The sequence below is a fragment of the Streptomyces sp. NPDC090025 genome (assembly GCF_044748125.1).
Classification (GTDB): Bacteria; Actinomycetota; Actinomycetes; order Streptomycetales; family Streptomycetaceae; genus Streptomyces.
Genome location: NZ_JBIVFL010000009.1, coordinates 57,401 through 284,182, shown reverse-complemented (window position 1 = coordinate 284,182; position 226,782 = coordinate 57,401). Strand labels below are relative to the sequence as shown.

The 226,782-nt window shown below is 72.6% G+C and carries 201 protein-coding genes, 6 tRNA genes, 4 pseudogenes and 2 riboswitches (2 of these 213 only partly in view); of the genes and pseudogenes, 93 read left to right on the top strand and 118 right to left on the bottom strand.

All coding sequences use genetic code 11. From position 1 onward, the window contains the following. On the top strand, window positions 1-104 hold the 3' end of the coding sequence (locus ACIPXM_RS22125; protein WP_401657880.1) for an NUDIX hydrolase. Its footprint begins 310 nt before the window's first position; 104 of the gene's 414 nt are visible here — the last part of the coding sequence; the start codon falls outside the window, past its left edge; its stop codon occupies window positions 102-104. 133 nt (window positions 105-237) lie between these two features. On the opposite strand, the gene ACIPXM_RS22120 is transcribed toward ACIPXM_RS22125, so the two are convergent. Further along, window positions 238-450, bottom strand: coding sequence for an acyl-CoA carboxylase epsilon subunit (locus tag ACIPXM_RS22120; RefSeq protein WP_401657878.1), 213 nt, complete (start codon window positions 448-450; stop codon window positions 238-240). Continuing rightward, on the bottom strand, window positions 447-2,063 hold the full coding sequence (locus ACIPXM_RS22115) for an acyl-CoA carboxylase subunit beta (protein WP_401657876.1): 1,617 nt from the start codon (window positions 2,061-2,063) through the stop codon (window positions 447-449). The genes ACIPXM_RS22120 and ACIPXM_RS22115 overlap by 4 nt, the downstream gene beginning before the upstream one ends. Window positions 2,064-2,159: 96 nt before the next feature. Here ACIPXM_RS22115 and ACIPXM_RS22110 point away from each other — a divergent pair, with 96 nt between their 5' ends. Further along, complete coding sequence (locus ACIPXM_RS22110; RefSeq protein WP_401657874.1) at window positions 2,160-3,206, top strand: acyltransferase domain-containing protein; 1,047 nt, start codon at window positions 2,160-2,162, stop codon at window positions 3,204-3,206. On the opposite strand, the gene ACIPXM_RS22105 is transcribed toward ACIPXM_RS22110, so the two are convergent. Next, window positions 3,194-5,629, bottom strand: a complete 2,436-nt coding sequence (locus ACIPXM_RS22105) for a multicopper oxidase family protein (protein ID WP_401657872.1) — start codon at window positions 5,627-5,629, stop codon at window positions 3,194-3,196. The two genes, ACIPXM_RS22110 and ACIPXM_RS22105, sit on opposite strands and share 13 nt — an antisense overlap. A 108-nt stretch (window positions 5,630-5,737) precedes the next feature. Between ACIPXM_RS22105 and fabG the strand changes: the two genes are divergently transcribed. The 10 genes from fabG to ACIPXM_RS22055 all read left to right on the top strand — a co-directional run bounded on the left by fabG (window position 5,738) and on the right by ACIPXM_RS22055 (window position 13,176). Continuing rightward, window positions 5,738-6,478, top strand: coding sequence for a 3-oxoacyl-ACP reductase FabG (gene fabG / locus ACIPXM_RS22100; protein WP_401657870.1), 741 nt, complete (start codon window positions 5,738-5,740; stop codon window positions 6,476-6,478). Then, complete coding sequence (locus ACIPXM_RS22095) at window positions 6,475-8,112, top strand: peptide MFS transporter (RefSeq protein ID WP_401657868.1); 1,638 nt, start codon at window positions 6,475-6,477, stop codon at window positions 8,110-8,112. The genes fabG and ACIPXM_RS22095 overlap by 4 nt, the downstream gene beginning before the upstream one ends. A 132-nt stretch (window positions 8,113-8,244) precedes the next feature. Further along, complete coding sequence (locus ACIPXM_RS22090) at window positions 8,245-8,565, top strand: TcmI family type II polyketide cyclase (protein WP_401657866.1); 321 nt, start codon at window positions 8,245-8,247, stop codon at window positions 8,563-8,565. 42 nt (window positions 8,566-8,607) lie between these two features. Further along, on the top strand, window positions 8,608-9,030 hold the full coding sequence (locus ACIPXM_RS22085; protein WP_401657864.1) for a cupin domain-containing protein: 423 nt from the start codon (window positions 8,608-8,610) through the stop codon (window positions 9,028-9,030). Beyond that, entirely contained in the window at window positions 9,030-10,298 is a 1,269-nt protein-coding gene (locus tag ACIPXM_RS22080; protein ID WP_401657862.1) for a beta-ketoacyl-[acyl-carrier-protein] synthase family protein, read from the top strand. Before ACIPXM_RS22085 ends, ACIPXM_RS22080 begins: the two co-directional genes overlap by 1 nt. Further along, a complete protein-coding gene (locus ACIPXM_RS22075) occupies window positions 10,295-11,545 on the top strand; it encodes a ketosynthase chain-length factor (RefSeq protein WP_401657860.1) in 1,251 nt (416 codons plus the stop codon). The genes ACIPXM_RS22080 and ACIPXM_RS22075 overlap by 4 nt, the downstream gene beginning before the upstream one ends. 85 nt (window positions 11,546-11,630) lie before the next feature. Further along, entirely contained in the window at window positions 11,631-11,885 is a 255-nt protein-coding gene (locus tag ACIPXM_RS22070) for an acyl carrier protein (RefSeq protein WP_401657858.1), read from the top strand. A gap of 1 nt (window position 11,886) precedes the next feature. Further along, the gene (locus ACIPXM_RS22065) at window positions 11,887-12,348 is read left to right on the top strand and encodes an SRPBCC family protein (RefSeq protein ID WP_401657856.1); all 462 of its coding nucleotides are present in this window, start codon (window positions 11,887-11,889) and stop codon (window positions 12,346-12,348) included. Further along, window positions 12,345-12,695: a putative quinol monooxygenase gene (locus ACIPXM_RS22060; protein ID WP_401657854.1), complete on the top strand. Its 351-nt coding sequence runs from the start codon at window positions 12,345-12,347 to the stop codon at window positions 12,693-12,695. The genes ACIPXM_RS22065 and ACIPXM_RS22060 overlap by 4 nt, the downstream gene beginning before the upstream one ends. Window positions 12,696-12,741: 46 nt before the next feature. Then, window positions 12,742-13,176 (top strand): SCP2 sterol-binding domain-containing protein, encoded by a 435-nt coding sequence (locus tag ACIPXM_RS22055; RefSeq protein ID WP_401657852.1) that lies wholly within the window; start codon window positions 12,742-12,744, stop codon window positions 13,174-13,176. An 88-nt stretch (window positions 13,177-13,264) separates the two neighbouring features. Here the strand turns inward: ACIPXM_RS22055 and ACIPXM_RS22050 are convergent, their stop codons facing one another. Both ACIPXM_RS22050 and ACIPXM_RS22045 read right to left on the bottom strand, forming a co-directional pair. Then, on the bottom strand, window positions 13,265-14,005 hold the full coding sequence (locus ACIPXM_RS22050) for a SchA/CurD-like domain-containing protein (RefSeq protein ID WP_401657850.1): 741 nt from the start codon (window positions 14,003-14,005) through the stop codon (window positions 13,265-13,267). Between the two features lie 38 nt (window positions 14,006-14,043). Next, the gene (locus ACIPXM_RS22045; RefSeq protein ID WP_401657848.1) at window positions 14,044-14,490 is read right to left on the bottom strand and encodes an anthrone oxygenase family protein; all 447 of its coding nucleotides are present in this window, start codon (window positions 14,488-14,490) and stop codon (window positions 14,044-14,046) included. Between the two features lie 214 nt (window positions 14,491-14,704). On the opposite strand from ACIPXM_RS22045, the gene ACIPXM_RS22040 reads away from it, so the two are divergent. The 5 genes from ACIPXM_RS22040 (at window position 14,705) to ACIPXM_RS22020 (ending at window position 17,759) form a co-directional block, all read left to right on the top strand. Then, window positions 14,705-15,160, top strand: coding sequence for an anthrone oxygenase family protein (locus tag ACIPXM_RS22040; RefSeq protein WP_401657846.1), 456 nt, complete (start codon window positions 14,705-14,707; stop codon window positions 15,158-15,160). Window positions 15,161-15,265: 105 nt separating this feature from the next. Continuing rightward, window positions 15,266-16,324 (top strand): methyltransferase, encoded by a 1,059-nt coding sequence (locus tag ACIPXM_RS22035; RefSeq protein WP_401657958.1) that lies wholly within the window; start codon window positions 15,266-15,268, stop codon window positions 16,322-16,324. Between the two features lie 43 nt (window positions 16,325-16,367). After that, window positions 16,368-17,117: an SDR family NAD(P)-dependent oxidoreductase gene (locus ACIPXM_RS22030; protein WP_401657844.1), complete on the top strand. Its 750-nt coding sequence runs from the start codon at window positions 16,368-16,370 to the stop codon at window positions 17,115-17,117. Between the two features lies 1 nt (window position 17,118). Next, the gene (locus ACIPXM_RS22025; protein ID WP_401657842.1) at window positions 17,119-17,436 is read left to right on the top strand and encodes an antibiotic biosynthesis monooxygenase family protein; all 318 of its coding nucleotides are present in this window, start codon (window positions 17,119-17,121) and stop codon (window positions 17,434-17,436) included. Then, the gene (locus tag ACIPXM_RS22020) at window positions 17,433-17,759 is read left to right on the top strand and encodes an antibiotic biosynthesis monooxygenase family protein (RefSeq protein ID WP_401657840.1); all 327 of its coding nucleotides are present in this window, start codon (window positions 17,433-17,435) and stop codon (window positions 17,757-17,759) included. The genes ACIPXM_RS22025 and ACIPXM_RS22020 overlap by 4 nt, the downstream gene beginning before the upstream one ends. A 159-nt stretch (window positions 17,760-17,918) precedes the next feature. Here the strand turns inward: ACIPXM_RS22020 and ACIPXM_RS22015 are convergent, their stop codons facing one another. The 3 genes from ACIPXM_RS22015 to ACIPXM_RS22005 form a co-directional block, all read right to left on the bottom strand. Further along, on the bottom strand, window positions 17,919-18,932 hold the full coding sequence (locus tag ACIPXM_RS22015) for a beta-ketoacyl-ACP synthase 3 (protein WP_401657838.1): 1,014 nt from the start codon (window positions 18,930-18,932) through the stop codon (window positions 17,919-17,921). Window positions 18,933-19,080: 148 nt separating this feature from the next. Further along, window positions 19,081-20,169, bottom strand: coding sequence for a hypothetical protein (locus ACIPXM_RS22010; RefSeq protein ID WP_401657836.1), 1,089 nt, complete (start codon window positions 20,167-20,169; stop codon window positions 19,081-19,083). A 178-nt stretch (window positions 20,170-20,347) separates the two neighbouring features. Next, entirely contained in the window at window positions 20,348-20,890 is a 543-nt protein-coding gene (locus ACIPXM_RS22005) for a MarR family winged helix-turn-helix transcriptional regulator (protein WP_401657834.1), read from the bottom strand. A 131-nt stretch (window positions 20,891-21,021) separates the two neighbouring features. Between ACIPXM_RS22005 and ACIPXM_RS22000 the strand changes: the two genes are divergently transcribed. Together ACIPXM_RS22000 and asnB are read left to right on the top strand one after the other, a co-directional pair. After that, the gene (locus ACIPXM_RS22000; RefSeq protein ID WP_401657832.1) at window positions 21,022-21,450 is read left to right on the top strand and encodes a DUF6069 family protein; all 429 of its coding nucleotides are present in this window, start codon (window positions 21,022-21,024) and stop codon (window positions 21,448-21,450) included. 140 nt (window positions 21,451-21,590) lie between these two features. Further along, entirely contained in the window at window positions 21,591-23,474 is a 1,884-nt protein-coding gene (gene asnB / locus ACIPXM_RS21995; protein WP_401657830.1) for an asparagine synthase (glutamine-hydrolyzing), read from the top strand. 169 nt (window positions 23,475-23,643) lie between these two features. On the opposite strand, the gene ACIPXM_RS21990 is transcribed toward asnB, so the two are convergent. Beyond that, entirely contained in the window at window positions 23,644-25,401 is a 1,758-nt protein-coding gene (locus ACIPXM_RS21990) for a BTAD domain-containing putative transcriptional regulator (protein WP_401657828.1), read from the bottom strand. A gap of 341 nt (window positions 25,402-25,742) precedes the next feature. Here ACIPXM_RS21990 and ACIPXM_RS21985 point away from each other — a divergent pair, with 341 nt between their 5' ends. Together ACIPXM_RS21985 and ACIPXM_RS21980 are read left to right on the top strand one after the other, a co-directional pair. Next, complete coding sequence (locus tag ACIPXM_RS21985; protein ID WP_401657826.1) at window positions 25,743-27,281, top strand: MDR family MFS transporter; 1,539 nt, start codon at window positions 25,743-25,745, stop codon at window positions 27,279-27,281. Window positions 27,282-27,548: 267 nt separating this feature from the next. Beyond that, window positions 27,549-27,911, top strand: coding sequence for a holo-ACP synthase (locus ACIPXM_RS21980; RefSeq protein ID WP_401657956.1), 363 nt, complete (start codon window positions 27,549-27,551; stop codon window positions 27,909-27,911). Here ACIPXM_RS21980 and ACIPXM_RS21975 read toward each other — a convergent pair. Then, window positions 27,865-28,209 (bottom strand): hypothetical protein, encoded by a 345-nt coding sequence (locus ACIPXM_RS21975; RefSeq protein WP_401657824.1) that lies wholly within the window; start codon window positions 28,207-28,209, stop codon window positions 27,865-27,867. The two genes, ACIPXM_RS21980 and ACIPXM_RS21975, sit on opposite strands and share 47 nt — an antisense overlap. A 387-nt stretch (window positions 28,210-28,596) precedes the next feature. On the opposite strand from ACIPXM_RS21975, the gene ACIPXM_RS21970 reads away from it, so the two are divergent. The 6 genes from ACIPXM_RS21970 to ACIPXM_RS21945 all read left to right on the top strand — a co-directional run bounded on the left by ACIPXM_RS21970 (window position 28,597) and on the right by ACIPXM_RS21945 (window position 35,741). After that, window positions 28,597-29,649 carry an ABC transporter substrate-binding protein gene (locus tag ACIPXM_RS21970; RefSeq protein WP_401657822.1) on the top strand — a complete coding sequence of 351 codons (1,053 nt, stop codon included), beginning with the start codon at window positions 28,597-28,599 and terminating at the stop codon, window positions 29,647-29,649. A gap of 4 nt (window positions 29,650-29,653) precedes the next feature. Then, on the top strand, window positions 29,654-30,547 hold the full coding sequence (locus tag ACIPXM_RS21965; RefSeq protein WP_401657820.1) for a siderophore-interacting protein: 894 nt from the start codon (window positions 29,654-29,656) through the stop codon (window positions 30,545-30,547). A 155-nt stretch (window positions 30,548-30,702) separates the two neighbouring features. Beyond that, window positions 30,703-32,151, top strand: coding sequence for a pyridoxal phosphate-dependent decarboxylase family protein (locus ACIPXM_RS21960; RefSeq protein ID WP_401657818.1), 1,449 nt, complete (start codon window positions 30,703-30,705; stop codon window positions 32,149-32,151). Next, window positions 32,138-33,412, top strand: coding sequence for a lysine N(6)-hydroxylase/L-ornithine N(5)-oxygenase family protein (locus tag ACIPXM_RS21955; protein WP_401657816.1), 1,275 nt, complete (start codon window positions 32,138-32,140; stop codon window positions 33,410-33,412). The genes ACIPXM_RS21960 and ACIPXM_RS21955 overlap by 14 nt, the downstream gene beginning before the upstream one ends. Further along, window positions 33,409-33,963 (top strand): GNAT family N-acetyltransferase, encoded by a 555-nt coding sequence (locus ACIPXM_RS21950; protein ID WP_401657814.1) that lies wholly within the window; start codon window positions 33,409-33,411, stop codon window positions 33,961-33,963. The genes ACIPXM_RS21955 and ACIPXM_RS21950 overlap by 4 nt, the downstream gene beginning before the upstream one ends. Further along, window positions 33,960-35,741, top strand: a complete 1,782-nt coding sequence (locus ACIPXM_RS21945) for an IucA/IucC family protein (protein WP_401657812.1) — start codon at window positions 33,960-33,962, stop codon at window positions 35,739-35,741. The genes ACIPXM_RS21950 and ACIPXM_RS21945 overlap by 4 nt, the downstream gene beginning before the upstream one ends. Before the next feature lie 91 nt (window positions 35,742-35,832). Here the strand turns inward: ACIPXM_RS21945 and ACIPXM_RS21940 are convergent, their stop codons facing one another. From ACIPXM_RS21940 to ACIPXM_RS21925, 4 genes are all read right to left on the bottom strand, one after another. Continuing rightward, window positions 35,833-36,252, bottom strand: coding sequence for a hypothetical protein (locus ACIPXM_RS21940; protein ID WP_401657810.1), 420 nt, complete (start codon window positions 36,250-36,252; stop codon window positions 35,833-35,835). After that, window positions 36,245-36,967, bottom strand: a complete 723-nt coding sequence (locus tag ACIPXM_RS21935) for a JmjC domain-containing protein (RefSeq protein ID WP_401657808.1) — start codon at window positions 36,965-36,967, stop codon at window positions 36,245-36,247. The genes ACIPXM_RS21940 and ACIPXM_RS21935 overlap by 8 nt, the downstream gene beginning before the upstream one ends. Before the next feature lie 82 nt (window positions 36,968-37,049). Next, window positions 37,050-37,295, bottom strand: coding sequence for a DUF397 domain-containing protein (locus ACIPXM_RS21930; protein ID WP_401657806.1), 246 nt, complete (start codon window positions 37,293-37,295; stop codon window positions 37,050-37,052). Window positions 37,296-37,487: 192 nt separating this feature from the next. Further along, window positions 37,488-37,919, bottom strand: a complete 432-nt coding sequence (locus ACIPXM_RS21925) for a hypothetical protein (protein WP_401657804.1) — start codon at window positions 37,917-37,919, stop codon at window positions 37,488-37,490. A 102-nt stretch (window positions 37,920-38,021) separates the two neighbouring features. Between ACIPXM_RS21925 and ACIPXM_RS21920 the strand changes: the two genes are divergently transcribed. Further along, window positions 38,022-38,855, top strand: a complete 834-nt coding sequence (locus ACIPXM_RS21920; protein ID WP_401657802.1) for a helix-turn-helix domain-containing protein — start codon at window positions 38,022-38,024, stop codon at window positions 38,853-38,855. A 76-nt stretch (window positions 38,856-38,931) separates the two neighbouring features. Here the strand turns inward: ACIPXM_RS21920 and ACIPXM_RS21915 are convergent, their stop codons facing one another. After that, complete coding sequence (locus ACIPXM_RS21915; RefSeq protein ID WP_401657800.1) at window positions 38,932-39,333, bottom strand: hypothetical protein; 402 nt, start codon at window positions 39,331-39,333, stop codon at window positions 38,932-38,934. Between the two features lie 103 nt (window positions 39,334-39,436). Then, the gene (locus tag ACIPXM_RS21910) at window positions 39,437-41,062 is read right to left on the bottom strand and encodes a beta-N-acetylhexosaminidase (RefSeq protein WP_401657798.1); all 1,626 of its coding nucleotides are present in this window, start codon (window positions 41,060-41,062) and stop codon (window positions 39,437-39,439) included. Between the two features lie 214 nt (window positions 41,063-41,276). On the opposite strand from ACIPXM_RS21910, the gene ACIPXM_RS21905 reads away from it, so the two are divergent. Continuing rightward, the gene (locus ACIPXM_RS21905) at window positions 41,277-41,552 is read left to right on the top strand and encodes a hypothetical protein (protein WP_401657796.1); all 276 of its coding nucleotides are present in this window, start codon (window positions 41,277-41,279) and stop codon (window positions 41,550-41,552) included. 77 nt (window positions 41,553-41,629) lie between these two features. Next, window positions 41,630-43,447, top strand: coding sequence for a glutamine--fructose-6-phosphate transaminase (isomerizing) (gene glmS / locus ACIPXM_RS21900; RefSeq protein WP_401657794.1), 1,818 nt, complete (start codon window positions 41,630-41,632; stop codon window positions 43,445-43,447). 154 nt (window positions 43,448-43,601) lie between these two features. Here glmS and ACIPXM_RS21895 read toward each other — a convergent pair whose 3' ends face one another. Continuing rightward, window positions 43,602-44,165 carry a GPR1/FUN34/YaaH family transporter gene (locus ACIPXM_RS21895; RefSeq protein WP_401657792.1) on the bottom strand — a complete coding sequence of 188 codons (564 nt, stop codon included), beginning with the start codon at window positions 44,163-44,165 and terminating at the stop codon, window positions 43,602-43,604. A gap of 187 nt (window positions 44,166-44,352) precedes the next feature. Beyond that, entirely contained in the window at window positions 44,353-44,874 is a 522-nt protein-coding gene (locus ACIPXM_RS21890) for a universal stress protein (protein ID WP_401657790.1), read from the bottom strand. A 508-nt stretch (window positions 44,875-45,382) separates the two neighbouring features. Here ACIPXM_RS21890 and ACIPXM_RS21885 point away from each other — a divergent pair. From ACIPXM_RS21885 to ACIPXM_RS21870, 4 genes and pseudogenes are all read left to right on the top strand, one after another. After that, window positions 45,383-45,571, top strand: a pseudogene (locus tag ACIPXM_RS21885) (hypothetical protein); the annotation flags it as partial. Between the two features lie 337 nt (window positions 45,572-45,908). Next, the gene (locus tag ACIPXM_RS21880; RefSeq protein WP_401657788.1) at window positions 45,909-47,081 is read left to right on the top strand and encodes a helix-turn-helix domain-containing protein; all 1,173 of its coding nucleotides are present in this window, start codon (window positions 45,909-45,911) and stop codon (window positions 47,079-47,081) included. A gap of 128 nt (window positions 47,082-47,209) precedes the next feature. Continuing rightward, window positions 47,210-47,860 (top strand): oligoribonuclease, encoded by a 651-nt coding sequence (gene orn / locus ACIPXM_RS21875; RefSeq protein WP_401657786.1) that lies wholly within the window; start codon window positions 47,210-47,212, stop codon window positions 47,858-47,860. 127 nt (window positions 47,861-47,987) lie between these two features. Then, a tRNA-His gene (locus tag ACIPXM_RS21870) sits at window positions 47,988-48,060 on the top strand. Window positions 48,061-48,195: 135 nt separating this feature from the next. Here ACIPXM_RS21870 and ACIPXM_RS21865 read toward each other — a convergent pair. Continuing rightward, window positions 48,196-49,074: a glycosyltransferase family 2 protein gene (locus tag ACIPXM_RS21865; protein ID WP_401657784.1), complete on the bottom strand. Its 879-nt coding sequence runs from the start codon at window positions 49,072-49,074 to the stop codon at window positions 48,196-48,198. A gap of 234 nt (window positions 49,075-49,308) precedes the next feature. Between ACIPXM_RS21865 and ACIPXM_RS21860 the strand changes: the two genes are divergently transcribed. The 6 genes from ACIPXM_RS21860 to ACIPXM_RS21835 all read left to right on the top strand — a co-directional run bounded on the left by ACIPXM_RS21860 (window position 49,309) and on the right by ACIPXM_RS21835 (window position 57,791). Beyond that, on the top strand, window positions 49,309-50,652 hold the full coding sequence (locus tag ACIPXM_RS21860; RefSeq protein WP_401657782.1) for an ABC transporter substrate-binding protein: 1,344 nt from the start codon (window positions 49,309-49,311) through the stop codon (window positions 50,650-50,652). Window positions 50,653-50,663: 11 nt separating this feature from the next. After that, entirely contained in the window at window positions 50,664-51,701 is a 1,038-nt protein-coding gene (locus ACIPXM_RS21855) for a carbohydrate ABC transporter permease (RefSeq protein ID WP_401657780.1), read from the top strand. Beyond that, window positions 51,701-52,525, top strand: coding sequence for a carbohydrate ABC transporter permease (locus ACIPXM_RS21850; protein WP_401657778.1), 825 nt, complete (start codon window positions 51,701-51,703; stop codon window positions 52,523-52,525). The genes ACIPXM_RS21855 and ACIPXM_RS21850 overlap by 1 nt, the downstream gene beginning before the upstream one ends. Before the next feature lie 148 nt (window positions 52,526-52,673). After that, window positions 52,674-54,356 carry an aspartate-alanine antiporter gene (gene aspT, locus ACIPXM_RS21845; protein ID WP_401657776.1) on the top strand — a complete coding sequence of 561 codons (1,683 nt, stop codon included), beginning with the start codon at window positions 52,674-52,676 and terminating at the stop codon, window positions 54,354-54,356. Window positions 54,357-54,400: 44 nt separating this feature from the next. Continuing rightward, window positions 54,401-56,104 (top strand): aspartate-alanine antiporter, encoded by a 1,704-nt coding sequence (aspT, locus tag ACIPXM_RS21840; protein ID WP_401657774.1) that lies wholly within the window; start codon window positions 54,401-54,403, stop codon window positions 56,102-56,104. A 40-nt stretch (window positions 56,105-56,144) separates the two neighbouring features. Further along, on the top strand, window positions 56,145-57,791 hold the full coding sequence (locus ACIPXM_RS21835) for a bifunctional aspartate transaminase/aspartate 4-decarboxylase (protein WP_401657772.1): 1,647 nt from the start codon (window positions 56,145-56,147) through the stop codon (window positions 57,789-57,791). Between the two features lie 214 nt (window positions 57,792-58,005). Here ACIPXM_RS21835 and ACIPXM_RS21830 read toward each other — a convergent pair. The 4 genes and pseudogenes from ACIPXM_RS21830 to ACIPXM_RS21815 form a co-directional block, all read right to left on the bottom strand. Continuing rightward, window positions 58,006-59,073: pseudogene (locus ACIPXM_RS21830) on the bottom strand (chitinase); the annotation flags it as partial. A gap of 194 nt (window positions 59,074-59,267) precedes the next feature. Continuing rightward, window positions 59,268-59,714, bottom strand: a pseudogene (locus ACIPXM_RS21825) (cellulose binding domain-containing protein); the annotation flags it as partial. Between the two features lie 170 nt (window positions 59,715-59,884). Continuing rightward, complete coding sequence (locus tag ACIPXM_RS21820; RefSeq protein WP_401657770.1) at window positions 59,885-61,318, bottom strand: sensor histidine kinase; 1,434 nt, start codon at window positions 61,316-61,318, stop codon at window positions 59,885-59,887. Continuing rightward, a complete protein-coding gene (locus ACIPXM_RS21815; protein ID WP_401657768.1) occupies window positions 61,315-62,067 on the bottom strand; it encodes a response regulator transcription factor in 753 nt (250 codons plus the stop codon). Before ACIPXM_RS21815 ends, ACIPXM_RS21820 begins: the two co-directional genes overlap by 4 nt. A gap of 42 nt (window positions 62,068-62,109) precedes the next feature. On the opposite strand from ACIPXM_RS21815, the gene ACIPXM_RS21810 reads away from it, so the two are divergent. Continuing rightward, window positions 62,110-62,736, top strand: a complete 627-nt coding sequence (locus ACIPXM_RS21810; protein ID WP_401657766.1) for a hypothetical protein — start codon at window positions 62,110-62,112, stop codon at window positions 62,734-62,736. A gap of 60 nt (window positions 62,737-62,796) precedes the next feature. Here the strand turns inward: ACIPXM_RS21810 and ACIPXM_RS21805 are convergent, their stop codons facing one another. Beyond that, entirely contained in the window at window positions 62,797-63,669 is an 873-nt protein-coding gene (locus tag ACIPXM_RS21805) for a spermidine synthase (RefSeq protein ID WP_401657764.1), read from the bottom strand. Between the two features lie 174 nt (window positions 63,670-63,843). Next, entirely contained in the window at window positions 63,844-64,341 is a 498-nt protein-coding gene (locus ACIPXM_RS21800; protein ID WP_401657954.1) for a hypothetical protein, read from the bottom strand. Between the two features lie 247 nt (window positions 64,342-64,588). On the opposite strand from ACIPXM_RS21800, the gene ACIPXM_RS21795 reads away from it, so the two are divergent. Beyond that, the gene (locus tag ACIPXM_RS21795) at window positions 64,589-65,887 is read left to right on the top strand and encodes a tetratricopeptide repeat protein (RefSeq protein WP_401657762.1); all 1,299 of its coding nucleotides are present in this window, start codon (window positions 64,589-64,591) and stop codon (window positions 65,885-65,887) included. Window positions 65,888-66,037: 150 nt separating this feature from the next. Here the strand turns inward: ACIPXM_RS21795 and ACIPXM_RS21790 are convergent, their stop codons facing one another. After that, the gene (locus ACIPXM_RS21790; RefSeq protein WP_401657760.1) at window positions 66,038-66,634 is read right to left on the bottom strand and encodes a histidine phosphatase family protein; all 597 of its coding nucleotides are present in this window, start codon (window positions 66,632-66,634) and stop codon (window positions 66,038-66,040) included. 243 nt (window positions 66,635-66,877) lie between these two features. On the opposite strand from ACIPXM_RS21790, the gene ACIPXM_RS21785 reads away from it, so the two are divergent. From ACIPXM_RS21785 to ACIPXM_RS21775, 3 genes are read left to right on the top strand one after another with little or no spacing between them, the layout of a single operon-like run. Then, window positions 66,878-68,038, top strand: a complete 1,161-nt coding sequence (locus ACIPXM_RS21785; protein ID WP_401657758.1) for a hypothetical protein — start codon at window positions 66,878-66,880, stop codon at window positions 68,036-68,038. Beyond that, window positions 68,029-69,624, top strand: a complete 1,596-nt coding sequence (locus ACIPXM_RS21780; RefSeq protein ID WP_401657756.1) for a hypothetical protein — start codon at window positions 68,029-68,031, stop codon at window positions 69,622-69,624. The genes ACIPXM_RS21785 and ACIPXM_RS21780 overlap by 10 nt, the downstream gene beginning before the upstream one ends. Continuing rightward, complete coding sequence (locus tag ACIPXM_RS21775) at window positions 69,621-70,961, top strand: AAA domain-containing protein (protein ID WP_401657754.1); 1,341 nt, start codon at window positions 69,621-69,623, stop codon at window positions 70,959-70,961. The genes ACIPXM_RS21780 and ACIPXM_RS21775 overlap by 4 nt, the downstream gene beginning before the upstream one ends. Window positions 70,962-70,988: 27 nt before the next feature. Here the strand turns inward: ACIPXM_RS21775 and ACIPXM_RS21770 are convergent, their stop codons facing one another. From ACIPXM_RS21770 to ACIPXM_RS21760, 3 genes are read right to left on the bottom strand one after another with little or no spacing between them, the layout of a single operon-like run. Then, window positions 70,989-71,804: a phosphotransferase gene (locus tag ACIPXM_RS21770; RefSeq protein ID WP_401657752.1), complete on the bottom strand. Its 816-nt coding sequence runs from the start codon at window positions 71,802-71,804 to the stop codon at window positions 70,989-70,991. Then, window positions 71,801-72,466, bottom strand: a complete 666-nt coding sequence (locus ACIPXM_RS21765) for a hypothetical protein (protein WP_401657750.1) — start codon at window positions 72,464-72,466, stop codon at window positions 71,801-71,803. The genes ACIPXM_RS21770 and ACIPXM_RS21765 overlap by 4 nt, the downstream gene beginning before the upstream one ends. After that, entirely contained in the window at window positions 72,463-72,831 is a 369-nt protein-coding gene (locus ACIPXM_RS21760; protein WP_401657748.1) for a hypothetical protein, read from the bottom strand. The genes ACIPXM_RS21765 and ACIPXM_RS21760 overlap by 4 nt, the downstream gene beginning before the upstream one ends. Window positions 72,832-72,971: 140 nt before the next feature. Between ACIPXM_RS21760 and ACIPXM_RS21755 the strand changes: the two genes are divergently transcribed. The 4 genes from ACIPXM_RS21755 (at window position 72,972) to ACIPXM_RS21740 (ending at window position 74,909) form a co-directional block, all read left to right on the top strand. Then, on the top strand, window positions 72,972-73,184 hold the full coding sequence (locus tag ACIPXM_RS21755; protein WP_401657746.1) for a hypothetical protein: 213 nt from the start codon (window positions 72,972-72,974) through the stop codon (window positions 73,182-73,184). Window positions 73,185-73,711: 527 nt separating this feature from the next. Beyond that, the gene (locus ACIPXM_RS21750) at window positions 73,712-74,068 is read left to right on the top strand and encodes a hypothetical protein (protein ID WP_401657744.1); all 357 of its coding nucleotides are present in this window, start codon (window positions 73,712-73,714) and stop codon (window positions 74,066-74,068) included. Window positions 74,069-74,206: 138 nt separating this feature from the next. Then, window positions 74,207-74,845, top strand: coding sequence for a bifunctional DNA primase/polymerase (locus tag ACIPXM_RS21745; protein WP_401657742.1), 639 nt, complete (start codon window positions 74,207-74,209; stop codon window positions 74,843-74,845). Then, window positions 74,836-74,909 (top strand) — tRNA-Lys (locus ACIPXM_RS21740). The genes ACIPXM_RS21745 and ACIPXM_RS21740 overlap by 10 nt, the downstream gene beginning before the upstream one ends. 82 nt (window positions 74,910-74,991) lie before the next feature. Here ACIPXM_RS21740 and ACIPXM_RS21735 read toward each other — a convergent pair. Then, on the bottom strand, window positions 74,992-76,203 hold the full coding sequence (locus ACIPXM_RS21735) for a M6 family metalloprotease domain-containing protein (protein ID WP_401657952.1): 1,212 nt from the start codon (window positions 76,201-76,203) through the stop codon (window positions 74,992-74,994). A gap of 648 nt (window positions 76,204-76,851) precedes the next feature. Here ACIPXM_RS21735 and ACIPXM_RS21730 point away from each other — a divergent pair. Then, window positions 76,852-78,837 (top strand): putative bifunctional diguanylate cyclase/phosphodiesterase, encoded by a 1,986-nt coding sequence (locus ACIPXM_RS21730; RefSeq protein ID WP_401657740.1) that lies wholly within the window; start codon window positions 76,852-76,854, stop codon window positions 78,835-78,837. 160 nt (window positions 78,838-78,997) lie between these two features. On the opposite strand, the gene ACIPXM_RS21725 is transcribed toward ACIPXM_RS21730, so the two are convergent. Together ACIPXM_RS21725 and ACIPXM_RS21720 are read right to left on the bottom strand one after the other, a co-directional pair. Next, on the bottom strand, window positions 78,998-80,713 hold the full coding sequence (locus tag ACIPXM_RS21725; protein WP_401657738.1) for a glycosyl hydrolase family 18 protein: 1,716 nt from the start codon (window positions 80,711-80,713) through the stop codon (window positions 78,998-79,000). A gap of 242 nt (window positions 80,714-80,955) precedes the next feature. After that, window positions 80,956-82,107, bottom strand: a complete 1,152-nt coding sequence (locus tag ACIPXM_RS21720) for an LLM class flavin-dependent oxidoreductase (RefSeq protein WP_401657736.1) — start codon at window positions 82,105-82,107, stop codon at window positions 80,956-80,958. Window positions 82,108-82,584: 477 nt separating this feature from the next. Here ACIPXM_RS21720 and ACIPXM_RS21715 point away from each other — a divergent pair, with 477 nt between their 5' ends. Both ACIPXM_RS21715 and ACIPXM_RS21710 read left to right on the top strand, forming a co-directional pair. After that, window positions 82,585-83,343, top strand: coding sequence for an IclR family transcriptional regulator (locus ACIPXM_RS21715; RefSeq protein ID WP_401657734.1), 759 nt, complete (start codon window positions 82,585-82,587; stop codon window positions 83,341-83,343). Between the two features lie 119 nt (window positions 83,344-83,462). Then, window positions 83,463-83,536, top strand: a tRNA-Lys gene (locus ACIPXM_RS21710). Window positions 83,537-83,612: 76 nt separating this feature from the next. Here the strand turns inward: ACIPXM_RS21710 and ACIPXM_RS21705 are convergent. The 6 genes from ACIPXM_RS21705 to ACIPXM_RS21680 form a co-directional block, all read right to left on the bottom strand. Next, window positions 83,613-84,266, bottom strand: coding sequence for a response regulator (locus ACIPXM_RS21705; RefSeq protein WP_401657732.1), 654 nt, complete (start codon window positions 84,264-84,266; stop codon window positions 83,613-83,615). Continuing rightward, on the bottom strand, window positions 84,206-85,582 hold the full coding sequence (locus ACIPXM_RS21700) for a sensor domain-containing protein (protein ID WP_401657730.1): 1,377 nt from the start codon (window positions 85,580-85,582) through the stop codon (window positions 84,206-84,208). The genes ACIPXM_RS21705 and ACIPXM_RS21700 overlap by 61 nt, the downstream gene beginning before the upstream one ends. 108 nt (window positions 85,583-85,690) lie before the next feature. Further along, the gene (locus ACIPXM_RS21695; RefSeq protein WP_401657728.1) at window positions 85,691-87,394 is read right to left on the bottom strand and encodes an AMP-binding protein; all 1,704 of its coding nucleotides are present in this window, start codon (window positions 87,392-87,394) and stop codon (window positions 85,691-85,693) included. 67 nt (window positions 87,395-87,461) lie between these two features. Continuing rightward, on the bottom strand, window positions 87,462-88,052 hold the full coding sequence (locus tag ACIPXM_RS21690) for a lytic polysaccharide monooxygenase (RefSeq protein ID WP_401657726.1): 591 nt from the start codon (window positions 88,050-88,052) through the stop codon (window positions 87,462-87,464). Between the two features lie 227 nt (window positions 88,053-88,279). Continuing rightward, complete coding sequence (locus tag ACIPXM_RS21685; RefSeq protein ID WP_401657724.1) at window positions 88,280-90,943, bottom strand: SPFH domain-containing protein; 2,664 nt, start codon at window positions 90,941-90,943, stop codon at window positions 88,280-88,282. Window positions 90,944-90,967: 24 nt separating this feature from the next. Then, on the bottom strand, window positions 90,968-92,386 hold the full coding sequence (locus ACIPXM_RS21680) for a peptidoglycan-binding protein (protein WP_401657722.1): 1,419 nt from the start codon (window positions 92,384-92,386) through the stop codon (window positions 90,968-90,970). A gap of 183 nt (window positions 92,387-92,569) precedes the next feature. Here ACIPXM_RS21680 and ACIPXM_RS21675 point away from each other — a divergent pair. Continuing rightward, window positions 92,570-92,643, top strand: a tRNA-Lys gene (locus tag ACIPXM_RS21675). A gap of 194 nt (window positions 92,644-92,837) precedes the next feature. Here the strand turns inward: ACIPXM_RS21675 and ACIPXM_RS21670 are convergent. Beyond that, window positions 92,838-93,710, bottom strand: a complete 873-nt coding sequence (locus ACIPXM_RS21670; protein ID WP_401657720.1) for a LysR substrate-binding domain-containing protein — start codon at window positions 93,708-93,710, stop codon at window positions 92,838-92,840. Between the two features lie 175 nt (window positions 93,711-93,885). Here ACIPXM_RS21670 and ACIPXM_RS21665 point away from each other — a divergent pair, with 175 nt between their 5' ends. Then, window positions 93,886-94,620, top strand: coding sequence for an SDR family oxidoreductase (locus ACIPXM_RS21665; RefSeq protein WP_401657718.1), 735 nt, complete (start codon window positions 93,886-93,888; stop codon window positions 94,618-94,620). 23 nt (window positions 94,621-94,643) lie between these two features. Here the strand turns inward: ACIPXM_RS21665 and ACIPXM_RS21660 are convergent, their stop codons facing one another. The 13 genes and pseudogenes from ACIPXM_RS21660 to ACIPXM_RS21600 form a co-directional block, all read right to left on the bottom strand. Continuing rightward, complete coding sequence (locus ACIPXM_RS21660) at window positions 94,644-95,294, bottom strand: class F sortase (RefSeq protein WP_401657716.1); 651 nt, start codon at window positions 95,292-95,294, stop codon at window positions 94,644-94,646. Between the two features lie 4 nt (window positions 95,295-95,298). Next, window positions 95,299-95,898: a hypothetical protein gene (locus ACIPXM_RS21655; protein WP_401657714.1), complete on the bottom strand. Its 600-nt coding sequence runs from the start codon at window positions 95,896-95,898 to the stop codon at window positions 95,299-95,301. Between the two features lie 103 nt (window positions 95,899-96,001). Next, complete coding sequence (locus ACIPXM_RS21650; protein ID WP_345488034.1) at window positions 96,002-96,781, bottom strand: HAD-IIA family hydrolase; 780 nt, start codon at window positions 96,779-96,781, stop codon at window positions 96,002-96,004. A gap of 114 nt (window positions 96,782-96,895) precedes the next feature. Then, entirely contained in the window at window positions 96,896-98,452 is a 1,557-nt protein-coding gene (locus ACIPXM_RS21645) for an alkaline phosphatase family protein (RefSeq protein WP_401657711.1), read from the bottom strand. 260 nt (window positions 98,453-98,712) lie between these two features. Further along, window positions 98,713-99,786: a 2-aminoethylphosphonate ABC transporter substrate-binding protein gene (locus ACIPXM_RS21640; RefSeq protein WP_401657709.1), complete on the bottom strand. Its 1,074-nt coding sequence runs from the start codon at window positions 99,784-99,786 to the stop codon at window positions 98,713-98,715. Between the two features lie 113 nt (window positions 99,787-99,899). Continuing rightward, window positions 99,900-100,697 (bottom strand): ABC transporter permease, encoded by a 798-nt coding sequence (locus ACIPXM_RS21635; RefSeq protein WP_401657707.1) that lies wholly within the window; start codon window positions 100,695-100,697, stop codon window positions 99,900-99,902. Between the two features lie 151 nt (window positions 100,698-100,848). Next, window positions 100,849-101,727 (bottom strand): annotated as a pseudogene (locus ACIPXM_RS21630) (2-aminoethylphosphonate ABC transporter permease subunit); the annotation flags it as partial. After that, window positions 101,720-102,790 carry an ABC transporter ATP-binding protein gene (locus ACIPXM_RS21625; RefSeq protein WP_401657705.1) on the bottom strand — a complete coding sequence of 357 codons (1,071 nt, stop codon included), beginning with the start codon at window positions 102,788-102,790 and terminating at the stop codon, window positions 101,720-101,722. The pseudogene ACIPXM_RS21630 and the gene ACIPXM_RS21625, both read right to left, overlap by 8 nt. Continuing rightward, window positions 102,787-103,479, bottom strand: a complete 693-nt coding sequence (locus ACIPXM_RS21620; RefSeq protein WP_401657704.1) for a phosphonatase-like hydrolase — start codon at window positions 103,477-103,479, stop codon at window positions 102,787-102,789. Before ACIPXM_RS21620 ends, ACIPXM_RS21625 begins: the two co-directional genes overlap by 4 nt. 5 nt (window positions 103,480-103,484) lie before the next feature. Further along, window positions 103,485-104,606: a TIGR03364 family FAD-dependent oxidoreductase gene (locus tag ACIPXM_RS21615; RefSeq protein WP_401657703.1), complete on the bottom strand. Its 1,122-nt coding sequence runs from the start codon at window positions 104,604-104,606 to the stop codon at window positions 103,485-103,487. 170 nt (window positions 104,607-104,776) lie between these two features. After that, on the bottom strand, window positions 104,777-105,586 hold the full coding sequence (locus ACIPXM_RS21610; RefSeq protein WP_401657702.1) for a GntR family transcriptional regulator: 810 nt from the start codon (window positions 105,584-105,586) through the stop codon (window positions 104,777-104,779). A 79-nt stretch (window positions 105,587-105,665) separates the two neighbouring features. Continuing rightward, window positions 105,666-106,601: a hypothetical protein gene (locus ACIPXM_RS21605; RefSeq protein WP_401657701.1), complete on the bottom strand. Its 936-nt coding sequence runs from the start codon at window positions 106,599-106,601 to the stop codon at window positions 105,666-105,668. A gap of 170 nt (window positions 106,602-106,771) precedes the next feature. Continuing rightward, entirely contained in the window at window positions 106,772-107,911 is a 1,140-nt protein-coding gene (locus tag ACIPXM_RS21600) for an ROK family transcriptional regulator (protein ID WP_401657950.1), read from the bottom strand. A 104-nt stretch (window positions 107,912-108,015) separates the two neighbouring features. Between ACIPXM_RS21600 and ACIPXM_RS21595 the strand changes: the two genes are divergently transcribed. Beyond that, window positions 108,016-109,113 (top strand): Gfo/Idh/MocA family oxidoreductase, encoded by a 1,098-nt coding sequence (locus ACIPXM_RS21595; RefSeq protein WP_401657700.1) that lies wholly within the window; start codon window positions 108,016-108,018, stop codon window positions 109,111-109,113. 5 nt (window positions 109,114-109,118) lie between these two features. Beyond that, on the top strand, window positions 109,119-109,640 hold the full coding sequence (locus ACIPXM_RS21590) for a heme-degrading domain-containing protein (RefSeq protein ID WP_401657948.1): 522 nt from the start codon (window positions 109,119-109,121) through the stop codon (window positions 109,638-109,640). Here ACIPXM_RS21590 and ACIPXM_RS21585 read toward each other — a convergent pair. The 5 genes from ACIPXM_RS21585 to ACIPXM_RS21565 form a co-directional block, all read right to left on the bottom strand. After that, complete coding sequence (locus tag ACIPXM_RS21585; protein ID WP_401657699.1) at window positions 109,603-111,102, bottom strand: choice-of-anchor A family protein; 1,500 nt, start codon at window positions 111,100-111,102, stop codon at window positions 109,603-109,605. The two genes, ACIPXM_RS21590 and ACIPXM_RS21585, sit on opposite strands and share 38 nt — an antisense overlap. A gap of 135 nt (window positions 111,103-111,237) precedes the next feature. Further along, a complete protein-coding gene (locus ACIPXM_RS21580; RefSeq protein ID WP_401657697.1) occupies window positions 111,238-112,095 on the bottom strand; it encodes a fumarylacetoacetate hydrolase family protein in 858 nt (285 codons plus the stop codon). A 182-nt stretch (window positions 112,096-112,277) separates the two neighbouring features. Further along, a complete protein-coding gene (locus tag ACIPXM_RS21575) occupies window positions 112,278-113,015 on the bottom strand; it encodes a YidC/Oxa1 family membrane protein insertase (RefSeq protein WP_401657695.1) in 738 nt (245 codons plus the stop codon). A 127-nt stretch (window positions 113,016-113,142) separates the two neighbouring features. Further along, the gene (locus ACIPXM_RS21570) at window positions 113,143-113,463 is read right to left on the bottom strand and encodes a DUF6412 domain-containing protein (protein ID WP_401657693.1); all 321 of its coding nucleotides are present in this window, start codon (window positions 113,461-113,463) and stop codon (window positions 113,143-113,145) included. Window positions 113,464-113,526: 63 nt separating this feature from the next. Further along, window positions 113,527-114,096 carry a winged helix-turn-helix transcriptional regulator gene (locus ACIPXM_RS21565; RefSeq protein WP_401657691.1) on the bottom strand — a complete coding sequence of 190 codons (570 nt, stop codon included), beginning with the start codon at window positions 114,094-114,096 and terminating at the stop codon, window positions 113,527-113,529. A 105-nt stretch (window positions 114,097-114,201) separates the two neighbouring features. Here ACIPXM_RS21565 and ACIPXM_RS21560 point away from each other — a divergent pair, with 105 nt between their 5' ends. Then, entirely contained in the window at window positions 114,202-115,695 is a 1,494-nt protein-coding gene (locus tag ACIPXM_RS21560) for an MFS transporter (protein ID WP_401657689.1), read from the top strand. Here the strand turns inward: ACIPXM_RS21560 and ACIPXM_RS21555 are convergent. The 3 genes from ACIPXM_RS21555 to ACIPXM_RS21545 are packed head-to-tail and all read right to left on the bottom strand — an operon-like array spanning window position 115,664 to window position 118,236. Beyond that, a complete protein-coding gene (locus ACIPXM_RS21555; protein ID WP_401657687.1) occupies window positions 115,664-117,253 on the bottom strand; it encodes a sodium:solute symporter in 1,590 nt (529 codons plus the stop codon). The genes ACIPXM_RS21560 and ACIPXM_RS21555 overlap by 32 nt on opposite strands. Further along, window positions 117,250-117,426 (bottom strand): hypothetical protein, encoded by a 177-nt coding sequence (locus ACIPXM_RS21550; protein ID WP_401657685.1) that lies wholly within the window; start codon window positions 117,424-117,426, stop codon window positions 117,250-117,252. Before ACIPXM_RS21550 ends, ACIPXM_RS21555 begins: the two co-directional genes overlap by 4 nt. 9 nt (window positions 117,427-117,435) lie before the next feature. After that, the gene (locus tag ACIPXM_RS21545; RefSeq protein WP_401657683.1) at window positions 117,436-118,236 is read right to left on the bottom strand and encodes a class E sortase; all 801 of its coding nucleotides are present in this window, start codon (window positions 118,234-118,236) and stop codon (window positions 117,436-117,438) included. 63 nt (window positions 118,237-118,299) lie between these two features. On the opposite strand from ACIPXM_RS21545, the gene ACIPXM_RS21540 reads away from it, so the two are divergent. From ACIPXM_RS21540 to ACIPXM_RS21525, 4 genes are all read left to right on the top strand, one after another. After that, window positions 118,300-119,322 carry an SEC-C domain-containing protein gene (locus ACIPXM_RS21540; protein ID WP_401657681.1) on the top strand — a complete coding sequence of 341 codons (1,023 nt, stop codon included), beginning with the start codon at window positions 118,300-118,302 and terminating at the stop codon, window positions 119,320-119,322. Window positions 119,323-119,447: 125 nt separating this feature from the next. Then, the gene (locus tag ACIPXM_RS21535; protein ID WP_401657946.1) at window positions 119,448-119,927 is read left to right on the top strand and encodes a very short patch repair endonuclease; all 480 of its coding nucleotides are present in this window, start codon (window positions 119,448-119,450) and stop codon (window positions 119,925-119,927) included. Next, window positions 119,924-120,904: a DNA cytosine methyltransferase gene (locus ACIPXM_RS21530; protein WP_401657679.1), complete on the top strand. Its 981-nt coding sequence runs from the start codon at window positions 119,924-119,926 to the stop codon at window positions 120,902-120,904. Before ACIPXM_RS21535 ends, ACIPXM_RS21530 begins: the two co-directional genes overlap by 4 nt. 53 nt (window positions 120,905-120,957) lie before the next feature. Next, a complete protein-coding gene (locus ACIPXM_RS21525; protein ID WP_401657677.1) occupies window positions 120,958-122,532 on the top strand; it encodes a DNA cytosine methyltransferase in 1,575 nt (524 codons plus the stop codon). Between the two features lie 18 nt (window positions 122,533-122,550). On the opposite strand, the gene ACIPXM_RS21520 is transcribed toward ACIPXM_RS21525, so the two are convergent. From ACIPXM_RS21520 to ACIPXM_RS21510, 3 genes are read right to left on the bottom strand one after another with little or no spacing between them, the layout of a single operon-like run. Next, on the bottom strand, window positions 122,551-123,429 hold the full coding sequence (locus ACIPXM_RS21520) for a DUF6339 family protein (protein ID WP_401657675.1): 879 nt from the start codon (window positions 123,427-123,429) through the stop codon (window positions 122,551-122,553). Next, window positions 123,426-124,421, bottom strand: a complete 996-nt coding sequence (locus ACIPXM_RS21515) for a hypothetical protein (RefSeq protein WP_401657673.1) — start codon at window positions 124,419-124,421, stop codon at window positions 123,426-123,428. Before ACIPXM_RS21515 ends, ACIPXM_RS21520 begins: the two co-directional genes overlap by 4 nt. A gap of 3 nt (window positions 124,422-124,424) precedes the next feature. Then, window positions 124,425-126,569: a helix-turn-helix domain-containing protein gene (locus tag ACIPXM_RS21510; protein ID WP_401657671.1), complete on the bottom strand. Its 2,145-nt coding sequence runs from the start codon at window positions 126,567-126,569 to the stop codon at window positions 124,425-124,427. Window positions 126,570-127,018: 449 nt separating this feature from the next. Here ACIPXM_RS21510 and ACIPXM_RS21505 point away from each other — a divergent pair, with 449 nt between their 5' ends. The 6 genes from ACIPXM_RS21505 (at window position 127,019) to ACIPXM_RS21480 (ending at window position 139,487) form a co-directional block, all read left to right on the top strand. Then, a complete protein-coding gene (locus ACIPXM_RS21505) occupies window positions 127,019-127,258 on the top strand; it encodes a hypothetical protein (RefSeq protein WP_401657669.1) in 240 nt (79 codons plus the stop codon). A gap of 61 nt (window positions 127,259-127,319) precedes the next feature. Next, a complete protein-coding gene (locus tag ACIPXM_RS21500; protein ID WP_401657667.1) occupies window positions 127,320-132,074 on the top strand; it encodes a DEAD/DEAH box helicase in 4,755 nt (1,584 codons plus the stop codon). Next, the gene (locus tag ACIPXM_RS21495) at window positions 132,071-133,972 is read left to right on the top strand and encodes a UvrD-helicase domain-containing protein (protein WP_401657665.1); all 1,902 of its coding nucleotides are present in this window, start codon (window positions 132,071-132,073) and stop codon (window positions 133,970-133,972) included. Before ACIPXM_RS21500 ends, ACIPXM_RS21495 begins: the two co-directional genes overlap by 4 nt. Beyond that, complete coding sequence (locus ACIPXM_RS21490; RefSeq protein ID WP_401657663.1) at window positions 133,969-137,265, top strand: helicase-related protein; 3,297 nt, start codon at window positions 133,969-133,971, stop codon at window positions 137,263-137,265. Before ACIPXM_RS21495 ends, ACIPXM_RS21490 begins: the two co-directional genes overlap by 4 nt. After that, window positions 137,262-139,115 (top strand): DrmB family protein, encoded by a 1,854-nt coding sequence (gene drmB, locus ACIPXM_RS21485; RefSeq protein WP_401657661.1) that lies wholly within the window; start codon window positions 137,262-137,264, stop codon window positions 139,113-139,115. The genes ACIPXM_RS21490 and drmB overlap by 4 nt, the downstream gene beginning before the upstream one ends. Before the next feature lie 63 nt (window positions 139,116-139,178). After that, the gene (locus tag ACIPXM_RS21480; RefSeq protein ID WP_401657659.1) at window positions 139,179-139,487 is read left to right on the top strand and encodes a hypothetical protein; all 309 of its coding nucleotides are present in this window, start codon (window positions 139,179-139,181) and stop codon (window positions 139,485-139,487) included. Window positions 139,488-139,516: 29 nt separating this feature from the next. On the opposite strand, the gene ACIPXM_RS21475 is transcribed toward ACIPXM_RS21480, so the two are convergent. Continuing rightward, window positions 139,517-140,785 carry a DUF445 domain-containing protein gene (locus tag ACIPXM_RS21475; RefSeq protein WP_401657657.1) on the bottom strand — a complete coding sequence of 423 codons (1,269 nt, stop codon included), beginning with the start codon at window positions 140,783-140,785 and terminating at the stop codon, window positions 139,517-139,519. Window positions 140,786-140,916: 131 nt separating this feature from the next. On the opposite strand from ACIPXM_RS21475, the gene ACIPXM_RS21470 reads away from it, so the two are divergent. After that, window positions 140,917-143,346, top strand: a complete 2,430-nt coding sequence (locus tag ACIPXM_RS21470) for a transglycosylase domain-containing protein (RefSeq protein WP_401657655.1) — start codon at window positions 140,917-140,919, stop codon at window positions 143,344-143,346. On the opposite strand, the gene ACIPXM_RS21465 is transcribed toward ACIPXM_RS21470, so the two are convergent. The 3 genes from ACIPXM_RS21465 to ACIPXM_RS21455 all read right to left on the bottom strand — a co-directional run bounded on the left by ACIPXM_RS21465 (window position 143,324) and on the right by ACIPXM_RS21455 (window position 144,538). Beyond that, entirely contained in the window at window positions 143,324-143,644 is a 321-nt protein-coding gene (locus tag ACIPXM_RS21465) for a DMT family transporter (RefSeq protein ID WP_401657653.1), read from the bottom strand. The two genes, ACIPXM_RS21470 and ACIPXM_RS21465, sit on opposite strands and share 23 nt — an antisense overlap. Window positions 143,645-143,675: 31 nt before the next feature. Further along, window positions 143,676-143,735: riboswitch (guanidine-III (ykkC-III) riboswitch) on the bottom strand. A 73-nt stretch (window positions 143,736-143,808) separates the two neighbouring features. Further along, window positions 143,809-144,147 (bottom strand): GroES family chaperonin, encoded by a 339-nt coding sequence (locus ACIPXM_RS21460; protein WP_401657651.1) that lies wholly within the window; start codon window positions 144,145-144,147, stop codon window positions 143,809-143,811. A 67-nt stretch (window positions 144,148-144,214) separates the two neighbouring features. Beyond that, window positions 144,215-144,538, bottom strand: a complete 324-nt coding sequence (locus tag ACIPXM_RS21455; protein ID WP_401657649.1) for a DUF3618 domain-containing protein — start codon at window positions 144,536-144,538, stop codon at window positions 144,215-144,217. A gap of 137 nt (window positions 144,539-144,675) precedes the next feature. Between ACIPXM_RS21455 and bcp the strand changes: the two genes are divergently transcribed. The 4 genes from bcp (at window position 144,676) to ACIPXM_RS21435 (ending at window position 146,751) form a co-directional block, all read left to right on the top strand. Beyond that, on the top strand, window positions 144,676-145,149 hold the full coding sequence (gene bcp, locus ACIPXM_RS21450; protein ID WP_401657647.1) for a thioredoxin-dependent thiol peroxidase: 474 nt from the start codon (window positions 144,676-144,678) through the stop codon (window positions 145,147-145,149). A gap of 151 nt (window positions 145,150-145,300) precedes the next feature. After that, window positions 145,301-146,005, top strand: a complete 705-nt coding sequence (locus ACIPXM_RS21445; protein ID WP_401657645.1) for an HNH endonuclease signature motif containing protein — start codon at window positions 145,301-145,303, stop codon at window positions 146,003-146,005. Continuing rightward, complete coding sequence (locus ACIPXM_RS21440; RefSeq protein ID WP_401657643.1) at window positions 146,002-146,664, top strand: HNH endonuclease signature motif containing protein; 663 nt, start codon at window positions 146,002-146,004, stop codon at window positions 146,662-146,664. The genes ACIPXM_RS21445 and ACIPXM_RS21440 overlap by 4 nt, the downstream gene beginning before the upstream one ends. Before the next feature lie 12 nt (window positions 146,665-146,676). Further along, window positions 146,677-146,751: transfer RNA gene (locus tag ACIPXM_RS21435), tRNA-Leu, on the top strand. A gap of 130 nt (window positions 146,752-146,881) precedes the next feature. On the opposite strand, the gene rdgB is transcribed toward ACIPXM_RS21435, so the two are convergent. The 4 genes from rdgB to ACIPXM_RS21415 form a co-directional block, all read right to left on the bottom strand. Beyond that, window positions 146,882-147,484 (bottom strand): RdgB/HAM1 family non-canonical purine NTP pyrophosphatase, encoded by a 603-nt coding sequence (rdgB, locus tag ACIPXM_RS21430; RefSeq protein ID WP_401657641.1) that lies wholly within the window; start codon window positions 147,482-147,484, stop codon window positions 146,882-146,884. Window positions 147,485-147,532: 48 nt separating this feature from the next. Continuing rightward, window positions 147,533-147,919, bottom strand: coding sequence for a hypothetical protein (locus ACIPXM_RS21425; protein ID WP_401657944.1), 387 nt, complete (start codon window positions 147,917-147,919; stop codon window positions 147,533-147,535). A 152-nt stretch (window positions 147,920-148,071) separates the two neighbouring features. After that, window positions 148,072-148,803 carry a ribonuclease PH gene (gene rph / locus ACIPXM_RS21420; RefSeq protein ID WP_401657639.1) on the bottom strand — a complete coding sequence of 244 codons (732 nt, stop codon included), beginning with the start codon at window positions 148,801-148,803 and terminating at the stop codon, window positions 148,072-148,074. 109 nt (window positions 148,804-148,912) lie between these two features. Then, window positions 148,913-149,146, bottom strand: a complete 234-nt coding sequence (locus ACIPXM_RS21415; RefSeq protein WP_030497534.1) for a glucose PTS transporter subunit EIIB — start codon at window positions 149,144-149,146, stop codon at window positions 148,913-148,915. Between the two features lie 281 nt (window positions 149,147-149,427). Between ACIPXM_RS21415 and ACIPXM_RS21410 the strand changes: the two genes are divergently transcribed. Both ACIPXM_RS21410 and ACIPXM_RS21405 read left to right on the top strand, forming a co-directional pair. Continuing rightward, the gene (locus ACIPXM_RS21410; RefSeq protein WP_401657637.1) at window positions 149,428-150,738 is read left to right on the top strand and encodes a PTS transporter subunit EIIC; all 1,311 of its coding nucleotides are present in this window, start codon (window positions 149,428-149,430) and stop codon (window positions 150,736-150,738) included. Window positions 150,739-151,095: 357 nt separating this feature from the next. Continuing rightward, on the top strand, window positions 151,096-152,361 hold the full coding sequence (locus tag ACIPXM_RS21405; protein ID WP_401657635.1) for a PTS transporter subunit EIIC: 1,266 nt from the start codon (window positions 151,096-151,098) through the stop codon (window positions 152,359-152,361). 97 nt (window positions 152,362-152,458) lie between these two features. Here the strand turns inward: ACIPXM_RS21405 and ACIPXM_RS21400 are convergent, their stop codons facing one another. After that, window positions 152,459-153,211: an MBL fold metallo-hydrolase gene (locus ACIPXM_RS21400; protein WP_401657633.1), complete on the bottom strand. Its 753-nt coding sequence runs from the start codon at window positions 153,209-153,211 to the stop codon at window positions 152,459-152,461. 202 nt (window positions 153,212-153,413) lie between these two features. Here ACIPXM_RS21400 and ACIPXM_RS21395 point away from each other — a divergent pair, with 202 nt between their 5' ends. Continuing rightward, window positions 153,414-153,941, top strand: a complete 528-nt coding sequence (locus tag ACIPXM_RS21395) for a type II toxin-antitoxin system PemK/MazF family toxin (protein WP_401657631.1) — start codon at window positions 153,414-153,416, stop codon at window positions 153,939-153,941. Window positions 153,942-153,981: 40 nt separating this feature from the next. Here ACIPXM_RS21395 and ACIPXM_RS21390 read toward each other — a convergent pair whose 3' ends face one another. The 10 genes from ACIPXM_RS21390 to clpS form a co-directional block, all read right to left on the bottom strand. Then, window positions 153,982-154,932 (bottom strand): PLP-dependent cysteine synthase family protein, encoded by a 951-nt coding sequence (locus ACIPXM_RS21390; protein ID WP_401657629.1) that lies wholly within the window; start codon window positions 154,930-154,932, stop codon window positions 153,982-153,984. A gap of 5 nt (window positions 154,933-154,937) precedes the next feature. Beyond that, window positions 154,938-155,216, bottom strand: a complete 279-nt coding sequence (locus ACIPXM_RS21385) for a MoaD/ThiS family protein (RefSeq protein ID WP_401657627.1) — start codon at window positions 155,214-155,216, stop codon at window positions 154,938-154,940. A 212-nt stretch (window positions 155,217-155,428) separates the two neighbouring features. Next, window positions 155,429-155,545, bottom strand: coding sequence for a putative leader peptide (locus ACIPXM_RS21380; protein WP_401657625.1), 117 nt, complete (start codon window positions 155,543-155,545; stop codon window positions 155,429-155,431). A gap of 44 nt (window positions 155,546-155,589) precedes the next feature. Then, window positions 155,590-156,375 (bottom strand): ABC transporter ATP-binding protein, encoded by a 786-nt coding sequence (locus tag ACIPXM_RS21375; RefSeq protein ID WP_401657623.1) that lies wholly within the window; start codon window positions 156,373-156,375, stop codon window positions 155,590-155,592. Next, window positions 156,372-157,388 (bottom strand): FecCD family ABC transporter permease, encoded by a 1,017-nt coding sequence (locus ACIPXM_RS21370; protein WP_401657621.1) that lies wholly within the window; start codon window positions 157,386-157,388, stop codon window positions 156,372-156,374. Before ACIPXM_RS21370 ends, ACIPXM_RS21375 begins: the two co-directional genes overlap by 4 nt. Then, window positions 157,385-158,395, bottom strand: coding sequence for an ABC transporter substrate-binding protein (locus ACIPXM_RS21365; RefSeq protein ID WP_401657619.1), 1,011 nt, complete (start codon window positions 158,393-158,395; stop codon window positions 157,385-157,387). Before ACIPXM_RS21365 ends, ACIPXM_RS21370 begins: the two co-directional genes overlap by 4 nt. A 64-nt stretch (window positions 158,396-158,459) precedes the next feature. After that, window positions 158,460-158,533, bottom strand: a riboswitch (cobalamin riboswitch). A gap of 60 nt (window positions 158,534-158,593) precedes the next feature. Beyond that, on the bottom strand, window positions 158,594-159,019 hold the full coding sequence (locus ACIPXM_RS21360; protein WP_401657617.1) for a Mov34/MPN/PAD-1 family protein: 426 nt from the start codon (window positions 159,017-159,019) through the stop codon (window positions 158,594-158,596). Window positions 159,020-159,095: 76 nt separating this feature from the next. After that, window positions 159,096-160,532: an amino acid permease gene (locus ACIPXM_RS21355; RefSeq protein ID WP_401657615.1), complete on the bottom strand. Its 1,437-nt coding sequence runs from the start codon at window positions 160,530-160,532 to the stop codon at window positions 159,096-159,098. A 315-nt stretch (window positions 160,533-160,847) separates the two neighbouring features. Further along, a complete protein-coding gene (locus ACIPXM_RS21350) occupies window positions 160,848-161,432 on the bottom strand; it encodes a DUF2017 domain-containing protein (protein ID WP_401657613.1) in 585 nt (194 codons plus the stop codon). Next, on the bottom strand, window positions 161,432-161,746 hold the full coding sequence (gene clpS / locus ACIPXM_RS21345) for an ATP-dependent Clp protease adapter ClpS (RefSeq protein WP_401657611.1): 315 nt from the start codon (window positions 161,744-161,746) through the stop codon (window positions 161,432-161,434). Before clpS ends, ACIPXM_RS21350 begins: the two co-directional genes overlap by 1 nt. A gap of 156 nt (window positions 161,747-161,902) precedes the next feature. Between clpS and ACIPXM_RS21340 the strand changes: the two genes are divergently transcribed. Beyond that, window positions 161,903-163,249: a nicotinate phosphoribosyltransferase gene (locus ACIPXM_RS21340; protein WP_401657609.1), complete on the top strand. Its 1,347-nt coding sequence runs from the start codon at window positions 161,903-161,905 to the stop codon at window positions 163,247-163,249. A gap of 192 nt (window positions 163,250-163,441) precedes the next feature. Continuing rightward, window positions 163,442-164,035, top strand: a complete 594-nt coding sequence (locus ACIPXM_RS21335) for an isochorismatase family protein (RefSeq protein WP_401657607.1) — start codon at window positions 163,442-163,444, stop codon at window positions 164,033-164,035. Window positions 164,036-164,089: 54 nt separating this feature from the next. Here ACIPXM_RS21335 and ACIPXM_RS21330 read toward each other — a convergent pair whose 3' ends face one another. Both ACIPXM_RS21330 and ACIPXM_RS21325 read right to left on the bottom strand, forming a co-directional pair. Continuing rightward, the gene (locus tag ACIPXM_RS21330; protein WP_401657605.1) at window positions 164,090-164,404 is read right to left on the bottom strand and encodes a hypothetical protein; all 315 of its coding nucleotides are present in this window, start codon (window positions 164,402-164,404) and stop codon (window positions 164,090-164,092) included. Between the two features lie 144 nt (window positions 164,405-164,548). Next, window positions 164,549-166,966 carry an immune inhibitor A domain-containing protein gene (locus ACIPXM_RS21325; protein WP_401657603.1) on the bottom strand — a complete coding sequence of 806 codons (2,418 nt, stop codon included), beginning with the start codon at window positions 166,964-166,966 and terminating at the stop codon, window positions 164,549-164,551. 343 nt (window positions 166,967-167,309) lie between these two features. Between ACIPXM_RS21325 and ACIPXM_RS21320 the strand changes: the two genes are divergently transcribed. Then, a complete protein-coding gene (locus ACIPXM_RS21320) occupies window positions 167,310-167,612 on the top strand; it encodes a hypothetical protein (RefSeq protein ID WP_401657601.1) in 303 nt (100 codons plus the stop codon). A 19-nt stretch (window positions 167,613-167,631) separates the two neighbouring features. Here ACIPXM_RS21320 and ACIPXM_RS21315 read toward each other — a convergent pair whose 3' ends face one another. Together ACIPXM_RS21315 and ACIPXM_RS21310 are read right to left on the bottom strand one after the other, a co-directional pair. Further along, the gene (locus ACIPXM_RS21315) at window positions 167,632-168,411 is read right to left on the bottom strand and encodes an RDD family protein (protein ID WP_401657599.1); all 780 of its coding nucleotides are present in this window, start codon (window positions 168,409-168,411) and stop codon (window positions 167,632-167,634) included. A gap of 113 nt (window positions 168,412-168,524) precedes the next feature. Next, window positions 168,525-169,883, bottom strand: coding sequence for an RDD family protein (locus ACIPXM_RS21310; RefSeq protein WP_401657597.1), 1,359 nt, complete (start codon window positions 169,881-169,883; stop codon window positions 168,525-168,527). Between the two features lie 319 nt (window positions 169,884-170,202). Between ACIPXM_RS21310 and ACIPXM_RS21305 the strand changes: the two genes are divergently transcribed. Continuing rightward, on the top strand, window positions 170,203-170,697 hold the full coding sequence (locus tag ACIPXM_RS21305; RefSeq protein ID WP_401657595.1) for an SsgA family sporulation/cell division regulator: 495 nt from the start codon (window positions 170,203-170,205) through the stop codon (window positions 170,695-170,697). Between the two features lie 86 nt (window positions 170,698-170,783). On the opposite strand, the gene ACIPXM_RS21300 is transcribed toward ACIPXM_RS21305, so the two are convergent. Next, window positions 170,784-172,235, bottom strand: coding sequence for an FAD-binding oxidoreductase (locus tag ACIPXM_RS21300; RefSeq protein ID WP_401657593.1), 1,452 nt, complete (start codon window positions 172,233-172,235; stop codon window positions 170,784-170,786). A 97-nt stretch (window positions 172,236-172,332) separates the two neighbouring features. Between ACIPXM_RS21300 and ACIPXM_RS21295 the strand changes: the two genes are divergently transcribed. Continuing rightward, window positions 172,333-173,832 (top strand): tetratricopeptide repeat protein, encoded by a 1,500-nt coding sequence (locus ACIPXM_RS21295; RefSeq protein ID WP_401657591.1) that lies wholly within the window; start codon window positions 172,333-172,335, stop codon window positions 173,830-173,832. 114 nt (window positions 173,833-173,946) lie between these two features. Here ACIPXM_RS21295 and hppD read toward each other — a convergent pair whose 3' ends face one another. Beyond that, window positions 173,947-175,092, bottom strand: a complete 1,146-nt coding sequence (gene hppD / locus ACIPXM_RS21290; protein ID WP_401657589.1) for a 4-hydroxyphenylpyruvate dioxygenase — start codon at window positions 175,090-175,092, stop codon at window positions 173,947-173,949. A 121-nt stretch (window positions 175,093-175,213) separates the two neighbouring features. On the opposite strand from hppD, the gene ACIPXM_RS21285 reads away from it, so the two are divergent. From ACIPXM_RS21285 to ACIPXM_RS21250, 8 genes are all read left to right on the top strand, one after another. After that, window positions 175,214-175,693, top strand: a complete 480-nt coding sequence (locus ACIPXM_RS21285; protein WP_401657587.1) for an Lrp/AsnC family transcriptional regulator — start codon at window positions 175,214-175,216, stop codon at window positions 175,691-175,693. 75 nt (window positions 175,694-175,768) lie between these two features. Further along, window positions 175,769-176,416 carry an ABC transporter permease gene (locus tag ACIPXM_RS21280; protein ID WP_401657584.1) on the top strand — a complete coding sequence of 216 codons (648 nt, stop codon included), beginning with the start codon at window positions 175,769-175,771 and terminating at the stop codon, window positions 176,414-176,416. Between the two features lie 88 nt (window positions 176,417-176,504). Then, the gene (locus tag ACIPXM_RS21275; protein WP_401657942.1) at window positions 176,505-177,698 is read left to right on the top strand and encodes a betaine/proline/choline family ABC transporter ATP-binding protein; all 1,194 of its coding nucleotides are present in this window, start codon (window positions 176,505-176,507) and stop codon (window positions 177,696-177,698) included. A 200-nt stretch (window positions 177,699-177,898) separates the two neighbouring features. Next, window positions 177,899-178,729 carry an ABC transporter permease gene (locus tag ACIPXM_RS21270; RefSeq protein WP_401657940.1) on the top strand — a complete coding sequence of 277 codons (831 nt, stop codon included), beginning with the start codon at window positions 177,899-177,901 and terminating at the stop codon, window positions 178,727-178,729. 173 nt (window positions 178,730-178,902) lie between these two features. Continuing rightward, complete coding sequence (locus ACIPXM_RS21265; RefSeq protein WP_401657938.1) at window positions 178,903-179,793, top strand: glycine betaine ABC transporter substrate-binding protein; 891 nt, start codon at window positions 178,903-178,905, stop codon at window positions 179,791-179,793. A gap of 87 nt (window positions 179,794-179,880) precedes the next feature. Then, window positions 179,881-180,519, top strand: a complete 639-nt coding sequence (locus ACIPXM_RS21260) for an ArsR/SmtB family transcription factor (RefSeq protein ID WP_401657582.1) — start codon at window positions 179,881-179,883, stop codon at window positions 180,517-180,519. 22 nt (window positions 180,520-180,541) lie between these two features. Beyond that, window positions 180,542-180,751: a hypothetical protein gene (locus ACIPXM_RS21255; protein ID WP_401657580.1), complete on the top strand. Its 210-nt coding sequence runs from the start codon at window positions 180,542-180,544 to the stop codon at window positions 180,749-180,751. Between the two features lie 249 nt (window positions 180,752-181,000). Next, window positions 181,001-182,401, top strand: coding sequence for an MFS transporter (locus tag ACIPXM_RS21250; RefSeq protein ID WP_401657936.1), 1,401 nt, complete (start codon window positions 181,001-181,003; stop codon window positions 182,399-182,401). On the opposite strand, the gene ACIPXM_RS21245 is transcribed toward ACIPXM_RS21250, so the two are convergent. The 6 genes from ACIPXM_RS21245 to ACIPXM_RS21220 all read right to left on the bottom strand — a co-directional run bounded on the left by ACIPXM_RS21245 (window position 182,334) and on the right by ACIPXM_RS21220 (window position 188,458). After that, window positions 182,334-183,137: a S16 family serine protease gene (locus ACIPXM_RS21245; protein ID WP_401657578.1), complete on the bottom strand. Its 804-nt coding sequence runs from the start codon at window positions 183,135-183,137 to the stop codon at window positions 182,334-182,336. The two genes, ACIPXM_RS21250 and ACIPXM_RS21245, sit on opposite strands and share 68 nt — an antisense overlap. Before the next feature lie 77 nt (window positions 183,138-183,214). Further along, entirely contained in the window at window positions 183,215-183,856 is a 642-nt protein-coding gene (locus tag ACIPXM_RS21240) for an IclR family transcriptional regulator (RefSeq protein WP_401657576.1), read from the bottom strand. Between the two features lie 474 nt (window positions 183,857-184,330). After that, window positions 184,331-186,124: a DEAD/DEAH box helicase gene (locus ACIPXM_RS21235; protein WP_401657574.1), complete on the bottom strand. Its 1,794-nt coding sequence runs from the start codon at window positions 186,122-186,124 to the stop codon at window positions 184,331-184,333. A 190-nt stretch (window positions 186,125-186,314) separates the two neighbouring features. Further along, complete coding sequence (locus ACIPXM_RS21230) at window positions 186,315-186,713, bottom strand: type II toxin-antitoxin system death-on-curing family toxin (RefSeq protein ID WP_401657572.1); 399 nt, start codon at window positions 186,711-186,713, stop codon at window positions 186,315-186,317. Next, complete coding sequence (locus ACIPXM_RS21225; RefSeq protein ID WP_401657570.1) at window positions 186,710-186,919, bottom strand: hypothetical protein; 210 nt, start codon at window positions 186,917-186,919, stop codon at window positions 186,710-186,712. Before ACIPXM_RS21225 ends, ACIPXM_RS21230 begins: the two co-directional genes overlap by 4 nt. A gap of 60 nt (window positions 186,920-186,979) precedes the next feature. Continuing rightward, the gene (locus ACIPXM_RS21220; protein WP_401657568.1) at window positions 186,980-188,458 is read right to left on the bottom strand and encodes an MFS transporter; all 1,479 of its coding nucleotides are present in this window, start codon (window positions 188,456-188,458) and stop codon (window positions 186,980-186,982) included. A gap of 230 nt (window positions 188,459-188,688) precedes the next feature. Between ACIPXM_RS21220 and ACIPXM_RS21215 the strand changes: the two genes are divergently transcribed. Further along, a tRNA-Cys gene (locus tag ACIPXM_RS21215) sits at window positions 188,689-188,760 on the top strand. Here ACIPXM_RS21215 and ACIPXM_RS21210 read toward each other — a convergent pair. From ACIPXM_RS21210 to ACIPXM_RS21195, 4 genes are all read right to left on the bottom strand, one after another. After that, window positions 188,752-189,270, bottom strand: coding sequence for a hypothetical protein (locus ACIPXM_RS21210; protein WP_401657566.1), 519 nt, complete (start codon window positions 189,268-189,270; stop codon window positions 188,752-188,754). The two genes, ACIPXM_RS21215 and ACIPXM_RS21210, sit on opposite strands and share 9 nt — an antisense overlap. A 184-nt stretch (window positions 189,271-189,454) precedes the next feature. After that, complete coding sequence (locus ACIPXM_RS21205; protein WP_401657564.1) at window positions 189,455-191,794, bottom strand: hypothetical protein; 2,340 nt, start codon at window positions 191,792-191,794, stop codon at window positions 189,455-189,457. A 20-nt stretch (window positions 191,795-191,814) separates the two neighbouring features. Then, window positions 191,815-192,243, bottom strand: coding sequence for a hypothetical protein (locus tag ACIPXM_RS21200; protein WP_401657562.1), 429 nt, complete (start codon window positions 192,241-192,243; stop codon window positions 191,815-191,817). A gap of 220 nt (window positions 192,244-192,463) precedes the next feature. Next, window positions 192,464-193,153, bottom strand: a complete 690-nt coding sequence (locus tag ACIPXM_RS21195) for a hypothetical protein (RefSeq protein WP_401657560.1) — start codon at window positions 193,151-193,153, stop codon at window positions 192,464-192,466. A 308-nt stretch (window positions 193,154-193,461) separates the two neighbouring features. On the opposite strand from ACIPXM_RS21195, the gene ACIPXM_RS21190 reads away from it, so the two are divergent. From ACIPXM_RS21190 to ACIPXM_RS21180, 3 genes are all read left to right on the top strand, one after another. Then, window positions 193,462-194,397 (top strand): serine/threonine protein kinase, encoded by a 936-nt coding sequence (locus ACIPXM_RS21190; protein ID WP_401657558.1) that lies wholly within the window; start codon window positions 193,462-193,464, stop codon window positions 194,395-194,397. A gap of 3 nt (window positions 194,398-194,400) precedes the next feature. Then, the gene (locus tag ACIPXM_RS21185; protein WP_401657556.1) at window positions 194,401-196,689 is read left to right on the top strand and encodes a PQQ-binding-like beta-propeller repeat protein; all 2,289 of its coding nucleotides are present in this window, start codon (window positions 194,401-194,403) and stop codon (window positions 196,687-196,689) included. 73 nt (window positions 196,690-196,762) lie between these two features. Beyond that, window positions 196,763-198,922: a PQQ-binding-like beta-propeller repeat protein gene (locus ACIPXM_RS21180; protein WP_401657934.1), complete on the top strand. Its 2,160-nt coding sequence runs from the start codon at window positions 196,763-196,765 to the stop codon at window positions 198,920-198,922. A gap of 54 nt (window positions 198,923-198,976) precedes the next feature. On the opposite strand, the gene ACIPXM_RS21175 is transcribed toward ACIPXM_RS21180, so the two are convergent. The 16 genes from ACIPXM_RS21175 to ACIPXM_RS21100 all read right to left on the bottom strand — a co-directional run bounded on the left by ACIPXM_RS21175 (window position 198,977) and on the right by ACIPXM_RS21100 (window position 218,854). Next, a complete protein-coding gene (locus ACIPXM_RS21175; protein ID WP_401657554.1) occupies window positions 198,977-199,984 on the bottom strand; it encodes a S8 family serine peptidase in 1,008 nt (335 codons plus the stop codon). A gap of 17 nt (window positions 199,985-200,001) precedes the next feature. Next, on the bottom strand, window positions 200,002-201,270 hold the full coding sequence (gene mycP / locus ACIPXM_RS21170; RefSeq protein ID WP_401657552.1) for a type VII secretion-associated serine protease mycosin: 1,269 nt from the start codon (window positions 201,268-201,270) through the stop codon (window positions 200,002-200,004). A 58-nt stretch (window positions 201,271-201,328) separates the two neighbouring features. Continuing rightward, window positions 201,329-202,903: a hypothetical protein gene (locus tag ACIPXM_RS21165; protein ID WP_401657550.1), complete on the bottom strand. Its 1,575-nt coding sequence runs from the start codon at window positions 202,901-202,903 to the stop codon at window positions 201,329-201,331. An 86-nt stretch (window positions 202,904-202,989) separates the two neighbouring features. Further along, the gene (locus ACIPXM_RS21160) at window positions 202,990-203,526 is read right to left on the bottom strand and encodes a hypothetical protein (RefSeq protein ID WP_401657548.1); all 537 of its coding nucleotides are present in this window, start codon (window positions 203,524-203,526) and stop codon (window positions 202,990-202,992) included. A 138-nt stretch (window positions 203,527-203,664) separates the two neighbouring features. After that, window positions 203,665-204,258 carry a hypothetical protein gene (locus ACIPXM_RS21155; protein WP_401657546.1) on the bottom strand — a complete coding sequence of 198 codons (594 nt, stop codon included), beginning with the start codon at window positions 204,256-204,258 and terminating at the stop codon, window positions 203,665-203,667. A gap of 104 nt (window positions 204,259-204,362) precedes the next feature. Beyond that, on the bottom strand, window positions 204,363-206,723 hold the full coding sequence (locus ACIPXM_RS21150) for a hypothetical protein (RefSeq protein ID WP_401657544.1): 2,361 nt from the start codon (window positions 206,721-206,723) through the stop codon (window positions 204,363-204,365). Between the two features lie 16 nt (window positions 206,724-206,739). Then, on the bottom strand, window positions 206,740-207,183 hold the full coding sequence (locus tag ACIPXM_RS21145; protein ID WP_401657542.1) for a hypothetical protein: 444 nt from the start codon (window positions 207,181-207,183) through the stop codon (window positions 206,740-206,742). Window positions 207,184-207,465: 282 nt separating this feature from the next. Then, the gene (locus ACIPXM_RS21140) at window positions 207,466-209,760 is read right to left on the bottom strand and encodes a xanthine dehydrogenase family protein molybdopterin-binding subunit (protein ID WP_401657540.1); all 2,295 of its coding nucleotides are present in this window, start codon (window positions 209,758-209,760) and stop codon (window positions 207,466-207,468) included. Next, window positions 209,757-211,256, bottom strand: coding sequence for a 2Fe-2S iron-sulfur cluster-binding protein (locus ACIPXM_RS21135; RefSeq protein ID WP_401657538.1), 1,500 nt, complete (start codon window positions 211,254-211,256; stop codon window positions 209,757-209,759). The genes ACIPXM_RS21140 and ACIPXM_RS21135 overlap by 4 nt, the downstream gene beginning before the upstream one ends. Further along, entirely contained in the window at window positions 211,253-212,140 is an 888-nt protein-coding gene (locus ACIPXM_RS21130) for an FAD binding domain-containing protein (protein ID WP_401657536.1), read from the bottom strand. Before ACIPXM_RS21130 ends, ACIPXM_RS21135 begins: the two co-directional genes overlap by 4 nt. A gap of 360 nt (window positions 212,141-212,500) precedes the next feature. Beyond that, window positions 212,501-214,306 carry a beta-N-acetylhexosaminidase gene (locus ACIPXM_RS21125; RefSeq protein ID WP_401657932.1) on the bottom strand — a complete coding sequence of 602 codons (1,806 nt, stop codon included), beginning with the start codon at window positions 214,304-214,306 and terminating at the stop codon, window positions 212,501-212,503. A 7-nt stretch (window positions 214,307-214,313) separates the two neighbouring features. After that, on the bottom strand, window positions 214,314-215,120 hold the full coding sequence (locus ACIPXM_RS21120) for a carbohydrate ABC transporter permease (RefSeq protein WP_401657930.1): 807 nt from the start codon (window positions 215,118-215,120) through the stop codon (window positions 214,314-214,316). 113 nt (window positions 215,121-215,233) lie between these two features. Further along, a complete protein-coding gene (locus ACIPXM_RS21115) occupies window positions 215,234-216,304 on the bottom strand; it encodes a carbohydrate ABC transporter permease (protein ID WP_401657534.1) in 1,071 nt (356 codons plus the stop codon). A gap of 22 nt (window positions 216,305-216,326) precedes the next feature. Next, window positions 216,327-217,652 (bottom strand): extracellular solute-binding protein, encoded by a 1,326-nt coding sequence (locus ACIPXM_RS21110; RefSeq protein ID WP_401657532.1) that lies wholly within the window; start codon window positions 217,650-217,652, stop codon window positions 216,327-216,329. A 315-nt stretch (window positions 217,653-217,967) separates the two neighbouring features. Beyond that, on the bottom strand, window positions 217,968-218,264 hold the full coding sequence (locus ACIPXM_RS21105) for a DUF3039 domain-containing protein (RefSeq protein WP_401657530.1): 297 nt from the start codon (window positions 218,262-218,264) through the stop codon (window positions 217,968-217,970). Window positions 218,265-218,293: 29 nt separating this feature from the next. Further along, window positions 218,294-218,854, bottom strand: coding sequence for a YqgE/AlgH family protein (locus tag ACIPXM_RS21100; RefSeq protein WP_401657528.1), 561 nt, complete (start codon window positions 218,852-218,854; stop codon window positions 218,294-218,296). A gap of 307 nt (window positions 218,855-219,161) precedes the next feature. Between ACIPXM_RS21100 and murA the strand changes: the two genes are divergently transcribed. Then, complete coding sequence (murA, locus tag ACIPXM_RS21095; protein ID WP_401657526.1) at window positions 219,162-220,508, top strand: UDP-N-acetylglucosamine 1-carboxyvinyltransferase; 1,347 nt, start codon at window positions 219,162-219,164, stop codon at window positions 220,506-220,508. A 239-nt stretch (window positions 220,509-220,747) separates the two neighbouring features. Here murA and ACIPXM_RS21090 read toward each other — a convergent pair whose 3' ends face one another. The 4 genes from ACIPXM_RS21090 to ACIPXM_RS21075 all read right to left on the bottom strand — a co-directional run. Further along, window positions 220,748-221,029 (bottom strand): HU family DNA-binding protein, encoded by a 282-nt coding sequence (locus tag ACIPXM_RS21090; RefSeq protein ID WP_128983783.1) that lies wholly within the window; start codon window positions 221,027-221,029, stop codon window positions 220,748-220,750. A gap of 646 nt (window positions 221,030-221,675) precedes the next feature. Next, window positions 221,676-223,091 (bottom strand): NAD-dependent malic enzyme, encoded by a 1,416-nt coding sequence (locus tag ACIPXM_RS21085; RefSeq protein WP_401657524.1) that lies wholly within the window; start codon window positions 223,089-223,091, stop codon window positions 221,676-221,678. 528 nt (window positions 223,092-223,619) lie between these two features. Continuing rightward, complete coding sequence (locus tag ACIPXM_RS21080) at window positions 223,620-226,082, bottom strand: HelD family protein (protein ID WP_401657522.1); 2,463 nt, start codon at window positions 226,080-226,082, stop codon at window positions 223,620-223,622. A gap of 60 nt (window positions 226,083-226,142) precedes the next feature. After that, window positions 226,143-226,782: the 3' portion of an ABATE domain-containing protein gene (locus ACIPXM_RS21075; protein ID WP_401657520.1), read on the bottom strand. The gene runs 86 nt beyond the window's last position; the window shows 640 of its 726 coding nt (coding positions 87-726); the start codon falls outside the window, past its right edge; it ends in the stop codon at window positions 226,143-226,145.

Sequence of the window (226,782 nt, the reverse complement as noted above, 5' to 3'; positions counted from 1 at the left end):
TGGCCGAACTGGCCTGGGTCGCCCATGGCGAGATCCCGGAACACGTGCCGTACGGACTGTTCGAGCCGGTGCAGGACTACCTCGACACAACCCTGCTTTCCTAGGCTAGGCACCCTGGACCACGGTCATCCTGCGGGGGAGTGGTCGGGCCCGGTGACCACGACCGTACGGCGCGACGATCCGCACCGTCCATGCGGGAACGCGACCATGCGCGTCCCCGCATAACCCGGCCCAGCATCACGGCGCCCGCCACGCCCCCGCCCGCCCCGCCGACCACGCCGCCGCCGGCGCTGCCAGCGGGCTCGTCGGGCGGGGCCAGATCGCCGGGGGCGGGCCGGGCGGGGGATCGGGCGCGTGGGACGAGGCCAGGGCCTGGAGGACCAGGATGCAGGCGGCCAGTTCCTCGGGGGTCGGGGTGCCGCGCAGGACGCGGATCGGGGTGGGGGTCACTGGGGCTGGTTCCCGTGTTTGCGGCTGGGCAGGGGGGCGTGTTTGGCGCGGAGCATGGCCAGGGCGTCGATCAGCCGGGTGCGGGTCTCGGCCGGGTCGATGACCGAGTCCACCAGGCCGCGTTCGGCCGCGTAGTACGGGTGCATCAGCTCCGCCCGGTACTCCTTCACCAGCCGGGCGCGGGTCGCGTCCGGGTCGGCCGCCGCCGCGATCTCGCGGCGGAAGACCACGTTGGCGGCGCCCTCCGCGCCCATCACGGCGATCTCGTTGCTCGGCCAGGCCAGCGACACGTCGGTGCCGATGGAGCGCGAGTCCATCACGATGTACGCGCCGCCGTACGCCTTGCGCAGGATCAGCTGCACCCGCGGCACGGTCGCGTTGCAGTACGCGTACAGCAGCTTCGCGCCGTGCCGGATGATGCCGCCGTGCTCCTGGTCGACGCCGGGCAGGAAGCCTGGCACGTCGACGAGCGTGACCAGCGGGATGTTGAAGGAGTCGCAGGTCTGCACGAAGCGGGCGGCCTTCTCGGACGCCTTGATGTCGAGGACCCCGGCGAACGCCGACGGCTGGTTCGCGACCACGCCCACCACCTGCCCGTCGAGCCGGGCCAGCGCGCAGACGATGTTCGTCGCCCAGTTCTCCTGGATCTCCAGGACGTCACCGTCGTCGACGATCTCCTCGATCACCGCGCGCATGTCGTACGCGCGCCCCGGGTCGGCCGGGACCAGGTCGAGCAGCGCCTCGGTGCGCCGGTCCGGGCGGTCCGTGGCGGGGGCGGCGGGCGGCAGCTCGCGGTTGTTCGCGGGCAGCATCGAAAGCAGGTGGCGGACGTCCTCCAGGCAGGACTCCTCGTCGTCGCAGGCGAAGTGCGCGACGCCGGAGACCGAGGCGTGGGCGTCGGCGCCGCCGAGGGCGTCGTGGGTGATGACCTCGCCGGTGACGGCCTGCACCACGTCCGGCCCGGTGATGAACATCTGGGCGGTGCCGCGCACCATGAACACGAAGTCGGTGAGCGCCGGGGAGTACGCGGCGCCGCCCGCGCAGGGCCCGAGGATGACGCTGATCTGCGGGATCACCCCGGAGTTGCGGACGTTGCGGGTGAAGATGCCGCCGTATCCGGCGAGCGCGGTGACGCCCTCCTGGATGCGGGCGCCCGCGCCGTCGCAGAGGCCGACGATAGGCGCCCCGGCGGCCTCGGCGAGGTCCATCAGCTTGTGGATCTTCTCGGCGTGCGCCTCGCCGAGAGCGCCGCCGAAGATCCGGAAGTCATGGGCGTACGCGAACACCGTGCGGCCGTGGACCTTGCCCCAGCCGGTGACGACGCCGTCGGTGTGCGGGCGGCGGTCCTCAAGACCGAAGCCGGTGGCGCGGTGCCGGCGCAGTTCCTCGATCTCGGAGAAGGTGCCCTCGTCGAAGAGGAGGGCGATCCGCTCGCGGGCGGTCAGTTTGCCCTTGGCGTGCTGGGCCTCGGTGGCGCGTTCGCTGGGGCCGCGGCGGACCCGCTCGCGCAGCGCGGCGAGTTCTTCCGCGCGGTCGCGCAGGCAGCCGTCCACCGGGGCCGTGGCGCCGGTGCTGATCCCGGGTCTCGGGGGGATTTCCTCGACAACGGTCATGCGACGCAGGATGCGCCGGGGTGCTCAAGGCGGGCTCGAACGCTTCTGCATGGGGCACTGGAGAACGGCTCGATCGGTGCGGACCACCCTGGTGCCATGACACCTGGACCTCCCGCCGCCCCGCGGCGTCGTTCCGTCGTCCTGATGTTCCCGGGCACCGGGGCGCAGCATCCCCGGATGGCGGCCGGGCTCTACCCGCACGAGCCGGTGTTCGCCGCGGCCGTCGACGAGGTCCTGGGGCTGCTCGGGCCGGTCGGCGCGGAGGCGCGGGCGGACTGGCTGGCGGCCGAGCCGGTGGTGCCGATGGCGGCGGACACCCGGTCGGCGCCGCTGCTGTTCGCGGTGAACTACGCGATGGGGCGGCTGGTGGAGAGCTGGGGGGTGCGGCCCGACGGGTATCTCGGGCACAGCATGGGCGAGTTCACGGCGGCGGTGCTCGCCGGAGTGTTCTCGCTGCCGGACGCGGTGCGGCTGCTGTGGGCGCGGGTGCTGATGCAGCGGACCACGCCGCCGGGCGGGATGCTGGCGGTGGCGGCGGCGCGCGAGGACCTGGCCGGGTACGTGGGCGGGTACCCGGGCGGCGAGGTGGTGGTGGCGGCGGTCAACGCGCCCCGGCACACGGTCCTTTCGGGTCCGGACGGGGCCCTGGCGGAGGTCGCCGCCCGGCTGGTGGCGGACGGGGTGACGTTCCGGGCGCTGGCGGCGCGCAGCCCGTACCACAGCCCGGCGCTCGCCCCGCTGGTCGCGCCGACGGTGGAGCTGCTGCGCCCGATGCGCCTGGGGGCACCCCGTACGCCGCTGCATTCGGCGTACACCACCGAGGAGTTGAGTGTGGCGACGGCGACGGCGCCGGAGTTCTGGGCGGGGCAGCCGACCGCCCCGGTGCTGTTCTGGCCGACGCTCGACCGGCTGCTCGGGGAGCGGGACCTGGTCCTGGTGGAGGCGGGTCCCGCGCAGAGCCTGACGGTCATCGCGCGCGGGCATCCCGCCGTACGGGCCGGGCACAGCGAGGTGGTGGCGACGCTGCCGCCGCGGGCGAAGGGGCCCGAGGAGGACCGGCGGTGCGTGCGCGCGGCCCGCGAGCGGCTGCTCGCGCTCGCGGGGCCGCGCGTCGTCACGCCCGCGTCGGTTCACTCGGGCTGATTGCCGCTGGCCCGGCCGGAGTGGTACGGGCTGGTCACGCCGTCGTAGGTGAGGTGCAGGACCATGCCGTCGCGGGCGTGGTCGAGGTTGTGGCAGTGGTCCATCCAGACGCCGGGGTTGTCGGCGCGGAAGGCGACCTCGTAGCGCTCGCCGGGGGCGACGTTGAGGGTGTCGGTCCACCAGGGGCTGCCGGTGGCGCGTTCGCCGTCGCGGGACAGCACGAGGAGCCGGTGGCCGTGCAGGTGCATCGGGTGGTCGTCGAGGCTGCGGTTGACGAAGGTGACCTTGACCAGGTCGCCTTCCTTGACGAGGAGCGCCGGGATGTCGGGGTAGACGGCGTTGTTGACGGTCCACAGCATCATCGGGCGGCCGTCGAAGAAGCCGACGCTGTTGCCGAGGACGAGGTGGAACTCGCGGTCGTAGTGGCTGGCGGGCCCGAAGGGGGTGTCGGCGGGGCTGCCGTAGTGCAGCGGGTCGAACAGCGGGCCGTCGACGGGGGCGGGCGGCGGGGTGGTGTTCCCGGCGGGGGCGAGGGTCAGCGAGGCGGTCTCGACGCGTCCCGCGCCGTAGGCGCCGTCCTCGCCGCAGCCTTCGAAGCCGTGGCTGGCGCTTGAGGCGTTGGCGTCGCCGATGACGGTGAGCCGGACGGGTGCGGCGGGCTGGACGTAGGTGACGTCGAGGCGGCCGCCGCCCGCGACGCGCAGCCGCCGGTTGGTGAGGTCGGAGGGGGCGTTGGTCTCGTTGCCGTCGAGGGCGGCGACCTTGAACGGGGTGCCGGCGAGGGAGTACGTACGGGGGCAGTTGTCGGCGTTGACCAGGCGCAGCCGGACCGGGGTGCCGGGGGCGACGGTCTCGGTGCGGGGCTTGGTGGAGTCGCCGAGGGCGGTGCGCAGCAGGCCGCCCATGCCGTTCTGGCCGCTGAGGGCGCCACCGCCGCCGCGCGGGGGGCCGCCGCCGTCCTGCTGTTCGTCGGGGCGGCCCTCGCTGTCGGCGATGGGCCAGGCGTGGGCGACGACGGTCCGGTCGACGCCCTGCGGGCGGGCGCCGGGTTCGTCGACGACGAGGGCGCCGAACAGGCCGCGGGTGACGACGGTGCTGGACTGCTGGTGCGAGTGGTACCAGAAGGTGCCGGCGCGGGGTGCCTTGAAGCGGTAGACGTGGCGTTCGCCGGGCTTCACGGCGTCCTGGGTGACCCCGGCGACGCCGTCCTCGGCGTTGGGGACGTCGACGCCGTGCCAGTGCACGGTCACCCCGTCCTCGACGTTCTGGTTGATGAGCACGACCTCGGTCAACTCACCGCGTACGAGGCGGAGTTCGGGTCCTGGCAGGGTGCCGTTGAAGGCGAGCGCCTCGATCTTCTCGCCGGACTTCAGGGTCATGGTGCGGGTGGTCGCGGTGAGGGTGATCCGGCGGGCGGGCCGCTCGTCCTTCGGCCCTGTGAGGGTGGCGACGTCACGGGCGGCGGTGTGCCCGGCGGCGGGGCCCCCGCCGAGGTCGAGCTTGTGGGCGTGCTGGGCGCCGCCGAGGGTGTCGGGCAGCTTGCTGTCCTGCCACATCAGTCCGCAGCCCGCCGTGGAGAAGAGCGCGACGCAGGTCAGCAGGGTGATCGGGCGGATCAGGCGGCGGGCCCTGGACGGCCTGGTCCAGGCGGTGTCGGCGAGGTCGGCGCGGGTGCGCTGCTGGAGCAGCAGCAGGCCGCCCGCGACGGCCGCGAACAGGGCGAGTTCGAGGACGAACGGGCCGGTGTAGGTGGGGGTCGGCGGGTGCAGGGTGAGCACTCCGGCGACCAGGGCGACCGCGAAGCAGATCCGCACCGGGACCACGAGCCGGGGGTCGGCGGCGGCGGCGCGCAGCGCGGGTCCCGGCGCGGCGGGCCCGTCGGGTCCACCGGGTCCGCCGGGGTACGGCGGCCAGGGTCCGGTTCCGGCCACCGCGGGCCCGGCCGCCGTGGTCCCGGCGGTGCCGTCTGCCGCCGTGCCGTCCGCGGCGAGCGCTCCAGCACCTTGTCCTGCGGTACGGGTGGCCCCGGCGGGCACCGGTTCGGCGCGCCGCCCGGCCGGTGCGGGCCCGGCCTGCGGGGCCGGGTCGCCGTCCCGGGCGAGGCGGCCGAGCCGTACGTACGCCGGGACGGTGAGCGCGGCGACCGCGAGGCCCGCGACGGACAGCGGCACGGCCGCGAAGAGGACGAAGTCGGCGGCGGCGCGCCAGCCCGCGGCGGCGGCGAGGCCGGCCGCGAGCGCCACCCGCAGGGCGAGGACGAGCAGCGACACCGAGACGAGGACGAGGCCGAGCCGGGCCCTGCGCCGCAGCGAGCGGGCGGTGCGCCGGGTCGCCAGGGTGCGGGCGCCGCGCGCCGCGTAGGCCCAGAAGACCGCGGCAAGCACGGCCCACAGCAGGTTCTGCTCGAAGAGGTTCTCCACCATGTGCCCAGCGTGGCGGGGGCCCTTCGAGTCTGCCTCGAGGCCGCTCGACGATGCTCGCCGCGGCCGTGGCAGCCGCCCCGGCCACGGTGCGGCGAAGGGGACGGGAAGATGACCGGAAGGCGCGTTGCGCTGGTGACCGGCGGCTCGCGGGGCATCGGCCGGGCGATCGCGGTCCGGCTCGCGGAGGGCGGCCACGACATCGGCTTCTGCTCCCGCTCGGCGGACGAGGCGGCCCTGGAGACGGCCCGGCTGTGCCAGGAGGCGGGGGCGGCCGTGCACCACGCGGTGTGCGACGTGACCGACCCGGCGGCGGTCGGCGCGTTCGTGGCGGGCGCGGAGGAGAAGCTGGGCGCGCCGTACGCGGTGGTCAACTCGGCCGGGGTGCTGAAGGACCGGCCGATGGCGCTGATGTCGGCGGCGGACTGGCAGGCGGTGGTCGGCACCAGCCTGGACGGCGCCTTCCACACCACGCGCGCGGTGGTGCGCGGGATGCTCACCCGGCGGGCGGGCGCGATCGTGAACGTGTCGTCGGTGATCGGGGTGTACGGCAACCCGGGCCAGACCAACTACGCGACCGCGAAGGCCGGTCTGAACGGGCTGACCCGGGCGCTCGCGAAGGAGGTCGCGCCGTACGGGGTGCGGGTGAACGCGGTGGCGCCGGGCTTCATCGAGACGGACATGCTGGACGGGATGTCGGAGAAGGCGCGGGCGGCGGCGGTCGGCAAGGTCGCCATGGGCCGGTTCGGCACGGCGGAGTCGGTCGCCGAGCTCGTCGCGTTCCTGCTGTCCGACGCGGCCGACTACATCACCGGCCAGGTCGTGCAGATCGACGGCGGCATCGCGCTGTGACCACGTCGGCGTCCGATGCCCGGCCGGAGACCGCGCCGTCGGTGGCGGCGGCGGACCGGCCGCTGCGGTCGATGTTCCGCGAGCGCTGGTTCAGCACCCTGTTCCTGACCGACATGTGGGAGCGGTTCAGCTTCTACGGGATGCAGGCGCTGCTCTTCCTGTACGCGACGGCGCCCCGTGCCGAGGGCGGGCTCGGGCTCTCCGACGGCACCGCGGGCGCCCTGTTCGGGCTTTACATCTCGGCGTCGTTCCTGGCCGCGATGCCGGGCGGTTGGCTCGGCGACCGGGTGCTCGGCACCCATCGGGCGATGCTGACGGGCGCGGTGGTGATCGCCGCCGGGCACGCCTGCATGGCGATCCCGGCGCAGACCGCGTTCTATGTCGGGCTGATGCTGGTGGCCTGCGGCACCGGGCTGCTCAAGCCCAATCTGCCGGTGATCTTCGACCAGATGAACCCGGGCGCGTCGAGCGCCCAGCGGCAGGCCGCGTTCTCCCTCTTCTACATGAGCGTGCAGGTCTCCGCGCTGATCGGGCCGCTGGTGACGGGCGCGCTCGGGGAGCGGGTCGCCTGGCACCTGGGCTTCGGGGCGGCGGCCGTCGGGATGACCTTCGGGGTGCTGCAGTACCTGCGCGGGGCGCCGACCCTGCGCGGGGCCAGGACCGGGCCGAGCCGTCCGCTGCCGCCGGAGTCGATGCGCCGTCTGGTGCGCGGCGGCTGGGCGGCCCTCGTGCTCGCGGTGCTGCTCGCGGCGGGAGCGCTCGCGGCGGGCGGGGCGGCGCTGCATCCGGTGCTCGCGCTGTGCGGGCTCGGTTCGCTCCTCGCGCCGGTCTGGTACTTCCGGCGGCTGCTGCGCGGCGGCGAGCTGCGGGCGGTGGAGCGCGCCCGGGTGCGCGGCTATCTGCGGGTGTTCGCGCCGTCGGTGCTGTTCTGGGCGATGTTCGGGCAACTGGGCTCGGTGTTCAGCCTGTTCGCCCGGGAGCACACGGACCGCGAGGTGGCGGGGTTCCTGGTGCCGGCGAGCTGGTTCCAGTCGGCGCATCCGCTGTTCCTGCTGCTGCTCGCGCCGCTGTTCGCGTGGCTGTGGCTGCGGATCAGCGGGCGGCGCCCGTCTCACGGCGAACAGCGGGGCACCGAACGGCACGGCGGTGGGCGGAAGTTCGCGGCCGGGCTCGGGTTCGCCGCCGTCGGTTTCGCGGTGCTCGCCACCGGCGCCTGGTTCGCCGAACACGGCGGGGGCGACGGGACCGGCGCGACCGGCTCGGGCCTGGTGTCGCCCGCGTGGCTGCTCGTCGCGTTCCTGTGGGTGGCCTGCGGTGAGCTGGTGTTCGGCCCGGTGGGTCTGAGCAGCACGGCGGAGACCGCGCCGGAGGGGCACCGGGGCCGGATGATGGGCCTGTTCTACCTGGGCGCGGCGCTCGGCGCGGGGCTCGGCGGGCAGCTGTCCCGGCTGGTCGGGGTGGTGCCGCTGTGGAGCTACCTGGCCGGCTTCGCGGCGGTGGCCGCGCTCACCGCCGTACTCCTGCCACGTGAGCCCGACGGGCCCGCCACCGACCCCGCCCGTGACCGCTCAGCGGGGCAACGGCTCGAATCCGACGTCGAGTTGGGCTGGACTCCGCCTCAAGCCACCCGGTGAATCATCAACTTCGTCACACCGGCGGGGCCGAACCGCTCGACGCCGCCGGATCCGCCCGACCGCTCCGGGCGCGACCTCCCCAAGGGCTCCCCAGGGAGTACCGAGCAGTACCGAGCAGTTCGAGGAGTATCCATGGCTCATCGCACACTCATCGTCGCGCGGATGGCCCACGACGACGCGGAGAAGGTGGCCGCGCTGTTCGCCGAGTCCGACGCGACCGAACTCCCGCACATGATCGGGGTGCAGCGGCGCACGCTGTTCCGCTTCCACGGCCTGTACTTCCACCTCGTGGAGGCCGAGGCGCCCATCAACGGCAGCCTCTACCAGGCCCGCAGCCACCCGCTGTACGAGGACATCAACACCCGGCTGCAGGAGTTCATGACTCCCTACTCCCCCGACTGGCGGGAGCCGAAGGACTCGATGGCCGAGTCCTTCTACAGCTGGACCCCCTGAACCGCCGTCCGCCGCACCCGTCCCCCTTCTGTGGAGCACCCAATGCAGACCACCGACCTCATCAAGGTCGCCATCGACGACGTGCCGCCGAACCGCAAGCGCGGCGGCGACCTGCGTGTCCTGCTCAGCCCCAAGACCTGTGGCGCGACCTCGGGGTTCATGGGCGTCGGCACGCTGGAGCCCGGGGAGTTCGTCTCCGAGCACTACCACCCGCACTCCGAGGAGTTCTTCCACACGATCCGGGGCCGCATCCTGCTCCGGATCGACGGCGAGGAGCTGATCCTGGAGCCCGGCGAGTCCTTCATGGTGCCGATCGGCGTCCGGCACCGGATCGAGAACCCCGGTGACGAGCAGGCGTTCGTCGCGTTCTTCCTCAGCCCGCTGGCGCCGCGCCCCGAGCTGGGGCACGTCGACTGCGAGCCGCTGCCCGGCGAGGGCACCCTGCCCGAGGTGGGTGGCGCCTGATGACCGCGAGAGCCGTCATCACCGGGATCGGCGTGGTCGCCCCCGGTCAGCCGGGCCGGGAGAACTTCTGGGAGATGATCGTCAAGGGCCGCACCGCGACCCGGCGGATCACCCTGTTCGACCCGTCCCCGTTCCGCAGCCGGATCGGCGCGGAGTGCGACTTCGACCCGGAGGCCGCGGGCCTGTCCTTCCAGGAGATCCGGCGCACCGACCGGGCCGGCCAGTTCGCCCTGGTCGCCGCCCGTGAGGCGCTCGCCGACAGCGGCATCGACATGGACGCGGAGAATCCTCACCGGGTCGGCGTCAGCATCGGCAACGGCGTCGGCAACGCGATCTCCATGGAGCAGGAGTACCGCGCGGTCAGCGACAACGGCCGCCAGTGGCTGGTCGACCAGGGGTACATGAAGCCGCATCTGTACTCGTACGTGATGTCCAGCTCGCTGGCCGCCGAGGTGGCCTGGGCGGCGGGCGCGGAGGGGCCTTCGACGGTGGTCAGCTCCGGCTGCTGCGCGGGCATCGACGCCGTCGGCTACGCGGTGGACCTGATCCGCGAGGGCTCGGCCGACGTGATGGTGGCCGGTGCCACCGACGCGCCGATCTACCCGATCACGGTGTCCTGCTTCGACACCCTGCGGGCCTCCTCGACCAGCAACGACGACCCGGAGACCGCGTGCAAGCCGTTCGACCGGCGGCGCAACGGGCTGGTCCTCGGCGAGGGTTCCGCGGTCTTCGTGATCGAGGAGCGGGAGCGGGCGATCGCCCGGGGCGCCCGGATCTACTGCGAGGTGGCGGGCTACGCGGCCCGCGCCAACGGCTTCCACATGACCGGTCTGCGCCCGGACGGCCGCGAGATGGGCGAGGCGATCACCGCCGCGCTCGACGAGGCCAGGATCAACCCGGAGGAGATCGACTACGCCAACGCCCACGGCAGCGGCACCAAGCAGAACGACCGGCACGAGACCGCCGCCTACAAGCGGAGCCTCGGGCACCACGCGTACGACATCCCGGTCAGCTCGATCAAGTCGATGGTCGGGCACTCGCTCGGCTCGATCGGCTCGATCGAGATCGCGGCCAGCGCGCTCGCGATGGACCGGGGCGCGATCCCGCCGACGGCGAACTACGAGGAGCCGGACCCCGAGTGCGACCTGGACTACGTGCCGGGCACCGCGCGCGAGGCGGAGCTCGACGTGGTCCTCAGCGTCGGCAGCGGCTTCGGCGGCTTCCAGAGCGCCGTCGTCCTCACCTCGCCGAGGAGGTCGGCCCGATGAGCGCGAACACCACCGGCGCGAACACCACCGGCGCCAGCACCCCCGTCATCACCGGGATCGGCGTCGTCGCCCCCAACGGCCTGGACCGTGAGGCGTGGTGGCAGGCCACCCTGGACGGCAAGTCCGGGCTCGGCCCGATCACCCGCTTCGACCCGGCGCGCTACCCGGTGCGGGTCGCGGGCGAGGCCGACGGCTTCGACCCGAACGACCACGCCCCGCAGCGGCTGGTCAGCGAGACCGACCCGATGACCCAGTACGCGTTCGCGGCGACCAACCAGGCGCTCGCCGACGCGGCGGTGGACACCGGCTCGTTCGCCGACCTGGACATGGCCGTGATCACCGCCAACTCCTCCGGCGGTGTCGAGTTCGGCCAGCGCGAGCTGCAGAAGCTGTACGCGGAGGGCCCGCAGGCGGTCGGCGCGTACATGGCCATCGCCTGGTTCTACGCGGCGACCACCGGCCAGCTGTCGATCCGGCACGGCATGCGCGGCCCGTGCAGCGTGGTCTGCTCGGAGCAGGCCGGTGGCCTGGACGCGCTCGCCCAGTCCCGCCGGGTGCTCGCCAAGGGCACCAAGCTGGTGGTCTCCGGCGGCACCGACGCCTCGCTGTCCCCGTACGGCCTGGTCTGCCAGCTCAGCAACGGCAGGCTCAGCGAGGACCACCGCCCGGACCACGCCTTCCTGCCGTTCGACCCGGCCGGCGGCGGGTACGTGCCCGGCGAGGGCGGCGCCATCCTGACCGTGGAGTCCCGCGCGGACGCCGAACTGCGGGGCGCGCCGCGGCTGTACGCGGAGCTCGCCGGATACGCGGCCACCATGGACCCGCGCCCCGGCTCCGAGCGTCCGCCGGGGCTGCGGCGGGCGATCGACCTGGCCCTCGCGGACGCCGGGATGGTGCCCGCCGACATCGACGTGGTGTTCGCCGACGGGTACGGCGTGCCGGAGCTCGACCGGCAGGAGGCGGCGGCGATCACCGCGGTCTTCGGCCCGGCCGGGGTGCCGGTGACCGTGCCGAAGACGATGACCGGCCGGCTGTACGCCGGGGGCGCGGCGCTCGACGCGGCGGCGGCCGCGCTGGCGCTCCGCGACCAGGTCATCCCGCCGTCGGTGAACATACGTCCGGACCGCGCGCACCAGCTCGACCTGGTGACCGACTGGCCCCGGGAGACCCGGCTGCGCACCGCGCTGGTGCTGAGCCGCGGCTACGGCGGCTTCAACGCGGCGCTCGTGCTGCGCCGCACCGTCTGACCCGCTCGCTCTCCCCGTACGGCCCGCTCGCTCCCCGTACGACCGACCCACTCCCCGTACCGCTTCCCGTCCCCAGGAGGAACAGATGAGCAGCACCACCATGACCTTCGGCGACCTCAAGGAGATCATGAGCCGGTGCACCGGCGAGACCGAGGAGCTCACCGAGGAGCACCTCGCCGTCGAGTTCACCGACATCGGCTACGACTCCCTCGCGGTCCTGGAGATCGCCAGCCAGATCCAGCGGGAGTACGGCCTGCAGATCCCGGACGAGGCCATCGAGGAGATGAACTCGCCGCAGGCCGTCATCGCGTACGTCAACAACAGCCTCGCGGCGGCCTGACATGACCGCCACCGACAACAGCGTCGTCATCGACGCCCCGATGGACCTGGTCTGGGACATGACGAACGACGTCGAGTCCTGGCCGAGCCTGTTCACCGAGTACGCGGCGGCGGAGATCCTGGAGCGGGACGGGGCCACCCTGCGCTTCCGGCTCACCCTGCACCCGGACGAGAACGGCCAGGTGTGGAGCTGGGTGTCCGAGCGCACCCCGGACCCGGTGACCAGGACCGTGCGCGCCCGGCGGATCGAGACCGGCCCGTTCGTGTTCATGAACCTGCACTGGACGTACGAGCAGACCGGCGCGGGTGTCGCGATGCGCTGGCGCCAGGAGTTCGAGGTCCGTGAGGGGCTGCCGTTCGGCGACGCCGAGATGGCCGAGCGCCTGAACACCAACACCCGGCGCGAGATGGACCGGATCAAGGGCCTGGTCGAGCAGGCGGCGGCCGGGGCGGTGCGGTCGTGAGCGGCCCCGCGGCCGCGGCGGCGGGGCTGCGGGTGCTGCTCCAGATCCGGATCAAGGACGGTCAGGAGGCGGCGTTCGAGGAGCTGTGGCTCGGGCACGCCGAGACCGTCCGCACCTTCCCCGACAACCACGGCCAGCAGTTGCTCCGGCTGACCGGCGAGCCGGGCGCCTTCACGGTCCTGACCGACTGGACCGACGAGCCGTCCTTCCGGGCCTTCGAGCAGAGCCCGGAGCAGCAGGCGTACCTGCAAAGGCTGTGGCCGATGCGGGCCGGCGGCGAGATGCACCTGCTCGAACCGCTCCACGGGAGCACCCCGGCCGCCGCCCGTACCGCGGCCGGGTCCTGAACCGTTCCGACCGAAACCGTCCGACGTCGAGTTCCAGGAGGAACCGGTGAGTGTGCAGCAGGAACAGGTGACCGAGCTGATCGAGCTGGTCGAGGAGGTGCCGTCGAAGAAGCTGGAGGCGGCGGTCGCCGAGCGCGAGGGCGGCCTCGACGCGGCCCTTACGCTGGTGTTCGAGCTCCTCGTGTCGGAGTTCAACCCGGCGAAGGCGGCCGGGCAGAAGGGCGTCTTCCAGTTCGACATCGCGTCCACGGAGGGGCAGAAGCTCCACTACGTGCACGTCGAGAACGGCACGTGCCACACCGACAAGGGCCAGCACGAGAGCCCGGACATCACCATCGGGATCAAGTTCCCCGACATGATGGCGATGGGTGTCGGCAAGCTGCCCGGCGCGAAGGCGTTCCTGACGGGCAAGCTGAAGCTGCGCGGCAGCCCGCTGATGGGCACCAAGCTCGGTGAGTGGTTCGACCACCCCGAGGTGTGACGGCGCGGGGGGAACCCCGCGGGGCCGACGACCAACGCCAACCGCCGCCGGGCCAGGGCCCGGCGGCGGTTGGCGTTCAACGGTCCGATCAGTCCACCCCCAGGACGGACATGTGCGCGACGGACACCATGGCCTGCTCGTGCACCAGGGCCAGGTAGGCGTCGGGGTGGTCGGGCCGCTTGGGCTCGGCCAGGTAGGGCTGGAGCCAGGCGTCGGCGTCCTGCGCGTAGCAGACGTCGGTGAGGTAGCCGACGACGTCGTACGGGTGCCCGTCGTACTGCACCACCCGCACCAGGGTGTCCTGGTGCAGGAACAGCGCGGTGCGCACGATCGTCGGGTGGTCCGGCGAGAGCAGCAGGCTGGCCTTGCGGTTGACGGTGCCCCGCTCGCGTTCGAGCGCGACCCCGGCGCCCGCCCGCAGCTGGTGGCGGAGCGCGACCGTGCCCGCGGCGGGGCGTTCGTCGGGGCTGTGCTGTTCGAGGGCGGTCATCAGGCTGCGGTGGAAGTGCTGCCGGAAGCCCTCGGGGGTCTCGGTGTCGCGCGGCTCGACGAGGAACGGCAGGATCGCCCGCTCCGCCTCGTGCACGCCGGACTGCACCGACATGTGGCGGGCCACCCGGGCGGCGCTGACGCCGTCGTGGTGGATCACCCGGATCACCGTGTCGTCCTGCACGAACAGACCGGTGCCGAGCAGCATGCCGACGGTGCCGCCCGCGTCGTCCTTGATGACGGGCGAGTCGACCCGGGTGAAGTTGTGCGGCGCGAACACCTCCCGCAGGTCCTCCTCGCAGCCGGGCCTGACCCGGTAGGTGATGGCGTCGAGTGGCATGGCGGTTCTCCTCCTAGAGACGTACGGGTGCGGGTGGTTCAGGGGGTGGCGAGTACCGCGAAGGTCGCGGCCGTCAGGGCGAGCGCGGCGAGGGCCGTACGCAGCCGGTGCCAGGCGCGCCACAGCGGCCGCGGGTCCTCCCACGGGCCGTCGGCGGCGAGCCGGCTCAGCGAGCGGTTGATCGGCACGTTGCCGAGGTGCGAGACCGCCTGCACGCCGATGAGCAGCACGGAGGCGGCCGGGAACAGCACGTTGCCGGGTGACTCCGCGAGCCAGCCGAGCACGAATCCGCTGATGGTCACCACGTTGACGAGGATCGGCATCATCGGGTGGTAGCCCTTGCCCAGCAGGGCATGGGCGCGCAGGTAGTCGGCGCGGCCCATCGCCGACATGGCGGGACCCACGCTGACCAGGACGGCCACGAAGATGCCCGTGACGGTCCCCGTTCCGATCAGCACGACCCCGCTCAGCACTTCCTCAAGCATCACGACTCCCGGTCCGCGGTTCGATGTCCTCGCCACCCTGCTCCCACCTGCTCGATTCGCTGTGGAGGGGTGCTCGACGGGGGCGTCGACAAGCCGGGCGCGGCACGGTCGAGCGGTCTTCGAGTCCCTTTCGACCTGCGGATCCGAGAGTCGTCGCAGTGGTCCGCCGCGTGGCGCGGCGGCGGCTTCGGAAGGGTGATGCGTGGTGGACCCGATGCGGATACTCATGCCCCTGGCGCTGCTCGCCGGTGGGCTCGCGGCAGGCGGGCTCGCCATCTCGGTGCTCGCGGCACCGCTGTTCACCACCCTGCCGACCGGGATGTACGTCCCGGTGCACAAGGGTCTGGTGACCCGCTTCGACCCGTTCATGCCGATCTCGCTGCTGAGCTGTCTGCTGTGCGACCTGGCCCTGGTGGTGACCGCGCCGCTGATGTCGGTGCGGGTGCTCGCGGGGCTCGGGGCGCTGCTGCTCGGCGCCGCGATGACGGTGTCGCTGACCAAGAACGTGCCGATCAACCGCTGGCTGTCGACGCTCGACCCGCAGGCGCTGCCCGCGGACTTCGAGCGGCGCGACCCGCGCGAGCGGTGGATCCGGTGGAACCGGGTGCGCGGCTCGCTGGCGGTGGCGGCGCTGGTCGCGAACGTCGGCGCGGCCGGCGTCCTGATCTGACCCGCGCTCCGCCGCCGTACCCCGCTCCCTCGCCGTACCCCTCGCTCCCCCTCGTACCCCCGCTCCCCCTCGTACCGCCTCTACCTAGGAGAAGGTGTGGACACCATGACCGGTGTGGTCGGCCCGGCGATGACCGCCGCGCTGCCGCCCCACGTACGGCTGCTGCTGCTGACCGACGGCAAACGGATCTCCCGGGTGCTGCACGTGGTCGCCGAGCTGGGCGTCGCCGACCAGTTGGCGGACGGCCCGCTGACCGTCGCCGAGCTGGCCGAGCGCACCGAGAGCCACGCGGACGCGCTGGGCCGGGTGCTGCGGGTGGCCGCCGCGTTCGGCGTGTTCGTCCAGGAGGACGACGGCCGTTACGCGCTGAACGACGTGGCCGCCTGCCTGAGGTCCGGCACCCCCGGCAGCCAGCGGGACATGGTGCTCTACAACGGCGACGAGATGCTGTGGCGCTCGTACGGGCAGCTGCTGCACACGGTGCGGACCGGCGAGCCCGCCTTCGAGGCCGCGTACGGGCACACCTTCTTCGAGCACCTGGAGCGGGAGCCGCGCGCGGGCGCCCTGTTCGACCGGGCGATGACCGGGATGAGCCGGGCCACCTCGCGGATGCTGCTCGACGGCTACGACTTCGGGCAGTACGGGCGGATCGCCGACATCGGCGGCGGCCGCGGCCTGTTCCTCGCCGAACTCCTCGCCCAGCACCCGACGGTGCGCGGGGTCCTGGTGGACCGTCCGTCGGTGACGGCCGAGTCCGCCAAGGCGTTCGCCGAGGCCGGGGTCACCGAGCGGGTCGAGGTGGTGCCCGGTGACTTCTTCGCGCCGCTGCCGAAGGGCGCCGACGCCTACGTCCTGAAGGCCGTGCTGCACGACTGGGACGACGAGAAGGCCGCCGCGATCCTCGGCCGGATCCACGAGGCGCTCGCCGACAACCCCGAAGGCCGCCTGCTGATCTGCGAGTTCCTGGTCGGCCCGGCCAACGAGTGGGACCGCGGCAAGCTGCTCGACCTGGACATGCTGGTCCGCTTCGGCGGCCGGGAGCGCTCCGAGGCGCAGTGGCGCGAGCTGCTCGCGACGGCGGGCTTCGAGCTGGTCGGCGAGCCGGTGCCGGGCCGCTGGGCGGTCCTGGAGTGCCGCCCGCTGCCGCTGCCCGACGCCTCCTGACACCCCTGACGCATTCCCGTACCCCGAGAACGGAGAACACGACATGGAACTTCGACTGGTCGGCAAGAACGCGCTGGTCACCGGCGGCAGCCGGGGCATCGGCCGGGCCACCGTGCTCGCCCTGGCCAAGGCCGGCGCCACCGTGGTGACCTGCTACCGGCAGGAGGGCGAGGCCGTCGAGAGCCTGGCCCGCGAGCTGAAGGAGATCGGCGGCGACCACGCCCTGGTGCGCGCCGACGTCGGCACCGCGGAGGGCGTGGAGCTGGTGCTCGCCGCCTGCCGGGAGCGCTTCGAGACGCTGGACGTGCTGGTCAACAACGCCGGTGTGATCAGCCAGATCCCGTTCGCGCAGCTGCCGTTCGAGGAGTGGGAGCGGGTCGTCACGACCAACCTCACCGGCCCGTTCATGGTGATCAGCAAGGCGCTGCCGCTGCTCCGCGAGGGCTCCTCGGTCATCAACATCGGTTCGCGCGGCGCGATGGCGGGCATCCCGCTGCGCGGCCACTACACGGCCTCCAAGGCCGGTCTGATCGGTCTGACCCGCTCGCTGTGCAAGGAGCTGGGCGGCAAGGGCATCCGCTTCAACGTGGTCGCCCCCGGTGTCATCGACACCTCGGAGCCGGACGAGCTGACCGACGAGCAGCGGGCCGCGTACAACGAGCGCTACCTGCGGATGATGGCGCTCGGCCGGTTCGGCCGCCCGGAGGAGATCGCGGGCGCGGTGCTGTTCCTGGCGAGCGACCTGTCCACGTACGTCAACGGCGAGACCCTGCACGTCGACGGGGGCGTCTGAGATGGCGGCCCCGGCGGGGTCGTTCCGGGTGCTGCTCACCGTGCAGGTGAACCCGGGCATGGAGGAGGACTTCGAGCGGGTGTGGTCGGAGGGCAGCAAGGAGGTCACGGCGCAGTCCGCGAACCTCGGGCACAGCCTGGCGCGCAGCGCGAAGCCCGGTGAGGAGTCGGTGTACTTCGTGGTGAGCGACTGGACGGACATGGACTCGTTCCTGACCTTCGAGCGCAGCCCGGAGCACGTGGCGCACCGCGAGAAGCTGCACCCGTACCGGTCCGGCGGCTCGCTGGCGATGATGCGGCTGGTGGAGGCCGCCGGATGAGCGGGGCGGCGGGCCGGGTGCGGATCATGCTGCACCTGCGGCCGTCCCCGGCCGACCCGGCGGCGGTGGACGCGGTGACGGAGGCGTACCACCGGATCAGCAAGGACCTGGCGGGCACCCCGGGGCTGCTCGGCAACGAGCTGCTGCGGATCATGACGGACCAGGGCGCGTACGCCGTGCTCAGCGAGTGGGAGTCGATGGCGGCCTTCCGCGACTGGGAGGCGGGCTCCGCGCACCGCGGCACGACCTCGCCGCTGCGGCCGTTCCAGGACACCGAACGGCCCAGCCCGTTCGCGCTGTTCGAGGTGCTCGCCGCGTACTAGGGCGTGTGAGCACCAGCCACCGAAGCGCCGTGGTGGGCCCCGGGCCCGCCGCGGCGCTTCGGCGTGCGGGGCGGGGCGATGGCGGGCGGGGAACAGGACAGCACGACAGGGCGCCCGGAGCCTGCTGGCTCCGGGCGCCCTTGTGCCGTACGGGGAGGGTCAGGGCAGCCGGACGACCTGGCCCGCGTAGACCAGGCCCGCGCCGAAGCCGATGAGCAGCGCGAGGTCGCCGGAGTGGGCCTTGCCGGAGGACAGCAGCTCCTCCATGGCCATCGGGATGGAGGCGGCGGAGCTGTTGCCGCTGGTGACGATGTCGCGGGCGACGGCGGTGCGGTCGGACAGGCCGAGCTGCTCGACGACGACGTCGGTGATGAGCATGTTGGCCTGGTGCGGGATGAACGCGTCGAGCTGGTCGACGGTCACCCCGGCGAGCTCCAGCATCTTGCGGGCGGCCGGGACGATCTCGTTGGTGGCCCAGCGGTAGACCTTCCAGCCGGACATGGTGATGGCGGGCCGCCCGTCGGGCCGTTCGCCGGTGCCGTCGTGCCAGGGGTCGGTCATCTTCAGGGCCGCGTTGCGCGAGCCGTCGGCCTGCCAGACGACCGGGCCGATGCCCGCCTCCTCGGCGGGACCGACGAGAACGGCACCGGCGCCGTCGGCGAACAGGAAGGCGGTGTCGCGGTCGGCGTGGTCGAGGATGTCGGTCATCCGCTCGGCGCCGATCACCAGGACGTAGTCCGAACGGCCAAGGCGTACCAGGTCGTTGGCGAGCGCCACGGCGTGGCAGAACCCGGCGCAGGCGGCCGAGATGTCGAAGGCGGCGGCCTGCCGGGCGCCGATCCGGTGGGCGACCTCGACGGCCACCGCCGGCATCTGCTCCATGGAGGTGATGGTGGCGACGATGACGGTGCCGACCTGGTCGGCGCCGATCCCGGCGGCGGCGAGCGCCTTCTCGGCGGCCGTGCTCGCCATGGCGGGCAGGGTCTCCTCGGCGGAGGCGTAGCGCCGGGTGCGGATGCCGGACCGGCTCTCGATCCAGGCCGGGTCGAGGCCGGTGCGCTCGGCGATCTCGGTGTTGGGCACGGACCGCTCGGGGCGGTGGACGCCGAGACCCAGGAGGCGGCTGTGCCGCAGCTCCTGGGTGTCCCGGATGACGGGGTGGGTCGTGGTCATGGTGGCCGGTCGTCCTTTCGGGGCGAGCTCGGTGGAGGTCGGTGGCAGGGCTCGGTGGAGGTCGGTGGCAGGGCACGAGGCCGCCGGGCGATCCGGCGGCCTTCGGTACGGGGCCGTACGCGAGGTACGAAGGGGGTACGGGGCGGGGTCAGCGCCCGGCGGCCGCTCCGGCGCGCGGGGTGTGCGCGGCGGCGGCCCGGCCGCGCTTGGTCAGGCCCCAGGGCTTGTAGGTGGAGATGGTGGTCATCGCGACCAGGCTGGCGAGCGCCACGAACGCGGAGGCGGCCATCGCCCAGCCCACCGAGTCGAGTTCACCGCCACGGGTCGGCGCCCCGGCCGCGACCAGCTCGTTGGCCTTGAGGATGAGCTGGTGGATGACGGAGAAGCCGAGCACCATCACGCCCATCGTCCACCAGAACTTGACGGACACCCAACGGCGGCGCAGCAGGCCCCACTTGGTGCCCGCGCCGACGACGATGCCGGTGATCAGGGCGAACATGCTGGTCATGCCGAGGAAGATCTCGTCGAGCAGCGACATGGTCCGGTACATGGCGGCCTGCTGCTCGGCGTCGCCGGTGGTGGCGCCCGCGACGGACATCGCGAACATGCCGGTGACCAGGCCGAGCCAGCCGACCGAGATGGCGACGTGGCAGGTGAGGACCAGCTTGCGCATCCGCTGGGTGATCATCCGGCTGTTCTCGCGGACCTCGGCCATCCAGGCGTTCACGGACGGCACGAAGAGCAGCACCAGGCCGACGACGGAGGGGATGAGGCTGGCCACGGCGAGGCTCGCCTGGAGCGGGCCGACCAGCGGGCGGCCGCCGAGTCCGGCGAGGCCGAGGCCGGTGAAGACCAGGCCGAGCGCGGTGAAGATGGTGAGCAGCACCCGGCCCCACTGGCGGCCCGCGCGCAGCATCTCGGCGAAGAAGCCGAACAGGGCGCAGAAGGCGATGGTGAGCGCGAGGTCGCCGGTGGTGGCGGCACCGGCGACGCCGGTCTCGACCTGGTGGGCGATCTCGAAGACGTTGCTGGCGATGGCGGCGAGGGTGGCCACGATCACCATGGCGTAGGCCCAGCCGACGGCGGCCGGGGGCCGGACGGGCGCCGCCGCGGCGGCCTTGGCGGCGGCCCCGGTCCTGGCCCGCCGCGCCTCGGGGGCCGCGGGGGCGGCGGGCGGGGTGCCGCCGTCGGCGGGTCCGGTCGCGGGCCGCTGGTCTGTCCGGTCGGTGGTACTCACCGTCGCGCCTCCTTCAAGACAGGCGCGGACGCCCCACGGCTGCGGGGGCTCGGATGCGCCGTCGGTTGCGGGGTTGTGGTGAGTCCAGCGTCGCCGGGGTGGCTCGAAGCCGCCTCGAAGGCCGGTGGACGCTCCCGCGAAGGGCGCTGGGCGAGCGGGCGCGCCGGGCGACGGACCGTCAGCGACGCCCGGCGTCGTCCAGGGAGTGCACGAACTTGGTGAGGAGGCGGGCGAAGTCGCGCTGGTCGTCGGCGTCCCAGTCGCCGAGGACGACCGAGTAGAAGCCCTGCCGGGTGCGGTGGGCGGCGGTCACGGCCTCGCGGCCGACCTCGGTGAGTTCGAGGCAGCTGCGCCGCCCGTCCTCCTGGGAGGCCACCCGGCGGACGAAGCCGGAGCGGACCGCTTCGGCGACGATCCGGCTGGCCCGTGACGGGTCTATGGCCAGCCGGTCGGCGACGAAGCCGACGGTGACGTCACGGCCGTCCTCGCCCGCGCCCTCGTCGACGGCGTCGACGACGGCGAGCGTGTTGAGGTCGACCGGCTCGGTGAGGCCCATGACGACGGGCCTGGCCAGGCTGCGCCGGGACTGCCTGCGACGGATGCGGATCATCGCGGACTCCACGGCGTCGAGCACGGTCGGGTCGACGACGGCCGCGTCGGCGGCGTCGTACTCGGCCCCCTGTTCGGGGCGGGTCTGGTTGATCGTGTCCGGGGCGCTCACGGCTTCCAGGTTACCTGCATGTGACTGGACGAGACATTCTTTGACGTGAGAACATCATGTGCGGAAGTCACACATATACATCTGGCAATCAACTACCGCGTTCCTGCCGGAGCCCCTGAAGGAGGCCCGAGATGACCGCCACCACCACCACGAGCCCCGCGCGCGTCCGCGCGCTCGCCGTCGTCGCCGCCGTCGTGGTCGACGCCCTGATCTGGCTGCTCGCCCACTCCGCGTTCGACATCGACCTGCGGACCCCCGACGGCCCGGGATCCACCACCAGCACCCCGCTCCCCTTCCCCGCCGTCGTCATCGGCGTCGCCGTGATCGGGCTCCTCGGCTGGGGCCTGCTGGCCCTCCTGGAGAAGTTCGCCGCGGGCCGCGCCCGCGCGATCTGGACCGTGGTCGCCGTCGTGATCCTGGTGCTCTCGCTGTTCGCGCCGGTCTTCGGCGCGGGCCTGACCGCGGGCAACAAGATCACCCTGGTCCTGTTCCACCTCGTCGTCGGCGCGATCCTCGTGCCGGCCTTCCGCCGCACCAGCACCAGCACCACCACCGCCTGAACCGCCTGAAGCGCCACCGCGGCCGGTCCGCGGCCCCTCCGTGCCGGGCCGCTCACCGGTCCAGCGCCGCTCCACACGGCTTCGAGCGCCCCCCGGGATCTTTACCGCCAGGGCAACCGACAGCACGGAAGGAGCACCGCATGTGCGGCATCGCAGGCTGGGTCCGCCGCGAGGGCGGCCCGGACACGGAGGAGCCCGGGCTCGCGGAGGCAATGGCGCACACCATGGCCTGCCGCGGCCCGGACGGCCGGGGGGTGCGGACCTCGGGTCCGGCCACCCTGGTGCACACCCGACTGGCGGTGATCGACGTGGCCAGCGGCCTCCAGCCGATGGCCGCGCCGCCCGTCGGAGCCCCGGACGACCCGGCGCACGCCGTCGTCCTCACCTACAACGGGGAGATCTACAACTTCCCCGAGCTGCGCACCCGACTCGCCTCCCTGGGCCACCGGTTCACCACCCGCAGCGACACCGAGGTGGTGCTGCACGCCTATCTGGAGTGGGGCGAGGAGTGCGTCAGCCGCCTTGAGGGGATGTTCGCCCTCGCCGTCTGGGACCCGCGCCGCCGGGCCCTGTTCCTGGCCCGCGACCGCTTCGGCATCAAGCCCCTCTACTACGCCGCCACCGCGTCCGGCCTGGTCTTCGGCTCCGAGCCCAAGACGCTGCTCGCCCACCCGGCGGTCTCCGACGCCGTCGACCTCGACGGACTGCGGGTGCTGTTCTCGATGGCCCGCGCGCCCGGCGAGAGCGTCTACCGCGACATCCGCGACCTGCCGCCCGGCCACACCCTCACGTACGGCGCCGACGGCCGGACCGTGCTGCGCCGGTACTTCCAGCTGGAGGCCCGCCCGCACGAGGACGACCTCGACACCACCGTCAGGACCGTGCGCGAGCTCCTGGAGGCCAGCGTCGCCCGCGAGCTGGTCGCCGACGTGCCGCTGTCCGTGCTGCTCTCCGGCGGCCTGGACTCCAGCGCGGTGGCCGCCCTCGCGGCCCGGGCCCGCGAGGCGGGGGGCGGCGACCCGATCCGTACCACCACCGTCACCTACAGCGGCTACAGCGACGACTTCAAGGCGGACCTGGTGCGCAGCGCGCCGGACGCGCCGTACGCCCGCGCGGTCGCCGACCACATCGGCGCGGACCACCTGGAGATCGAGCTCAGCACCGCCGATCTGATCGACCCGGCGGCCCGCCGCGAGGTGCTGCGGGCGCAGGACGTGCCGGCGCCGTTCGGCGACATGGACACCTCCACCTACCGGGCGTTCGCCGGGGTGAGCCGGCACTCCAAGGTGGCGCTGACCGGGGAGAGCGCCGACGAGATCTTCGGCGGCTACAGCTGGGTGCACATCCCGGACCTGGCCGACGAGGCGCAGTTCCCGTGGGTGGCGTTCGAGCAATGGCACCCGGGCACCCGGGACGGGCTCGGCCAGGGCCTGCTCTCCCCCGCCTTCGCGGCCAGGCTCGACATGCCGGGCTACTACGCGGAGCGGTACGCGCAGGCGATGGCGGAGATCCCGCGGCTGCCCGGCGAGTCGGCCGAGGCGCGCCGGGCCCGGGAGATCTGCCATCTGCACCTCACCCACTGGCTGCCGCGGCTCCTGGAGCGCAACGACCGCCTCAGCATGATCTCGGGTCTCGAGGTGCGGGTGCCGTTCTGCGACCACCGGCTGGTGCAGTACGCGTACGACATCCCGTGGGAGCTGAAGACCTTCGACGGCCGGGAGAAGAGCCTGCTGCGGGCGGCGGTCGCCGATCTGCTGCCGGAGCAGGTCCTTGAGCGGCCGAAGGCGCCGTTCCCGGTGAGCCAGGACGCCACCTACACCAAGGCGCTGCACGCGGAGTTCGCCGAGGTGCTCGACGATCCGGCGGCGCCGGTGCGGGCGCTGCTGGATCTGGACAAGGCGCGCGCGGTGGTCGGCCCGGCGGGCGAGGCGAACGCGCAGGACTGGCTGCACCGGATGAACATCGAGATGGCCCTGCAGGTGAACACCTGGCTGGTGGCGCACGGGGGCGGCGTCGACCTGTGAGGTCCGCGGAGTCCGCGCGGTCCAGGTACGCGCGAAGGGGGCGCCCCGGTCGGGGCGCCCCCTTCGGGCATGGGGGACAGGTGCGGCGGTACGGAACGTCTGCGGGTGGTTCCGGTGACACGGGTGGTACGGGTGGTTCAGCGGGTGCGTACGGCCGGTGCGGTGGGGATCAGGCGAGCGCGCCGACGGCGACGGTGCGCAGCGCCATCCGCAGCAGCGGCGGCATCCGGTACTGGAAGAAGCGCTCGGAGGAGCCGTCCCTGACCAGGTCGACCTCCAGGAGGAAGAACTCGACGAGTTCCTCCAGGAGTTCCTCGGTGACGTCGGGGCCGAGTCCGAGCACCCGGGCGGCCTGTTCGACAGTGAGCACCTCGCCGTCCTCACCCGCCAGCTTGGCGAGGGCGTCGCCGACCCGGGGGTCGAGTCCGCCGCAGCGGCGCCGGACGTGGTGGAAGGGATGGGGCCGCTGGTGGGTGGGGGACGCGGGCCGGTCCCGGCTCATCCAGTCGACGAGCTGGCGGACCGACCAGTGCGGGCGGAGTTCGAGCAGTCCGACCGCCTCGGCCATCGGCCCGGGCAGGCCGCCGAACAGGTCGAGCATGGCGCGGGACGAGCCCTCACCGAGCAGCCGTTCGCGGCCGAGCGCGCCGAGGAACAGTTCGAGCGACTGCTCGGGCCCGATCGGCAGCAGGTCGACCGGGGCGCCGAAGTGCCCGCCGTACAGCCGCCGGTAGCCCGCCACCAGGACGGCGGAGCCGGTGTCCTCCGGCAGCAGGTCGGTGATCTGGTGCGCGGCGGAGACGTGGTCGACGACGAGCAGCACCCGGCGTCCGGCGGTCCAGGCGCGGAACAGCGCGGCCCGCTCGGGCTGCCCGGCGGGCAGTGCGGCGCGGGCGTGGCCGACGGCCTCCAGGAGTTCCCCGAGGACGTCCTCGACGGTCCTGGAGGCGGCCGGGTCGCCGAAGGAGGCGTACAGCCGTCCGTCCGGGAAGGCGTCGGCGAGCCGGTGGGCGAGGGCGATGGTGAAGGACGTGGTGCCCACGCCGGGGGCCCCGGCCACGCACACGCACTTCGGGCCCTGGACGGCCGGTTCGCGGAGCATCCGGCCGACCTTGGCGAGTTCGGCGTCCCGGCCGATGAGCGGGACGTCGGCGGGGAGTTTGACGGGGGCCTGCGGGGCGGCGGGCGGGTGCGCGGGGTGACCGACGGCGCGTCCGGCCGGCAGGTCGAGCCCGCGGTCCCCGGCAAGGACCTGCTGGTGCAGCCACTGGAGCTCGGAACAGGGTTCGAGGCCGAGTTCCCTGATGAGGACCCGGCGGATGCGCTGGAAGACCTCCAGGGCGTCCGGCCGGCGGCCCGCCCGGTAGAGCGACAGCATCAGCTTGGCGTGCAGCCCCTCCCGGGTCGGGTTGTCGGCGGCGAGCGCGGTGAGTTCGCTGATCAGCCGGTGGTGGCGGCCGAGCAGCAGATCGGCGTCGATGCGCTCCTCAAGGACCTCGTAGCACTGTTCCGCGAGCCGCAGGGCGTCGATGCCGACGATGGGGCCGGGGGTGAGGTCGCTGAGCGCGGGGCCGCGCCAGACGGCGAGCGCCCGGTGCAGCAGGTCGGCGGCCTCGGTGACCCGGCCGTCCTCCATGGCCGTGCGTCCGAGGTCGGCGAGTTCGGTGAAGCGCATGCTGTCCAGCGAGCCCTGCGGCACCGAGAGCCGGTACCCGCCGGGGGTGGTCTCCAGGCTCAGGCCCGGCAGCTTGCGCAGTTGGTAGATGTACGTCTGCAGGGTCGTGGCGGCGCTGGACGGTGGTCGTTCCTCCCAGAGCTCCTCGACGAGCTGGTGCAGGGGCACGGTGCTGTTGGCCCGCAGCGCCAGCAGCGCGAGCACCTGCCGGACCTTTGGAGCGGAGGGCGTCACGTTCACGCCGTCGTGCACGACTTGCAGGGTTCCCAGTAACCCGATCTGCAGCACTGCCCCTCCCGTGGCTTGCATCTCTTACGGCCTGATGCACTTCGTGAGCGTGAGGTGGATCACTTGACTTCCGCTTGAGCTGCACTCGACAAACGCAGCCCACCAGGGAGCCTCCGGGAAAACCGTGGCGGCGGTGCCCGGTTTCAAGGTTACGCTACACAGGGCATTCATATGAGGAAAGCATGTAATTGATGAACAAACCTACATGCGCCCTGACCAGTGGAGGAACGACGATGACCGCACCCAGCGGGGGCCCCCAGGGGCGGGCCCCCGGCGCAGCGCCCGGCGCAGCTCCGGAACGCCCCTTGCCGCCACGCTTCCCCCTGCTCCTCGCGTCGCTGCTGCTGACGAGCGCCATGTCGATGCTCGACCAGTCGATCGTCGCGACCGCGGGACCCCGGCTCACCGCCGAGCTGGGCGCCCTCGATCTGTACAGCTGGACGTTCACGGCGTACATGCTCACGTTCAGCGTGGCCATGCCGATCTACGGCAAACTCGGCGACTTGTTCGGCCGCCGTACCGTCTATCTGTCCGCGATCGTCATCTTCCTGATCGGCTCGATCGCCTGCGGCGCGGCGGGCTCGATGGAGTGGCTGATCGTCTTCCGGGCGCTCCAGGGACTGGGCGGCGGCGGGCTCCAGGTGAGCGCGTTCTCCGTGCTCGGAGACCTGATGCCGCCCCGGCAGCGGGCCAAGTACCAAGGGTTCTTCGCGGGTGTCATGGTGCTCGCCAACCTGGCCGGGCCGCTCGTCGGCGGAGTGCTCACCGACCAGCTCGGCTGGCGGTGGATCTTCTACGTGAACATTCCGCTCGGCCTGCTGGCTTTGGCTGGAATTCGACTGCTGCTGCCCGCCGGGACCCGTTCGAGCGCCCGCCCGCGCGTCGACTACCCGGGCACCGCGCTGCTCACCGCGCTGATCGCCGCGCTGGTCCTCGCGACCGACTTCGCGGGGCGGGACGGCTGGGGCGACCCGGTGGTCCTCGGCATCGGCGTGGCCGCGGTGCTGCTCGCGGTCGGCTGGGTGGTACGGGAGCGGTCGGCGCCCGAACCGATCGTGCCGCTCGGCCTGTTCGCCGACCGCACCTTCACCATCTGTGTGACGGTGGCCTTCGCGGTGAGCTTCGCCTTCTTCGGCTGCGTCAACTTCGTACCGCTGTTCCTGCAGACCGTGAACGGGGTCAGCGCCTCCGAGACCGGGCTGCTGTTCCTGCCCGCGATGATCGGCATGGCCCTCGCCACCGTGGTGGCGGGCCAGGTGATCGCCAAGACCGGTCGCTACAAGTGGTTCCCGGTGGCCAGCACCGCGCTCGCCGCGGTGGCGGCGCTGCTGCTCTCGCTCGACCCGGCGCACACCGGCTCGGCGGCGGTCGCCGCGCTGCTCGCCGTGATGGGCATCGGCGTCGGCCTGTCCTCGCAGGTCACCACCCTGGTCGCGCAGACCACCTCGCCGCGCGAACACATGGGCGTGACCACCTCGACGGTCGGCCTGGCCCGCAACCTCGGCACCGCGTTCGGCGCCACGGTCTTCGGCTCCATCCTGAACGCCCGGATCGCGACGAAGGCGGCCGAGCTGCTGCCGCCGGACACCGCGCGCAGCGTCACCGGCGGCGACTGGGACCCGTCGAAGGCGGCCGACTTCCCGCCGGAGACAGTCGCGGCGGTCGCCCAGACCTACGGCGACGCGCTCGGCACCGTGTTCCTGTCGGCGGTGCCGGTGCTCGTGGTGGGCCTGGTCCTGGCGCTCCTGATGAAGGACGGCAAGCTGGAGGCGCGCGGACCTGGCGGCCCCGGCGGACCTGGCGGTCCCGGCGGCCCGGGTGCCAAGTCGGAGGCACCGGCCTGACCTTCGAGCCGTCGTCGAGCCACCGGTGCCAGCGTGCCGCCCATGCGACCCAAGCGACCCAAGCGACCCAAGCGACCCAAGCGATCCGCGGGATCCCCGGAATCCCGGGAGCGGGACAAGGGCGGGACCCGGTGGGACCGGTGCCTCGACGGCCTGGCGGCCGGACTCGCCGCGCTGGCCGGAGCCGTGGCCGGCCGGGCGGGACGACGCTCACGTACGGGCGGGGGCGCGGGTGCGGACCCGACGGCACCCGCACCCCGCTCGCCCATCGCCGGGATCGGCATCGACGTCGCCGCCATCTCCCGCTTCGGCACCGCCCTGGAACGCAACCCCGGGCTCGCCGAACGGCTCTTCACCCCGGACGAGCTGCGCGGCCCGTCCGGGGCACGGCGTGCCACGGCCTCCCTGGCCGCGCGGTTCGCCGCCAAGGAGGCCGTGGCCAAGTGCCTGGGCGCGCCCGGCGGGCTGCGCTGGCACGACGTGGAGGTGCGGACCGCGCCGGGCGGCCGTCCGGTGCTGCGGGTGCGGGGCACCGCGGCCGCCCTGGCGGCGGGCCTCGGGATCACCTCATGGCAGCTGTCGCTCACTCATGACGCGGACGTGGCCTCGGCGGTCGTGGTGGCGTCCTGAACGAGGGGTCCGCGCCGTCCCACACCTCGGCCAACTGGGCCCACAGCACGGCCTCCTCGGCGCTCATCCCGCCCTCGGCGCCCGCGTCGACGAGCCGTTCCGGGTGCCCGGGCCTGGGCCCGGCCGCGCGCCACGGGTCGGGCGCGACCCGGGGATCCGGGGCACCGCCCCCGTACACCGGGAGATATCCGTAGCACTCGGGGACGGTGTAGAGCCCGAACCCCTGTCCCAGCGCGGTGAGGCCCACCTGGGCGTCGCGCCACAGCACCCGCAGCCACTTCCTGGACCGATCGCCCACCGGGGGCTCCCTTCGCCGCCGTCTCGCCGCCGTCTCGCTGCCGTCTCAGGGCTGTGAAGGTAGGCAACCGTCCTCGAAGGCGGCTTGAGCGGGGCTCCGACGGGCCGTCAGCGTCCGCCGAGCGGGGCGGCGACGGGGCCCGAGCGAGATTCGAGCCGGGGGCGGCACTCTGTGCCATGGGTGCGCAACGGCCTGCGCACCTCCCAGGTGGGCGGAGCGCCGTGCTTCTTCATCCCCCCGTGAAGTGCGGCGCTCCCCCACCGTCAGCGGCACCCGGCGGCAGCCCCTGAGGGGCACCCCCTGGACAAGTCAATATGAGGTTAGGCTAACCTACCTTTGACTTGGACCAGGCCGGATCCCTCCGGCACGCACGAGAGCGGAACCGCCATGCCCAGCAACGCCCGAGCCACTTCCCTCACCCGTCGCGGCCTGCTGGCCGCGGGCGGCGCCCTCGGGCTCGGCGCCGCGCTCGCCGCGTGCGGCGGCGGTGACAGCAAGGACGCCGGCTCGGCCGCCAAGCCGTCGGAGAAGTCCGGTCCGTGGAAGTTCACCGACGACCGGGGCACGGCCGTCGAGACCAAGGCCACCCCGAAGAACATCGTGGCCTTCACCGGCATGGCCGCCGCCCTGAAGGACTTCGGCGTCGAGGTGGCGGGCGTGTTCGGCCCGACCTACGTCGAGGACCCGAAGACCAAGGAGAAGAAGCCGGACGTCCAGGCGGGCGACCTCGACATCGCCAAGGTCAAGGTCATCGGCAACGTCTGGGGCGAGTTCAAGATCGAGGAGTACCTCAAGCTCCAGCCCGAGCTCCTCATCACCGACATGTGGGAGAAGAACGACCTCTGGTACGTCCCGGCGGAGCAGAAGGACAAGATCCTCAAGATCGCGCCGAGCGTCGCCCTGTGGGCCGCCGACAAGTCGATGCCCACCGTGCTCCAGCGCCACGCCGACCTCGCCGCCTCGCTCGGCGCCGACGTGCAGACCGCGCAGATCAAGGCCGACAAGGCCCGCTTCGAGGCCGCGGCCGAGCGGGTCCGCAAGGCCGCCAAGGGCAAGAAGGACATCAAGGTCCTGATCGGCTCCGGCTCCCCCGACCTGTTCTACGTCTCCACCCCGGTCCGGCCGACCGACACCCTGTACTTCCAGGAGCTCGGCGTCACCGTCGTGACCCCCACCAAGCTGGACCAGGGCGGCTGGTTCGAGGGCCTGAGCTGGGAGAACGTCGACAAGTACGCGGCCGACATCATCATGCTCGACAACCGCACCTCGGCCCTGCAGCCGGAGGCCCTGAAGTCGAAGCCGACCTGGGCCGCGCTGCCCGCCGTCAAGGCCGGCCAGGTCATCCCGCGGGTGACCGAGCCGATCTACTCGTACGCCAAGTGCGCCCCGCTCCTGGAGGACCTGGCCAAGGCCCTCGAGAACGCCAAGAAGGTGGCCTGACCCCATGACGACCGCCGAGACCGCCCCGTTCCAGTTCTTCTCCCTCCAGGTCGACCGGACGCGGCGGCTCGGCCCGTCGCTGGTCCGGGTCACCTTCACCGGTGACGAGCTGAAGCGTTTCGCCGCCGGGGGCCGCGACCAGTCGCTCTCCCTCTTCCTGCCGCACCCCGGGCAGGACGCGCCGGTCCTGCCGCCCCTGGACCAGGACATGTACGCGGTCCTGGGCGCCTACCGGGCGCTGCCGCACGACGAGCGGGCCGTGATGCGCTCGTACACCGTGCGCGAGCAGCGCCTCTCGCCGGTGCCCGAGGTCGACATCGACTTCGCGGTGCACGAGGACGGCGGGCCCGCCTGCCGCTGGGCGCAGCACGCCAAGGCCGGTGACCGGGTCGTGGTGCTCGGCCCGGGCGTCGCGGACAACACCGCGGTGCGCTTCCGGCTGCCCGCGGACGCCGATTCGGTGCTCATCTGGGGCGACGAGACGGCGCTGCCCGCCGCCTCGGCCATCCTGGAGTGGCTGCCGGCCGAGACCCGTGCCCACGTCTATCTCGAAGTCCCGTACTCCGGCGACCGGATGGAGCTGGCCACCGAGGCCGACGCCACGGTGACCTGGCTGGTCCGCGAGGAGGGCGCGCCGCCCGCCGTCGAGGTGATCGCGGGCGCCGAACTGCCGGGCGAGGCCCCGTACGTGTGGATCGCGGGCGAGTCCGGCGCGGTGAAGGCGCTGCGCCGGCACTTCGTCCGGGAGCGCGGGCTCGACCGGCGCCGGGTGACGTTCGTCGGCTACTGGCGCAAGGGTCTCTCGGAGGACGCCCTGCGCGAGGTGCCGGACGAGACCGAGGCGGACGCGCAGGCGGAGTCCGCCGCGGCCGAGGCCGCCACCGCCGGGGCCAACTGACCTTCCCCGTACGGACTTTCGGCCCCCACGACAACGGCCCCCCGACCCTTCACGGGCGGGGGGCCGTTGTGCTGCAAACTTAGGTTAGGCTAACCTAACCAAGACCGCTTCACCGAGAGTTCCTTGCGTCCCCTCACTCCCGGAAGGGCCCCCACATGCGCTCCCACCTGCTCAACGCCACGACGGCGGAGTCCTATCGAGACTCCGTCACCGAAGGAGTCGAGCGGGTGGCGAGGAAACTCGCCACGACCCGCGGCCCGTTCACGGGCGTCACGCCCGCCGAGCTCGCTCCCGTCGTCGACGCCGTCGACCTCGACAAGCCGCTCGGCGACGCCACGGCGGCCCTCGACGAGCTGGAGGACGTCTACCTCCGCGACGCCGTCTACTTCCACCACCCCCGCTACCTCGCCCACCTCAACTGCCCGGTGGTCATACCCGCCGTGCTCGGCGAGGCCGTGCTCTCCGCCGTCAACTCCTCGCTCGACACCTGGGACCAGAGCGCGGGCGGCACCCTGATCGAGCGCAAACTGGTCGACTGGACCTGCGCCCGCATCGGCCTCGGCCCGCTCGCCGACGGCGTGTTCACCAGCGGCGGCACCCAGTCCAACCTCCAGGCGCTGCTGCTCGCCCGCGAGGAGGCCGTCACCAAGGCCGGCGGCGACCTGACGAAACTGCGGATCTTCTCCTCCGACTGCAGCCACTTCAGCGTGCAGAAGTCCGCCACCCTGCTCGGCCTCGGCCGCGAGGCCGTCGTGTCCATCCCGGTCGACCGCGAGCGCCGGATGCAGTCCGTCGTGCTCGCCGCCGAGCTGGAGGCGTGCCGCGCCGAGGGCCTGGTCCCGATGGCGATCGTCGCCACCGCCGGCACCACCGACTTCGGCTCCATCGACCCGCTGCCCGAGATCGCCGCGCTCGCCGCCGAGTACGGCGCCTGGATGCACGTCGACGCCGCCTACGGCTGCGGCCTGCTCGCCTCGCCGACCCGCCGCCACCTCCTGGACGGCATCGAGCGGGCCGACTCGGTCACCGTCGACTACCACAAGTCGTTCTTCCAGCCGGTGAGTTCGTCCGCCCTGCTGGTCCGCGACGGCGTCACGCTGCGGCACGCCACGTACCACGCCGAGTACCTCAACCCGGTGCGCACGCTCGCCGAGCGGATCCCCAACCAGGTCGACAAGTCGCTGCAGACCACCCGCCGCTTCGACGCCCTCAAGCTGTGGATGACGCTGCGCGTGATGGGCGCCGACGGCATCGGCCAGCTCTTCGACGAGGTCTGCGACCTGGCCGCCGCCGGGTTCGAGCTGCTCGCCGCCGACCCGCGCTACGACGTGGTGGTCGAGCCCAGCCTGTCGACCCTGGTCTACCGCTACGTCCCCGAGAACGTCACCTCGCCCGCCGACATCGACCGCGCCAACCTCTACGCCCGCAAGGCCCTGTTCGCCTCCGGCGAGGCCGTGGTCGCGGGCACCAAGGTCGACGGCCGCCAGTACCTCAAGTTCACCTTGCTCAACCCCGAGACGACCGTGGCCGACATCGCCGCCGTCCTCGATCTGATAGCCGGCCACGCCGAGCAGTACCTGGGAGAGAACCTTGTCCACGCCTGAGATCCACGACTTCATCGGCATCGGGCTCGGTCCGTTCAACCTGGGCCTCGCCTGCCTCACCGAGCCGATCGCCGAACTGAACGGCGTGTTCCTGGAGTCCAAGCCGGACTTCGAATGGCACTCCGGGATGTTCCTCGAAGGCGCCCACCTCCAGACGCCGTTCATGTCGGACCTGGTCACCCTCGCCGACCCGACCTCGGCGTACTCCTTCCTCAACTACCTGAAGGAGAAGGGCAGGCTGTACTCGTTCTACATCCGCGAGAACTTCTACCCGCTGCGGACCGAGTACAACGACTACTGCCGCTGGGCCGCCGGGAAGCTGACCTCGATCCGCTTCGACACCACGGTGAGCACCGTCTCCTACGACGAGTCCGCCGAGCTGTACGTCGTCGCCACCGAGGCGGGCGAGACGTACCGCGCCCGCCGGATCGTGCTCGGCACCGGCACCCCGCCGTACGTCCCCGAGTCCTGCCAGGACCTGGGCGGCGACCTCATCCACAACTCGCGCTACCTGCAGAACAAGGAAGCGCTCCAGCGGAAGAAGTCGATCACCCTGGTCGGCAGCGGCCAGAGCGCCGCCGAGATCTACTACGACCTGCTCGCCGAGATCGACGTCCACGGCTACCAGCTCAACTGGGTGACCCGCTCCCCGCGCTTCTTCCCGCTGGAGTACACCAAGCTCACCCTGGAGATGACCTCCCCGGAGTACGTGGACTACTTCCACGCCCTCCCCGAGCAGACCCGCTACCGCCTGGAGACCCAGCAGAAGGGCCTCTTCAAGGGCATCGACGGCGAGCTCATCGACGCCATCTTCGACCTGCTCTACCAGAAGAACCTCGGCGGCCCCGTCGCCACCCGGCTGCTCACCAACTCCGCGCTGCACTCCACCGCGTACGACGAGGCCACCGGCTCGTACACGCTCGGCTTCCGCCAGGAGGAGCAGGAGAAGGACTTCACGGTCGAGACCGAGGGCCTGATCCTCGCCACCGGCTACAAGTACGCGGTGCCCGCGTTCCTGGAGCCGGTCCGCGACCGGCTGCGCTGGGACTCCCAGGGCCGGTTCGACGTCGCCCGCAACTACGCGATCGACACCACCGGCCGCGGCGTGTTCCTGCAGAACTCCGCCGTCCACACCCACTCGATCACCTCGCCCGACCTGGGCATGGGGGCGTACCGCAACGCCTACATCATCGGCGAGATGCTGGGGTCCGCCTACTACCCCGTCGAGAAGACCATCGCGTTCCAGGAGTTCGCCGTATGACCGCCGAGACCCCCGACACCGCCGACATCCGGATACGCCCGCTGGACCCGCTGAAGGACGCCGAGCTGATCCACCCCTGGGTCACCGACGCCAAAGCGTCCTACTGGCTGATGCAGGGCTTCAAACTGCAGGACGTCGAGCGCGAGTACATGGCGATCGCCGCCAACCCGCACCACGACGCCTTCATCGGCACCGTCGACGGCGCGCCCGCGTTCCTGATGGAGCGCTACGACCCCGCGCGGGCGGAGCTGGTCGGCCTGTACGAGGCCGAGCCCGGCGACGTCGGCATGCACTTCCTGGTCGCCCCGACCGACACCCCCGTGCACGGCTTCACCCGCACCGTGATCACCGCCGTGATGCGCGAGCTGTTCGCCGACCCGGCCACCGCCCGGGTGGTCGTCGAGCCGGACGTCCGCAACAAGGCCGTGCACGCGCTCAACGAGGCCGTCGGCTTCGTGCCCGAGCGGGAGATCCAGAAGCCGGAGAAGAAGGCCCTGCTGAGCTTCTGCACCCGGGCCCAGTTCGAGGCCGCCGTGGGAGCCGCCGCATGAGCACGTACACCGACCCGGTCGCCCACCTCACCCCCGAGCGCTGGGCCGCCGCCAACCGCGCGCTGATCCGCAAGGGCCTCGCCGAGTTCGTCCACGAGCGGCTGCTGCACCCGCGCGAGCTCGCCGACGGCCGGTACGCGGTGTCCAGCGACGACGGCGCCACCGAGTACCGCTTCGCCGCCGACCGCTACGCGCTCGACCACTGGCAGGTCCACCCCGAGTCGATCAGCCGCCACCGGGGCGCCGAGGAACTCCCCCTGGACGCCCTGCTGTTCATCACCGAGCTGCGCGGCTCGCTCGGCCTGAGCGACGAGATCCTGCCGGTGTACCTGGAGGAGATCTCCTCCACCCTGGCCGGCACCGCGTACAAGTCGACCAAGCCCCAGGTCACCTCCGCCGAGCTGGCCCGGGCCGGGTTCCAGGCCGTCGAGACCGGGATGACCGAGGGCCACCCGTGCTTCGTCGCCAACAACGGGCGGCTCGGCTTCGGCGTCGACGAGTACCGCGCGTACGCCCCCGAGGCGGCCACCCCGGTACACCTGGTGTGGCTGGCCGCGCACAAGGACCGCACCACCTTCACGGCGGGCGCGGGCATCGACTACGAGACCTTCGTACGGGCCGAGCTGGGCGACACCGCCGTGGACGGCTTCGCCGCCACCCTGGCCGCCCGCGGCCTCGACCTCGCCGACTACCTGCTCGTGCCGGTGCACCCCTGGCAGTGGTGGAACAAGATGGCCGTGACCTTCGCCGCCGAGGTGGCGCAGCAGCGCCTGGTCTACCTGGGCGAGGGCGACGACGCCTATCTGGCGCAGCAGTCCATCCGTACCTTCTTCAACTCCACCGACCCGGCCAAGCACTATGTGAAGACGGCCCTCTCGGTCCTCAACATGGGCTTCATGCGCGGACTTTCGGCCGCGTACATGGAGGCCACGCCCGCGATCAACGACTGGCTGGCCGGTCTGATCGAGGCCGACCCGGTGCTCACCGCGGCCCGCTTCTCGATCATCCGTGAGCGCGCGGCGGTCGGCTACCGGCACCTGGAGTACGAGGCCGCCACCGACCGCTACTCCCCGTACCGCAAGATGCTGGCCGCGCTGTGGCGCGAGTCCCCGGTGCCGACCCTCGCCGAGGGCGAGCGGCTGGCCACCATGGCCTCCCTGCTGCACGTCGACCACGCCGGGGCCTCCTTCGCGGGCGCCCTGATCAAGGAGTCGGGCCTCGCCCCGGCCGAGTGGCTGCGCGGCTACCTGGACGCGTACCTGCTGCCGATCCTGCACTGCTTCTACGCCTACGACCTGGTCTACATGCCGCACGGCGAGAACGTGATCCTGGTCCTGGACGAGAAGGGCGCGGTGCCGCGCGCGATCTTCAAGGACATCGCCGAGGAGATCTGCGTCATGGACCCGCAGGCGGTCCTGCCGCCGGCGGTGGAGCGGATCCGCGCCGAGGTCCCCGAGGACATGAAGCTGCTGTCCGTCTTCACGGACGTCTTCGACTGCTTCTTCCGCTTCCTCGGCGCCACGCTCGCGGCGGAGGGCGTCCTCGACGAGGACGACTTCTGGCGCGCGGTCGCCGACTGCGTGAAGTCGTACCAGGCGTCGAAGCCGGAACTGGCGGATCGTTTCGCCCAGTACGACATCTTCACCGAGACCTTCGCCCTCTCGGCCCTCAACCGCCTCCAGCTGCGCAACAACAAGCAGATGGTCGACCTGGCGGACCCCTCGGGCGCCCTCCAGCTGGTCGGCGACCTGGTGAACCCGATCGCCCGCTTCGCCTGACGCCCCCTGCCCCACCCCAGAACCGATGGGGGCCTCGCCGGAGTTCGGTCCTCCGGCGGGGCCCCCATCTCTGTTCCCCGTCCCTTCGCCGTCACTTCCCGTACGGGCAGGCGCCCCCTTCCGCACGGGGACAGCCGACGAGCGCCCGGGACACGTACTGCCCGGCCTTCGAGTAGTACCCGAGCACCACGTCGTTCCCCCGCACGAGCCCGAGCGTCGCCCGGACCCGCCGCAACCGGTCCCAGACCGGGAAGTGCTCCTCGTCGACGGGCGGGTTCCGGGTCAGCTCCCCCTCGACCCAGGCGAGCGCCCCGGCGACGTCGCCGTCCCCGTACGTGCCCACGAGCTGCGCGACGGGCTTGCGCAGCCAGTCCTTGATCTCGATCGGCGGATGATCGACCGGGACCTCACCCCGCCGGACCGCCGCGTCGGAGTGGGCGCGCCCGGTGTAGGCGTACGCGTGCCAGTGCCGGCCCGTCGTCCGGTCCTGGCCCCCGTCCGCGTCACCCACGACCGGCCGTCCTGGCGAGTTCCGCCAGCTCATCGGCCTCGCGGAGCAGCAGCGCGCCGATCAGATACTCCCTGGTCCACCGGACGGCGTCCTCGGGAGCGCGCAGCAGTGCGTCCGGCGGGATCGCGGCCCGCAGCGCGGGATCCGCGAGCGCCTGGGACAGGATCTCCCGCGTCATCTCGGACGCCAGCCAGTGGAACGTCCGCTCCTTGAGCGCGAACGTCAGGTGCAACGAGGGTTCGTCGCCCACGGTGTACGGCGAGTGCACGTACCCGCGCGGCAGCCAGAACACGTCGCCGGGGCGCAGCGTGAACGACCGGGCCGGGGGCGTGTGCGCGAGACGGCGCCGTTCCTCGGGGGTGAAGCCGCGCTCCAGGAAGTTGCCGTGTTCGAGCGTCGGGTGCTCGACGAACGGCGGGTGCAGCGGCCATGTCTTCCGGCCGGAGAGCTGGACGATGAGCGTGACGTACGGGTCGTAGTGGTACTTGAGCCCCTGGGCGCCCGTCGGGGTCAGGTACGCGTTGACGTGCGCGAGGCAGCCCGTCTCCCGCTGGATCTCGCGCCGCAGGACGCTCAGCGAAGGCTTGATCGTCTGGAGCTGCCGTACGGAGACGGTGCCCCCGTCGTCGAGGTGGGCGCGGTGGAAAAGGGTCGGTTCGGTGGGCCAGTTCGTGAGGATCTCCGGGACTTCGTCCACGAGATCGGCCAGCGGCATGGCTGACTCCTTCGGCTGTGCGGACGGGGGAGCCGGACGGGGTCCGGCGCCGTCCGGTGACGGCGCCGGACCCCGCCGTGGGTCAGCCGGTGGCCACCTCGGCCGTCGCGGTCCTGGCCAGCCAGCTCCGCGCGAACGCGGTGATCTCGGCAGCACTCATCCGCAGCTCGCGCCCCGCGCCCTCGGGCTTGCTGTCACCCAGCGCGTATCCGCCGCCGCGCAGCTCGGCGAGGGTGATGCAGCTCTCCATGCTTCCGTCGTTGTCCGTCCCGCCGCCGCAGAGCGCGGCGAGCTGGCCGGATACCTCCCGCGCGTACAGATCACTCATTACCGTGGTCTCCTGTCTCTGTCTTCGATGTCTTCGATGGGGACTGGGTCCCGTCCTCGGTCGGTCTTGCCGGACATCACCGAGGGCGGGACGTGACCGCTCCCCCATAACGAGGGGGCGGAGCGGCGGGGCATCGTCCGCGCGGGGGCGCGCAGAAGTGTTCGTGGATCGCCAGTGCTACCGACGCTTCGGTCACGGCCGTTCGATCCGCATCTTCGGCGGGTCGTGCGGGTGGTTACGGATCTCGACGACGCAGTCCACGGCGGCCGATTCGTCGTGCTGCGGCCCGGCGCCCATGTGCAGGTCGAACCGCTCCACGAGATACGCGCACGGCGCGCAGTCCGGTACGGGCACGGGCCGGGGCCGCAGCTCGTGGTCGGCGGAGAGGACGAGCGCGCGGGGCACGGGGGTGGTGAGGACGCGGATCCGAGCCCACTCGTCCTCGGTGGGCGCGCGCAGATCCCCGGGCACGGCGGTCCACTCGGCGCCGCCGCCGGGCGGACTGACGTGCACGCGGCCGGCTTGGGTGCGGAGCACGCGGCCGAGGCGGGGGGTTTCGTGGCTCGTGTCGGCGACGAAGGCGCCGTTCGACGGCGGCGGTTCGGGAAGGGGACGCGCGGCCACGGCCGCTCCTCTCTGTGACGGATTCACCACCAGGAGGCGTCAGCGTGGCCCAGGGTCGGGCATCCTTCAACTGGTCAACTCGCCGACTGCGAAGGAAGAGTTGTGGTCAATCGCAAGGTGTTGAATCCGGAGACCAGCCCACAGGCCGCGTTCGGCGCGCGTCTGCGCGGTCAGCGCGATGCGCGCGGCTGGAGCCAGAACACGCTGGCGACTCGGATGGCATGCTCCGGGCAGCACATTTCGGCCGTCGAAACAGGTCGCAAGCCGCCGACTCTCCCCTTCTCTCGAAGAGCTGACCAGGTCTTCGAGACCGCCGGAGCTGCGGAGTCGTTCGAGCGCGAGTGGCACGAGATGCGGGGCGGCAAGCTGTTGGAAGGATTCCCGGAGTACGTCGGCTACGAGAAACAAGCCATCGAGCTTCGCATCTTCGACGTCGGGATCATCCCGGGCCTTTTGCAGACGCCGGAGTACACCCATGCGGTGACCGCGACGGAGGTGCGCCGCGGCCAGGTGACACAGCAGCAGGCCGAGAGGCACATCTCGCTCGTCGCCGAACGCCAGGCCGCGGTGGCGCGACAATCACCCTTGACGTCCGTGGTGCTGGACGAGAGCTGCATCCGCCGCCGGATCGGCGGCGGCGCGGTCATGGACGCCCAGCTCCAGCATCTGATCGACTTCGCGGGGAGACATCGCACCATGCTTCAGGTGGTCCCGTTCGCCGTCGAAGGGATGCTGCCGTTCACCCGCCAGATCATCCTGCCCACCCTCCCCGACAGGTCCGTGGCCGCCTACGCCGAATCCCCTCTGCGCGGCTTCGTGGAACGCGAGACCAGCGCCGTGCGCACCCTGCTCATGCGCTTCCTCCAGCTCCAGGCCATATCGCTCTCGCAGGCGGATTCCGTGGCCCTGATCCAGGAGGCCCGGGAGAGCCTATGACCGTGCGGCCGCACGGGAATCGCCCCGTACGGCCGCACCACGTCAGCGCTCAGCGCTCAGCGCCCCGCTCCGCCCGTCAGAACCAGCAACGGATCGAGCTGGTCATGTCGTTGAAGTGCAGGACGACCTCAAGGCCGGTGTCGCCGCTGTTGGCGGCGGGGATGTAGTACTCGGAGCCGACTCCGTTGCCGTGCTCGTACAGCGAGAAGTCGTAGAACTTCGTCGCGGGCTTGAACGAGCTGATGGTGTCGTTCCACTCGTGCGGCAGGTTGAAGAGCTGGCTGCCCGCGCCCGACGCGCCGCAGTCGCCGCGGATGGTGAGCACCGCGCCGGTGTAGTTGCCGTTGGAGTAGGCGTAGCCGAGGACGGGGCCGCTGCCGATCGTCGTGTTGCTCGCGGCGTTGGCCGTGCCCGGGACCGCCAGGGTCATGACCAGTGCGGCCGCGGCCGCCATTCCCGTTACCACGATGCGCTTCATGTCGAGCCTTCCAATCGTCGTACCGGATGAGCCGTCAGGAGCCCGGCACCCAGTCGAACGGCGGCGCGCGCCAAGGGGGTTCAAAGAACTCCTCAAGCGCAGGTCAACCCGTCGCCCACGGCACCTGCGGGGAGCGGTAGAAGTCGACGCCGAGGGCCGTCAGACGCGGGCCCTGGCGGCCGAGGCGCTGGCGGTAGTCGGTCCAGTCGTGCTTGGCCGCCGGGGACCAGCCGAGTTCGGCGATGCCCGCCAGGCGCGGGAAGGCCATCCGGTCGATGTGGGCGCTGGTACTGATCGTCTCGGTCCACAGCGGGGCCTCGACGCCCGCGACGCCGGTGGCGGGCATGCCGGGCAGCAGGGTCGCCGGGTTCCAGTCGTAGGCGCGCTTGACCTCGACGAGGCCCGCCCAGTCCTGGCCGAGCGGAGTGGCGGCGGTGTACTTCATGTCGAGGTAGGCGCGGTCGGCGGGCGACATGATGATGCCGGTCCCGGCCTTGGCCGCGTTCACCACCTGCTGCTTCTCGGCGGCCGAGGAACCGTCCAGGCCCCAGTACTGGGCGAGCGCGCCGGGCGCCGGGGTGGCGCCGGTCAGCTGGTGCCAGCCGATGACGGTCTTGCCGTACTTGGCGACGATCGGCTGGACCTTGTCCATGAAGGTCACGTAGTCGGCGTGGCTGGTGGAGTGCGCCTCGTCGCCGCCGATGTGGAGGTAGCGGCCCGGGGTGAGCGCGGCCAGCTCGCGCACCACGTCGTCCACGAAGTCGTACGTGATCTGCTTCGGCGCGCACAGCGAGCTGAAGCCGACGTCGGTGCCGGTGTAGAGCGGCGGGGCGACGCCGTCGCAGTTGAGCTCGGCGTAGGAGGCGAGGGCCGCGTTGGTGTGGCCCGGCATGTCGATCTCCGGGACGACCTCCTGGTAGCGGGAGGCGGCGTAGCGGACGATCTCGCGGTAGTCGGCCTTGGTGTAGAAGCCGCCGGGGCCGCCGCCGACCTGGGTGGAGCCGCCGTACGTGGTGAGCCGGGGCCAGGAGTCGACGGCGATCCGCCAGCCCTGGTCGTCGCTCAGGTGCAGATGCAGCTTGTTGATCTTGTAGAGGGCGAGCTGGTCGATGTAGCGCTTGACCTGCTCGACGGTGAAGAAGTGCCGGGAGACGTCGAGCATCGCGCCCCGGTACGCGTAGCGCGGGGTGTCGGTGACCGTGCCGCCCGCGATCTTCCACGGCCCGGCCTGCACGGTGCGCTTCTCGACCGACGCGGGCAGCTGCTGGCGCAGCGTCTGCACGCCGCGGAAGAGCCCGGCGGCCGCCCTGGCGGTGAGCGTCACCCCGGCGGCGCCGGAGCGCAGCTCGTACCCTTCGTCGCCGAGCGTCGTGGCCTTCGGGTCGAGCCGCAGCAGGATGCCGCCGGACCCGGCGCCGTCATCGACGACCGGCAGCGGATAGCCGGTGGCGGGGCGGAGCAGCCCGGCGAGGTAGCCGCCGATCTCGCCGGAGGCCGGGTCGGCGGTGTCGACCCGGACGAGGGTGGCGGCGGTCAGCGTGTACGGGGAGCCGGCCGCGGTCACCTTGGCGGGCGCGGGCACCACGTCGCCGAGCGGGCGCACGGCGGGCGGTGCGGCGGCGGCCCCGGCGGAACCGGACGCGGCAGCACCCGCGGCTCCGGTGGCCCCGGCGGCCCCGGTGAGCAGCAGGCTGGCGAGGAGCAGGGGAAGCGTTCTGCGCGGACTCACAGGCAGATCCCTTTCGTCGGTACGACGGGCGACGGGCGACGGGCTTGCGACTGCGGCTATGCGTATCCGAACAGTCACCATGCGTACCGCGTGCCCCACCGAGGGGTCAAGGTGTAGACCAATTAACCCGTTCGGCGGCGTGATCATGACGTCCGCTGCCCGATATCGGGCAGGATTCTTGCAATGGGCGTCGAGAACCCCTCAATATTCTCGGGTGCTCGAACGCCGCACGTCGCACGACGACCTCATCGACCATCTGGTCCGCTCCACCTCGCTCCAGCGCGGCGAGGCGGCCCGGGTGGTGCTCGACGTGCTGGCGTACTTCGACGAGTCGACCGAGGAGTTCGTCCGCCGCCGCCACCGCGAGCTGCAGTCCGGAGGCTCGGTCAACGCCGAGATCTTCGAACGGATCGCCGCCGAACTGCCCCACCGCGCCGTGGCCCCGCCCGAACTCTCGCTCCGGCAGCTGCGCCGGATCGTCTACGGCTGAGCGACGGCCGAGCAGGCAACCGCTGAGCAGGCAACGACTGAGCACCACCCACCGACCCAAGGAGACTGGCCCCCACCATGTGCGGAATCGTCGGCTACATCGGCAAGCGTGACGTCGCCCCCCTCCTCCTCGAAGGACTCCAGCGGCTTGAGTACCGGGGTTACGACTCCGCCGGCATCGTCGTCACCAGCCCCAAGGCCGCCGGCCTGAAGATGGTGAAGGCCAAGGGCCGCGTCCGCGACCTGGAGGCCCGCGTCCCCAAGCGCTTCACCGGCACCACCGGCATCGCGCACACCCGTTGGGCCACCCACGGCGCCCCCAGCGACATCAACGCCCACCCGCACCTCGACGCCGACAACAAGGTCGCCGTCGTGCACAACGGCATCGTCGACAACGCCGCCGAGCTGCGCACCAAGCTGGAGGCCGAGGGCGTCGTCTTCCTCTCCGAGACCGACACCGAGGTCATCACCCACCTCATCGCCCGGTCCCAGGCCGACTCCCTGGAGGAGAAGGTCCGCGAGGCGCTCAAGCACATCGAGGGCACCTACGGCATCGCCGTCATGCACGCCGACTTCAACGACCGCATCGTGGTGGCCCGCAACGGCTCCCCGGTCGTCCTCGGCATCGGCGAGAAGGAGATGTTCGTCGCCTCCGACGTCGCCGCCCTGGTCGCCCACACCCGCCAGGTCGTCACCCTCGACGACGGCGAGATGGCCACCCTGAAGGCCGACGACTTCCGCACGTACACCACCTCCGGCGCGTCCACCAACGCCACGCCCGAGACCGTGGAGTGGGAGGCCGCCTCGTACGACATGGGCGGTCACGACACCTACATGCACAAGGAGATCTCCGAGCAGCCCGACGCGGTCGACCGCGTGCTGCGCGGCCGGATCGACGACCGCTTCTCCACCGTGCACCTCGGCGGCCTCAACCTCGATGCCCGCGAGGCCCGTTCGATCCGCCGGATCAAGATCCTCGGCTGCGGCACCTCGTACCACGCCGGTCTGATCGGCGCCTCCCTCATCGAGGGCATGGCCCGCATCCCGGCCGACGCCGAGCCCGCCTCCGAGTTCCGCTACCGCAACCCGGTCGTCGACCCCGACACCCTCTACATCGCGGTCTCCCAGTCCGGCGAGACCTACGACGTGCTCGCCGCCGTCCAGGAGCTCAAGCGCAAGGGCGCCCGCGTCCTCGGCGTGGTCAACGTGGTCGGCTCGGCCATCGCCCGCGAGGCCGACGGCGGCGTCTACGTGCACGCGGGCCCCGAGGTCTGCGTCGTCTCCACCAAGTGCTTCACCAACACGGTGGTCGCCTTCGCGCTGCTCGCCCTGCACCTCGGCCGGATCCGCGACCTGTCCGTCACCGACGGCAAGCGGATCATCGAGGGCCTGCGCAAGCTGCCCGGCCAGATCGAGGAGATCCTCAAGAGCGAGGACGACATCCGCAAGCTGGCCAAGAAGTACGCGGGCGCGCAGTCGATGATGTTCATCGGCCGGGTCCGTGGCTACCCGGTCGCCCTGGAGGCCTCCCTCAAGCTGAAGGAGATCTCCTACATCCACGCCGAGGCGTACCCGGCCTCCGAGCTGAAGCACGGTCCGCTGGCCCTCATCGAGCCCGCGCTGCCGACGGTCGCGATCGTCCCCGACGACGACCTCCTGGAGAAGAACCGCGCCGCCCTGGAGGAGATCAAGGCCCGCAGCGGCCGGATCCTCGCGGTCGCGCACCAGGTGCAGGAGAAGGCCGACCACACCATCGTCGTGCCGAAGAACGAGGACGAGCTGGACCCGATCCTGATGGGCATCCCGCTCCAGCTCCTCGCGTACCACACGGCGCTCGCCATGGGCCGCGACATCGACAAGCCGCGCAACCTGGCCAAGTCCGTCACGGTCGAATAGCGGACCCGCCGGGCCTGTCCCCCGGCCTCCGCGCCCGCCGGGCCTGTCCCCCGGCGCCGACCGGACACCGAAGACGGCCCTCGTCCACCCCAGGAGGACGAGGGCCGTCTCGCTCTTTCGTTTCCCGTACGGGCGTCCCGGCCCGCACGGGCGGTCAGCCCGCCGCTGCCGCCCCGCGGCCCGAGCGGGACAGGGCGAGCGGCCAGCCCGCGACCGCGGCCGTCGCGCCGTACCAGGCCGCGAGACCGGCCGCCGCGGCGATCCAGCCACCCGCCTTGGCCAGGCCCGAGTTGTCGGCGAGGGCGCCGATCCCGAGCAGCAGCAGGGCGACGAACAGCAGCCCGTACACGCCCTGTCCGAAGAGCCCGGAACCGCCGGACGCCAGGGTCAGGGTGAGCGCGAGCAGCGCCCACAGGAGCAGGAAGAGGCCGACGGCCTCGGCGGAGCCACTGCCGCCGACACCGGTGCCCCAGGTGAACCAGAAGGCGCCGAGCGCCACAGAGGCCGTGCCTTCACCGGTGTTGCCCGCGCGCAGCGCGAGCAGACCGACGACGAACAGGGCCACACCGCCGACCCAGGTCGCGAGCCCGGCGGCGTCCGACGCCCCGACGTGGTCGATCACGCCGGTGGAGCCGATGCCGAAGGCCAGCAGGGTCAGTCCGAGAGCGAGGTTTCCGAGCGTGGAGGTGGTGTTTCCCGCGGCGGCTTCATTGGACACGGCGGGCTCCCTTCAGGTGTGCAGTTGTGCTGCTTGGACCGCTTTGTGACGGTGCTTTTTATGTACCCTTCACAAGCACACAATCCACCTGCGAGCGGCTGAATTTATCGCCGGAACAAGGGAGTTGAACGCACGGGGCGGGTGTGACCGGTGGGACGGGACCCGCCCTACGGGATCGGGACCCGCCCTACGGGATGACGACGACCGGGCGCTGGGCGCGGCGGGCCAGCCGGCCGGCCACCGAGCCGAAGATCCGGCCGACGACGCCGTGCGTGGAGCCCACGACGATCGCGTCGGCCGAGTACTCCCGGCCGACCTCCTCCAGCTCGTGGCAGATGTCGCCGCCGCGCTCGACCAGGATCCAGGGCACCTCGGACAGGTGCTCCGCGCAGGCCAGCTCGAGTCCCAGGACCTCGGTGCGGTGGTCGGGCACGTCGACGAAGACGGGCGGCTCGCAGCCGGCCCACACGGTGGTGGGCAGCCGGTTGGCGACGTGCACGATGATCAGCCCTGAGCCGGAGCGGCGGGCCATGCCGATGGCGTACGCGAGGGCGCGCTCACTGGACATCGAGCCGTCGAAGCCGACGACGACACCGTGCCGGAAGGCCGGGTCGCAGGAGAGACGTGGTTGTTCCACCGCGAGGGGGTCGACCGTGGAGTCGGCGACGCGCTTGCGGTCCGCGGGTTCGGGGTATTCGTGACCGGCCATCGGTGTCTCGGCGAAGAGGGTCCTCTGGGAAGGGACGGAAGGGGACGGAACGACGGGGAGCAGAGCAGAGAGTCGCGGATCGTCGCGGGGAGCTGTGTCCGGGAATCATCTTCCCAAGCCCATACCCCCAAGGGTACGGCGACACTCCTCTCGTGCCCAGGGCGCCGACGGGGGTGCCCGTGCGACGTTGCAGGGAGCATGCACGAGCCCCGCGCCGTAGCGCAATGCCGGATGTGCCCTACAGGTGTCCTTAGGGGGGCCAAACGGGCGTCCCGCGCAGTGACCGGAACGTTCCGCTCCTCGTTTCCAGCAGGTCAACGTCACCGTCGCAGGGAGCCCGCCCGTGCCCGCACCGTCGCCCATGGACACCGACACCCACCCCGACTCCTGGCTCGCACCCGCCACGCCGGCCCGGCCCCCGGTGCCCGCCGGGCGCGGGCGCCGCCGGGCCAGGCCCGGCGGCGCCGCACCGGCCGCGCCCGCGGAGCGCGCGGCGGACATCGCACCGACGGCGCACGAGGGACCGGCGCCCGACCCGGGGGGCGAGGTGGTCCGCTGGGCGGTGTTCTGCTGCGTGCTCGTCCCGGTGGTGCTCCTCGTGTACGGCACCTCGCTCGGCGGGGCCGCCGGGACCGCCCTCGGACTGCTCGCCGTGACGGCGGTCTGCCGGGTGCTCCTGAGACGCTCGGAACGGGGTCTGCGGGCCGAGCACCACTCGCGGAGTTGACAGGGTCGCACAGCCGATCCCGTATGTTTTCAGCCAAGTTCCGGTCAACGAAGAGCCCTTGGCCGAAGACCGCGCAACCCGCGTAGTACCAGGCATCACCGCGTTGGGCTGGGGTTCCCGATCGAATGCTTCGCGCCAAGTTGCCATGTCGACAATCTGCCGGAACGAGAACGTGGCACCCGGGTGCCACCGGACGCAGTAGATTCGATCATGGATACCGAAGACTGGGGTCTCGCGCAAAACCGAGGGGAAACGTGGCACAGCGACACGACCAGGGAGACGCCAACACCGAGGGGGGCTTAGCGTCATGAGCCAGGACTCCGCCGCACCAGAGGCGGTACGGAAGCTGTCCGGGCGCCGCCGTCGCGAAGTCGTCGCGGTACTGCTGTTCAGCGGTGGCCCCATTTTCGAGAGCTCCATCCCGCTCTCCGTTTTCGGCATCGACCGCCAGGACGCGGGGGTGCCACGCTATCGACTGCTCGTATGCGCCGGCGAGGACGGCCCCCTGCGGACCACAGGCGGGCTCGAACTCACCGCGCCGTACGGCCTGGAGGCGATCAGCCGGGCGGGCACCGTGGTCGTGCCCGCATGGCGCTCGATCACCTCGCCGCCGCCCCCGGAGGCGCTCGAAGCGCTCCGCCGGGCGCACGAGGAGGGCGCGCGCATCGTCGGTCTGTGCACCGGCGCGTTCGTGCTCGCCGCCGCCGGACTGCTCGACGGCCGCCCGGCGACCACCCACTGGATGTACGCGCCGACGCTCGCCAAGCGCTACCCGTCGGTCCATGTGGACCCGCGGGAGCTGTTCGTCGACGACGGCGACGTGCTGACCTCCGCCGGTACCGCGGCCGGCATCGACCTGTGTCTGCACATCGTGCGGACCGACCACGGCACGGAGGCCGCCGGGGCGCTCGCCCGCAGGCTCGTCGTCCCGCCGCGGCGCAGCGGCGGCCAGGAGCGCTACCTCGACAGGTCTTTACCCGAGGAGATCGGCGCCGACCCGCTCGCCGAGGTCGTCGCCTGGGCCCTTGAGCACCTGCACGAGCAGTTCGACGTGGAGACGCTCGCCGCCCGCGCGTACATGTCCCGGCGGACCTTCGACCGCCGGTTCCGCTCGCTGACCGGCTCGGCGCCGCTGCAGTGGCTGATCACCCAGCGGGTGCTCCAGGCGCAGCGGCTCCTGGAGACCTCCGACTACTCGGTCGACGAGGTCGCGGGCCGCTGCGGGTTCCGTTCGCCGGTGGCCCTGCGCGGTCACTTCCGGCGGCAGCTGGGCTCCTCGCCCGCCGCCTACCGGGCGGCGTACCGGGCCCGGCGTCCGCAGGGCGACGGCGGTACGGCGGTGCTCGACGCGATGGTCCCGGCGCAGGCGCAGCTCCAGGGCGCGCCACGGCGCCCGGGCCACCTGCTGGAGTCGGCCAAGCCGGGCTCCGACGTGTACGCGCCGGGCCGGGCGGCCCTGCCGGGCCAGCGCATGCCGTAGCGCACAGCACCACAGCAGGACCCGCCGAAGGGCGTCCGGGCAGCGGCCCGGGCGCCCTTCGGGCCGTCCGGGGCGCCCCGGCCCCGGCCCCGGCCATGATCCGCCGGACAGGCCCTAAGGTGGGACGCATGAACGATCGCATGGTGTGGATCGACTGCGAGATGACCGGGCTCTCGCTGACGGAAGACGCACTCATCGAGGTGGCCGCGCTGGTCACCGACTCGGAACTGAACGTGCTCGGCGAAGGCGTGGACATCGTGATCCGCCCGCCGGACGCAGCCCTGGAGACCATGCCGGACGTGGTGCGCCAGATGCACACGTCCTCCGGCCTGCTCGACGCCCTCGCCGCCGGGACCACCCTGGCCGACGCGGAGGCCCAGGTCCTCGCGTACATCCGCGAGCACGTCAAGGAGCCCGGCAAGGCCCCGCTGTGCGGGAACTCGGTCGGTACCGACCGCGGGTTCCTCGCCCGCGACATGCCGGCCCTGGAGGGACACCTCCACTACCGGATCGTCGATGTCTCCTCGGTCAAGGAACTGGCCCGCCGCTGGTACCCGAGGGCGTACTTCAACAGTCCGGACAAGAACGGCAACCACCGGGCGCTCGCCGACATCCGCGAGTCCATCGCGGAGCTGCGCTACTACCGCGAGGCGATCTTCGTCCCGCAGCCCGGTCCGGACTCGGAGACCGCGAAGAGCATCGCGGCCCGGCACGTCCTGTCCGCCGAGCAGCACGCCGAGCAGTCGGCCGCGTCGTCCGCCGCGCAGTCCGCCGAATAGCCCTCCGCACACCCGGCTCGCGCCCACCGGATCCCCCTGGGGAAAACGTGTGCGCGAGCACCCCCCAGAACCCTGTAGACTTCTTCTCGGCCGGTCAGGGAAACCTTCGGGTGAACAGCCGGTCATGGTGGGTGTAGCTCAGCTGGTAGAGCACCTGGTTGTGGTCCAGGATGCCGCGGGTTCGAGTCCCGTCACTCACCCTGGTGAGACAGAGGCCCGGTTCGGAAGAACCGGGCCTCTGTCGTTGTACGCCGCCGACATAAGAAAGAGGACGGGCCCGCCCCCCGAAGGAGCGGGCCCGTCCTCCTGTTGTCCGTGAGTCAGGTCACTCCCGGTCAGATCACCGGCGGGCGGCCCAGTCGGCCCATCCGCCACACCGTCGACCAGCTCATCGGGCGGCGGGTGCCCGCCGAGCGGCGGACGCCCTCGAAGAAGCCGGCGAACCAGGCGCCGAGGCCGGGCAGCGAGCGGGTGCGGGCCAGCGTGAGCAGCGTCCAGACGCCGAGGTAGACCGGGACCAGCGGGGCGGGCAGGTTGCGCTTGGCGAGCCAGACCCGGTTGCGGGCGGTCATCCGGTAGTAGACGGCGTGCCGGGCCGGGCTGGTCTTCGGGTGCTGGAGGAGCAGCTCCGGCTCGTACCGGACCGTCCAGCCGCCGTCGAGCGCGCGCCAGGCGAGGTCGGTCTCCTCGTGGGTGAAGAAGAAGTCCTCGGGCCAGCCGCCGACCTGGTCGAGCATCGTCATGGACAGGCCGTGGCCGCCGCCGAGGAAGGTGGTCACCTCGCCCGCCCGCATCGGGTCCTTGGCGCCGAGCCGCGGGATGTGGCGGCGCTGGGTCTCGCCGTGCTCGTCGGCGATCCGGAAGGAGACGATGCCGAGCGCCGGGTCCGCCTCGTACAGGTCGCACATCCGCCGGAAGACGTCCGTGTCGACGAGCAGGCCGTCGTCGTCGAGGTCGACGAGGACGTCGACGTCACCGAAGGCCCGCAGGGTCTCGATGGCGACGTTGCGGCCGCCCGAGACTCCCCGGTTCTCCGGCAGCTCCACGCCGTGCACGCCCTCGGGCAGCTCGGCGAGGGAGCCCGCCCCGTTGCCGATCACGACCACGCGGGTGGCCCGCTCGTCCTGCCGGTCCACCGAGGCGAGCAGCGCCCGCAGCTCCTTGGGGCGGGTGCCCATCGTCAGCACCGCCACACCCACGCGCGGTCGCGCCACAGCCCACTCTCCGTCCGGTCCAACGCCTGCTTCGGGTTTCGCGATGCTAGCCGCACCGACCCCGTACGTTCACATGAAGGGGGTGCGCCGCTCGTGCGGCCTTCACCCTTCCGCTCTCATCATCGCAAGATTTCGCCCGCGCGGGTGGCACGGGCGGGCCCGGCCGGGTGGCACGCGGCCGGGCCCCGGGCGCCGGGTGCCGTCCGGCCGCGCCCGGCGCACTACGGTCGCGCCATGAGCGCCAGGAGACGGACCGGGCCGGCCGTGCGACGCGCGCTGCTCGGGGCGCTGCTGCCGCTGGTCCTGCTGGCCGGGGCCGGGTGCGCGACCGATCCGCCGGAGCCGCGCGCCGCGGCCCGGGACGGCGCGGTGGATCCGGCCGGGCGGCCGGTCACGCTCACCGTCGGCGTGTTCGGCGCCTTCGGCCTGAAGGAGGCCGGTCTGTACGACGCGTACATGCGGCTGCACCCCGGGATCGCGGTCCGGCAGAGCTCCATCGAGCGCAACGAGAACTACTACCCGCAGCTGCTCACCCATCTGGTCACCGGCTCCGGGCTCGCCGATGTGCAGGCCGTCGAGGTCGGCAACATCGCCGAGGTGGTCGCCACCCAGGGCGGGCGGCTGCTCGACCTGGGCGCGGTGCCCGGGGTGGACCGGGCCGCGTTCCTGCCGTGGAAGTGGGCACAGGGCACCGGCCGGGACGGCCGTACGGTCGCCCTCGGCACCGACATCGGGCCGCAGGCGGTCTGCTACCGCAAGGACCTGTTCGCGCGGGCCGGGCTGCCGACCGGGCGGGCGGCGGTGGCCCGGCTGTGGGCCGGGAACTGGCGGCGGTTCCTGGCGGCGGGGCGGCGCTTCGCGGCCCGGGCGCCGCGCGGGACGGCGTTCACCGACTCGGCGTCCGGGGTGCTCGCGGCGGCCACCGGCAGCGCCGCCGTCCGTTTCTACGACGAGCGGGGCGCGCTGGTCGTGGACCGCAATCCGGCGGTACGGGATGCCTGGGACCTGGCGGCCTCGTTCGCGCGCGAGGGGCTGACCGCCCGGCTGCAGCAGTTCACGCCCGGCTGGGACCAGGGCTTCGCGAACGGGGCGTTCGCCACGGTGGCCTGCCCGGCGTGGATGCTCGGCTACATCGAGGACAAGGCGGGCCCGGCCGGGCGGGGCCGCTGGGACGTGGCGGCCGCGCCCCGGCCGGGGGCCTGGGGCGGTTCGTTCCTGGTGGTCCCGGCGGCCGGGCCGCACCGCACGGAGGCGGCCCGGCTGGCCGCCTGGCTGACCGCGCCCGCCCAGCAGGCCCGGCTGTTCGCCCGGCGCGGCAGCTTCCCCAGCGCCTCGGCGGCCTACCGGCTCCCGGCGGTCGCCGACGCCCGGCACCCGTACTTCGGGGACGCGCCGGTGGGCCGGATCTTCGCCGGGGCGGCGCTCGGGGTGCCGCGGGCGCCGGTCGGCCCGAAGGACGGGCTGATCGCCCAGCACCTCGCCGACCTGGGGATGCTCCAGGTCGACCAGGCGGGCCGGGACCCGGACGGGGCCTGGCGGGCGGCGCTGCGGTCCATCGACAACGCGCTCGACCGGTAGGGCGGGCGACCGTGACGGACCTCCCGGCCGACGATCTGTCCACGAGCGGCCTCCCGGCCGGTGAGCTGCCCGGCCGCGAGGGCCCGGCGGCGGCCGCACCGGAACCGGCCGACGTGACCCGCGCGGGGCCCCGCGCCCGTACCGGGTCCAAGGCCCGCACCCGGCGCGGGACCGGGCGCTGGGTGCCGTACGCGCACGTCGCGCCCTTCCTCCTGCTCTTCGGCGCCTTCGGGCTCTTCCCGCTCCTCTACACCGGCTGGGCGTCGCTGCACCGGGTCGAGCTGACCGCGCTCGACCGGTGGGAGTGGGTCGGGGCGCGCAACTACACGCGGCTCGCGGACGACCCGTACTTCTGGAACGCGCTCGGCAACACCGTCACCATCGGGATCCTGTCGACCGTCCCCCAGCTGCTGCTCGCGCTCGCGGTGGCGCAGCTGCTCGACGTACGGCTGCGGGGGCGCGGCTTCTTCCGGGTGGTGGCGCTCGCCCCGTACGCGACGTCGGTGGCGGCGGCGACCCTGGTGTTCGCGCTGCTCTTCGGGCGGGACCACGGCCTGGTGAACTGGCTGCTCGGGGTGGTCGGGCTCGCACCGGTGGACTGGCAGAACGGGCCGTGGGCGGCGAAGGCGGCGGTCTCCACGATCGTGGTGTGGCGGTGGACCGGCTACAACGCGCTGATCTACCTGGCCGCGATGCAGACCGTGCCGCGCGAGCTGTACGAGGCGGCCGCCCTCGACGGGGCCTCCCGGTGGCGGGCGTTCGTCCATGTGACGCTGCCCGCGCTGCGGCCGACGATCCTGTTCACGGTGGTCGTGTCGACGATCGGGGCGACCCAGCTGTTCGGCGAGCCGCTGCTGTTCGGGGCGGGCGCGGGGGCGTCCGGCGGCGCGGACCGGCAGTTCCAGACGCTCGGTCTGTATCTGTACGAGCAGGGCTGGGTGAATCTGCACCTGGGCCGGGCCTCGGCGATCGCCTGGGTGATGCTCGGGCTGCTGCTGATGGTGTTCGGGGCCGCCAGGCTCGTACGGGCGAGGGTGGGGCGACTCTGATGCGGAGCGGGCGCACACCGTGGGGCGGCTACCCGCTGCTCGGGCTGTTCGCGGCCGTCTCGCTGTTCCCGCTGCTGTGGGCGGCGGTCGCGGCCTCCCGGACCAGCACCCGGCTCGCGCACACCCCGCCGCCGCTGCGCCTCGGCCGGAATCTGCCCGGGCATCTGGCGGTGGCCTGGACCGACGCGCGGCTCGGTGCGGCGCTCGGGAACACGCTGGTGGTGGCGGGTCTGACGGCGGTGGGCACGGTGCTGGTGGCGACGCTCGCCGGGTTCGCGTTCGCGCGGCTGCGGTTCCGGTTCCGGGGCGCGCTGTTCGCCCTGGTGGTGGGGACGATGCTGATCCCGCCGCAGCTCGGGGTGGTGCCGCTGTATCTGCTCGTCGCCCGGCTGCGCTGGACGGACGGGCTACAGGCGGTGGTGCTGCCGGGCCTGGTGTCGGCGTTCGGGGTGTTCTTCATGCGCCAGCACCTGCTGCGGGCGCTGCCGCCGGAACTCCTGGAGGCGGCCCGGGTGGACGGGGCGGGGGCGCTGCGGATCCTGTGGCACGTGGTGTTCCCGGCGGCGCGGCCCGCGATGGCGGTGCTCGGGGGCCTGAGCTTCGTGGCGGCCTGGAACGACTTCTTCTGGCCGGTGCTGGTGCTGACCCAGACCGGGAACCCGACGGTGCAGGTGGCGCTGACCGGGCTCGGCCGCGGGCACATCCCGGATCCGTCGGTGGTGATGGCGGGGGCGCTGCTCGGGACGGTGCCGCTGCTGCTGGTGTTCGCGGTGCTGGGGCGGCAGATCGTGGGCGGGGTGATGGGGGGCGCGGTGAAGGGCTGAGGGAACCGGGCCGGGGCCGGAGGCGGGTTCCGACACGCTCACTCGTTCGGCGGCAGTGGCGGGCTGGCGGACCTCCCCCACTGTTAACTTCCCCTTATGTCCGATATCTTCACAATCCTCCACCGCGTACGGGCCGGGTGACGCCGTCGTGGGAGTGATCAAGGACCATCCCGAACTCGCCGTCTTCCTCTGCCTCGGCCTCGGCTACCTCGTCGGGAAGCTGCGCGTCGGCCCCATCACCCTCGGCGGCATCTGCGGCACTCTGATCGTCTCGCTGCTGCTCGGCGCCTGGACCAAGGTCGAGGTCGCCGGTGACGTCAAGACCATCTTCTTCGCGATCTTCATCTTCGCCCTCGGCTACATGGCGGGACCGCAGTTCTTCGCGAACCTCAACAAGAACAGCCTGCGCTTCTTCGCCCTGTGCGGCATCGAGGTCGTCTGCGTGGTCGGCATCGCGCTCGGCCTCGCCAAGGCGTTCGACCTCGACGTCGGCACCGCGTCCGGCATTCTGGCCGGTGCCGCGACCGAGTCCGCCGTCGTCGGCACCGCCACCGAGGCGATCGGCAAGCTGAACGACCTGACGGCCGAGCAGATCAGCACGTATCAGGGCCATGTGGCCACCGCGTACACCGTCTGCTACCTGTTCGGCCTGGTCACCATCGTCATCTACACCAGCCAGCTGATGCCGATGATGCTGCGGATCAACCTCGCCGACGCCTCGCGCGCGCTGTGGGAGAAGATGCGCGGCGGCGGGGGCGGCCTGGAGTCCGACGAGCGCGAGGCGCTGCCGACCATGGTCGGCCGGACCTTCCTCGTCACCCTCGCCGACGGCGCCAAGGTCGGCGATCTGGAGCGGCAGCTCGGCGAGCGGATCACCGTCGAGGCGGTGAAGCGCGGCAGCAAGGTCTACACGCCACCGCCGGCCGACTTCGAGCTGACCCTCTCCGACCTGGTGCTCGCGGTGGGCCGCCGGTCCAACATCATCGAGGCCGGACGGATCATCGGCCCCGAGACCCCGGCCGTGCCCGGCCTCGACACCCCCCTCGCCACCAGCCAGGTATCGCTCACCGACAAGTCGGTGGCCGGTCAGACCCTGGACGGCCTGGTGAAGAGCCACCCGGAGCTGGGCCGCAGCGGGGTGTACGTCACCGAGGTGCAGCGCGGCGACCAGGTGCTGCCCGCCACCCCGGACACCCAGGTCGCGCGCGGCGACGTGCTGACCCTGGTCGGCGCCCGGTCCTCGCTCGGCAGCCTGGTGAAGAAGATCGGCTCGGTGGTCAAGAACGACGCCACCGACTTCATCTACCTCGGCGCGGGCATCGCCGCCGGTTCGCTGCTCGGCCAGGTCGTGGTCCGCTTCGGCGACGTCCCGATGTCGCTCGGCACCGGCGGCGGCTGTCTGATCTCCGGCCTGCTGTTCGGCTGGTTCCGGTCCCGCAGCCAGACCTTCGGCGCGTTCCCGCCGCAGGCCGCCACCACCCTCAAGGACATGGGCCTCGCGGTCTTCATCGCCTGCACCGGCCTGGTGTCAGGCCCGCAGGCGTGGCCGCTGCTCAAGGAGTACGGGGCGCTGCTGCCGTTCGCGGGCATCGCGATGGTGCTGGTCCCCGCAACGATCTCGCTGGTCGTCGGCCGGAAGCTGCTGAAGATCGAGAGTCCGCTGCTGATCGGTGCCATCGCCGGGCAGCAGTGCTCGACCCCGGCGATCACCTCGGTCACCCAGGTCGCCCAGAGCTCCGTGCCGATGCTGGGCTACACGATCACCTACGCCCTGTCCAACTTCCTGCTCCCGCTCACCGGACCGCTGCTCGTCGGCGTCCTCGGCGCCTGACCGGCCGTGACCGGCCATGAGAGGACGAGAGGACTCATGACCTCATGATCGACTTCCTCAACCGGAACATCTTCCACCCGCACCCCGAACTGCTCGTCTTCATCACCGTCGCGCTCGGCTTCCTCTTCGGGAAGCTCCGCTGGCGGGCGATCGCGCTCGGCGCGGTCACCGGCTGTCTGGTGGCCGGGCTGCTGCTCGGCGCCCAGTTCAAGGTGACCATCGACGCCACCGTGAAGAACCTGTTCTTCACGCTGTTCCTGTTCGCCCTCGGCTACAAGGTCGGCCCGCAGTTCTTCCGCGGCCTGAAGAAGGACGGTCTGCCGCAGGTCCTCAACGCCGTCATCGTCTGTGTGACGGGTCTGCTCGTCTCCTGGGGCTTCGCCGTGATGCTCGGGTACGGCCCCGGGCTCTCGGCCGGTCTGCTCGGCGGCGCGCTCACCCAGTCCGCCGTCATCGGTGTCGCCCAGGACGCCATCGGCAACCTGCCCGGCCTGTCCGCCGACCAGATCAAGAACGAGGAGAACCTGGTCGCGGTCGGCTACGCGGTGACGTACCCGCTCGGCACCATCCTGTGCGCGATGCTCCTCGCCAACGTGCTGCCCAAGCTCTACCGGCGCGACCTGGCGGCCGAGTCCGCCACCCTCGCCAAGGAGCTGGACGCCCCGGACGACAACCCGGACCTGGCCGAGGGCTACTACGAGGTCGTGCTCCGCGCGTACACCATCCAGCACGCCGACCTGGTCGGCCGCACGATCGACGACTTCGAGCAGCAGCAGAAGGAACTCGGCCACCGCATCTACATCACCCGGGTGCGGCGCGACGGGGCGATCCTCGACCACGACCAGCAGACCGTGCTGCGCACCGGCGACGTGGTCGCGATCAGCGCGCTGCGCGGCTCGCTGATCGAGTTCGACGCCCGCAGCCACATCGGGTCCGAGAGCGACGACGTCGAACTGCTCGGCTACGAGACCGAGTCGCTGCACGTGGTCGCCTCCGAGAAGGCCCAGCTCGGCAAAACCGTCGCGGAGCTGCGCCGGGAGCCGTTCATGGTCGGCGTCTACATCGACAAGATCTACCGCTCCGGCGCGGACTTCCCGTACCGGCTCTCCACCAAGCTGGAGCGCGGCGACACCGTCATCCTGACCGGTCCGAAGCGGCTCGTGGACCCGGCGGGCAAGGCGATCGGCAAGCCGGTGCCGACCTCCTTCGCCACCGACATGCTCTGGGTCGGCCTCGGCGTCTTCCTCGGCGGCTGCGTCGGCATCCCGGCGCTCACCGTCTCCGGTGTGCCGATCTCGCTGTCCACCTCCGGCGGCGCGCTGATCATGGGCCTGGTCTTCGGCTGGATCCGCGGCAAGTACCCGACGTACGGCAACGTCCCGCCCGGCGCCCAGTGGTTCATGGACACCTTCGGGCTGTGCGCCTTCGTCGCGGTCGTCGGCATCAACGCGGGCCCGAGCTTCACCAGCGGCCTGTCGACGGCCGGCTGGGGGCTGCTGCTGTGGGGCGCGGTCGCCACCGTGATCCCGCTGCTCGTCGGCTTCCTGGTCGGCCACTACATCCAGAAGATCAGGTTCCCGATCCTGATGGGTGTGCTGGCCGGTGACCAGACCACCACGGCGGCGATCGGCGCCATCAACGAACAGTCCAGATCCCAGATCCCGACGCTCGGCTACACGATCCCGTACGCGGTGGGCAACGTCCTGCTGACCATCTGGGGCGCCGTGATCGTCATCCTCAACCACTGACGTGCCCCCCACCCCCACCACCTGACGGAGGAGTCCCGCCGTGCCCAAGACCACGTTCACCCGCGAGCAGATCAAGTCCTTCGCCCAGCTCTCCCCCTTCGAGCTGAAGGACAAGTTCATCCAGATCGCCAAGTCGGCCCAGGCCGACCAGCCCGGCCAGAAGGGCAAGTCCTCGGTCCAGATGCTCAACGCGGGCCGCGGCAACCCGAACTGGACCGCGACCAGCCCGCGCGAGGCGTACCACGCGCTCGGCTACTTCGCCCTGGCGGAGTCCCGCCGGGTGTGGACGGCCGACGACCTCGGCGGGATGCCGGAGGAGGCCGGTTCCGGCGCCCGCTTCGACACCTTCGTGCGGCAGCACCCGGACCTGCCGGGCATCGAGCTGCTGCAGAAGAGCGTCGAGTACGCCGTCGAGCGGTTCGGCTTCGACAAGGACGCGTTCGTGCACGAGCTGACGGACAGCTCGATCGGCGACAACTACCCGGTGCCGGACCGGATCCTCACCCACACCGAGCAGATCGTGCGCGGCTACATCGCGGACGAGATGTTCGACCGGAAGCCGCCGGCCGGGAACATCTCGTACTTCGCCACCGAGGGCGGCACGGCGGCGATGTGCTACATCTTCGACTCCCTGATGAAGAACGGGATCCTGAAGAAGGGCGACAAGATCGCCCTGATGGTGCCGGTGTTCACGCCGTACATCGAGATCCCCGAGCTCGACACGTACGAGTTCGACGTGGTGAACGTCGAGGCCTCGCTGTTCGCGGAGACGGGCGTGCGCGAGTGGCGCTACCCGGAGGAGGAGGTCGCCAAGCTGGCGGACCCGGCGGTCAAGCTGGTCTGCCTGGTGAACCCGTCCAACCCGCCGTCGCTCGCGCTGAGCCAGCGGGTCGCGGACCAGATCAAGTCCATCGTCGCCGACAAGAACCCGAACCTGCTGATCGTCACGGACGACGTGTACGGCACCTTCGTGCCCGGGTTCCGCTCGATCGCGGCCGACCTCCCGCACAACACGCTGCTGGTGTACTCGTACTCCAAGCACTACGGCTGCACCGGGTGGCGGCTCGGCGTGATCGGGCTGCACGACGACAACGTCATCGACAAGATGATCGCGGCGCTGCCGGAGAGCGAGAAGAACCGCCTGGACAAGCGGTACGGCACGCTCACCCTGGAGCCGGAGAAGATCCGCTTCATCGACCGGCTGGTCGCCGACTCCCGGCAGGTGGCGCTCAACCACACGGCCGGTCTCTCGCTGCCGCAGCAGACGATGATGAGCCTGTTCTCACTGTTCGACATGCTGCCGGAGGGCCAGGAGTACAAGGAGCGCATCCGCGCGATCGTCCACCAGCGCCTCGAACTGCTCCTGGAGGGCGCGCAGATGAAGATCGCGGAGGACGCGAAGCGGGCCGGGTACTACATCGAGCTGGACCTCATCGCGGAGGCCGAGCGGGTGCACGGCAAGGACTTCGCGGACTTCCTGGAGAAGAACTACGAGCCGGTCGACCCGCTGTTCCGGCTGGCCGAGCAGACGGGCGTGGTGCTCCTGAACGGCGGCGGCTTCGACGGCCCGGAGTGGTCGGTGCGGGTGTCGCTCGCGAACCTGGACGACCTGGACTACCTGAAGATCGGGCACCACCTGCGGGGCATCTTCAACGACTACGCGGAGGAGTGGCGCGCGTCGCGCTGACGCCGGACGCCGAGCGAGGCGAAGGGCGCGTCGGGGGAACGGGTCCGGGCGCGCGGAGGCCCGTGAGGAACGAGCGGGCCGAGCACGACCGGACCCGTGAGCCCGACTCGAGCGCCCCGCCGAGCGAGGCAAAAAGGAGGGGCGCGCGTCCCGGTCGGTGGTGGGGGGGGGGTAACCGACCGGGGCGCGCGGGCTTTTTTGGGGGGTGCGGGGGCTACTTGAAGGTCGCGAACGCCTTCGTGAAGGCGAGCGGCTGCTGGAGGATCGACGAGCAGGTCGCGTCCGCGTAGTTCACCGCGCCCGACGCGCACTGCTTGTCGCGGGTGGCCGACCACATCGACAGCCAGCCGATGCCCTTGGCCCGGGCGAACTCGACGAGTTGAGCGGCGTCGTCGACCTTGAAGATCTCCGAGGTCACGTCGTTCACGCCGATCATCGGGGTGACGGCGACGGCCTTCCACGCAGCGGCGTCGGACAGGCCGAGGACGCCCTTGATCTGCGCCTGGGTCGCGGTCGCCGCGTTGATCGCGTACTGGCCCATGTCGCCGCTGTACGCGGGTCCGTAGTCCATCGCCATGATGTTGACGGCGTCGACGCGGACCCCGTTGCGCTTGGCGTCGGCGAGCAGGTCGACGCCCGGCTGGGTCAGCCCTTCGGGCATCACCGGCAGGGTGAAGGAGACGTTCAGGCCGGGGTGGGTCTTCTGGAGCTGGGCGATGGCCTGGGCGCGCCGGGTGTTGGCGGCGGTGTCCGGGAGGGCGGCGCCCTCGATGTCGAAGTCGACCTTGGTGAGCTGGTACTGGTCGATCGCCTTGCCGTACGCGGCGGCGAGCGCCGACGCACTGGTGCAGCTCTGCGCGAGCTCGCGCCCGGCCGCCCCGCCGAACGACACCCGGACGTCGCCGCCCTTGGCGCGCAGCGCGCCGATCTGTCCGGCGACCTTGTCGGAGGCGAGGTCGGTGACGCCGCCCCAGAGCGGGGCGCAGCCGCCGCCGGAGGTGAGGAAGGCCAGGTTGAACTCCTTGACGCCGGTCTGGGAGGCGGTGGTGAGGAGGTCGTACGCGGGGTAGAGCGAGGTGTCGACGTAGGGCGCGAAGCGGGCGCCGCCGGTGCCCGGGGTCGGAGTCGGAGTCGGCGCGGTCGGCGTGGGAGTCGCCGTCTTCGTGGGGGTGGGGGTGGGCTTCGGGCTCGTCGTCTTCGTGGGCGTGGGGGTGGGCTTGGCCGTGGGGGTGGCCGTCGTCGGCGGGGTGGTGGGGCGCCCGCTGGGGGTGGGGGTGGCGGCGCCGGCCGCGCCGGCGGGCGGGTTGTTTTGGCCCCCCCCCGGGGGGGCGGCCCGGGCCCGCGCGGGGGGGACCAAGCCCCCGGGGGCGGGCAGCCCCGGGGCNNNNCGTACGGGGGGGGGGGGGGGGGGGGGGCGGGGGGGGGGCCGGGGGGGGGGGGGGGGGGGGGGCGCCCGGGGGGGGGGGGGGGGGCGCCGCCTGCCGAGCAGGCGGCCTTGTTGATGAGGCAGCCGACGGGGTCGGCGGCCTGGCCCTGCGCGGAGGTCACGAAGCCGACGGTGACGGACTGCCCGGCGGCCAGCCGCTTGTTCCAGCTCGCGGGCCGTACGGTGACGTGGCGGCCGGAGACGGTGTGCTCGCCGTTCCACAGCGAGCCGATGGTGGTGCCCGCGGGCAGGTCGAATTCCAGGGTCCAGTCGGTCTGCGGGGTGTCGGTGCGGTTGGTGACGACGTACTGCCCGGTGTAGCCGCCGGTCCAGGCGCTGGTCCTGGTGTACGCGGCGCCGACGGCGGCGGCCTGTGCGGTGCCGGTGAGCGCGAACACCGCGCCGCCGGTCACCGCGACGGCGACGGCCGCGCCGATCGCCTTGGTCCTGCCGCTCGCCCTGCGCCGGTGCGAAGTGCGCTGCGCGCTGCTGCCCATCGGGTGCCTGCCTCTGTCGTACGGGGTGGGGGGGAAGGTGGGGGTGCGGCAGCACGCTAGCGAGGGAGAAACGGGCAAATGGTGCGGGAGGGGCGGGGGTTGGGATCCTTAGGGTCCGCTTAAGGGAGGCATCGGGGCCAGCAAAGGTTGGGACCCCGGGGGGCGCCCGGTCAGGGGCGCTGGCGGCGGGTGCCGCCGCCACCCCGCCGGGCCCGGCGGCCCGCCCGGACCCCCCGCACACCACGGCCGCCGGGCTCGTTCCCGGTGCGGCGGCGGCCGTCCAGGCCGATCCAGATGCGGACCTCGGTGCCGCCGAGCACCGAGTGGCCGATCCGGACGTCACCGCCGGTGGTCTCGGCCATCCGGCGCACGATGTCGAGCCCGAGGCCGGTGGACCCGGCCCGGCCCGCACTGTTGCCGCGGACGAGCGCCGCGTCCGGGTCGGCGATGCCGGGCCCGGCGTCCGACACGAGCACGATCACGGCGTCGTCGCCGTTGTGCAGGTCGACCGAGAAGGCGGTGCCTTCGGGGGTGTGCCGGAACACGTTGCCGAGCAACGCGTCGAGCGCGGCGACGAGTTCGGGGCGCTCGACCGGGATGCGGACCGGACGTTCGACGCCCGCGACCCGTACCGTGCGGGCTTCGTCCTCGGCGAGCGCCGACCAGAACTCCATCCGCTCGCGCACCACTTCGGCCGCGTCGCAGCCGATGACGGGTCCGCTCGGGCCGGTGCCGGTCTGGGGTTTCGCCTCGCGCGCGGTCCTGATGATGGTGTCGACCTCGCGTTCCAGCTGCTCGACGGCCGCCCTGGTCTGCTCGGCGGCCGGACTCGTGCCCAGCGAGGCCGCGTTGAGGCGGAGGACGGTGAGCGGGGTGCGCAGCCGGTGGGAGAGGTCGGCGGCGAGTTCGCGTTCGTTGGCGAGCAGCCGGACGACCTGGTCCGCCATCGAATTGAAGGCGACGGCCGCCGACTTGAGTTCGGGCGGGCCCTCTTCCCGTACCCGGGCGCCGAGTTCGCCCTCGCCGAGTTCGTGGGCGGCGCGGGCGAGGCGCTGCGCGGGCTGCACCATGCGCAGTCCGAGCCGGTCGGCGACGGCCACGGAGCCGACGATCAGGGCGGCGCCGACGGCGGCCAGGACCAGCCAGGCGGTGGCGACGCCGTTGGTGACCTCGCCCTCGGGCACGAAGAGTTCGACGACGGCGACCTGGCCCGAGCTGACCGCGGTGGGCTGGAGCAGCGCGGAGCCGCCCGGCACCTCGGCGATGGTGGCCCGGCCGAGCGAGCGGGTGGTGGCGAGGTCGGCGGCGGCGGCCCGCCGGGTGCCGATCACGGCGCCGTCGCCGCCGGGTTCGCCGGGGGTCCCGGGCAGGTGGACGGCGAGCCGCCCGGCGGGGCCGTCGTCGGTGGTGGCGACGGCCCGCTCCAGCTGCTCCCGGTCGGTGGTGATGGCGAGCACGGGGGCGAGCCCGGCGGCCCGCCGTTCGGCGTTGGAGAACGCCCGGTCGCGGGCCATCTCCTTGACGACGAGGCCGAGGGGTACGGCGAACGCGACGACGACCATGACGGTGACGGCGAGCGCCACCTTGACCAGGGCCCATCTCACGGCTGGTACCCGTACGGCATCCGGGGCGCGGACTCCGGCTCCGGCGCCGCCACCGGGGGCTCCAGCGGGGGCTCCAGCTTCACGCCGACCCCGCGCAGGGTGTGCAGATAGCGCGGCCGGGCGGCCGTTTCACCCAGCTTTCGTCGTAGCCATGACAGATGTACGTCGATGGTCTGGTCGTCCCCGTACGCCTGCTGCCACACCTCGGCGAGCAGCTCCTTGCGGGAGACCACCACGCCGGGCCGGCCGGCCAGGAACGCGAGCAGGTCGAACTCCCGCCGGGTCAGGTCGAGTGCGGTGCCGTCGAGCGCGGCCTGGCGTCGCAGCGGGTCGATGGCGAGCCCGCCGACCCGGAGTTCGGGCGTGGGCGGGGCCTCTCCGGCGGGCACCCTGGCCCGGCGGAGCACGGCCGCCATCCGGGCCGACAGGTGCTCCACCGAGAAGGGCTTGGTGAGGTAGTCGTCGGCTCCGTCGTTGAGCAGCCGGACGATCTCGGTCTCGTCGTCGCGGGCGGTGGCGATGATGACCGGCACGTCGGTGATGCCGCGCAGCATCTTCAGGGCTTCGGCGCCGTCGAGGTCGGGCAGTCCGAGATCGAGGATGACGACGTCGAACCGGAAGTGGGCGACCTCGCGCAACGCCTCCAGGGCCGTTCCGACGCTCCGCACGGTGTGGGACGCCTCCGTCAGATGCCGGATGAGGGCGGAACGGACGAACTGGTCGTCCTCGACCACGAGCACACTTGCCATGGCCCGCACCGTACGCCATTCGGGGGATGGCAGGATGAGCCGGTGCGAAGAGGACTGGTTCACGCCCTGGCGTGGTCGCTCGCGACCGGCGCGTCGGTCACCCTCTCCTGGTGGGGGGTGCACACGGTGCTGGCCGGAACGGTCTACGACCCGCCCCGCGCGCTGCCGATCCCGTCCGGGACCTCGGAGATCGGCGAGGCCGCCGGTTCGGGTGCGGCGGACGCGGCGGACGGCTCCGCCGACGACCCGCTCAGCTCCCCCAGCGGCACCCCGGCCACCCCCTCCGGCAGTGCGTCGCCCGCCCGTGGCGGCACCGGCCGCCCGTCCGCCCCTGCCACGCCGCCCCGCTCCCCCGCCCCGCCGACCGGCACCCCCGCACCCCCCACCCCGGCCAAGGGCACGGACCCCGGCCCGGGAGCCGGATCCGGCGGCACCGACAGCGGCACCGGCAGCGTCAAGAGCTACGGCACCGACGGCGGCCGGGTGGTGTTCGACCTGGGCGAGACCTCGGCCGAACTGGTCTCCGCACGGCCCGAGTCCGGCTGGCAGATGCAGGTGTGGAAGCAGCCCACCTGGATCCGGGTCACCTTCACCCAGGGCAGCCGGGAGATCTCGGTCTTCTGCGTCTGGCACGACACCGCGCCCCGGGTGGAGATCGAGGAACGCTGACCCCGCCGGTACGGGTACGGGTACGGGTACGGGTACGGGTACGCCTCGTACGGGCCCGGCTCAGCGGAAGACGGACGCGGGCGGTACGGGTGACGGCTTGGCGCTCGCGTCGGTGACCGGGGCCGCGCCGCCGGTGAAGTCGGCGAGCGCCCGGCCGTGTTCGACCCGGCCGGGGTGCGGGTCGGTGGCGACCCGGCGGGTGAACTCGGCGATCGGCAGCTCACGGTCGGCCGCGAGCAGCACGGCGTTGCCGAAGCGGCGGCCGCGCAGCACGGTCGGGTCGGCGGCAAGGGCGAGTTCGGGGAAGACGGTGGCGGCGGTGGCGATCTGGCCGCGCAGATGCGTCAGCGGCGGGCCGTCGGCGAGGTTCGCCGCGTAGCAGCCGCCGGGCCGCAGCACCCGCCGTACCTCGGTGAGGAATTCGGTGCTGGTCAGATGGGCGGGCGTGCGCGCCCCGCTGAACACATCCGCGATGATCAGGTCCGCCCAGCCGTCCGGCAGCTTGCCGAGCCCGGCCCGCGCGTCACCGGCCCTGACCCGGATCCGGGCGGTCGGGTCCAGCGGTAGCTCCCGGCGCACCAGCGCGACCAGCGGCTCGTCCAGCTCCACGACCTGCTGGGTGGAGCGGGGCCGGGTGGCGGCGACGTACCGGGCGAGGGTGAACGCCCCGCCGCCGAGGTGCAGCACCTGGATCGGCTTGTTGGGAGGCGCGACCAGGTCGGCGATGTGGCCGAGGCGGCGCTGGTACTCGAAGGTGAGGTGGCCCGGGTCGTCGAGGTCGACGTGCGACTGCGGGGCGCCGTCGATGAGCAGCGTCCAGGCGCGCGGCCGCTCCCGGTCGGGTATGAGTTCGGCGAGCCCGCCGTCGACGGTCTCCACGACCGCCTCGGCTCCCGCCCTGTCCCGCTGTCTGTTCCTGGCCACGAGCCCCATTATCGGCGCAGGCGGCGAACGTCCGCCCGGTGAGCGGGGAAGGCCCGGGCGTGGCGTCGGGACGCGGTGTACGGCGGCCTTGAGCCGCTGAGGCGCGCTGGCTCGCTGAGGCGCTGGGGCGCTGGGGCGCTGGGGGCGCGAGTGCGCTCGTGCGCCGCTACCGGCACCCGGCTCCTACCGGCACCCGTCGGCCGCCTCGATCAGCCGGGCGGCCTGGCCCAGCGCCTCCCGGAGCATCGCCGGGTCCGTGACCTCGCCGGTGTCCCCGGGCGGCAGCAGCCAGTCGGCCGGGCGGGAGGTGGCGCCGTCCGGGCCCGGCAGCTCGGGCAGCTCCGGCAGCCGAAGGCCGCGGCCGTCGGTCTTCGTACAGGCGCTGCCCGGCATGTCCCAGGCCGCCGCCGTGCCGGGCGGCACCAGGAAGCCGAGGGTGTCGCAGGCCCCGTCGTGCAGCACCGGGCCGACCGCGGGGGCGCCGCCCCTGCGCAGGATGTCGACGGCCTCCAGGCCCTGCCGGGCCGGCACGGTCACCAGGTCGCAGGCCGACCCGAGCCGGCTGCCGGTGGCCGCGGCCACCATGGCCGCGCCCGGTGACAGGCTCGCCTCCGGGGTGGGCGTGTGCTGTTCGGTCGACGCCTGCGACGCGACCGGTCCGATGGCTCCGGCTCCCACCATTTCCACCACGGGACCCTCCTCGCTCCGATGGGGAGACACCTTGTGGAGACACGTTCCGTCTCTCCACATGGTTCAACGCCCCGGGGCGTCAACGGCTACGGCGGCACGCCGCCGCAAAGGATGGCAGTTCATGGCAGATCGAAGGTGAGATATCCGATTTGTTGTCAAACTCCGCGTGAGCGACCGGTCACAGCAGGTACGTTCTTGCCCCGCCGGAACACCGGCAGCACCAGGAGAGGGCTCGGTCATGGCCTTGTCACGGGCAGTTCCCAATCTCGCCTTCCGCGGACTGCGCGGACAGCGGTCCCCGGCGGAGTTCGCCGCGGCCGTCCGCCGGGCGGCACGGGAGATCGGCGAGCAGGTCGCCTGCGACGCCCGGTACATCGGGCGCGTCGAGGCGGGCGAGATCCGCTGCCCCAACTACGCCTACGAGCGGGTCTTCCTGCACATGTTCCCCGGGCTCGGCCTCACCGACCTGGGGTTCTCGGCGCGGGAGACCGTGCGCGGCCGGCGGCCGGCCACCGTGGTGGCCGGGGCACCGCCGCCCCTCGCCTGCACCACCCGGAACGATGAGGAGAGCGACGTGCTGCGTCGCGCATTCATGACCGGCGGCACCGCCACCCTGGCGACCGCCTCGCTGGGACTGTCCGGCGGCCCCGCCGCCGCGCTCGTCCCCGCCCCCCGCGCCGCCGTCCACCGTGTCGGCGACGCCGAGGTCCGCGCCGTCGAGGACGCGGTCCGGCAGATCCGGCTGCTCGACGACCGACACGGCGCCGAGGGCCTCTACCGACGGGCCACCCAGCCGCTGCGCACCGCCTACGCGATGCTCGACGCCGGGGTCACCGCCCGCCGCTCCACCGCCGACCGGCTCCACAACGGCGCCGGTGAGCTGGCCATCTCGGTGGGCTGGCTGGCCCATGACTCCGGCCGCCTGGAGGACGCCAGGTCCCACTACGCCGAGGCACTGGCCACCGCCCGGATGGCCGGGGACTCGGCCCTGGAGGCGCACGCCTTCTGCAACGCCTCGTTCCTGGCCCGCGACTCGGGCCGGTACCGGGAGGCGGTCCGGGCCGCGCAGGCGGGCCTGCGGGCCGCCGGGCCGCTCGCCTCCGACCGGCTGCTCGCCCTGCTCACGCTGCGCGAGGCCGGGGCCTGGGCCGGGCTCGGCGACCGGGCCGCGTGCTCGGAGGCGCTCGGCCGGGCGCACGGCCACTTCGGGCGCGGGCCCGGCGAGAACGATCCCGAGTGGATGTCGTTCTTCGGCGAACCGGAGATGGAGGCCCAGGAAGCGCTGTGCTGGTCGCTGCTCGGCGACTGGTCACGGGCGGCCCGGCACGCCCAGCGCGCCACGCTGCTCCAGGACCCGCACTTCGCCCGTAACCTCGCGCTCTACCGCTGCCAGCTGGCCGGGAACCTGGCCAGGGCCGGCCGCCCGGACGAGGCGGCGGCCGAGGTCGGACGGGTGGAGGAATCGGCCACGGGCGTCGAGTCGGCCCGGATCCGCACCATGCTCGCGGACACCCGGCAGGTCATCGCCCGCTACTGACCCGCACTGCCCAGCACCGACCCGCGCCGCCGATCCGGCGCCGCGACCCGGGCCACCGGCCCGTACGGACCGAACGGGGGCCGTACGGGGGCCGTACTGGGGCCGTACGGGGGCCGTACGGGAAGCGGACGAAGGCCCTCCGGGGATGCCTCAGCGCTCCAGATGCCCGGTGTCGTTCCAGCGCTCCACGGCGGGCGCGCCGTACGCCCAGCCGAGCACCGAGAGGCTGGTCGGGTCCAGCCGGATGCGGGCCGCGAAGGACACGTCCTCGCCCAGCCAGCGCGCGCCGATCGAGCGCAGGATGTGGCCGTGCGCGAAGACCAGGACGTCCCGGTCGGCCGAGCGGGCCCACTCCACGACCTGGTCGGCACGGGCCGACAGCTGCGCCAGCGTCTCGCCCTCCGGTACGGCGTCCCGCCAGATGAACCAGCCGGGCCGCATCTCCTGGATCTGGGCCGGGGTGAGGCCCTCGTACGCGCCGTAGTCCCACTCCATCAGGGCGTCCCAGTTCTCGGCGCGCTCGCCGAACCCGGCGAGGTCGCAGGTCTCCCGGGCCCGTACCAGGGGGCTGGTGCGCACCTCGACGCCGTCGAGACCGGCCCAGGGGCCGCCGGCCAGGCGGGCGCCGAGCAGCTTGGCACCGCGTCGGCCCTCGTCGAGGAGGGGGATGTCGGTCCTGCCGGTGTGGCGGCCGAGCAGGGACCATTCGGTCTGGCCGTGCCGGGCGAGCAGGATGCGCGGTGCCATGAAGGCTCTCCTGGTGTTCGGGGCGCTGGGTGCGGGTCGTCGTATGCGGGTCGTCGGATACGAGTCGTCGCGTGCGGCGGTTCGCGGGTGCGCGGAAGGGTCTCTTCCATCATCGCCCACCTGAATTCGAGGTGACCTCCGGGCGACCCCGTTCCCCGGAATCCGGGTCCTTCGGCCCGGGAACCGGGGACGAAAGACGGCGAAAGCGCTCGGCTGTCAGTGGCGGATGGGAGACTTCCGCGGGTGAGCGCTTCCCTGGACAGCGGTCCCCAGCGGCCGTCGCAGACCACCCTCCGCCATCGGCTCGCCGAGCTGCGCGGACCGGCCACCGTGCCGCGTCCGCTGGACGCGCGGGCGCTGGCGGCGCTCGCCGCCAATCCGGGCTGCCGCCGCCGGGCGATCCTGGACGGGGCGGGGGTCGACAAGACCGTGCTGGCGGCGCGGCTCGGGGCGCCGTCGTCGTTCGGCCAGTCGCAGTTCGCGATCTCCCGGGGCAACGCGTTCGAGGCGAAGGTGAAGGCGGACGGCGGCCGGGAGCTGCTCGCGCTGCTCGGCATCGCGGAGCCGGGCGCGGTGGACGTGCCGGACCTGGCGGCGGCCGGTCCCGAGGGCCGGGCGGCGCGGACGGCCCTTGCGCTGCGCGAGGCGACGGCGGCGGGCCGGTGGGCGCTGTTCGACCATCCGCTGCTGGCTCTTGAGGTGGCGGGGTCGCCGGTCTATCTGGAGCCGGACGCGGTGGTGGTCCATCCGGACGGCCGGTGGACGGTGGTGGAGATCAAGTCCTTCCCGATGATCGACGGCTCGGCGGACGCGGCGAAGGTGGGGGCGGCGGCCCGGCAGGCGGCGGTGTACGTGCTGGCCCTTGAGCGGGTCGCGGCGGTCACCGAGGGCGCCGAGGTGGCGCACCGGGTGCTGCTGGTCTGCCCGAAGGACTTCTCGAACCTGCCGACCGGTTCGGCGGTGGACGTGCGCAAGCAGCTGTCGGTGACCCGGCGGCAGTTGACCCGGCTCACCCGGATCGAGGAGATCGCGGCGGCGCTGCCGGAGGGGGTGACGTTCGATCTGGCGGAGTCCTCGCCCGAGGAGCTCGCGGCGGCGGTGGAGTGCGTGCCGCACGCCTACGCGCCGGACTGTCTGGCCGCCTGCGAGCTGGCCTTCCACTGCCGGGAGCGGGCCCGCGCGGCGGACGCGGTGGCGACGCTGGGCCGTTCGGTACGGGGTGAGCTGGGCGGCCTGACGACGGTCGGCGGGGTGCTGGCGGCGGCCCGCGGCGAGGCGGGTGAGCCGGACGATCCGGCGGTGGCGGCGCTGCGCCGGGCGCGGGCGCTGCGCGCCGAGGCGCTCGGCGCTGCGGGGTCGCCCGTCGGAGCGGTCGGGACGGAGGGGGTGGCGGAATGTCGTTGATCGGGACGCTGGCGCGGATGGAGGCGGTCGAGTCGGGCCGGGCGACGCCGCTGGCGACGGTCCGGCACCGGCGGCTGTCCGAACGGCCGCTGGTCCTCGTACCGTTGACGACCGCCGGTGAGGCGGGTGCGCCGCTCGGGGCGCTGGTCGGGACGGATCCGGCGGCGCCGCGACTGCTCGTGGTGCCGCAGCCGCGCGACCGGGACCTGCGGTTCGCGTTCCTGGCGGAGCTGGCGGACGTGGTGCTGCCGTACGTGGAGTCGTTCGCGGGCGCGGTGGAGGCGGTGGAGCGGTCCGAGACGGACCCGGAGACCGGCAAGAAGGTCAAGGTCGAGGTCGAACTGTGCGCGGACGCGCCGCAGTTGGTGGTGCCGAGCCGGGCGGCCGTGGAGTACGTACGGCTGCTGGGGCGCTCGACGCGGTTTCGGCGGACGGCGGAGCAGGACCCGGAGACGCCGTTCCCGGCGCCGCCGCGGGTGCCGCTGCTCGGCCGCTGGCTGACGCATTTCGGGGACCGGGCGCGGGTGCCGGGTTCGTCGCTGCTCGTGGCGGCGACGGAGCTGCTGACCCGGCACTGGGCGACGGGGCAGTCGTCCCTTGAGGACCAGCATCTGGGCGCGCTGCTGGCGTGGATCGACCCGCCGGAGGGGCAGTCGGGGGCGGCGGCCGCGCTGCGGGCGGAGCGGGAGCGGGACGAGCGGGGGCAGTTGTGGTGGCCGCCCGCGGGTCCTGCGACCGATCCGGCCTTCGACAACGGGGTGCTGGCGCCCGCGATCGAGCGGTTCGACCGGGCCCGGCAGGCGCTGGGCGGGGCGGAGGACGGCGAGGCGGCCGAGGACGGTCTCGCGGCGCTCACGGCGGCCGAGCGGGAGCTGCGGCGGCTGGTGGGCGGGCAGTTGCGGCCGACCTGGGACGCGGTGTGGCGGTCCTTGGACCTGCTGCGGGAGCTGCCGGTGGGGGCGCGGGTCGAGGAGCGGTGGACCAGGGACCGCTGGTCGTTCACCGCGCAGCGGGACCGGATCGCGGCGGGCGAGCCGCCGCAGCCGCGCCGGGACGACGCGGTGACGGCGGCGCGGAAGCTGGCGGCGCGCGAGCAGGCGCAGGGGCAGTTGGAGGCGCAGGAGGCGCTGGACGATCCGCTGGTGATGGCGGGGCGGCGGCTTTCGGGTGAGGCGTTCGTGGCGGAGGTGGTCGAGGTGACGATGACCCGCACGGAGAAGAACCGGCCGCGCCCGGTGCTGACGGTGCGGACGGACGACCGGCCGCAGTGGGGCGAGGGCGTGAAGGTGTTCCGGTCGCTGGACGGCCGGCCGCAGGCGGCGGAGTGGGCGGGCGTCGAGCCGGACGGGGCGCTGGTGCTGCGGGTCCTGGACAAGATGGGGCGCGGGAAGGATCCGGTGGCGGGGTCGGTGCCGGAGAAGGGCGAGCGGATCGTGTGGACGCTGTTCGAGCACGACCAGCGGATGGGGGCGAAGCTGCCGGACGCGGAGGAGACGCCGTGGACCCACGGCGGCCCGCCGCACCCCGCCGGCACCCCCGAGACGCCCGAGGCGCCGGACGCCGTGACCCCCGAGGATCTGCTGTGAGCCGCGAGACCCCGTTCGATCCCGGTACGGCGGCGGCGGAGGCGACCGCCGCGATCCTGGCGAGCACCCTGCACGGGGATGCGCGCGGGGTGGTGGTGGACTCGCCGCCGGGCGCGGGGAAGTCGACGCTCGTGGTGCGGGCGGCGCTCGAACTGGCGGACGCGGGGCGGCCGTTGATGGTGGTGGCGCAGACCAACGCGCAGGTGGACGACCTGGTGCTGCGGATCGCCGAGAAGCGTCCCGGACTGCCGGTGGGGCGGCTGCACTCCAGTGACTCGGACGCGTACGACAAGGCGCTCGACGGTCTCGATCAGGTGCGGACGTCGACGAAGCCGGGGGATCTGGCGGGGCTGCCGGTGGTGGTGTCGACGGCGGCGAAGTGGGCGTTCGTGAAGGACGTCGAGCCGTGGCCGCACGCGATCGTGGACGAGGCGTACCAGATGCGTTCGGACGCGCTGCTCGCGGTGGCGGGGCTGTTCGAGCGGGCGCTGTTCGTGGGCGACCCGGGGCAGTTGGACCCGTTCTCGGTGGTGGGCGCGGAGCAGTGGGCGGGGCTCTCGTACGACCCGTCGGCGTCGGCGGTGTCCACGCTGCTCGCGCACAATCCGGAGCTGCCGCAGCACCGGCTTCCGGTGTCGTGGCGGCTGCCCGCGTCGGCTGCGCCGCTGGTGTCGGACGCCTTCTACCCGTACACGCCGTTCCGCAGCGGCACCGGGCCCGGCGACCGGACGCTGTCCTTCGGGGTGCCGTCCGACGGTTCGGCGCCGGACCGGGTGCTCGACGAGGCGGCCGTGTCCGGCTGGGGCCTGCTTGAGCTCCCGGCCCGGCACACCCCGCGCACCGACCCGGAGGCGGTCCACGCGGTGGCCCTGGTGGTGCGCCGGATGCTGGACCGCGGCGGCGTCTCGACCGACGAGCGCTCCTCCGACCCGACCCCGCTCACCCCGGACCGCGTCGCCGTCGGCACCGCCCACCGCGACCAGGCGGCGGCGATCCGGGCGGCCCTCGCCGACCTGGGCGTCACGGGCGTCACGGTGGACACGGCCAACCGCCTCCAGGGCCGCGAGTACGACGTCACGGTCGTCCTCCACCCCCTCTCGGGCCGCCCCGACGCGACCGCCTTCCACCTGGAGACCGGCCGCCTCTGCGTCCTGACCTCCCGCCACCGCCACGCCTGCGTGGTCGTGGCCCGCGCGGGCATCCCGTCCCTCCTCGACGAACACCCCTCGACGGAACCGGTCCAGCTGGGCGTCACGGTGAAGTTCCCCGACGGCTGGGAGGCGAACCACGCGGTGCTGTCGCATCTGGCGGAGCACCGGGTGAGCTGGGCGCCGTAGCGGCGGCGCATGGCGGGCGTGCCTGGTTCACGCCTCGCGGAACGCCTGCCACGCACGGCCCGCCCCGACAGCGCGGCGACGGTAGCCGCGCAGCGCCGGCACTCCCTGGTCCAGACGGTCCGTCCAGTAGCCCGTGAGGGAGGCGGCGAAGGCCGTCACCGCGCCTTCGGGTGCCGAGGCGTAGGCGGGCACTCTCGCCGCCCATGCCTCGGCACTCTCCGGGCCGTGACCCGCCATGATCAGCTGGGGGATCAGCAGCGCCGCATCGAGCCAAGCGGCACCCCGATGGGCCAGAGCCCAGTCGACGAACAGCACCCCTTCCGGTCCGATCAGGAGGTTGTCCGATCGGATGTCGCAGTGCAGGAGGGTGTTTCCACGCATCGCCCGGTGCTGCGCGGTGGCACGGTCCACCACCGGGTGGGACGCGAACTCGGGTGCCTCGGGCCATGGCGGCGGGCTCAGGGGGGCGGCGAGAGCCGCGACCGCCGTCATGACGAGGGGAAGATCGGACCCACCCGGAGAGAGATCCGGATGGCGGCCCTCGACGTGGTCGAAGGCCAGTACCACCCAGCCGTCCGCCTCCAGCGTCGCCAGCAACCGGGGCCCGACTCGCGGCGGAAGCGTCAGGTTGACCGCTCCCTCGGTCCGGTACATCGAGGCGAGCGCGTCATCGGCCGGGATGGCTTTCACGAATGCCGCTCGTCCGCCCTCCACCGGCATGCGCACGCGGACACCGGGGGTGAATCCGCCTGCCACGGGCTCGGCCGAGCCGACGGCGGCGAGCCGTTCGGCGATCCGCGTGCGCAGGGTGTCGGGAAGGTCCGCCCAGGTGCGGAGGGTCACGTCGAGCTCCAGGTGATCGTGTCGTGGTCCAGGCGGACCAGACGATCGTGGACAAGATGGGCCATGCCCCGCCGCAGCACCGCGTGGAGATGCGGGCCGGGACGGTATCCGAGGAATCTCTTTCCGGTCAGTCCGTCGGGAGACGACAGTAGGGCGCTCACGGCTTCGGAGAAGGCGCGCTTCCCGGGGCCGGCGATGCGGAGCGCGGGCAGTGCGCAGCCGCGTTCGGCCGCGACGATCTGGCGGCGGTAGGCGTGCACGTCGCCCGTGAGGAAGACATGCGGGGTGGTCAGGGCGTTGAGGATCAACCGCAGTTTGAACGCGGGAGAGTTCAGCGCCACCGGATCACCGACGGGCGTGGCGTAGTCGGTCACATCACGGAAGCCGACCAGCCCGGCCGCCCGGTCGACCTCCCGTTCGGTGGCGTAGAGCTTGGAGGCGAATCCGACCTCTTCGTCGAGGCTCAGCCCGTGGTCGGTGTGGAGGCGCTTCACGCCTTCGATGAGCCGCCCGAGGGCTCGGTCCGCCAGCGGCCGGGCTCCGGTGTACAGGAGGTCGAGGTCGGACGCCGGTCCCGGTCGCTCGGCGTGGGATCCATAGGCGAGGGCGTACCCGTCGCGGACCGGGTGCAGCGCGGCGGCCGCGGCGAAGAGGGCGCTCACGGTCGCTCCAGGGCGTGTCCGAGACCGGTGACGTAGGCCAAGGCGTCCCGCATGTGGCTCTCGGTGATCCGCTGGTTGTTGCCCATGAAGCGCAGCGGGTGAAGTGTGGCGCCCAAGCTGACCCGTCCGGTGTCGTCGGGGAGCGAGAACTGGTGGAAGTGCCAACGGCCCTCGGCCAGGATGCGCGCGTGGATGCGTTTGCCGAGGGCGTTGATCCGGTCGACATCCGGCTGTCGGGGGTCGTGGTCGACGGGCAGGTACAGGAACGCCACGGCGGTCATGTCCGGGTCGTTCAGGCGAAGCAGGCGTGGACTGTCATCGACCAGACCGGTGAAGGTGCGGGTGGTGATCAGACGGTGGCGCATGAGGTCGGCGAGGCCGCGTCGGCCGGTGGGCCCACGAATCCGCCAAGGTCCACTCCAGGCTCGGCGACCAGACGGCCGCGGAGGAGCTGCTGCACCTGTCCCTGGACATCCACGGCATCGACCGCAGGCGGACCCGGGCCATGGTGCTGGCCGATCTCGCCACCGTGCAGATGCGGCAGGGCGATCTGGACGGCGCGGTCGTCTCGGCCGAGGAGTTCGTCACGTTCCCCCAGGGCGTCCAGTCGGCCCGGGTGGCCGACGCGGCGCAGGACCTGAAGGGGCGCCTGGCGCGAAGGGTTCCCGACATGGCCGTACTCGACGCCCTGGACGAGCTCGGCACGCCCGGCGCGTGACGGGCCCACGGCCCGTGAGGGGCCGGACGGAGTCCGGCCGGCCGCCGGGGGCGGCCGATGAATACAGCCCCGGACGGGTGGGAGGCGAACCACGCGGTGCTGTCGCATCTGGCGGAGCACCGGGTGAGCTGGGCGCCGTGACCAACCAGAGTTCGCTCGGGGTCCTTCGCCCCGCCTCTGCCCAAGAGGATTCGCCCAGGCGGGAAGGGCTCCTTCCTGCCTTGCTCAGCCGCTGTTCAAGGCAGCGAGCACGTGGTCCAGCTCATTCGGCATCACAGCGACAAGAAGAGCGCCCCTCGGGAGAGCTGCACTCGACGATTCTGGACCCGCCGTTGATCTTCACCGCCTCGCGCCATGACGGCGACCGCACGCCGACCTGGCGGGTTCACTGCGAGTCGGCCCCAGGACCGGCACGGTCACCGCCCCCGAGGCGGGTTGTCGACACGGGCTGGGGGTGGGGTTGCCAGGCGCGGGAGAATGGGGGGTGGTCCGGGGGTCGGGCCGTGTGGGCGAGGAGGAGACGGAACATGGCGGAATCACCGGAGTCGGGCGGGCAGCGGCGGGTCAGGCCGGCGCAGCTGGTGTTCGAGCCTGCCGAGGTGACCGCCGACCCGGAGCATTTCTTCGACCTGGAGTCCATCGAGGATCCGCGTGAGCTGCTCGCGCGGGCGACCGAGCTGACGCTCGCGTTCCGGGCGGCGACCGACCGGGCGGTCGAGTTCCAGGCCGTGGCCGCGGCCCAGCTCGCCGATCCGCGCCGGTTCGACCGGCTGACCCCGGCCGACGTCGCCGCGCGGGCCGAGTGGACCGAGGACTACGCCCTCAAGATGATCGAGTTCGGGCGCGAGCTGATCCGTACCGCGGGACATGACCCGGAGGAGTGAACTCGGCATCCGTCGATTGACGGAGGACTGGGCCGGATGGCATATGCCGGGGCGCAAGATACTCCCTCACACCCCACCCTGTCCGGGTTTCCGGCAACTCGCTGAGACCGGGCCGTCACCGCCGGTAGATCTTCTCGTATGACCACCTGGCTGCGCGACGACACGAGCACCCCGTACGACCTCTTCCGCTTCCTGCGGAACCCGGAGGACACGCGGCACCAGACCGCGCGGGTGACCGCCGACGGCGCCGCCTGGCTGGCCACCGCGTCCGCGCACCCGGGCACCGCGCTCGCCCGCTGGGAGGAGCGGCCGGCCCACCCCGCCGTGCTGCCCTGCGGCACCGCCTTCGACGTCGTCAACGTCGACCCGATCTTCGGCCGCCGGATGCTCGACAAGCTGTGGGCCGAGGGCCCCGGCTCGGGCCCCGTCGCCGTCCACCGCGGCCGGATGCTGCTGTTCGCCGCCCCCGGCACCGCCCAGCGCTTACCGTCCCTGCTCGACTGGGAGGAGTGGGGCGAGGCCGTGCCGCGCCCGCTCTGCCACGGCGTCGGCGACGCCGTCACCGTCCCGCCGCTGGTCCCGGCGGGCGACGACACCCCCGCCCCCCGCTGGCTGGTCGCCCCGGACACCCGCAGCCCCTGGCTGCCCGGCCCCGAGGTGCTGCTCTGGGCCTGTGTGCGGGCCGTCCGGGCGGCCTCCGCCGCCGACGTGCGCGTATCGATTTTTCCTTCGGCCGATCCGGATGCTAATGTCTACGACGTCAGCAGGCGCCGCTAGCTCAGTTGGTTAGAGCAGCTGACTCTTAATCAGCGGGTCCGGGGTTCGAGTCCCTGGCGGCGCACAGACGGAAGAAGCCCCTCGCGGAAGCGAGGGGCTTCTTCGTGTTCCCGGGACCTCCGCCGACCGACCTCGGCCGACGGACCTCAGCCGACCGGCTGCGGGCCGGTCACCCGGACCGTCCACACCCCCGCCGGCGTCCGCTCCGCGACCTCCACCCGTACGCCCGTCCCCGGCACCGTGTACGACTCGCCCTCGCGCAGCGGCGCGTCCGCGAGCGGCGGGTACACCGAGCGCTCCCAGCACGCCTCCGTGCGCGGATGGGTGTCCACCACCTCCACCGGGCCCTCGCCGCTCGCCGCCTGGTTGCGCACCCGGTAGAGCAGCACGCCCTCCGCGCACGTCTCCGCGTCGTTCCCGGTCGCCGACCGGGCCTCGATCGCGAGCACGCTGTCCTCGCCGGTACGGACGACCGCGAGCCGGGTGCCGACCGTGCCGCCCGCCACCGGGACCGCCGCCACCGGCTCCAGGCTCACCATGTGCGTCCCGGGCCCGCGCACGCACGACACCTGGCGGCGGTCCAGCCAGCCCAGCTTCCACTTGTGCCAGGCGAACAGGTCGGGCGCCAGGCCGAACTGGCTGCCCATGACGTCCCAGTCCCCCACATGGGTGTCCCAGTCGCCCTTGCCGTCGGTCGGCCGGTGATAGAGGTCCGGCAGGTCGAAGACGTGCCCGGTCTCGTGCGCGAGCACGTTGCGGTCCGGCGGGTGCCGCTCGAAGACCGTCACCACCCGCTTGATCTCGGTGCCGTCCGCCTCCAGCGGGTACTCCAGGTTCACCACCTTCGTCGCGTCGGAGTCCACGCCCGCCGCGTCCGGATCGGCCACCAGGTAGACGATGTCGTAGCGCGAGAAGTCGACGGAGGCGTCCGCCGCCCGGACCGCGTCCCGCAGATAGGCCGCGCGGCGCTCGGCGCTCCAGTCCCGCCGTATCGCGTACGAGGCCGAGTCGTGCGGCATCCGCGTCCAGCCGGTCTGCGGGTGCACCTTCAGGTCGAAGCGCCCGTACGAGGCCCGCCGGAAGAAGTCCGTGGTGCCCGGGAAGTGGTCGGCCGCCAGCTCGGCGGGGGTGGTCAGCGGCGCCGAGTCCGGGAACGACAGGAAAATCATCACCGCGTCCAGGCCCCGGGTGGGACGGGGGTAGGCGCCGTTCCAGCTGTCGAGGCCGAGCGAGTGGTGCGCGGCGGTACGGGGCAGGGCGCACGGCCCAGCGGACGGCGCGGCGACGGCCGGGCCCGCCACCAGGCCCACCGCGGCGAGGGCGGCCAGCGAGGTGAACGCCGCCGCGCCCGCGCGCAGCCGCGACCGCTGCCGGTCCCGATCCCGGTCCCGGTCCCGGTCGTCGCCGTCGCCGTCACCGGTACGGCGGTGACCGCCGCGACCACCGTCGCCGCCGTCGCCACCCGCGCCGGAGCCACCACCCGCGCCGCCGCCGACCCGCGACCCGGACCCGGCTCGTGACCCGGCCCCGACCCGCGACCCGGACCTGACGAAGTCCGCGCCCGCGTCCTCACCCGCGCTCGACCCCGACCCCGGACCCGCACCCGCAGGCGCTCCTGCGGGCACTCCCCCGGGTGGCTGCTGACCCCTCACGTGGACCTCCGGCTCCGGAATGCGTGACACCCCAACCACCTTGTGCGGGTTTGCGGCGGTTCGCACCTTTCCGCTGCCCCGGTCGGGTGAGCGGGAACCGCCGGGTCGACGCGACACGGGCGCGCAGCAGCTCACGGAAAGTCACATTCGGTCAGGCCCTCGTCCACCCGCGTCAGACCCGCGCAGAAACGATCGATCGGGGGGTGGGGTGGGCAGCCTCACAGGCCGCCGGGGCGGCACCGCGGGCCCCGGAGCTGGAACGGCCACCGGGCCAGCCTCTATGATCGGCACACTTTCCCTGGCCGACCATTCCGACCACATCTGTACGGCCCGAACGCACTACGGGAGCGAGCGGTGAGCGGAACCCCCGAAGAACCGGTGCACCCGTCGGCTGAACCGGCGCTCACAGAGCGTCACTCACCCGCGCCCGAGCCGCCGGACGGACCGCGAGCCCACGACTACCGGGCCGCCTTCCGCGCCGCCCGGCTCGCCATGGCCATGGTCGACCAGGACGGTGTGGTGGTCGCCGCCAACGACGCCCTCGGCGCGCTGCTCGGCACCGAGCCCGCCGCCCTGCACCGGCAGTCCGCCGCCGACCTCGTCGACCTCGCCGCCGACGGCCGCACCTGGCACGCCTACCGCGAGGTGCTGCGCGGCCGCCGCACCCGGTTCCGCTGCACCCGGCGGCTCAAGCACCCCGACGGCCAGTCGCTGTGGACCGAGGTGACCGTCTCGCCGCTGCCCGAGGGCCCCGGCGTGCTCCTCTCGGTCGCCGACATCAGCGACCGGCGCGAGCTGCACGCCCGGCTGCGCCACCTCCAGATGCACGACCCGGTCACCCGGCTGCCCAACCGCACCCTGTTCTTCGAGCGGCTCACCGCCGCCCTGGAGACCGCCGACGCCGAGGTGCCGGCCGACGACGACCCCCGGGACCACCCGTACGAGCCCTACGAGCCGTACCCGGCAGGGCCGGGCCGCCCGGCCCCGTCGTCGCGCCCGTCGTCGCGCCCGGCGGCCGCCTCCTCGTACCCCGGCTCGCCCGCGTACCCCGCCTACGACTCGCACCAGTCCTACGAGTCGTACGGGCTGGGCAGAACAGGGCGGATCGGCCTCTGCTATCTCGACCTCGACGGCTTCAAGGCGGTCAACGACACGCTCGGGCACCGGATCGGCGACCGGCTGCTCGCCGCCGTCGCCGCCCGGCTCACCGAATGCGCCGACGGCTACGGCTACACCCGCAGCGGCGGCCATCTCGTCGCGCGGCTCGGCGGCGACGAGTTCGCCATCCTGGTCGAGGACTCCACCGGCACCGAACAGCTCGCGGACCTCGCGCAGTCCGTGCTCACCGCCCTCCAGGAGCCGTTCGACCTGTCCGGGCAGCGGCTCTCGGTGTCCGCGTCGATCGGCGTGGTCGAGCGGCGCGCCCACGGCTCCACCGCGACCCAGCTGATGCAGGCCGCCGACACCACCCTGTACTGGGCCAAGGCCGACGGGAAGTCCCGCTGGACGCTGTTCGACCCGGAGCGCAACGCGCACCGGATGACCCGGCAGGCGCTGTCCTCGACCCTGCGGCCCGCCGTGGAGCGCGGCGAGTTCACCCTGGACTACCAGCCGCTCGTGGACCTGGCCGACGGCGCGGTGCGCGGGGTGGAGGCGCTGGTGCGCTGGAACCATCCGCAGTTCGGGAAGCTGACGCCGAATCGGTTCGTCGGGATCGCCGAGGAGGACGGCTCGATCGTCGAGCTCGGCCGCTGGGTGCTGCAGACCGCCACCCGGCAGGCCCGGCAGTGGCAGAAGGACCACCCGAGCGACCGGCCGATCTTCGTCAGCGTCAATGTGGCGGTCCGTCAGGTATGGGACTCCGACCTGGTCGCGGACGTCGCCGGGATCCTCGCCGAGACCGGGCTCGCCCCGCATCTGCTCCAGCTGGAGCTGACCGAGTCCGCCGTGATGGGCTCGGCGGGCCGCCCGCTCCAGGCGCTCCAGGCACTGAGCGACATGGGGGTGCGGATCGCCATCGACGACTTCGGCACCGGCTACTCCAACCTCGCCTATCTGAGCAGGCTCCCGGTGTCGGTCCTGAAGCTCGACGGATCGTTCGTCCGCGGCTTCCAGGACGAGGAGCACGCCAACCCGGCCGACGAGCTGATCGTCGAGGCCCTGGTGCAGCTCGCCCACCGGCTCGGCCTCACGGTCACCGCCGAGTGCGTGGAGACCTCGGGCCAGGCCGCCCGGCTGCGCCGGATCGGCTGCGACACCGGACAGGGCTGGCTCTACTCCCGCCCGGTGGCGCCGGAGCGCGTCGCCGAACTGATCGGGGTCGCGCCCCTCCCCGTCTGAGTCCGGTGAGTCCGGTGAGTCCGGTGAGTCCGGACATGGAACTACCCCCGGCCGGAGGGACATTCCGGGCGGGGGCAGCGGTTCATGCGATGCACGCGGTTAGTGCGGTGGTACCAGTGGTGCCGGTGGTGCCGGTGGTACGGGGATCAGGCGGGGCCGTTCAGCAGGCGCCGAGGTCCTGCCAGACGCCCCACTCGCCGGTCGTGCCCGGCTCCTCGTTCTGCGTCCACCACTTGGCCTTCCAGTTGTGGCCCTTGTGGGACACGGTCTGGCCGCCGGTGTAGACGGTGCCCGCGACGTACGCCGGGTTGGCGCAGCCGGTCGGCGGCGTCGTCGGCGGGGTGGTCGGAGGCGTGGTGGGCGGGGTCGTCGGCGGCGTCGTGGGAGGCGTCGTCGGCGGGGTGGTGGGCGGCGTGGTCGGGTTCGTCGGGGACGAGCCGACCGCGGTCACGATCTGGTTGAAGAGCGTGGCGTTGGCGTCGAGACCGAGCAGCGAGTACATCATCGCGCCGGCCAGACCGCGCTGGTGGGCGTAGTCGGCGCGGGCCTGGATGGTGCGCTGGTCGAGGCCGGTGAAGAACTCGCCGTCCTTGTAGAAGTACGCGGACTTGGCCTGGTCGTCCCAGAACGTGGTGGCCGGGTTGTCGACGATGCCGCCCAGCTCCTTGTAGTGGGCGATGCCGGGCTGCTGGCTCAGCGGGCGGGCGCCGGAGGCGCCGGTGGCGGGCTGGGCGAGACCGTTGGCGCTGCCGGCCGGGACGCCCTTCCAGCCGCGGTAGTAGAACTCGTAGCCGAGGGTCAGCTTGTTGGCCGGGAAGCCGCCGGTGATGCCGTAGGCGGGCTTGCCGTCGATCCAGGAGTCGATGGCGTTGTCGATCGAGTACTTCTCGGTGCCCGGCTTGATGGCGTCCGTCGGGTCGTTGGTGCCCGAGTAGAGCGGGGACTGGTGGTACGTCGGCCCGTCGCCGTCCCAGGCGCCGTGCATGTCGTACGTCATGATGTTCGCGTAGTCGAGGTACGCGCCGATCTTGTCCGTCTCGATGTACTTGATCTTGTCCTGGCCGGCCGGCAGGGCGGCGGTCAGCAGGTACTTCTTGCCGCCGTGGGCGGCGCCGTACGCGTCGAGCTGCTTGCGGAACTCGGCGAGCAGGAGCGTGAAGTTCTGCTTGTCCTCGGGCGCGTAGTGGTTGCCGAGGTGGCCGCCGTCCGAGCCCGGGTACTCCCAGTCGATGTCGATGCCGTCGAAGATCCCGGCCGCGGTCCCGGCGCCGCCGTAGCCGCCCTCGACGGGCAGGTCGCCCTGGATGTACTGCTTGATGCAGGAGGCGACGAGCTTCTTGCGGCTGGCGTCGGTCTTGGCCGCGTCCGAGAAGTACTTGGAGTAGGTCCAGCCGCCCAGCGAGATGTTGATCTTCAGGTTGGGGTGCTTCGCCTTCAGTTCCTTGAACTGGTTGAAGACGCCCACGATCGGCTGGTCCCACTTGTCGGCCACGCCGTCGACGCTGTCCGCGGCCGAGAAGGACTTCTGGTAGTCGGCGTACGAGTCGCCCGCGCCGTCACCGGCGTTGGGGTTGTTGTCGTCGCCCGCGGCCTTGTTGGCCTCGAAACAGGTGAGGTCGGTCGGGTGGATGTTCCCGAACGAGTAGTTGATGATGTCCAGTTTGGCGGCGATGCCGCGCTGGTCGAGGTGCTTGGGATAGAAGGCGTTCCCGTACACGCTCCACTGGTCGTAGTAGGCGATCTTGACGCCGCCGGTGGAGGCGGAGGCCGTGGTGTCGGCGGCCTGGGCGGAGCCGAGGCCGACGGTGGTGGCGAGCGCGCCGGCCGCGAGGGCCGAGCTGAGGATGGCGGCGATCACTGGTCTGCGGGGGTGCACGTGCGGCCTCCGGAAGGGGTGGCGGTACGGAAGTTGGAGCAGTGATATCCGCCGTATGAACAGCGCGTCAATGGTCTGAACCAGATTGAGGACTAGACCAATTGGCGAGCGAAAGCCCTTGTCAGAGGGGTGCAGCAGAAAGCGGAACCGCCCGCCACCATGCGTGACGAGCGGTTTAAGGTTCACTTAGGCTTCCGGGCCCCGCCGATTCCGGTCTGGACCAGCGCACCAGGTTTTTGCCGTCAGGCGCGCGCCTCGGCCGTCGCGACCGCGTCCGCCGCCCCGCCCTCGACCCCGTCGTCGCCCCCGTCCTCGGCCTCGTCCTCGGCCTCGTCGTCCGGCAGGCCGTACGCGTCGGCGATCAGTCCGTAACTCCGCAGCCGCGCCTCCCCGCTGTGCGCGTTGGCGGTGATCATCAGCTCGTCGGCGCCGGTGCGCTTCTGGAGGTCGTCGAGCCCGGCCCGTACCTCGTCGGCGGTGCCGTGCACGATGTTCGCCAGCCACCCGTCGACGAACTCGCGCTCGGCCGGGGTGAACGGGTACGCCTCCGCCTCCTCCGGCGTCGGCACCAGACCCGGGCGGCCGGTGCGCAGCCGCAGCATCGACAGGGCGCCGGTGAGCACCTGGCGGCGGGCCTCGCGGGCCTCGTCGGCGGCCAGCGCGGCCACCCCGATCAGGGCGTACGGCGCGTCGAGCACCGCGGAGGGCCGGAAGGACTCCCGGTAGAGGTCGAGCGCCGGGATGGTGTTGCGGGCCGAGAAGTGGTGGGCGAAGGCGAAGGGCAGACCGAGCAGTCCGGCGAGCCGGGCGCTGAAGCCGGAGGAACCGAGCAGCCAGACCGGCGGCCTGCCCTGGGGGCCCTGCACCGGCCCGGGCACGGCGTGGATCCTGGCGTACGGGTGCCCGTCGGGGAAGCTGTCGTCGAGGAACCGGGTCAGCTCCGACAGCTGCTCGGGGAAGTCGTCGGCGCCCTCGTTCAGCCGGTCGGTCCTGCGCAGCGCGGCGGCGGTGGCGCCGTCGGTGCCGGGCGCGCGGCCGAGACCGAGGTCGATCCGGCCCGGGGCGAGCGCCTCCAGGGTGCCGAACTGCTCGGCGATGACCAGCGGGGCGTGGTTCGGCAGCATCACGCCACCGGAGCCGAGCCGGATGCGGCGGGTGTGGGCGGCGAGGTGCGCGAGGATCACGGCGGGCGAGGAGGAGGCGACGCCGGGCATGGAGTGGTGTTCGGCCACCCAGTGCCGGTGGTAGCCGCGGCGCTCGGCGAGCTTGCTGATCTCCACGCTGGTGGCCAGCGCCTGGCTCGCGGTGCGGCCTTCGCCGACCGTGACCAGGTCCAGGACGGACAGCGGTACGGGCGCGGTGCCGCGCGCCCCTGCTCGAATCGCGTCGCTCACCGTGAGGACCTTCCTGCTCCGTGCTGCGCTGGGACGCCTGCGGCGTCGGTACGGAGGAGCTAACAGGAGGTGGTCTCCGGTTATTCCGGCCCGGGGACGTGGGGTCTCCGGCCCGGGGACATGGGGCGCCGGCGGCCGTGTCCGGCGGACGCCGGGTGCCCCGCTCCGTACCCGCCGGAGGTCTCGTCCCGCGCGCACCGGCGGCGTACTCTCGCCCCACCAAGGGCCCCACGCGCCCCGGCGCCGAAAAAATCTTCACGTCCGGAGGGCCCCCGAACGCCCGTACGGCCGGGTCCGCGCACGGCCCTGACCTTGTTCTCTCTCGCAAGGCTGTGACCATGGCATATGCCAGAGGTGCGCGCCCCTGTCCAGGGGCGCGCACCACCGCATCAATCTCGCCAACAGCCGCCCCGTGTCGGGCGCTTGGCGGCTATCGTGGTACGGAAGCTTGCGGTCACAACCTGGTAGGGGGAAACCGTGGCGCTGAAGCCCGAGCCCACCGCGCCGTTCCACTCGGTGCAATACGCCCTGCGCGTGCTTGAGACGGTCTCACGGCACGGCGGGGGCGTTTCGGACGTGCAGATCGCACGGGAGACCGGCCTGCCCGTCGCGCATCTGTCGTCCATGCTGCTGATGCTCCGGCGCGAGGGCTATGTGGAGCAGGTGTCCGACGGCGCCTACATCATCGGCGACTCCCTGGTCCTGCTCGGCTCCGGCACCACCCGCCGCGAAGCGCTCGAACGCAAGCTGCAGGAGACCCTGACCGAGCTGCGCGACTCGGTCGGCGCCGCCGTCTACATCAGCCGGTACATCGACGGCGAGGTGAAGATCACCCAGTTCGCCGACGGGCCGCGCACCCCCAAGGTCAACGAGTGGGTGGACTTCCGCTCGGCGGCGCACGCCAGCGCGGTCGGCAAGTGCCTGCTCACCCAGCTCGACCAGAACGGCCGCCGCGACCACCTCAGCCTCCACAAGATCGCCCGGCTGACCTCGCGGACGATCACCAACGAGAAGGTGCTGTTCTCCAAGCTGGACAGCCAGCCGCCGACCGTCCCGGTGCTCGACCTCCAGGAGTACGCGGTGGGCACGGTCTGCGCGGCGGTGCCGCTGACGGCGGGCTCGGCCGTGGGCTGCCTGGCCCTTTCGCTGCCGATCGAGCACGCGCACCGGCTCCGCTCGGCCGCCGACACGCTGAACCGGCGGGCCGCGCCGGTGGTCCTGTCGCTGGCGATCTGACCGGCGGGCGATCTGACCGGCGGGCGATCTGACCGGCGGAGACCGGCCGCCGACCGGTGTTCGCCGGGCGTTGGTCAGAAGCACCCCGGGACACCAGGTAGTATTTTCTTCGTCAGCAGGCGCCGCTAGCTCAGTTGGTTAGAGCAGCTGACTCTTAATCAGCGGGTCCGGGGTTCGAGTCCCTGGCGGCGCACAGACGGGAGAAGCCCCTCGCGAGAGCGAGGGGCTTTTTCGTTGCCCGGGACGTGCCGTCCGCGCGGCGGTCCACCTCACGCCCGCAGATAGGCGAGGACGGCCAGCACCCGGCGGTGGGTGTCCTCGGCCGGCGGCAGGTCGAGCTTGGCCAGAATGTTGCCGATGTGCTTGCCGACGGCGGCCTCGGTGACCACCAGACGGCGGGCGACCGCCGCGTTCGAGTGGCCCTCCGCGACCAGGCCGAGGACCTCCCGCTCGCGCGGGGTGAGCGCCTGGAGCGGGTCGCGGTGGCGGCGCAGCAGCTGCCGTACGACCTCGGGGTCGACGACCGTACCGCCCTCGGCGACCCGGGTCAGGGCGTCCAGGAACTCCTCGACCTGGCCGATCCGGTCCTTGAGCAGATAGCCGACGCCGGTGCCGTCGCCCGCGTCGAGGAGATCGGCGGCGTACGAGCGCTGCACGTACTGGCTGAGCACCAGGACCGGCAGGGCAGGACGCTCGGCGCGCAGCGCGACGGCGGCGCGCAGTCCCTCGTCCTGGAAGGCGGGTGGCATCCGGACGTCGGTGACGACGATGTCCGGCGCGTGGGCGGCGACGGCCTCGCGCAGGGCGTCGGCGTCGCCGACCGCGGCGACCACCTCGTGGCCGAAACGCGCCAGGAGGCCGATCAGTCCTTCGCGGAGGAGGACGCTGTCCTCGGCGAGGACGATCCGGAGAGGGCGCTGCACGGGATCTCCGCTCGTAGCAGGGTCGGCCCGCCGGGCGGGCTGATGATCGTCAGTGTGCCATCGAGGACCGCGAGCCGGTCGGCGAGGCCGGTGAGACCGCTCCCCCGGCCCGGGTCGGCGCCGCCGTGGCCGTCGTCCTCGACGGTGAGCACGAGGGCGCGGCCGTCGTGGTGGGCGGCGAGCCGGGCGCGGGTGGCGCCGCTGTGCCGGTCGACGTTGGCGAGGGCTTCGCGGGCCACGAAGTGGGCGGCGCTCTCGACGGCGGCGGGGAGCCGGGGCAGGGCGAAGTCCTCGGGATCGGGGTCCGCCCGCTCGGGGCCGGGGCCCAGGGCGGTGGTGACCGTGGTGACGGGGATGACGCTGCGGTCGGCGGCGTCGGCGAGCGCGGCGCCGAGCCCGTAGTCGACGAGGACCTGCGGATGGATGCCGTGGATCAGCTCGCGCAGTTCGCCGAGCACCTGTCCGGCCTGTTCGTGGGCCTTGGCGAGCTGGTCGGCGAGCGGTCCGGCGGGGGCGTCGTAGCGGGCCAGGCCGAGGGTCATGGTGAGGGCGACGAGCCGCTGCTGGGCGCCGTCGTGGAGATCGCGTTCGATCCGCCGCCGCTCGGCCTCGAAGGCGGCGGCGAGCCGCGCCCGGGAGGCGGTGACCTCGCCGATCCGGCGGCTCAGCTCGGCCTCGCGCGGGGCGAGCAGGGTCCGGGCGAGGGCGGCGCGGGCCCCGGCGAGCGCGGTGAGCGGGTACAGCAGGACGGGCAGCAGGAGCAGTCCGGCGAGGGCGAGCGCGCAGGCCGCCGGATAGCCGGTGACCATGATCAGCTTGATCGCCTTGGCCTCGTGGCCGTCGGCGGCGAGCTGGACGGGCACCGCGAGCAGCGCGCCGGGCAGGCCGAGGCCGACGGCCAGGACGAGCAGGTCGAGCGGCCACAGGACGGTGCCGAGCAGGACGGTGTACGTGAGCTCCCGCCAGGTGGCCGGTTCTCGCGCCCGGAGCCGGAGCCAGGCGCCGATGCCCGGGGCGGCGGGCACCTGGTGCGGGGTGGGGGCGGGGGCCGGGTCGAACAGCCGGAGCCGTCGTCGCTCGGCGCCGCCGACGCCGAGCGCGGTCAGCGGGAGCAGCGGCAGGCCGACGAGGAGGAGGGCGAGGACCAGGGTGGCGAGCAGGGTGAGGAGGGTGAGCAGTCCGGAGAGGACGCCGGTGGCGAGGTAGGCCACGGCCCGCCAGGGCCAGCCGGTGAGCGGGAGGCGCGGGCCGGCGAGGGCCTGCCAGGCGCTAGGGGCGGCGCCACGGGAGTGGGGGCGGCTGGGGGACGGCGGCATGACGATCACGCTATGCGGGGCGGCCGGGGGCGGGCCAGGGGGGCAGGGGGTGGGGCGATGGTGGTGCCAGACCTACCCCGGGGGCGGGCGAGGGGCGCGTACCGAGGGCTACCCGGCCCCGGCCCCCGGCCCCTGTTCGGCCTCGCCCTCACCGGGGAAGGGGCGGTGCCGGCGTTCGTACTGGGCGCGCAGAGCGGTCCTGGCGGCCGGGCCGAAGGGCTCGTACGGGCCGGTGGGGGCCGGGCGCCACCAGACGGGGTCGGTGGTGGTGAGGGCGGTACGGCGCAGGGCGACGCGGTGGACCTTGTTGGTGGCGGTGAGGGGCAGTTCGGGGACGACCCGGACGAAGGTGGGCGGCATCTTGGTGCCGAGGTCGCCCTGGGCGGCGAGGAAGTCGGCGAAGGCGGCGGGGTCGAAGGCGGTGCCGGGGCGCAGGGCGACGGCGGCCATCACCCGGTCCCCGGCGACCGGGTCGGGTATCGCGTAGACGGCGACGCCCGCGGCCCGGTCCCAGCGGGCCAGGATGTGTTCGATCATCGCGGCGGCGAGGTTCTCGCTGTCGACCCGCAGCCGGTCGTCGGTGCGGCCCGCGAAGTAGAGGAAGCCCTCGGGGTCGCGGTAGAAGAGGTCGCCGGTCCAGAAGCCCTCGGCGCGGACCCGGGCGGCCTCGGCGGCGGGGTTGCGCCAGTAGCCCTCGAAGGCGCTGCGGCCGCGGTTGACGAGTTCGCCGACCGCCTCGTCGGCGTTGAGCAGCACGCCGGCGGGCGAGAAGCGGGCGGGCGGGCATTCGCGGTGGGTGGCCGGATCGAGCACGGCGAGGTCGTCGCCGGGCGCGGCCCGGCCGATCGCCCCGGCGGGGGTGTCGGGGGTGCGCTGGACGGAGGCGCCGCCCTCGGAGGAGCCGTACCCCTCGACGAGCCGGGCGCCGTAGCGCGCCTCGAAGCGGGCCGCGTCGACGGCGCCGGCCTCGGTGCCGAAGCCGAGCCGGAGGGCGTGGTCGCGGTCGTCGGGGGTCTCGGGGGTGGCGAGCAGGTACTGCACGGCGCGGCCGACGTAGGTGAAGTAGGTGGCGCCGAAACGGCGGACGTCGGGCAGGAAGCGGGAGGCGGAGAAGCGGGCGCGCAGCGCGATCCCGGCCCCCGCGGACAGCGCGGGCGCCCAGTCGGCGATGACGGCGTTGCCGTGGAACATCGGCATGCAGATGTAGTGGGTGTCGTCCGCGCCGACGCCGAACTGCCGTACCAGCGAGGCCCCGGCGGCGGCGAGTCTGCCCTGGGAGCAGAGGGCGGCCTTGGGCGCGCCGGTGGAGCCGGAGGTGAAGGTGAGCAGGAAGCGGCTGTCGGGGCGGACGGGGCGGAGCGGCCGGGCGGCGATGTCGTCCGGGGTGGCGTGCTCGTACGGGGCGAGCAGCGCGGCGTACGCCTCGGTGTCGGTGACGAGGACGCGCAGGCCGGGGAGTTCGAGGCCGTCGAGCAGCGGCAGGTGGGCGCGTTGGGTGACGAGCACCCGGCAGTCGGTGTGCCGGATGTCGCGGGCGAGTTCGGCGCCGCGCCGGGTGGGGTTGATCCCGGCCACGGCGGCCCCGGTGAGGGCCGCCGCGCCGAGCCAGAGCGGGTACTCCGGTGTGTTGTCGAGCAGCAGGCCGAGGTGCGGCTCGCGCCCCGGCCGGTCGGGCATCAGTTCCGTGAGCAGGGCGGCGCGCGCGGCGGCGCCCGCGGCGACCTGGTGGTGGGTGAGGGTGGTGTGTTCGTCCCTCAGCCCGGGCCTGTGGTCGCCCCATTGGCGTCGTACGAGTTCCGCGACGGTCCCCATGCGGCGGGATGGTAACTGACGGCCCGTCAGTTGTGAACGGGGTCGGGTCCCTGGGTGCGGGACCCGGTCAGAACTGGACGTCCGAGCACGCGTAGAACGCGTTCGAGGTGTCCGCGATCGTCCACACCGCCAGGATCAGATGACGGCCGGTCTTGCCCGCCGGGATGGTCCCGGAGTGCGAGAGGGTGGCCGGCGGCTGCTGGTTGTTGTACGGGACGACCAGGAAGGGCTGGGTGTCGAGGTCGGCCCTGGTGAGGGTCTTGCTCCCGTTCCAGCCGTTCTTGGTGATGTAGTACCGGAAGTCCGTGGTCGCGTGACGGGCCGTGAACTGCCAGCGGAAGGTGTAGCTCTGGCCCGCGGTGACCTTGGTGGTGGGCCAGGCGCCGTTGCGGCCGTTGTCGAGCTGCGCGAAGCGGGAGTTGCCGCCCGCGCAGATCTTGCCGTCGGCCGGTCCGCCGGACGGGAAGCCCTTGGGCCCCTCGACCGACTGCGGCTCCCACTGGATGTCGCCGCAGTTGGTGACGGTGCCGTTCGCACAGAGCTTCTGCCGGCTGATCGGCGAGTCGGTGTAGCCGTGCCCGGTGGCACTGGTGGTGGCGAAGAGGGAGGCGGCGGCGACGCCGAGCGCCACCGCCGCTATCCCAGTTTTTTTGCGCATGCTGTCGCTCCAGGAAGAACGTGGGGGAGTTCCATGGCCGTACCGCACGCGTGCGTGGTGCCGGTGACGCCCCGGGGCGCCCGAGGGTGGTGCCTGGTTTTCCACAGCTGACTTGGTTCCGGTCTAGACCAAGTCCCAAGGTATGACCGGAACTTGAACATGTCCATACCAACGGCGGCCTGGAGCGTGGCCGCCGGACTCCCCGTAGGACCGGCCTCAGCCGGGCCTCAGGCGCCCTCCCCCGGCGCGGTCCTGCCCGTGTAGAACGCCACCGTCAGGTCCTTCACCAGCGCCTTCCGCTCGTAGTCGTCGAGCTCCACCAGACCACGGGAGGTCAGCCGGTGGACCACGTCGTCGACCGCGTCCACGACGGAGGTGAGCACGCTGTCCCGGTGCTTGGCGTCGATCGCCGCGATCCGGCGGCGCTGCATCGCGGCGGCCACCTCGGGGGCGTACTCGATCCGGGTCGGCTGCGCCGAGAACACGTCGATCCCGACCGGCGCGCACTCCGCCGACAGCATCCGGGTCAGCGCCTCGCCGACCGCCTCCGCGTCCCGCAGGGTCGGCGCGTCCTCGTGGAACGCGTCGGCCGGCAGCTGCGACAGCACCCGGGCCATCGCCGCCTCCACCTGCTCGCGCAGGTACTCCTCGTGCCGGTCGACGCCGAGCGCGGCGCGGACGGTGTCCCGGATCCGCCACACCACGAGGACGACGACGTCGAGCGCGGTGCCCTTCGCGTCGACCGCGGGCAGCGGCTCGCTGCGCCAGTGCCGGAGCCGGACGTCGACGCGGCGGCGGAGCAGGAGCGGGCTGACCCAGAGCAGACCGGTGCGGCGGACGGTGCCGCGGTAGTCGCCGAAGAGGGTGAGGACGAGGGCGTAGCCGACCCGGCCGCGGCCGAGACCGCCCAGGAAGAAGAGCGTGAGGACGACGCCGAGGGCGAGCAGCGCCCACTGGCCGAGGTGGATGCCCTGGTACGGGCGTGCCGGCAGCCGCAGCATCCGCGCGGCCTCGGCGGGCACGGCTCCGGCCCACCACACGACGGCGGCGCAGCCGAACAGGGCGAGCACCCCACCGAGCACCCCGACCCACCCCGGCAGCACCGGCCCGGCCCGCTCGACGAGGTGGGGATCGGCGGTGGGGGTGGGGCGGTGGGTACGGGCGGGAGCGGTGGGGCGGGTGGGCGCGGGGATGGCCGGTTTGGCCCTGGCCCTGTCCTTGGTCTTGCCCTTGCCCGTTGCTCCCGGGGCCGCGGTCTTGGCCACCGGCACGGTGGCGGGCCCGCCGTCGTCGTCCGTCACGGCCGCGCTCGGCCCCTCGGGCTCGTCCCGGAAGAGCAGGTGCACCGGGATGCTGCCGGTGGTCTCGGACCCGATGACGGTACGACGCCGGGTACCGGCGCGGGCGGGGCCGCCGGTCATGTCGGCGGCGACGGGGACCGTGAGGGTCTTGAACGGGACCCCGGCGATCCATCCGAAGTCGACGGAGTCCGCCTTGCGGTGGGATGCCTTGCGGGCCGCGCCGGGCGCGGGGTCGGCGGACGGGGTCGTGCCGGGCTCGTCCGGCGCGTCGACGGCGATGCCGGGGCGAGCAGGGGCTTCGGGGGCCGGGGCGGTGGTACCGGCCGGGCGCGCCAGGGAGACGGGCGCCGCCGCGTCACGCGCGCCCGCGCGGCGCGGCACGTCCGAGGGCCGCTCGGACAGCGGACTGGCGGCGGAGCGGGCGGGGCCCGCCGTGGCGACGGCAGGACCGACGGGACCGACGGGACCGACGGGACCGACGGGGTCCGCACCGGTGGGGCGCCCGGTCGGCGCCCCGGCGTCCGGGGCGGTGCCGGTGCGCGGGTCGGAGGCGGAGGTCGCGCCCGCGGGCGTACCGGCACCGCCGCCAGGCGGGGCGGCAGTCGGGCCGGAGGGCCGCTCGCCGAGCAGACCCGAGGCGGGACTCGCGGCCGGGGCCGCCGTACCGAAGCCGGTGCCGGAGGCGCCCGGGGCGGTACGGGCGAGGCCGCCGCCCGGCGTTCGGTCGGAGACGGGCGCACCGGGGCGGGCCGAGGCCGTCGTACCGGCGGTGGCCGAGTCGGCCGACGTGGGGGTGGGTCCGGACGGGACCGCCGGGGTACGGGGCTCCCCCGCACCCCCCGGGGTGAGAGGCGCGGCGGCGCCGCCCGGCTGGGCCGCAGCCGCGCCGGAGGCCCGCTCAACGAGCAGGCCAGAAGCGGGGCCCGAGCCCGGGGCCGTACCGACGCCGTCGCCCGGCTGAACCTCAGCCGCACCGGAGGGCCGCTCGCCGACCGGGCCCGGAACAGAAGTCGCGCCCACCGGCGTACCGGCGCCCTCGCCCGGCAGGCCCGCAGCCGCACCGGACGGCCGCTCACCGAGCAGGCCCGGGGCCGGACCCGCGCCCGCGGGGGCGCTCAGCCCACGGGCAGGGACGTTCAGCGGCCCGCCCGCCCGAGGGGCGGGGCCGGCCGCGTCAGCGGGCCCCGCGCCCGGCAGGCCGGAGGTGACGCCCGCGCCCTCGGGGGCGGTCGTGGGAGCGGGGCGAACCGCGTCAGCCGCAGCGTCAGCGGCCCGCTCACCGACCGGGCCGGAAGCGGACCCCGCACCCGGGGCCGTACCAGCGGCGGCGCCGCCCACCGCGCCCGCCGCCGCGCGGTCCGACGAGTCGGCGCTCCCCGCCCCGGACGGGCCCGACGCCGACTCGGCCTCCGCCCCGTACGGGCCCGGCGGCGCCGCGCCAAAGCCCGTACCCCCCGGATCGGCTGACGGGCCGCCAGAGCGCAGGCGGCCGTCCGTCAGGCGGCGGGCCGTGCGGGCCGCGTCGCGGGTGGCGGCGGGGCCCTGGTCCGGTGGTGGGGTCGGGGTCGGGCTCGGGGTCGATGACGTCATTCGGTCCACCTCATGTTCTCGGGGTCATCGGAAAAGGCGCCGCCAGGTCTCCGGGCCCGGGTAGCCGTCGGCCGCGCCGCCGCGCCAGCCCTGGGACCGCTGGAAGGACTCGACGTTGCGGCGGTCCGCCTCCGTCCAGCGCGGACCGGGGCCCGACAGGTAGTGCTTGCCGAAGCCCCGCTTCACCAGTTGTTTGCCCAGCTTCTCCACATATGCGCTGGACTGGCCCGGACGGAAGTAGCCACGCCCGGGGAACCCGCTCGCAGTTGCGCTCGAACCGCCCGAACCACTCGAACCGCCGATGCTCCTGCCCTGCCCGCTCACGAGCAGCGCCCAGGTCTTCGGCCCCGGCAGTCCGTCCGCCGCGCTGCCGCGCCAGCCCTGGGCGAGCTGGAACGCCTGGGTCGCCCGGCGGTCCGCGTCGCCCCAGCGCGGGCCGGGGCCCTGCGTGTAGTACTTCTGGGCGCCCCGTGCCACGAGCAGCTTGCCGAGCTGGGTCACGTACTTGTTGTTCGCGCCGGGTCCGAACATCGCCGTCCCGGGGTACGGGGCGTCCGGCTTCACCACCGGGTCCGTACCGGTGTCCGTGCCGGTGCCCGGGCCGGAGCCCGCGTTGCCGCTGCCGCCGCTGACCACGCCCTTGTAGCGGTAGGCGAGGTAGCGGTCGGAGTTCTCCCAGTACGCGAGCGGGGTCGCCTGCTTCCTGGTGCGCGGCTTGGTCTGCTCGTACGCGATGTACGAGGTGTGGGTGTAGTCCGTCCAGCCGCCGAAGATCGTCACGTGCGAGCCGCGCGTCGGGTTGGCCGGGTTGTGGAAGAGCAGGATGTCGCCGGGCTGGAGGTCCGCGCGGTCGATCCGGTCGGCGAAGCGGTCCAGGCTGCCGGTCCACTCGTTGGAGCGGAGGTTCCAGGCCATCGAGATGTAGCCGGAGCAGTCCTGGCGGTAGCCGTCGGACCAGTAGCGCTCCATGGAGTACGGCACGCTCGCCGTGACCCAGGTCTTCGCGCGGTTGATGATCTCCGCGCGGGTGGTCTTCCGCAGGGACTGGACGGAGATCTGACTGGTCGTCGGGACCGCGTCGGGGGACGGCGCGGAGCCCGGGCCGGGCGAGCCGTGCAGCGGGCCGCGACCACCCTGCGGGGTCTCGGGGCCCGGTCCGTGCGGCACCGCGCGCAGCCCGGCGCCCGGCCCCGCGGTGGCGTCGGTCGCGTCCACGGCCGGGTCGGCCGGCACCGCGCCCGCCGCGCCCGCGACGCCGGTGCCCCCGCCGAGCACCACGCCCGCCGCCGTCACCAGGACCAGCGCGCGCCGGGCACCGTGCGCCGCCGGGTGGCCGCCGGACCTGACCGGGAGGCCGAGGGCCAGGTCGCGCCGCTGCTGGGCACAGCCCGGGCAGCCGCAGTCCGCCGCTGGCTCGATTTCTTCGAAGACCGGCACGCTCATGCGTTCCCCTCCACACTCGTCAAGATCTTTTCGCGCTCCTGTACGGGCGCCAGTGTCTCAACTGTCTGGACAAATCGCATTTTGACGGATCGAAGGGTCAATACGACCATCCGACAGGCCGGGCGGGCCAGGAAATGGTCCGGAGCACCGCCGGAGGTCCTGTAGAGTTACGCAGGTCAGCAGGCGCCGCTAGCTCAGTTGGTTAGAGCAGCTGACTCTTAATCAGCGGGTCCGGGGTTCGAGTCCCTGGCGGCGCACGCGCAGTACTGAGGCCCTTCACCAATGGTGAAGGGCCTCAGTCGTCTGCCCGCCTCCGCGCCCCCGCTTCCCTTACAGTGAGCGGAACCCGACCTCCCGCGGCGGCTCCGGGCTCCTCCCGCGGCTCGTGAGCCCGTGGTCGAGGACCGGACCGGCCGGCGGCGCGCCCCCCGCCCCGTCGGCCGGCCACCGGTCACGGCGCGACCCGGGCCTCGGCGGCGAGCAGCTCCAGGAAGGCCCCGGTCAGCGGATCCGGCCCGGGACGCCCGTAGGCGGCGAGGACCCGGCGCACCGGCGGGTCCGTCCGCAGCGTCCGGCCGGGGAAGGCGGGTGGCAGCAGGTTGCCCGGGACCAGGGCGGGGCCGAGACCGGCGGCCGCGAGGAGCGGGGCGGCCGCGGTCTGCGCGGTGCGGACCGCCACCCGGGGCCGGAAGCCCGCCGCGGCGCAGGCGTCGTCGAGGACCTCCGCGAGACCGTTGCCGGGGGTGAAGTGCACCCACGAGCGGTCCGCGAGAGCCGCCAGGCCCACGGGGTCGGGGGCCGGGTCGTCCGGGGGGACCACCACGACGAACTCCTCCGTGCCCAGCCGTCGCACCGGGCCCTCCCACGCCGCGGGCACCGGCCCCACGGCGAGGTCGGCCCGGCCCGCCGCCATCGCCGCGAGGAGGGTCTCCGCGTGCGGGAACTCCTCGATCCGCACCCGGACCCCGGGGTACCGCTCACGCCACAGCCGCAGGACCGGGGGCAGCACCCCGAGGGTGACCGAGTAGACGCAGGCGAGCTGGATCTCCCCCGTCTCCAGACCGGCCGCGCGGCGCGCCGCCGCACGGGCGCGCTCGGCGTCGGCCAGGGCGGAACGCGCGTACGGGAGCATGACGCGGCCCATCGGGGTCGGCCTGACCCCGCGCGGGAGCCGTTCGAGCAGCGGTCCGCCGCTGTCCCGCTCCAGGGCGCGCACCTGGTGGGAGAGCGCGGGCTGGGAGACGTGGAGGAGTTCGGCGGCACGGGTGAACGAGCCCGTGTCGACGACGGTGACCAGGTACTCGAACTGCCGGAGCGTTGCCATGAGGAAATGTTATGGCAGGCAGAGAAAGCATGTCTTGGACCTATGGCGGTCGGGTCGGAGACAGTGGCCGGGTGCCGGTTCCGCGCCGTACGCGCCGCCGCACCGCGGGCACGCCGGGGCACCCGTGCCCCGTCCACAGCTCACGCCACTTCTGCCACTCGCGAGGACACCTCCCATGACCACCGGAATCTTCCAGGACGCGCTCGACGGCCGTCGGATCGTCGTCGTCGGCGCCGGATCGCACACCGGCCGCAGGCTCGCCGAGACCGCGTCCGCCGCGGGCGCCGAGGTGATCCTCGCCGGCCCCGACGCCGCCAAGCTGGCCGCCACCGCCGAACGGCTCGCCGGGCCCGCCGTCGTCCAGCCCGTCGACCTCGCCGACGAGGACTCCGTCGCCGCTCTCGGCTCGGCGGTGGGCCGCTTCGACCACCTGGTCTCGACCGCCGCCATGCCCGCCAACGGACCGGTCGCCGCACTCGACCTCGCCGCCGTGCAGCGGGCCTTCGCGGCCAAGGTCTTCGGCCCGCTGCTGCTCGCCAAGCATCTGGCGGGCCAGGTGTCCGAGGGCGGCTCCTTCACCTTCTTCTCCGGGATCGCGGCCTGGCGCCCGGCCCCGCAGCGCGTCGTGATGGCGACCGCCAACGGCGCGCTGGCCTTCCTGGTGCGGGCCCTCGCGGTGGAGCTGGCGCCGGTCCGGGTCAACGCCGTCTCGCCCGGCATCGTCGACACCGGGGCCTGGGACGGGCTCGGCACGGGCAAGGACGAGTTCCTCGCCGGGGTCGCCGCACGCAACCCCGCCCGGCGCGCCGGTTCGCCCGACGACCTGGTCCGGGCCGCGCTGTACGCGATGACCAGCCCGTTCGTCACCGGGACCGTGCTGCACACCGACGGTGGCGGCCGACTCGTCTGATGAACCCACCGCCCGCCGCCGGATCAGCCCCGCGCCCGCGTCCCGGTCAGATACGCCGAGACGATCACGTTCGCCGTGTACGCCCCGGCCTCCTTGTCGAAGGTCCCGCCGCAGGTGATCAGCCGCAGCTCGGAGCGGCCCGGCAGGTGCGGGCCGTAGGCGCGGCCCGCGTCGAAGCCCTCCCGGGGCACCACCCGGACGTCGTCCACCGTGAATTCCGCGACGCTTCCGTCCGAACGGGTCACGGCCACCGTCGTGCCGGGGCGCGCCGTGCTCAGGCCGTAGAAGACGGCCGGGCGGGTCTGCGTGTCGACGTGGCCGACGAGGAGCGCGGCCCCGGAGGCGCCGGGGCGGGTGCCGGAGCCGTACCAGCCGACCGTGCCCGGCAGCTCGTACGGCGGCGGGTCGATCGCCCCGTCCCGGTCGAGGCCGCGGGCGACGACGGGGGCCGAGACGCCGATCGACGGGATCTCGACCCGGCGCGGCTCGGCGGGGGCGAGCGGGTCGTGCGCCGGGGGCAGCGGCAGGCCGAGCGGGCGGCCGACGGCGGCGATGTCGCCGGTGGCGGGCGCCGAGGCGCCGCTCGGGCCCTCGGCGCCGTCCTTGCCCCAGAACCACAGGCCGAGCAGCAGCACCGCCCAGGCCGTGCCGGTCAGTGCCCGCCCGGACGACACCGGGTCAGTCCGTGCCCTGGCCCGCGCCGCCGCGGCGGCGGGCGCTGCTGCGGAAGGCGACGGCGACCGCGGCGAGGGCCGCGAGGCCGAGGCCGAGCAGGGTGTACGGGGTGCCGAGGCCCTCTTCGGCGGCCGTCTGGGCCACGCCGGGCGCCGCGGGCGCGGCGAACGCCGCCGTGCCGCCGCCGCCCGCGTGCACCGGGGCGATCGGGGACGGGTGGTGGGTGGGCCGGTGGCTGGGCTCGTGGTGGCGCCGGACCTGGACCCAGCCGACGTCCTGGTGCTCGTGGCCGTCGCAGGTGACGCTGACCTTGTAGGTGCCGTCCTCGAGCTCCGACTTCAGGGTCGTGTCGCCGAACAGCGGGTTCTTGCCGCCGTCGCGGCCGGTGAGCTCGGCCTGGGCGACGAACGCCTGGGACCTGGCGGCGCCGGTGGTGCCGTCGCAGCCGGTGACGCGGACGTCGACGTCGGCACCGGGGGACGCGGTGCCGGGGGTGACGGTGGCCTGGACTCCGTCGTGGGCGAGGGCGGTGCCCGCCGTGGGGGCGAGCACGAGCACCACGGCGGCGCCCGCGGCACGGAGAGCGAGGGGACCTGAACGCATTGTGACCTCCTGGTACTGGCAGGGTCACCCGGTTCGGCCCCGGCCGCATCCGCAGCGGGGCCGAACAGGCGTCCGGGCGGCGCGGGCCCCCGGACCGAGCGGGTCAGACCCGGTCGACGAGGTCCGCGATCGACTTCACGATCTTCGACGGGCGGTACGGGAAGCGGTCGATCTCGGCCTGCGTGGTGAGGCCGGTCAGGACCAGGAAGGTCTGCATGCCCGCTTCGAGCCCGGCCAGGATGTCGGTGTCCATCCGGTCGCCGATCATGGCGCTGGTCTCGGAGTGGGCGCCGATCGCGTTCAGGCCGGTGCGCATCATCAGCGGGTTGGGCTTGCCCGCGAAGTACGGCTCCTTGCCGGTGGCCTTGGTGATCAGCGCGGCGACCGAGCCGGTGGCGGGCAGCGGGCCCTCCAGGGACGGGCCGGTCTCGTCCGGGTTGGTGCAGATGAAGCGGGCGCCCGCGTTGATCAGCCGGACCGCCTTGGTCATGGCCTCGAAGGAGTACGTACGGGTCTCGCCGAGCACCACGTAGTCCGGGTCGTGGTCGGTGAGGACGTAGCCGATGTCGTGCAGCGCGGTGGTGAGACCGGCCTCGCCGATCACGTACGCGGTGCCGCCGGGGCGCTGGTCGTCGAGGAACTTCGCGGTGGCGAGGGCCGACGTCCAGATGTTCTCGACCGGCACGTTCAGACCCATCCGCGCGAGGCGGGCGTGCAGGTCGCGGGCGGTGTAGATCGAGTTGTTGGTGAGCACGAGGAACGGCTTCCCGGTGTCCCGCAGCTTGGTGATGAAGGCGTCCGCACCGGGGATCGGCACGCCCTCGTGGATGAGGACCCCGTCCATGTCGGTCAGCCAGGATTCGATCGGCTTGCGCTCTGCCATGGGTGCGGGACTCCTGCCGTACGGGAAGCGGGTGCGGCGGTCACGAGGGACGCGACCGGCGCGACGGGGTGCTGGGGGCGACGCGACAGCTCTGTGGCGACGCCCCCAGCCTAATCAAGAGGCCGTGACCTTGACCCCGTCGATCACCCAGTACCAGTTGTTGGAGCCGGTGTAGCGGAAGCGGAAGCTCACGCTGGACGCCCCCGAGGGGACGGTGACGGCCAGCGACTGGGGCTGCGAGACCACGTCCGAGGAGTAGGTCTTGACCACGGTCGGGGTGCCGCCGTTGAAGCTGGCCAGGACCTGGCCGACCTGCGCGCCCTCCTGGAGGTAGAGGGTGGTGAAGTCGAGCGTCACCTTGCTCGCGCCCGTGACGCCGTACGCCGGGGTGACCAGGGTCGAGTCGTACGTACCGGAGAACGACTTGTCGGCCCACTCGTCGGAGTCGGCCACCGCGAAGACGCCGCGGGCGCGGACGTTGAGCTCGCGGGACTGGTCGCGCTGGGAGCGGGACCAGAACTCGTTGGTGGCGAAGGACCAGCCGCGCCACTCGGTCACGCCGCCGGTGCCCATGGCGTTGTTGATGACCGACCAGCCGCTGGGCGCGGTGTGGGTGAAGCCGAGGACACCCGCCGGGATGCCGGTCTCGTCGACCCGGCCGGTCAGCGCGGACTGGAGGGTGTCGAACGGGTCGGTGGAGCGGTCCTGGATCGGCTTGCCGTCCAGGCCCCAGGCCGGGTCGGGGGTGATGCCGAGCTGGCGGAAGACGGTGGCGGCGACGTCGACGAGGCGGGTGTCGATGGGCCGGGCGCCCGCGGCGATGCCGGGGCCCTGGGCGAGCACGAAGGTGCGGCGCTCCTCGATGGTGGAGCCGCCGTGGCCGCCGGCGTCGGTGTGGCCGTGGTCGGTGGCGACGATCACGGTCCAGCGCTCGGTGGCGTAGCTCGGCCGGGCCTTGATCGCGGCGAGCAGCCGGCCGAGGTAGCCGTCCTGGACGTCGATGGCGTCGGTGTACTTGGTGCTGGCGGCGCCGTTGTTGTGGCCGATCTCGTCGGTCTCGCCGAAGTAGACGAAGAGGACGTCGGGGTTCTGGTTGCGCAGGACGTCCTCGGTGACCTCGGTGATCGTGAGGTCGTTGACGGCGTAGTCGTTGTTGTAGACGACCTTGGCGTCGGCGCCGGGGGTGACGGTGCCGTAGGTGTCGAGCTCCGGCCAGTCCACGGCGGCGAAGAGCGACAGGTCGGGGCGGACCTGGGCGAGCCGCGCCAGGAAGCCGGGGTAGGTGCCGTAGTTGCGGCCGGTGAAGGTGTTGTCCTTCACGCCGTGCTTGTCGGGCCACACGCCGGTGGAGATGGTCGACCAGCCGGGGCCCGAGGAGGTGGCGGCCATCGGGCTGGCGTAGAGCAGCGAGGTGCCGTAGGTGCCGTTCGCCATCAGCGACTTGAGGGTGGGGGCCTTGGCGGCGTCGATGCGGTCGTGGCGCAGGCCGTCCATGCCGACGAACAGCACCTTGTCCTTGCTGGTGCCGTTGGGGAGGGTCGGCGCGGCGGTGGCGGCCTGGGCGGCGGGGGCGCCCACGAGGCCGGTGGCCGCGACGGCGGCGGTGGCACCGGCGGCGGCGAGGACGGAGCGGCGGGAGACGTGGGAGCGGGAGATGCCGGAGATCGGCATGTCGGGTTCCTCCGGGGGGAGCGAAACGCGGTGTGGGCGCACCAACGCCCCTGATTCCTCAGGGGCGTTGAGCTTCGGTCTGTACCCGTTATCTTTTCGCTACACTTCCCCGCGGGGAAGAGACGCGAGGTGAACTCGGGCGTGCTCCGGTGAACTCTTGTGGACGACTGGCCCGTTGTTCCGTGGGCCGGTGGTCCGTGGGCCGGTGGTCCGTGGGCCGGTGGTCCTTGGCTGCGCTGTCCCGTTGCCGGGACCCGGCGTCAGCTGCCGGTCGCGGCCTTCCAGCCGTCCACGTACGTGGTGAGGTTCTGGTCGATGTCGCTCCAGTCGGGCTCGAAGACCTCGACGCCGTTCATGAGCTTCGCCAGCTCGATGGCGTTGGCGTCGGTCGCCTTGACGTCCTTGCGGACGGTGAAGCCGCCGCCGATGGAGCTGACCTCGCGCTGGGCGTCCTCGCTCAGCATGAAGTCGAGGAGCTTCTTGCCGTTCTCGGTGTGCGGGGCCTTGTTCATCAGACCGGCCGCGTAGGGCAGCGCGAAGGTGGTGGCCTTGCCGCCCTCCTTCGCCGGGAACCAGATGCCCAGGTTCGGCATGGACTTCGACTGCGCGAAGTTCATCTGCACATCGCCGTTGGCGACCAGGATCTCGCCCTTGTCGACCTTCGGGGCCAGCTTGGAGGTGGAGGAGGACGGGCCGACGTTGTTGGCCTGGAGCTTCTTCAGGTACTCGAGGGCCGCGTCCTTGCCGCCGAAGTCGTGCATCGCCTTGATCAGCACGGCGGTGCCGTCGCCAGCGACACCCGGGGTGGAGTACTGGAGCTTGTTCTTGTACTTGCCGTCGAGCAGCTGCTCCCAGGTGGTGGGCGCGGCCGGCAGCTCCTTCTTGTTGTGGATGAAGCCGAAGAAGTTGTTCACGACGGAGATCCACTTGCCGTCGTCGGCCTTGTCGGCGCCGGAGACCATGTCGGCACCCGCGGGCGTGTACGCCTGGAGGAGACCCTTGGAGTCGGCCTGCTGGATGAACGGCGGCAGGGTGACGATGACGTCGGCCTGGGTGTTGCTCTTCTCGCGGGCGGCGCGCTGGACCATCTCGCCCGAGCCGCCCTCGACGTACTTGACCTTGATGCCGGTCTTCTTCTCGAAGTCCTTGAAGACCTTGTCGTACCAGCCGTCGCCCGCCTCGCCCTTCAGGCCGTCGGCGCTGTAGACGGTGACGACCTTCTCGCCGGAGGCGGAGTCGGAGCCGCCCGCGTCGCAGGCGGTCACGGTGGCGGCGAGGGCGAGGCAGCCGGTGACGGCGGCGATCGGCTTGAAGAACCGGTTGTCGGTGCGCATAACGTCGTTCTCTCCTGGAGTTACAGCCATGACAGCTTTACGGGGGGGATGGCCAGCAGAACTGCGGAACAGCGGGAACTACGGCACAGCGGGAACTACGGAACTGCGGTGCTTCAGCGGTACGAAGCCTTGGTGCGGACACGGGAGACGGCGAGCAGCACGAGGAGTGTCGCCGCCATGAGGACCACGGCGAGTGCCGAGCCCGTGAAGAGCGAACCGCGGTCGGTGGCCGTGAAGATGAGCACGGGCAGCGGCAGCCAGTCCGGCGGGTAGAGCATCATGGTGGCGCTCAACTCGCCCATGGACAGGGCGAAGCAGAGTCCTGCCGCCGCGTTCAGCGACGGGAGCAGGAGTGGCAGCCGCACCCGCAGGAGGACGTACGCGGGGCGCGCGCCCAGACTGGCCGCCGCCTGCTCGTACATCGGGTCCAGACGAAGGATGGCGGCCGAAACCGACTGATAGGCGAACGCCGTGACAAGAATGGTGTGCGCGAGGATCACGATCCAGCGCGTCCCGTTCAGGAGGAACGGCGGCTGCGAGAACGCGACCAGGACGGCGAGGCCGACGACGACCGAGGGCACCGCGACCGGCAGCACGAACAGCGCGTCGAGCACGGCCCGGCCGCGCTTGCGCAGGGCGGCGGCGGTGAGCGCGGCCCAGGTGCCGACGGTCAGCGCGAGCAGGCTCGCGGTGAGCGCGGTGATCAGGCTGGTGGTGAGCGCCTGGAGCGATTCGCCGCGGACGGCGGCGGTGTAGTGCTCGGTGGTCGGTCCCGAGGGGAAGGCGCCCGACCAGTGGGTGGAGAAGGACGCGGCGAGGATCACCAGGAGGGGGAAGGCGAACAGCGGGACGAACAGGGCGGCGAAGACGGCCCAGGCGCCCCAGCGCCCGGCGCGGCTATGCACGAGCATGGCGGCGGCTCCCTTCGGCCTTGACCTGGACCTGGACCTGGGCCTGGACCTGGGCCTGGGCCTGGGCCTGGACCTGGGTCGCGCCCTGGGTCGCGCCCTGGGACTCGGCGCGGTTCTTCGCGGTGCGCGTACGGCCGCCGGTGCGGGGGCCGCCCGCGGTGCGGGCGACGAGGAAGCGGTAGAGGCCGTACAGGCCCACCGAGAGGACGACGTTGACGACGGCCACGACACAGGCCGCCGCGTAGTCGGACTCCAGGATCGCCTTGCCGTACACGAGCATCGGCAGGGTGGTGACGCCCTTGGCGCCGGTGAACAGGACGATGCCGAACTCGTTCAGGCACATCACCAGGACCAGGCTGCCGCCGGCGGCGAGCGCGGGCAGCGCCTCGGGCAGGATCACCTGGCGGACGATCCGCCAGGGGCGGGCGCCGAGCGAGGAGGCCACCTCCAGCTGGGCGGTGTCCAGTTGGGAGAAGGCGGCGAGCAGCGGGCGCACCACGAACGGCGTGAAGTAGGTGATCTCGGCGAGCAGTACGCCCCAGGGCGTGGTGAGGAACTGGAAGGGTCCCTCGGCGGCGCCGGTGACGTCCGTCCACACCCCGTTGGCCATGCCGACCGTGCCGTAGATGAACAGCAGGGCGAGCGTGATCAGGAAGGACGGGAAGGAGAGGAAGACGTCGATGAACTTCGACACCGCCTTGCCGCCGGGGAACGGCACGAAGGCGATGACCAGCGCGAGGACGAAGCCCAGCACCAGGCAGCCGACGGTCGCGGCGGCGGCCAGCCACACGGTGGTGACGAGGGCGTCCCGGAAGGACGTGGAGGCGAAGACCTCGGCGTACGCGCCGGGGGCGAGGGACTCCTTGACGACCAGGACCAGCGGGTAGAGGAACACCAGGCCGAGCGCGAGCACGGGCGGCACGGCCCAGGCCCAGGTGGGCAGCCGCCGGCCGGTCCGGCCGCCGCCCTCCGGGGTGGCGGGCCGGGTGGGCCGCCGCCGCTCGGCGGGCGGGGCGAGGGTGCTAGCCATCGCTGACCCCCGCGCCGAGCAGCACCGCGTCCTCGCGGGCGAAGTGCAGGGTCACCTCGTCGCCGAGCGCCGGGGTCTCGCGCAGCTCGCGGACGTCGGCCTTCAGGCGGTGGCCGGAGGCGACGTCGACGTACAGGCGGTGGGTGGCGCCGCGCCACTGGACCTCGGTGATCCTGCCGGTGAGGGCGTTCGGGCCGGGGCCGAGGCCGACGAGGTGGGGGCGGACGCACAGGGTGGCGGTGCTGCCGGGGACGGCGCCCGCGGCCGGGTCGACCGGCACGTCGAGGGCGATGCCGTCCAGGCTGACCCCGCCCCTGCCGACCGTCACCGGCAGCAGGTTGGCGTTGCCGACGAAGGAGGCGGTGAACTCGGTGCGCGGCCTGCGGTACAGCTCCTGCGGGGTGCCGCAGTCCTGGAGGCGGGCCTTGTCCATGACCGCGATCCGGTCGGCGAGGGTGAGCGCCTCGACCTGGTCGTGGGTCACGTACAGGATCGACACATCGGGCAACTCGCGGTGCAGCCGGGCCAGTTCGGCGAGCATCCCGGAGCGCAGCTGGGCGTCGAGCGCGGACAGCGGCTCGTCGAGCAGCAGGACGCCGGGGCGGATCGCGAGGGCGCGGGCGATGGCGACACGCTGCTGCTGGCCGCCGGAGAGCTCGCGCGGGTAGCGCTTGGCGTAGGCCGCCATCCCGGTCATCTCCAGGGCCTCGGCGACCCGGCCGGGGATCTCGGCCTTGGGCGCCTTCTGCGCCTTGAGGCCGAAGGCGACGTTGTCCTCGACCCGCATGTGCGGGAAGAGCGCGTACTGCTGGACGACCATGCCGATGCCGCGCTTGTACGGCGGCAGGTCGGTGACGTCACGGTCGCCGATCCACACCCGGCCGGAGGCGGGGGTGACGAATCCGGCGACGGCCCGCAGGGCGGTGGTCTTGCCGGAGCCGGACGGGCCGAGCAGGGCCATGACCTCGCCGGGCTCGACGGTCAGGTCGAGCGAGTCGAGGACGGTGGTGCCTCCGTAGGCGACCGAGACCCGGTCGAAGCGGATGCCGCTGACCCGGGTCATGCCGGGAACTCCCTTATCAGCGCGGGGAGTTCGGCGACCGAGGCGAGCACGTGGGTGGCGCCGTGCTCCTTCAGGGCGGGCTCGTCGTGGGCGCCGGTGAGGACGCCCGCGACGATCCCGGCGCCGGAGCGGACGCCGCTGAGCATGTCGTACGAGGTGTCGCCCGCGACCACGATCCGGCGGACGTCGTCGACCGCGCCGGTACGGAGGAAGGCGGCGAGCACCATGTCGGGGAACGGGCGGCCGCGGCCGCTCGCGTCCGACGGGCACAGGGTCAGCTCGACCAGCTCGCGCCAGCCGAGGGCGTCGAGGATGGCGTCCTGGGTGACCCGGGCGAAGCCGGTGGTGAGGACGACCGTGCGGCCCTGCTCCTTGAGCTCGGCGATGGCCTCGGCGGCGCCCGGGATGGGGGCGATCCGGCCGTCGGCGACCAGCTCGCCGTACGCGTCCTCGAAGGCGAGGTTGGCCAGCTGGGCGCGGGCCTCGTCGCCGCCGAAGAGGTGGCGGAAGACGGAGATCTTGGACTCGCCCATGGTGGCGCGGACGTAGTCGATCATCGTGGCCGGGTCCTCACCGAGGCGCTCGGCGGCGGCCGTGAAGGCCAGCTCGACAAGGCCGTCGTCGGCGACGGTGGTGCCCGCCATGTCGAGGACGATCAGCTTGTGCTGCGTGGTGTCGGGAGTGCTCATGGTGTTCACCAGCCCAGTTCGTTCGCGGTGGTCTCGGCAATGGCGGGCGAGCAGGTCATGCCGCGGCCGCCGGGGCCCGTCACCAGCCACACGCCGTCGCGCACCTGCTGGCGGTGGACGACCCGGGTGGTGTCGGTGCACTGCGCGTACACACCCGCCCAGCGGCGGCGTACGCGCGGCAGCGGGCGGCCGAGCAGGGACTCGACCACGCGCGTGAGGTGTTCGTAGGGGTCCTCGACGGTGTCGAAGGCAAAGGGGTGCTCGTACTCGTGGGTGTCGCCGATGGTCAGTCCGCCGTCGAGCCGCTGCACCATCAGGAGCTGCATCTTGTGGGCGGCGGCCGTCGGGTCCTGCGCCTGGCCTGCGTTGAGCGCGTCCAGGGCCTCCGAGGCGTAGGCCGGGTAGTAGCGGAACGAGTCGGCGTCGGCGACGGAGGTGGTCAGCGGCTCGCCCAGCGGGTCGGTCTGCATCATCTGCAGCCGGACCCGGCGGACCGGGACCTCGCCCGCGATCTCGCGGACCAGACCGGACAGCCAGGCGCCGGTGCACAGGACGACGGCGTCGCCGGTGTGCACGTCGCCGTGGTCGTCGCGGACCGCGTTCTCGCCGACGACCTCGCGCACCTCACGGTTCGGGAGGAAGGTGTAGCGGCCGGAGGCCAGCAGCGCCTCGCGGAGCGCGAGCTGCGCGACGCGCGGCTCGACGGCCGCGTCCCGCTCGCAGAACAGGGCGGCGTCGAACTCCCCGCGCAGCGCCGGGTTCACGGCCCTGGCCTCGTCGGGGGTGAGCAGCTTGTAGCCGCGGGCGGCGGCGTCGTCACGGGCCAACGCGGCCTCGGCGACGGCGAGTTCGAGCTCACCGCGGACCGGCGTGAGCGAACCGATCGCCCGGAAGCCGAGTCCGGGCACTCTGGCGCCGATGCCCTCCCAGAGTTCCCGGGCGCGCAGCGCGGTGTCGAGCTCCTCGCCGCCCGCCCGGCCGCTGACCCATATCTGGCCGAAGTTGCGGAGCGAGGCGCCGCGCGCCTCGGCCTCGCGCTCGATGTGGACGACCTCATGGCCGCGTTCGACTGCCTGCCAGGCGTGCATGGTTCCCACCACGCCGGCTCCTACGACGATCACCTTCATGCCGTTAACAGTCGAGGGCCGCGGTGACCCGCTACGGTCCGGTTGGCGACGGGACGGTGAACGGCCCGCCAAGGTTGGCCTAGACCCGTTATCTTCCTGTGACATTTGAAGCGGGTCGAAACGGTTCGTACCGGGTCGTTCCACGGCAGGTTCCCTGGCGGGAGCCCAGGTCAGTGCGCACCCTGCTCGCCGGAGTGGTCCTGGCGGCCGAGGTGCGCGGTGAAGCTGAAGCGGTCGCCGCGGTAGAGGGTGCGGACCCGCTCAAGGGGCCGCCCGTGGGTGTCCCGGGACACCCGCTGGATCAGCAGCATCGGCAGCGCGGGCGGGGTGCCGATGAGCAGCGCCTCGCGCGGGGTGGCGAGCACCGTCTCGATCCGCTCGTCGGCGTCACCGAAGGCGACCCCGAGCCGGTCGTGGAGATAGGAGTAGAAGGACGAGTCCGGGTCGAACTCCTCGTCGAGGCGCGGGGCGCGGGCCTCGGAGACGTACGTGCTCTCCAGGCCGACCCGCTCGTCGTCGGCGAGCAGCACCCGCTCCATGTGCCAGACCGGCTCGCCGGGTTGGACGCCGACCATCGGCGCGAGCGGCTCGGGGCACGGGAAGCGGTCGAGCGAGATCAGCGCACGGCCCGGGCGGCGGCCCTGGCGGCGGACGCCCTCGGTGTAGCTGGCGAGCGACAGCGGCTGCTCCAGCTTCGGCCCGGCGACGACGGTGCCGCGGCCCTGCCGCCGAAGGCGTCCTTCGAGCAGCAGCTCGCGCAGCGCCTGCCGGACGGTCTCCCGGGACACCTCGTAGCGCACGGCGAGATCGCGCTCGGTGGGCAGCAGCCCGCCCTCGCCCAACTCGTCGATCAGCCGGGCCACTTCGGCCTTCACCGCGTAGTACTTCGGGATCCGGCCGTGCTCGGGGATCCCGGAGCGGACGGGCGCCCCCGGCAGGTCCGGCAGGTCGGGGGTGGTCTGTTTCCTCACGTTCCTCACCGGCTGATCGTCGCAGACCGGAGTGAACGGGAAGGTGTACGCGGCGTGACCTGTGCGCGCGGCGGCAGGTCGGCGGGCGTCAGGCCGGGCGCCGGGGGTGGGCGGTGCGGCGGGCCAGGAGGACCAGGGCCGCGCCCGTGACGACCAGGGCGCCGGACAGCGAGGCCAGGACGACGGCCGACCGCCGTCCGGTGCGGGCGAGTTCGGGGTGGGCGGGGTCGGCGGGGTCGGCGGCCGGGGCCGGGACGGCCGGGCGCGCGGGCTCCTTGGGGCCGGTGGGGGTGCGCGGGCCGCTGGTCGGCGCGGTGTTGAGCGCGGCCGGGGGCTCGTCGGGGTCGGCCGGTTCGACGGTCAGCCGGTACGCGCCGGACTCGCCGACCCAGTCGCCGTCGTCGCCGCGCTTCTGCACGACGGCGGCGGTGACCACGACCTCGTCGGGGGCGGTGTCCGCCAGGAAGGCGAGCCGGACGGGGACGGTGAGGGTGGCGCCCGCGGGCACGGCGAAGCCGGTGAACGGCGGCGCGTCCGGCACGGCGGTCGGCGGTACGGTGCCGGGCGCGGCGAACACCCCGACGTTCTCGGCCTGATCGGTGCCCTCGAACGCGACCGGCCGCCACAGGTCGGCGGCGGCGTCGTAGAACTCGGCCCGGATCTGCGACGGCCGCAGTGCCTTGCCCCGGTCGGTGAGGACCAGGACCGGATGGATGTCCCGGCACGCCTCGGTGGTGCCGTTGGCCAGCTCCAGGTCCCAGGTACGGAAGGCGCCGCCCGCCGGATAGGCGTCGGGCCCGCCGCGCAGGGTGGCGGCCAGCGGGAACTCCCGGTCCCCTGCCGCCCCGCAGCTCGGGACCCGGGCCGCGACCGGAGTCGCGACCGGGGCCGGGGCCGCGACCGGGGCCGGGGCCGTGAGGCTCGCGGCGCGGGCCGCCGGGGCCGTGAGCGGGGTGACGGCGGGCGCGACGGCCACCACGAGGGCGGTCACGGCGAGGGCGGCGTGGGCGGTGCGCGGTCGCATGGTGGCGGCTGCCTTTGCTGCTCGCGGACGTACGGGTCGCCCGCGACGCTGCCACGGCGGGCGGCGCGGGCGGCGCAGCGGCCCGGCGCGGCGCACGAGGGGGCAGGGGATTCCGCCCGATCAGCGTATTTTCGGCCCGGGGCGCCCAGGCCCGCGCCCGGGAGGCGCGGCTACCGGCCGAACAGCGGTGCCAGGATCAGCTGGGCCGCGCCCTCCGCGACCGGGTGCGGGGCGGTGACGACGGCGACGTCCGCCGGGAGCCGCAGCCCGGCCAGGACCTCGCGGGCGCCGCGCGCGAAGGCGTCGGGCGCGGCGAGCACCGCACGGCCGCCGAGCAGCACCCGCTCGATGTCGAGCAGCCGCACCAGGTTCGCGGCGCCGGTCCCCAGCACCCGGGCCGCCTCGGCGAGCTCGCCCCTGGCAAGCGCCGTCAGACACAGCACCTCCAGGCAGCCGCGCCCGCCGCACTCGCACGGCGGCCCGTCGAGCAGCACCGTCTGATGGCCCAGCTCCCCGGCCCCGGTCCTGCCTCCCCGTACCACCGCGCCGTCGAGCACGAGCCCGGCACCGAGCCCCGTACCGAGGTGCACATAGGCGAACGAGTCCGGTGCGGCGCCGCGCAGCGCGAGCCCGAGGGCGGCGGCGTTGGTGTCCTTGTCGACGACGACCGGCGTGCCGAGCCGCCGCGCCAGCTCCTCCCGCAGCGGGTAGCCGTCCCAGTCCGGGAAGCCGGTCACCCGGCCGGGCACCCCGGTGCGGTGGTCGAGCGGCCCCGGCATGGCGAGCCCGACGCCGAGCAGCGGCGGCGCCGCCCCGTCCGGGCCCGGCGCCGTCAGGGCCGCGACCTCCGCGCCCGCCACCGCGAGCACCGCCTCGGCGCCCGCGCCGAGGTCGAGCGGGGTGCGGCGGACCGCGACCGGGGTGCCGGTGAGGTCGAGGAGCAGGGCGGTGAGTTCGTCGCGGTCGAGGTGGAGCCCGATCGCGTACCCGGCCGTCGGCACGAGCCGCAGCGCGGTCGCGGGCTTGCCGCCGGTGGAGGCCCGCCGCCCGGCGTCGGCGACCAGGCCGTCGGCGCGCAGCCGGGCGGTGATCTTGCTGACGGCCTGCGGGGTGAGGCCGGTCCGCCCGGCCAGTTCGGGACGGCTGATGCCGGGCTCCCCGGCGGTGCGCAGCAGTTCGAGGACGCGCGCGGTGTTGGGGCCGCGGGCCGCTCCGGCGCCGCCGCCGCCCGTACCGGCGCCCGGCCCGGTACCCGTACCGCCGCTCGACCGGCGGCCCGGCCCCGGACCCGACGCCACGCCCGACGTCACGCCCGGCCCCGCGCCGCCCGACCCCGGATCCCGCTTCTCCCTGTTCACCCGCCCATTGTGCCCGTCGCTTGCACTTTCGCAACCGCGTTGCCAAAGTGGTTCTCATGACCTCCCCCACCACTCCGGCCTCCCCCGCCGCCCCGCTCCGTGTCGGCCTGGTCGGCTACGGCCTCGCCGGTTCCGTGTTCCACGCCCCGCTGATCGCCGCCACCCCCGGCCTCGCCCTCGACACCGTCTCCACCGGCAACCCCGAGCGCGCCGCCCAGGCCCGCGCCGAGCACCCGGGCGTCCGGGTCGTCGGCAGCCCCGACGAGGTGCTCGCCCGGGCCGGTGAGCTGGACCTGGTCGTGGTCGCCTCCCCCAACAAGACGCACGTGCCGGTCGCCACCGCCGCCCTCGAAGCGGGCCTGCCGGTCGTCGTGGACAAGCCGCTCGCGGGCACCGCCGCCGAGGCCCGGACGCTCGCCGCCCTCGCCGACGAGCGTGGCCTGCTGCTCTCCGTCTTCCAGAACCGCCGCTGGGACAACGACTTCCGCACCCTGCGCGCCCTCGTCGCGGACGGCTCGCTCGGCGAGGTCCAGCGCTTCGAGTCCCGCTTCGAGCGCTGGCGCCCCCAGCTCAAGGGCGGCTGGCGCGAGTCCGGCGCGCCGGAGGAGATCGGCGGGCTGCTGTACGACCTGGGCAGCCACGTCGTCGACCAGGCCCTGGTCCTGTTCGGCCCGGCCGTCCGCGTCTACGCCGAGTCCGACGTCCGGCGCCCCGGCGCCCAGGCCGACGACGACACCTTCCTCGCGATCACCCACGCGAACGGCGTCCGCTCCCACCTCTGGGTCAGCGCCACCACCGCCCAGCTCGGCCCGCGCTTCCGGGTCCTCGGTCAGCGGGCCGGCTATGTGAAGTACGGGCTCGACCCGCAGGAGGCCGCGCTGCGCGAGGGCCTGCGCCCGGAGCCCGGCACCCCGTGGGGCGTCGAACCGGAGGAGCTGTGGGGCCGCCTCGGCTCCGGCGAGTCGCCGCTGACCGGCGGCGGCACCCCGGTGGAGACGCTGCCGGGCGACTACCCCGCCTACTACGCGGCCGTCGCCGCCGCCCTGCGCGGCACCGGCCCGAACCCGGTGACCGCCCACGAGGCCGCCGCCGCGCTCGACGTCCTGGAGGCGGCCCGCCGCTCCGCCCGCGAGGGCACGGCGGTGGCGCTGTGACCCCCGTGCCCCCCGTGACCCCGCCCGGCTCCCCCACGGTCGAGGAGCTCCAGGCCCAGGAGGTCCGGCTGATCCTGCCGCGCTTCTCGTACGAGGACGCCTGGGCGCTCGGCTCGGACCTGGTCCGGCTGGCGAGGGAGCGGAACGCGCCGGTCGCGATCGACGTACGGCGCGGGTCCCAGCAGCTGTTCCACGCCGCGCTGCCCGGGTCGAGCGCCGACAACGACGCCTGGATCGACCGCAAGCGGCGGGTCGTCGCGCGCTACGGCGTGAGCTCGCTGCTCGTCGGCGCCCGGTTCCGGGCCAAGGGGACGACGTTCGAGGAGTCGTCCCGGCTCGACCCGGACCGGTTCGCCGCGCACGGCGGCTCGTTCCCGGTGGCCGTCGAGGGCTCCGGGGTGATCGGCTCGGTCACCGTCTCCGGCCTGCCGCAGGCCGAGGACCACGCGCTCGTCGTCCTCGGCCTGGAGCGGCTGCGGGAGTCGCTCGTCAGTCGGAGCCGTAGCGACGGCGCCGTCGGCGGCTGACGATCACCATCGCGCCGCCCGCGGCGGCGAGTGCGACGGCGGTGGCGCCCATGACGACGGTGCCGGTGCTCGATCCGGAGCCGGTGTCGGGGAGTTCGCCGCCGCCGGTGGTGCCGCTGGTGCCGTGCCCGCCGGTGCTGTGCCCGCCGGAGGTGCCACCGTCGCTCGTACCGCCGTCGTCCGTGCCGCCGTCGTCGGCGCCACCGTCCGTGGTCCCGCCGTCGTCCGTGCCGCCGTCGTCGGCGCCACCGTCCGTCGTACCGCCGTCGTCCGTGCCACCGTCATCGGCGCCACCGTCCGTCGTACCGCCGTCGTCCGTACCGCCGTCATCGGCGCCACCGTCCGTCGTACCGCCGTCCGTGGTGTCCGAGTGCGTCGGTGTCGGCGTCGGCGTCGGCGTCGGCGTGGGCGTGGGCGTGGGGTTGTGGTCGCCGCACTCCGGCAGATCGCCGTCGAACGGATAGGCGTGCATCTCCTGCCCGCCGCCCCCGCCGACCACCGAGGCGTGGGTCAGCGAACCTGCGGTGTAGATCCGCCCGTTCGTGCCCGGCAAGGTGATGGTGGTGGTGCCGGACATGTTCCCGCCGAGCACACTGCCCTCGAACTGCGCGCTGCCCTCCAGGACCACGTCGTTCGCGTCGGGGAAGTTCCACATCAGCCGCTCGCGCAGTCCGTCGGGGAAGCCGTTGATGTAGGTGTCGATCCGGCGGTCGGTGCCGTACACGTTGACCAGCACGGTCGCCCCGGCCGGGATGCCGGTGAAGCGCAGGCCCTGCGAGCCGCCGGACTTCGACTCCAGGTCGAAGTCGACCTCGAAGATCTGCAGCGCGGACTTCCCGTCACCGGTGAACAGGGTCTCGCTGCCGCTGTTGACCGCGGTGCCGGTCGGCGTCCGGCGCTTGCGGTCCTTGTACGCGTAACAGTGGCTCGCGGCGGCCAGTTCCACGCGCAGGCCGCGGTACTGGTCGGCCGCCTTGGGGTCGCCGACGGCCGTCGGGACGACCGTGCCGGTGACCGTGCCTCCGTACCGTACGACTCCGCTGTTCGGACCTTCCTCGGCGAGCAGCCGTTCCCCGCTCGCCACGACGATGTTCCCGCCGACGGTCAGGAAGTCGGTGCCGTTGTCGGGCACCACCCGCGAACCGACGCCCGCCACCCCGACGTTGTAGACCTGCGAGACGCCGGACCGCTTGTCCTGGTCGAACTTGCCGAGGACGACGACCTTGCCCTCGGCCTCGGCCGCCGCCTCGCGGACCAGGAAGTCGCCGCCGACAAAGATGTTGATGTTGTTGTCGCGGCCCATGACGGGGTCGTTGTTGATGTCGGGGTACGGGGTCTTGCACGGGGGCGTGCCCGGGATGCAAGGGCCGAGGCCGCCCGGGAGCGGGTCGGCGAAGGCGACCCCGGCCAGGGCCGCGGCGACGACGGCGGTGCCGGCCACCACGGCCGTGGTGACCGACACAGGACGGCGATTCATTCCCTTTACGCGCATATGCGGCAATATGCAGAAGCGGCGGGCCGGGTGCCCGCCCGACGCGCCGCACGCCGGGCCGCACGCCGGGCCAGTCCGCCCGAACGCCCCAGCCCCGCGCCCGCGTCAGGCGCTCTTCAGCTCCTGGCGCTGGCGGCCGAGGCCCTCGACCTCCAGCTCGACGACATCACCCGCGCGCAGGTACGGCTTGGGCTCCGGCTGACCCATGGCGACGCCCGCCGGGGTGCCGGTGTTGATGATGTCGCCCGGGTGGAGGGTCATGAAGCGGCTGACGTACCGGACCACCTCGGCGACCTTGAAGATCTGGTCGGAGGTGTGCCCGTCCTGCTTCAGCTCGCCGTTGACCCAGAGCCGCAGGCCGAGCGCCTGCGGGTCCGGCACCTCGTCGGCGGTGACCAGCCACGGGCCGAGCGGGTTGAAGGTCTCGCAGTTCTTGCCCTTGTCCCAGGTGCCGCCGCGCTCGATCTGGAACTCGCGCTCGGAGACGTCGTGGGCGACCGCGTACCCGGCGACGTGCGCGAGCGCCTGCTCGTCGGTCTCCAGGTAGCGGGCGGTGCGGCCGATGACGATCGCCAGCTCCACCTCCCAGTCGGTCTTCACCGACCCGCGCGGCACGAGCACGACGTCGTCCGGGCCGACGACGGTGTCCGCGGCCTTCAGGAACACCACCGGCTCGGCCGGGATCTCGGCGCCGACCTCGGCGGCGTGGCCGTGGTAGTTCAGCCCGATGCACACGACCTTGCCGATCCGGCCGACCGGTGGGCCGATCCGCAGCCCCGCCGGGTCGAGCGCGGGCAGCACGCCCGCGCCGAGCGCGGCCCGTACCCGGTCGAGCGCGGAGCCGTCCGCGAGCAGGGCACCGTCGATGTCGTCGACCAGCGCGGACAGGTCGCGGAGCGTCCCGTCCTGGTCGAGCAGGGCGGGACGCTCGGCGCCGGCCGGGCCGACACGCAGCAGCTTCATGGGTCATCTCCTCTGGTCGAGCTCGGTCGGGCCCGGCTGTCGGGCCGTCGAGTCGAGCGGTCGAGGCGGCCGGGAGGACCGGCCTCGATGTGCCCCGGCCGATGGAGTGCGGCCATCGGAGGATTGGTCGATCCTCCAAGAGTTCGGTCCACTCTGCAAGACCCCGTTCACACCCTGGACCCTTACGCGGGAGTAACCAGCGCGCCCGCCGCGGGCATGTCCCGGTAGAGGAAGGCCCGCTCGACGGCGCTCCAGGTGGTGCTGGTGACGAGGTAGAGCGCGGCGGCGAGCGGCACGGCGGCGACCGAGAGCAGCGTCGCGAAGGACAGCAGCGGGAGCCAGCGGCCCATCGCGGCGGTCAGCCCGGCGCCGGGCTGACCGGCGGTCGCGGGGTCGACGGCGACCGGGTTCAGCGCCTGCTGCCGCCGGGTGCGGCGGAAGGTGTACGTGGCGACGGCGGCCACGATCGCGAACAGGACCAGGTAGACGAGCCCGGCCGGGCCGAACACCCCGCCGTCGGCGAGCGCGTCGGCGTAGTGCCCGCCCAGCGGCGCGGCCAGCAGGCTGTGCCCGGCCATCCGGCCGCTGGAGAAGAGATGGAACATCAGGAAGAAGGCAGGCGCCTGGAGCAGGCTCGGCAGACAGCCGGCCAGCGGCGACACCTTCTCCTCGGCGTGCAGTTCCATGACGGCCTTCTGCAGCCGCTCGGGGTTCTTGGCGTGCTTCTCGCGCAGTTCGGCGAGCCGCGGGGCGAGCCGGATCCGGGCCTTCTGGCCGCGGGCGGCGGCGCGGGAGAGCGGGTGGACGGCGAGCCGTACGGCCATCGTGAACAGCACGATGGCGGCGGCGGTGGCGGAGTCGGCGAACAGCGGCCTGAGCAGGTCGGCGAGCTGCTCGACCAGGGAGGCGAAAACGGACATGGGGAGCCCTCCGAGGGGTCTCGTCGTGCCGGTGGGAGAAGGGATTTCTCGGCAGGACGGATCCGCGAAGGGCGTACGGGAGGGGTGGTGCTGCGCGGTGGGCGCTGCGTTGTGCGGTACGGGTTCCCTACGCGGCCGTCAGGAGGGGACGGCCGGGTGCCCGGGGCCTGCGGCGGCCCGAGGCGTCGGGGTCGCGTTGCGGCAGGAAGGCGGTGCGCCGGGCGCGGTCGCGCAGCGCGGTGCGCACCCGGGTGGGCGGTACGGGCAGGGCCGTACGGGCGCCGCCGGTCAGCGCGTGCAGGAAGGTGGTGGCGGCGAGGGCGAAGGCGGCGGAGAGACCGCCGGCGGCGCCCGCCGCGCCGGTGCCGCTGTCGGACAGCAGCAGATCGGCGAGGGCGAGGAGGAAGAAGAGCGGCGCGAGGAGGCGCAGCAGGGGCCCGCGGGCCATGCGTCTCTCCTCTCGACCGGTCGCCTTACAGCCTTACAGCCTTACATGGTGTGGGTCTTCCCGTTATACAGGATCGGCCGACGGCGGTACGGGGTCCGTTTCGAGCGGTACGAGGGGTACGAGGGGTACGAGGAGTCGGCGCGGGGCGAGCAGGGCGCGGCTGACCGGGTCGGCGGGGTCCGGGTCGAGGCCGTGGCCGGGCCGTACCTCGATGTCGGCCGGGTGGACGGCGGTCCCGCAGGCCGGGCACTGGCCGTAGGAGCCGACCTCGGTGCCGCAGTCGATGTGATGGAAGTGACGCATGGGGAGCGTGCCGGGGATCGAGTCGCGCCCCCAGGTGCCGAGGGACCGCAGCACGGGCCAGAGGCCGATGCCGCGCTCGGTGAGCACGTACTCGTCGCGCGGCGGCGACTCCTGGTAGCGGCGCTTCTCCAGGACCCCGGCCTCGACGAGCGCCTGGAGGCGGGCGGCGAGCACGGCGCGCGGGGCGCCGAGGTGGACGAGGAAGTCGTTGTAGCGGCGCACGCCGTAGAAGGCGTCGCGCACCACGAGCAGCGTCCAGCGTTCGCCGACGATCTCCAGGGCGCGGGCGATGGAGCACTGCTGGTTCGCGTAGTCCTTGCCGAGGGCCATGGGGCCAGTGTAGCGGCACAGGGTTCATTGAATGAACCTTGACTGGTACGGTGAGTCGCATCGCATAGGTTCAGTGACCGAACTGAGGGAAGCCGAGGCCCTGCCATGCCCGAGCGCACCACCCCGTCCCCGCCGCCCTCGGCCCCGCCCACGGCCACTCCCCCGGCAACGGCCACTCCTCCGGCAAAGGCCGTGACCGGGTCCGGGACCGCGACCGGGTCCGGGACCGGCGTGCCCGGTTCCGGAGCGCCCGGGTCCCGGCCCGGCGCCACGCTCGTCGTCGCCAGCGCCGCCACCGCGCTCACGCTGATGAACTACACCGCCCCGATGCTCGCGCTCCCCGCGATGGCGGCCACCTTCCACACCGCCGCGTCCGCGCAGGCGTGGCTGCTCAACGGCACCCCGCTCGGCCTCGCCGTGTTCCTCCTGGTGGCCGGCAGCCTCGCCGACGACCACGGGCGGCGCCGGGTGTTCCTCCTCGGCACCCTCGCCCTCGGCGTCACCACCGCCCTCGGCGGCCTGGCGACCAGCACCCTCACCTTCACCCTGGCCCGGATCGCGCAGGGCGCGGCCAGCGCCGCCGTGCTCGCCGCCAGCCTCGGACTGCTCGCCCACGCCTATCCGGGCGGCGCGGCGCGGATCCGGGCGACCGGGATCTGGGGCGCGTTCGTGAGCGCGGGCATCGCGCTCGGCCCGCTGCTCGCGGGCCTGCTGAGCGAGGTGGCCGCCTGGCGGCTGACGTACGGGGTGCTCGCGGCGGCCACCCTGGTGGTGGCCGGATTCGGCACCCGTACCCTCGCCGAGTCCCGCGCCCCGCGCGAGGGACGGCCGGACATCGCGGGCGCGGTCGCCCTCGGCCTCGCGCTGGCCGCCCTGCTCACCGCCCTCACCCTCGGCCGGGACGGCTGGCTGCGGCCCTCGGTCGGACTGCTGCTGCTTGCCGCCCTCGCCCTGGCGGCGGTGTTCGGGCGGATCGAGACGGGCCGGGCGCGCGCCGGACGGCCGCCGATGATCGACCTGGCGCTGTTCCGGCGCCCGGCGTTCCGGGCGTCCGTGGCGGGCGCGCTGTTCACCGGCCTCGCGGTGATCGGGGTGTTCAGCGTGCTGCCGACGCTGCTCCAGCACGGCACCGGGATGGCGCCGCTGACCACGGCGTGGCTGTTCCTGCTCTGGTCGGGCACCTCGTTCGTGGTCGCCCTGCAGGTGCGCCGGCTCGCGGACCGGCTGTCCGCGCCGCGCCAGCTCGCGGTCGGCTTCGCGCTGTCCACGGCGGGCGTGCTCACCCTGCTCGGCACCGCCGACGCCGCCCCGGACGGTGCCGGCTGGTTCCGGCTCGCGCTCGGTCTGCTCGTGGCGGGCGTCGGCAGCGGGCTGCTCAACGCGGCGCTGCCGCGGCTCGCCGTGGACTCGGTGCCGCGCGAGCGGGCGGCGATGGGCTCGGGTGCCAACAACAGCGCCCGCTACATCGGTTCCTCGGCGGGCGTGGCGCTCGCCCTGGCCCTGGCGACGGCCGGTCCCGACACCGCGCTCGGGACGGCCGCGGTGCTGGGTGTGGTGGGCGCGGGGGTCACGCTCGCGGTCGGCCGGGCGGCCCGCTGACGGCCTGGCTCTCCCCGCTGCCCGGGGCGGCCATGGCGGCCTGGCCGGGGGCGGCGCCGGTGAACTCCTCGTACGCGAGGACCTCCTCGTCCGGCCGGTCGTCCCCGCCGCCCACCCGGCCGGACCCGCCCCGCCCGGCCCCCGGCCCGTACCGGCTCATCGGCACGGCGACGGCCAGGTTGGCGACGAGCGCGAGAAGTCCGGCGTTGACGCCCCAGAGCGGGTCGTTGCCGCTGAAGACCAGACCGCAGACGAGGCCGACGCCGACGGCGAGGCCGCTGAGCGCGCCGGTCAGGGTCATCCGGCGCCAGAGCAGACCGAGCAGCAGCAGCGGCAGGAACTGCGCCATCCCCTCGTACGAGACGAGCGAGAGCCGGACCAGGGTGTTCGGCGCGGTGTACGTCAGGAGCAGCGCGAGCGCCCCGGCGACGACCACGACCACCTGCGAGATGCCCTTCTCGCGGCGCTGCAGCCGGGGCACCAGGGAGAGCACGCTGCGCCCCCACATGGTGCCGATGACCAGCATGAACACCGCCATCGGCACGATCGAGGAGAGCGCGGCGGCGACCCCGACCACACCCACCGCCCACTCCGGCAGCGAGTCCGTGACCAGCTTGAACAGGGCGAGGTTGGACTCGGCGCCGGTGAGTCCCGGGACGACGAAGAGGGCCGCCATGCCGAGCAGCATGGGGACGAAGAGCAGCACGTTGTAGCCGGGCAGCCAGACGGCGTTGCGGCGCAGGGTGTCGGCGTCGCGGGCGCCGAGGTAACCGGCGACGGTGGTCGGGAAGATGACCACGGTGAGGGAGTTGAGCACGGTGGTGGAGGCGAACCAGCCGACCCCGTAGCCGCTCTGCTCGCCGCCGTGGCCTGGCAGTTTCAGCCACTCGCGCTTCTCGGTGAGCAGGCGGTGGAAGAAGTCTCCGTAGCCGTCGAAGTAGTGCAGCGGCACATAGCTCGCGAGGGCGGCGAGGGTGACGATGACCAGGGTGTCCTTGAGCACCGACACCCAGGCGCTGCCGCGCAGTCCGCTGACGACGACGAAGCCGGTGGTGACGGCGAAGGCCAGGAAGTAGGCGAGGTCGAGGCCGATCCGGCCGTACGAGATCGTCGACACGACCACGCCCATGCCGGTGATCTGCAACTGGATGTACGGCAGCAGGAACACGGTCGCGAGGACGGCGACGGCCGCGCCGACCCAGGGCCTGCGGTAGCGGTGGGCGGCCATGTCGCTGATCGAGACGAGGCCGTGCTTGCGCGCGTACCCCCAGAGCATCGGCCCGACGACGTAACCGACGGCGTAGCCGCAGGACATGTAGGCGACGACGTAGAGCACGGGCGCGCCGTAGTTGTAGCCCCAGCCGGCGGCGCCGAGGTAGCTGAAGCTGGTGTAGCCCTCGCCGGCCATCAGCACCCAGATGAACACGGGCCCCAGCGACCGCCCGCCGACCGACCAGTCGGCGAGCCCGCCGCCGGTCTGCTGCCGCCGGGTGGCGACGAGCCCGAGGACCAGGGTCAGCACCATGAACCCGGCCAGGATCCACACGGCGACACTCATCGGCCCGACCTCCGGTCCTTGCGCCAGGCGAGGGCGACGGCGCACGGGGTGAGGACGGTCGCGCCGAGCAGCCAGAGCAGGAGCAGGGGCACCTGGTTGACGAAGGGGAGGGCGACGACGAAGAGCGCGTACGGGACGAGGAGCCAGAGGAGGTGGGGACGGCGTCTGATCACCGGTCGAGCCTAGGACGTCATGAGCTTGGCCCAGACGATGAGGCGGTAGCGCGACGTGAATTCGGGGGTGCAGGTGGTGAGGGTGAGGTAGGCGCCGGGCGTGTCGTAGCCGTAGGAGGGGTGGTAGCGCGAGCGGGGCACGGGGGCGACGACGCCGGTGTCGCGGGCGGAGGTGGCGGGGAGCACCTGGTCGACGCGGTAGGTGTAGGTGCCGTCGCGGGTGCGGACGGTGAGGGTGTCGCCGGGGCGCAGCCGGTTGATGTGGCGGAACGGTTCGCCGTGGGTGTTGCGGTGCCCGGCGAGGGCGAAGTTGCCGGTGCGGCCGGGCTGGGCGGTGCCGGGGTAGTGACCGGCGAAGCCCTTGTCGAGGACGGAGCGTTTGCCGACGCCGGGGGCGACGGGGACCTCGATGCCGAGGCGGGGGATGCGGAGGACGGCGTAGGGGGCGGTGGTGCGGGTGCCGGGAGGTGACGTATCCGGGCCGGAGTCGGTGGGCACGGTGACGGCGTCGCCGCCGCCCGGGCCGCCGCCCGGGTCAGTGGCAGGGTCGTCCCCCGGGCCTGCCGCCGGGCCTCCCCCAAGGTCCTTGCTCGGGTCGGCCCACTCCCGCTCCAGCGCGTGGACGGCGCGGCCGGCCTCGGCGCGGGCCTGTTCGTTGGTCCACCACAGCTGGTGGGCGACGAGGAGGAGGACGAGGACACCGCAGGTGACGAGGGCTTCGGCGCACCCCCAGAGCGCGCGGGCGGCGCCGCCGCGCCCCCGGCGCGCCTGGACGACGACCGGCACTCCGGCGTGGTTCCTCGCTCGCACGGCGGGCACGATAAGCGCTGGAGCGCCAACTCTCCAGGGCCGTACAGCAGTACGGTGGACGACATGCGCCCCGACATGTCTGCCGATCACACCACCGAAGCCGAGCGGCTGCTCCGCACCGCGGGGCGGTACCCGGAGGACCGCGAACCCCTGCTGCTGCGCGCGGCGGCCCATCTGGAGCTGGCGGGTGAGCGCGAGCGGGCGACCGCCCTGTACGACGAGCTGCTCGCGGCGCCTTCGGTGCCGGCGGCGCCGTTCCTGATCAGGGCGCTGAAGGCGGCGAACCTGTGGGAGTACGGGCACGAGGCCGAGGCGCGGGCGATCATCGAGGGCGTCCGGCGGGCCCGGCCGGCGGAGCCGGCGCCGTGGGAGATCGCGGCGGAGACGCTGGAGGCGCACGACGAGCTGGAGGCGGCGGAGGCGACGTTCACGGAGGCGGCGGGGCTCCTGGTGGAGCCGGGCGCGGAGGTCTCGTACGCGCTGCAGTCGCTGCTCACCGGCCGCCACCGGGTGCGCCGGATGCTGGCCCTGCCGCACGACGACCACGACGCGCTCGCGGACCGGCTGCACACGGCGGACGTCCCGCTGGACGAGCTGCACGACCCGAAGCGGCTGTGGGCGCTGGGCTCCTCGGACCCGGCGGAGCTCCAGGCGGAGATCGCCCGGCTGCGCTCGGAGCTGGGCTCGTACCGCACGGCGCTGTCCCGCCCGTTCCCGGTGGCGGTCCTGCACTGGCCGGAGCCGGAACTGGACGAGCTCCTGGCGGCGTACCCGGAACTGGAGGCGGAGTACCCCACGTACCGGGCCCACCTGACGGACATCGAGGCCTCCCTGCGCGAACTCGCCCAGTCGGGCACCCCGAACCTGGGCATCGTCCCGGCGACGGTCCCGTCGTACGAGGCGTTCGCCGCCTCCGAGTCCACCTCCCCGGCCAACCCGGACCTCCTCCCCCAGTACGCCACCACCCTGGCCGCCCGCGGCCGCGCGACCCCGTGGCCGCCGCAGCGGACGGGGGCGTGCTGGTGCGGGTCGGGGCGGGGGTACGGGGAGTGCCACGGGGGCGTGGGGGGCACGGACAAGGACTGAGACGGGGGCCGTGGACCCGCCCGGCGGGCCACGGTCGTGGATCGACACGTGCGACGACCGTGGTCGAATGGGGGCGTCGGCAGACACCCCGACCCACGATCGTGAGGGACACCGCCGTGAGCACCATGCGGCCGCTCTCGCCCGCCGTCTCGGCGCGGATGAGCAGGCAGCGCAGCAAGGACACCGCGGCCGAGCTGGCCGTGCGCCGACTGCTGCACGCGGCGGGGCTGCGCTACCGGGTCGAGTATCCGGTGCCGGGCATGCGGCGACGTCGCATCGACGTGGCCTTCCCGCGGGCCAGGATCGCCGTGCTCATCGACGGCTGCTTCTGGCACGGCTGCCCGCAGCACGCCACCCGGCCCAAGGCCAACGCGGAGTGGTGGCGCCACAAGCTCGACCGGAACATCGCCCGCGACCTGGAGACCGGCGAACACCTGCGGGCGGAGGGCTGGACGGTGCTGCGCTTCTGGGAGCACGAGCCGCCCGAGGAGGTGGCCGCGGCCGTGGGCGCGGCGGTGCGGCGGGAGAAGCGGGACCGGCGGGGGGCGGGACGGAAGCCGGAGGATCGATCAGGACGAGCGAAGGAAGCGGAAGGCGAAGGATGAACCAGGGACTGCGATTCGTGGACGTGTGCTCCGGAGCGGGCGGGCTCGCCTCGGGGCTGGAGCGAGCGGGTTTCTCGCCGGTCCTGCTCCTCGACGAGAAGCCCCAGGCATGCGAGACGCTGCTCGCCAACCGCCCGGACTGGAACGTGGTCCGGGAGGATCTGGTCTCCTTCCTGCCGGACGAGCACCCCGACACCCTGGACGTCGATCTTCTGTCGGCGGGGCTCCCGCGCGTCAAGGCGTCGGCGGCGCAGGGGCGCCCGGACAGCGACCAGGAGCTGCGTCTGCTGCGGGCCACGATCTACCTCGTCCACGCGATCCAGCCGCGCGCGCTGCTGCTGGAGAACCTGCCCGCCCTCGTCGAGTCGCCGAAGTACGAGGAGATACGGGCGTTCGTCGAGGCCGAGCTGACCCACCTCGGCTACCGCTTCCACTGGTTCGTGCTGAACGCGGCGGACTTCGGCGTGCCGCAGGAGCGCCGGCAGGGGCTGCTGGTGGCGCTGAAGGAGCCGTGGTTCGACGCGTTCGCCCCGCCGTCGCCGACGGTCGCGGAGCACGTCCCGGTGGGGCGGGCTCTGCGGGAGTCGATGGCGGCCCGCGGCTGGACGCACGCCGAGGCATGGGCGGCCCAGGCGACGGCCGTGGCCCCCACCCTGGTCGGCGGCTCGGAGAACCGGGGCGGACCGGACCTCGGGCCGTCCGGTACGAAGCGGGCCTGGGCCCGGATGGGCGTGAACGCCGGCTCGCTGGCCGACCGGGTGCCGGGGATCGACGACCCCTGGATCCGCTCGGACGACCCCGCGCAGATGGTGAAGATCACCGTGGACCAGGCCGCGCTGCTGCAGTCGTTCCCGGTCGAGTGGCAGGTCACGGGCGGGAAGACGGCGCGCTACCGGCAGATCGGTCACGCCACCCCGCCGCCGGTGGGCGAGGCGCTCGGTCTCGCGATCGCGGCCGCCCTGAACACTCCTGTGTGAACGTCGCACCGACCGTCGGTGACCGGGTGGCGCGCCGGATAAACTTCAGGCCCATGAGCCACATCGCAACGGAACCCTCCCCACCTGCGGGTCACCGCATCCTGGACCTGTTCGCCGGTCCCGGTGGGCTCGATGTGGCGGCGCACGTCCTCGGTCACCAGGTGACCGGGATCGAATGGGACCGCGACGCCTGCGCCACCCGTGCCAAGGCCGGCATGGACACCTTCATGGGCGACGTACGCGCGTACCGGGCGTCCTTCTTCCCCGAGGCCGACGTCCTGACCGGCGGTCCGCCGTGCCAGACCTTCACCGTCGCCGGGCACGGAGCGGGCCGGCGGGCCCTGGACGACGTGCTGACATACATCGACCGCCTGCACCAGGCCGTCCGGGAGAATCCGCTGAGCGACGGGCTCAAGTCGTGGCGGAACATCTTCGGGACCTGGCGGGCGATCCACGAGGAACTCCGGATCAAGGAGCTGGAGGCCAAGGAGGTCCGGGCCGAGAAGCGCGCGATCGAGGTCGAGCGGGGGAAGCTCCGCAAGGAGATGCGGGACAGGCTGACGGCTCTCGACGCCTCGGAAGCCGAGGTCAAGGCGTTCTTCAAGCATCTCCGCCGGCATGAGCCCGCCGAGACGTCGGACACCGAGCTCACCGCCCTCGTCGAGCGCTTCGGCGAGCACGAGGGGCTGCTCACGAAGCTGAAGGACCGGCTGGAGGAGCTGGGCGACGAGCGGACGGGTCTCGTCCTGCAGCCGCTGTGGTGGGTGATCGAGCGAAGCCGGCGCCCCGGCTCGGCGCCGTACGAGGCGGTGATCCTGGAGCAGGTCCGCACGGTGCTGCCGGTGTGGGACCGCTATGCCCTGGTGCTCGGGACGCTCGGTTACCGGACCCGTACGCAGGTCCTGCACACCGAGGCGTTCGGGGTGCCGCAGACCCGCCGGCGCGCGGTGCTCATGGCCCGACTGGGTCCGGGGGGCGAGCTGCCCGAGATCACCGAGACCCACGAACGCTACCTGCCCGGGGGGCGCCCCGCCCCGGCCCCCAAGGCGCGCCGGACGGCGCCGCCGCAGACGGACATGCTCCAGATGGAGATCCCCGAGCCGGCCGCGACCCCTGCGGAGGACGACCCGAAGGACGGCTGGGTCTCCATGCGGACGGCGCTCGACCGGGCGAGGAAGCTCGACACGGCACTGCCGGAGCGTCCGGCGTTCACCGTCGTGTCCAACTACGGCACCGGTGGGGACCCCGAGGCCCGTGGTGAGCGCGGTGACGATCTCCCCTCGGCGACCGTCACCGGCAAGGTGTCGCGGAACCGGGTGGTGTGCAAGGCCACGCAGGACGACCTCGACCGCTTCTGGTTCGCCGAGTCCGGGGTGCTGCAGACGTTCCCGGTGGCCTACCCCTGGAGCGGCAAGGACGTCCCGCAGCAGATCGGCAACGCCGTCCCGCCGCTGCTCGCGCTGCACATGCTGCGCCATGTGCTCGGCCCGGAGCTGAGCACATGGGAGGAGCGCAAGGCATGGCGCGACCGGGTCACGCGGACGCTGGAGACCTGGGAGCTGCCCGCGACGCCGGTGGAGCTTCGCGAGCAGGACGGCCTCAAGGGCCATCCGCTCACCGGTCGGTGAGCGGACGGCCCGCGCCGATCACTCCTGCGGCTTGCGCCCTCGTACCGGAGCCGTCTCGAACAGCTCGACGAACAGGTCCGTGAGGTCGGCCAGCGACTTCTCGGGCACGGGCTCGTCGTCGGGCCCGTGCGGCAGTGAGCGGCGCGGGACGGTGGGTGCCGTGCCGGCCTCGGCGATCCACCGGCGCACCGCGTCGATGTCGCGCGGCGCGTCGGGGGCGAGCACGTCGTAGACGAGGGTCGCCCCGGCGGCGCTGATCGCCGCCATGAGGCCCTCGACCTCGCGTCCGGTGGACACGACACCCCGTTCCAGGACACCCACGAGGGCCAGCGCGCTGGGACGATGGTCGACCAGGTCCCGGCGCAGCGCCGAATGGATCAGGTCCTGGTTGCCACAGGCGATCTCGACCGGGGTGTAGTCCTTGCCGTTGCGGAACATCTCAGCCGCCCACCACAGGCGCGAGAAGCACTGGCGGTCCAGCGCCCCCTTGAAGCGCGCGGAGTTGATCCGTGTTTCCTTCCCCTCGGAGGCGGACGCGGGAAGATGCCGCCAGGCCACGTAGTCGGGGGCCACGGCCAGCGCGAGATGTGCCCAGAGCCTTCGGTCGGCGGCCTCCCGGCGGGTGAGGCGGAGTGCCGCGTGCAGCCGGGGTGCCAGCCAGGCGTCGGCCTTGGTCCGGTTGTCGGCGAACTCGTGCATGGCGTCGTCGATCAGTTCCCGGACGGGCTCGACCGTCCACCGGGGATCGTCCTCCGGGAGCGGTTCCACGTCCTTGGCGAGATCCATCCCGCCGTGTCCTCGGACGCCCTTGAGGAGATCCTCGGTGAGGAACGGATCCGCCGCGGTCTCGGACAGCAGGCCGAGCCGTACGGGGATGTGCTGCGGCTTCTCGATCATGCGTTGTCCCCTCGGTTCAGCTGCTGGAGCGCGCGCAGCGCGCCGGAGAGCGCGTTCCTCGCACCGGCCCGTCGTACGGCGGCGAAGTGGACGCGGGTCTGGAGCTCCACCCATCCGGCGTCACCGGTGCGCCGACGGTGGACCTGCCGCAGGGCGTCGGCCACGTGGACACCGGGCACGACGTCGGGGAGCATCTCGCGCAGCACCTCGCCCCGCCAGTCGGTGGGGAAGACCGGGGCGCCGTCGGACTCCACCTCGAGGTCGCCCAGGGCGCTGTGGAACACGGCGGTCCACACGTCGGTGGACATCTGGGCGACGAGCAGCTCGTGCACCTTGCCCTCGATGCCCCCGCTGTCGGCGCCCAGCAGATCGGTGAAGCCCTCCACGTCGGTGTTGACCAGGACGGTGGGCAGCCGGCCCGAGGCGTCGACGACCCACGGGGCGTCGGTGAACGCCTGCAGCCACTCCCGGGAGCTCTTCGCGAAGGCCAACTGCTTCACGTCGAGGCGAAGCCCGTCGAGGGGTTCGTCGGCGACCACGTCCACCGTCCAGTCGTCGACGGTCTCCGCGAGGGCCCGGCCCGTCACGCCGTCGACGGTGCCGACCACCTGGGCGGTGAGGGTCGCGCGCCCCACGTGGTCGTCATGGAACATCTCGACGGTCCCGGACCACTCCTTGCTCCCCGGGGCGTCCTGCCGCAGCTCGAAGGTGGTGCGCACATTGGTCTCACCGTCGAAGAGCACGGCGAGGACCTTGAGCTCGCTCCACGGGGCGTCCTCGGCGTCGGCGCCGGCCCACAGGGTCGCGGTCACGCCGATCCTGGCCGACACCCAGTCGTCGCGCTGGGCCACGCCCAGGGCCACGGTCCGCTGGTGCGCGGAGCTGGCCGAGGTGTGCAGGGGCTCACGGGTGCCGTCGGGCAGCCTGAGCGAGGCCGAGGTCACACGGAGCGCGACGGGTCGGTTGGGCCTCTTGTACGGGTAGGACTTCATGTCTCACTCCCCGCTTCCGGCGCGCAGCTCGAGGACGAGCCGGGTGAGCGTCGTGCGGACCGGGTGGCTGGTGACGTCGGTGGCGCCGGTGAAGACGGCGCGGCGGGCGCCGGGCGTGAAGCGGAGCATGCCGTTGTCGACCTCGCAGCCCTCGACCCCGGCGAGCTCGGCCCAGCTGAGCCGCGGACGGCCGCCGGATCGCACGTCGAGCAGGGCCACGGGGGTCATGGTCGGAGGTTCACCGGCACGGGGCGACAGTTTCACCTCCGCGGTGATCCGCCACTCGCCCTCGGCTCCGACGGAGGCGTCCAGGCCGACGAGTTCGGGCAGGACGAGGCCCGGGGCGCGCGTGGAGGCCTTCGTGTTCTTCCGGGCCACGGTGAGTGCCTTGCGCAGCTTGGTGCCGCCGTCGCCCCCCGATGGCTTCGACTTGGCGACGAGTTCCTTCACCGTCCTGTTGAGTTCGGTGGTCATGCGGGCGATGCGGTGGTGCGCCGTGTGCGACCAGCGCAGGGTCAGCTCCTCCGTCTGGCCCCACCGGTCGTGCTCGGGTGGTTCGGCGGCGCGCAGGAAGTCCTCGGCCTCCCCGACGAACGGGGCCTCCCCGACCGCGTGTCCCGCTAGGAGCACGGCCTGGAAGGGGTTGACGCCCAACGGGAGGCCGTAGACGGCGGAGTCCTTGACCGTCATCAGGTTCCCGCGCAGGGAGTGCACCCGGTTCGGTGCCCCGTCCCGGTCCTCGGCGTCGGTGACCAGGAGCACGGCCTCGTGGATGCCGAGGGTGCCGTTGCGGCCGCCGCCGACGGGCAGCTTCAGGGGGACCCGGCGCACGGCGACCTGACCTGACTCGGTGAGGCGCTCCACCGTGGTCCCCTCGAACCAGGCGCGCAGCGCGCGGCTGCGGGAAGGTTGCTCCCTGGCGGGGTCGACCTTCTCCTCCTCGACGACGACCCGACCGTTGCGCAGGGTACGGACCGAGGTCTCCAGCAGCGGGAGTCGGTTGCCGCCGGCGGTCATGGCCGCCCAGAAGTCCCGCCCCAGGGCTCGGACGAGCCGCCGGTGCATGGTCTCGATGTCACGGGTCCCGTCGTCCTCCGCTCCCTCGTCCTCGGACGCGGAGGCGGGGACGGCGTCGTCGAGACTCGCCACGTCGTGGGCGCCGACGATGAGGAAGGAGGTGCCCGGCTCGTCGCTGTCCCGGGTGAGGTGGAGCCGTTCGACGGTCTCCTCGTCGGCCCACCAGGAGCGGGCCACCCGGGCGCCGGGGGTGTTCGGGTCGGGGCGTCCGAGCCAGGCGGGTCCCGCGTACGACTCGCCGTCGACGGAGCGCCAGGGCAGTTCGAGCCGGCCGATGACCCTGCGCTCGGTCCGTCCCTCGTGGGGGACGGAGAGCGTGGAGTTGATCAGGACCATGCCGAGCGCGCTGGTGGCCCAGAGGGTCGCCTTGCCGAGGCCGAAGGAACCACCGGCGGTGCGCCCGGACTTGAGGCTGTCCAGCTGGCGGCGGACGACGGCGGCGAACTTGCCGTCGTCGTAGTCGTCGCCGGTGAGTCCGGAGGCGTTGTAGTCGTCGACCCGCAGGAGGACGAGCCGCCCCTTCTCGAACATGTCGCGCACGCCGGCGTCCACGACGCGACCGACCTTCTGGTGGGAGGCCGATTCGGACACCGCGGCGTAGTGGGGGTGCAGTTCGTCCCAGAGGATCGCCTTGCGGAAGGCGTCCAGCGTCTCGCCGGTGAGCTCGTGGATCGTGTAACGAACCCTGACCGGCCGCCCGTTGCCGGTCTGTCGCTCGTCGAGACTGTTCTGGCAGGTCTCCCGCGCGAGCACCTGGACGTCCGCGTCGAAGGCGAAGGCGGCGGCGTTGCCGCCGTCCCGTCCACCGTCCTGGTAGCCGGGGCGGTGGTACCAGGTGACGGGGAGACCGGCCTGGGTGTCGGTGGTGCGGGTGTGCACCGTGCCGATGTCCGTGCCGAGCGCCTTGGCGATCTCGCCCATCACCGTGGGCCGCGGGACGGACCGCTTGGTGATCCAGGCCGAGACGGCGGCCCGGGTCAGCCCCAGCTCCTCCGCCAGCTCCGCCTGTGTCTTGCCCGCGAGCAAGAGCTGACGGGCCAACCAGGGCCCGAACTCCTCTCCCGTCTCCACGCGACCACCCGTCTCTTCTCGACCACCGAGGACATCCCGTACCCCCACAGGCTAATTTGACAGCGCGACAGCGGTCAACTTTCACTTGACCCCGGGCCGCCCGAGGGGCGACGATCCCCTCGGCGGTCATCGCACGAGAGTCCCCCGGAAGCCGGGGGCGAGAGTTTCGGCCACCAGGAAGACCGAAATGCAATCAATAAAAGGGTTGCACCTCGGGAGAAAAACCGGCAAGATCAAGACCGGCGAAATCCACTTCACGCCGAAGAACCACCGGAACGATTCCGAGGGAGAAGTGTACCCTTTTCCCTCCCACTCCACGGAATTCCACAAGATTTCCGCGAACGGCCTGGCCACGCCCTCACCGGGGCGCCAGGAGACATGCCCATACGTCTGTCTCGCGTAGCGGAATTCCTTGTTCCTGCGCGGCTGTGATAGCTGGAGAAATACACATGGAAAGCAGCCCGGAGGACCCGGGGTCGCAGGACGACTCCCCTCTCGCACCTTATGCACCCCCGTGGTCCGGACGGGAATTCAGTGCGCTCGATCTTGCTTTACGGTCGGCGAGCACCGACGCGGACAGGAAGCACATCATCGAGACCGCCGGGACGACCCTCGAGGAACTCGCCGAGGTGTTCGGCTTCGCCGTGGCCCCCCTCATGTCCCGGGACGACACCGCCGACGACGGCTGACCCTCCATCGCCATCGGCGCGCACCCGGTCCTCGCCCTTCCTCGCCTCCAGGAGCATCAGAGTGTCGTCCCCCAGCCCCTCCCCGGTCGTCCGCACGGTCCTCGACCAGTCGCAGCGTGTCCTGCGGACGTACGCCGTCGACCCCGGCCTGATCCCCGAGCACGCCAACAGCGAACGCCGCATCACCCAGGGCGGATACGGCGACCGTCAGCTGTTCGAGCTGGTCCAGAACGCGGCCGACGAGATCGCCGCCGAGCCCGGGGGGACCGTCCACGTCGTCCTGACCGCCTCGCACCTCTACTGCGCGAACGAGGGCACGCCGGTGACCCCCGAGGGCGCCGAGACGATCCTGCGCATGAGCATGTCCCGCAAGCGCGGCGGGCAGATCGGCCGTTTCGGCGTGGGCGTGAAGTCCGTCCTGGTGGTGACCGACACCCCGCAGTTCTTCAGCAGCAGCGGCTCGTTCGGCTTCGACCGGACCTGGGCGGCCGAGCAGATCCGGTCGCTGCCCGAGGTGACCGAGCGGTTGGGCACGACGTTCGAGGCGCCGGTCCTGCGCATGGCCCGCCCGCTCGACATGGCCGGCGAGCGGGCGAAGGACGCCGTGCTCGACGAACTGCTCGGCTGGGCCACCACGGTCGTGCGCCTCCCCCTGATCGACGGCGCCGCCCAGCGGCTCGCCGCGGACATGCACGGCGTCCGGACGACCGGGTCCGCCCGCGAGGAGTTCCCGCTCGGCTTCCAACTGCTCTCCCCCCACGTGGCGAAGGTCGTCCTGGAGGACCGCCGCCCCCGCCCCGTCGTCCGCCGGGTGCTGACCACCGAGCGGAGCGGCGACCTGCACACCGTCGCCGAGGAGCGGACCGGTCGGCCCGCGACCAGCGCGCGCTGGCGGGTCTTCTCGGTCACCCACGAACCCGGGGCGGCGGCCCGCCGCGACGCCGGCGAACTGCACGACCGGCTGACCCTCGACCTCTCCTGGGCGGTGCCGGCGCTGGAGGCGAACCCGGACACCGGGCTGTACACGTCGGGTCCGCGCGGGCGCGGGCGCTTCTGGTCGTTCTTCCCGACGAAGTACGAGATGTCCCTCAGCGGCATCCTCAACGGGGCCTGGAAGACGAACGAGGACCGCCAGAACCTGCTGGACTCCTCCGCGTTCAACGAGGAGATGATCCGGGTCGCCGCCGGACTCGTCGTCGACTCGCTGCCCCGGCTCTCCCCCGCCGAGGACCCGGCCGCCTACCTCCCCCTGCTGCCCGGGCGGGTCAAGGAGTCGATCAGCTGGGCCGACGAGTTCCTCACCCGGGAGATCTGGGCCAGGACCGCCGAGCGCCCCTCCCTCCCCGACCAGGAAGGGACGCTCCGGCGCCCCGCCGAGCTGCGGATCCATCCCCGGTTCGACAAGGAGCCGAAGCGCTACGCACGCTGGCTGCGGATGTGGCACGACTGCCCGGGCCGCCCCGCGGACTGGCTGCACCCCGGCGCCGAGGCCGACTCGCTGCGCGCGGGCAAGGTGGAACACGTCCTCCTCGCCGCCGGTCGCGAACGCACCGACCCCCGCAGGTGGTTGGAGGCCCTGGTGGCGAGCGGGACCGTCGAGGCGTCGGCCACCGCCGTCCGCATCCTCGCCGACATGGTCGAGACCGGATCGCCGTACGCCGAGGAGGCCCGCAAGGCCCGGATCGTGCTCACCGAGGAGCACGGACTCGTCGCCCCCGTCCCCGGCAAGGTCTTCCGCCGGGCGGACGAGGACGGCCTGCGCGAGAGCACCGTCTACGTCGTCGGGGAGATCGCCCAGGACCCCTCGCTCACCCATGCGCTCGACGTCCTGAAGATCCACGAGGCCCATGTCGAGGGCCGGTTCGTGAGCGTGCTCGACCAGGGCTTCGACGGGTACGGGGACGCCGAGTGGGAGCGTTTCTGGGAACTGTTCCGCCGCGCGGGCGGGCGTCGCCTCGCCCACACCGTCCTGGAGAAGGTGCCCGAGCCGCGCAGGACGCTGCGCGTGCGCACCGCCGACGGACGGTTCCGGCCGGTACGGGACTGCATGCTGCCCGGTCGCGTGGTCGACGCCCGGCGCGATCCCGGCGTCGCGGTCGACACGGCGTTCCACTCCGACGACCGCTCCTTCTTCCCCGAACTCGGCCTGCTGGAAGGGCCCTCGGCCGCGGTGCGCCCCGAGGGCGAGGACTGGTTCGAGGAGTACCGGGAGGACGTCCACGCCGCGTACCTCAAGACCCTCGCCGACAACGCGCCCCGCCCCATGCTCGCCAGGGCCAGGTTCGAGGGCTCCGCGATCGGCGGGCCGCTGCACTTCTTCCGGACCCTGTCCGAGGAGTCCCGCGCGGCCTTCCTGAAGGCGCTGCCCGACGACGCCGTGGTGGACAGGTGGACCCTGCAGTTCGGCGCGCAGACCAACACCCGCAAGCCGGTGATGTCGCCGATCCGCTGGATGCTCCACCGGCACGGGACCGTCGCCACCTCTCTGGGGGTCATGCCCCTGTCGATGGCCGTGGGGCCGCAGTTGGCCGCCTACAAGGACGTGCTCCCGGTCGCCGACCTCTCCCCGGAGAAGGCCCGCAAGCTGCGGCTGCCCACCACGGTCGACGAGGTACCGGCCGACCGCTGGCGGGCCCTCCTCGACGAGCTGTCGCGCAGCGAGGACGACGCGTTCGTCGGCACCACGTACGTGATGCTGACCCGGTTCGGAGCCGACTTCCCCGAGGACTCGCTGACCCGCTGCCGCATCGGGGACGCCTGGGGCACCCGTCCCGACGAGGAGATCACCGTCGCCGTCGGGGCCGCCGAGTACCGGGCGCTGCGGTCCGAGCAGCTGCCCGCGCTGCTCGTCACCACCCCCGAGGACGCCGATCTGCTCGTCGAGAGGTGGGGCATGCTCCGCTACGCCGACGTGATCAGCAAGGAGACCCGCGAGCTGCCCGACGGCGACCCGGTGCCGCTCGTCGAACTGTTCCCGGGCCTGCGTCAGCGGCTCGTCGGCGCCGACCGCAACACCCAGGTGCAGCGCTGCCGGGAGCTGGAGGAGGTGACCCGTACCCCCAACGGTGTCAAGCCCCGCCCCCTGGACGCGGTGCGTCAGGGCGGCACGGTGAAGGTCCGGGTGCCGCTGACCCCCGAGGCGATGCTGCTCCTCGTCGACCGGGAGCTCGGACTCGGGCTCGGTGCCGCCGGGTGCCGGGCCGTCCTGGAGCTCCAGGAGCGGATGGCCCGCGACGGCGCGACCCAGGCGGCGCTCAAGGCGGTGCGGGAGGCCCAGGACGTCGTCACCAAGATCGAGCTGCTGATCGGCGCCGAGGCCCTGCGGGCCGGGTTGCCCGACGGTCTCGTGGACGCCGAGCTCCAGGACACCGGCGGCGTCGAGCCCTCCGGGCACCGGATCGCCCGGATGGCCTTCAACGCGCACGGCGACGGGGTGCTCCACCAGCACGCCCGGGACGTGCAGGTGCGCTTCCCCAATGCGCCGGTGGGCTACACGGGTTCGTCGGCCGCCGTCGCGTTCGTCTCGGACCTGAGGCTGCCCGTGGAGTTCGCGGGTTCCCGAACCCCGGCGCCCCCCGCGTACGAGACGGTGGAGGGTCCGAGGAACTTCCCCCGCCTGCACGACTACCAGGAGGACCTGGTCCGCAACATCAGCACGCTGCTCGACCGACTCGCCCCGCAGCGGGCCATGCTGTCGCTGCCCACCGGAGCGGGCAAGACCCGGGTGACCGCCGAGGCCGTGATCCGCTGGGTCAAGCAGGTGGGCGACCTGTCGGGTCCGCTGCTGTGGATCGCACAGACCGAGGAACTGTGCGAACAGGCCGTGCAGAGCTGGAAGTTCGTGTGGAGCAAGGTCGGCGCCGAAAGGCCGCTCACGATCAGCCGACTGTGGGGCACCAACGAGGTGGGCGAGGTCGTGGACCACCCGCACCTCGTGGTCGCGACGGACGCCAAACTGGAGCGCTGCCTGGACACCGACGGCTACGCGTGGCTGCGCGAGGCCACCCTCGTGATCGTCGACGAGGCGCACACCGCCGTGTCCAAGCGCTACACCGCGATCCTGGGGCAGCTCGGTCTCACCCAGTACGAGACGAAGCGGCACCTGCTCGGGCTGACCGCGACCCCGTTCCGCAACACCAACGAGGAGGAGACCCGACGACTGGTCGGACGCTTCGGCAACAGGCGGCTCGACGAGGGCGTGTTCCCGTCCGGCGACCCCTACCGCGATCTCCAGGAGTGGGGGATGCTGGCGCAGGTCGAGCACCGGGTCCTGGAGGGCGGGCGGATCGAGCTGACCGTGGACGAGAAGGCGCAGGCCGAGCGGATGTCGACGCTGGCGCGCGCCGCCGAGCAGCGGCTCGCCGACGACCACGCGCGCAGCCGTCGCATCGTCGACGAGGTGTCGGGCCTGCCCGAGGACTGGCCCACCCTGCTCTTCGCCACCTCGGTCGACCACGCGAAGTACCTGGCGGCCATGCTGAACGACCGCGGGGTGCCGGCCGCCGCCGTGGACTCCACGACCAGCGCGCAGGACCGTCGGCGCCGGATCGAGGACTTTCGTACCGGCCGGATCCGTGTGCTCACCAACTACGGTGTTCTCACCCAGGGGTTCGACGCGCCGGCCACGCGTGTCGTCGTGGTGGCCAGGCCGGTGTACAGCACCAACGTCTACCAGCAGATGATCGGGCGCGGGCTGCGCGGTCCCCGGAACGGGGGCAAGGACACCTGCCTGATCCTGAACGTCGGCGACAACATCGCGAACTTCGACACCCAGCTCGCGTTCAACCAGTTCGAGCACCTCTGGAGCAGCTCGTGACCGACACGTACCTCGACAGCCCGGAGCTCACCGACGAGCAGCGGGCCGTGGTCGAGCAGCCCTGGGACGCGCGCGTCCTGGTCACCGCGGGGGCGGGTGCGGGCAAGACGCACACCCTGGTGCGCCGGCTGGACGCGCTGTGCGGGCACGAGGACCCCGAGGAGGCGCTGGAGGCGGCGGAGATACTCGTCCTCACCTTCTCCCGAGCCGCGGCACGGGAGCTGCGGGAGCGGATCGCACGGCACGGGGACCGGGCCCGGCGGGTGCGGGCGCAGACCTTCGACTCCTGGGCGTACGGGGTGCTGGCCCAGGCCCACCCCGACGTCGCCTGGAACACGGTGGGCTTCGACGCGCGGATCATGGCCGCCGCCGAGGCGATCGAGAAGGGGGCGCTGGAGGCCGGCGACGCCGTACCGCCGTCCCACGTCATGATCGACGAGGTGCAGGACCTGCTGGGCAGCCGCCGCGACCTGGTCGAGACCCTGCTCGACCGCTACCAGGGCAGTTGCGGTTTCACCGCGGTCGGCGACGGCGCCCAGATCGTCTACGGCTTCCAGATCGACGACCCGGCGGAGCGCGCCGACGAGACCGGCCGGTTCTTCGACTGGCTGCGCGGCTCGTACCCCGACGACCTGGTGGAGCTGCACCTCACCCGGAACTTCCGCGCCGTCACGCCCGAGGCGCGTGCGGCGCTCGGCCACGGCCCCCGGCTGCAGCGGATCGAGGGGGAGGCCGCGGCCGCCGGGCTGTACGACGAGCTGCGGGACCTGCTCCTCGTACCCGCCAACGGCCTCGGTGGACTCTCCGACCCGCTCACCCTCGACGGCCTGCGCACCCTCGACGAGACCTGTGCCGTCCTCACTCGGGACAACCTCCAGGCGTCGACGGTGTCGGAGCTCCTGCACGAGCACGGCATCGGGCACCGGCTGCGACGGCCCCTGGAGGACCGACCGGTCCCGTACTGGGTGGCCGAACTGCTGCGCCGCACCGAGGCCAACGCCCTCACCGAGGACCGGTTCCACGCCCTGCTCACGGACATCCCGCTGCCCTTCGAACCGGACACGGCCCTGCTGTGGCAGGTGCTTCGCCGCGCGGCCCGCGGGCCGGGTCGGCAGACGCTGGACCTGGCACGGCTGCGGCGGCTGGTCGCCGACGGCAGGTTCCCCGACGCGGCCGCGGATCCGGAGACCGACCGGATCGTGGTGTCCACCGTGCACCGGGCGAAGGGCCTCGAGTTCGACCGGGTCGTCCTGCCGACCCCGCCGACCGTCGCCGAACTCCGCAAGCGGCACAAGGACGACCTGGACCTGCCGGCCGAGGCGCGTGCCCTGTACGTGGCGATGACCCGCGCCCGCCGGGACCTGTACCACGTGTCCTCCCCCGAGCTCCCGGTCCTGCGGCGCGCCGCGGGGCGCCCCGACGGGCGTCGCTACCTGGGAGGCTGGCGCCCGTACGACAGGTTCGGTGTCGTCGTCGGGACCGGCGACGTCTGCCGCGACCTGCCGCCCGGCCCCGCGGGGGAGGCCGCCGCGACCCAGACGTATCTGCTGGAGCGGGTCTCCCCCGGCCGGCCGGTGGTGCTCCGCAGGCGCCACGACCTGCCGCTCGGGGAGCAGGAGAGCCCCCCGTACGCGGTGACGCACGAGGGACGGGAGATCGGCGAGGCGTCGCAGGTGTTCCGCCGGGCGCTGTTCCAGGTGCAGAAGGTGAGCCGGACCTGGGAACCGTGGTGGCCCGACGAGATCCACGGTGCGCGGATCGACGTCCTGGAGACCGTGACGGGCAGCACCGCCGCCGGTGCCAACGCCGGCCTGGGCGACCGGGGTGTGTGGATCGCCCCGCGGATCAGCGGCCTCGGCCGGTTCCGGCGGGCAGTCGACGAGGAGACGAACGCATGACGCACGGGGAGAACCGGCACGCGGAGCACTACCGGGTGCGGGACGAGGAGCTGTTGGTCGGGCTGCGGCGCGAACTGCTCGGCCCCGCCGAGGAGGCCGAGGAGGCCGACCGGGACGAGGTCCTGACCCAGGACGCCCCGATCGACCGTTACCTCGTCGGCGTCCTCCATCCCAGGTCGAAGGACGCGGAGACGGAGGAGCAACTCGCCGACCAGGACCGGGAGCAGGACGGGACCGACAACGCCCCGGTGCGGTCGCGCAAGGACACCGACGAGTCCGGGACCGCGGACGAGGTCGGCACGGCGGGCGGGCGCCGATCGTCGTCGATGGGCCTCACGTTCGCGGTCGACCCCGACATAAGCGCGGCGATCGTGGTCCAGGCGCGTGCGGCCGTCTACGAGCCGACGGACGCGGAGGGCCGCCCGGTCCCGGCCCGGCGCGCCGAGGCCCGCACCACCTCCGACCAGCAGGAGCACTGGCGGCGCAAGGTGCTCTCCCTGCCCGGACGGACGATCGACGTGACTGCGCCGGACTCAAACCTGCTGATCGACCTCGGTGAAGGCAACGGCGCGGCGCTGCGGGCCAACGTCCGCCGCCCCGCCCGCGACCCCGAGACCGGCAAGGTCACGGTCACGGTCACGATCACCCTGGTCAACACCCGGCGGATCGGCGAGCACGACCTCCGGGACGCGTCCTCCCTCTTCCAGTGCGGCCTCACCGTGCGCGCCGCCAACGGCTCCACCGCCTTCGTCGAGCGGACCGCGCCCGCCGGGGCCCACGACGACGAGGTCGCGACCAGCCGGCTGCTCCATCGCCACGCACCGACCTTCGCCGTCGGCCACGGCTGCGCCGCCGCATGGGACTGGACGCCGCCGCCCATCGGCATGACCGACTCCCGACCGGCGGGCGTCACCGAGATCCGCAGCGCTTTCGTGCCCAGCGTCGAGGTGCTGCTCACCGACTCCAACCCCGACATCGACAGCTCCTCGCTCGCCATGCTCGGACTCGCCGACGGCTCGGACGCGGACGTGCTCACGGCGCTGCGCGCGCTGGCCACCGGCTACGAGCACTGGATCGACCGCAAGGCGGCGGAGGCCCACGCCCTCGCCGGCACTCCGCACGAGGAGGCCGCGGAGGTACAGGTCAGGGCCTGCCGCGAGGCACTGGATCGGATCCGCGAGGGCATCGACCTGCTCGGGGACGAGGACAAGCCCGAGCTGATGCGGGCCTTCCGGCTCGCGAACCGGGCGATGGCCGACCAGCGCGCCCGCAGCGCCTGGGTCAAGGGGGGCCGGATCGGGTCGCCCGACCCCGCCGCCGGGCACTGGCGTCCGTTCCAGATCGCGTTCGTGCTGCTGTGCCTGGCGGGCATCGACGACCCGGAGCACCCCGACCGCGGCGTCGCGGACCTGCTGTGGTTCCCGACCGGTGGTGGCAAGACCGAGGCGTACCTCGGCCTGATCGCGTTCACCTCGTTCCTGCGGCGCATCCGGCGCGGCCCGGACGGCGGCGGCGTCACCGTGCTCATGCGCTACACGCTGCGGCTGCTCACCCTCCAGCAGTTCGAGCGGGCCGCGATCCTGATGTGCGCGATGGAGAGCATGCGCCGTGGTGGTCTCGAACCCGAGCTGGGAAGCGAGGAGTTCTCCCTCGGCATGTGGGTCGGACGTTCCGCCACCCCCAACACCCTCGCCGAGGCCGAGGAGCGGCTCGCCCTGCTCCACAAGGACCTCGACCGGCGCCTGCCCACCGAGAACCCGGTGCAGCTGCACGCCTGCCCGTGGTGCGGCACCCGGCTCGACGCCCTGGCCTACCGGGTGGACCAGGAGGACCGCCGGATGCGGATCCGCTGCCCCGGTCCTGGCTGCGAGTTCGCCGACGGCCTGCCGGTCCATCTGATCGACGAGGCCGTCTACGCGGCCCGCCCCACCCTGGTCATCGCCACCGTCGACAAGTTCGCGTCGATGCCCTGGCGGCCCGCCACCGCGGCGCTGTTCAACCTGGACGACCCGACGGACCGCACGCCGCCGCCCGAGCTCGTCGTCCAGGACGAGCTCCATCTGATCTCGGGCCCGCTGGGGACGATGACCGGCCTCTACGAGACGGCCGTGGACGCCCTCGCGGACCGCCCCAAGGTGATCGCCTCCACGGCGACCATCCGGCGCGCCGCCGACCAGGGCCGCAGCCTCTTCGACCGGGCCGTGCGCCAGTTCCCGCCCGCGGGTCTGGACGCCCGGGACTCGTGGTTCGCGGTGGAGACCCCGCGCGAGTCCAAGGCGAGCAGGCGCTACGTCGGACTGTTCGCCCCCGGCACCAGTCAGTCCACTCTCCTCATCCGTACCTACGCCACGCTGCTGCACCGGGCGAAGCAGGCCACGACCACGGAGGAGGTGCGGGACGCGTACTGGAGTCTGGTCGGCTACTTCAACAGCCTCCGGCTGCTCTCCGCGGCCGAGCTCCAGGTCCACGACGACGTCGTGGCGTATCTGGAACTGCTCGCCGCCCGCGAAGGGGTGGAGGTGCGTTCCTCCGCGAACTACTCGGAGCTGACCAGCCGCGTCGACGCCAGCGACATCCCCACCCGGCTCAAGGGCATCGAGAAGCGATTTCCAGACGAGGACACGGTCGACGTGCTCCTCGCGACCAACATGATCGCGGTCGGCGTCGACGTGGACCGACTCGGTCTGATGGCCGTGATGGGACAGCCGCAGACCACCGCCGAGTACATCCAGGCCACCAGCCGCGTCGGCCGCGCCCACCCCGGCCTGGTCGCCGTCATGCTCAACGCCGCCCGGTCCCGCGACCGTTCGCACTACGAGAGCTTCCAGCACTTCCACTCCGCGCTGTACCGCGAGGTGGAGTCCACGTCCGTCACACCGTTCTCCGCCCGCGCCCGCGAACGCGGCCTGCACGCGGTGATCGTGGCGCTCGCCCGCATCCTCATCCCCGAGGCCCGTGACAACGACGCGGCCGGCCGGATCGAGTCCTACGAGGACCGACTCCGCGACGAGATCAGGGACATCCTGCTCGATCGGGTCCGCAGGGTCGTCCCCGAGAAGGCCGTCGCCAAGGAGGAGAAGGCCGTCGCCCGCGCGTTCGACGAGTTCGTCGACTGGTGGTGCGACGAGGCCGACGTCCACAACCGGCTGCTGTTCGAGCCGAAGCGCGGTGACCGGACCCCCGCGCTGCTCAAGCCGTACGACGACGAGTCCGAGAACGTCGCCCGCGCCACCCTGTGGAGCCTGCGCGACGTCGACGCCGAGTCCGCCCTGTTCATGGAGGCATCCCGATGACCCCGCCGCCGCCCCGCAGGCGCCGTTCCTCCGGCGAGGACCAGGCCCCGGCGCGCAGCCTGCCCCGCCGGGGAGCGGTCCGCCGCGCCCAGGCGATCACCACGTACGGAGTCGGCTCCTTGATCGCCGTCGACCACGAGTCGTTCGTCGTGTCCGGCCTGGACGGCGCCGACACGCAGTGGCGCGCCGACGAGGCCCCCCGGATCCACGAGCGGCGACTCGCCCGCGTCCTCGGCGTGGACTATTTCCGGCTGCCGCCCGCGTCGGACGAGTCCAGCAAGGACGGTGTCCGGGTCCGCCGCTTCCCGATCATGCACGCGTGCCCCGAGTGCGGTGAGTTGCGCCGTCATCGGGACTTCAATCCGCCGCCGGGCAGGAGCGTGTGCGGCTCCTGCGAGACCGAGCTGATCCCGTCCCGTTTCGTCGTCGCCTGCGAGGCCGGTCACCTCGACGAGTTCCCCTACTGGCACTGGCTGCACCGCGCCGCCGGGGCCGGCGCGAGCGGCCCCGGCGGGTGCGGCGGCACCCTCACGTTGGTGACGTCCGGGCGCAGTTCGTCGCTCCGCTCGATCGTCGTCTCCTGCACCTGCGGCGTGCCGGACGTCTCGATGGAGGGATCCTTCCGCCGCCGCGCCCTGAAGGAGCTCGGATTCCGCTGCCGCGGCACCCGCCCCTGGCTCGGCTCCGCCGTCCCCGCCGAGGCATGCGGCCATACGCCCCGCACCCTCCAGCGCGGTTCCTCCGCGGTCTGGCAGCCCGTTCTCAAGTCCGCGCTCTCCATCCCGCCGTGGAGCGACGGCCGGGCCGACCCGCTGGCCGAGCACTGGGCGGAGCTGCGCAAGCTGAACAGCCGCGCGGAGGTCGAGCTGTGCCTCCGCTTCGCGTTCAAGGGCGCGAGCCCCGTGCCGATCGACGAGGTCATGGCCCTCCTCGCGGCCGAGCTCGAGGAGGATCCCGCGGGCGAGGAGGTCGTCGACCCCGACCACCGCTATCAGGCCCTGCGTCACAAGGAGTACGAGCGGCTCCGCGCCGGCAACGACGAGCGGGAGCGCTCCCACGAGGAGCAGTTCGTCTGCGAGTCCCCCGACGGCGACCCGGAGATCCTGGCCCCGCTCGGAGTGACCGGGCCGATGCTGGTCAAGAAGCTCCGGGAGGTCCGCGCGCTCAAGGCGTTCACCCGACTCGCCGACGAGTCCACCGACGCGAGCATGGAGGCCGCGCTCGCCGCCGTGCCGCCGAACTGGCTGCCCGCGATGGAGGTCCGCGGCGAGGGCGTGTTCCTGCGGCTCGACGAGCAGCGGCTCGCCGGCTGGGAGACGGCCGAGGTCGCGGCCCGCGCCGAGCGGATGCGCGCCGCCCACGAGCGACTGCTCCGGGAGCGTGCCGCCGACCCGACCAGGGTGCCGCCGTCCCCCGCCACCCCCCGCATGGTGCTGCTCCACACCTTGGCCCACATCCTCATCGACGAATGGAGCCTCGACGCCGGCTACCCCGCCGCGGCGCTGCGCGAGCGGCTCTACGCCGACAAGGACATGGCCGGGCTGCTGATCTACACGGCGACCAGCGACTCGGCCGGCAGCCTCGGCGGACTCGTCGCGCAGGGCGAACCCGAACATCTGGCCCGTACGCTCCGCGCCGCCGTCCGACGGGCGGAATGGTGCTCGTCCGACCCGCTCTGCGTCGAGGCGGAGGCGTCCGGCACCGGCGGCACCAACCTGGCCGCCTGCCACGCCTGTGTGATGCTCCCCGAGACCAGCTGCGAGCACAACAACATCCTGCTCGACCGGGCACTGCTGGTGGGCACCCCGGAGAATCCGGACCTCGGCTTCTTCTCCCACCTGCTCGGCTGACGCCCCCGACCCGCTCGTTACCCTCGTACCGACAGCCTTCGACACGCACCCGAGGTGACCCCCATGCCCAGCGCCCGCACCCTCTCCCCCGTCATCGCCGCCGCCGGGCTCGTCGGGGGATATGCCGTGGCGCGGTGGACGAAGAAGCGGCCGTTGGGTGGGGTGGTGCTGGCCGTGGCCGGTGGGGTGGCGGCTCGTGGGTGGCAGCAGGCCGTCGGGGGGAAGGGGGCCGCCGGGCTCGGGGCCGTCTATGTCGGGGCCTTCGCCGGGTCGCATCCGCTGGCCAGGAAGATCGGCGCCTGGCCCGCGGTGTTCACCGTCGCCGGGGCCATGGCCGGGACCGCCTGGGCCGTCACCCGCACCGGGGAGTAGGGCCTCCCGGCCCCCGGGCCCCCGGCGGCTCAGCCGCCCAACGCGTGGCTCACCGCATAGATCGCCAGGCCCGCCAACGCGCCCACCACCGTGCCGTTGATGCGGATGAACTGCAGGTCACGGCCGATGTTCGCCTCGATCTTCTTCGAGGTCTGGGTGGCGTCCCAGCCCGCCACCGTGTCCGTGATCAGTGAGGTGATCTCGGAGCGGTAGGTCGTCACCACGTACGCCGCCGCGTCCTCCGCCCAGCCCTCCACCTTCGCCTGGAGCCGTTCGTCCGTCGACAGCCGGGTGCCCAGCGAGATCAGCGAGGCGCGGGCCCGGCGGCGGAGCTGGCTCTGGTCGTCCTCCGCCGCCGCCAGGATCAGGGCGCGGACCGAGGACCAGGCCGAGGCGATGACGTCCTGGACCTCCGGGCGGGCCAGCAGTTCCGACTTCAGGCGCTCCACCCGGGCCCGGGTGTCCGTGTCGCCCTGGAGATCGGCCGCGAAGTCCGACAGGAAGCGGTCGATCGCACCGCGCGCCGGATGGGCCGGCATGTCCCGCATCTCCGTCACGAACCGCAGCAGCTCCTTGTAGACCCGCTCGCCGATCCGCCGGTCCACGAACCGCGGCGTCCAGCCCGGCGCGCCGCCCTCCACCGCCTGCATCACCGAGTCGCCGTGCGTCACCAGCCAGTCGTGCGCCCGCGCGCACACCAGGTCCACCGCCCGGTGATGAGCGCCGTCCGACACCACCCGCTCCAGGGTCTTGCCGATGCCGGGACCGATCTCCACCGACTCGGCCCGCCGGGTGATCGCCTCGCCCACGACCGCCTGCACGTCCGAGTCCCGCAGCACCGTCAGCGCACCGCGCAGCGCCGCCGCCAGCTCCGCCGTGACCCGCTCCGCGTGCGCCGGTTCTGCCAGCCACAGCCCGAGCCGCTTCGCGATCCCGAAGCCGCGCAGCCTGCCCCGTACGACATCGGCGGACAGGAAGTTCTCGCCCACGAAGGAGCCGAGCGAGGCGCCCAACTGGTCCTTCTTCGTCGGGATGATCGCGGTGTGCGGGATCGGCAGCCCCAGCGGGCGCCGGAACAGCGCCGTCACCGCGAACCAGTCCGCGAGCGCGCCGACCATGCCCGCCTCCGCCGCCGCCGCGACATAGCCCGCCCACGCCCCGGCGCCGGACGCCTTCGCCCAGGTGGACAGGGCGAAGACCGCCGCGACGCCGAGCAGCAGGCCCGTCGCCAGGCGCTTCATCCGCCGGACGGCCCGGCTCTTCTCCTCGTCCGCCGCCGTGTACGTGAAGCTGACCATCACCCCACCTCCTTACCTGACTGACTCCCCGGCCGCACCCCGAGTTCCCGCACCCGTGGCAAACCCTGCGACAAACCCCGTAACGAGTCGTACGGACGAGTCGGCCCACTCGCCATGCAGGATGTAGTGCTATGTCCCCTTCTTCCGGAATGTTCTCGGAGACGAACGAGGGTCGCGCCCCGGACGGCCCCGGCGGCCCGGACGACCCGCCCGCCTGGGAACCCCGGGACCCCAGCGTCCCCACCACCCCCACCGGCGCCAACGCCCGCACCGGCAATGGCACCGGCGCCCCGCCACGGCCACCCCGCGGCCGCCTCCACCGCGCCCTGCGCCACCTCGTCGCCGTCGCCGTCCTCGGCACCCTGCTCCTGCTCGCCGCCTTCGCCGCCGGCTACCTCCTCGTCGGCATCCCCGCCGCCAACGCCACCGCCGTCGCCCAGTCCAACCTGCTGCTCTACCGCGACGGCAGCCAGCTCGCCCGCGACGGCGAGGTCGACCGCGAGAACGTCGGACTCTCCCGCGTCCCCCTCGGCGTCCGGCACGCCGTCCTCGCCGCCGAGGACCGCGACTTCCACACCTCGCCCGCCGTCGACCCGCGCGCCATGGTCCGCGCCACCTGGAACACCCTCCGGGGCAAGGGCCGCCAGTCCGGCTCCACCATCACCCAGCAGTACGTCAAGAACTACTACCTCGGCCAGGAACAGACCCTCACCCGCAAGGCCAAGGAGTTCTTCATCGCGCTCAAGCTCGAACGCGAGAAGACCAAGGACGAGATCCTGGAGGGCTACCTCAACACCAGCTACTTCGGCCGCAACGCCTACGGCGTCCAGGCCGCCGCCCGCGCCTACTACGGCAAGGACGCCAAGGACCTCGACACCGCCGAAGGCGCGTACCTCGCCGCCCTCCTCAACTCCCCCAACGCCTACGACATCGCCACCCACCCCGAGAACCGCGACCGCGCCCTCGCCCGCTGGGGCTACGTCCTGGACGGCATGGTCACCGAGGGCTGGCTGTCCCGCGCCGCCCGCGCCGCCGCCGTCTTCCCCGCGCCCCGGCCCGCGCACGCCGCCGGCGGCCTCTCCGGCCAGCGCGGCTACCTCGTCCAGGCCGTCGAGCAGTACCTCGTCGAGCACGGCGTCGTCGACGACCGCACCCTCGCCGCCGGCGGCCTGCGGATCACCACCACCCTCGACCCCGCCAAACAGGACGCCCTGGTCAAGGCCGTCGAGGACAACGTCGTCGCCCGGCTCGACCCCGAGCGCAACCCCACCGACCGGTACGTACGCGTCGGTGGCGCCGCCGTCGAACCCGGCAGCGGCAAGGTCCTCGCCCTCTACGGCGGCATCGACTACACCCGCCAGTACGTCAACAACGCCACCCGCCGCGACTACCAGGTCGGCTCCACCTTCAAGCCCTTCGTGCTCGCCGCCGCCCTCCAGCACGGCGCCCGCACCCAGACCGGCGAGAAGATCACCCCCAACACCCGCTACGACGGCGACAACCGCCGCCCGGTGCAGGGCTGGAACGGCCCCCCGTACGACCCCGCCAACGAGGACGACACCGACTACGGCGACATCACCGTCCGCACCGCCACCGGCTCCTCCGTCAACGCCGTCTACGCCCAGATGGCCGTCGACGTCGGGCCCGGCCGGGTCCGCGACACCGCCGTCGCGCTCGGCCTCCCGGCCCGTACCCCCGACCTCACCCCGTCCCCGTCGATCGCCCTCGGCCCGGCCACCGCCAGCGTCCTCGACCTCGCCCAGGCGTACGCCACGCTCGCCGACCACGGCCGGCACGGCCCGTACACCCTCGTCGAGAAGATCACCCGGGACGGCGAGGAACTCGCCCTCCCGGCCGGACCCGCCGACGGCCGCCAGGCCCTCACCCGCGAGGCCGCCGACACCACCACCGCCGTGCTCCGCGCCGTCGTCCACGACGGCACCGGCACCGCCGCCCTCGCCGCCGGCCGCCCCGCCGCGGGCAAGACCGGCACCGCCGAGGATGACAAGGCGGCCTGGTTCGCGGGCTACACCCCCGAACTCGCCACCGTCGTCGCCATGATGGGCCAGGACCCCGACACCGGCCGCCAGCTCCCGCTGTACGGGGCGCTCGGCCTGCCCCGGATCAACGGGGGCGGCGCGCCCGCCGAGATCTGGAGCCAGTTCACCCGCGACGCGCTCGCCGGGACCGCGCCGAAGGACTTCGACCTGCGTCTGATGCCGGGCGCCGAGGAGGACCCGTTCGAACCGCCGCTGCCGGACTACCCGGACGGGACGGTCGAGGGATACGAAGGCCCGGGCGCGCCGGGCGGCGCCCGCAAGCCCCACCGGCCCAAGCGGCAGACGGCCGCGCCCGTACCCGTACCCGTGCCGGTGGTACGGGAAGGGGCGGGCGTACGGGAAGGGGCGCCGGGTCCCGGGGCCGGGGCGGGGCCGGAGGGCTTCCCCGACCCCGGGTCCGTGCCGGTGCCCGCGCCCGTCGCCCCCGTACCGGACGCCGTGCTTCCGCAGCCGGCCTGGCCTAGTGGGCCTAGTGGGCCTAATGGCCCGAGGTCGCCTTGAGGCCCACCACGGCCACGAGCAGCAGCGAGACGAAGAAGATCCGGGCGGCGGTCACCGGCTCACCGAGCACCACCATGCCGAGCACCGCCGCACCGGCCGCGCCGATGCCGACCCAGACGCCGTAGGCGGTACCGATGGGAAGGGTCTTGGCGGCCTGCGAGAGCAGCAGCATCGAGGCGACGATCCCGGCGCCGGTGAAGAGACTGGGCCAGAGGCGGGTGAAACCGTCGGTGTACTTCATGCCGATCGACCAGCCGACCTCGAGCAGACCGGCGATGACGAGAAGGACCCAGGCCATGACGACGAACCTCCGAGAGACGGGAACAACGGGTGCGTCGTCTTGTCCTCGAACCCGGTACGGCGCGTCTCGTCGGGGTGTCACACCAGCCTAGCAAAGAACGCGCGAAGGGCCTGGTGACGGTGGTCACCAGGCCCTTCGCGCGGCTCTCGCCCCCGCTGGGGCTACAGGTAGAGGCCGGTCGAATCGGTCGTGCCCTGGAAGCGGTCGGCGGCCACCGCGTGCAGATCGCGCTCGCGCATCAGCACGTACGCCACGCCCCGCACCTCGACCTCGGCGCGGTCCTCGGGGTCGTACAGGACGCGGTCACCGGTCTCGACGGTCCGCACGTTCTGGCCGACCGCGACGACCTCGGCCCAGGAGAGCCGGCGGCCGACGGCCGCGGTCGCCGGGATGAGGATGCCGCCGCCCGAACGCCGTTCCCCCTCGGGAGAGTCGGTCCGGACCAGCACCCGGTCGTGGAGCATCCGGATGGGCAGTTTGTCGTGCGTGTTCTCGCTCACGGTCCGAACCTACCTGCCCGGGCGTGTCGCCCGTACGCCGGACGGGTCATCCCCCGGCCGTCCTTCGTCATCCCTTGCTGTTCCGGCGCGAGGACGCGGCGAGCAGCCCGACCAGCGCGACGGCGACCAGGGCCACCGGGACCACGCGCTCCAGGCGCGGCGCGCCGTCCTCGTGGGTGAAGCGGGCCTTCACGTCCGAGACGACCCGGTTGACGCTCACGAAGGCACGGCCCGCGGTGTGGTCGACCTGGGCGGCGACCTTCGCCTTGGCGTCCCCGATGATCGTCTTCGGGTGCATCCGAATGCCGATCTCGTCGAGCGTGACGGCGAGCTGCTCGCGCCGGCGGACGATGTCCGCCTCGATCTGCGCAGGGGTCCTGGCGTCCGACACCGCGCTGCCTCCGTAGTCGTCTTCCCGGCGTGTTCCGGTCGTAGACGGACAGTCTGTCAGCTTCCCTCCCGCCGGGTTGTCCCCGACCCCCATTAGGCTCTGATCGCGTAAGCGAGATTTCCCGAGGAGAGCCAGCCATGAGCGAGCGACTGCAGCCCGGCGACACCGCCCCCGCCTTCACCCTCCCCGACGCGGACGGCACCGAGGTCTCCCTCGCGGACCACAAGGGCCGCAAGGTCATCGTCTACTTCTACCCGGCCGCGCTGACGCCCGGCTGCACGAAGCAGGCGTGCGACTTCACCGACAACCTGGAGCTCCTGGCGGGCGCGGGCTACGACGTCATCGGCGTGTCCCCGGACAAGCCGGAGAAGCTGGCGAAGTTCCGCGAGCAGGAGCACCTGAAGGTGACGCTGGTGGGCGACCCGGAGAAGAAGGTCCTCGAGGCGTACGGCGCGTTCGGCGAGAAGAAGCTGTACGGCAAGACGGTGACGGGTGTGATCCGGTCGACGGTGATCGTGGACGAGGAGGGCAAGGTCGAGCGCGCCCTCTACAACGTGAAGGCCACCGGCCACGTCGCCAAGATCATCAAGGACCTGAAGATCGAGTCCTGACCCCTGCCCGACCCGGCCCGGCCCGCACGGCTCCCCTGGAGGGAGCGGTGCGGGCCGTTCCGTTTCCCGTCCCGTTCCTGTGCGGGAAAGGCCGTGACGGCCCGGGGTGCGGTTCGTTGATCCGTGCGAGTGGGGAAAGGGGGCTCGATCGATGGGTACGGAGATGGGGCCGGGATCGGGTACGGGGGCGTTCACCCGGGAGCAGCTGGAGGCGGCGGTACGGGGAGCGCGGACGCTGTCGGAGGCTCTGGAGCGCCTGGGCGTGGACCCGCGGAGCGGGACACGGCGATATGTGCGGGACCGGTTGCGCGGGCTGGGGGTGGACGTGTCGCACTTCGAGCGGGAGGGGGTGCGCTGGACCAGGGACGTGCTGGTGGCCGCGGTGGCCGTGTCCGGCAGCGTGAGCGAGGTGGTGCACCGGCTCGGTCTGGACGTCGTGGGAGGCCACCAGGCCCACATCGGCCGCCGGATCAAGGCGTACGGCATCGACACCTCGCACTTCACCTCGGCGCCCCGCACCGGGCCCGACGGGCGCGGCGGCCCGGGCACCCGGCGCAGGGTGGCCGCGGACGTGCTCGTGGCGGATCGGTCCCCGGACGCGCGCCGGGTCCCGGGCCGGCGGCTGAAGAGGGCGCTGATGGAGCTCGGTGTCGAGGAGCGGTGCGCGATGTGCGGGTGCGGGGCCGTATGGCTCGGCGATCCGCTGCCGCTGGAGGTCGACCACATCGACGGCGACTGGCGCGACAACCGGGCCGAGAATCTGAGACTCCTCTGCCCCAACTGCCACTCGACGACCGACACCTACCGCGGCCGCGGGAAGGGGCGGTCCCGCTCCGGGGCAGGGGGAGACCGATGACGGCGAACGGGCTCCGCCACACCCGCGAGCGGCTCGCGGCAGCCGCGGCGCGATGCGCCGACATCGACGAGGTCATCACGTACCTCGGCACCGATCGGTATGCCGCCCTCCCCCGCTATCTCCTGCGGCGGTTCGCCGACTTCGGCATCGACGTCTCACATTTCCCGGCCACCGGCAGACGGCCCCGGCCGAGCGGTGACGAGCTGCGCGAAGCGGTCCTCGCCGCGCGCTCCCTCCGGGAGGTCCTGCACCGTCTCGGCCGGGCGGACAACGGGGCGCAGCGTGCGAACCTGCGGCGCTGGCTCGTCGATGACGGCCTGTCGACCGCGCACTTCCTGGGTCAGTCGCACCAGCGGGGCAGACCGAGCCCGAACGCCAAACGCCCCGACGAGGTGCTGGTCCGGCACGACCGGCGTACCCGGACGGCCACCGAGCGGCTGCGCCGCGCGCTCGGCGCCGTCGGGGTCCCCGAGGTGTGCGCGCGGTGCGGCACCGGTCCGGTGTGGCGCGGACTGCCGCTGACGCTGGAGGTCGACCACATCAACGGGGACTGGCGGGACGACCGCCGCGAGAACCTGCGGCTGCTGTGCCCGAACTGCCATGCGGCCACGGCCACCTGGTGCCGGGGAGGCGGAAGCAGCCGTCCGGACGGCCGGTAGGGTGTGGGCGTTGGGCCCGTACCCCAGCTGGCCAGAGGGCGCCGGTTTAGGTCCGGTGTGTCGTGGGTTCGAGTCCCACCGGGCCCACGCTCAGGGCGCGGCACGGACGCGGCGGATCAGGAATGCCGCTCACGAGTGCCGCGCCCTCACGCGTTCCCCGGCCCTCGGTCCTCGGCCGTTGCTCCGGGCCGAGCCGGACTCCGGGCCGTGCCCGCCGTCAGCCCAACAGCTCCCGCACCACCGGCACCAGCGCCCTGAACGCCTTCCCCCGGTGGCTGATCGCGTTCTTCTCCGCCGGGCTCAGTTCCGCGCAGGTCACGTCGAGGCCGTCCGGCTGGAGGATCGGGTCGTAGCCGAAGCCGTTGGTGCCGGTGGGGGTGGGGCGGAGGGTGCCCCGGAGGCGGCCCTCGACGACGCGTTCCGTGCCGTCGGGGAGGGCGAGGGCGGCGGCGCAGGCGAAGTGGGCCGCGCGGTGGGGGGCGGAGATGTCGCCGAGCTGGGCCAGGAGGAGGTCCAGGTTGGCCTTGTCGTCGCCGTGGGTGCCGGACCAGCGGGCGGAGAAGATGCCGGGGGCGCCGCCGAGGACGTCGACGCAGAGGCCCGAGTCGTCGGCGACGGCCGGGAGGCCGGTGGCGCGGGCGAGGGCGTGGGCCTTGAGGAGGGCGTTCTCCGCGAAGGTGACGCCGGTTTCCTTGACGTCGGGGATCTCGGGGTACGCGTCCGCGCCGACGAGTTCGAGGGCGAGGCCCGCGTCGGCGAGGATCGCGTGGAGTTCGGTGATCTTGCCCGCGTTGCGGGTGGCGAGGATCAGACGGGTCATGGATGGATTATCCCGGGACCCGTCCGACCCTGATCCGCCGGACACCCCCTAGCCGGGGGTGCAGACCTTGCCGACCTCGGTCGCCGCGTCCGTGATCGGCTTGATGTCCGGGGTGGTGTCGCCGTTCTTGACGGCGGTACGGACGGAGTCGACGCCCTTCGTCAGGTCGTCGACCGCCTTGGACAGGTCGCCGTTGCCCGTGGACTTCTTGAGGTTGCCCAGCTCGGTGTCGATGCTGTTGAGCGCTTCCTCGATCTGCGTCGGGTCGTTGGAGGCGCTGCTCACCGCCTGGCTGAGCTTGTCCACGGAGGTGGCGATCGCGTCGGCGGTCTTGATGCAGTCCGCCGCCTTGTCGATCGCGCCGCAGCCGACGAGTGCGGTGAGTGCGGCCGCGCCTGCGGCGGCGAGGGCGATGGAGCGGCGGCGCTTCAAGATGGGGTCCCCCCGAGGGTGGTGGCGTCTGCTTCTGCGTCTGCTTCTGCGTATGGACGGGGCGCACGGTTTGACCCGTGCGCCCGTACCGTAAAAGACGCGCAAAGTCGCCGAACAGTTCCGCGACCGCCGGGACCGGCCTCGTCGGACCGGTCTCAGAGGGTGCCGTCGAGGGCCTTCCGCTGGATCTCGGCGAGTTCGGCGCAGCCGCCGGAGGCGAGGTCGAGCAGCGCGTTGAGCTCCTTGCGGTCGAAGGGCTCGGCCTCGGCGGTGCCCTGGACCTCGACGAAGCGGCCGTCGCCGGTGCAGACGACGTTCATGTCGGTGTCGGCGCGGACGTCCTCCTCGTAGCAGAGGTCGAGCAGCGGGACGCCGTCGACGATGCCGACGGAGACGGCGGCGACGGTGCCGGTGAGCGGCTTGCGGCCGGCCTTGACGAGCTTCTTGCCCTGGGCCCAGGCGACGGCGTCGGCGAGGGCGACGTACGCGCCGGTGATGGCGGCGGTGCGGGTGCCGCCGTCGGCCTGCAGGACGTCGCAGTCGAGGACGATGGTGTTCTCGCCGAGCGCCTTGTAGTCGATGACGGCGCGCAGCGAGCGGCCGATGAGGCGGGAGATCTCGTGGGTGCGGCCGCCGATCTTGCCGCGGACGGACTCGCGGTCGCCGCGGGTGTTGGTGGCGCGGGGCAGCATGGAGTACTCGCCGGTGACCCAGCCTTCGCCGCTGCCCTTGCGCCAGCGCGGCACGCCTTCGGTGACGGAGGCGGTGCAGAAGACCTTGGTGTCGCCGAAGGAGATGAGGACGGATCCTTCGGCGTGCTTGCTCCATCCGCGTTCGATGGTGACGGGGCGGAGCTGTTCGGGGGTACGGCCGTCGATACGAGACATGGGTCGAGCGTAGCCGTACGGGAAAGGGCCCGTTCCCCGGTGTGAACCGTGGGGACGGGCCCTTTCGGGTGCCCTGGGGCGGTCGGCCCCGGGCGGTCGCGTCAGCGACTCACATCATGTCTTCGATCTCGGCGGCGATCGGGTCGGCGTCGGTGCCGATGACGACCTGGATCGCGGTGCCCATCTTCACGACGCCGTGGGCGCCGGCGGCCTTGAGGGCGGCCTCGTCGACGAGGGCGGCGTCGGCGACCTCGGTGCGCAGGCGCGTGATGCAGCCTTCGACCTCTTCGATGTTGTCGATTCCGCCGAGCCCGGCGACGATCTTCTCAGCCTTGCTGGCCATGTGTTTCTCCCTGTCCGTTGCCGTCCGAAGACGCGTGAAGAACGTGAGTCTCGGCGTACCGATGGTCCGCTTTGTCACGGTAACCCACGGTTGGCCCAACCTCGCGAGCGAATGCCGCCGTTCTGCCGAATGATGACGATCACCGGCGGCCTGCCCGCGAGAGCCCCCGGGAGCCTATCGCAAGTGGTCTACACCAGTGTGCAACGACAGCCGGTCCCGGTTTGTTCCGGGTCGCGCCGGGTCCGGGGATCACCGGGTCCGGGAACCAGGGAGGACGTCGGATGAGTAGCGCCAGCGCCAGCGCCGCCGCCACACCGAAGAAGAAATCGATGTGGGGCGGCTTCTTCCAGGGGCTGCAGAAGATGGGCCGCAGCCTGCAGCTGCCCATCGCCGTACTGCCCGCGGCCGGCATCATCAACCGGCTCGGCCAACCGGACGTCTTCGGCGCCGACGGCCTCGGCTGGGACAACGTCGCCAAGGTCATGTCGGGCGCGGGCGGCGCGCTGCTCGACGGCAGCCTCGGCCTCCCGCTGCTGTTCTGCATCGGTGTCGCGATCGGCATGGCGAAGAAGTCGGACGGCTCGACGGCGCTCGCCGCGGTCGTCGGCTTCCTCGTCTACTACACGGTGCTGCGGCAGTTCCCGAAGGACTGCCCGACCGGCACGAAGGACATCGGCGGCGGCTGCCTGGGCACGGACGACGCCTTCGCGGGGTACACGTACCAGAACCCGGGTGTCTTCGGCGGCATCATCATGGGTCTGCTGGCGGCCTACCTCTGGCAGCGGTTCCACCGCACCAAGCTGGTCGACTGGCTCGGCTTCTTCAACGGCCGCCGGCTCGTCCCGATCATCATGGCCTTCGTCGGCATCGTCTTCGCCGCGCTCTGCCTGTGGATCTGGCCGCCGATCGGTGACGCCCTGGAGAGCTTCAGCGACTGGCTCGTCGGGCTCGGCGCCTGGGGCTCGGGCATCTTCGGTGTCGCGAACCGCGCGCTGCTCGTGATCGGCCTGCACCAGTTCCTGAACGTGCCCATCTGGTTCCAGTTCGGCACGTACACCAAGCCGGACGGCACCACGGTGCACGGTGACATCAGCATGTTCCTGGCGGGCGACCCGAACGCCGGTCAGTTCACCACCGGCTTCTTCCCGATCATGATGTTCGCGCTCCCGGCCGCGGCCCTCGCGATCACCCACACCGCCAAGCCGCACCGGCGCAAGGAGGTCGGCGGCCTGATGCTGTCGGTGGCGCTGACCTCGTTCGTCACCGGCATCACCGAGCCGCTGGAGTACTCGTTCCTCTTCATCGCGCCGCTCCTGTACGCGATCCACGCGGTGCTCACGGGTGTGTCGATGGGCGTGAGCTGGGCGCTCGGCGTGAAGGACGGCTTCAGCTTCTCGGCCGGTCTGATCGACTACGTGATCAACTGGAACCTGGCGACCAAGCCATGGATGATCATTCCGATCGGACTGTGCTTCGCGGTCGTCTATTACGTGATCTTCCGGTTCGCGATCACCAAGTTCAACCTCCCCACCCCCGGCCGCGAACCGGAGGAGCTGGAGGCGGAGATCGAGCGGGACAACACCAAGGCGTAGCCGCCCGCCCGGGATCCCTCCCGGATCCATCCCGGATCCAACCGGAGCCCTCCCGGAGCGCCCGCCCGGAGCCCGCGCCCAAACCCCGCCCGGAGCTCTCCGGAGGGCTTTCGGCCCGTCCCCGCGACCCTCGGAAGGCCCTCGGACCTCACGGTCCGGGGGCCTTTTGTCGTCGCCTGTCCGGCTATGGCTCAGCGCACAGAATTCGCAGGTTCCTTATCTATCTCTCACGTGCTACAACTGGTCTACACCACTCATTGGTGTAGACCACGCGGTCCAGACCACCGCGTTCCACGAGACGTCGCCGTCCCCCCTTTCACTGTCCTCTGGCGGCGCCTTGCCTACTGGAGGAAGTTGATGAGTACGGCCACCGCCCAGGCCGCCGCTCCCGCGAAGAAGCGCGGATCCGGCCTGTTCCAGGGCCTGCAGAAGGTCGGTCGCAGCCTGCAGCTGCCGATCGCCGTACTGCCGGCCGCGGGTATTCTGCTCCGTCTCGGCCAGCCGGACGTCTTCGGCAAGGACGGTCTCGGCTGGGACAAGGTCGCGTCGGTCTTCGCCACCGCGGGTGGCGCTGTCTTCGACAACCTGCCCCTGCTGTTCTGCATCGGTGTCGCGATCGGTTTCGCCAAGAAGGCCGACGGCTCCACCGCCCTCGCCGCCCTCGTCGGCTTCCTGGTCTACAGCAACGTGCTGAAGGCCTTCCCGATCACCGAGGCCGTGGTCAACACCACCGCCAACGACGGTGTCGACGTCGCCGCGACCTACAACAACCCGGGTGTCCTCGGCGGCATCCTGATGGGTCTGATCTCCGCGGTCCTGTGGCAGAAGTACCACCGCACCAAGCTCGTCGACTGGCTCGGCTTCTTCAACGGCCGCCGTCTGGTCCCGATCATCATGGCCTTCGTCGGCACCGCGATCGGTGTCTTCTTCGGCCTGGTCTGGGAGCCCATCGGCAACGGCATCTCCAGCTTCGGTGAGTGGATGACCGGCCTCGGCGCCGGTGGCGCCGGCCTCTTCGGCCTGATCAACCGCGCGCTGCTGCCCGTCGGCATGCACCAGTTCGTGAACACCGTCTCCTGGTTCCAGATCGGTGACTTCACCGACGCGGCCGGCAAGGTCGTCCACGGTGACATCGGCCGCTTCTTCGCCGGTGACCCGACCGCCGGTCAGTTCATGTCCGGCTTCTTCCCGATCATGATGTTCGGCCTCCCGGCCGCCGCCCTGGCCATCGCCCACGCCGCTCGCCCCGAGCGCCGCAAGGCCGTCCTCGGCATGATGCTCTCGCTGGCCCTGACCTCCTTCGTCACCGGTATCACCGAGCCGATCGAGTTCACCTTCATGTTCATCGCGCCGGTCCTCTACGTGATCCACGCGGTCCTGACCGCCATCTCCATGGCCGTCACCTGGGCCCTCGGTGTCCACGCGGGCTTCACCTTCTCGGCAGGCGCGATCGACTACCTGCTGAACTGGAACCTCGCGACCAAGCCCTGGATGATCATCCCGATCGGCCTCGTCTTCGCGGCCATCTACTACGTGGTCTTCCGCTTCGCGATCACCAAGTTCAACCTCACCACCCCGGGCCGCGAGCCCGAGGAGGAGATCGAGGACCTCACCAAGGCGTGAGCCTCACCGCAGTCCCCCGCACTCCCCGGTGCGACGGAAGGCCCCGGAACCTCATGGTTCCGGGGCCTTCCCCGTGTGCGCAGGGAGATGTACGGGATCAGACCTCGTAGACCGCGCCCGCCCGGGCCAGCTCCGCGGGCCCGGTGAACACCTCGCGCGCGTCCGCCAGGTTCCGCTCGCCGTCCGTCCACGGCGGGATGTGGGTGAGCACCAGGCGGCCCGCACCGGCGCGGGCGGCATGGGCACCGGCCTCGCGGCCGTTGAGGTGGAGGGCCGGGATGTCCTCCTTGCCGTACGTGAAGGACGCCTCGCAGAGGAAGAGGTCGACGCCGTCGGCCAGCTCCTCCAGGGCCTCGCACACCCCGGTGTCACCGGAATAGGCGAGCGAGCGCCCGCCGTGCTCGACCCGGATGCCGTACGCCTCGACCGGGTGGCAGACCTTCTCGGTACGGATCCGGAACGGGCCGATCTCGAACGCGCCGGACTTCAGGTCGTGGAAGTCGAAGACCTCGGCCATCGCGCCGGGCGACGGGGTGTCCGCGTACGCCGTGGTCAGCCGCTGCTCGGCGCCCTCCGGCGCGTACACCGGGATGGCGGCGCAGCGGCCGCCCTCGTGCCGGTAGTAGCGGGCGACGAAATAGCCGCACATGTCGATGCAGTGGTCGGCGTGCAGATGACTGAGGAAGATCGCGTCCAGGTCGTACAGACCGATGTGGCGCTGCAGCTCGCCCAGGGCGCCGTTGCCCATGTCGAGGAGCAGCCGGAAGCCGTCGGCCTCGACGAGGTAGCTCGAGCAGGCCGATTCCGCGGACGGGAACGACCCGGAGCAGCCGACGACGGTGAGCTTCATGGAGCGTGAACCTCCGTGGACAAGTGCGGAAAGCGCAGCGGAGATGGGGAGGTCGTGCGGTCAGTCGAGCGTACGGCGCGTGGCCGTCCGTCGCTCCTCGGTGGCGGCCCGTTGTGGGCGAACTCACGGGCTCTGTCACCGGTTCGGATGGATGGCGGGGCGTGACGGCGCCGTCGCGGGCGCGGCGGTACCGTCTTGAGGTATGGACACGTCGTCGGACGCCTCGTGGTGGCCCGCGCTCGTCGCGGTGGTGGTGCTGGCCCTGGTCGTGGCGCTCGCCGACGGCTGGCGCCGTTCGGGCCGTGGGCCGGGGCGGGGCGGCCGGCGACCGGGGCGCGGAGACCGGCGGCCGGGACGGCGGCCCGAGACCAGGACCCGCCCGCCGGGTGGTCCGGCGCGGCCGGGGGCCAGGCCCGCGCGGCTGCCGCGGGCGGGCGAGATCTGGTGGGCGGACGTGCCCTTCGAGGACGGGCCCGGGTCGAAGGACCGGCCCTGTCTGGTGCTCGCGCTGCGCGGGGACGACGTGCTGGTCGTCAAGATCACCAGCAAGTACCACGACGAGCGGCCCGGGGTGATCGCGCTGCCGCCGGGTTCGGTGGGCGACGCGCAGGGGCGGCCGAGCTTCCTGGAGACGGACGAGCTGCGCGAGGTGCCGGTGTGGCAGTTCCGGCGCCGGGTGGGGACGGCGGACCCGGTCGTGTGGGACCAGGTCCGCCATCTCGCGCGTTAGCTTCCAGCGCCCCGGATCGCTCCGAAGTCCCGGGGTGGCGTCACGCCCAGAGCTGGTCGTGCACCGCGGCGATGGCCTCTTCGGTGGTGGCGGCGGTGTAGACGCCGGTGGAGAGGTACTTCCAGCCGCCGTCGGCGACGACGAAGACGATGTCGGCGCTCTCGCCCGCCTTGACCGCCTTCGCGCCGACGCCGAGGGCCGCGTGCAGGGCCGCGCCGGTCGAGACGCCCGCGAAGATGCCTTCCTGCTGGAGCAGCTCGCGGGTGCGGGTGACGGCGTCGGCGGAGCCGACGGAGAAGCGGGTGGTGAGGACGGAGGCGTCGTACAGCTCGGGGACGAAGCCCTCGTCGAGGTTGCGCAGGCCGTAGACCAGGTCGTCGTAGCGCGGTTCGGCGGCGACGATCCGGACGTCGGGCTTGTGCTCGCGCAGGTAGCGGCCGACGCCCATGAGGGTGCCGGTGGTGCCGAGGCCCGCGACGAAGTGGGTGACGGACGGCAGGTCGGCGAGGATCTCCGGGCCGGTGGTCGCGTAGTGGGCGCCCGCGTTGTCCGGGTTGCCGTACTGGTAGAGCATCACCCAGTCGGGGTGCTCGGCGGAGAGCTCCTTGGCGACCCGGACGGCGGTGTTGGAGCCGCCCGCGGCGGGCGACGAGATGATCTCGGCGCCCCACATGGCGAGCAGTTGGCGCCGCTCCTCGCTGGTGTTCTCCGGCATGACGCACACGATGCGGTAGCCCTTGAGCCGGGCCGCCATGGCGAGCGAGATGCCGGTGTTGCCGCTGGTGGGTTCGAGGATGGTGCAGCCGGGGGTGAGCCGGCCGTCCTTCTCGGCCTGCTCGATCATGTGGAGCGCGGGGCGGTCCTTGACCGAGCCGGTGGGGTTGCGGTCCTCCAGCTTGGCCCAGATCCGGACGTCGTCCGAGGGGGAGAGCCGCGGCAGTCGGACGAGGGGCGTGTTGCCGACCGCCGCCAGCGGGGAGTCGTAGCGCATGTGGATCAGACCATGCCACCGGCGACGGCCGGCAGGATCGTGACGTTGTCGCCGTCGGTCAGCTTGGTGTCGATGCCGTCGAGGAAGCGGACGTCCTCGTCGTTCAGGTAGACGTTGACGAAGCGGCGGAGCTTGTCGCCGTCGACGATGCGCGCCTCGATCCCGGTGTGCCGGGTCTCCAGGTCGGTGAAGAGCTCGGCGAGGGTCCCGCCGCTGCCCTCGACGGCCTTGGCGCCGTCGGTGTAGGTGCGGAGGATGGTCGGGATGCGGACCTCGATGGCCATGGCGTGGGCTCCTGTCGGAAGGCTCGAAAGGCTGGGAAAGCTCGAAAGGCTCTGCGGGCGGGGGAGGCTCGGAACGCCGGAAGGGCGGGCCGGGCCGGTGTGCGGGGCGTGGGCCCTGCCGGGCGCGCACGGCGGGCGCCCCCGGGCGGGGGGGCGCGTGCGAGGTCTGGGTACGGGCTGAGGGCGGGGGCGCTGGGGGCCGGGCGGGCGGCTCAGCGCGCGGCGGTGCGCGGACACATCGCGCTGGCGAGGCGGCACAGGTCGACGTGCAGCCGCGCCACGAGCAGGGGTGTGCCCGGCGTCTCTTCGCTCACGTCGTGGGAAACCATGCGGTCATCGTATCGATTCCCGGTCCGGGTTTCGGAATGTGATCTCACATGGCGGACGAATCGCGTTCGCCAGGCGGACCGGAGAGATAGACGACGAGCGGTGTGCCGGTCCTCGGATGCGGGATGACCTCGGCTTCCACCTCGTAGACGGTGGCGAGCAGCTCCGCGTTCAGGACCTTCGCCGGGGTGCCCTCGGCGACGATCTCACCGGCCTTGAGGACGTACAGCCGGTCGCAGTAGGCCCCGGCGAGGGTCAGGTCGTGCAGGGCGAGGAGGTTGCTGGTGCCCAAGTGGCGGACGAGGCCGAGGATTTCCAGCTGGTAGCGGATGTCCAGGTGGTTGGTGGGCTCGTCGAGGACGAGCAGGTCCGGTGCCTGGACGAGGGCGCGGGCGACCAGGGCGCGCTGGCGTTCGCCGCCGGAGAGGGCGGGGTACGGGCGGTCGGCGAGGGCCTCGATGCCGACCCGGGCGAGCGCGGTGTCGGCGGCGGCCCGGTCGGCGGCGGTGTCGCCCTCCCAGAAGCGTTTGTGCGGGGAGCGGCCGAGGGCGACCAGTTCGCGGACGGTGAGGTCGAACTCGCCCGCGCTCTCCTGCGGCACGGTCGCCACCCGGCGGGCCCGCGCCTTCGGTCCCATGGTGTGCAGGTCGGCCCCGTCGAGCAGGGCGCGGCCGCTGCTGGGGGCGAGGGTGCCGTACACGCAGCGCAGCAGGGTGGTCTTGCCGCTGCCGTTGGGTCCGACCACGCCGACCGTCTCGCCGGGGCGGACGACCAGGTCGGCGGCGCGCAGCCGCTGCTCGTAGCCGAGGGATTCCAGGCGGAGTTCGGTCACGGCGCGGCTCCTTCGGGGCGGCGGCGCATCAGCCAGAGGAAGAACGGGCCGCCGATGAGGGCGGTGAGGACGCCGACCGGGATGTCCTGGGGGGCGGCGACGGTACGGGCGGCGAGGTCGGCCAGGACCAGGGCGAGCGCGCCGCCGAGCGCCGCGACCGGGAGCATCCGGCGGTGCGGGGCGCCGACCGCCATCCGGGCGGCGTGCGGGGCCATCAGGCCGATGAAGCCGACGGCGCCGCTGGCGGCCACCAGGACGGCGGTGACCAGGGAGGCGAGGACGAAGACGGCGGCCCGGAAGCGGGCGGTGTCGAGGCCGAGGACGGTGGCGCCCTCCTCGCCGACGAGCATCAGGTCGAGCGGCCGGGCGAGCGCCATGAGGAGCGCGATGCCGACGGCGAGGACGCAGGCGGGCAGCCAGAGGCTGTCCCAGCGGGCACTGCCGAGGCCGCCGAGGGACCAGAACAGCGCTTCCTGGAACTGTTCCGGCCGCCCGGCGACGACCAGGAGCAGGGTGGTGAGCGCGGACAGGATGTAGGAGACGGCGACCCCGGCGAGGACGAGCCGGGGCCCGGTCATGGTGCCGCCGCGGCGGGCGAGCCCGTACACGACGACGAGGGCGAGCAGCGCTCCGGCGAAGGCTCCGGCGGGCAGCGCGACGGTGGTGGTCACTCCCCCGGCGACGCCGAGGACGAGCACGAAGACCGCCCCGGCGGAGGCGCCGGAGGAGATGCCGAGCAGGAAGGGGTCGGCGAGCCGGTTGCGCACCAGGGCCTGCAGGACGGCGCCGACGACGGCGAGCCCGGCGCCGACGACGATCCCGAGCAGCACCCGGGGCAGCCGGACGTCGAGCACGATCGTGCGGTACGGGGATGCCTCGGCCCGCCCGGTCAGGGCGTCGAGCACCTGGCCGGGCGGGATGCGCACGGAGCCGAGCGCGAGGGCGGCGACGACGGCGACGGCGAGCAGGGCGAGCAGCCCGGCGACGACCGCCGGGTAGCGCAGCCGGTTCATGAAGCGGGCTGGGCGGCGGGGTGCAGCTGGTCGGCGAGCTTGGCGATCGCCCCGGGGGCGCGGACGCCGAGGACGGTGTCGGACAGCGGCAGGACGGCGAACCGGCGGTTCTTCACGGCGGGCACGTCGCGCAGCGCCGGGTCGTCAATGAGCCGCTTCTTCTTCTGTTCGACGGTGGTGGAGCCGTAGTCGTAGATCACGATGACCTCGGGCTTGCGGGCGACGACCTGCTCCCAGGTCGCGTCGCCGAAGGTCTTGTCGAGGTCGGCGAAGACGTTGCGGCCGCCGGCCCGGGTGATGATCTCGTTGCCGATGCCCTTGCCGCCCGCGGTGAACGCGGTCTTGTCGCCGCTGTCGTAGACGAAGACGGGCACCGGGGTGCGCTTGCCGAGGCGCTGCTCGGTGGCGGTGACGGTGGCGCGGGCCTGCGCGGTCCAGGCGCGGGCGCGGTCGGCGACGCCGAAGGTGCGGCCGACCTCGTCGATCTCGCGGTAGAGGTCGTCGAGGGAGGTGCGGCCGGTGGGGCAGTACTCGGTGTTGAGCCGGGTGTCGATGCCGAAGCCCTTGAGGTCGTCGCGGCCGCGGCCCGTCTTGGCGTCGAAGGCGGAGGCGTATCCGCCGTACACGAAGTCGGGGTCGGCGGCGAGCAGCGCCTCCTTCGACGGGTACTCCTTGGCGAGCACCGGGACGGCGTCGTACGCCTTCTTGTAGGCGGGGAGCACGGCGTCGTCGAGGTAGGCGGTGCCGACCAGGGACTTCTGCAGACCGAGGGCCAGCATCACCTCGGTGACGTGCTGGTTCATGGTGACGGCGCGCTTCGGCGGGGCCTGGTAGGTGGTGCTGACACCGCAGTTGACGACGGTGTACGGGAAGCCGGCGGCCTTCGCGGCGGGTGCGGCGGGCTTGTCGGCGCTGTCGGCGGCGGGGCTGCCGCAGGCGGCGAGCAGCGGGGCGGCCAGGGCGGCTATGAGGGCGAGCGCGGGCAGCGCGGGGCGACGCCGGGACATGGCGGAACGTGCCTCCTGACGGGGATTTCCACGTCCCCGGTCGGTGGTGCGAGAGGCGGCAGGTCAGTTCCTGGCTGGCGCCCCCGAAGGGGGCGGTCACAGTGGCGGGACCGCGCCGGATTCGTCACCGGCTTCCTGGGTCCTGCCGCCCGTAGGTCGCGGTCAGTCTCTCATTCGCCCGCTCAGGCATTCGCCCGGTCAGGCGTAGGACTCGACGACCTTGATCTCCTCCTCGGTCACGACGCCCTCGACGATCGTGTACGAGCGGAACTGGAAGGGTCCGGCGCCGTCGGTGTCGGCGGTGGAGACGAGGACGTAGTGCGCGTGCGGCTCGTTGGCGTAGGTGATGTCCGTGCGGGACGGGTACGCCTCGGTCGCGGTGTGCGAGTGGTAGACGATCACCGGCTCCTCGTCGCGGTCGTCCATGTCGCGGTAGAGCTTGAGCAGGTCGGCGGAGTCGAACTCGTAGAAGGTGGGCGAGCGCGCCGCGTTCAGCATCGGGACGAAGCGCTCGGGGCGCCCGCTGCCCGCCGGTCCCGCGACCACGCCGCATGCCTCGTCGGGGTGGTCCGCGCGGGAGTGTTCCACGATCTGGTCGTACAGGGCTCGGGTGATGGTCAGCATGCCGACAGGATAAGCAGCCGGGCCGCTCCGTACCGAGGAATGGTACGAAGCGGCCCGGATGCTGAGATTGTGCAGGTCAGGAGCGCTTGGCGAAGGCACTGCCCTCGGGGTTGCGGGCCTTGAGCACCAGGTAGGCGACGGCGAGCACGAGGCCCCAGACCGGCGCGCCGTACAGCGCGACCCGGTTGTCGGCGTCCATCGCCATCGTCACGATCACCATGGCGATGAAGGCGAGCGAGAAGACGCTGAGCCAGATGCCGCCGGGCGCCTTGAACGAGGACTGCGGCAGCTCGCCCCGGTCGGCCTTGAGGCGGTAGCGGATCTGGCAGATCAGGATGACGATCCAGGCCCACATGCCGGAGATGGTGGCGAAGGAGACGACGTAGTTGAACGCCTCGCCGGGCCACTGGTAGTTGATCCAGACGCCGACCATCATCAGCGCGGCGGAGACGGTGGTGCCGACCAGCGGGGTGCCGGACTTCGTCAGCCGGGTGAAGGCCTTCGGGCCCTGCCCGTTGAGCGCGAGGTCGCGCAGCATCCGGCCGGTGGAGTACATGCCGGAGTTGCAGGAGGAGAGCGCGGCGGTCAGCACGACGAAGTTGACGATCGCGGCGCCGACGCCGAGGCCCATCTTCTCGAAGGCGGCGACGAACGGGGAGACGCCCGGCTTGAACTCGGTCCACGGCACGACCGACAGGATCATGATCAGCGCGCCGACGTAGAAGACGGCGATGCGCCACGGCACGGTGTTGATGGCCTTCGGCAGGACGGTCTTCGGGTCCTTGGACTCGCCCGCGGTGACGCCGACGAGCTCGACGGCGAGGAACGCGAACATGACCATCTGGAGGGTCATCAGGGTGGAGAAGATGCCGTCCTTGCCGGCGAAGAAGCCGCCCTGGTCCCACAGGTGGGTGACCGAGGCGGTGTCGCCCGCGTCGGAGAAGCCCAGGGTCAGGATGCCGGCGCAGATCAGGATCATGCCGACGATCGCGGTGACCTTGACCATGGAGAACCAGAACTCCAGCTCACCGAAGAGCTTCACGGAGATCAGGTTGGCGCCGTACAGGATGACGGTGAAGACGAGCGCGGACAGCCACTGCGGGATGTCCCACCAGTACGTCATGTAGGTGGCGGCGGCGGTGACTTCGGTGATGCCGGTGACGACCCAGAACAGCCAGTAGGTCCAGCCGGTGACGAAGCCCGCGAAGGGGCCGATGAACTCCCGGGCGTACTCCGAGAAGGAGCCCGACACCGGGCGGTACATGAGGAGCTCGCCGAGCGCCCGCATGATGAAGAAGATGACGAGGCCCGCGGCCGCGTACGCGAGGATCAGGCTGGGTCCCGCGATCGAGATGCCCTTGCCCGCGCCCAGGAACAGGCCGGTGCCGATGGCGCCGCCGATCGCGATCATCTGGATCTGGCGTGCGCCGAGTGCCCGGTGGTAGCCCTCGCCCGACGTGGTGTCCCCGGCCTCATTGCCGTCGTGCTGCTGGTCGACCTGCACTGAGGTCATGGTGGTGCGCCTTTCTCCATGCTGATCCGCGCACGGCCCCTCGGGCCTTCGGTGCAGCGGACCAGGTCCTGATCCCCCCGGATGTGGAATGGAGTGCCACCGGCGGTCAGCCGGTCCAAGCGCCCCCGGGAACAGGGGTGGCGTCCCCGGGTGGTCGTGAAGATTTATCACGCGGTTCACGGTGATCGACCGCGATGCATGTGACCCGGGTCACCAAAAGGGCAGGGCAAATCGGACCCAAGAGGGCAAGGGGGTCACTTGGATAACGTATTCGTTATCCGGATTTGAGCGTCCGCTGAGCGAACACCGTGCCGACTACGGCATCAGCGTCTCGACGAGCGACTCCTGGAGCGTGCCGAGCCAGAGGTACGCCATCACCATCGGCTTGCGCTCGTCGTCGTCCGGCAGCCGGTACAGCTGCTCGCTCTCCTCGTCGTCGGTGACCTCCAGGCGGGTGCCGATGGTCAGCCGGAGGTCGTTGAGCGCGCCGAGCCAGGCCCGGGACTCGTCCGGGCTCAGCTTGAGGATGCCGCCGCCCTCGCCCGCCGTGTCCCCGGCGGCCAGGTCGAGGCTGCGCACCATGGCGTGGGCGTCGTCGCGCTTGCGGGTCCGCAGGTCGTTCTCGGTGAAGCGGCGGAACTCGGCGGTGGCCTGGCGCAGTTCGTCGGTGTCGTCCGCGTACGCGTCGGGGAACAGCCGGTGCAGCGCCGGGTCGGCGGGCGGTTCGCTCGGGCCCTCGGCGAACAGCGCGGCGAGCGGGTCGGCGTCCTCGGCCGGCTCGTCGCCGGGGCCGATCAGCTCCATCAGCTGGACGGCGAGCGAGCGCAGGATGGAGATCTCGACCTCGTCGAGCGCGACGGCGGCGCCGCCGTCGGGCAGGGTCTCGAAGCGGCCCGCCATCAGCCGCGGTCCTGGGTGAGCGTGGCCCACAGGCCGTAGCCGTGCATGGCCTGCACGTCGCGTTCCATCTCCTCGCGGGTGCCACTGGAGACGACCGCGCGGCCCTTGTGGTGCACGTCGAGCATGAGCTTGTGCGCCTTGTCCTTGGAGTAGCCGAAGTACGCCTGGAAGACGTAGGAGACATAGCTCATCAGGTTGACCGGGTCGTTGTGCACCAGGGTCACCCAGGGCACGTCCGGTTCGACGACGGCGGAGACCTCCTCGGCCGACTCGGTCCGCTCGATCTCGATAGGCGCAACACTCACTTGTCCCATGCTGCCACCCCGGGGCCCCGGTCGCACAAACGGGTCCGCGCGCCGGTCCCGCCGTCGGCCCCGACCCCGCGGCCGACCCCGCGGCCGACCCCTTGGTCGGCCCGCCCCCGAGCCCCTATTCGTCAGATTGACGAATAGTGCGCTAGCATCCCGGTTATGAACGCTGCGGACCTTGGGCACGAGAGCGGTGGCGGGCGGCGCGTCGGCGTCCCGTCGACGGCGCTCTTCACCGACCAGTACGAGCTGACCATGCTGCGGGCGGCCCTCCGGGCCGGGACGGCGGACCGCAGGTCCGTCTTCGAGGTCTTCACCCGCCGGCTGCCCGAGGGGCGGCGCTACGGCGTCGTCGCGGGCACCGGCCGGGTCCTGGACGCCGTGGAGAACTTCCGTTTCGACCCGGAGGTGATCGGCTTCCTGCGCGAGCGCGGCATCGTCGACGAGCCGACCCTCGACCGGCTCGCCGGCTTCCGCTTCTCCGGCGACATCTGGGGCTACCCCGAGGGCGAGGTGTACTTCCCCGGCTCGCCGCTGCTGCGGGTCGAGGGCTCCTTCGCCGAGTGCGTGCTCCTGGAGACCGTCATCCTGTCGATCCTCAACCACGACTCGGCGATCGCCGCCGCCGCCTCCCGGATGTCGGCCGCCGCGGGCGGCCGACGGCTGATCGAGATGGGCGCCCGGCGCACCCACGAGCTGGCCGCCGTCGCCTCGGCCAGGGCCGCCTACGTGGGCGGCTTCGACTCCACCTCCGACCTGGCGGCCGGGTTCCGCTACGACATCCCGACCGTCGGCACCTCCGCGCACGCCTTCACCCTGCTGCACGACACCGAGCGGGACGCCTTCACCGCGCAGGTCGACTCGCTCGGCCGGGGCACCACCCTGCTCGTCGACACCTACGACGTCGCCGAGGCCGTCCGTACCGCCGTCGAGGTGGCGGGCCCGGAGCTCGGCGCGGTCCGGATCGACTCCGGCGACCTGCTCCTGGTGGCGCACCGGGTGCGGGCGCAGCTGGACGAGCTCGGCGCCACCGAGACCAAGATCGTGGTCACCTCTGACCTCGACGAGTACGCCATCGCCTCGCTGGCGGCGGCGCCGGTCGACGCGTACGGGGTGGGCACCCAGCTCGTCACCGGCAGCGGCCACCCGACCTGCTCGATGGTCTACAAGCTGGTCGCCCGGGCCTCGTCGGCCGATCCGGAGGCCCCGCTGACGCCGGTCGCGAAGAAGTCGGCGGGCGGCAAGGTGTCGGTCGGCGGCCGCAAGTGGGCGGCCCGCCGGACGGACGCCGCCGGGGTCGCCGAGGCCGAGGTGATCGGCACCGGTCCGGTGCCGCCGGAGCTGGTCGACCGGCAGCTCCTGGTCGAGCTGGTGAAGGGCGGCGACGTGGTGGGCCGTGAGCCGCTGGCCGCCGCCCGGGCCCGGCACACCGCGGCCCGCGCGGCGCTGCCGATGTCCGCCGTGCAGCTCTCGCGCGGCGAGCCGGTGCTGCCGACCGAGTACGTGTGAGCCCGGGTGAGCACCCGGGCGGGCGCGCCGGTGAGCCGGGCGCACCTGACATACGTGTGACGGAGTAGTACGGAGCAGCGGCGAGCCTTCGAGCGCCCCCTCCCGCTGGGCGGGGGAAGTCTCTAGGCTCGCCCGGAAGGCTCGAAAGGCTCGACCCCGACCCCCCGCCCGCTCTCGGCAAGGACACCCGCCATGCACCGCGCATTGATCGTCGTGGACGTTCAGAACGACTTCTGCGAGGGCGGCAGCCTCGCCGTGGCGGGGGGTGCCGATGTCGCCGCCGCCGTGACCGAACTGGTCGGGGCGGCGGGCGGCGGCGCCTACCAGCACGTGGTGGCCACCCGTGACCACCATGTCGATCCGGGCGATCACTTCTCGGAGCACCCCGACTACGTCACGTCCTGGCCCCGGCACTGCGTGGCCGGTACCGAGGGCGTCGGCTTCCACCCGAACTTCGCCCCGGCCGTCGCCAGCGGCGCGGTCGACGCGGTCTTCGACAAGGGCGCGTACGAGGCCGCGTACAGCGGGTTCGAGGGGCACGACGAGAACGGCAGCACGCTCGCCGACTGGCTGCGCGCCCGGAAGGTCGGCGAGGTCGACGTGGTCGGCATCGCGACCGACCACTGTGTGCGGGCGACCGCGCTCGACGCGGCCCGCGAGGGTTTCCGGGTGCGGGTGCTGCTCGATCTGACGGCCGGGGTGGCGCGGGAGACCACCGAGCGGGCGCTGGACGAGCTGAGCGCGGCGGGCGTGACCCTGACGGGGCGGCCTGTCGTCGCCTCGTAGGGCGCCGACCGGCGGTTTCCTCCGCTGCCGAGGGCGGTGGCCCGGCCCGCGCGGTTACGCGGCGGGGGCCACGGGGGCCTTCGGCAGCGAACGTATCGGGTGCCAGAGCTCCTGGGCGGCCGTGCCGCGCCACAGCATGCCGTCCGGGTGGTGCAGGACGGCGGTGATCTCGTCCGGGGTGGGCGGCTCGGTGTTGCCGCGCAGATAGACCGCCCGCAGTCCGAGGTTCCGCAGCCTGGTCAGGGCGCGGGCACGGTTGGCGGCGTGCACGAGGAAGCGGACGGTGGCGCCGTCTCCGGCCGGACTCGGCAGTCCGATGGCCACGACGACGCTGCCTCCCGGCAATCTGCAGAACCCTCCGTTGGGCATGCGGAACCACTCCCCCGTGGATCGACTGTCAATAAGGTCGGACGACCGAGGCCGTAAGACGCACCTAAACACGATCGGCCGCCGCCCGCTAGGGGGCGACGGCCGATCATGGTTTGACCTGCGGTGATGCAGGAGAATTCGCCGTTACTTCACCGAGGGGCCGACCTGGACCGTGACGGTCTGGCCGTCCTTCGGCTCCTTGACGACCTGGATCTTGGTGTTGGTGTCAGTTACCTGGACACCGGCGCGCGGGTTGTCGGCGAACCAGTACACGCCCTTCTTGTCGTCGAACACCGGGTTGCCGGCCTGCGACGGCACCCAGGTCGGCTCGCCGGCCTTGTGCAGCTGGAAGCCGTCGGTGCGGGCGATCGTGAACGGCGAGTCGTACGCCTGGACGCGGTTGCGCATCAGGGTGCCGTCACGCCACTTCAGCGTGCTCGGGTGCGAGTCGATCGGCAGGACGAGGCCCTTGCCCGGGTGCTGGGAGGTGTTGTTGTCCTTCTGGGACAGGTCCCACTTCCAGATCAGCAGACCGTTCTGGTAGGCGTAGTGCTCGACCCAGCTGGCCTTGTCGCCGGTGAAGCCGAAGTTGTACGGGCCGACCTTGAGGGTCTTGTCGTACGAGACGTACTGGCGGTTCTCCGCGATGTAGTACTGCTCGTACTCCTTGGAGAAGCCCTTGCCGATGCGCGAGAAGCCCTTGGCGACCCAGCCGTTGTCACCGTTCTCGGCGTTGTCCGAGAAGACGGCGGCACCGTCGGCGGTCAGCGAGATGGCGTCGGCGGTGAAGCCCTTGCCGCCCGCGCCGCCGTCCGTCTGGTAGCGGAAGCGGAGGTCGAACTTCTTGCCCGCGTAGCCGTTGAGGTCGTAGACCAGCTTCTGGTACGCGCCGGAGACACCGGTCAGGGCCGGGGCGCCGGAGGCGTCCTTCTGGAGCGGCTTGCCGTTGGCGGTGCCGTCCAGGGCGGTCCAGTTGGCGCCACCGTCGGTGGAGACCTCGGCGTACAGGAAGTCGTAGTCCTGCTCGATGTCGTACCAGCCCTGGAGCTCCAGGGAGGCCGCGCTCTTGCCGGACAGGTCGACCGGGCGGGTCAGGGTGTTCTTGAGGTCGTCACCCATGTTGCTCCACCACTGGGTGGCACCCTCGGCGGGGGCCACGACGTCGGTGGTGACGGCCTTCTTCGGCAGCTCGACGACGAGCGCCTGCGGCAGCTTGGTGTTGTACGCCGAGACGCCCAGCTTGTGGGTCGTCTTGGTGCCGCGCTGCCAGTCGTTGACCTTGGCGTAGTTCAGCCAGCCGAGCTGCAGCTTGTCCCAGGCGCTCATGTCGCCGGGGAGGTCGCCGATCGCGTCCTTGCCGGTGCCCAGCCAGGAACCCGAGGACATCAGGGTCCAGAAGCCGGTCGAGTTCTCGCCGCCCGCGGTGTCGTAGTGGTCCGGCAGACCGAGGTCGTGGCCGTACTCGTGGGCGAAGACGCCGAGGCCGCCGTTCTCCGGCTGCATCGTGTAGTCGCCGACCCAGATGCCCGTGTTGCCGATCTGGGTACCACCGGACTTGTTGCCCGCCGGGCCGGTCTTGCCGGCGTCGGTGCCGTACGCGTACCAGCGGTGCGCCCACAGCGCGTCGGGGCCCTGCACGCCGCCGCCGGCCGACTCGTCCTCGCCCGCGTGGACGATCTGGAAGTGGTCGATGTAGCCGTCGGGCTCGTTGAAGTTGCCGTCACCGTCGAAGTCGTAACGGTCCCACTGGTCGTACTGCGCCAGGTCGGCCTTGATCTGGGCGTCGGTGCGGCCCTTGGCCTTCTGGTCGGCGGCCCACGCGGTCACACCGTCGCGGACGGTGTCCCACACGTTGGTGCAGTTGGACGAGCCGCAGTAGTTCGAGCCGTAACGGGCCTCGTTGTACGGGACCTTGACCCAGTCCGTGACACCGCCGTCGACCGAGTAACGGCCCGAGGAGGTCTTCTCGTAGTAGGTCTTCAGGGACTCCTTCGGCTGGCCCTTCTTGTCCTTGCCGGTGCCGAAGTAGAGGTCCTGGAAGTGCTGCTTGTTGTAATCCGCCTGCCAGGCCGTGGAGTTGTCGACCGCACGGTCCGGCTTGGCTATCTGGTTGTGCAGCGGGCCGGGCTGGCCACCGAACTTCGGCTTCAGCTCGTCGGTGTCGTCGTCCTTGCGGTCGATCAGGGTGGTGTTGTCCACCTGGTCGCCGAACTCGACGAGGATCGTGAAGATCTTGTCGGTCTTCTCGCGGCCGAGCTCGACGTACTTCTTGTCGTCGAGCTTCACGACCTGCGAACCGTTGCGGCGCTCCGCCTTGGACTCGCCCTTGAGCACCTGCTCGATGGCGGCCTTGCGGGCCTGGTCCTGCTGGCGGCTGTAGGGGCCGTCCAGGTCGTGGTCGACCGCGAGCTTGTCGACCGCTGCGGTCCGCGCCGCGGCGGCCGCCGGAGCGGAGCCGTGGTCGTCGGCCCAAGCGGTACCGAAGGTCGAAGCGGTGGCGGCGGTGGCGGCGAGCGCCACGACGACCGCGGACGCACGAAGCGCCCGTCGTCTGTTGGTCACTTGTTTCTGTCCTCCCCGGGCGCACCTCACCCGGCGGATCGTGGTGGGGTGTCCGCCGTGCGGGTGACGCGTCACAAGTGACGACATTCGACCGGAGTTGAAGCAGAAAAGACAGATCTTGACTTGGACAGACCAACTGCACTATGCAGGAGCGGGTTTCCGATAGTCGAACATGGCACGAACTTTCCCCGGCCAGGTGTGCGACGAATGCGGGACGATCGTGCGCCCTTGCGCCCCCCGTGCCTCCCACCGTGGGTGAGGTCACGCTTACTTCCGGTGTCGCTCGGGCATCCACCGTCGTAGAGTCGCAACCGCCACGCGCCCCCGAGGGACGGTAACCGCCATGCAGCGACCGAAACCCGCACAGCTCGCCTACGGTTCGGCCACGGTCGTGCTCTCCGCCGTCGCCCTGTTGCTGCTCTCCGGCACCACCACGATCCTGGGCATCACGGCGATCTGTGTCGCCTGTCTGATGCTCGGAGTGCTGGTGGCGGTGACGATGCCGGTGCGGGCGCGGCACGTCAAGACTCCGGACACGAGTTCCGGAACTGCCGTCGTGAGCATCGGCGAAGCCCCCGGGGACGAAGCGATCCGGGTGCCGGCCGCGCCCGTGGGCGCGGGCGCCGACACCCGGATCGCTTCGTAGCCTTCGCGGCCCGGCCGGACTAGCTCGGCACGGAGACGACGACGGTTTTGGCCGCCTTGTCGTGCAGACCCTGCTTGTACGGCTTGTCCACCAGGATCAGGATGAGCAGCAGCAGCGGCCACAGACAGGCGCAGCAGATCAGCGCGGGCAGCCACAGCACGACGGCGCGGATCAGCGAGGTGTTCATCGGCGGGGTGGAGCCGTCGTTGAGCATGGCGACCCGCAGCTTCATCCACTTCTTGCCGAGGGTCTGCCCGTTCTTCGCGGTCATCACGGTGTCGTAGGCCACGTAGGCGACGATCGTGATCAGCTGGAAGACCAACTGCCCGCCGCCGTTGAGGCTGTTGACCGTGTCGTCCCAGTCGTTGCCGTTCCCGGTCCGGTCGTAGACCTTGAACGGGATGCCGATGATCGCCAGCGGCACCGCGATGATCAGGAAGTCGATGATCCGGGCGATGATCCGCTTGCCCGACTCGGCGAGCGGCGGCATCCCGGAGAGCGGATCGGTCCCGCCGTACGGCCCGCCCGCCCCGGCGCCCCCGTAGGGGTCACCTCCGCCCCCGTACGGCGGGGGCGGTGGGGGCGGCATCCGGTCGTACGGGCTGCCGCCACCGGGCGGGCTGCCCGGCGGGGTGCCCTGCGGCGGGTCGTACGGGCTGCCGCCACCGGGCGGCGGTCCTGGCGGGGTGCCCGGCGGGGGCTGCTGCCCCGACGGCGGTGGCGGATCCTGCGGCCTCTTCAGGAACGGATCGTCCTCCGGCGGCTGACCCGGGGGCGGCGGCGGCTGATCGTTGCTCATGGGGGCAGTGCATCGCGGGCACCGGGCACCCGCAATCGAACGCCCCCCGTTCGGGGGACGACACGCCCCGGGTGGCGCAGCGGGCGGTCGGAGCCGCGGTCGGCGGGCGCCGCTCAGCGGGCGACGAAGGTGCGGGCCGCCTTGTCGTGCCAGCACTGCCGCCACGGCCGGTCGAACAGACACCACACGACGTTCAGGACGCCGATCCCGAGCAGTCCGAGCACCGCGTACAGCAGCCAGCGGCGCAGCGCCGCCCCGAACCGGGGCGGCTGGTGGCCCTCGATGTCCAGGACCTCGATGCCGCACAGCTTCTTGCCGAGCGTGCGCCCCCACTTGGCGGTCGGCACCGCCTCGTACACCACGCCGAGGAGGAGGAACGCGGCGAGCACGATGCCGAACTGCACCGAGGTGGTGCCGTCGAGCAGCCACACCTGCACGGTGACGCCGGACTGCTTGGCCGCCTCGATCTTCTCGTCGATGTGGTCGAGGGCGGCGGTCACGAAGGGGTACGAGACGGCGCCGACGAGCGCCCCGAGCACCACGCCGTCCACCAGCCGGGCGAGCAGCCGCCGCCCGAGCCCGGCGGGCCTGGCCGCGGCCTGCGCCCGGGCCGCCGCCGCGAACACGTCCTCGGTGGGCGGCTTCCACGGCACGACGGGCGGCGCGGCGCCCTCCCGCGCGCCGGGGGCGGGCGGGGTGGCGGTCTGGGCCTGGGCCTGGGCCTGGGGCTGCGGGCTCCAGGGGGTCGGCGTGAGGGGCATCCCGCCGAGCCGCTGACCGGGCAGGGCCTCGGGGGTGGGTGCGGGGGTCGGGGAAGGAGTGGGGGTCGGGGCGGGCGCGGGCGCGGGGGAAGGCGTGGCGGCCTGGGCCGGGGTGCCGCCCGCCGCGGGCCAGACCGGGGTGACCGGGGCCGCCGGAGCCGCTGCCGGTACGGGCGCCTGGGCCTGGGCGGGCGCTTGAGGCTGCGCCTGGGCGGGGGGCTGCGCCTGGGCGGGCGCGGGCCAGACGGTCGCGGCGCGCGGGTCGGCCGTCGGGGTGTCCTGGGGCGCGCCCCAGGACACCCGCTGGTCGCGTTCGCCGCCGAAGCCGGTCTGCCGGGCGGTGCTGGCCTGCCAGGCGGAGACGGCCCCGGACTCCGACCGCTCGGGCAGCTCGGGGTGCTCCGGACGCTCCGGCTGCGGGACCTCGTCGAAGAAGTGCGGTCCGGTCTCCTCGACCGCCGGGGCGGCCGGGACGCCCGCCGGGGCCTGCGGCGCGACCGGCAGGACCGGCGCGGGGGCCGGGCTCGGCGCCAGCTGCGGCGCGGCCGCGACCGGCGGGGCCGGCAGCAGCTCGCCCTCCCGGGGAGCCGGACGGCTCGTACCGGGCACCCAGGCGCCGCCGTTCCAGTAGCGGACGTACCCCGGAATCGACGGGTCCGGGTAGTAGCCCGCCTGCGGTACGTCTCCGCCGCCTCCGGGAGGAGTAGCCACTGCCCCGACTCCGTTCAGTCACAACGTCTTTGTCCGGCCTGGCGGGCTCCGACCGCGCCACGCCCCAGGGAGGACAGTAACGAAGAACGCCGCCGCAGGGAGAAAGAGCCCGCGAGAAGCCCACGATCCGGCCCGCCTTCGGGCGCCGGACACCGATTTTCGTCACCGAACGTGATCCTCGGCCCTGCGCCCGGGGCCCTGACGGGGGCCGCCGAAAAAAACTCCGGAAAGTTTCGCGAAGTCGCGTCATGGTTCGGCCCGACCCCTCTCTCTCCTGGTGAAGGCCCGACCGGGGCCCCTGGGCGAAAGGCGTCACGCCATGCAGAACACCGACAACAACAACGTCGTCGAGCGCGAGCTGGAGCTGAAGCTCGTCCTCTCCCCCGAGCGCTCGATCCCCGTCCCCGCGCGGCTCGCCTACCGGGTCGACGACCCGTACGCCGTCCACATCACCTTCCACATCGGCTCCGAGCACCCGGTCAACTGGACCTTCGCCCGCGAGCTGCTCGTCGAGGGCGTGTTCCGCGCGTGCGGCCACGGTGACGTGCGGATCTGGCCGACGAAGGTGGACGGCCGGAGCGTGATCCTGATGGCGCTGTCGTCGCCGGACGGGGACGCGCTCCTGGAGGCGCCGTCCGCGCAGGTGTCCGCGTGGCTGGAGCGGACCCTGCGCGTGGTCCCGCCGGGCACCGAGACCGAGCAGCTCAGCATCGACGACGGGCTCGCCGACCTCCTCGCCACCACCTTCGTGGCGGACGAGCTGTGGCTGCGCGACCCGTGGCCGTCGGACGAGTCCACGGACGGCGACCTGTGACCCCGTACCGGACCTCGATCAGACGCCCGTACCCGACCCCGTACCGGATCCCGTACCGGATCCCGATGCTCCGGCGTTCCCTCCGGTCAGAACAACTTGCCCGGGTTCAGCAGGCCCAGCGGGTCGAAGGTCCGCTTGATACCCCGCTGCAACTCCACGCCCACCGGCCCCAGCTCCCTCGCCAGCCACTCCTTCTTCAGTACGCCCACCCCGTGCTCCCCGGTGATGGTGCCGCCGAGCGCGAGCCCGAGCGCCATGATCTCGTCGAAGGACTCGCGCGCCCGGCGCGACTCGTCCTCGTCGGCCTGGTCGAAGCACACCACCGGGTGGGTGTTGCCGTCGCCCGCGTGCGCGCAGACGCCGATGGTGAGGTCGTACTTCGCGGCGATCGCCGTCGTGCCCGCCAGCATCTCGGCGAGCCGGGTGCGCGGCACGCACACGTCGTCGATCATCGTGGCGGACTTGATGGTCTCCAGGGCGGTGAGCGAAAGACGCCTGGCCTGGAGCAGCAGTTCGGACTCGGCGGCGTCCTCGGCCGGGACCACCTCGGTCGCCCCGGCGGCCCGGCACAGCTCCGCGACCGCCGCCAGATCGGACGCCGGGTCGGCGGTGTCGAACGCGCACAGGAGCAGCGCCTCGGTGGTGTCGGGCAGCCCCATGTGCGCGAGCCGGTTGACGGCCTGGACGGTGGTGCGGTCCATCAGTTCGAGGAGCGACGGCGTATGGCCACGCTCCATGATCGTGCAGACGGCGGCGCAGGCGGCCTCGGCCGAGGAGAACTCGGCGGCGAGCGCGAGCTGCGCGGGCGGCTGCGGGCGCAGCGCGAGCACCGCGCCGACGACGATGCCGAGGCTGCCCTCGGAGCCGACGAACAGCCGGGTCAGGTCATAGCCCGCGACGCCCTTCGCGGTGCGGCGCCCGGTGCGCAGGAGCCGCCCGTCGGCGAGGACGACGTCGAGCCCGAGCACGTACTCGGCGGTGACCCCGTACTTCACGCAGCACAGCCCGCCGGACGCGGTGCCGATGTTGCCGCCGATGGTGCACATCTCCCAGCTGGACGGGTCCGGCGGGTAGTACAGGCCCTGCTCGGCGACGGCCCGGGAGAGCACGGCGTTGACGACGCCCGGTTCGACGACGGCGATCCGGTCGACCGGGTTGATCTCGATGATCCTGTCCATCCTGACCAGCGAGAGCACCACGCAGCCGTCGGAGGCGTTGGCGGCGCCGGACAGGCCCGTGCGGGCGCCCTGCGGGACGACCGGGACGCGCAGTTCGGTCGCGACGCGCATCACGTGCTGGACCTGTTCGACGGTGCGCGGCAGCACGACGGCGGCGGGCCGTCCGGCGGCGCAGAAGCTCGCCATGTCGTGGGCGTAGGCGGCGGTCACGTCGGGGTCGGTGAGCACGGCCTCCGCCGGGAGCCCGGCGCGCAGCCGTTCGTGCAGCAGCTCGTGCGGTCGGGCGGGGTCCACGGGGTGGGTGGCTTCCTTCCCGGTGTCCACGGGGTGGGGATCGTTCGTGTGCTGAAGATCGTCCATACGTCCAGCGTGGCACCCGGGGCCATCGGTGTGAACCCGCCGGGGCGGGCGCTCGTGTGCTCTTCGTACAGCCGGGTCCGGGCGCACAGTGAGCGCCATGAAGACCGAGAACGTGTCGCGGGCGGTGCTCGCGGGCGGTGCGGCGGCGGTCCTCGCGGCGACCGCGCTGCTGTACGTCCCCGAGCTGATCGGCCGGAACCCGCCGCCCCCGCCCGGTCCCGCCGAGCGCGCGGCGGACGCGGCGCACGCGGGGGCGCAGGCGGCGCTGCCGGATCTGGCCGCGTTGATCGGCGACCGGGAGACGTGGCTGCGGGCGCACCCGGCTGACGACGCCTCATGGGCGGTGCTCGCCGCCGCGTACACCGAGCGGGGGCTGCGCCGCGCGGACCCGGCGGACCTGCCGCGCGCGGAGGCCGCCGTGAAGCGGTCGCTCGCGGCGCGCGGCGCGGCGGCCGGGAACCTGGACGCGCAGATCGCCCTGGCGGCGCTCGCGAACGCCCGCGGCGACTGGGCGGGCGCGAAGGTGTGGGGCGAGCGGGTGCGGAAGGCGGCGCCGAAGCGCTGGACGGCGTACCCGGTGCTCATCGACGCGTACAACGGGCTCGGCGACTACAAGGCGGCGGGCAAGGCGACGGAGACGCTGACCGAGCTGCACTCGGGCGCGGCGGTCAGCGGCCGGAACGCGCAGCTGTTCCGTGACCGGGGCTGGCGGGAGGACGCCGGGGCGACCGCGCAGGACGCGGTGGCGCTCGCGGAGAGCGGCGCGGACAAGGCGGCGGCGCTGACCCGGCTGGGGGATCTGGCCTGGGAGCGCGGCGAACCGGCGGAGGCGGCGGCGCAGTACGGGGCGGCCCTCGGGCTCGTACCGGAGCACGGTCCGGCGCTCGCCGGGCGGGCCAGGACGCACGCGGCGCTCGGCCGGGGCCGGGACGCGGTCCGCGACTGGCGGGCGGCGGTGGAGCGGCTGCCGCTGCCCGAGTACCTCCTTGAGGCGGCCGAGCTGAACGAGTCGCTGGGCCTGGACGGCGACGCCCGGGCCCTGTACGAGCGGGCCCGCACGGTGGCGGGCGCCCCCGGCGCGCCCTGGCCGGGCGGCGAGGTCGCCCTCGGTCTGCTCGACGCCGACCACGGCGACCCGGCCGACGCGGTCCGCCTGCTGCGCGCCGCCTGGGGCCGCGGCCACCGCTCGGTGCAGGTCGCGGACGCGCTGGGCTGGGCCCTGTTCCGTACCGGCGAGCCGAAGGAGGCCCTGCCGTACGCCAAGCGCGCCACGGACGAGGGGCTGCGCAGCGCCCTGTTCAGCTACCACCGGGGCGAGATCGAGCGGGCCCTTGAGGACTACGGTCCGGCCCGCCGCCATCTCGCGGAGGCGCTGCGGATCAACCCGGCGTTCTCGCCGCTGCTCGCGCCGCGCGCGAAGGAGGCGGTGGCGGCGCTCGGCGATCCCCCGGACGAGCTGCCGAAGGAGCTGCCGAAGGAGCCGCGTTCCGAGGATCCCGCGGCGCGGCAGTCGTCGGGCGCGAAGGCGAACGCCTCGAAGCCGAAGGCTTCGCAGGGGAACGGCTCGCGTACGGGGGGCGGCGCGGCGCGGCCGTGATCGAGGGGTCATGGGGCCTGGGCGCCCCGGGCGGGTCCCCCGTGCCCGCCCGGGGCATGGCGGGGGCCCGGCCCCGTCGGTGCGGGCCGGGCCCCCGGGATCGGGTGGCAGCCGTCAGAGGTTGCCGCGGCGCTCCTGCTCGCGCTCGATCGCCTCGAACAGGGCCTTGAAGTTGCCCTTGCCGAAGCCCATGGAGCCGTGCCGCTCGATCATCTCGAAGAAGACGGTCGGGCGGTCCTGGACCGGCTTGGTGAAGATCTGCAGCAGGTAGCCGTCCTCGTCGCGGTCGGCGAGGATCTTCAGCTCGCGCAGCGTGTCGATCGGCACCCGGGTGTCGCCGACCCACTCGCCGAGGGTGTCGTAGTACGAGTCGGGGGTGTCGAGGAACTGCACGCCCGCGGCCCGCATCGCGCGCACGGTCGCCACGATGTCGTTGGTGGCGAGGGCGATGTGCTGGACGCCCGCGCCGCCGTAGAACTCCAGGTACTCGTCGATCTGCGACTTCTTCTTCGCGATCGCCGGCTCGTTGATCGGGAACTTCACCTTGAGGGTGCCGTCCGCGACGACCTTCGACATCAGCGCCGAGTACTCGGTCGCGATGTCGTCGCCCACGAACTCCTTCATGTTCGTGAAGCCCATGACCTTGTTGTAGAAGCCGACCCACTCGTTCATGCGGCCGAGCTCGACGTTGCCGACGCAGTGGTCGATGGCCTGGAAGGTGCGCTTGGCCGGCGGCTCGACGATCGGCGTGGCGGCGGCGAAGCCCGGCAGGTAGGGGCCGTCGTAGCGGGTGCGCTCGACCAGGGTGTGCCGGGTCTTGCCATAGGTGGCGATGGCGGCGAGGACGACCGTGCCGTGCTCGTCGGAGACCTCGTGCGGCTCGGTCAGACCGGTGGCGCCCTGCTCGACGGCGTAGGCGTACGCGGCGCGGGCGTCCGGCACCTCGATGGCGAGGTCCACGACCCCGTCGCCGTGCGCGGCGACGTGCTCGGCGAGGAAGGTGCCCCACTCGCCGCTCGCCTTGATGACAGAGGTGAACACGAACCGGGCGGAGCCGTTGGTGAGGACGTAACTGGCGGTCTCCCGGCTGCCGTTCTCCGGTCCGGAGTAGGCGACCAGCTTCATGCCGAAGGCCGTCGAGTAGTAGTGCGCGGCCTGCTTGGCATTGCCGACGGCGAAGACGACCGCGTCCATTCCCTTCACCGGGAAGGGATCGGCCTCACGCGCGGTGGAAGGGGTGTGCTGCAGGGTCTCAGTCATGACAGCAGCGTCCCGCCGCTCAGCAGGGTGCGCAATAGTTGTCCGATCCTCTGGTCAATCTGACCAGCGTGACGCCAGTATGGCCGTGCGACTTGTACAGGATGACCATCAGGAGGGCGTCGTGGCGATCGATCATCTGGACGGGCGGCTCATCGTGCTCCTCGCCCGTGAACCCCGGATCGGGGTCCTGGAGGCGTCCCGCCGCCTCGGCGTGGCGCGCGGCACGGTGCAGGCCCGGCTCGACCGGCTTCAGTCGAATGGAGTCATCAGCGGATTCGGCCCCCAGGTCGACCCCGCGGCCCTCGGCTACCCGGTGACCGCGTTCGCCACCCTGGAGATCAAACAGGGCCAAGGCGCCGACGTACGGGGCCACTTGGCGACCGTCCCGGAGGTCCTGGAGCTGCACACCACGACCGGCCACGGCGACATGCTGTGCCGCCTGGTGGCCCGCTCCAACGCCGATCTCCAGCGGGTGATCGACCGGGTTGTCGGTTTTGATGGCATCGTCCGGGCCTCCACGGCGATCGTCATGGAGAACCCGGTCCCCCTGCGGATCATCCCGCTGGTGGAACAGGCCGCGGCGGACCAGCCGCCGCGGTGACCGAAGCGGCGGCCGGCCAGGTCGCCGCGGATCCGGCGGACGCGGATCCGGTGGCCGAGGCGGAGGGGGGCGCGGGTGAGTTTCTGGGACTACCTCGTCAACCGCCACCAGCAGTTGCTCACGGACGCCTTCCAGCACGCCAGCGCGGTGTTCCAGTGCATGGTGCTCGCCACCGCGCTCGGCGTGCTGATCAGCGTGCTCACCTACCGCAGCCCCTGGGCGGGCAACCTGGCCATCCTGTCCACCGCCTCGCTGCTCACCATCCCGTCGCTCGCGGCGATCGGCCTGCTGATCCCGCTGGTCGGCCTCGGTGTGCCGCCGACCGTCATCACCCTGACCCTGTACGGGCTGCTCCCGGTGGTCCGCAACGCGATCGTGGGCCTGCGCGGGGTCGACCCCAGCCTGGTGGACGCGGCGAAGGGCATCGGGATGTCCCGGGCGGCCCGGCTGATGAAGGTGGAGCTGCCGCTGGCCTGGCCGCCGATCCTGACCGGCATCCGGGTGTCGACCCAGATGCTGATGGGGATCGCCGCGATCGCCGCGTACGCCTCCGGGCCCGGGCTCGGCAACGAGATCTTCCGCGGCATCGCCTCGCTGGGCAGCGCCAACGCGATCAACCAGGTGCTCGCGGGCACGCTCGGGATCGTGATCCTTGCGCTGCTGTTCGACGCGGCGTACGTGCTCCTCGGCCGGCTGACGATTCCGAGGGGGATCCGTGTCTGAGCACACCGAGCGCGCCGAACAGTCCGGTACCGGCCGGGCCTTCACGGCGACGGGTTCGCACACCGGGGCCGCCGCCTCCGGGGCGTCGATCGAGCTGGAGGGGCTGACCAAGCGCTACCCCGGCAACGCCAACCCCGCCGTGGAGAACGTGAACATGGAGATCAAGGCGGGCGAGACCGTGATCTTCGTCGGCCCGTCCGGCTGCGGGAAGTCCACCACCCTGAAGATGATCAACCGGCTCATCGAGCCCAGCAGCGGCCGGATCCGGATCGGCGACGAGGACGTCACCGCCATCGACCCGGTCAAGCTGCGCCGCAAGGTCGGCTACGCCATCCAGTCCTCCGGCCTCTTCCCGCACATGACGGTCGCCGAGAACATCGCCCTGGTGCCGAAGATGGTCGGCTGGTCCAAGTCCCGGGTGAAGGACCGGGTCGAGGAGATGCTGGACCTGGTCGGCCTCGATCCGCGCGAGTTCCACGGCCGCTACCCGCGCCAGTTGTCCGGCGGTCAGCAGCAACGGGTGGGCGTGGCACGGGCGTTGGCGGCCGATCCGCCGGTGCTCCTGATGGACGAGCCGTTCGGCGCGGTCGACCCGATCACCCGCGACCACCTCCAGGACGAACTGATCCGGCTCCAGCACGAGTTGCGCAAGACGATCGTCTTCGTCACCCACGACTTCGACGAGGCCATCAAGCTCGGCGACCGGATCGCGGTGCTGCGCGAGCGCTCCCACATCGCCCAGTTCGACACCCCCGAGGCGATCCTCACCAACCCGGCCGACGACTTCGTGTCCGGCTTCGTCGGCGCGGGCGCCGCGCTCAAGCGGCTCAACCTGACCCGGGTCAGGGACGTCGGCATCGCCGACTTCCCGACGGTGACCGTCGACGACCCGCTCCAGTCGATCTTCAACGCCCTGCGCCAGGGCACCCACAACGAACTCCTCATGCTGGACCGGCAGGGCCGCCCGTACAAGTGGCTGCGGCGCGGCGACCTGATGCGCGCCAAGGGCTCGCTGGCCCGCGCGGGCACCCTGGTGCACGACACGGTCACCCGGGACGCGACCCTGCACGACGCCCTGGAGGCGGTCCTGATCGACAGCGGCGGCCGGGTCGCGGTCACCGGGCGGCGCGGCGAGTACATCGGGGTGGTCGACATGGAGACCCTGATGAACTCGGTCCACGAACTCCTGGAGGCCGACCGGCTGACCGCGATCGAGCACGCCCACGAGCTGGAGGAGCAGCGCGCCCACCAGACCGAGCAGGAGCTGGAGGGCGGGGCGTGACGGGGCGGCCCGAGCAGGGGGCGGACGACGAGGAGGCCGGTGCCGACGCCGGTGCCGAGGCCGGTGGAGTCGGTGGGGTCGGTGGGGTCGGCGGCCGTGGATCCGGTACGGGTACGGGGCCGGGCGCGGGTTACGGAGTCGGCGCCGGGGCCGGGGCCGGGCCGTTCGGGCCGACCCGCGGGCCCGGCGAGCACGACGTCATGGGCCACGCCTTCCGCGACGGCGCCCACGCGGCCGTGGTGGTCGAGAGCCCCGCCGAGGTCGAGCCCGCTCCCCCGCCCGCCGCGCCGCCGCGCCGGATCACCTGGCGCAAGCTGGTGTTCCTGCCCGCCTTCGTGGGCCTCGTGCTGCTCGCCACGTACCTCTGGATCAGCAACGCGGACCTCGACTCCATCGCCCGCAACGCCCTCGCCGACGGCAACGTCCAACTGCGGCTCTGGCAGCACGTGAAGCTGACCGCGATCTCCACCTTCTGGGTCCTGATCATCGCGATCCCGCTGGGCATCGCCCTCACCCGGCGCGGCATCGACCGCGCGGCCCCGCTGTTCACCACGATCGCCAACATCGGCCAGGCCACCCCCGCGATCGGACTGCTCGCACTGCTGGTGATCTGGCTGGGCATCGGCCCGTCGACCGCGATCATCGGGATGGTCGTGTACGCGGTGCTCCCGGTGCTCTCCAACACGGTGGCCGGACTGCGCGCGATCGACCCGCAGCTGGTGGAGGCGTCCCGGGGCATCGGCATGTCCGGCCTCGGCACCCTCGGCAAGGTCGAACTGCCGCTCGCCGTCCCGCTGATCCTCGCGGGCGTGCGGACCGCGCTGGTGCTGAACGTGGGCACCGCGACGCTCGCCACCTTCGGGGGCGGCGGCGGCCTCGGCGACCTGATCACCTCGGGCATCCAGACCCAGCGGATGGCGGTCCTGGTGCTCGGCTCGGTGCTCACGGTGGCGCTCGCGCTGGTCGTCGACTGGCTGGCGTCGCTCGCCGAGCTGCTGCTCACCCCGCGCGGCCTGGAGGCGGGCTCATGAGGGGCCGGGCGAGCGGGCACCGCCGGGCAGCCGGGCCGAGCAAGGCGGGCGGGTGGAGCCGTACCGGCCGGGCGTGGCTGGCGGCCGGGCGGAGCCGTACCGGCCGGGCGTGGCTGGCGGCCGGGGTGCTCGCGGTGGCGCTCTCGGGCTGCGGTCTGAAGAGCGGTTCGCCGATGGTCGACGACGTCTCACCGGGTTCGGTCGGCCAGGGCCGCCCGCTCAAGGGCGCGTCCCTGACGGTCACCTCGAAGACCTTCACCGAGAACATCATCCTGGGCCAGATGATCGGCCTGGTGTTCCGGGCGGCCGGCGCGGAGGTCCTCGACCGGACGAACCTGGCCGGTTCGATCAGCACCCGCGAGGCGATCGTGAAGGGCGACGCGGACGCCATGTACGAGTACACGGGCACCGCCTGGATCACGTACCTCGGCAACGCCGAGCCCATCGCCGACCCGGAGAAGCAGTGGCGGGCGGTGCGCGACGCCGACGCGAAGAACGGGGTGACCTGGCTGCCGCAGTCCACCCTCGACAACACCTACGCGCTCGCCATCAGCCGGAAGAACAACGAGAAGTACCGGCTGAAGACGCTCTCCGACGTGGCGGCACTGGCGAAGAAGGACCCGTCGGCGGTGACGCTGTGCGTGGAGAACGAGTTCGCCTCGCGGGACGACGGACTGCCGGGCATGGAGAAGGCGTACGGGATGGACCTGCCCGCCGGAAACCTGCAGAAGATGGACGCCGGGATCATCTACACCCAGATCTCCAAGTCCGACTCCTGCCTGCTCGGCGAGGTGTACACGACGGACGGCCGGATCAAGGCCATGGACCTGACCGTGCTCGACGACGACCGGCACTTCTTCCCCAACTACAACGCCGCTCCCGAGCTGAACTCCAAGACCTTCGCGAAGTACCCGGTGATCGCGAAGCTGCTCGACCCGCTGACCGCGAAGCTGACGACGGCGGTGGCGCGGGACCTGAACGCGCGGGTGGACGTGGACGGCGAGGACCCGCACGACGTGGCGAAGGAGTGGCTGATCGAGGAGGGCTTCATCAAGGAGGGCTGAGGGGGGCACCAGGCCCGATCCCCCAGTTGCAAAGAATCTTTGCAAAAAACCCTTGCAGAGATTCCTTTGCAACTCTACGGTGGAGTCATGTCCGAACCGCAGCCCACCGCGCAGCACCCCGCCCACGAGAACGCCCCCGAGAACAGCCGGGTCCTCGACCCGCGTTCCCTGCGCGCCCTCGCCCACCCGCTGCGCATCCAGCTGCTGCGGGCCCTGCGCCACCACGGCCCGGCCACCGCGTCCCAACTCGCCGACCGGCTCGGCGAGTCCAGCGGCGCCACCAGCTATCACCTGCGCCAGCTCGCCACCCACGGCTTCGTCGAGGACGACCCGGAGCGCGGCAAGGGCCGGGAGCGCTGGTGGAAGGCCGCCCACCAGGGCACCGTCTTCGACGAGTCGCTCTACCGCAACCCGGACCCCGAGGTGCAGGGCGCGGTCGAGGTGTTCCTCCACGAGATCGCCAACATCCACACCCAGGAGGTCAACACCTACCTGGGCACCCGGCACGACTGGGACGACAAGTGGAACGGCGCCTCGGACATCAGCGACTTCACACTCAGCCTCACCGCCGAGCGTGCCCGCGAGCTCAACGAGCGCATCCACACGCTGATCGCGGAGTACGGCACCACCGCCGACCCCGCCGACCCCGCCGACCCCGCAGACGCGGCCAAGGCCCAGCGGGTCCGGATGCACCTGCACAGCTTCCCCCAGCACGGCACCAACTGACCCCCGGGAAGGGGCAACCGCCATGCACGCCGACATCCACCTCACCCTGCACCGCCTCGCCGACGCCGAGCGGGCCGCCGCCGACCGGACCGGGGCCGCGGCGCACGCCGCTCACCTCCCGGCCCGGGCCGGAGCCGTACGCGTCCGGCTCGGCCTGACGCTGGTCGCGTTCGGCCAGAAGCTGGCCGGCGAGCCCGCCACCGGCCGGACCGGCCGCCCGGCCCTCGTCTGAGCCGACCGCCCGACCGGCCCTCGTCCGAGCCGACCGAGCGACCGGCCATCCGTCCGTCCGTCCGCTCTCCGCTTACTCGCTTGCCCTGGCCGCCCGTCCGCCTGTCTGCTGGTCCGCCTACCTGCCATACCGTCCACGCACCTCGGGGGGAACCGCGTGCGCCCGCACGAACCGTCATCACGTCCGCCGTCGTCACGTCCGTCGTCGTCACGTCCGCAGGAACCGGCTGCTCCGCCCGGCCGCTCGCGGCTGCCGCTCGCCGCCGTCCTGTCCGCCAACGCCATCTCCATCAGCGGCAATTCGCTCACCCTGATCGGTGTCCCCTGGTTCGCGCTGGAGACCACCGGCAGCCCCGGCAAGGCCGGTCTGGTCGCCTTCTGCGCCGCTTTCCCGGTGCTCCTGTCCGCGCTCATGGGCGGCCCGGTGATCGACCGGATCGGCCGCCGCCGGGTCTCGGTCCTCTCCGACCTGATCTGCGGCCTCGCCCTGCTCGCGATCCCGCTGCTCAATGAGACCGGGCTGCTGAGGTTCTGGATGCTGTGCGCCCTGATGGGCGTCACCGGCCTGTTCCACGCCCCCGGCGAGACCGCCCGGCACGTCCTCGTGCCCGACCTCGCCGAACGCGCCGGCACCCCGCTGTCGCGCGCCGCCAGCCTCTACGACGCCGTCTCGCGCGGCGCCCGGATGACCGGCGCGGCCGTCGGCGGCATCCTGGTCGCCCTGATCGGCGCGGACACCGTCCTGTACGTGGACGCCGCCACGTTCGCCGTGTCGTCGCTGCTCGTCCTGGTGGGCCTGCGGGGCGTCCGGGCGGCCGAACCCCGGCGCGACGCCAAGCCGTTGTCCCTCCCGGCCTACCGCGCCGAGCTGCGCGAGGGCTACTCGTTCCTGCTGCGCACCCGGCTGCTGCTCGCCGTCAGCCTGATGGTGATGCTCACCAACGGTCTCGCGCAGAGCTGGAGTTCGGTGCTCCTGCCGGTCCATGCCAGGGAACAGCTGGGCGGACCGGCCGCGTTGGGCCTGCTCGTCGCCGTGTTCGGCGGCAGCGCGCTCACCGGCGCCCTGCTCTACGGCGCGGTGGGCCACCGCTTCCCGCGCCGCCCGGTCTTCACCGTCGGCTTCCTGCTCGCCGGTTCACCGGTGTTCGTGACCGCCGCGCTCACCGACACCACGGCGCCGCTGCTCGTGGCCATGGTCTTCGGCGGGCTCGGCGCGGGGGTGCTCAACCCGATCCTGACCACCACGTTCTACGAGGTGGTGCCGGAGCGGCTGCGCAGCCGCGTGGGCAGCGCCAGCACCGCGTCCGTGCTGCTGACCACGCCCCTCGGCGGACTCGCCGCGGGCCTGCTGATCGAGCGGGCCGGCCTCACCGCGTCACTGCTCACGGTGGGCGTCTTCTACTTCCTGGTGACGCTCTCGCCGGTGCTCTTCCCGGTCTGGCGCCAGCTGGACCCGTCGGCGCGCCCGACGACCGGCAAGGACGAGGAGGGTACGGACGAGGAGGGTACGGACGAGGACCGGGGCGGCGAGGAGGAGGACGGTTCCGGGGACGGGACGGGCGCCGGGGCGGGCGCCGGGGCCGTCAGCAGCTCGGGACCTTCGACCCCTCGCCCTGCTCCAGGGCCCGGAGCGACGACACCGCGTCGCTGAGCGCGGTCACCGGCACCAGCCGGAGCCCCTTGGGCAGTTCGGCCTGCGCGTCGGAGCACTCCGCCTTCGGTACGAGGAAGACGGTGGCTCCGTCGCGCGCGGCGGCCTGCGTCTTCAGGGACACCCCGCCGACCGCGCCGACCGTGCCGTCGGGCTCGATCGTGCCCGTACCGGCGATGGTCCGGCCGCCGGTCAGATCGCCGCCGTCACCGTCCCCGTCGAGCTTGTCGACGATGCCGAGCGAGAACAGCAGCCCGGCGCTCGGCCCGCCGATGTCGGCCAGGTGCAGGGTGACCTTGACCGTCTTCGGGTCGAGCTTCAGATAGCCGAGGGCGGCGAGGGCGGCCGCGTCCTGCGACTCCTTCATCTGCCCGAGGTTGTGCCGCTCGATCTCCTCGTCGGACTTGCCGGTCGGGTAGACCGACGACTTCGGCAGCACCGCCCGGTCGGTGCGGAACCAGGCGTCGGCGACATCGACGAAGTCGAGCGACGCGGACGGCCCGGTCGCCAGGATCGTCGTCATCCGCAGCTGCCCGTCGGTCTTCCGCACCGGGGCGCCGGTGATCGTGATCACCTCGGTCCCCCGGTCCTCGCCGAGCACGTCGGCGGTCGTGCCGGGCTGTGCGATGGCGTACGGCAGCGGCGCGAGCCCGGCCACGACGCACAGCGCGGCGACGGGCAGGGCGCAGAGCGCGAGGGCACGGGTGCGCGGGAGACCGGCGAGACGGGAGAACACGCCCCCAATCTACTGGGCCCGCGTCCCGGCCCCGCCGCGCCGCCCGGAGCGACCGGGGCCGGTCCGGACGACACGGCCTAACGCAGCGCGTCGGCGACCTCCCGGGCCGCGTCGACGACCCGCGGCCCGACCCGCTCGGGCACCGCGTCCGCGAGCATCACCACGCCCACGCTGCCCTCTATCCCGGTCACCCCGACCAGCGGCGCGGCGGCGCCGCTGGCGCCCGCCTCCAGCTCGCCGTGGGTGAGGGTGAAGCCGTGCTCGGTCAGTTCGCCCTGGCGGGCGGCGAGGATCGCGCGCCCGGCCGCGCCGCGGTCCAGCGGGTGCCGGAACCCGGCCCGGTAGGCCACGTGGTAGTCGGTCCAGGTCGGTTCGACGACGGCGACGGCCAGCGCCTCCGCCCCGTCGACCAGGGTGAGGTGGGCGGTCGCGCCGATGTCCTCGGCGAGCGAGCGCAGCGCGGGCAGCGCGGCCTCGCGCACCAGGGGGTGCACCTGGCGGCCGAGCCGCAGCACACCGAGGCCGACCCGGGCCCGGCCGCCGAGGTCGCGGCGGACCAGGGCGTGCTGCTCGAGGGTGGCGAGCAGGCGGTAGACCACGGTCCTGTTCACACCGAGTCGGTTGGACAACTCGGTGACGGTCAGGCCGTGGTCGGTGTCGGCGAGCAGCTTGAGGACTCTGAGTCCCCGGTCGAGCGTCTGGGAGGTCTCCGCGGTCACGACGCCCTCTCCTTCGGAGTTCGGAGTGAGTGACAGCGGACTCGACGGGGCTTGCGACACCGGTCCCACGGCGACGCACGTCAGAGGCCGCCGGCAGGACGGGGCACACCGGCTGCGCTCCGCGGCGGCTCTGCCACGGGGCGTTTGCTTGAGCCGGGACAGTAGCGACCTGCTCCGCTCAGCGGAAGACCTCGTCCAGAATCCGGGCGCCGGCGACCGGATACGGGCGGTTCGGGACCTAAGTCGGCCGAACGCGGGACTTTGGCGGACAAGGCGGCCACGGGCCGCGCCGTAGCGTGGACGAGGAGCGAGGCCCGACCGTGGGGGCCGGTCCTCGTCGCCATGTCCCGTCCCCGCGGGATGAGTGAGGCCCGTACGCCGCCTGCGTACGGGCCTCTCAGGCGTCCAGGACCGATCGCCGAACGCTCCGAACGCTCCGGACGCTCCGGAGTCGGGGGCGGGGGCGGGGAACGGCTAACGCATCCGCGTCGCCCACTCCTGCACCTTCTTGATCCGCTCGCGCAGCTGCCCCGCCGTCGCCTCGGCGCTCGGCGGCCCGCCGCACACCCGGCGCAGCTCGGTGTGGATCACGCCGTGCGGCTTGCCGCTCTGGTGGACGTACGCGCCGACCATCGTGTTCAGCTGCTTGCGCAGTTCGAGCAGCTCCTTGTGCGAAACGACGGGCCGCCGCTCCGCCGGAAGCTCCAGGAGATCGGCCTCGGCGTCGGGCTTCTTGCGGCTGTGCGCGATCTGCCGCGCCTGCCGCTTCTGCAGCAGCAGCTGCACCTGGTCGGGTTCGAGCAGGCCCGGGATGCCGAGGTAGTCCTGCTCCTCCTCGCTGCCGGGGTGGGCCTGCATGCCGAACTCGGCGGCGTTGTAGAGGACGCGGTCGAAGACGGCGTCGGACTCCAGCGCCTCGAAGGGCAGCATGTCCTGCTCGCCGGTGTCCTCGTCCTGCTGCTTCTCCGCCTCGGCGAGTTCCTTCTCGGACTCGGCGTACGGGTCCTCCTCGCCCTGCTTCTTCGGCTTGTCGAGCACGTGGTCGCGCTCGACCTCCATCTCGCTGGCGAAGCCGAGGAGGTTCGGGATGGTGGGAAGGAACACGGACGCGGTCTCGCCGCGCCTGCGGGATCGCACGAAGCGGCCGACGGCCTGCGCGAAGAACAGCGGGGTCGAGATCGTCGTCGCGTACACGCCGACGGCGAGGCGGGGCACGTCGACGCCCTCGGACACCATCCGGACGGCGACCATCCAGCGGGAGGTGTTCTCGCTGAACTCGTCGATGCGGCCGGAGGCCCCGGCGTCGTCGGAGAGCACGACGGTGGCCTTGGTGCCGGTGATCTCGCGGATCAGCTTGGCGTAGGCGCGGGCCGAGTCCTGGTCGGAGGCGATGACCAGGCCGCCCGCGTCCGGGATGGACTTGCGGACCTCGGTGAGCCGCTGGTCGGCGGCGCGCAGCACGTTCGGCATCCAGTCGCCGCGCGGGTCGAGCGCGGTGCGCCACGCCTGCGAGATGGCGTCCTTGGTCATCGGTTCGCCGAGCCGGGCGGCGATCTCGTCGCCCGCCTTGGTCCGCCAGCGCATGTTGCCGCTGTAGGAGAGGAAGATGACCGGCCGGACGACATTGTCGTTGAGGGCGTTGCCGTAGCCGTAGGTGTAGTCGGCGGAGGAGCGCCGGATGCCGTCGTTGCCCTCCTCGTACGCGACGAAGGGGATGGGGTTGGTGTCGGAGCGGAACGGGGTGCCGGTGAGCGCGAGCCGCCGGGTGGCGGGCTCGAACGCCTCCAGGCACGCCTCGCCCCAGGACTTGGAGTCTCCGGCGTGGTGGATCTCGTCGAGGATGACGAGGGTCTTGCGCTGCTCGCTGCGGTTGCGGTGCAGCATCGGCCGTACGCCCACTCCGGCGTACGTGATGGCGATGCCGTCGTACTCCTTGCTGAGCGGCCCGGCGCTGTAGTCGGGATCGAGCTTGATCCCTATCCGCGCCGCCGCGGCCGCCCACTGCTTCTTCAGGTGCTCGGTGGGGGCGACGACGGTGACCTGCTGCACGACATGGTGGTGCAGCAGCCAGGAGGCGAGGGTCAGCGCGAACGTGGTCTTCCCGGCGCCGGGTGTGGCGACCGCGAGGAAGTCACGGGGCTGCTCCTGGATGTACTTCTCCATCGCGCCCTGCTGCCAGGCACGCAGCTTGTTGGCGGTGCCCCAGGGGGCACGGCCGGGGAAGGCGGGAGAGAGGTGATGGGAGGAGGAGGTGGTGGTAGTAGTCACGATCTCCGGTCACGGTTCACGGTTCACGGTGTCCAGACGCTCGTCGAGAGGCTCGGCAAAAACTCGCCGAGGCGCTCGTCGAGAAGGTCGTCCGGACGCTCGTCCAGATATGACAACCGGGCCACCTTACCGGTGCGGGCGGCGGGGCTCCGTAGGAACGAGCCCGCGCCGCCGTCGCATGAGACGGGCCTCACAGCTCCCGCAGGCGCCGCGCGATGTCCGGAATGTCCACTGCCGTACCGCTCGCCACGTCCACGACCAGGTCGTACGCCCGGTCCTGGTCGGCGGCGGCGAGATCGACTCCGTTGACGGCGAGGAAGACGGCGGCGGAGAGCCAGGCGGCCCGCTTGTTGCCGTCGACGAAGGGGTGGTTCGCGGCGAGGGCGTGCAGCAGCACGGCCGCCTGCTCGTGGAGGTCGGCGTACGCGCTCTCGCCGAACATCCGGGCCCGCGGCCGGTGCACGGCGGACTCCAGGAGCCCGGGGGCGCGCAGCTCGGGCCCATGGCCGTTCCCGAAGGCGGTGCGGGCGATCTCGGTGACCTCGGCGACGGTGAGGAAGCGGGCGGGGGTGGGGGTGGGGGCCGTCATTGTCCGAGCCTCCGGAGCAGGTCGTCGTGGCGCAGGGCGAGGCGGTGGGCGTGCTCGTGTACGGGGGCGGCCTCGGCGGCGAGCAGCCGCTGGGCGGCCTCGGGGGTGAGGTCGCGGTCGCCGGGCTCGGCGAGGCCGCGGGCGTCGGCGAGGTCGGCGAGGGCGCGCCGGAGGTCGGGGTCGAGGTCGGGGCTGAGGTCGGACATTCCGGCAGGTTAGGCGGGGCGGGGGCGGGGCGCGAGGGCTTTTGCGCGGTGCTTGGCGGTCTAGGAGGGGCGCCGGGTGCCGTCGAGGCGGGTGGCGACCCAGCCGCCGACGGCGGCGACGGCGGCCATCGGCAGGAAGACGGCGGCGAAGGCGCCGGGGTGGGAGGCGGAGGCGGCGCCTTCGGTGACGGCGTGCCCGACGGCGCCGCCGCCGAGGGCGGCGAAGGCGGCGCCGCCGGCGGCGAGCAGGAGGACGTTGGAGAGGCCGTCGGAGATCTGGAGGGCGGCGGAGTTGGCACCGGCCTCCTCGGGGGCGGAGAGCTTGAGCAGCAGGACGCTGGTGGAGGCGATGACCATGCCCATGCCGAAGCAGCCGAAGGCCCAGGCGACGGCGACGACCCAGACGGGGACGCCGGGCAGCAGGACGCTGGGGGCGGCGAGGATGGCGGCGGCGACCAGGACCATGCCGAGGACGACGAGCCGCTCGCGGTAGGGCTCGGTGCGCGGGCGGGACTGCACCCAGGAGCCGAGGGCCCAGGTGAGGCCGCCGACGGCGAGCGAGAGGCCGGCGAGGGTGGGGGTGAGGCCGCGCTGGGTGACGAGCATGAGCGGCACGAAGGATTCGGCGGCGATGAAGGACCCGGCGGCGATGCCGCGCAGCAGGACGACGGAGGGGAGGCCGCGGGCGGCCCGGTAGGTGCCGCGGGGCAGCAGGCCGCGGACGGCGGGCACGAGCAGGGCGGCGCCGAGGGCGGCGGGCAGCAGGGACAGCCAGCGCAGTTCCTGACCGGCGTACTGGAGGAGGGCGGCGCCGAGGGATATCCCGAGCGCGAACCGGATCCGCCGCCGGTCCCAGGGCGCCACGGGGGCGGTGGGGTCGGCGGGGCCCGAGGCGGTGCGCCGGATGGCGGGGAGCGCGAGGGCGAGCGGGAAGACGACGAGGACGGGGATGCCGACGAAGACCCAGCGCCAGCCGAGGTGCTCGGTGATGGTGCCGGAGGCGAGCGGTCCGACGACGGACGGCACGACCCAGCTGGCGGCGAAGGCGGCCATGATCGCGGGCCGCAGCCGTTCCTCGTACGCCCGGCTGATGACCACGTACAACGCGACGATCACCAGACCGCCGCCGAGCCCCTGGACGGCGCGGCCCAGGATGAACAGCCACATGGTCCCGGCGGTGCCGGACAGCAGCAGCCCGGCGGCGAAACAGCTCATCCCGACGGTCAGCGGCCCGAGCGGCCCGGTCCGGTCGGCCCACTGCCCGGACAGCACCATCGCGAAGAGGCTGGTGGTGAAGTACGCGGAGAACGCGAACGCGTACAGCGGCACCCCGTCCAGCTCCCGCGCGGCCACGGGCATGGCGGTCCCGACGGCGGTGGCCTCGAACGCGATGAGCAGCACGACGGACACGATCCCGATGCTCAACGCCCGATGCGCCTTGTCGAGCACGGACCCCTGACCGACGGAACCGCTCTCGGCGGCGGGGACGGGGACGGGGGCCGGTGCGGCGTCGGCGTCGCGGGGTTCGAGGGCGCTCATGGGCCCAGGGTAAGGGTCGTATGGCTGGATGACCCCTGTCCGGAGGCGTAGACGGCAGTGCGCTGATGGTCGTAGGACCGCCGCCGCCCGGGCGGGCACTGTGAGCGGGGTGCGTGAGCGGCGCGCGTGAACGGGGTGCGTGAACGGGGTGTGGCAGTCGTGTTGCACCCGCGGGGATTCCCTTGAGCGGGTCCGGAGGCCGGGCCTACGGTCGTTCTTGTCACCACCACGACCGTGTGCCCGAGTGGTTGAGGGGCTCGCCTGCAAAGCGAGTTACGTCGGTTCGATTCCGATCACGGTCTCTGTTTGGCTTCGCCGTTGGTTTCGGGCCGGGGCTTGAGGACGGGTTTTTCGGTGAGCCCGGCGTTGTTCTCGCAGCCGAGCTTCTTCACGACGTTGAGGGTGACGGAGTGGAGGATGGTGAGGTTGGCTTCGCGGACGGCTGGGGTGTCGGGGAGCTCGGATTGCCCGAACCGGAGCCAGCCCCTGATGGGGGCGGGCCTTCGTCCTGAGCCCTTGAGCAGCGGGCTGGCGCACTCGACGAACAGATACGCTGCCGCGGGGCCGGAATGCGCTTCTCTTCCCATGGAATACGGATGAAGGCCGATCGGCCGGGCATCTCCGAAGAGCTCACTCTCCCGGTAAAGGCCGAAGCCGATGTCCACCCGGTTCAGGGTTCCCCGAACCGCTGCCCTGCACAGATTGCGCGTCGGCGTTCGCAGTCCGCCTTGGCCGTGGTCCTCCGCCAGCAGATCAGCGACACGTGGCAGCGCACCCGTCGGGCTGGGGGAGAACGTGGTGGCGCCGAGCACGGACTCCAACGCACGGGCCGCTCCAGGAGTGAGCGTGCCATCACACTGCTGTGCAGCCGTGACACGCGGCGATTCCGGCTTCTCCTCACCGCCACACGCTCCTCCGAGGAGACACACGGCCACAGCGAGGGCCAGCGGACCGCTCTTTTCCCGCGAAGGCAGCTTCGGCGTGGCCAACGCTCACTCACACCGTCTCGGGGGCATTGCCGATCTGCCCGGCATAGAAGTTCCCCTCGTGATAGCCGACGGTGACCGCCAGGCGGAGGTCTTGCTTGAGATCGCCGCTGATTCGTGAGCGGTGCTGCTGGAGGAAATACTGCACGGGCGCGTTCGCTCCCTCTCGCCCAGCGAGGTAGATCGCTCTCTGATCCTCGTGGATCGTCTCCTCGGTCGACTCCTTATGGTCGTCGACGGACTTGTCCGTCCGGTCCCCGATCACCTGGCCTGCCAGTGCTTCCAGGGCTCCCGACCCCGTGTCCACCGCGAGTGGCACGACGATCGCGGCGGCACCCGCCGCGGCAGCGGTGGCCGGCAGCAAGGCGACGCCGGTGGCGATGGCGGCTCCGGTCCCGAACTCGACCCAGGCTGCTTTCTTCTCCTGCGCCTTCTCGTAGTCCTCGTGGAGTTTCATACCCTCCGCCTCCACTTGTCGCGCGCGGGCCTCATCGAGCTGCCCCGCGAAAGTGGCACCCACATACGCCGCCTCCCGCGCCTGAGCTGCGTCGATCCGTCCCGCGGAATCGACCTGCGCCTCCAAGACACTCGTGGTGTACAAGCGTTCCGCCGTGGACAGCGTCGCGTAGGAATCCGGGTGCTGCCCCAGAAGCGTCAGGAAGTCGGTCGCCGCCAACTGGCCGAACTGGGGGTGGGCCTTGGAACTTCCCTTCGGTGCATAGGCGGAGTCCGGATCATTATTGGTCAGCGCCCAGTTGAGATCATCGACATAACCGGCACCCATGTTTCCTAGACTGTCCGAGAGAGCCGACTGGAACTTCTTCACCAGCTCGGCATCACCCCCGTACGTCGCGACCACGTCGCTCATGATCCGAGCCGTGGTCTCGTCCCGGTGCAACTGCGGCCGTGCATCGTCCCACGCGTGCCCGAGCGTCGCCGACTCCAGCGCATGCCCCAAGGCGTCCGGCATGAAGTCCGCCGCCTTCTTCACAGCGGCGTCATCCCCTTCGTACACGTCCGCGAAGAATTCGTACTTCTCGTTGGCGAAGAAATCGAGGTAGCCCTCGATCGCCCGGCCATCGGCACCCGCGCCGAGCGCCGCTGTCCCACCGACCACCACGCTCCCGTCCCGCGCATACTCCGTCGGCCTCGCCGAGAAGAACTCCTTCGCCGCCTCCGGGCTGTGCCCCAACGCCTCCAGCACCGGAATCATCGGGTCGAACCCGCACCCGTTCACCCCCGACGGGTTGTACTGGTTCGGCAGCCACCCGCCCGCCACACCCCGCCCCTCCGCGAACAGGTGCGGATCCTTCGCGTGCAGCTGCGTGACGTGCTCCGCGATCGGGACGAGGAATTTACGGTCGTAATCGCCGTACCTGAGCAGCCCGCCCAGCAGCTGGTAACCGAACGCCGGGTTGCTGTCGTACTTGACCAGCGGAATGCGCTCCGTCCCGAGCCTCCGCATCTCCGTGGACCAGCGTTCGGTCCACGCGTCACCGCCCTGCGTCGCCGTCGCCAGGTTGAAGCCAAGATTCCGCTGCAGGGACTGCACGTCCTTCAGGCGCTGCTCGTCGACCTCGGGAAAGGCATACGTGTCCGTGGAGAGCTGCCCGAAGAACTCCAGCGCCCCCTTCGCCCCCAGCCCGTCGTAGAACGCCCGCGAGAACTCCCTCGACCCCTTGTTCTCCCCGAGCATGCCGTTCAGCCACGCCAACTCCTCGTGGGAAAGCTCCCGCCCCTTCCTCGCCAGGGCAGCGGCCCGCTGCCCCTCCTCCGCGTCCAGGCTCCCGTACCTCGCCGCGCTGAACTGGTGCCGGTCCCCGGTGATGTTCGCTCGCAGGGCGTTCGCGCAGGACTCGTCGGCCTCGTCGCAGGTCTCGAGGACGGCGTTCAGGCGGCGTTGCAGGGCGTCGATGTCGACGCGCTGCTTGCGCAGGGCCTCGGCCCGATCCGTGTCGTAGTCCGTCAAGGTCTCCCGGGCCAGCGAGAACGCGGCCTCGACCACACCGTTGCTCTTCACCGCCAGCCCCTGGCGCGGGGCGTCGACCTCGACGATCGTGGTCAGGTCGGCCTTGGCCTTCCGGAACACGCGGTGACCGTCGGCGAGGACCTTGTGGATGCCGTCGGCGGCCTTCGCCGCGTCGTCGAACTCCTTCGCCGTCTTGGCCACGAACGGCTTGGTGACCTCGGCGTTCATGCCCCGCCAGTCGTCCGTCCTCGCCTTCGCGGCCATCGTCCTGCGCGCGTCGTCGGCCAGCGCGTCCAGCTTGCCCTTCATCTCGGACCAGCGGTCCGCGGCGGCCTTCAGCTTGTCGAGAGGCGCGTGGTAGACGTTGTCGAAAGTCAACATGATCCGCTTTCCTCCTCCCCCTACTTGAAGTACTCGCTGATCTTGGAGACGGCGAAGGACGCTCTGATCTCCTCGTCGTCCTTGGCGTGCGCGGCGGCGCTGAAGTCGAGGTGGTTGGAGATGTGCGCGCAGGCGTCGAGCAGCGTGCCGAGCTGAGCGGCCCAGGTCTCCTGGACGGTCGCCATCGCCGAACCCGTACGGAATCCCGTCCGCGTCAGACCCCCGGCGGCTTCGGTGGTGTCCGTACGGGCATGGTTGCCGTCCTTGAGCAGGCGGCCGTGGAGCTGGTGCGCGGCGTGGCCGATCGCGCCGAGGTGGTTCTGGCGGACCTGGAGATCGGCGCCGCCACCGGCGGAGGGGCCGGGCGCGCCGGGAAGCTGGTTCAGCCGGGTGCTGGCGCGGTGCGCGGCGGCCGTGCGCTCAGCGGCCCACTCTTCCTCGAACGACACGAATCCCCCAGGCGCCTCTGCGGACGGAGAGCCGGAGCCTACTCACGTCCCGGTCCGCCGAAGCGCCCACGTCAACCCGCCGCGTCAACCCCACGGGTCAACCTCGCGTACGGGGCTCGGGCGGGCCGGGTTCGGCACCGGCCGCGACCCAGCCTCGGCGTCACCGCGCCGACGCCGGCGTCCGGCCCGCCCCACCAGCCCGCACACACCCCTCGCCCCCTCAGCCAGCTACCGGCACCGGCACCGGCCGGCCGTCGACCAGTCCGGTCGCCCCGCAGCCCAACCTCGCCGCGACGACCCGAGCCGCCGCGTTCAGCACCGTGATCTGCAACGCGGCCGGGTCCTGGTCGCCCTTCACCACGGACTCCCCCGACCGCTCCAGTTCGGCCGCCACGATGAGTTCCCTCGCCTCCGACGGGCGACGGCACGGGAAGAAGAGCTTGGCGTAGCGGCTGGAGGACTCGGCCGAGGCGCCCGTTCGGAAGCGGCGGAAGGTCTGTTCATCGCCCGCCCGGGGAACGGTCAAGGCCTCCCGGAAGGTGATGTCGAGCAGCGACTCGGCCTCCCCGGCCCGGCGCAGGCGGCAGAACGGGCTGCCGTTCGCCAACTCCGAAGGCGACAGCGTGCCGTCGGCCTCCTTCAACGCCCTCAACGTGTCGTCCGGCCGCGAGCGGTCGTCCACGAGGCCCACGTCACCCAGGTCACCCACGTCACCCGCATCGCCCACGAGCGCGGTCAGCGCCTCCCGCGCGGGCCCCTCCTCGGCGAAGCCGCCACAGACCTCCGCGACCGCCCGCGCCTCGGCCGCGTCATCCGACCCGGCTCCGGAGCACGCCGCCACCGGCAGCAGAACGAGGACCAGGGCGGCAGACAACACACCCCTCCGCACCCGCGACTTCAAGTCACCCACACCCGCACTCCCCCGACAGCACTCTCCCCCACCGGCCCGCCCCGACGCCATTCACTCCCGCAAGGCACCCAGGTCCACCCGAGCCGCACGACGGGCCGATCCTAGTACGGCAACCCCCTTCAACAACCGGCCTCACCCACTCAACTTCCGCCCCACGTACCCTGCACAGGGAACACACAGACACACACAGACACTTCCCGCTCGCAAAGCGGCCAACTCGTCACATGTCGCCGCGAGGACGCGTACGGCACCGTCCGGCGGCTTGAGTAGGCTCGGGGCGCTCAGGGGATCTCAGGGGGAACGCACACATGGCACGGCCGTACCGACTCATCACGCGCATCGACGCCCCGGACGCGCACCACCCGGTCGGGCCGCGCTCCCCGTACCGCCGGTTCGTCGCCAGGTCGCACGACGGCAGCCGTACGGTGCTCCTCACCGCCCCGCGCCCGGGCGCCGACCTCGTCGGGTTCCGCGCCGAGGCGGAGGCGGCGCAGCGGCTCACCGCCCCCTGGCTGCTCCCGGTCACCGACCTCAGCCCGAGTCAGGGCCCGAACCCGGCCGAGGCGCCCAGCCCCCTCACCCCCGACGACACCTGGTTCGTCACCCCGTACGTCCCCGTCCTGCCCCTCCCCGTCGCGCTCGCCGTGCACGGCGGGCCGCTGCCGGAGGCGACCGTACGGGTCATCGGGGCGGCCCTCGCCGAGACGCTCGCCGCGCTGCACGCGCAGGGCGTCACCCACGCGGGGGTGTCACCGGCCGCCGTGCTGCTGTCCGCCGACGGGCCGCTGCTCACCTGCTTCGGCGCGGCCCGCGCCACGGCCGAGGTCGACCACGAGGCGCAGGCACCGGAACGGGCGGCCGAGCGGGCGGCGGGTGAGCCTCCTCGGCCGGCGGGGGACGTGTACGGGTTCGGGGCGGTGCTCGCGTACGCGGCGACCGGGCACACCGTCCCGGAACGCTCCGAGCTCCCCGAGAGCCTGCGCGCCGCGGTCACCGCCTGCCTCACCCGCGATCCGGCCGACCGGCCGACCGCCGCCGCGCTGCTCCAGGCGGTGGCCCCGCCCACCCCGCACGAGACGGTGCTCGGTTCGGCGGCGACCCTGCTGCGGCCCGGCTGGCTGCCGGCCCGGGTGGTGGCGGCCCTCGCCCACCAGTCGGCGTCCCTGCTCGCCGTCGAACAGCGGCCCACCAGCCGGACCGACAGTCCCAGCCACGCCAACTCGCCCACTCTCACCGGAAACTGACCGATGCTCACCGCCCTCACCCACGACGACCCGGCCACCATCGCCACCTACCGGCTGCTCGCCCGGCTCGGTTCCGGCGGCATGGGCACCGTCTATCTGGCGCGCTCGCCGGGCGGACGCACGGTCGCCCTGAAGACGCTGCACAGCCGACTGGCCGCCGATCCGGCGTTCCGCGCCCGGTTCCGGCTGGAGACGGACGCGGCCCGGGTCATCGGCTCCCGGCACGGCGCGGCGGTGTTCGACGCGGACCCGCTGGCCGAGACCCCGTGGCTGGCCACCGAGTACGTGCTCGGCCCGCCGCTCGACGACGCCGTCGCCCTCGCCGGTCCGCTGCCCGAGACGACCGTACGGGCGCTGGGCGCGGCGCTCGCCGGAGGGCTGCGGCAGCTGCACTCGTCGGACGTGGTGCACCGCGACCTGAAGCCGTCCAACATCCTCGTCACCGCGCACGGCCCGAAGCTGATCGACTTCGGCATCGCGCGCGCGGCGGGCGACGACCACCTCACCACCACGGGCGCGGCGGCGGGCACCCCCGCCTACATGTCCCCCGAGCAGGCCGCGGGCCAGGAACACCCGCCCGCCGGTGATGTGTTCGCGCTCGCGGGCGTGCTCGTCTTCGCCGCCACCGGCCGCCCGCCGTTCGGCACCGGCGCGCCCGCCGACCTCCTCTACCGCGTCCGGTACGCCGAGCCCGATCCGGAGGCGCTGGCCGCCGTACCGCCCGCGCTGCGGCGGACGGTCGAGGCGTGTCTCGCGAAGGACCCGGTGGCCCGGCCGACCACCGATCAGCTGATCGCCGAACTCCACGACGGTCACGGCGAGTTCGCCGACCATCTGCCGCCCGCACTGCTCGCGGCGGTCGCCCGCCGCGCGACGGACGTCTGGCACCCGCTGCCGCCGCGCCTCCCGGCGCCCGCCGTCGACCCGTACGAGGCTGCGACGGTCGCGCCTACGACGCCGTCCGCCCTGCCGTCGACAACCACACCGAGTGTGCCCCGGCGCCGGATGCTCCCCCTGGTGGGCGGCGCGGCCCTGGGCGCGGTCGCGGTCGCCACCGGGGTGGGCTTCTGGCTCAACTCCGGCGACGACAGCACCAACCGCGCCAACCGGGCCAACGGCACCGACGGCAAGGGCGGCGGCGCGGCGGGCGGCCCGTCGGGGGCTCCGTCGTCCGCCGGGCCGGGCGCCACAGCGTCGGACGGCGCTCCGGCGCCGCTGTGGCGGGAGGGGGTCCTGGACCGCGAGGAGACGATCACCCCGTTCCTCGTCCCGGGTGCCGGCGGCGCGGTGGTGGGCTGCGTGGAGACCGGTGCCTTCCGCGTGCGGGACGCCCGTACCGGCCGCGAGCTCTGGAGGACGATCCAGCTCCTGAAGCCCCAGCAGGTGACCTCGGACGGCGCGCGCTTCTACAACGCCGACGGCGGCGTGGAGGGGCCCAGTTTCCTGGAGATCGAGACGTACGGGGCCCGGTCGGACAAGGAGGCCGCGCGCCCGGTCCGGGTCGCCGGTTTCGACGGCGGGCCGCTGTCCACACACCTGCTGACCGCCTCGGGCGGCCTGCTGTACGCGGCTTCCCGGCGGGGCGGGCGGAACGATTCGGCGTGGCAGCGGGACAAGGGCTGGCACCTGCTCGCCGTCGACCTCCGCTCCGGCAAGGAGGCGTGGCGGGTCCCGGCGTCGGACGCCGAGCGGATCAAGGTGGCGATGGTGGTGGGCGGCCGTCTGATCACGATCACCCCGAAGGTCTCCCCGGACGTGTACGTCGTCGAGGCGCAGGCGCCGCGCACGGGGGCCCGGCTGTGGCAGCGGACCATCCCCGCTCCGACCGAAAGCGGTGAACGACCCCCGGTTCACGGCCAGTTGGCCGCTGACGCCACTCATCTCTACCTCGGCGGCGCCCGGTTGCGCGCACTGCGCCTGACGGACGGCGCCGTCGCCTGGGAGCACCGCAAGGACCGCTACTTCTACGGACCGCCGGCCGTGGCGGGCGGCCTGGTGTTCGCCACCGAGGGCGACCGGGGTCTGGTGGCTCTGAACACCGCGACCGGCAAGCGGAGTTGGGAGGAGGCCGCGCCCGCCCGTGATCTGACACCGCGGCTCGACGTCGTACCCGTGGTGGGCGAGAAGTATGTGTACGCGCCGGTGCAGGGCGGGTTGAGCGCGGTGGACCGGTCGACCCGCCGCTCGGCGTGGGTGTTCGCGACGGACGCCACCCGCTGGACGGCGGACCGGCCCGGCAAGCGGCTGATCGGGGCGGGCGCGACCGCGGTGGTGGCGTACCCGCTCGCGTAACCCCCACCCCCCGCCCCCCAACCCCCTATTCCCCGCACTCCCCTCCCCCTCCCCAGAAGGCAGCAGCGTGACCATGCAGCCCCTCGCCACCGGCGATCCGCTCCGGCTCGGCCCGTACCGGCTCCTCGCCGTCCTCGGCGAGGGCGGCATGGGCAAGGTCTATCTCGCGCAGGACGGCGCGGGCCGCCCCGCCGCCGTGAAGGTGCTCCGGCCCGAACTCGCCCACGACCAGCACCTCGCGCAGCGTTTCGTGCGTGAGGCGGAGATGGCCAGGGCCGTGACCAGCAAGGGCGTGGCCCGGGTCCTGGACGCGCGGACGGAGGGCGGGCGGCCGTGGCTGGCGGCGGAGTTCCTGGCCGGGCCGACACTGGACGAGGCGATCCGTACCCATGGACCGATGGACGAGCCGACCGTCCGCGCCCTGGTCCACTTCCTCGCCAGGACGCTGCGCGACATCCACGCGGCGGGCCTGGTCCACCGCGACCTGAAGCCCGCCAACATCGTCCTGACCTCGTCGGGCCCCCGGGTCATCGACTTCGGCATCGCGCGCCCCGAGCACGGCCTCACGCTGACCACGACCGGCCAGATCCCGGTGACGCCGGGGTACGGTGCCCCCGAGCAGGTCCTCGGACATCGCGTCGGCCCGGCCTGTGACGTCTTCTCGCTGGGGGCGGTGCTCGGGTACGCGGCGAGCGGGCGGCGGACGTTCGAGGGCGCGCATGTTGCGGCCGTGCAGTACGAGGTGGTGCACGGGCACCCGGATCTGGCCGGACTGCCGCCCGCGCTAAGCCAGTTGATAGAGCCGTGTCTCGCGAAGGACCCGGCGCACCGGCCGACCCCGGAGCAGATCGTCACCGCCGTCCCGGCCCCGAAGGGCGCCGAACGCGCCTGGCGCAAGGGCCCGTTGGCGACGGCGATCGCCGAGCGCGAGGCGACGGTGAAGCGACTGGTCGTCGCCGCGCCCATGGCACCGGGCTCGCCCACAGGTCCGGTTCCCGGGGAGGGCGTGACCGCCGTCCCGCCGACCGGCTCCGCATCGTCGTCCCGGCGGCGGTTCCTGGCCCTCGGGGGCGGGGGCGTGCTGGCGGCGGCCGGGGCGGGCTGGGGCGCCAAGTGGCTGGTGTTCGACCGGAACGCGGCCGGGGACACGGACTTCGACGCCGAGGTGCCGGCGGCGGTCGCGACTCCGGCGGCGGCGTTCGTGTCGCTCATCGACGCCAAGGCGGGCGAGGCGCCGAAGCCGTTGTGGGGTCCGCACGACGTGGCGGCGATGGACGGGCTCACCCCGCTGCCGGTACGGGACGTCCTGGTCGTCCAGGCGAAGGCGGGCGGCCTGCTCGCGCTCGGGGTCGCGGACGGGCGGCAGCGCTGGCAGGCGGAGGACGTCGTCGCGCGCGCCGGTTTCGTCTCGGTCGGCGACCGGCTCGTCGTCGGCGCCGCCGAGGACGGGCGGCTGCACGCCTATGTGGCCGCCACCGGGAAGCCGGTCTGGCAGACGGACGCGTCGGTCGAGCATCTGCTGGCGGCGGACGCCCGGCGCGTGTATCTGGTCACCGAGAAGAACGAACTCCGCGCCGTGGACGCCTGGACGCTGGCCACCGTCTGGACCCGGCCGCTGGCCTCACCGAGCATCCGCTCGCTCCCGGCGACGGCCGCCGTCGGCCGCGACCGCCTCGTGGTGAACGGCCGCGACGGCCACGTCGTCGCCGTGGACCCGGCCACCGGCAAGACCGTGTGGGAGAAGCGCGACCTGGGCACCACCGGCGCGGGCCCCGCCATCGGCGGCACCCTCGTCTATCTCGCGGGCGGCAAGCTGACCGCCTGCGAACTCGCCGACGGCACCGTCCGCTGGACCGAGCAGGCGCGCAGCCCCGGCCTCGGCGGCCCCGGCTGGACCAGCCCCACCCCCGACGAGGGCGTCATCTACGTCGCCGACGGCTACAACGCCCGCCGCTACCGGACCATGACCGATGTCCGCTTCGCGGTGTCCGACTGGTACGAGATCCTGGAGGGTCTCGGCGGCAACATCACGGCGCCCGCCGTCGAAGGCACGACGGTCTGGTTCGCGGCCCCCGACGACACCCACCTGCGCGTCCTCGACAAGCGGACCCACCGCCTGCTCTTCGACGTCACGATGCAGCGCACCGGCCCCTACCGGCTCACGAGCGACGGCAACCGGGTCTTCGCGGTCCGCGGCGGCCGGGTCATGGCGATGCCGGTCTTCGGCACCTGACGCCCACGGGCCGCGCCCCCCTATCCGGACTCAGCCGCACCCCCCTGTCCGGACTCAGCCGCGCGGCCCGGGCGGTACGGGCGGTCCGGAACGGTAGGGGTCCTGCCCGTACGGCGGGTCCGCGGGATAGCCGCGCAGCTGCTCGTCGGCGGCACGCCGCTGCCTCGCCCGTACGACACCGAACCCGACCGCTCCTCCGACGAGCACCACCGCCACGGCCCCGAGCGCGATCCACAGCGTGGTGCCGCTCCCACCGCTCTTGCCGGAAGAGGCGACGGGGGCGACGACGTCGACCTGGGGGCCGTGCTGCGAGTTGGCGACCCGGGTCAGCTTCTGGTCGATGGCCCCGACGCCGACGACACCGGGGGTGGCGCCGGGGTACTCGGGCAGGTTGGCCCGGTCGCCGGAGTTGCCGACGGAGGCGAAGACGAGGGAGCCCTTGTCGAGGGCGTAGCGGACGGCGTCGGTGAGATGGTCGGAGCCGGTCTGGACGCCCTGCGAGATGTTGATGACCTTGGCTCCGGCGTCGGCCGCGTACCGAATGCCCTCGGACGTCAGCCTGTTGAACTCCTCGTCGCCCGCCTTCTGGCTCCGGCCCGGGTCCGGCTCGGGCAGCCGGATCGGCAGGATCTTCGCCTCGGGGGCCAGACCGAAGGCACCGTCGCCGCCGCGCGCCCGGCCCGTCCCGGCGATGAGCCCGGCCATCCCGGTCCCGTGCCCGTCGAGGTCGGTGTGCTCGTCGCCGGAGGCAGCGGGGGCCAGATCCTTGCCGTCGAGAACCCGGCCGACCAGATCGGGGTTGTTCTTGTCCACACCGCTGTCGATCACGGCGACCGTGACGCCCTCGCCCTTGCTGATCCGCCAGATCTCGTCCGCGCGGAAGGTGTCCAGGTGCCACTGCTGCGCCCGGATGCTGTCGGCGTACGCGGCGCCGGGAGCGACACCCACCAGCAGGGCCCCCAGCCCGACCGAGGCCAACACCCGGCCCCGGCCCCGACTCCGACGCCCGCCGTTCCGTCGCATCTCGCTGGCACTGGTGCCGGTGCCGGTGCTGGTACGCATCTGCTCCCTCGCGCTGATCAGGAACGGGGGGCCCTTGCCCGTACGACACCGAACGCGACCGCTCCCCCGACGATCACCGCCGCCGCGACCCCGAGGACGATCCACAGCGTGCTGCCACTCCCACCACCGCTGGAGGCGGCGGGATCCACGGCAGCGGACTCGGCCGGGACCGACGGCGCCGACGTCTCGGGCGAAGGCGTGGCCGAGCCGGGCGGGTTGGACGCCGCCGGCGGGGTCGGGGACGCCGCTGCGGCGGCGAGATCCGGAAGCGGGTAGACGTCGGCGGGGCCGGGGTCGCCCGGGGTGGTCAGGGCGACGCGGGGGCGGAGGGAGCCGTAGCCGATGAGGTCGGTCCGGTCCTTGCCGTTCTCCGGCTTGCCCGCGGTGTTGAGCATGACGCGGAGGACCTGGTTGTTGGTCCAGGTCGGGTGCTTGGCCCAGATGAGGGCGGCGGAGGCGGAGGCGATGGCGGTGGACGCACTGGTCCCGCTGCCGCCGCAGACCTTGGTTCCCTGGGAACAGCCCGAGACCATGTCTTCTGCCGGAGCCGCGAGGTCGACCTGCGGACCGGACTGGGACTTCGGCCACCGGGCGGCCTTGCGGTCAAGTCCTCCCACGCCCACGACGCCAGGAGTCGCGGCGGGATAGTTGACCTCGTTCAGTCGGTCTCCGGTGTTGCCGACACCCGCGAAAACGAGCTTGTTCTTGGAGAGCGCGTACCGAACGGCATTGGCGAGTTCAGGACCCGGCTCGTGGTCGTTCGCCACCGAAATGCTGATGATCTTCGCCTGGGAGTCGGCGGCGTAGCGGATGGCCATGGCCATGCCCTCCGAGAACGAGTAGTTCACACCGTTCTTCTGCTGCCAGCGTTCCTGGTTGTACGCGATCCGGATCGGCAGGATCTTCGCCTTCGGCGCCAGCCCGTATGAGCCCTGCTGCGGCCCACGTGCACCCGTCCCGGCGATCAGGGTCGCCATCGACGTGCCATGGTCGTCGACGTCGTTGTTCTCGTCACCCGACATGTGGGAGTAGTCCTTGCCGGGCAGGACCTGGCCGCGCAGATCGGGAATCGTGTCGTCGACGCCGGAGTCGATCACCGCGACGGTGACCCCCTCCCCCTTGCTGATCTTCCACATCTCGTCCGCCTTCATCGCGTCGAGATGCCACTGCATGTCCCGTACGGACTCGGCGTGGGCCGGGTCGGCGGCGATGCCCAGCAGTGTCAGGGCGAGCAGGGCGGCGCCGAGGGAACCGCGGCGTATGGCCCGTCCACCGCTGGTGCGCATCTATGTCTCCGTGTCTTCAGTCAGTCGGTCGTGGCGGGGGCGTGCCAGATCGGCGAGGTCAGTCGACGACCGGGGGAACAGTGGGGCGCCTGCCCCGCTGCTGCCAGGTCTCCTCGTCCTCGACAAGGTACTCGGGACGCCTGCCGCGCTCCTCGCGCTCCTCGTCGTCGCCGGGGCGGACGAGTCCGGTACCGCCGGGGGTGAAAGGCCGTCCGGTGCCCGTGCCGTTCCGCTGCGGCCTGCCGCCGACGACGCCGCCCTGCTCGGTGGCCAGGCGGCGGCCGGACGCACGGCCGTTGCCGGTGCCCGCACCGGGAGTGCTCCCCGCGTGCGGGCCCATGGCGCCTGCCCCGCCCATGCCGGGCCTGCCGGTCGTCGGCTCCTGGCCGATGACGGTCCCGCGCGGGATGGCAGTGCCACGTCCGGCAGCCGTGGGGGGCACCGGACGGCCGCCGACGATGCCGGGCTGCTGGGGTGCTCGGGGCGGCAGCGCGCCGACGGACCCACCGGGACCGACGGGCCCGATCGGCCCCGGACGCAGCGGCGGAATGCCCTTGGCGGTGCCGCCGGTGATGGGCAGGGGCGGCGGGACGGTGGAGGGGCCCTTGGTGAACGTGGGCGGTATGGCGCCGACACCGCCCGGGTAGGAAGGCTGCTCCGGCTTCATGGTGCCCGGACCGGGGCCGGGGCCGGTCGGCGTGGTGGGCGGAACGGTCGGAGTGTCCGGGCGGGTGATCACCGAGTCGATGCCGAGATCGACCGGGACCTCGGGGCGGACGGAGCCGGGCCGGGTGGGGTCCACGCCGGGACGGCGCGGATCGCCGTCCGAGCCGGGGACCAGACGGTGGTCGGTGGTGGTGTCCGGGCGGACACCGCCGGTGTCCCGGGAGGTGACAGTCTTCGTGGTGTACCTGCGAGGCCGGCCCTCCGAGTTTCCCGGCACCTCGATGTACTCCCGTTCCGGGCGGACCCAATCCTCGCCCAGGTACCCCGCCGGCGGCGGGAACACCGGTCGCTGCGCGTCGTTCACGCGCGAGCCCTCGAACGTGTACGTCTGGGCGAGCGAACGCAGCTTCATCAGGGCCTCGATGCGCGCCTTCTCCCGGGCGCCCGCCGCCGCGTTCATCTCGGTGGTGGCGTCCTTGACGTCGGTCTTGCCCGCGCCGGGATCGTGGCGTGCCGCGTTCAGGACCTTCTTGGCGGTCTCATAGTCCGCCTTCGACGACGTGCTGGTCTTGGCGATCTCGTCGACACCGCCGCGCGCCACGGCCATGGCCTCGGCCGAGCGCGCCAGGCACTCGCTCGCCAACTGCGCGTAGGAACCAAGGTGGTGGGTGGCCTTGGCGGTCTCGGACGTCCACTCGAGGAAGGACTCGGCTCCCGCGCCGCTCCAGTCGAGTTTGCGGACACCGCGCTGTTCCAGGTGCTCGGCGATGGCCGTGATCTTGTCGGCCACGGTCTTCAGCTTCAGCGACAGGGACGTCGCCCGCTCGTGCTGGATGGGCGTGAGCATGGCGACCAGTTGCTCGTTCGACAATCCGTCGAGCGGCGTGGTCTTCGCCTCCGGCGCCTTGCCGCCGCCGGGCTTGCCCCCGTTCGGCTTCCCACCGCCCGGTGTGTCGTTGCTACCCATGAGTCCTCTCCCCCGTCCCCGAACTCGTACTCGTCTCTGCGCTCGCCGTCGCGCTCAGGCCCTCGCTGGTGATGCCCATCGAGCGCTCAGAACCCTTGCGTGGAGTCGTCGCCGTCGGCGACCGGCGGGTGGTTCTGCGGCGTGCCCCCGGACTTGTCCGGCAGCGGGTTCTCGGGGCGCGTCTCCAGTTGCAGATCGGTGATCTGCGTGTTGAGCGTGCTCATCCGGGCCTTGAGGTCGTCGTCGATGTTCTCGTACCCGGTCTTCGCCAGGTCGATCGCGATCTGCATGCTCTCCATCTGCAGGCCCAGGACCTTGGAGAACATGACCAGTTCGCGGCGCACGACGTCGTACGTGGAGAACAGGAAGTCCGCCTCGTGGAACCCGGGTCCCGCGAGCGCCCCCTGCTCAAGCCACTCCGCGCCGACCTTGCCCGGCCCGGCGTCCGACTCCTTGAAGTCGTCGAGGAGCGCCTTGACGTCGTTCCTGAGCTTGGACAGCTCGACGACCTCGTACGCCATGGCCGCGGCTGCCGCCGCGACCACCGCGGGCCCGCCCAGTAACGGCACCATCGAGAGCGCTCCCTTGAAGGCTCCGCTGTCGTCCACCACCGCCGCCGCCATGATTCCTCCCCCGTACCCGCCCGACACGTCGCGTCATGTCACGTCGACTCTTCACTGTAGGCAGGACGACGGACAGAACACAGTCACCAGTTGCAGCCACAACACGCTTGTTGCCGCACCGACTTGACGAACATCGATTCACCCACTCCTGTCGATGGGGCCCGGCGGCCAGGTCTTCGTCGGCTTCAACGGCTTGATCACCGGAGTCGCCGGCAGACCCGCGTCATCCACACAACCCAGCTTGCGCACCAACGCCAGCGTCACCGAATGCAGCACCACGAGGTTGTCCTCGCGAGTCGCCGCGGTGTCCGAAGTCGTCGACCTCCACACCTTCAGGCTCCCCATGATCCGCGCCGGCCGCGTCTCGGACCCCTTCAACTGAGGGCTGACACAGTCGACATACAGATAGGACCACCGATACCCGATCTCAGCCTCCACACCCATCTCATACGGATAGACAAAAGGATCCTCGGCATGAGTACGAAGACCCTTCTCGCTAAACGGCTCGAAAACGATGTCGAGGGAGTTTTCGGTATCTCGGGCCGCGATCGCGCATCTGCTGTTCTCGGGGCTGTAGAGGAGATTCTTGTCGTAGTCGGACTTCCGTTCCGCCGCCACACGATCGAGCCAACCCGCACGCGAACCCATGAACGTCTCACTGTCGAGCGCCCGCTTCAACGCCGGCACCGCAGCCTCCGAGATCGCGCCGTCACACTGCTCCCGCGCGGCCACCTTCGGCTTCGGGGGCTCCTCCCGCCCACAGGACACCAGAGCCCCAACTGCCACCCCACACGCCACCAGCACACTCGCACCTCTGGTAAGGCCGGAACCACGTATCACTCCGGCCCCCCGTCCCCCGCCTGAGGAAGCGTGCCCCTGCGCACCTGGTCCTGCCCTCCGGAATCGTAGGAGTTCTTTCGGATTTGATTCAGATCGCTCAACTGATCATCATTCAGCTGACTTTGGTGCTCCATGATGAATTGGTCCAGGGGGAGAAAGGCTCTTCTTCTACCTTGGCCGTATACGCTTGTCGTCGCTTCCTTGGTCTGCTGTTCCAGGTCTCCCTTGTGGTCATCGACCGACTTGTCCGACCAGTCACCGACCAGCTGGCCCGCCACCGTCTCCAGGGCCGAACTTCCCGTGTCCACCGCGAGCGGCACCACGATGGCCGCGGCTCCAGCGGCCACGGCGGTTGCGGGGAGCAGGGCCGCTCCGACACCCACGGCGGCCCCGGCGCCGAACTCGATCCACGCGCCCCGCGCTTCCTGTGCCTTCGCGTAGTCCTCCTGGACCTTCACCGCCTCGGCCTCGATCTGGCCCACCCTTGCTCGGTCCAACAAACCCTGCACCGTCGCACCGGTGCTCGCGATCTCACCGATCCGGGCCACCGGTAGTGGGGCACCGTCGTGTTCCCGTACCTCGCGCTCCATCACACTCGTGACGTAGAGCGGCTCCGCCACCGACAGGGTCGCGTAACTGTCCGGATGCTGTGCGAGGGTGCTGAGGAAAGCAGTCGCATCCTGATTACGGAAGGTGGCGTGGGCGGTCGAATCAGCCATTTCTCCACGCCATGCGAAGGCGTTGGTGGCGACCGGCCCGTCCGCGAGACTGCGATTGAGGTCGTCGATATACCCCGCGGCCATCGTCCCCAGGCTGTCCGACAAGACGGAATGATGTTCCTTCAGGAACTTCGCATCCCCGTATCTCTGAACGACCTCCTCCATGATCCGCGACGTCGTCGCGTCCCGCAGCAGCTTCGGCTCCGGGTCGTCCCACGCATGCCCCAGCGTCGCCGCCTCCAGCGCGTGTCCCAGCGCGTCCGGCAGGAAGTCCTTCGACTTCGTGACCTCGTCGGGCGTGTGACGGTCGATGTCCGGGAACTGGGCGTATTTCTCGTCCGTGAAGATGCTCAGGTACGTCTTGGGCGCACGCTCGCCGTTCGTCCCCAGCGTGAAGTCACCGCCCACTGTGCCGTTCGTCTCGTACGAGGTCGCCCTCTTGGAGAAGAACTCCTTTGCCGCCTCCGGGCTGTGCCCGAGCGCCTCCAGGACCGGCACCACAGGGTCGTACCCGGCGCCGTTGGTGCCCGACGGGTTGAAGAGGTTCTGGCGAGGCCCCCCGTAGCCCTTGTTCGTGGCGAACATCTGCGGGTCTTTGGCGTGCAGTTGGGTCACGTGCTCGGCGATCGGCACGAGGAACTTCGGGTTGTAGTCCCCGTACCGGAGCAGCCCGCCGAGCAACTGGTACCCGTAGGGCGGGTTGTAGTCGTTCTTCGCCATGGGGAGGCGTTCGGCGCCGAGTCCTCGCAGCGCGGTGGACCATCGGTCCGCCCACGCGTCGTCCGAGCGGGTGGCACCCGCCAGGGTCAGGCCCAGGTTCTTCTGGAGGTCCCGCACATCGGTGAGACGTTGTTCGTCGGGCTTGCCGTACTCGTACGTGTCGGCCGACAGCTGTCCGAAGAACTCGAGCGCGCCCTTCGGACCCAGACCGTCGTAGAACGTCCGCGAGAACACTGCGGATCCGTTGTTGTCGCCCAACAACTCATTGAGACGGGCGAGTTCGGCATGAGTCAGATCGCGGCCCTTGCGAGCGAGGGCGAGCGCGCGGTCGGCCTCTTCCTCGTCGAGGCTGTTGTACCTCGGGGCGCTGAAGTCGTGCCTGCTCGGTCCTGCGTCCGCGCGGAGCGCGTTGGCGCATGCCTCGTCGGCGTCGTCGCAGGTCTCCAGGACGGCGTCGATCCGCTTGCGCATCGAACCGATGGCCTGGTTCTGTCTGTTGATCAGGTCCCGGAAGTCGGGGTCGTTGCGGACGGCGGGGTCGCTCGTCGTGGCGAGCGGGTGAGCTGCCTCGACCACCCCGTCGGACCGGATCACCAGGCCCTGCCGCGGAGCCTCCTCGGCCAGCCCCCGCAGGTCGCCCTGGGCCTTGTGGAAGGCGGCGTAGCCCTCCTGGAGGACCCGGCTGATGCCGTCGGCGGCCTTGGCCGCGTCCGCGAACTCCTTGGCGGCCTTGTCGACGAACGGCTTGGTGACCTCGGCGTTCATTCCGCGCCAGTCGTCGTCCTTGGCCTTGGCTGCCATCGTCGTACGGGCGTCCTCGGCCAGCCGGTCGAGGCGGGTCTTCATCTCGGCCCAGTGGTCGACCGCCGTCTTGAGCTTGGCGAGCGATGCCTGGGTGACGTTCTCGTACGTCAGCACGGTCGGCTCTTCTCCCCTACGTCAGATAGCGGTCGAGGGCCGACACGGTGAACGCCGCCTCGATGTCGGCGTCGTCCCGCGCGTGCGCGGCGGCGCTGTGGTCGAGGTGGTTGGAGATCTGCGCGCAAGCGGCGAGCAGCGTGCGGACCTGGGAGGACCAGGTCTCCCTGACGGTGGTCAGGGCGGAACCCGTACGGAATCCGTTCTTCGTCAGGTCACCGCCCGACTCACCGGTGGCGGCCTCCGCGTGGACGCCGTCCTTCAACAGGCGCCCGTGCAGGACGTACGCGGCGTGACCGATGGCACCGAGCCGGTCCTGCCGGACGGCGAGGTCGGCGCCGCCGGGTCCCTGTCCCGGCCCCTGTCCTGCTCCGTCCGCCTGGTTGAGGCGCATGGCGACGCGCTCGCGCGCCGCGGCACTGGCGGATCGCCACTGCTCGTCGAAGGTGTCGGACGACACCGCTCCCCCTCCCTCGCGGCCGTCAACGGCCACTCCGGTTCGCTCTGTTGCCCCAGAACATGGTGGTGCTGTCCGATGGTAGGACCAGGTGGGGGGCGGGATGCAAAGCGGCGCGAGGGTCGGGCGTGTGCGAATGCGACGATGTCGGCGGCGACAGCGACCGTGGCCGGGCACGGCCGACGGCGCCCGACCGGCTGCCGCACCGGGCAGAGCGCCGTCAGGGGTCACCCGTCAAGGGCAGGCCCGTCAGGGGCAAGCCGTCCGACCGTCAGGGCCAGGCCGTCAAGCCGTCACCACCGCCGACTGGGGCCGGATCGGGAGGCGGTTGACCGGGCGGCCGGTGGCCGCGCGGACGGCGGAGGCGACCGCCGCCGGGGAGGTGACGACGGGGATCGCGCTGGCCGGTTTGGCGCCGAAGGGGGCGACCACGTCGCGTTCCTCGACGAGCTTCACGATGCGGATGTCGGGGGCGTCGAGGGAGGTCGGCAGGGCGTAGCCGGTGAGGTCGGGGCGGCGGACCAGGCCGCGGGAGGTGCGGAGGTTCTCGGTGAGGGCCGCGCCGACGCCCTGGGTGACGCCCGCCTCGATACGGGTGGCGAGCTGGGCCGGGTTCAGGATGCGGCCGACGTCCTGGGCGACCGCCATCTCGACGACCCGGACCGTACCGAGCTCCACGTCGACGTCCACCACCGCGCGGATCGCGCAGAAGGCGAGGCCCACGAACGCGTCGCCCTGGCCGAACTCGTCGAGCGGTTCGGTCGGGTGCGGGCGGCACTGGGCGGTGGCCCAGAGTTCCTTGCCGTCCATCGCCTCGGCGACCGTGGTCGACAGGACGCCGTCGTACGACGTGATGCGGCCGTCGTTGATCTGGAGCAGCTCCGTCGACATGCCGAACTTGTGGGCCAGCGGCTGCAGAAGCTGCGTCCGCACCATCTTCGCGGCCCGCTCCACCGCCCCGCCGGACACCCAGGTGTGCCGGCCGTGGGTGGCCGGGCCCGCCGGGGGCTGGTCGGTGTCGACGGGGGCCACGTGCACCTCGTCGACGCCCAGGGTCTCCTGGACGATCTGCCGGGCGAGCGTCGTGAAGCCCGAACCGGTGTCCACGGCCGCGCAGATGACCGTCGCCACCCCGTCCAGGACCCGGACCGTCGCCGTCGACACCTCGTCGGTGCCCTCGGCACCCAGCATGTGCACCATGCCCAACGCGTAGCCGACTCCGCGCCGCACGGCACCCGGGTCGCCCGCGCCGTCCGGGCCGCCGGGCAGCAGCCACTCCTCCTCGGGCGCGTCCATCGGCAGCGGCGGCAGCGGGAAGTCCCGTACGGCGGCGAGGAGTTCGGCCACCGGCGCCGGACAGGTCACGGTCTGACCGGTGGGCAGGATGTCGCCGGTCGCGAGGACGTTGCGCATCCGCAGTTCGGCCGGGTCGAGCCCCAGCTTCCCCGCCAGCTTGTCCATCTGCGCCTCGTACGCCGCGCACACCTGGAGCGCGCCCTCGCCCCGCACGTGCCCGGACGGCGGGTTGTTGGTGCGCATCGCCCAGCCCTCGACGAAGGCGTGCGGCACGACGTACGGGCCACAGGCGAAGGAGACGGCCGCGGCGAGAGACTCCGCCGAGGAGTCCGCGTACGCGCCCGCGTCCAGCAGGATCTGCGCCTCCACCTTCACCAACCGGCCCTCGCCGTCGGCGTGGTGGCGGTAGCGCAGCAGGGTGGGGTGGCGGTGGGCGTGGCCGAGGAAGGACTCCTCGCGGGTGGCGGTGAGCTTGACCGGGCAGCCGGTACGGAGCGCGAGCAGGCCCAACGGGATCTGGAAGCCCGGGTCCTCGCGGTCGCCGGTCGCGCCGGGCACCCCGGTCACCACCAGCTTGACCTGATCGGGCGTCAGGCCGAAGCAGGCGGCGGCCAGATCGCGGTCGGTGTGCGGATCGGTCGACGCCGTGTAGATTTCGACGCCGCCGTCCGGCCGGGGCACGGCGAGCCCCGCCTCGGCGCCGATCGGCGCGGTGTCCTGCCGCCCGATCCGGTACAGCCCCTCGACGACGATCTCACCGGCCGCCTCCGGATCACCGAAGCTCAGCGGGATGTGCCGGATCAGATTGCCGTCCGGGTGCAACGACGGTGCGGTGAAGGCCCGTTCGGCATCGGTGACCGGGTCGAGGAGCTCGTACTCGACGGCGATCGCGGCGGCCGCCAGCCGCGCCGTGTCCGGGTGGTCGGCGGCGACCGCGGCGATCGCCTCGCCGTGGTGGCGCACCAACTCGGCCGCGAACACGGGCCGGTCGGCGACCCGCCGCCCGTAGGTGGCCGCCCCGGGCACGTCGGCGTGGGTGACCACGGCCCGTACCCCCGGCATCTCGACCGCCGCCGAGGTGTCGATCGACACGATCCGCGCGTGCGGGTGCGGCGACCGCAGGATCGCCGCCCACAGCAGGCCCTCGGCCCACAGGTCGGAGGCGTACGGGAAGGTGCCCTCGGTCTTCGCCCGCGCGTCGGCCTGCGGCAGCGAGACGCCGAGACCCAGACCGGCAAGCGGGCCGAGGCCCTCGGGCTCCGTGGTCGTCGGGTCGCTGCTCACGCCGTGCCTCCGTCGTGCGGGTGGGGGATCTGGTGCGGGATGCGGGCGGCGCCGCCCGCGTCATCCGGCGCGGGACCGTGACCGTGGGCCGGGGCGGGAGCAGGGGCGGAGTGGCCGAGGAAGTCGGCCCCGGCGACGGACGCCGCACCCGCACCGCTGCCGGCCGCGCCGCCCTCGCGGGCGGTCACGATCTCCCGTACGGCGTCGAGGACGCCCCGGTAGCCGGAGCAGCGGCACAGGTTGCCGCACAGCGCCTGCCGGGTCTCCAGCTCGGTCGGCGCGTGGTTGCCCTCGAGCAGGTCGTGCACGGTCATCGCCATGCCGGGGATGCAGAACCCGCACTGCACCCCGCACTTCGCGAGCGCCCGCTGCACGTCGGACGGCTCGCCGTCGACAGCGAGCCCCTCCACGGTGCGCACCTCGGCCCCGGCGGCGGTCGCGGCCGGGACCAGGCAGGAGGCCACCAGACGCCCGTCGACCTGCACGTTGCACGCGCCGCACTCGCCCTGCGAGCAGCCGTCCTTGGCCCCGGCGAGGCCGAGGCGCTCGCGCAGCACGTAGAGCAGCGACTCGCCGATCCAGGAGTCGGTGACGGGGCGGTCGACGCCGTTGACACGGAGGGTGTAGGCGCTGGTCGGGTGCTCGTCGCTGTCCACGGACATGCCCGAGGCGATGAGCGCGTCCGCTTCGGCCTGAATGCCGGATGCGCCGGATGCGCCGGATGTGTCGGATACGTCGTGCGCGGCGTGCGCGGCGTGTTCGTCGGGCCCCTCGTGCACGTCGGGGTGTACGTCGAGCGCGTCGGCCGCGTCGTGTCCGGCGGGTACGTCGGCGAGGGCGACGCCCTCTTCAGGCTCACGCTCGGGTACGAGTCCGGGCTCGCCCTCCGCCTCCGATACGGCCTCCGGCCCCAGCCCCGGCCCCAGCTCCGGCGCCGGCGCCTGCCGGTGCTCCGCCGCCACCGGCTCCGTCACCGCCCACGGCGCGGGCGCGCCGCCCGGCAGCGTCGCGGGGGCGCTGCTCGCGTAACGGGCCAGCCGGGCCGCGGTGTACTCGCCCGAGTCGTCCAGGGCCTCCGCGGCGTCCTCGACCGTCGGGATGGTCCACTGCCCGGTGGCCGCCGACGCGGCCTCGTAGACGTCCGGAACGTCCGGCGCCTGCGCCCCAGGAACCGCCTCGGGAAGAACAGACGCCTCCGGCGCCTCGTACGCCTCAGGGGCCTCGTCCACCGGCGGCATCGTCCACGCCCCGGTCGCCCCCGGGTCCGTCGCCGCCGCAGGCGTCAGCGGCACGATCATCGGCGGCGGCACATAGCCGTGGCCCGGCGCCTCCAGCGGGGTGCCCTCCAGCATGAACTCCGGCGGCAGCTGCACGAAGGCCGTCGCGTCGCCGTCGTACCCGTCGCCCTGCGGGACCGGCTCCCAGCCGCGCCCCGGCCGCACCGGCCGGCCGCCGCCGTGCGCGTCCCGCTCCTGGTCCTGGTGTGCCTCGCTCACGACAGTGCCCTCCCCAGTGCCCGTCGGGCCAGTGCGGCGACGGTGCGCCGCAGGTGCAGTACGGCCGGGGGCAACTGCTCGCCGCCCTGCGGGTCCGGGACGCAGGCGGCGCCGACGTACTCGCCGAACGCCGTCAGCGCCTCCGGGGCCAGACCCCGCTCGCCGTCCCAGTCGACCAGGGAGGCGATCCACTGCTCGGCCTCCAGCGGCCGCAGCGGCATCGGCGCGATCGCGCCGACCGCGCAGCGCACCCCGCGGCGCGCCGGGTCGAGCACGACGGCGACGGAGGCGGTGGCGCGGGCGGGTCCGGTGCGTCCGGTGGCCTTCAGGAAGACCTGCGGGGCGTGCAGCAGCGGCACCCGGACGAAGGCGACCAGCTCGCCGGGCGCCAGCAGGTCACGGCCCGCGAGGAGGTGGCTGACGGGCAGCTCACGGGTGCCGAGCGGGCCGACCACGACCAGGTCGGCCTCCAGGGCGGCGAGCACCGGCAGCGAGTCGCCGGTGGGCGCGGCGGACACGATGTTGCCGCCGAGGGTGCCCGCGTTGCGGATCTGCGGCGGGCCCGCGACCCGGGAGGCGGCGGCGAGGGCCGGGATGAGCGCGGCGAAGTCGGGGCGGCCCATCCGGGCGTGGGTGAGTCCGGCGCCGAGCAGGGCGTGGCCGTCCTGGTACTGCCAGCCGCGGATCTCGTTGATGCGGCTGAGTCCGACGAGTCCGGCGGGGCGCAGCTGGCCGCGGTTGACGGCGGCCATCAGGTCGGTGCCACCGGCCACCGGAACGGCGGCCGGCATGGCGGTGAGCGCCGCCACTGCCTCGTCGAGCGAGGCGGGCAGCGTCACGGCCCGCGCGGCCCGTGATGCCGTCTGTGGTGCGTGCGTGGTCAACCCGCTGCCCCTTCCCGGTGTCCCGGTGATCCCCGGCCGTCCCCGGCTGTCGCGCCTGTGTGGCCGTACCGTACGTGCTCACGGCCCGGACGTGGCAACTCTGGCACATCTTCCGAGCCGTACGGCGCGAGGGTCCGCGAAGGACTGTTCCGTCCCGGAGGTACGGGGACCTCCCACGAGCGACGGTAACTTCCGGTTTGCCGCTTGTGGGTGACCCCGGGGGGATAGGTGCCTCACACGTGCGGGGGCGGCGGGCGCGCCGCACGCGCGCGCGTGGGCACGAGCATGGGCATGGGCATGGGCATGGGTTCCGGATACCGGCCCCCACGCGCGCGTAGGGGCCGGAACGGGTCGAACAGGTCAGGCGCCCGGCGGCGGGCCGTCGATGGGGCGGCCCAGGACGCCGGGGCGGCGCTGCCAGGGGCGGGGCCCTGAAGGCGGGCGGTAGTCGACGCCGAGCGCGTCGAGGCGCCGGTAGTGGGCGGTCATCCGGTGCTCGAACCCGGCGAGATCCCGCTCCTCGGGGGCGGGCAGCGCGGACCAGGCGACCTCGGCGAGGGCGGCGAGCCGCGGGTGGACCTGGTAGTCGACCCGGGCCCGGTTCTCCATGACCTCGGTCCACACGTTGGCCTGGGTGCCCAGGATGTGGGCGGCGGCGGTCTCGGAGAGGCCGGGCGGCACGGGCTCGAAGCGGTAGACGTCGGCGAGGGTGCGCACGTACGCGATGGGCACCGGCTCGTCCTCGCCCGCCGCCTGACGGTAGTCCAGGTACACCTGCTGCTCGGGGCACATCACCACATCGTGGCCGGCCTCGGCGGCGGTGACCCCGCCCCCGTACCCGCGCCAGGACGACACCGCGGCACCGGCGGCGAGGCCGCCCTCCAGGATCTCGTCCCAGCCGATCAGCCGTCGGCCGCGGGCCGCGAGCCAGCCGTCGAAGTGCCGGATGAACCAGGACTGCAGGCCGTTCTCGTCGCCGACGCCCAGCTCCTTGATGCGGGCCTGGGCGGTCGGGGACGCCTTCCACTGGTCCTTGGGGCACTCGTCGCCGCCGACGTGGAAGAACGAGGAGAACTCCAGGGGTCCGGCGGGGAACAGGTCGAGCAGTTCCTCGAAGACGCCCTCGTAGAAGCGCAGGACGTTGTCAGTGGGGGCGAGTACGTTCGGGTTGATGCCCCAGGTGTCCCAGACGGAGAGGGTGGTGGTGTCGATGACGTCGGTGTTGCCCAGTTCGGGGTACGCGGCGATGGCGGCCTGCGAGTGCCCCGGGATGTCGATCTCGGGCACGACGGCGATATGCCGGTCGGCGGCGTAGCCGACGATCTCCCGGATGTCGTCCTGGGTGTAGAAGCCGCCGTGCGGCGTCTCGCTCCACAACGGCGAGGCCCGGTGCCCCCACTTGGTCCGCGCCCGCCAGGCGCCGACCTCGGTCAGCCTCGGGTGCCGCTTGATCTCGACCCGCCAGCCCTGGTCGTCGCTGAGGTGGAAGTGCAGCACGTTCAGCTTGTGCGCGGCCATCAGGTCGAGCTGCCGCAGCACGTCGTCCTTCGGCATGAAGTGCCGGGCCACGTCGAGCATCAGACCGCGCCAGCGGAAGCGGGGCGTGTCGGCGATGTCGGCGGCGGGCAGCGCCCAGCGCCGGGCGCGGTCCAGCGGTGCGCGCCGGAAGGCGTCGGCGCCGAGCAGCTGACGCAGGGTCTGCAGGCCCCAGAACACTCCGGCGGGACCGCCGCCGGTGAGGGTGACGCCGTCGGTGGCGGAGATGGTCAGGCGGTACGACTCCGCCGCGAGCGCCGGGCCCGGACCGTCGGAGCCCGGACCGTCGGCGTCCGGACCGTCGACGCCCGGGACCTCGCCAACCGCCATCCGGTCGTCGATCCGCAGCCGTACGACTCCGGGCTCGGCGTCACCGCCACCGGCGGCCCCGGCCCCGGCCCCGGCGCCCACGCCCTCTCCCGTACCCGGCAGCAGCGGCAGGCCGGTCGCCGCGCCGACCGTGGCGCGCAGCCAGTGCGCCGCGCGCTCGGTGCCCGGCCCGGCGTCGACGACGGTGCGCGCGTCCAGGACGAAGTCCTCGGCCCCGGCCCGTACGGTCACCGCCGTCGGCGCCGGGATCAGCCCGAGCCCGTCCGTTCCCACTGGTCCGGAACTCTGATCGTTCATCATCATCGCGTCAGTCCTTCACCGCCCCGCCCAGTCCCGAGACCAGACGGCGCTGTACGAGTACGAAGAAGACGAGCACCGGGATCGTCATCACGGTCGACCCGGCCATGATGCCTCCCCAGTCGTTCTCGTCGGGTTTGAAGAAGACGAGCAGCGCCATCGGCAGGGTCGACTGCGAGGTGTCGCTGATGATGAAGGACTTCGCGAAGAGGAAGTCGTTCCAGGTCGAGATGAAGGAGAAGACGCTCGTCGCGACGAGTCCGGGGAAGACCAGCGGGAACAGGATCTGCCAGAGGAAGCGGGCGCGGCTCGCGCCGTCGATCATCGCCTGTTCCTCCAGGGCCTCGGGCACCGCCTTCACGAAGCCGCGCAGCATCCAGATCGCGAACGGCAGCGAGAAGGCGAGGTGCGGGAGGATCAGCGAACCGAGCGTGTTGAGCTGGCCGAAGTCCCGCATCAGGAAGAACAGCGGGATGGTCAGCGCCTCGACCGGCACCATCTGCGCCACCAGGAACATCACGAGCAGGGTGGTGCGGAAGCGGAACCGGAAGCGGGTCACCGCGGTCGCCGCCAGGAAGGCGATGACGGCCGAGCCGAGCACGACCGCGCCCGCGACGAGCAGCGAGTTGAGGAAGTAGCGCCCGAACTCCTGCTGTTCGAAGACGCGGCGGAAGGAGTCGAGGGACGGGGCGAGGGTCCACGGCCGCGGCCGGGTCGACTGGATCTCACCGGCCGGTTTGAAGGCGGAGAGCACCATCCAGTAGAGGGGGAAGACGACCACGACAGCGACGAGCAGCGCCGTCGCCTCGGCGGCCAGCCGCCCAGGACGCGCCGGCCGCCACGACCACCCGGCCCGACCGGACCGCTCGGGCCTCTCGGTGCGCCCGGACCGCCCGGACCGCGCCACACTGCGAAAAGCCTGGTTCACGCTCACAGTTCCGCCCCCTGACGGCGCAGCAGCCGGAGGTACACGAGGGTGACCGCCAGCAGGATGAGCAGCATCACGACGCCGATGGCGGAGCCGAGGCTGTACTGGGACGAGGCGAACGCCTTCTGGTACGCGTACACGTTGAGCACCAGGTTCTGGCCCGCGATGCCGCCGCCGCCCGTCATCACATAGATCTGGGTGAAGACCTTGAAGTCCCAGATGATCGACTGGATGGTGACGACGACCAGGATGGGCCGCAGCATCGGCGCCGTGACGGAGCGCCAGGTCCGCCACTGCGAGGCGCCGTCGAGCGCGGCGGCCTCCAGGACCTCGGCCGGGATGGCCTTGATGCCCGCGTAGACGGTGACCATCACGAACGGGAACGAGCACCACACGACCTCCATGAGGACCAGGGCGAACGCGCTGTAGCGCCCGTAGGTCCAGGAGAAGTCGCCGAGGCCGAGCAGCCGGTTGACCGGGCCGTGGTCGGGGTCGAAGAGGAAGACCCAGACGGTGGAGCCGGTGACGGCGGGGGTGGCCCAGGCGCCGAGCGCGGCCAGCATCAGGGCGAGCCGGGGCAGCGCGCGGACCCGGGTGAGCAGGACGGCGAGGGCGCAGCCGACGGCGAGGGTGGCGACGACGCAGGCGGCGGCGAAGAGCACGGTGGCGAGCAGGACCTGCCAGAACTGCGGGTCGGTGAACAGCGCCGTGTAGTTGCCGAAGCCCTGGAAGGAGGTCGGCGCGCCGCCGCTGACCTGGGCCTGGGTGTATTCGAGGAACGAGATCAGGCCGAGTTGGTAGACGGGGTAGAGGAGCAGCCCGCCGAGCACGACGAGGGCGGGCAGCAGATAGAGCCAGGGCGTCCAGGCGGACCCGCCCCGGCGCCCGCCCCGCCGGGCGGGAGCGGGACCGGGACCGGAACCGGAAGCGGGGCTGCCGGAACCGGGGCTGCCGGGACCGGGACCGGGCGACGAGGCCGCGCGTACGGCCCCGGACTCAGGCCCGGACCCTGGCGCGGACGCGGCATTGGACACGGTCTTGGACACGGACGAGGGCGTGGGTGCGGTGCTCATGGGGTGCTCGGTGCCCGCCGTCTCAGCCCGCCGCCGCGAAGGCCGCATCCATCTTCTTCGCTGCGTCGTCGGCGGCGGTCTTCACGTCCTTGCGACCGCTGACGACCTCCTGGAACAGGGTGGGCAGCACCAGCGAGGCGTCGATCTGGCCCCAGCCGGCCGAGGCGGGCACGAACTTGGCGCCCGCGCCGAGGGTGTCGATGAAGGGCTTCACGAACGGCTCCTTGGCCGCGGCCTGCTGCCGTACGTCGGTGTACGTGGGCAGGAAGCCCATCGCGTCGAACAGCCGCCCCTGGCTCTCCTTGCCCGCGAGCGCCTTCATCAGCTCGACGGCGAGGGTGCGGTGTCCCGAACTCTTCAGCACGCCGAGGTTGTTGCCGCCCGCGAAGGCGGGGGCGATGGAGCCGGGGGCGGTGCCGGGCAGCGGCACGACCGCGTACTTGCCCTTCACCGCGCCCGCCTCGACGGCCTGGTGGCTGAAGTCGCCGCCGATGGCCATGGCGGCCTTGCCGGAGGCGAAGGCGGTGACGGTGGCGTTGCCGCCCATCTGGGCGCACTTGGCGGCGGGGCAGTTGTCGTCGCCGAAGAGGGAGGTGTAGGCGGCGATGCCGGTGCGGGCCGCCTCGCTGTTGATGGCGGCCTTGTACGGGCTGCCCGCCCCCGCACCGCCCGAGTCCGCGCCCCCGGTGGCGAGTTCGCCGCCGTTGGCCCAGATGAAGGGCATGGCGCCGTACGTGTAGGCGCCGCCGACGGCGATCCCGTACAGCTCGGGCTTCGCCTTGCGGACCTTCTTGGCGGTGGAGATCAGTTCGGCCTGGCTCTTGGGCGGGGTGAGGCCGAGCTCCTTGAAGACGTCGGTGCGGTAGTAGAGGGCGCGGACGCCGACGAAGAGGGGGGCGCCGTAGACCTTGCCGCCGACGGTGACGGAGGCACGGGCGGTGGGGTCGGTGTCCTTGGCGTCGGCCCAGCCGCCGAACTCGGCGGTGATGTCGGCGAGTCCGCCGTCCTTCACGTATCCGGCGGTGTCGGTGTTGCCGTACTCGACGAGGTCGGGGGCGGACTTGGGGTCGTTGAACGCGGCCTTGATGCGCTGGGCGCGGGTGTCGACGGGGATGTACTCGATCTCCACCTTCACGCCGTCGTTGCGCTGCTCGAAGGCGGCGACGGCCTGGTCGACGACCTGTTCCTTGGGCTTGTTGTTGACCTCCTGGAAGAGCCAGACGCGCAGGGTCCCGCTCTTGTCGTCGGTCGTGGCCGCGCCGTCGGAGGTCCCTGGCGCGCAGGCGGCGCAGACGGCGAGCGTGACGAGGGCGGCGATGGGTGCGGCGATGCGGGCAGGAAGCTTCACGGCGGTTCCCCTCCGAGCAGGTGTTGCAACATACGCAACGGACGTTTCGTGCTGCACAACACGCGTGAGGTTAGGGGCGGACCAACACCAGGACAAGTGGTCTCAACCACCTCTCCACCACTCTGTGACCGCCCGAAGCACCCCGTGCAACGGCCCCCCGCCCGAACCACCCGAAACCGCCCGCGCGCCGACTCCCGCCCACCGACCCCGCGTACGAGAAAGGCCCCCGGTGCTCGTACCTCTCGAATCGAAGGAATCGATTCGAGAGGGAGGAGCACCGGGGGCCCGCCCCGATGTCAGCGCACCATCCGGCGGCTACTTGCCCTTGCCGCCGTCCTTGCCGCCCTTGTCCTTGTCCCCGCCGGCGCCCATGGAGTCGTAGATCTCCTTGCACATCGGGCACACGGGGTACTTCTTCGGGTCGCGGCCCGGTACCCAGACCTTGCCGCACAGGGCCACCACGGGAGTGCCGTCGAGGGCACTCGCCATGATCTTGTCCTTCTGGACGTAGTGGGCGTAGCGCTCGTGGTCGCCGTCACCGTGGGACACCTGCGGCGTCGGCTCGACGAGGGTTCCCGTACCTGCCCCGCGCTCGGGCTCGAGAGTGCTCATGCGCCCAAGGGTACTGAAACTCCGCGGCCTCAGTTCAGCGAAGGGTCGTCGGGGTAGGTCGCCACCATCGCGAGCTCGCCGCGCTGGCGGCGCAGCACCTGGCGCCAGAGGGTCTCGGGGCGCGGGGACGAGACGTCGCCGGGCTCGGACTCGACCACGTACCAGGCGCCGTCGCCCAGCTCGGCCTCCAGCTGGCCGGGGCCCCAGCCCGCGTATCCGGCGAAGATCCGCAGCGCGCCGATGGCCGGGCCGAGCAGCTCGGGCGGGGTCTCCAGGTCGACGAGGCCGATAGCGCCGAACACCCGGCGCCAGCCGAGCGGACCTTCGTCGCCGGGGATGACGGCGATGCCAAGCGCCGCGTCCAGGGAGACCGGGCCGCCCTGGAAGACCACCCCCGGCTCACCGGCGAGCCCGGCCCAGGGCGCGAGGATGTCGCCGACCGTCACGGGGGTCGGGCGGTTCAGGACCACGCCGAGGGAGCCCTCGTCGTCGTGGTCGAGGAGGAGCACCACCGCGCGGTCGAAGTTCGGGTCCGCGAGCGCCGGGGTGGCGACGAGCAATCGGCCTGTGAGCGAGGACACCTCGGTCATGCGACACATGATTCCGCACTTTCGGCGTTCGCGGGGGTTGTCCGGCCGGGTCCGGGGTAGGCGCCCGGCTGCCCCGGCGCACGCCGGGGCCCACCAGCGCCGACCAGCGCCGACCTGGGCGGTACGGGGACGGCGGCACCCCGGAACGGGGACAAGCGGACGGTGACACTCCGCAAGATCACGGGAACGGAGGGTGTTGTGCCGAATTCATTACGTTCGCGGGGCCCCCTCAACCGCACGAGTGGGGTGTCCTTGCCCCTTAACCTTTTCTCTGGCCACCCGACCGACGACCCGGAACGCGAGATTCATGACCGGCACTGACAGCCATGATGTACTGCTCGTCCATGGCGGCACCCCGCTGGAGGGCGAGATCCGCGTCCGCGGCGCGAAGAACCTCGTGCCCAAGGCGATGGTCGCCGCTCTGCTCGGCAGTGCGCCGAGCCGCCTGCGCAACGTGCCCGACATCCGTGACGTCCGCGTCGTCCGCGGACTGCTCCAGTTGCACGGTGTGACGGTCCGCCCCGGCGAGGAGCCCGGCGAGCTGATCATGGACCCGACGCACGTCGAGTCCGCCAACGTCGCCGACATCGACGCCCACGCCGGTTCGTCCCGGATCCCGATCCTGTTCTGCGGCCCGCTGCTGCACCGGCTCGGCCACGCGTTCATCCCGGGCCTCGGCGGCTGCGACATCGGCGGCCGCCCGATCGACTTCCACTTCGACGTGCTGCGCAAGTTCGGCGCGACCATCGAGAAGCGGGACGACGGCCAGTACCTGGAGGCCCCGCAGCGGCTGCGCGGCACCAAGATCGCCCTGCCGTACCCGTCCGTCGGCGCCACCGAGCAGGTGCTGCTCACCGCCGTCCTCGCCGAGGGCGTCACCGAGCTGTCGAACGCGGCCGTGGAACCGGAGATCGAGGACCTCATCTGCGTGCTGCAGAAGATGGGCGCGATCATCGCCATGGACACCGACCGGACCATCCGGATCACCGGTGTCGACAAGCTCGGCGGCTACAACCACCACGCCCTCTCGGACCGCCTGGAGGCGGCCTCGTGGGCGTCGGCGGCGCTGGCCACCGAGGGCGACATCTACGTGCGCGGCGCGCAGCAGCGCACCATGATGACCTTCCTCAACACGTACCGGAAGGTCGGCGGCGCCTTCGAGATCGACGACGAGGGCATCCGCTTCTGGCACCCGGGCGGCTCGCTCAACGCGATCGCCCTGGAGACGGACGTGCACCCCGGCTTCCAGACGGACTGGCAGCAGCCGCTGGTGGTCGCCCTGACGCAGGCCGCGGGCCTGTCGATCGTGCACGAGACGGTGTACGAGTCGCGGCTCGGCTTCACCTCGGCGCTGAACCAGATGGGTGCCCACATCCAGCTGTACCGCGAGTGCCTGGGCGGCTCGGACTGCCGCTTCGGCCAGCGCAACTTCCTCCACTCGGCGGTCGTCAGCGGCCCGACCAAGCTGGAGGGCGCCGACCTGGTCATCCCCGACCTGCGCGGCGGCTTCTCGTACCTGATCGCCGCGCTCGCGGCGCAGGGCACCAGCCGGGTGCACGGCATCGAGCTGATCAACCGCGGTTACGAGAACTTCATGCAGAAGCTCGTCGAGCTGGGCGCGAAGGTCGAGCTGCCGGGCAGCGCGCTGGTCTAGCGGTTCCAACGGTTCCAACGGTTCCAGCGGTTCCAGCGGTTCCAGCGGTCCGACGGACGGCCGGGAGCCCCGGTCCTGACCCCTGCGGGGGCCGAGGACCGGGGCTCCTCGCCTCCCCGCCCCCGCACAGCGCGTTCTGCGGCACGAACAAGAGGGCGGTCACCCCCTGACAGGGTGACCGCCCTCTCCGCTTGCCTCAGGCCGTCCCACGGCCTCCTGGCGCGCTGCCTACAGGCGACTTACTTGCCCTTGGCGGCTTCCTTGAGCTTCGAGCCCGCGGAGACCTTCACGCTGAAGCCGGCCGGGATGTTGATCGGGTCGCCGGTCTGCGGGTTACGAGCGGTGCGAGCGGCACGGTGGGTGCGCTCGAAGGTCAGGAAGCCGGGGATGGTGACCTTCTCGTCGCCCTTGGCGACGATCTCGCCGGTGATCTCGGCGAAGGCGGCCAGCACGGCGTCGGCGTCCTTGCGGGTCACCTCGGCGCGGTCGGCCAGGGCGGCCACCAGCTCACTGCGGTTCATTTCGTTACTCCCGTATTTCTTCTTGCCTGTGAGGCGGGTTGCCTGTGAGGCGGGCCACGCGGTGGAGCCGCGTGCTTGGGCACTGCGATGCCGATGCTGCCAGGGCCCTCGGACAGTGCCCGGACCCGGGTCTGGTGACAGACCCTCGCGCCCAGACGCATCCTGCCCCCACCAGCGGCGGGAACGCCAATCCGGCACCCTCTGGGGTCACACGAAAAGCGCCAGTGCCCCTCGGTGGTGACGTCGTGTCGACCGCGCACGGACGGTGCGGAGCCGAACTACCACCCTAAAGGCGGGTTTCGGGTGCGGCGACTCGCGACACGCAGCCCGGACGGGCGGCGTAGCCCATCGGGTGGGTGCCCCGGCACCCGGTCGGACGCCCGGTGGGGCGCCCGGGCCGACACCCGGTCGGGTGCCCCCGCCGGACACCGCCGGACGCCGCCGGACACCCCGTCAGGACCACCCCGCCGAGTGGCGGGACCGGCCCGGACGAGTGGCGGTACGAGGAGCTCGTACGGGCCCGCCGGGCCCGTACGGCACCCCGGGAGGGGCGTCCGGCACGGGCGTCCTGCACGGGCGTCCGACAAGACGTCTCGCCTGGTGGCGGGACGTTTCGCCTGGTGGGGCGTCAGGGCCTGGCGGTGGGTCAGGCGCCCGCAGCGGCCGCCTTGGCGGCGTTGCGGACGGCGCCCGCGACCGCTCCCGCGACCTTGTCGTTGAAGACCGACGGGATGATGTAGTTCGGGTTGAGCTCGTCCTCGGAGACCACGTCGGCGAGGGCGCTGGCGGCGGCCAGCATCATGTCGGTGTTCACCGTGCGCGACTGCGCGTCGAGCAGACCGCGGAAGACGCCCGGGAAGACCAGCACGTTGTTGATCTGGTTGGGGAAGTCCGAGCGGCCGGTGGCCACCACGGCGGCCGTCTGGCGGGCGATCGCCGGGTCGACCTCGGGGTCCGGGTTGGCCAGGGCGAAGACGATCGCGCCCTCGGCCATCGCGGCGACGTCCTCGGCACCCAGGACGTTCGGGGCGGAGACGCCGATGAAGACGTCGGCGCCGACCACGGCCTCCTTGAGGGTGCCGGTGACGCTCTCCGGGTTGGTGTTGTCGGCGATCCAGCGCAGCGGCGAGTCGGCCGGCGCGGAGACCAGGTCCTCGCGGCCCGCGTGCACGACGCCGTGGATGTCGGCGACGACGGCGTGCTTGACGCCCGCCGCGATGAGCAGCTTCAGGATCGCCGTACCGGCCGCACCGGCGCCGGACATGACGACCTTGACGTCCCCGATGCCCTTGCCGACCACGCGCAGCGCGTTGGTGAGCGCGGCGAGCACCACGATGGCGGTGCCGTGCTGGTCGTCGTGGAAGACCGGGATGTCCAGGGCCTCGCGCAGCCGGGCCTCGATCTCGAAGCAGCGCGGCGCGGAGATGTCCTCCAGGTTGATGCCCGCGAAGCCCGGGGCGATCGCCTTGACGATCTCGACGATGGCGTCGGTGTCCTGGGTGTCCAGGCAGAGCGGCCAGGCGTCGATGCCCGCGAAGCGCTTGAAGAGGGCCGCCTTGCCCTCCATGACGGGCAGCGCGGCCTTGGGGCCGATGTTGCCGAGGCCGAGGACGGCGGAGCCGTCGGTGACCACGGCGACCGAGTTGCGCTTGATGGTGAGGCGGCGGGCGTCCTCGGGGTTCTCGGCGATCGCCATGCAGACCCGGGCGACACCCGGGGTGTAGATCATCGAGAGGTCGTCACGGTTGCGGATGGGGTGCTTCGACGCCATCTCGATCTTGCCGCCGAGGTGCATCAGGAACGTACGGTCGGAGACCTTGCCGAGGACGACGCCCTCGATGGTCTTCAGCTGCTGGACGATCTCGTCGGCGTGCGCCGTGGAGGTCGCGGCGATGGTCACGTCGATGCGGAGCTTCTCGTGGCCGGAGGCGGTCACGTCGAGGCCGGTGACGGATCCGCCGTGGGTCTCGACGGCGGTGGTGAGCTGGGAGACCGCGGTCCCGCTCGCGGGCACCTCGAGCCGGACCGTCATCGAGTACGAGACGCTGGGCGCCGTTGCCATGTCCGTGTTCCTCTGCTTTCCCTAGCTTCGTTGCTACGCCGCCCCGGCTGGTCGCCCGGCGGCGCCCTCCGATCGTCGCACCTACCTGCCGGTAGCAGGTAATACGGTCTTTTCGTTTTCGGAAAGTGTTTTCCACCATACGAGAGATGGCGGGTAAACAGAAGAGGGAACGGAAGCGGGCACAGAAGAGGCCCCCGTCACCCGAAGGTGACGAGGGCCTCTTCACACTCAAGTGGCACCGACCCGCCATGCTCGCCTCGCGGCAAGTGGTCCCTCAAAGGGACGAAGGTTGGGCCCGGGGGCTTGGATCGAGCCGGTGCCACGACAAGGCTAACAAACCCCTCCCGGACGTGATTCCCCGAGCGCGAGTTGACCTGAAATCAGCCCCGTTCGGCCGCCGGACGGGCCCGCGAGCCCGCCCCCGCAAGCCCTGCGAACCCCACCCCGCCCGTCCGTCCCACCCGGCCCGTCCGTCCCGCCCGCCCCGCGGCGGATTCAGTCCCGATTCAGTCCCGCTTCAGTCCCGCTTCAGTCCCGCAGCAGGTCCGGCACGCCGTCCGCGTCCGGCAGGTCCCGCTCGCCCGCGATCACGGTGAGCGCCTGCGTGGAGCGGGTGAGCGCCACGTACAGGACGCGCAGGCCCGCCGGGGACTCGTCGGCGATCTCCGCGGGCGAGACGACCACCGTGGCGTCGTACTCCAGGCCCTTGGCCTCCAGGGAGCCGAGCGCGACCACCCGGTCGCCGAGTCCGGCCAGCCAGCGGGCGGCCTCGGCGCGCCGGTCCATGGCGACGACGACGCCGATGGTGCCCTCGACCTCGTCGAGCAGCCGCTCCGCCGCGGACCGTACGGTCGCGGCCAGCGCGCCCCGGTCGCCGCCGGGCTTCTCGCCCGCCGGTACGGACACGAAGCGCGGCTGGACGCCGGTCGAACGGACGGCCTTCGGGGCCTCCTTGCCGGGCATCGCCAGGGCGAGGACCTTCGAGGCAAGCTCGGCGATCTCGGCCGGGTTGCGGTAGTTCACGGTGAGCTCGAAGCGGCGCCGGGGCCGGGTGCCCAGGGCCTCGTCGCGGGCCTCGGCCGCCTCGTCCGGGGAGGACCAGGAGGACTGGGCGGGGTCGCCGACGACCGTCCAGGTGGCGTGCCGGCCGCGGCGGCCGACCATCCGCCACTGCATGGGCGTGAGGTCCTGCGCCTCGTCGACGATGACGTGGGCGTACTCGACCCGCTCGGCGGCCAGCCGTTCGGCCCGCTCGCGCTGGGTCTCCTCGCGCACCGGCATCAGCTCCTCCAGGCCGGTGAGCTGGTCCAGCGGGTCGTACTCGCGCTTCTTGCGCGGCCTGACCGGGGTGCCGAGCAGGGTGGCCAGCTCGTCGAGCAGGGCCACGTCGTGCACGGAGAGCCCGGGGCGGCGCAGCGAACGCGCGAGCCGCCGCACCTCGCCGGGGTTGAGGATCCGGCGGGCCCAGCGGCCGAGCCGCTTCTCGTCGCCCATGGCGTCGAGCACGCCGCGCGGGGTCAGTTCGGGCCACCAGGCGTCGAGGAAGCCGAGGAAGGAGTCCTCGGTGGAGACGTCCTCGTCGAAGGAGGAGCGCAGTTCGGCGGCGAGCTCGGGGTCGCTGTGCCGGCCGGCGGCGCCGGACCTGGCGTACAGCGCGTCGAGCAGCAGCCTGCGGGCGCGCGGGCGGAGCAGGTTGACCGGGGCGGTGCCGGAGAGCACGTTCTGCCGGATGCGGCGCAGGTCGTCGGGGCCGAGTTCCAGGCGCCGCCCGAAGGCGACGACGCGGAGCAGCGTCGGGGTGCCGACGGGACCGCGACCGGCGCCTTCAGTGGTGTCGTTCTCGTCCGCGTCGGTGTCCGGGTCGGTGACCGGGTCCAGGTCGCCGAAGGCGAGCTGCCCCTGGTCCTGGCCGCGCCCCTGGTCCTGGCCCCGGCCGTCGCGCGGGGTGCGCGGCGCGGGGGTCTCCAGGGCGCCGCGGGCGGCCTTGCGCAGCACGGCGAGCATCCGGGACGAGCCCTTGACCCGGGCGACGGCCGGTTCGTCGTACGCGTCGGCCGACACGCCGTCGACGAGCGAGCCGAGCGCGCGGATGGCGACCTGGCCCTCCTCGCCGAGCGAGGGCAGCACGCCCTCGGTGTACGAGACGAGCAGCGGGGTCGGCGAGACGATGAGGATGCCGCCGGAGTAGCGGCGCCGGTCCTGGTAGAGCAGGTAGGCGGCGCGGTGCAGGGCGACGGCGGTCTTGCCGGTGCCGGGGCCGCCCTCGACGTACGTGACCGAGGCGGCGGGGGCCCGGATGACCAGGTCCTGTTCGGCCTGGATGGAGGCGACGATGTCGCGCATGGTGTGGCTGCGGGCCTGCCCGAGGGCGGCCATCAGGGCGCCGTCGCCGATCACGGGCAGCTCGTGCCCGTCGAGGCTCGCGGTGAGCTCGGGGCGCATCAGGTCGTCCTCGACGCCGAGCACCTTGCGGCCCTTGGAGCGGATGACCCGGCGGCGGACGACCCGGCCGGGGTCGACGGGGGTGGAGCGGTAGAAGGGGGCGGCGGCGGGCGCGCGCCAGTCGATGACGAGGGGCGCGTAGTCGGTGTCGAGGACGCCGATCCGGCCGATGTGGAGGGTCTCGCCGATGTCGGCGACCTGGCGGCCGCCGTCGTTCCTGATGGCGTCCTCGGCGGGTTCGACGGAGGTGAAAGCGCCGTCGGGGCCCTTCGCGCCGTCCTTGCCGTGGAGCAGGTCGATCCGGCCGAAGAGGAAGTCCTCGAACTCGTTGTTGAGGCGGTTGAGGTGGATGCCGGCCCGGAACACCTGGGCGTCGCGCTCGGCGAGGGCGCCGGGCGTGCCGACCTGCCCGCGCTGGGCGGCGTCGTGCATCAGGAACTCCGCCTCGCGGATCTTTTCCTCGAGACGGCGGTAGACCTGATCCAGATGATCCTGTTCGACACCGATCTCACGGTCTCTGACCGTGTCGACGGCTTCCTGCGCGGCCACCGGGCCCCCTTCTGACGTGCGATGGGCAGCCGTCGAGCGTACGCCACCTGGGGCGGTATGTCAGTCCTGACGGATCTCCGACTGACGGATCTCGTTCTGACGGGTGTCGAGGCGGGTGTCGTGACGGGTGTCGAGGCGCGTGTCGTGACGGGTGTCGAGGCGGGTCTCGTTCTGGCGGAGGTCGGGGGGCCGGGTCTCCGGCTGGCGGCGGCCCGGCCTGGGGTGGGCGGCCCGGTGCCGGGCGACCCGGGCCCGGTTGCCGCACGCCTCGCTGGAGCACCAGCGGCGGCGGCCGCCGCGCGAGGTGTCCAGGTAGCAGCGGCGGCAGCCGGGGCCCTCGCAGCGGCGCAGCAGGGCGCGGGCGGCGGGGTCGGTGAGCAGGTCGACGGCGTCGCGGGCGACGGTGGCGAGCAGGGCCCGGCAGTCGGGTTCGCCGCTGAGGGTGCGGACGAGCAGGCCGGAGCGGGTGCGGACGGCGCGGGGCGCGGGCGGGGCGGAGGCGGCGGCGAGGGCGTTGAGCAGTTCGAGGGCGGCGGGCCGGGCTGGGCGGCCCTCCAGGTGGGCGGCGACGAGTTCGGCGACGCAGTCGCGCAGTTCCCGGAACGGCCCGAGCCAGCGCCGGTCGAGCCCGCGCAGCCGGGTACCGGCCGGGACCACGCCGCTGACCCGCAGGAATCGGACCAGTGCCTCGGGCCGGTCG

Bases quoted from the DNA above. Each gene is read 5' to 3' on its own strand.
- ACIPXM_RS21100 (WP_401657528.1), bottom strand. From the start codon at position 218,854: ATGACCGAGGTGTCCTCGCTCACAGGCCGATTGCTCGTCGCCACCCCG.
- glmS (WP_401657794.1), top strand. From the start codon at position 41,630: ATGTGCGGAATCGTCGGCTACATCGGCAAGCGTGACGTCGCCCCCCTC.
- ACIPXM_RS21180 (WP_401657934.1), top strand. From the start codon at position 196,763: ATGCAGCCCCTCGCCACCGGCGATCCGCTCCGGCTCGGCCCGTACCGG.
- ACIPXM_RS22110 (WP_401657874.1), top strand. From the start codon at position 2,160: ATGACACCTGGACCTCCCGCCGCCCCGCGGCGTCGTTCCGTCGTCCTG.
- ACIPXM_RS21265 (WP_401657938.1), top strand. From the start codon at position 178,903: ATGGTCGACGACGTCTCACCGGGTTCGGTCGGCCAGGGCCGCCCGCTC.
- ACIPXM_RS22080 (WP_401657862.1), top strand. From the start codon at position 9,030: ATGACCGCGAGAGCCGTCATCACCGGGATCGGCGTGGTCGCCCCCGGT.
- ACIPXM_RS21415 (WP_030497534.1), bottom strand. From the start codon at position 149,146: ATGGCCAGCAAGGCTGAGAAGATCGTCGCCGGGCTCGGCGGAATCGAC.
- ACIPXM_RS21255 (WP_401657580.1), top strand. From the start codon at position 180,542: ATGCACGCCGACATCCACCTCACCCTGCACCGCCTCGCCGACGCCGAG.
- ACIPXM_RS21505 (WP_401657669.1), top strand. From the start codon at position 127,019: ATGGAAAGCAGCCCGGAGGACCCGGGGTCGCAGGACGACTCCCCTCTC.
- ACIPXM_RS21470 (WP_401657655.1), top strand. From the start codon at position 140,917: ATGTCCCCTTCTTCCGGAATGTTCTCGGAGACGAACGAGGGTCGCGCC.
- ACIPXM_RS21970 (WP_401657822.1), top strand. From the start codon at position 28,597: ATGCCCAGCAACGCCCGAGCCACTTCCCTCACCCGTCGCGGCCTGCTG.
- ACIPXM_RS21350 (WP_401657613.1), bottom strand. From the start codon at position 161,432: ATGGCGGGCCGCTTCGAGACCCTGCCCGACGGCGGCGCCGCCGTCGCG.
- ACIPXM_RS21915 (WP_401657800.1), bottom strand. From the start codon at position 39,333: ATGAAGCGCATCGTGGTAACGGGAATGGCGGCCGCGGCCGCACTGGTC.
- ACIPXM_RS21645 (WP_401657711.1), bottom strand. From the start codon at position 98,452: ATGCCGATCTCCGGCATCTCCCGCTCCCACGTCTCCCGCCGCTCCGTC.
- ACIPXM_RS21270 (WP_401657940.1), top strand. From the start codon at position 177,899: ATGGGCCACGCCTTCCGCGACGGCGCCCACGCGGCCGTGGTGGTCGAG.
- ACIPXM_RS21190 (WP_401657558.1), top strand. From the start codon at position 193,462: ATGGCACGGCCGTACCGACTCATCACGCGCATCGACGCCCCGGACGCG.
- ACIPXM_RS22050 (WP_401657850.1), bottom strand. From the start codon at position 14,005: ATGCCACTCGACGCCATCACCTACCGGGTCAGGCCCGGCTGCGAGGAG.
- ACIPXM_RS21625 (WP_401657705.1), bottom strand. From the start codon at position 102,790: ATGACCCGGGTCAGCGGCATCCGCTTCGACCGGGTCTCGGTCGCCTAC.
- ACIPXM_RS21690 (WP_401657726.1), bottom strand. From the start codon at position 88,052: ATGCGCAAAAAAACTGGGATAGCGGCGGTGGCGCTCGGCGTCGCCGCC.
- aspT (WP_401657774.1), top strand. From the start codon at position 54,401: ATGATCGACTTCCTCAACCGGAACATCTTCCACCCGCACCCCGAACTG.
- ACIPXM_RS21570 (WP_401657693.1), bottom strand. From the start codon at position 113,463: ATGGCCCGCGGGCCCCTGCTGCGCCTCCTCGCGCCGCTCTTCTTCCTC.
- ACIPXM_RS21260 (WP_401657582.1), top strand. From the start codon at position 179,881: ATGTCCGAACCGCAGCCCACCGCGCAGCACCCCGCCCACGAGAACGCC.
- ACIPXM_RS21575 (WP_401657695.1), bottom strand. From the start codon at position 113,015: ATGTCCGTTTTCGCCTCCCTGGTCGAGCAGCTCGCCGACCTGCTCAGG.
- orn (WP_401657786.1), top strand. From the start codon at position 47,210: ATGAACGATCGCATGGTGTGGATCGACTGCGAGATGACCGGGCTCTCG.
- rph (WP_401657639.1), bottom strand. From the start codon at position 148,803: ATGTCTCGTATCGACGGCCGTACCCCCGAACAGCTCCGCCCCGTCACC.
- ACIPXM_RS21565 (WP_401657691.1), bottom strand. From the start codon at position 114,096: ATGGCCCTCGGCAAGGACTACGCGAACCAGCAGTGCTCCATCGCCCGC.
- ACIPXM_RS21580 (WP_401657697.1), bottom strand. From the start codon at position 112,095: ATGAAGCTGCTGCGTGTCGGCCCGGCCGGCGCCGAGCGTCCCGCCCTG.
- ACIPXM_RS21440 (WP_401657643.1), top strand. From the start codon at position 146,002: ATGACGGCGAACGGGCTCCGCCACACCCGCGAGCGGCTCGCGGCAGCC.
- ACIPXM_RS22020 (WP_401657840.1), top strand. From the start codon at position 17,433: ATGAGCGGGGCGGCGGGCCGGGTGCGGATCATGCTGCACCTGCGGCCG.
- ACIPXM_RS21300 (WP_401657593.1), bottom strand. From the start codon at position 172,235: ATGGACGATCTTCAGCACACGAACGATCCCCACCCCGTGGACACCGGG.
- ACIPXM_RS22035 (WP_401657958.1), top strand. From the start codon at position 15,266: ATGACCGGTGTGGTCGGCCCGGCGATGACCGCCGCGCTGCCGCCCCAC.
- fabG (WP_401657870.1), top strand. From the start codon at position 5,738: ATGACCGGAAGGCGCGTTGCGCTGGTGACCGGCGGCTCGCGGGGCATC.
- asnB (WP_401657830.1), top strand. From the start codon at position 21,591: ATGTGCGGCATCGCAGGCTGGGTCCGCCGCGAGGGCGGCCCGGACACG.
- ACIPXM_RS21760 (WP_401657748.1), bottom strand. From the start codon at position 72,831: ATGCGCCACCGTCTGATCACCACCCGCACCTTCACCGGTCTGGTCGAT.
- ACIPXM_RS21355 (WP_401657615.1), bottom strand. From the start codon at position 160,532: ATGACCTCAGTGCAGGTCGACCAGCAGCACGACGGCAATGAGGCCGGG.
- ACIPXM_RS21935 (WP_401657808.1), bottom strand. From the start codon at position 36,967: ATGCCGCTGGCCGATCTCGTGGACGAAGTCCCGGAGATCCTCACGAAC.
- ACIPXM_RS21560 (WP_401657689.1), top strand. From the start codon at position 114,202: ATGCCCGAGCGCACCACCCCGTCCCCGCCGCCCTCGGCCCCGCCCACG.
- ACIPXM_RS21860 (WP_401657782.1), top strand. From the start codon at position 49,309: ATGAGCGCCAGGAGACGGACCGGGCCGGCCGTGCGACGCGCGCTGCTC.
- ACIPXM_RS21815 (WP_401657768.1), bottom strand. From the start codon at position 62,067: ATGGCAAGTGTGCTCGTGGTCGAGGACGACCAGTTCGTCCGTTCCGCC.
- ACIPXM_RS21650 (WP_345488034.1), bottom strand. From the start codon at position 96,781: ATGGCAGAGCGCAAGCCGATCGAATCCTGGCTGACCGACATGGACGGG.
- ACIPXM_RS21745 (WP_401657742.1), top strand. From the start codon at position 74,207: ATGACCACCTGGCTGCGCGACGACACGAGCACCCCGTACGACCTCTTC.
- ACIPXM_RS21890 (WP_401657790.1), bottom strand. From the start codon at position 44,874: ATGGCCGGTCACGAATACCCCGAACCCGCGGACCGCAAGCGCGTCGCC.
- ACIPXM_RS21655 (WP_401657714.1), bottom strand. From the start codon at position 95,898: ATGCGTTCAGGTCCCCTCGCTCTCCGTGCCGCGGGCGCCGCCGTGGTG.
- ACIPXM_RS21315 (WP_401657599.1), bottom strand. From the start codon at position 168,411: ATGAGCAACGATCAGCCGCCGCCGCCCCCGGGTCAGCCGCCGGAGGAC.
- ACIPXM_RS21615 (WP_401657703.1), bottom strand. From the start codon at position 104,606: ATGAAGGTGATCGTCGTAGGAGCCGGCGTGGTGGGAACCATGCACGCC.
- ACIPXM_RS21605 (WP_401657701.1), bottom strand. From the start codon at position 106,601: ATGCGACCGCGCACCGCCCACGCCGCCCTCGCCGTGACCGCCCTCGTG.
- ACIPXM_RS22085 (WP_401657864.1), top strand. From the start codon at position 8,608: ATGCAGACCACCGACCTCATCAAGGTCGCCATCGACGACGTGCCGCCG.
- ACIPXM_RS21340 (WP_401657609.1), top strand. From the start codon at position 161,903: ATGAACGCTGCGGACCTTGGGCACGAGAGCGGTGGCGGGCGGCGCGTC.
- ACIPXM_RS21125 (WP_401657932.1), bottom strand. From the start codon at position 214,306: ATGATGAACGATCAGAGTTCCGGACCAGTGGGAACGGACGGGCTCGGG.
- ACIPXM_RS21405 (WP_401657635.1), top strand. From the start codon at position 151,096: ATGAGTACGGCCACCGCCCAGGCCGCCGCTCCCGCGAAGAAGCGCGGA.
- ACIPXM_RS22030 (WP_401657844.1), top strand. From the start codon at position 16,368: ATGGAACTTCGACTGGTCGGCAAGAACGCGCTGGTCACCGGCGGCAGC.
- ACIPXM_RS21480 (WP_401657659.1), top strand. From the start codon at position 139,179: ATGCCCAGCGCCCGCACCCTCTCCCCCGTCATCGCCGCCGCCGGGCTC.
- ACIPXM_RS21320 (WP_401657601.1), top strand. From the start codon at position 167,310: ATGCAGCGACCGAAACCCGCACAGCTCGCCTACGGTTCGGCCACGGTC.
- ACIPXM_RS21930 (WP_401657806.1), bottom strand. From the start codon at position 37,295: ATGAGTGATCTGTACGCGCGGGAGGTATCCGGCCAGCTCGCCGCGCTC.
- ACIPXM_RS21665 (WP_401657718.1), top strand. From the start codon at position 93,886: ATGACCACCGGAATCTTCCAGGACGCGCTCGACGGCCGTCGGATCGTC.
- mycP (WP_401657552.1), bottom strand. From the start codon at position 201,270: ATGCGCACCAGCGGTGGACGGGCCATACGCCGCGGTTCCCTCGGCGCC.
- ACIPXM_RS21795 (WP_401657762.1), top strand. From the start codon at position 64,589: ATGGCCTTGTCACGGGCAGTTCCCAATCTCGCCTTCCGCGGACTGCGC.
- hppD (WP_401657589.1), bottom strand. From the start codon at position 175,092: ATGACTGAGACCCTGCAGCACACCCCTTCCACCGCGCGTGAGGCCGAT.
- ACIPXM_RS21410 (WP_401657637.1), top strand. From the start codon at position 149,428: ATGAGTAGCGCCAGCGCCAGCGCCGCCGCCACACCGAAGAAGAAATCG.
- ACIPXM_RS21445 (WP_401657645.1), top strand. From the start codon at position 145,301: ATGGGTACGGAGATGGGGCCGGGATCGGGTACGGGGGCGTTCACCCGG.
- ACIPXM_RS21085 (WP_401657524.1), bottom strand. From the start codon at position 223,091: ATGGCAACGGCGCCCAGCGTCTCGTACTCGATGACGGTCCGGCTCGAG.
- ACIPXM_RS21620 (WP_401657704.1), bottom strand. From the start codon at position 103,479: ATGAGCACTCCCGACACCACGCAGCACAAGCTGATCGTCCTCGACATG.
- ACIPXM_RS21535 (WP_401657946.1), top strand. From the start codon at position 119,448: ATGCGGCCGCTCTCGCCCGCCGTCTCGGCGCGGATGAGCAGGCAGCGC.
- ACIPXM_RS21380 (WP_401657625.1), bottom strand. From the start codon at position 155,545: ATGGTTTCCCACGACGTGAGCGAAGAGACGCCGGGCACACCCCTGCTC.
- ACIPXM_RS21965 (WP_401657820.1), top strand. From the start codon at position 29,654: ATGACGACCGCCGAGACCGCCCCGTTCCAGTTCTTCTCCCTCCAGGTC.
- ACIPXM_RS21175 (WP_401657554.1), bottom strand. From the start codon at position 199,984: ATGCGTACCAGCACCGGCACCGGCACCAGTGCCAGCGAGATGCGACGG.
- ACIPXM_RS22015 (WP_401657838.1), bottom strand. From the start codon at position 18,932: ATGACCACGACCCACCCCGTCATCCGGGACACCCAGGAGCTGCGGCAC.
- ACIPXM_RS21105 (WP_401657530.1), bottom strand. From the start codon at position 218,264: ATGAGCACTCTCGAGCCCGAGCGCGGGGCAGGTACGGGAACCCTCGTC.
- ACIPXM_RS21465 (WP_401657653.1), bottom strand. From the start codon at position 143,644: ATGGCCTGGGTCCTTCTCGTCATCGCCGGTCTGCTCGAGGTCGGCTGG.
- ACIPXM_RS21160 (WP_401657548.1), bottom strand. From the start codon at position 203,526: ATGGCGGCGGCGGTGGTGGACGACAGCGGAGCCTTCAAGGGAGCGCTC.
- ACIPXM_RS21390 (WP_401657629.1), bottom strand. From the start codon at position 154,932: ATGCGCTACGACTCCCCGCTGGCGGCGGTCGGCAACACGCCCCTCGTC.
- ACIPXM_RS21635 (WP_401657707.1), bottom strand. From the start codon at position 100,697: ATGCTCGTGCATAGCCGCGCCGGGCGCTGGGGCGCCTGGGCCGTCTTC.
- ACIPXM_RS21335 (WP_401657607.1), top strand. From the start codon at position 163,442: ATGCACCGCGCATTGATCGTCGTGGACGTTCAGAACGACTTCTGCGAG.
- ACIPXM_RS21230 (WP_401657572.1), bottom strand. From the start codon at position 186,713: ATGACGGCCCCCACCCCCACCCCCGCCCGCTTCCTCACCGTCGCCGAG.
- ACIPXM_RS21520 (WP_401657675.1), bottom strand. From the start codon at position 123,429: ATGATCGAGAAGCCGCAGCACATCCCCGTACGGCTCGGCCTGCTGTCC.
- ACIPXM_RS22105 (WP_401657872.1), bottom strand. From the start codon at position 5,629: ATGGTGGAGAACCTCTTCGAGCAGAACCTGCTGTGGGCCGTGCTTGCC.
- ACIPXM_RS21595 (WP_401657700.1), top strand. From the start codon at position 108,016: ATGACCTCCCCCACCACTCCGGCCTCCCCCGCCGCCCCGCTCCGTGTC.
- ACIPXM_RS21750 (WP_401657744.1), top strand. From the start codon at position 73,712: ATGGCGGAATCACCGGAGTCGGGCGGGCAGCGGCGGGTCAGGCCGGCG.
- ACIPXM_RS22040 (WP_401657846.1), top strand. From the start codon at position 14,705: ATGCGGATACTCATGCCCCTGGCGCTGCTCGCCGGTGGGCTCGCGGCA.
- ACIPXM_RS21330 (WP_401657605.1), bottom strand. From the start codon at position 164,404: ATGCCCAACGGAGGGTTCTGCAGATTGCCGGGAGGCAGCGTCGTCGTG.
- ACIPXM_RS21225 (WP_401657570.1), bottom strand. From the start codon at position 186,919: ATGTCCGACCTCAGCCCCGACCTCGACCCCGACCTCCGGCGCGCCCTC.
- ACIPXM_RS21305 (WP_401657595.1), top strand. From the start codon at position 170,203: ATGCAGAACACCGACAACAACAACGTCGTCGAGCGCGAGCTGGAGCTG.
- ACIPXM_RS21090 (WP_128983783.1), bottom strand. From the start codon at position 221,029: ATGAACCGCAGTGAGCTGGTGGCCGCCCTGGCCGACCGCGCCGAGGTG.
- ACIPXM_RS22065 (WP_401657856.1), top strand. From the start codon at position 11,887: ATGACCGCCACCGACAACAGCGTCGTCATCGACGCCCCGATGGACCTG.
- ACIPXM_RS22090 (WP_401657866.1), top strand. From the start codon at position 8,245: ATGGCTCATCGCACACTCATCGTCGCGCGGATGGCCCACGACGACGCG.
- clpS (WP_401657611.1), bottom strand. From the start codon at position 161,746: ATGGGACAAGTGAGTGTTGCGCCTATCGAGATCGAGCGGACCGAGTCG.
- ACIPXM_RS22070 (WP_401657858.1), top strand. From the start codon at position 11,631: ATGAGCAGCACCACCATGACCTTCGGCGACCTCAAGGAGATCATGAGC.
- ACIPXM_RS21525 (WP_401657677.1), top strand. From the start codon at position 120,958: ATGAGCCACATCGCAACGGAACCCTCCCCACCTGCGGGTCACCGCATC.
- ACIPXM_RS21220 (WP_401657568.1), bottom strand. From the start codon at position 188,458: ATGAGCGCCCTCGAACCCCGCGACGCCGACGCCGCACCGGCCCCCGTC.
- ACIPXM_RS21295 (WP_401657591.1), top strand. From the start codon at position 172,333: ATGAAGACCGAGAACGTGTCGCGGGCGGTGCTCGCGGGCGGTGCGGCG.
- ACIPXM_RS21370 (WP_401657621.1), bottom strand. From the start codon at position 157,388: ATGAACCGGCTGCGCTACCCGGCGGTCGTCGCCGGGCTGCTCGCCCTG.
- ACIPXM_RS21540 (WP_401657681.1), top strand. From the start codon at position 118,300: ATGCGCCCCGACATGTCTGCCGATCACACCACCGAAGCCGAGCGGCTG.
- ACIPXM_RS21360 (WP_401657617.1), bottom strand. From the start codon at position 159,019: ATGCTGACCATCACCCGAGCCCTGTACGACCAGATCGTGGAACACTCC.
- ACIPXM_RS21555 (WP_401657687.1), bottom strand. From the start codon at position 117,253: ATGAGTGTCGCCGTGTGGATCCTGGCCGGGTTCATGGTGCTGACCCTG.
- ACIPXM_RS22115 (WP_401657876.1), bottom strand. From the start codon at position 2,063: ATGACCGTTGTCGAGGAAATCCCCCCGAGACCCGGGATCAGCACCGGC.
- ACIPXM_RS21165 (WP_401657550.1), bottom strand. From the start codon at position 202,903: ATGGGTAGCAACGACACACCGGGCGGTGGGAAGCCGAACGGGGGCAAG.
- ACIPXM_RS22000 (WP_401657832.1), top strand. From the start codon at position 21,022: ATGACCGCCACCACCACCACGAGCCCCGCGCGCGTCCGCGCGCTCGCC.
- ACIPXM_RS21185 (WP_401657556.1), top strand. From the start codon at position 194,401: ATGCTCACCGCCCTCACCCACGACGACCCGGCCACCATCGCCACCTAC.
- ACIPXM_RS21640 (WP_401657709.1), bottom strand. From the start codon at position 99,786: ATGCGCACCGACAACCGGTTCTTCAAGCCGATCGCCGCCGTCACCGGC.
- ACIPXM_RS21800 (WP_401657954.1), bottom strand. From the start codon at position 64,341: ATGGTGGGAGCCGGAGCCATCGGACCGGTCGCGTCGCAGGCGTCGACC.
- ACIPXM_RS21880 (WP_401657788.1), top strand. From the start codon at position 45,909: ATGAGCCAGGACTCCGCCGCACCAGAGGCGGTACGGAAGCTGTCCGGG.
- rdgB (WP_401657641.1), bottom strand. From the start codon at position 147,484: ATGACCCGTCTGATCCTCGCCACCCGCAACGCGGGCAAGATCACCGAA.
- ACIPXM_RS21790 (WP_401657760.1), bottom strand. From the start codon at position 66,634: ATGGCACCGCGCATCCTGCTCGCCCGGCACGGCCAGACCGAATGGTCC.
- ACIPXM_RS21780 (WP_401657756.1), top strand. From the start codon at position 68,029: ATGTCGTTGATCGGGACGCTGGCGCGGATGGAGGCGGTCGAGTCGGGC.
- murA (WP_401657526.1), top strand. From the start codon at position 219,162: ATGACCGGCACTGACAGCCATGATGTACTGCTCGTCCATGGCGGCACC.
- ACIPXM_RS21850 (WP_401657778.1), top strand. From the start codon at position 51,701: ATGCGGAGCGGGCGCACACCGTGGGGCGGCTACCCGCTGCTCGGGCTG.
- ACIPXM_RS21400 (WP_401657633.1), bottom strand. From the start codon at position 153,211: ATGAAGCTCACCGTCGTCGGCTGCTCCGGGTCGTTCCCGTCCGCGGAA.
- ACIPXM_RS21680 (WP_401657722.1), bottom strand. From the start codon at position 92,386: ATGAGCGTGCCGGTCTTCGAAGAAATCGAGCCAGCGGCGGACTGCGGC.
- ACIPXM_RS21670 (WP_401657720.1), bottom strand. From the start codon at position 93,710: ATGGCAACGCTCCGGCAGTTCGAGTACCTGGTCACCGTCGTCGACACG.
- ACIPXM_RS21475 (WP_401657657.1), bottom strand. From the start codon at position 140,785: ATGGTCAGCTTCACGTACACGGCGGCGGACGAGGAGAAGAGCCGGGCC.
- ACIPXM_RS21365 (WP_401657619.1), bottom strand. From the start codon at position 158,395: ATGTCCCGGCGTCGCCCCGCGCTGCCCGCGCTCGCCCTCATAGCCGCC.
- ACIPXM_RS21385 (WP_401657627.1), bottom strand. From the start codon at position 155,216: ATGGCCATCGAGGTCCGCATCCCGACCATCCTCCGCACCTACACCGAC.
- ACIPXM_RS21945 (WP_401657812.1), top strand. From the start codon at position 33,960: ATGAGCACGTACACCGACCCGGTCGCCCACCTCACCCCCGAGCGCTGG.
- ACIPXM_RS21530 (WP_401657679.1), top strand. From the start codon at position 119,924: ATGAACCAGGGACTGCGATTCGTGGACGTGTGCTCCGGAGCGGGCGGG.
- ACIPXM_RS21805 (WP_401657764.1), bottom strand. From the start codon at position 63,669: ATGGGGCTCGTGGCCAGGAACAGACAGCGGGACAGGGCGGGAGCCGAG.
- ACIPXM_RS22045 (WP_401657848.1), bottom strand. From the start codon at position 14,490: ATGCTTGAGGAAGTGCTGAGCGGGGTCGTGCTGATCGGAACGGGGACC.
- ACIPXM_RS21515 (WP_401657673.1), bottom strand. From the start codon at position 124,421: ATGAAGTCCTACCCGTACAAGAGGCCCAACCGACCCGTCGCGCTCCGT.
- ACIPXM_RS21205 (WP_401657564.1), bottom strand. From the start codon at position 191,794: ATGTTGACTTTCGACAACGTCTACCACGCGCCTCTCGACAAGCTGAAG.
- ACIPXM_RS22025 (WP_401657842.1), top strand. From the start codon at position 17,119: ATGGCGGCCCCGGCGGGGTCGTTCCGGGTGCTGCTCACCGTGCAGGTG.
- ACIPXM_RS21395 (WP_401657631.1), top strand. From the start codon at position 153,414: ATGGACACGTCGTCGGACGCCTCGTGGTGGCCCGCGCTCGTCGCGGTG.
- ACIPXM_RS21695 (WP_401657728.1), bottom strand. From the start codon at position 87,394: ATGGGGACCGTCGCGGAACTCGTACGACGCCAATGGGGCGACCACAGG.
- ACIPXM_RS21960 (WP_401657818.1), top strand. From the start codon at position 30,703: ATGCGCTCCCACCTGCTCAACGCCACGACGGCGGAGTCCTATCGAGAC.
- ACIPXM_RS21755 (WP_401657746.1), top strand. From the start codon at position 72,972: ATGGTGCTGGCCGATCTCGCCACCGTGCAGATGCGGCAGGGCGATCTG.
- ACIPXM_RS22075 (WP_401657860.1), top strand. From the start codon at position 10,295: ATGAGCGCGAACACCACCGGCGCGAACACCACCGGCGCCAGCACCCCC.
- ACIPXM_RS21950 (WP_401657814.1), top strand. From the start codon at position 33,409: ATGACCGCCGAGACCCCCGACACCGCCGACATCCGGATACGCCCGCTG.
- bcp (WP_401657647.1), top strand. From the start codon at position 144,676: ATGAGCGAGCGACTGCAGCCCGGCGACACCGCCCCCGCCTTCACCCTC.
- drmB (WP_401657661.1), top strand. From the start codon at position 137,262: ATGACCCCGCCGCCGCCCCGCAGGCGCCGTTCCTCCGGCGAGGACCAG.
- ACIPXM_RS21700 (WP_401657730.1), bottom strand. From the start codon at position 85,582: ATGCCGCCGTCCCCCAGCCGCCCCCACTCCCGTGGCGCCGCCCCTAGC.
- ACIPXM_RS21115 (WP_401657534.1), bottom strand. From the start codon at position 216,304: ATGAGCACCGCACCCACGCCCTCGTCCGTGTCCAAGACCGTGTCCAAT.
- ACIPXM_RS21685 (WP_401657724.1), bottom strand. From the start codon at position 90,943: ATGACGTCATCGACCCCGAGCCCGACCCCGACCCCACCACCGGACCAG.
- ACIPXM_RS21490 (WP_401657663.1), top strand. From the start codon at position 133,969: ATGACGCACGGGGAGAACCGGCACGCGGAGCACTACCGGGTGCGGGAC.